The 230,686-nt window shown below is 63.3% G+C and carries 178 protein-coding genes, 2 tRNA genes, 5 pseudogenes and 1 riboswitch (1 of these 186 cut by a window edge); of the genes and pseudogenes, 93 read left to right on the top strand and 92 right to left on the bottom strand.

Annotated features, from left to right (window positions below; translation table 11 throughout):
- Window positions 1–578, top strand: partial view of a hypothetical protein gene (locus tag Q1M07_RS02385; RefSeq protein WP_300450075.1) — the 3' portion only. 160 nt of this gene lie to the left of the window's left edge; the window shows 578 of its 738 coding nt (coding positions 161–738); its start codon lies beyond the left edge, outside the window; it ends in the stop codon at window positions 576–578.
- A gap of 3 nt (window positions 579–581) precedes the next feature.
- Window positions 582–1,202: a phosphatase PAP2-related protein gene (locus Q1M07_RS02380; RefSeq protein ID WP_300450072.1), complete on the top strand. Its 621-nt coding sequence runs from the start codon at window positions 582–584 to the stop codon at window positions 1,200–1,202.
- A 106-nt stretch (window positions 1,203–1,308) separates the two neighbouring features.
- Here Q1M07_RS02380 and Q1M07_RS02375 read toward each other — a convergent pair whose 3' ends face one another.
- Window positions 1,309–2,736 carry a pyridoxal-dependent decarboxylase gene (locus Q1M07_RS02375; RefSeq protein ID WP_300450070.1) on the bottom strand — a complete coding sequence of 476 codons (1,428 nt, stop codon included), beginning with the start codon at window positions 2,734–2,736 and terminating at the stop codon, window positions 1,309–1,311.
- Window positions 2,737–2,876: 140 nt separating this feature from the next.
- Here Q1M07_RS02375 and Q1M07_RS02370 point away from each other — a divergent pair, with 140 nt between their 5' ends.
- Entirely contained in the window at window positions 2,877–3,656 is a 780-nt protein-coding gene (locus tag Q1M07_RS02370) for a hypothetical protein (protein ID WP_300450067.1), read from the top strand.
- Window positions 3,657–3,839: 183 nt separating this feature from the next.
- Window positions 3,840–4,181 carry a hypothetical protein gene (locus tag Q1M07_RS02365; protein ID WP_300450065.1) on the top strand — a complete coding sequence of 114 codons (342 nt, stop codon included), beginning with the start codon at window positions 3,840–3,842 and terminating at the stop codon, window positions 4,179–4,181.
- Between the two features lie 545 nt (window positions 4,182–4,726).
- On the opposite strand, the gene Q1M07_RS02360 is transcribed toward Q1M07_RS02365, so the two are convergent.
- Window positions 4,727–4,813: transfer RNA gene (locus Q1M07_RS02360), tRNA-Leu, on the bottom strand.
- A gap of 172 nt (window positions 4,814–4,985) precedes the next feature.
- Between Q1M07_RS02360 and Q1M07_RS02355 the strand changes: the two are divergent.
- A pseudogene (locus Q1M07_RS02355) lies at window positions 4,986–5,972 on the top strand (IS5 family transposase).
- Window positions 5,973–6,236: 264 nt separating this feature from the next.
- Here the strand turns inward: Q1M07_RS02355 and istB are convergent.
- Window positions 6,237–6,977 (bottom strand): IS21-like element helper ATPase IstB, encoded by a 741-nt coding sequence (gene istB, locus Q1M07_RS02350; RefSeq protein ID WP_300450062.1) that lies wholly within the window; start codon window positions 6,975–6,977, stop codon window positions 6,237–6,239.
- 17 nt (window positions 6,978–6,994) lie between these two features.
- Window positions 6,995–8,536, bottom strand: a complete 1,542-nt coding sequence (gene istA / locus Q1M07_RS02345; RefSeq protein WP_300450060.1) for an IS21 family transposase — start codon at window positions 8,534–8,536, stop codon at window positions 6,995–6,997.
- An 832-nt stretch (window positions 8,537–9,368) separates the two neighbouring features.
- On the opposite strand from istA, the gene Q1M07_RS02340 reads away from it, so the two are divergent.
- The 5 genes from Q1M07_RS02340 to Q1M07_RS02320 all read left to right on the top strand — a co-directional run bounded on the left by Q1M07_RS02340 (window position 9,369) and on the right by Q1M07_RS02320 (window position 16,391).
- A complete protein-coding gene (locus Q1M07_RS02340; protein ID WP_300450058.1) occupies window positions 9,369–10,178 on the top strand; it encodes an NF038130 family PEP-CTERM protein in 810 nt (269 codons plus the stop codon).
- Between the two features lie 189 nt (window positions 10,179–10,367).
- Window positions 10,368–11,900 carry an MraY family glycosyltransferase gene (locus Q1M07_RS02335; protein WP_300450055.1) on the top strand — a complete coding sequence of 511 codons (1,533 nt, stop codon included), beginning with the start codon at window positions 10,368–10,370 and terminating at the stop codon, window positions 11,898–11,900.
- A gap of 12 nt (window positions 11,901–11,912) precedes the next feature.
- Window positions 11,913–12,356, top strand: coding sequence for a low molecular weight protein-tyrosine-phosphatase (locus Q1M07_RS02330; RefSeq protein ID WP_300450052.1), 444 nt, complete (start codon window positions 11,913–11,915; stop codon window positions 12,354–12,356).
- A gap of 451 nt (window positions 12,357–12,807) precedes the next feature.
- On the top strand, window positions 12,808–14,007 hold the full coding sequence (locus tag Q1M07_RS02325) for a polysaccharide biosynthesis/export family protein (RefSeq protein WP_300450049.1): 1,200 nt from the start codon (window positions 12,808–12,810) through the stop codon (window positions 14,005–14,007).
- A 125-nt stretch (window positions 14,008–14,132) separates the two neighbouring features.
- Window positions 14,133–16,391, top strand: a complete 2,259-nt coding sequence (locus Q1M07_RS02320) for a polysaccharide biosynthesis tyrosine autokinase (RefSeq protein WP_300450045.1) — start codon at window positions 14,133–14,135, stop codon at window positions 16,389–16,391.
- Window positions 16,392–16,412: 21 nt separating this feature from the next.
- Here the strand turns inward: Q1M07_RS02320 and rlmB are convergent, their stop codons facing one another.
- The 13 genes and pseudogenes from rlmB to Q1M07_RS02255 all read right to left on the bottom strand — a co-directional run bounded on the left by rlmB (window position 16,413) and on the right by Q1M07_RS02255 (window position 30,370).
- Entirely contained in the window at window positions 16,413–17,168 is a 756-nt protein-coding gene (gene rlmB, locus Q1M07_RS02315) for a 23S rRNA (guanosine(2251)-2'-O)-methyltransferase RlmB (RefSeq protein ID WP_300450042.1), read from the bottom strand.
- Between the two features lie 121 nt (window positions 17,169–17,289).
- Window positions 17,290–18,687 (bottom strand): hypothetical protein, encoded by a 1,398-nt coding sequence (locus Q1M07_RS02310; RefSeq protein ID WP_300450039.1) that lies wholly within the window; start codon window positions 18,685–18,687, stop codon window positions 17,290–17,292.
- Between the two features lie 12 nt (window positions 18,688–18,699).
- The gene (locus tag Q1M07_RS02305) at window positions 18,700–19,749 is read right to left on the bottom strand and encodes a Gfo/Idh/MocA family oxidoreductase (protein WP_300450036.1); all 1,050 of its coding nucleotides are present in this window, start codon (window positions 19,747–19,749) and stop codon (window positions 18,700–18,702) included.
- A gap of 10 nt (window positions 19,750–19,759) precedes the next feature.
- Entirely contained in the window at window positions 19,760–21,889 is a 2,130-nt protein-coding gene (locus Q1M07_RS02300) for an alcohol dehydrogenase catalytic domain-containing protein (RefSeq protein WP_300450033.1), read from the bottom strand.
- A gap of 233 nt (window positions 21,890–22,122) precedes the next feature.
- A pseudogene (locus Q1M07_RS02295) lies at window positions 22,123–22,681 on the bottom strand (transposase); the annotation flags it as partial.
- A 104-nt stretch (window positions 22,682–22,785) separates the two neighbouring features.
- A pseudogene (locus Q1M07_RS02290) lies at window positions 22,786–22,917 on the bottom strand (transposase); the annotation flags it as partial.
- Window positions 22,918–23,267: 350 nt separating this feature from the next.
- Window positions 23,268–24,344, bottom strand: coding sequence for a carboxysome shell carbonic anhydrase domain-containg protein (locus tag Q1M07_RS02285; RefSeq protein WP_300450030.1), 1,077 nt, complete (start codon window positions 24,342–24,344; stop codon window positions 23,268–23,270).
- A gap of 10 nt (window positions 24,345–24,354) precedes the next feature.
- A complete protein-coding gene (locus Q1M07_RS02280; RefSeq protein ID WP_300450027.1) occupies window positions 24,355–25,644 on the bottom strand; it encodes a GTP-binding protein in 1,290 nt (429 codons plus the stop codon).
- Window positions 25,644–26,564 carry a sulfate adenylyltransferase subunit CysD gene (cysD, locus tag Q1M07_RS02275; RefSeq protein ID WP_300450025.1) on the bottom strand — a complete coding sequence of 307 codons (921 nt, stop codon included), beginning with the start codon at window positions 26,562–26,564 and terminating at the stop codon, window positions 25,644–25,646. Before cysD ends, Q1M07_RS02280 begins: the two co-directional genes overlap by 1 nt.
- Before the next feature lie 28 nt (window positions 26,565–26,592).
- Window positions 26,593–27,318 (bottom strand): phosphoadenylyl-sulfate reductase, encoded by a 726-nt coding sequence (locus tag Q1M07_RS02270; protein WP_300450022.1) that lies wholly within the window; start codon window positions 27,316–27,318, stop codon window positions 26,593–26,595.
- The gene (locus Q1M07_RS02265; protein ID WP_300450020.1) at window positions 27,315–27,836 is read right to left on the bottom strand and encodes a DUF934 domain-containing protein; all 522 of its coding nucleotides are present in this window, start codon (window positions 27,834–27,836) and stop codon (window positions 27,315–27,317) included. Before Q1M07_RS02265 ends, Q1M07_RS02270 begins: the two co-directional genes overlap by 4 nt.
- Window positions 27,829–29,538: a nitrite/sulfite reductase gene (locus Q1M07_RS02260; RefSeq protein WP_300450017.1), complete on the bottom strand. Its 1,710-nt coding sequence runs from the start codon at window positions 29,536–29,538 to the stop codon at window positions 27,829–27,831. The genes Q1M07_RS02265 and Q1M07_RS02260 overlap by 8 nt, the downstream gene beginning before the upstream one ends.
- Window positions 29,539–29,593: 55 nt before the next feature.
- Entirely contained in the window at window positions 29,594–30,370 is a 777-nt protein-coding gene (locus Q1M07_RS02255) for a sulfite exporter TauE/SafE family protein (RefSeq protein WP_300450015.1), read from the bottom strand.
- Window positions 30,371–30,476: 106 nt separating this feature from the next.
- Between Q1M07_RS02255 and Q1M07_RS02250 the strand changes: the two genes are divergently transcribed.
- The 7 genes from Q1M07_RS02250 to Q1M07_RS02220 all read left to right on the top strand — a co-directional run bounded on the left by Q1M07_RS02250 (window position 30,477) and on the right by Q1M07_RS02220 (window position 41,263).
- Window positions 30,477–31,424, top strand: coding sequence for a CysB family HTH-type transcriptional regulator (locus tag Q1M07_RS02250; RefSeq protein ID WP_300450013.1), 948 nt, complete (start codon window positions 30,477–30,479; stop codon window positions 31,422–31,424).
- 539 nt (window positions 31,425–31,963) lie between these two features.
- Entirely contained in the window at window positions 31,964–33,283 is a 1,320-nt protein-coding gene (gene tig / locus Q1M07_RS02245) for a trigger factor (protein WP_300450010.1), read from the top strand.
- 32 nt (window positions 33,284–33,315) lie between these two features.
- On the top strand, window positions 33,316–33,945 hold the full coding sequence (gene clpP, locus Q1M07_RS02240; RefSeq protein WP_300450006.1) for an ATP-dependent Clp endopeptidase proteolytic subunit ClpP: 630 nt from the start codon (window positions 33,316–33,318) through the stop codon (window positions 33,943–33,945).
- A gap of 51 nt (window positions 33,946–33,996) precedes the next feature.
- Window positions 33,997–35,265 (top strand): ATP-dependent Clp protease ATP-binding subunit ClpX, encoded by a 1,269-nt coding sequence (gene clpX / locus Q1M07_RS02235; protein ID WP_300450004.1) that lies wholly within the window; start codon window positions 33,997–33,999, stop codon window positions 35,263–35,265.
- An 83-nt stretch (window positions 35,266–35,348) separates the two neighbouring features.
- Window positions 35,349–37,763 (top strand): endopeptidase La, encoded by a 2,415-nt coding sequence (lon, locus tag Q1M07_RS02230; RefSeq protein ID WP_300450002.1) that lies wholly within the window; start codon window positions 35,349–35,351, stop codon window positions 37,761–37,763.
- A 261-nt stretch (window positions 37,764–38,024) separates the two neighbouring features.
- Window positions 38,025–38,101: transfer RNA gene (locus Q1M07_RS02225), tRNA-Pro, on the top strand.
- 120 nt (window positions 38,102–38,221) lie between these two features.
- The gene (locus Q1M07_RS02220; RefSeq protein ID WP_300449999.1) at window positions 38,222–41,263 is read left to right on the top strand and encodes an EAL domain-containing protein; all 3,042 of its coding nucleotides are present in this window, start codon (window positions 38,222–38,224) and stop codon (window positions 41,261–41,263) included.
- Between the two features lie 96 nt (window positions 41,264–41,359).
- On the opposite strand, the gene Q1M07_RS02215 is transcribed toward Q1M07_RS02220, so the two are convergent.
- From Q1M07_RS02215 to Q1M07_RS02185, 7 genes are all read right to left on the bottom strand, one after another.
- Window positions 41,360–42,136 (bottom strand): hypothetical protein, encoded by a 777-nt coding sequence (locus Q1M07_RS02215; RefSeq protein WP_300449998.1) that lies wholly within the window; start codon window positions 42,134–42,136, stop codon window positions 41,360–41,362.
- Between the two features lie 164 nt (window positions 42,137–42,300).
- Entirely contained in the window at window positions 42,301–43,359 is a 1,059-nt protein-coding gene (locus tag Q1M07_RS02210) for an acyltransferase (RefSeq protein WP_300449996.1), read from the bottom strand.
- Window positions 43,360–43,809: 450 nt separating this feature from the next.
- Window positions 43,810–44,703, bottom strand: a complete 894-nt coding sequence (locus Q1M07_RS02205) for a GNAT family N-acetyltransferase (RefSeq protein ID WP_300449993.1) — start codon at window positions 44,701–44,703, stop codon at window positions 43,810–43,812.
- Window positions 44,704–44,900: 197 nt separating this feature from the next.
- Window positions 44,901–47,294, bottom strand: coding sequence for a GNAT family N-acetyltransferase (locus Q1M07_RS02200; protein ID WP_300449990.1), 2,394 nt, complete (start codon window positions 47,292–47,294; stop codon window positions 44,901–44,903).
- A 257-nt stretch (window positions 47,295–47,551) separates the two neighbouring features.
- Window positions 47,552–48,835, bottom strand: coding sequence for a DegT/DnrJ/EryC1/StrS family aminotransferase (locus Q1M07_RS02195; protein ID WP_300449988.1), 1,284 nt, complete (start codon window positions 48,833–48,835; stop codon window positions 47,552–47,554).
- Window positions 48,836–48,845: 10 nt separating this feature from the next.
- A complete protein-coding gene (locus tag Q1M07_RS02190) occupies window positions 48,846–50,090 on the bottom strand; it encodes a pyridoxal-dependent decarboxylase, exosortase A system-associated (RefSeq protein WP_300449985.1) in 1,245 nt (414 codons plus the stop codon).
- The gene (locus tag Q1M07_RS02185; RefSeq protein WP_300449983.1) at window positions 50,087–51,736 is read right to left on the bottom strand and encodes an acyl-CoA ligase (AMP-forming), exosortase A system-associated; all 1,650 of its coding nucleotides are present in this window, start codon (window positions 51,734–51,736) and stop codon (window positions 50,087–50,089) included. The genes Q1M07_RS02190 and Q1M07_RS02185 overlap by 4 nt, the downstream gene beginning before the upstream one ends.
- A gap of 351 nt (window positions 51,737–52,087) precedes the next feature.
- Here Q1M07_RS02185 and Q1M07_RS02180 point away from each other — a divergent pair, with 351 nt between their 5' ends.
- Together Q1M07_RS02180 and Q1M07_RS02175 are read left to right on the top strand one after the other, a co-directional pair.
- Window positions 52,088–52,402: a DUF485 domain-containing protein gene (locus Q1M07_RS02180; RefSeq protein ID WP_300449981.1), complete on the top strand. Its 315-nt coding sequence runs from the start codon at window positions 52,088–52,090 to the stop codon at window positions 52,400–52,402.
- Window positions 52,399–54,087: a cation acetate symporter gene (locus tag Q1M07_RS02175; protein WP_300449978.1), complete on the top strand. Its 1,689-nt coding sequence runs from the start codon at window positions 52,399–52,401 to the stop codon at window positions 54,085–54,087. Before Q1M07_RS02180 ends, Q1M07_RS02175 begins: the two co-directional genes overlap by 4 nt.
- Before the next feature lie 77 nt (window positions 54,088–54,164).
- Here the strand turns inward: Q1M07_RS02175 and Q1M07_RS02170 are convergent, their stop codons facing one another.
- Window positions 54,165–55,019, bottom strand: a complete 855-nt coding sequence (locus Q1M07_RS02170; RefSeq protein ID WP_300449976.1) for a methylated-DNA--[protein]-cysteine S-methyltransferase — start codon at window positions 55,017–55,019, stop codon at window positions 54,165–54,167.
- Window positions 55,016–55,894 (bottom strand): DMT family transporter, encoded by an 879-nt coding sequence (locus tag Q1M07_RS02165; protein WP_300449973.1) that lies wholly within the window; start codon window positions 55,892–55,894, stop codon window positions 55,016–55,018. Before Q1M07_RS02165 ends, Q1M07_RS02170 begins: the two co-directional genes overlap by 4 nt.
- A gap of 178 nt (window positions 55,895–56,072) precedes the next feature.
- Between Q1M07_RS02165 and Q1M07_RS02160 the strand changes: the two are divergent.
- The 18 genes and pseudogenes from Q1M07_RS02160 to Q1M07_RS02075 all read left to right on the top strand — a co-directional run bounded on the left by Q1M07_RS02160 (window position 56,073) and on the right by Q1M07_RS02075 (window position 76,917).
- Window positions 56,073–57,439: pseudogene (locus Q1M07_RS02160) on the top strand (IS1182 family transposase).
- A 431-nt stretch (window positions 57,440–57,870) separates the two neighbouring features.
- Window positions 57,871–58,974, top strand: coding sequence for a chorismate synthase (aroC, locus tag Q1M07_RS02155; RefSeq protein WP_300449970.1), 1,104 nt, complete (start codon window positions 57,871–57,873; stop codon window positions 58,972–58,974).
- A gap of 83 nt (window positions 58,975–59,057) precedes the next feature.
- Window positions 59,058–59,309: a DUF465 domain-containing protein gene (locus Q1M07_RS02150; protein ID WP_300449968.1), complete on the top strand. Its 252-nt coding sequence runs from the start codon at window positions 59,058–59,060 to the stop codon at window positions 59,307–59,309.
- A 46-nt stretch (window positions 59,310–59,355) separates the two neighbouring features.
- Window positions 59,356–60,534, top strand: a complete 1,179-nt coding sequence (locus Q1M07_RS02145; protein ID WP_300449965.1) for an MFS transporter — start codon at window positions 59,356–59,358, stop codon at window positions 60,532–60,534.
- A 183-nt stretch (window positions 60,535–60,717) separates the two neighbouring features.
- Window positions 60,718–61,782, top strand: a complete 1,065-nt coding sequence (gene leuB, locus Q1M07_RS02140) for a 3-isopropylmalate dehydrogenase (protein ID WP_300450237.1) — start codon at window positions 60,718–60,720, stop codon at window positions 61,780–61,782.
- A 27-nt stretch (window positions 61,783–61,809) separates the two neighbouring features.
- Entirely contained in the window at window positions 61,810–62,940 is a 1,131-nt protein-coding gene (asd, locus tag Q1M07_RS02135) for an aspartate-semialdehyde dehydrogenase (RefSeq protein WP_300449962.1), read from the top strand.
- Window positions 62,941–63,138: 198 nt separating this feature from the next.
- Window positions 63,139–66,210, top strand: coding sequence for a FimV/HubP family polar landmark protein (locus Q1M07_RS02130; protein WP_300449959.1), 3,072 nt, complete (start codon window positions 63,139–63,141; stop codon window positions 66,208–66,210).
- Window positions 66,211–66,305: 95 nt separating this feature from the next.
- Window positions 66,306–66,899 (top strand): CbiQ family ECF transporter T component, encoded by a 594-nt coding sequence (locus Q1M07_RS02125; protein ID WP_300449955.1) that lies wholly within the window; start codon window positions 66,306–66,308, stop codon window positions 66,897–66,899.
- 3 nt (window positions 66,900–66,902) lie between these two features.
- Window positions 66,903–67,697 (top strand): tRNA pseudouridine(38-40) synthase TruA, encoded by a 795-nt coding sequence (gene truA / locus Q1M07_RS02120; RefSeq protein WP_300449953.1) that lies wholly within the window; start codon window positions 66,903–66,905, stop codon window positions 67,695–67,697.
- Window positions 67,698–67,702: 5 nt separating this feature from the next.
- Complete coding sequence (locus tag Q1M07_RS02115; protein WP_300450234.1) at window positions 67,703–68,350, top strand: phosphoribosylanthranilate isomerase; 648 nt, start codon at window positions 67,703–67,705, stop codon at window positions 68,348–68,350.
- 160 nt (window positions 68,351–68,510) lie between these two features.
- Window positions 68,511–69,716 (top strand): tryptophan synthase subunit beta, encoded by a 1,206-nt coding sequence (trpB, locus tag Q1M07_RS02110; RefSeq protein WP_300449950.1) that lies wholly within the window; start codon window positions 68,511–68,513, stop codon window positions 69,714–69,716.
- 2 nt (window positions 69,717–69,718) lie between these two features.
- Window positions 69,719–70,537 carry a tryptophan synthase subunit alpha gene (trpA, locus tag Q1M07_RS02105; RefSeq protein ID WP_300449947.1) on the top strand — a complete coding sequence of 273 codons (819 nt, stop codon included), beginning with the start codon at window positions 69,719–69,721 and terminating at the stop codon, window positions 70,535–70,537.
- Window positions 70,534–71,406: an acetyl-CoA carboxylase, carboxyltransferase subunit beta gene (accD, locus tag Q1M07_RS02100; RefSeq protein WP_300449944.1), complete on the top strand. Its 873-nt coding sequence runs from the start codon at window positions 70,534–70,536 to the stop codon at window positions 71,404–71,406. Before trpA ends, accD begins: the two co-directional genes overlap by 4 nt.
- A 46-nt stretch (window positions 71,407–71,452) precedes the next feature.
- Complete coding sequence (folC, locus tag Q1M07_RS02095) at window positions 71,453–72,724, top strand: bifunctional tetrahydrofolate synthase/dihydrofolate synthase (RefSeq protein ID WP_300449942.1); 1,272 nt, start codon at window positions 71,453–71,455, stop codon at window positions 72,722–72,724.
- Between the two features lie 27 nt (window positions 72,725–72,751).
- Entirely contained in the window at window positions 72,752–73,708 is a 957-nt protein-coding gene (locus tag Q1M07_RS02090; protein ID WP_300449939.1) for an SPOR domain-containing protein, read from the top strand.
- Entirely contained in the window at window positions 73,705–74,193 is a 489-nt protein-coding gene (locus Q1M07_RS02085) for a CvpA family protein (RefSeq protein ID WP_300449936.1), read from the top strand. The genes Q1M07_RS02090 and Q1M07_RS02085 overlap by 4 nt, the downstream gene beginning before the upstream one ends.
- A 9-nt stretch (window positions 74,194–74,202) precedes the next feature.
- On the top strand, window positions 74,203–75,729 hold the full coding sequence (purF, locus tag Q1M07_RS02080; protein ID WP_300449934.1) for an amidophosphoribosyltransferase: 1,527 nt from the start codon (window positions 74,203–74,205) through the stop codon (window positions 75,727–75,729).
- 6 nt (window positions 75,730–75,735) lie between these two features.
- Window positions 75,736–76,917: an O-succinylhomoserine sulfhydrylase gene (locus Q1M07_RS02075; protein ID WP_300449932.1), complete on the top strand. Its 1,182-nt coding sequence runs from the start codon at window positions 75,736–75,738 to the stop codon at window positions 76,915–76,917.
- A 19-nt stretch (window positions 76,918–76,936) separates the two neighbouring features.
- Here the strand turns inward: Q1M07_RS02075 and Q1M07_RS02070 are convergent, their stop codons facing one another.
- Window positions 76,937–78,007, bottom strand: coding sequence for an alkene reductase (locus tag Q1M07_RS02070; RefSeq protein ID WP_300449929.1), 1,071 nt, complete (start codon window positions 78,005–78,007; stop codon window positions 76,937–76,939).
- A 246-nt stretch (window positions 78,008–78,253) separates the two neighbouring features.
- Here Q1M07_RS02070 and Q1M07_RS02065 point away from each other — a divergent pair, with 246 nt between their 5' ends.
- Together Q1M07_RS02065 and Q1M07_RS02060 are read left to right on the top strand one after the other, a co-directional pair.
- A complete protein-coding gene (locus tag Q1M07_RS02065) occupies window positions 78,254–79,684 on the top strand; it encodes a DUF3300 domain-containing protein (RefSeq protein WP_300449927.1) in 1,431 nt (476 codons plus the stop codon).
- A 34-nt stretch (window positions 79,685–79,718) separates the two neighbouring features.
- Window positions 79,719–80,672, top strand: coding sequence for a DUF2950 domain-containing protein (locus Q1M07_RS02060; protein WP_300449925.1), 954 nt, complete (start codon window positions 79,719–79,721; stop codon window positions 80,670–80,672).
- A 29-nt stretch (window positions 80,673–80,701) separates the two neighbouring features.
- Here the strand turns inward: Q1M07_RS02060 and Q1M07_RS02055 are convergent, their stop codons facing one another.
- Window positions 80,702–81,724 carry a hypothetical protein gene (locus Q1M07_RS02055; RefSeq protein WP_300449922.1) on the bottom strand — a complete coding sequence of 341 codons (1,023 nt, stop codon included), beginning with the start codon at window positions 81,722–81,724 and terminating at the stop codon, window positions 80,702–80,704.
- Window positions 81,725–81,978: 254 nt separating this feature from the next.
- Between Q1M07_RS02055 and Q1M07_RS02050 the strand changes: the two genes are divergently transcribed.
- Together Q1M07_RS02050 and Q1M07_RS02045 are read left to right on the top strand one after the other, a co-directional pair.
- Complete coding sequence (locus tag Q1M07_RS02050) at window positions 81,979–83,961, top strand: caspase family protein (RefSeq protein ID WP_300449919.1); 1,983 nt, start codon at window positions 81,979–81,981, stop codon at window positions 83,959–83,961.
- A gap of 109 nt (window positions 83,962–84,070) precedes the next feature.
- A complete protein-coding gene (locus Q1M07_RS02045; protein ID WP_300449916.1) occupies window positions 84,071–84,550 on the top strand; it encodes an ecotin family protein in 480 nt (159 codons plus the stop codon).
- A gap of 91 nt (window positions 84,551–84,641) precedes the next feature.
- On the opposite strand, the gene Q1M07_RS02040 is transcribed toward Q1M07_RS02045, so the two are convergent.
- Window positions 84,642–85,109 (bottom strand): YidB family protein, encoded by a 468-nt coding sequence (locus tag Q1M07_RS02040; protein WP_300449913.1) that lies wholly within the window; start codon window positions 85,107–85,109, stop codon window positions 84,642–84,644.
- Between the two features lie 167 nt (window positions 85,110–85,276).
- Here Q1M07_RS02040 and Q1M07_RS02035 point away from each other — a divergent pair, with 167 nt between their 5' ends.
- On the top strand, window positions 85,277–86,008 hold the full coding sequence (locus tag Q1M07_RS02035; RefSeq protein WP_300449910.1) for a serine protease: 732 nt from the start codon (window positions 85,277–85,279) through the stop codon (window positions 86,006–86,008).
- Here the strand turns inward: Q1M07_RS02035 and pstB are convergent, their stop codons facing one another.
- The 10 genes from pstB to Q1M07_RS01985 all read right to left on the bottom strand — a co-directional run bounded on the left by pstB (window position 86,009) and on the right by Q1M07_RS01985 (window position 94,182).
- On the bottom strand, window positions 86,009–86,812 hold the full coding sequence (pstB, locus tag Q1M07_RS02030) for a phosphate ABC transporter ATP-binding protein PstB (RefSeq protein ID WP_300449907.1): 804 nt from the start codon (window positions 86,810–86,812) through the stop codon (window positions 86,009–86,011).
- A 44-nt stretch (window positions 86,813–86,856) separates the two neighbouring features.
- Window positions 86,857–87,816: a phosphate ABC transporter permease PstA gene (pstA, locus tag Q1M07_RS02025; RefSeq protein ID WP_300449905.1), complete on the bottom strand. Its 960-nt coding sequence runs from the start codon at window positions 87,814–87,816 to the stop codon at window positions 86,857–86,859.
- A 2-nt stretch (window positions 87,817–87,818) separates the two neighbouring features.
- Window positions 87,819–88,703, bottom strand: coding sequence for a phosphate ABC transporter permease subunit PstC (pstC, locus tag Q1M07_RS02020; protein ID WP_300449903.1), 885 nt, complete (start codon window positions 88,701–88,703; stop codon window positions 87,819–87,821).
- An 11-nt stretch (window positions 88,704–88,714) separates the two neighbouring features.
- Window positions 88,715–89,719, bottom strand: a complete 1,005-nt coding sequence (locus Q1M07_RS02015) for a PstS family phosphate ABC transporter substrate-binding protein (RefSeq protein ID WP_300449900.1) — start codon at window positions 89,717–89,719, stop codon at window positions 88,715–88,717.
- Between the two features lie 114 nt (window positions 89,720–89,833).
- Window positions 89,834–90,196: a hypothetical protein gene (locus Q1M07_RS02010; RefSeq protein ID WP_300449897.1), complete on the bottom strand. Its 363-nt coding sequence runs from the start codon at window positions 90,194–90,196 to the stop codon at window positions 89,834–89,836.
- A 91-nt stretch (window positions 90,197–90,287) separates the two neighbouring features.
- Window positions 90,288–91,319: a PstS family phosphate ABC transporter substrate-binding protein gene (locus Q1M07_RS02005; RefSeq protein WP_366983884.1), complete on the bottom strand. Its 1,032-nt coding sequence runs from the start codon at window positions 91,317–91,319 to the stop codon at window positions 90,288–90,290.
- Between the two features lie 125 nt (window positions 91,320–91,444).
- Window positions 91,445–92,353, bottom strand: coding sequence for a metal ABC transporter substrate-binding protein (locus Q1M07_RS02000; protein WP_300449895.1), 909 nt, complete (start codon window positions 92,351–92,353; stop codon window positions 91,445–91,447).
- A gap of 16 nt (window positions 92,354–92,369) precedes the next feature.
- The gene (locus Q1M07_RS01995) at window positions 92,370–93,236 is read right to left on the bottom strand and encodes a metal ABC transporter permease (protein WP_300450228.1); all 867 of its coding nucleotides are present in this window, start codon (window positions 93,234–93,236) and stop codon (window positions 92,370–92,372) included.
- Window positions 93,237–93,247: 11 nt separating this feature from the next.
- Window positions 93,248–94,042, bottom strand: a complete 795-nt coding sequence (locus tag Q1M07_RS01990) for an ABC transporter ATP-binding protein (protein ID WP_300449893.1) — start codon at window positions 94,040–94,042, stop codon at window positions 93,248–93,250.
- Window positions 94,039–94,182, bottom strand: coding sequence for a hypothetical protein (locus Q1M07_RS01985; protein ID WP_300449890.1), 144 nt, complete (start codon window positions 94,180–94,182; stop codon window positions 94,039–94,041). Before Q1M07_RS01985 ends, Q1M07_RS01990 begins: the two co-directional genes overlap by 4 nt.
- A gap of 149 nt (window positions 94,183–94,331) precedes the next feature.
- Between Q1M07_RS01985 and Q1M07_RS01980 the strand changes: the two genes are divergently transcribed.
- Window positions 94,332–96,233 carry a PhoX family phosphatase gene (locus tag Q1M07_RS01980; protein WP_300449887.1) on the top strand — a complete coding sequence of 634 codons (1,902 nt, stop codon included), beginning with the start codon at window positions 94,332–94,334 and terminating at the stop codon, window positions 96,231–96,233.
- A 231-nt stretch (window positions 96,234–96,464) separates the two neighbouring features.
- Here Q1M07_RS01980 and Q1M07_RS01970 read toward each other — a convergent pair whose 3' ends face one another.
- From Q1M07_RS01970 to kdpE, 3 genes are all read right to left on the bottom strand, one after another.
- On the bottom strand, window positions 96,465–97,229 hold the full coding sequence (locus tag Q1M07_RS01970; RefSeq protein WP_366983883.1) for a sigma-70 family RNA polymerase sigma factor: 765 nt from the start codon (window positions 97,227–97,229) through the stop codon (window positions 96,465–96,467).
- A 258-nt stretch (window positions 97,230–97,487) separates the two neighbouring features.
- On the bottom strand, window positions 97,488–97,988 hold the full coding sequence (locus Q1M07_RS01960) for a hypothetical protein (RefSeq protein ID WP_300450222.1): 501 nt from the start codon (window positions 97,986–97,988) through the stop codon (window positions 97,488–97,490).
- Window positions 97,989–98,103: 115 nt separating this feature from the next.
- Window positions 98,104–98,817, bottom strand: coding sequence for a two-component system response regulator KdpE (gene kdpE, locus Q1M07_RS01955; RefSeq protein WP_300449884.1), 714 nt, complete (start codon window positions 98,815–98,817; stop codon window positions 98,104–98,106).
- A gap of 349 nt (window positions 98,818–99,166) precedes the next feature.
- On the opposite strand from kdpE, the gene Q1M07_RS01950 reads away from it, so the two are divergent.
- From Q1M07_RS01950 to Q1M07_RS01940, 3 genes are read left to right on the top strand one after another with little or no spacing between them, the layout of a single operon-like run.
- Entirely contained in the window at window positions 99,167–100,687 is a 1,521-nt protein-coding gene (locus Q1M07_RS01950) for a DUF4118 domain-containing protein (protein WP_300449881.1), read from the top strand.
- The gene (locus Q1M07_RS01945) at window positions 100,684–101,373 is read left to right on the top strand and encodes a response regulator (RefSeq protein ID WP_300449878.1); all 690 of its coding nucleotides are present in this window, start codon (window positions 100,684–100,686) and stop codon (window positions 101,371–101,373) included. Before Q1M07_RS01950 ends, Q1M07_RS01945 begins: the two co-directional genes overlap by 4 nt.
- A 24-nt stretch (window positions 101,374–101,397) precedes the next feature.
- Window positions 101,398–103,272: a potassium transporter Kup gene (locus Q1M07_RS01940; protein WP_300449876.1), complete on the top strand. Its 1,875-nt coding sequence runs from the start codon at window positions 101,398–101,400 to the stop codon at window positions 103,270–103,272.
- On the opposite strand, the gene Q1M07_RS01935 is transcribed toward Q1M07_RS01940, so the two are convergent.
- From Q1M07_RS01935 to Q1M07_RS01905, 7 genes are all read right to left on the bottom strand, one after another.
- The gene (locus Q1M07_RS01935) at window positions 103,265–105,958 is read right to left on the bottom strand and encodes a DUF4118 domain-containing protein (RefSeq protein ID WP_300449873.1); all 2,694 of its coding nucleotides are present in this window, start codon (window positions 105,956–105,958) and stop codon (window positions 103,265–103,267) included. The genes Q1M07_RS01940 and Q1M07_RS01935 overlap by 8 nt on opposite strands.
- On the bottom strand, window positions 105,955–106,920 hold the full coding sequence (corA, locus tag Q1M07_RS01930) for a magnesium/cobalt transporter CorA (protein ID WP_300449870.1): 966 nt from the start codon (window positions 106,918–106,920) through the stop codon (window positions 105,955–105,957). The genes Q1M07_RS01935 and corA overlap by 4 nt, the downstream gene beginning before the upstream one ends.
- Window positions 106,921–107,002: 82 nt before the next feature.
- Window positions 107,003–107,578: a potassium-transporting ATPase subunit KdpC gene (kdpC, locus tag Q1M07_RS01925; RefSeq protein ID WP_300449868.1), complete on the bottom strand. Its 576-nt coding sequence runs from the start codon at window positions 107,576–107,578 to the stop codon at window positions 107,003–107,005.
- 10 nt (window positions 107,579–107,588) lie between these two features.
- A complete protein-coding gene (gene kdpB, locus Q1M07_RS01920) occupies window positions 107,589–109,655 on the bottom strand; it encodes a potassium-transporting ATPase subunit KdpB (protein ID WP_300449865.1) in 2,067 nt (688 codons plus the stop codon).
- 15 nt (window positions 109,656–109,670) lie between these two features.
- A complete protein-coding gene (kdpA, locus tag Q1M07_RS01915) occupies window positions 109,671–111,482 on the bottom strand; it encodes a potassium-transporting ATPase subunit KdpA (protein WP_300449862.1) in 1,812 nt (603 codons plus the stop codon).
- Between the two features lie 92 nt (window positions 111,483–111,574).
- On the bottom strand, window positions 111,575–112,543 hold the full coding sequence (locus Q1M07_RS01910; RefSeq protein ID WP_300449859.1) for a DUF3616 domain-containing protein: 969 nt from the start codon (window positions 112,541–112,543) through the stop codon (window positions 111,575–111,577).
- A gap of 504 nt (window positions 112,544–113,047) precedes the next feature.
- Entirely contained in the window at window positions 113,048–115,921 is a 2,874-nt protein-coding gene (locus Q1M07_RS01905; RefSeq protein ID WP_300449856.1) for an ATP-binding protein, read from the bottom strand.
- An 845-nt stretch (window positions 115,922–116,766) separates the two neighbouring features.
- Between Q1M07_RS01905 and prsT the strand changes: the two genes are divergently transcribed.
- Entirely contained in the window at window positions 116,767–119,541 is a 2,775-nt protein-coding gene (prsT, locus tag Q1M07_RS01900; protein ID WP_300449853.1) for an XrtA/PEP-CTERM system TPR-repeat protein PrsT, read from the top strand.
- A 362-nt stretch (window positions 119,542–119,903) separates the two neighbouring features.
- On the opposite strand, the gene Q1M07_RS01895 is transcribed toward prsT, so the two are convergent.
- The 3 genes from Q1M07_RS01895 to Q1M07_RS01885 form a co-directional block, all read right to left on the bottom strand.
- Window positions 119,904–120,347: a putative toxin-antitoxin system toxin component, PIN family gene (locus tag Q1M07_RS01895; protein WP_300449850.1), complete on the bottom strand. Its 444-nt coding sequence runs from the start codon at window positions 120,345–120,347 to the stop codon at window positions 119,904–119,906.
- A complete protein-coding gene (locus tag Q1M07_RS01890) occupies window positions 120,348–120,596 on the bottom strand; it encodes an AbrB/MazE/SpoVT family DNA-binding domain-containing protein (RefSeq protein WP_300449847.1) in 249 nt (82 codons plus the stop codon). It abuts the gene before it with no gap.
- A 579-nt stretch (window positions 120,597–121,175) separates the two neighbouring features.
- Window positions 121,176–122,402 (bottom strand): PEP-CTERM sorting domain-containing protein, encoded by a 1,227-nt coding sequence (locus tag Q1M07_RS01885; protein WP_300449844.1) that lies wholly within the window; start codon window positions 122,400–122,402, stop codon window positions 121,176–121,178.
- Window positions 122,403–122,986: 584 nt separating this feature from the next.
- Here Q1M07_RS01885 and ald point away from each other — a divergent pair.
- From ald to Q1M07_RS01845, 8 genes are all read left to right on the top strand, one after another.
- Window positions 122,987–124,105 carry an alanine dehydrogenase gene (ald, locus tag Q1M07_RS01880; protein ID WP_300449841.1) on the top strand — a complete coding sequence of 373 codons (1,119 nt, stop codon included), beginning with the start codon at window positions 122,987–122,989 and terminating at the stop codon, window positions 124,103–124,105.
- 2,236 nt (window positions 124,106–126,341) lie between these two features.
- Window positions 126,342–127,616 carry a lipid II flippase MurJ gene (locus Q1M07_RS01875; protein WP_300449838.1) on the top strand — a complete coding sequence of 425 codons (1,275 nt, stop codon included), beginning with the start codon at window positions 126,342–126,344 and terminating at the stop codon, window positions 127,614–127,616.
- 114 nt (window positions 127,617–127,730) lie between these two features.
- Window positions 127,731–128,951 carry a glycosyltransferase gene (locus Q1M07_RS01870; protein WP_300449835.1) on the top strand — a complete coding sequence of 407 codons (1,221 nt, stop codon included), beginning with the start codon at window positions 127,731–127,733 and terminating at the stop codon, window positions 128,949–128,951.
- Window positions 128,952–129,329: 378 nt separating this feature from the next.
- Entirely contained in the window at window positions 129,330–130,577 is a 1,248-nt protein-coding gene (locus tag Q1M07_RS01865; protein WP_300449832.1) for a hypothetical protein, read from the top strand.
- A 245-nt stretch (window positions 130,578–130,822) separates the two neighbouring features.
- Entirely contained in the window at window positions 130,823–131,911 is a 1,089-nt protein-coding gene (locus Q1M07_RS01860) for a glycosyltransferase (RefSeq protein ID WP_300449830.1), read from the top strand.
- Entirely contained in the window at window positions 131,908–133,272 is a 1,365-nt protein-coding gene (locus Q1M07_RS01855) for a phenylacetate--CoA ligase family protein (protein WP_300449828.1), read from the top strand. Before Q1M07_RS01860 ends, Q1M07_RS01855 begins: the two co-directional genes overlap by 4 nt.
- Window positions 133,273–133,564: 292 nt before the next feature.
- Window positions 133,565–134,704, top strand: coding sequence for a glycosyltransferase family 4 protein (locus Q1M07_RS01850; protein ID WP_300449825.1), 1,140 nt, complete (start codon window positions 133,565–133,567; stop codon window positions 134,702–134,704).
- 307 nt (window positions 134,705–135,011) lie between these two features.
- Entirely contained in the window at window positions 135,012–136,049 is a 1,038-nt protein-coding gene (locus Q1M07_RS01845; RefSeq protein WP_300449822.1) for a DUF4325 domain-containing protein, read from the top strand.
- A gap of 70 nt (window positions 136,050–136,119) precedes the next feature.
- Here Q1M07_RS01845 and Q1M07_RS01840 read toward each other — a convergent pair whose 3' ends face one another.
- Both Q1M07_RS01840 and Q1M07_RS01835 read right to left on the bottom strand, forming a co-directional pair.
- Window positions 136,120–141,363, bottom strand: a complete 5,244-nt coding sequence (locus Q1M07_RS01840) for a TIR domain-containing protein (RefSeq protein ID WP_300449819.1) — start codon at window positions 141,361–141,363, stop codon at window positions 136,120–136,122.
- 6 nt (window positions 141,364–141,369) lie between these two features.
- Window positions 141,370–143,109 carry a DUF4062 domain-containing protein gene (locus Q1M07_RS01835; protein ID WP_300449816.1) on the bottom strand — a complete coding sequence of 580 codons (1,740 nt, stop codon included), beginning with the start codon at window positions 143,107–143,109 and terminating at the stop codon, window positions 141,370–141,372.
- Window positions 143,110–143,402: 293 nt separating this feature from the next.
- On the opposite strand from Q1M07_RS01835, the gene Q1M07_RS01830 reads away from it, so the two are divergent.
- Together Q1M07_RS01830 and Q1M07_RS01825 are read left to right on the top strand one after the other, a co-directional pair.
- Window positions 143,403–146,186, top strand: coding sequence for a DUF2339 domain-containing protein (locus Q1M07_RS01830; protein ID WP_300449813.1), 2,784 nt, complete (start codon window positions 143,403–143,405; stop codon window positions 146,184–146,186).
- Window positions 146,183–147,574 (top strand): DUF3999 domain-containing protein, encoded by a 1,392-nt coding sequence (locus tag Q1M07_RS01825; RefSeq protein ID WP_300449810.1) that lies wholly within the window; start codon window positions 146,183–146,185, stop codon window positions 147,572–147,574. Before Q1M07_RS01830 ends, Q1M07_RS01825 begins: the two co-directional genes overlap by 4 nt.
- A gap of 77 nt (window positions 147,575–147,651) precedes the next feature.
- Here Q1M07_RS01825 and Q1M07_RS01820 read toward each other — a convergent pair whose 3' ends face one another.
- Both Q1M07_RS01820 and Q1M07_RS01815 read right to left on the bottom strand, forming a co-directional pair.
- Window positions 147,652–148,404, bottom strand: coding sequence for a 2-phosphosulfolactate phosphatase (locus Q1M07_RS01820; RefSeq protein WP_300449807.1), 753 nt, complete (start codon window positions 148,402–148,404; stop codon window positions 147,652–147,654).
- Window positions 148,405–148,488: 84 nt separating this feature from the next.
- The gene (locus tag Q1M07_RS01815; protein WP_300449804.1) at window positions 148,489–149,529 is read right to left on the bottom strand and encodes an MBL fold metallo-hydrolase; all 1,041 of its coding nucleotides are present in this window, start codon (window positions 149,527–149,529) and stop codon (window positions 148,489–148,491) included.
- A 232-nt stretch (window positions 149,530–149,761) separates the two neighbouring features.
- Between Q1M07_RS01815 and Q1M07_RS01810 the strand changes: the two genes are divergently transcribed.
- The 7 genes from Q1M07_RS01810 (at window position 149,762) to Q1M07_RS01780 (ending at window position 157,072) form a co-directional block, all read left to right on the top strand.
- Complete coding sequence (locus Q1M07_RS01810; RefSeq protein WP_300449801.1) at window positions 149,762–150,547, top strand: phosphodiesterase; 786 nt, start codon at window positions 149,762–149,764, stop codon at window positions 150,545–150,547.
- Between the two features lie 142 nt (window positions 150,548–150,689).
- Entirely contained in the window at window positions 150,690–152,111 is a 1,422-nt protein-coding gene (locus tag Q1M07_RS01805) for a glutamate--cysteine ligase (protein ID WP_300449798.1), read from the top strand.
- The gene (locus Q1M07_RS01800; protein ID WP_366983881.1) at window positions 152,095–153,195 is read left to right on the top strand and encodes a M14 family metallopeptidase; all 1,101 of its coding nucleotides are present in this window, start codon (window positions 152,095–152,097) and stop codon (window positions 153,193–153,195) included. Before Q1M07_RS01805 ends, Q1M07_RS01800 begins: the two co-directional genes overlap by 17 nt.
- 34 nt (window positions 153,196–153,229) lie before the next feature.
- Window positions 153,230–154,180 (top strand): hypothetical protein, encoded by a 951-nt coding sequence (locus Q1M07_RS01795; RefSeq protein WP_300449795.1) that lies wholly within the window; start codon window positions 153,230–153,232, stop codon window positions 154,178–154,180.
- Between the two features lie 19 nt (window positions 154,181–154,199).
- Entirely contained in the window at window positions 154,200–155,204 is a 1,005-nt protein-coding gene (locus Q1M07_RS01790) for a tRNA-dihydrouridine synthase (RefSeq protein ID WP_300449792.1), read from the top strand.
- Complete coding sequence (locus Q1M07_RS01785; protein WP_300449790.1) at window positions 155,194–155,865, top strand: methyltransferase domain-containing protein; 672 nt, start codon at window positions 155,194–155,196, stop codon at window positions 155,863–155,865. Before Q1M07_RS01790 ends, Q1M07_RS01785 begins: the two co-directional genes overlap by 11 nt.
- A gap of 418 nt (window positions 155,866–156,283) precedes the next feature.
- Entirely contained in the window at window positions 156,284–157,072 is a 789-nt protein-coding gene (locus Q1M07_RS01780) for a hypothetical protein (protein ID WP_300449787.1), read from the top strand.
- A gap of 21 nt (window positions 157,073–157,093) precedes the next feature.
- Here Q1M07_RS01780 and Q1M07_RS01775 read toward each other — a convergent pair whose 3' ends face one another.
- The 3 genes from Q1M07_RS01775 to Q1M07_RS01765 are packed head-to-tail and all read right to left on the bottom strand — an operon-like array spanning window position 157,094 to window position 161,916.
- Window positions 157,094–158,686: a SpoVR family protein gene (locus tag Q1M07_RS01775; protein ID WP_300449785.1), complete on the bottom strand. Its 1,593-nt coding sequence runs from the start codon at window positions 158,684–158,686 to the stop codon at window positions 157,094–157,096.
- Window positions 158,683–159,960 carry a YeaH/YhbH family protein gene (locus Q1M07_RS01770; protein WP_300449782.1) on the bottom strand — a complete coding sequence of 426 codons (1,278 nt, stop codon included), beginning with the start codon at window positions 159,958–159,960 and terminating at the stop codon, window positions 158,683–158,685. The genes Q1M07_RS01775 and Q1M07_RS01770 overlap by 4 nt, the downstream gene beginning before the upstream one ends.
- A gap of 33 nt (window positions 159,961–159,993) precedes the next feature.
- On the bottom strand, window positions 159,994–161,916 hold the full coding sequence (locus Q1M07_RS01765; RefSeq protein WP_300449779.1) for a PrkA family serine protein kinase: 1,923 nt from the start codon (window positions 161,914–161,916) through the stop codon (window positions 159,994–159,996).
- 406 nt (window positions 161,917–162,322) lie between these two features.
- On the opposite strand from Q1M07_RS01765, the gene mobA reads away from it, so the two are divergent.
- Complete coding sequence (mobA, locus tag Q1M07_RS01760; protein WP_300449776.1) at window positions 162,323–162,934, top strand: molybdenum cofactor guanylyltransferase MobA; 612 nt, start codon at window positions 162,323–162,325, stop codon at window positions 162,932–162,934.
- Window positions 162,935–163,009: 75 nt separating this feature from the next.
- Here the strand turns inward: mobA and Q1M07_RS01755 are convergent, their stop codons facing one another.
- The 10 genes from Q1M07_RS01755 to gcvT all read right to left on the bottom strand — a co-directional run bounded on the left by Q1M07_RS01755 (window position 163,010) and on the right by gcvT (window position 172,752).
- Complete coding sequence (locus Q1M07_RS01755) at window positions 163,010–163,267, bottom strand: hypothetical protein (protein ID WP_300449773.1); 258 nt, start codon at window positions 163,265–163,267, stop codon at window positions 163,010–163,012.
- Between the two features lie 130 nt (window positions 163,268–163,397).
- The gene (locus Q1M07_RS01750) at window positions 163,398–164,129 is read right to left on the bottom strand and encodes an alpha/beta hydrolase (protein ID WP_300450216.1); all 732 of its coding nucleotides are present in this window, start codon (window positions 164,127–164,129) and stop codon (window positions 163,398–163,400) included.
- Window positions 164,130–164,265: 136 nt separating this feature from the next.
- Window positions 164,266–165,294: an ATP-dependent Clp protease ATP-binding subunit ClpX gene (gene clpX, locus Q1M07_RS01745; RefSeq protein ID WP_300449770.1), complete on the bottom strand. Its 1,029-nt coding sequence runs from the start codon at window positions 165,292–165,294 to the stop codon at window positions 164,266–164,268.
- Between the two features lie 142 nt (window positions 165,295–165,436).
- Complete coding sequence (locus Q1M07_RS01740) at window positions 165,437–166,645, bottom strand: multidrug effflux MFS transporter (RefSeq protein ID WP_300449767.1); 1,209 nt, start codon at window positions 166,643–166,645, stop codon at window positions 165,437–165,439.
- Between the two features lie 54 nt (window positions 166,646–166,699).
- A complete protein-coding gene (locus Q1M07_RS01735) occupies window positions 166,700–166,972 on the bottom strand; it encodes a hypothetical protein (RefSeq protein WP_300449764.1) in 273 nt (90 codons plus the stop codon).
- A gap of 154 nt (window positions 166,973–167,126) precedes the next feature.
- Complete coding sequence (locus Q1M07_RS01730; protein WP_300449761.1) at window positions 167,127–167,717, bottom strand: DUF2946 family protein; 591 nt, start codon at window positions 167,715–167,717, stop codon at window positions 167,127–167,129.
- Between the two features lie 66 nt (window positions 167,718–167,783).
- Window positions 167,784–168,266, bottom strand: coding sequence for a glutathione peroxidase (locus Q1M07_RS01725; protein ID WP_300449759.1), 483 nt, complete (start codon window positions 168,264–168,266; stop codon window positions 167,784–167,786).
- 30 nt (window positions 168,267–168,296) lie between these two features.
- Window positions 168,297–171,188: an aminomethyl-transferring glycine dehydrogenase gene (gene gcvP, locus Q1M07_RS01720; protein ID WP_300449756.1), complete on the bottom strand. Its 2,892-nt coding sequence runs from the start codon at window positions 171,186–171,188 to the stop codon at window positions 168,297–168,299.
- A gap of 30 nt (window positions 171,189–171,218) precedes the next feature.
- A complete protein-coding gene (gcvH, locus tag Q1M07_RS01715) occupies window positions 171,219–171,605 on the bottom strand; it encodes a glycine cleavage system protein GcvH (protein WP_300449755.1) in 387 nt (128 codons plus the stop codon).
- Between the two features lie 58 nt (window positions 171,606–171,663).
- Window positions 171,664–172,752: a glycine cleavage system aminomethyltransferase GcvT gene (gene gcvT, locus Q1M07_RS01710; RefSeq protein ID WP_300449753.1), complete on the bottom strand. Its 1,089-nt coding sequence runs from the start codon at window positions 172,750–172,752 to the stop codon at window positions 171,664–171,666.
- A 175-nt stretch (window positions 172,753–172,927) separates the two neighbouring features.
- A riboswitch (glycine riboswitch) is annotated at window positions 172,928–173,014 on the bottom strand.
- 160 nt (window positions 173,015–173,174) lie between these two features.
- Here gcvT and Q1M07_RS01705 point away from each other — a divergent pair.
- From Q1M07_RS01705 to Q1M07_RS01680, 6 genes and pseudogenes are all read left to right on the top strand, one after another.
- On the top strand, window positions 173,175–175,781 hold the full coding sequence (locus tag Q1M07_RS01705) for a bifunctional aconitate hydratase 2/2-methylisocitrate dehydratase (protein WP_300449750.1): 2,607 nt from the start codon (window positions 173,175–173,177) through the stop codon (window positions 175,779–175,781).
- Between the two features lie 294 nt (window positions 175,782–176,075).
- A pseudogene (locus Q1M07_RS01700) lies at window positions 176,076–176,246 on the top strand (very short patch repair endonuclease); the annotation flags it as partial.
- Window positions 176,247–176,639: 393 nt separating this feature from the next.
- Complete coding sequence (locus Q1M07_RS01695) at window positions 176,640–177,689, top strand: DNA cytosine methyltransferase (protein WP_300450213.1); 1,050 nt, start codon at window positions 176,640–176,642, stop codon at window positions 177,687–177,689.
- Window positions 177,686–179,854 carry an ATP-binding protein gene (locus Q1M07_RS01690; protein ID WP_300449747.1) on the top strand — a complete coding sequence of 723 codons (2,169 nt, stop codon included), beginning with the start codon at window positions 177,686–177,688 and terminating at the stop codon, window positions 179,852–179,854. Before Q1M07_RS01695 ends, Q1M07_RS01690 begins: the two co-directional genes overlap by 4 nt.
- Window positions 179,851–181,104, top strand: coding sequence for a hypothetical protein (locus tag Q1M07_RS01685; RefSeq protein WP_300449745.1), 1,254 nt, complete (start codon window positions 179,851–179,853; stop codon window positions 181,102–181,104). The genes Q1M07_RS01690 and Q1M07_RS01685 overlap by 4 nt, the downstream gene beginning before the upstream one ends.
- Before the next feature lie 1,363 nt (window positions 181,105–182,467).
- Entirely contained in the window at window positions 182,468–184,099 is a 1,632-nt protein-coding gene (locus Q1M07_RS01680; protein ID WP_300449742.1) for a caspase family protein, read from the top strand.
- 37 nt (window positions 184,100–184,136) lie between these two features.
- Here Q1M07_RS01680 and Q1M07_RS01675 read toward each other — a convergent pair whose 3' ends face one another.
- The 5 genes from Q1M07_RS01675 to Q1M07_RS01655 all read right to left on the bottom strand — a co-directional run bounded on the left by Q1M07_RS01675 (window position 184,137) and on the right by Q1M07_RS01655 (window position 189,560).
- Window positions 184,137–184,307 (bottom strand): hypothetical protein, encoded by a 171-nt coding sequence (locus tag Q1M07_RS01675; protein WP_300449740.1) that lies wholly within the window; start codon window positions 184,305–184,307, stop codon window positions 184,137–184,139.
- A 95-nt stretch (window positions 184,308–184,402) separates the two neighbouring features.
- A complete protein-coding gene (locus tag Q1M07_RS01670; protein ID WP_300449738.1) occupies window positions 184,403–185,482 on the bottom strand; it encodes a DUF2914 domain-containing protein in 1,080 nt (359 codons plus the stop codon).
- Between the two features lie 64 nt (window positions 185,483–185,546).
- Window positions 185,547–186,308: a cupin domain-containing protein gene (locus Q1M07_RS01665; protein ID WP_300449735.1), complete on the bottom strand. Its 762-nt coding sequence runs from the start codon at window positions 186,306–186,308 to the stop codon at window positions 185,547–185,549.
- Window positions 186,309–186,423: 115 nt separating this feature from the next.
- Window positions 186,424–188,625, bottom strand: a complete 2,202-nt coding sequence (locus Q1M07_RS01660) for an ATP-binding protein (RefSeq protein WP_300449733.1) — start codon at window positions 188,623–188,625, stop codon at window positions 186,424–186,426.
- Window positions 188,626–189,002: 377 nt separating this feature from the next.
- On the bottom strand, window positions 189,003–189,560 hold the full coding sequence (locus Q1M07_RS01655; protein ID WP_300450210.1) for a hypothetical protein: 558 nt from the start codon (window positions 189,558–189,560) through the stop codon (window positions 189,003–189,005).
- A gap of 708 nt (window positions 189,561–190,268) precedes the next feature.
- On the opposite strand from Q1M07_RS01655, the gene Q1M07_RS01650 reads away from it, so the two are divergent.
- The 5 genes from Q1M07_RS01650 (at window position 190,269) to pfkB (ending at window position 201,258) form a co-directional block, all read left to right on the top strand.
- Window positions 190,269–191,111: a caspase family protein gene (locus Q1M07_RS01650; protein ID WP_300449729.1), complete on the top strand. Its 843-nt coding sequence runs from the start codon at window positions 190,269–190,271 to the stop codon at window positions 191,109–191,111.
- A gap of 13 nt (window positions 191,112–191,124) precedes the next feature.
- Window positions 191,125–197,058, top strand: a complete 5,934-nt coding sequence (locus tag Q1M07_RS01645; RefSeq protein WP_300449726.1) for a CHAT domain-containing protein — start codon at window positions 191,125–191,127, stop codon at window positions 197,056–197,058.
- Window positions 197,055–199,025 (top strand): TRAFs-binding domain-containing protein, encoded by a 1,971-nt coding sequence (locus tag Q1M07_RS01640; protein WP_300449723.1) that lies wholly within the window; start codon window positions 197,055–197,057, stop codon window positions 199,023–199,025. The genes Q1M07_RS01645 and Q1M07_RS01640 overlap by 4 nt, the downstream gene beginning before the upstream one ends.
- Window positions 199,026–199,256: 231 nt before the next feature.
- Window positions 199,257–200,183, top strand: coding sequence for a flagellar filament capping protein FliD (gene fliD, locus Q1M07_RS01635; protein ID WP_300449721.1), 927 nt, complete (start codon window positions 199,257–199,259; stop codon window positions 200,181–200,183).
- 82 nt (window positions 200,184–200,265) lie between these two features.
- On the top strand, window positions 200,266–201,258 hold the full coding sequence (gene pfkB, locus Q1M07_RS01630) for a 1-phosphofructokinase (RefSeq protein WP_300449718.1): 993 nt from the start codon (window positions 200,266–200,268) through the stop codon (window positions 201,256–201,258).
- A gap of 168 nt (window positions 201,259–201,426) precedes the next feature.
- Here the strand turns inward: pfkB and Q1M07_RS01625 are convergent, their stop codons facing one another.
- Entirely contained in the window at window positions 201,427–201,894 is a 468-nt protein-coding gene (locus Q1M07_RS01625) for a hypothetical protein (protein WP_300449715.1), read from the bottom strand.
- Between the two features lie 253 nt (window positions 201,895–202,147).
- Between Q1M07_RS01625 and nosZ the strand changes: the two genes are divergently transcribed.
- From nosZ to Q1M07_RS01550, 15 genes are all read left to right on the top strand, one after another.
- On the top strand, window positions 202,148–204,445 hold the full coding sequence (gene nosZ, locus Q1M07_RS01620; protein WP_300449712.1) for a Sec-dependent nitrous-oxide reductase: 2,298 nt from the start codon (window positions 202,148–202,150) through the stop codon (window positions 204,443–204,445).
- Window positions 204,446–204,545: 100 nt separating this feature from the next.
- Window positions 204,546–204,863, top strand: coding sequence for a c-type cytochrome (locus Q1M07_RS01615; RefSeq protein ID WP_300449709.1), 318 nt, complete (start codon window positions 204,546–204,548; stop codon window positions 204,861–204,863).
- Window positions 204,864–204,973: 110 nt separating this feature from the next.
- The gene (locus Q1M07_RS01610; RefSeq protein ID WP_300449708.1) at window positions 204,974–205,708 is read left to right on the top strand and encodes a c-type cytochrome; all 735 of its coding nucleotides are present in this window, start codon (window positions 204,974–204,976) and stop codon (window positions 205,706–205,708) included.
- A 16-nt stretch (window positions 205,709–205,724) separates the two neighbouring features.
- On the top strand, window positions 205,725–206,714 hold the full coding sequence (locus Q1M07_RS01605; RefSeq protein ID WP_300449705.1) for a hypothetical protein: 990 nt from the start codon (window positions 205,725–205,727) through the stop codon (window positions 206,712–206,714).
- 3 nt (window positions 206,715–206,717) lie between these two features.
- Window positions 206,718–208,124, top strand: coding sequence for a nitrous oxide reductase family maturation protein NosD (gene nosD, locus Q1M07_RS01600; protein WP_300449702.1), 1,407 nt, complete (start codon window positions 206,718–206,720; stop codon window positions 208,122–208,124).
- Window positions 208,125–208,129: 5 nt separating this feature from the next.
- Entirely contained in the window at window positions 208,130–209,020 is an 891-nt protein-coding gene (locus Q1M07_RS01595; protein WP_300449699.1) for a 4Fe-4S dicluster domain-containing protein, read from the top strand.
- A complete protein-coding gene (locus Q1M07_RS01590) occupies window positions 209,020–209,982 on the top strand; it encodes a NapH/MauN family ferredoxin-type protein (RefSeq protein WP_300449697.1) in 963 nt (320 codons plus the stop codon). Before Q1M07_RS01595 ends, Q1M07_RS01590 begins: the two co-directional genes overlap by 1 nt.
- Before the next feature lie 12 nt (window positions 209,983–209,994).
- The gene (locus Q1M07_RS01585) at window positions 209,995–210,867 is read left to right on the top strand and encodes an ABC transporter ATP-binding protein (protein WP_300449694.1); all 873 of its coding nucleotides are present in this window, start codon (window positions 209,995–209,997) and stop codon (window positions 210,865–210,867) included.
- A 13-nt stretch (window positions 210,868–210,880) separates the two neighbouring features.
- Window positions 210,881–211,318 (top strand): protein NosL, encoded by a 438-nt coding sequence (locus Q1M07_RS01580; RefSeq protein ID WP_300449691.1) that lies wholly within the window; start codon window positions 210,881–210,883, stop codon window positions 211,316–211,318.
- 10 nt (window positions 211,319–211,328) lie between these two features.
- Entirely contained in the window at window positions 211,329–212,156 is an 828-nt protein-coding gene (locus tag Q1M07_RS01575) for an ABC transporter permease subunit (protein WP_300449688.1), read from the top strand.
- Window positions 212,157–212,170: 14 nt separating this feature from the next.
- Entirely contained in the window at window positions 212,171–212,671 is a 501-nt protein-coding gene (locus Q1M07_RS01570; RefSeq protein WP_300449685.1) for a TlpA disulfide reductase family protein, read from the top strand.
- Window positions 212,672–212,834: 163 nt separating this feature from the next.
- Window positions 212,835–213,998: a cytochrome D1 domain-containing protein gene (locus Q1M07_RS01565; RefSeq protein WP_300449682.1), complete on the top strand. Its 1,164-nt coding sequence runs from the start codon at window positions 212,835–212,837 to the stop codon at window positions 213,996–213,998.
- A 5-nt stretch (window positions 213,999–214,003) separates the two neighbouring features.
- A complete protein-coding gene (locus tag Q1M07_RS01560) occupies window positions 214,004–214,984 on the top strand; it encodes an AsnC family transcriptional regulator (RefSeq protein ID WP_300449679.1) in 981 nt (326 codons plus the stop codon).
- A complete protein-coding gene (locus tag Q1M07_RS01555) occupies window positions 214,977–215,456 on the top strand; it encodes an Lrp/AsnC family transcriptional regulator (protein ID WP_300449676.1) in 480 nt (159 codons plus the stop codon). Before Q1M07_RS01560 ends, Q1M07_RS01555 begins: the two co-directional genes overlap by 8 nt.
- A complete protein-coding gene (locus Q1M07_RS01550; protein ID WP_300449673.1) occupies window positions 215,453–215,935 on the top strand; it encodes an Lrp/AsnC family transcriptional regulator in 483 nt (160 codons plus the stop codon). Before Q1M07_RS01555 ends, Q1M07_RS01550 begins: the two co-directional genes overlap by 4 nt.
- A gap of 69 nt (window positions 215,936–216,004) precedes the next feature.
- On the opposite strand, the gene Q1M07_RS01545 is transcribed toward Q1M07_RS01550, so the two are convergent.
- From Q1M07_RS01545 to rplM, 7 genes are all read right to left on the bottom strand, one after another.
- Entirely contained in the window at window positions 216,005–216,487 is a 483-nt protein-coding gene (locus Q1M07_RS01545) for a phasin family protein (protein WP_300449671.1), read from the bottom strand.
- 113 nt (window positions 216,488–216,600) lie between these two features.
- Window positions 216,601–217,965: a hypothetical protein gene (locus Q1M07_RS01540; protein WP_300449667.1), complete on the bottom strand. Its 1,365-nt coding sequence runs from the start codon at window positions 217,963–217,965 to the stop codon at window positions 216,601–216,603.
- A gap of 350 nt (window positions 217,966–218,315) precedes the next feature.
- Window positions 218,316–218,687, bottom strand: a complete 372-nt coding sequence (locus Q1M07_RS01535) for a hypothetical protein (RefSeq protein ID WP_300449664.1) — start codon at window positions 218,685–218,687, stop codon at window positions 218,316–218,318.
- A gap of 125 nt (window positions 218,688–218,812) precedes the next feature.
- Window positions 218,813–219,823 (bottom strand): arsenosugar biosynthesis radical SAM (seleno)protein ArsS, encoded by a 1,011-nt coding sequence (arsS, locus tag Q1M07_RS01530; protein ID WP_300449661.1) that lies wholly within the window; start codon window positions 219,821–219,823, stop codon window positions 218,813–218,815.
- A gap of 113 nt (window positions 219,824–219,936) precedes the next feature.
- Window positions 219,937–220,965 carry an N-acetyl-gamma-glutamyl-phosphate reductase gene (gene argC / locus Q1M07_RS01525; RefSeq protein ID WP_300449659.1) on the bottom strand — a complete coding sequence of 343 codons (1,029 nt, stop codon included), beginning with the start codon at window positions 220,963–220,965 and terminating at the stop codon, window positions 219,937–219,939.
- Window positions 220,966–221,064: 99 nt separating this feature from the next.
- A complete protein-coding gene (gene rpsI, locus Q1M07_RS01520) occupies window positions 221,065–221,457 on the bottom strand; it encodes a 30S ribosomal protein S9 (protein ID WP_300449654.1) in 393 nt (130 codons plus the stop codon).
- Window positions 221,458–221,466: 9 nt separating this feature from the next.
- Window positions 221,467–221,895 (bottom strand): 50S ribosomal protein L13, encoded by a 429-nt coding sequence (rplM, locus tag Q1M07_RS01515; protein ID WP_300450207.1) that lies wholly within the window; start codon window positions 221,893–221,895, stop codon window positions 221,467–221,469.
- Between the two features lie 315 nt (window positions 221,896–222,210).
- On the opposite strand from rplM, the gene Q1M07_RS01510 reads away from it, so the two are divergent.
- Both Q1M07_RS01510 and Q1M07_RS01505 read left to right on the top strand, forming a co-directional pair.
- On the top strand, window positions 222,211–223,308 hold the full coding sequence (locus tag Q1M07_RS01510; protein ID WP_300449651.1) for a M12 family metallopeptidase: 1,098 nt from the start codon (window positions 222,211–222,213) through the stop codon (window positions 223,306–223,308).
- Between the two features lie 20 nt (window positions 223,309–223,328).
- Window positions 223,329–224,048, top strand: coding sequence for a dienelactone hydrolase family protein (locus Q1M07_RS01505; protein WP_300449648.1), 720 nt, complete (start codon window positions 223,329–223,331; stop codon window positions 224,046–224,048).
- 34 nt (window positions 224,049–224,082) lie between these two features.
- Here the strand turns inward: Q1M07_RS01505 and ureG are convergent, their stop codons facing one another.
- The 10 genes from ureG to Q1M07_RS01455 all read right to left on the bottom strand — a co-directional run.
- Window positions 224,083–224,724, bottom strand: coding sequence for an urease accessory protein UreG (ureG, locus tag Q1M07_RS01500; RefSeq protein WP_300449645.1), 642 nt, complete (start codon window positions 224,722–224,724; stop codon window positions 224,083–224,085).
- Window positions 224,721–225,392 carry an urease accessory protein UreF gene (locus tag Q1M07_RS01495; protein ID WP_300449642.1) on the bottom strand — a complete coding sequence of 224 codons (672 nt, stop codon included), beginning with the start codon at window positions 225,390–225,392 and terminating at the stop codon, window positions 224,721–224,723. The genes ureG and Q1M07_RS01495 overlap by 4 nt, the downstream gene beginning before the upstream one ends.
- Entirely contained in the window at window positions 225,389–225,937 is a 549-nt protein-coding gene (gene ureE, locus Q1M07_RS01490; protein WP_300449639.1) for an urease accessory protein UreE, read from the bottom strand. Before ureE ends, Q1M07_RS01495 begins: the two co-directional genes overlap by 4 nt.
- Before the next feature lie 7 nt (window positions 225,938–225,944).
- Window positions 225,945–227,672 (bottom strand): urease subunit alpha, encoded by a 1,728-nt coding sequence (gene ureC / locus Q1M07_RS01485; RefSeq protein ID WP_300449636.1) that lies wholly within the window; start codon window positions 227,670–227,672, stop codon window positions 225,945–225,947.
- Complete coding sequence (locus tag Q1M07_RS01480) at window positions 227,669–227,977, bottom strand: urease subunit beta (protein WP_300449633.1); 309 nt, start codon at window positions 227,975–227,977, stop codon at window positions 227,669–227,671. The genes ureC and Q1M07_RS01480 overlap by 4 nt, the downstream gene beginning before the upstream one ends.
- 10 nt (window positions 227,978–227,987) lie before the next feature.
- Entirely contained in the window at window positions 227,988–228,290 is a 303-nt protein-coding gene (locus Q1M07_RS01475) for an urease subunit gamma (protein WP_300449630.1), read from the bottom strand.
- Between the two features lie 18 nt (window positions 228,291–228,308).
- Entirely contained in the window at window positions 228,309–229,187 is an 879-nt protein-coding gene (locus tag Q1M07_RS01470) for an urease accessory protein UreD (RefSeq protein ID WP_366983874.1), read from the bottom strand.
- A gap of 91 nt (window positions 229,188–229,278) precedes the next feature.
- A complete protein-coding gene (locus Q1M07_RS01465; RefSeq protein WP_300449627.1) occupies window positions 229,279–229,449 on the bottom strand; it encodes a hypothetical protein in 171 nt (56 codons plus the stop codon).
- A gap of 2 nt (window positions 229,450–229,451) precedes the next feature.
- Window positions 229,452–229,715 (bottom strand): hypothetical protein, encoded by a 264-nt coding sequence (locus Q1M07_RS01460; RefSeq protein WP_300449625.1) that lies wholly within the window; start codon window positions 229,713–229,715, stop codon window positions 229,452–229,454.
- Window positions 229,716–230,580: 865 nt separating this feature from the next.
- A partial coding sequence (locus Q1M07_RS01455) for a transposase domain-containing protein (RefSeq protein WP_300450200.1) occupies window positions 230,581–230,686 on the bottom strand: 106 nt, incomplete at its 5' end.

Here is a 230,686-nt window from a genome sequence, read left to right as displayed (position 1 = left end):
TGGCACTGGCCGGCAGCTACTTTGCGTATGGCCTGACACTGTTGCTGGTCGCTCCGGTGCTGAACCTCGTTCTCGGCGGGCGGCTGCAGCCCTATCGGGGCTCGGCGGTATCGCTGATGGCGCTGCGCTGGTACGTCCATTGCACGCTCACCCTGGTGGTTCGTTACTCTTTTCTCGAGTTCGTGACTCCCTCTCCCTTCGCTCAGATCTACTATCGGTTGATGGGGATGAAGATCGGACGCAACGTGACCATCAATTCGACAGCCATCGCCGATCCCTCGCTGATCGAAATGGCCGATGGTGTGACCATCGGCGGCAGTGCGAGCGTCATGGCGCACTACGCGCAGAGCGGCTATCTGGTCGTGGCGCCGGTCAGACTTGGCGCTGGTGCGACCATCGGACTGCGGGCGATCATCATGGGCGGCGTCGAGGTCGGCGCAAAGGCCAAGGTGCTGGCGGGCTCCTTCGTCCTGCCGAACACTCGTATCCCGGCCGGTGAAACCTGGGCCGGGATTCCCGCCCAGCGGATCGAAATGGAAGGAGCCGCGGGGCGTTCGGCCGACGGCGGCGCGGCTTGAGCGATGCCGGATCTGCCGTCACTGGAAACCCTGGGCCTGCGGCTACTCGGTATAGTCGCTGGTCTGGTGGCCTGGTTCGTCACGCAACGTCTGATCGGCGAGCGCCGTCTGGCGGATGGCGGGATCTACGACCACCTGCACAGCCTCAGCGCTGGCGCCAACGCCTGGCTGCACGCCCATCGGCGCGCGGCCGACGGGCTGCTGATCGGCAGCTCGCTGGGGGTCGATGCGGTGACTCTTTTCGTCCTCGGCTACGCCATCATCGGTCCGAGCTTCGGCCCGTTCTGGGGGCTGCTGTGTCTATTCGTTCTTCGCCAGTTGAGCCAGGCGGTTGTCGCGCTACCGGCACCACCGGGGATCATCTGGCGCCATCCCGGATTTCCTTCGCTGTTCGTCACCTACGCGGTGGGCAACGACTTCTTCTTTTCCGGACACACCGCACTGGCCGTGTATGGAGCGATCCAGTTGGCGACTCTCGGGTTTCCCGCACTGACCGTCGTCGGCGTGCTGCTCGCCGTGCTGCAGATGATCGTCGTAATCGTGTTGCGCGCGCACTGGACGCTCGACGTGCTGGCCGGACTGCTCGCGGCCCTTCTGGTCGGCGCGCTGTTCTGGCCAGGATAGGCGCCGCGAGTGAGGAAACGGTTTGTCGCGCGCCGCGGCACCGGAATCGCGGGGTCGACCAGGTTCGCCTTCCGGGTGTTCGGAAAGCCGGCGCAGGGCGGGCCGCTTAACGCATGAGCGCTATGGCCACGTCCTCCACGGCCGCCTGCAGTCGTTCGACGTCTTGCCGCGTCGTTCGCCAGTTGTCGAACGCGGCGCGGATGGCGGCGCGCCCGTTCCAGACTGTTCCGGTCACGAAGGCCCGGCCGTCCGCCTGAATTTCCTTTACCGCCCGGCGATTCAGTTCGTCGGTCGCTAGCTCGCCGTCCTCGCGGCCGACGAGGCGAAAGCAGACGATGTTGAGCGGCACCGGGTTCATCAGCTCGACGCCGGGTGTCGCGTCGACCCAGCGGGCGAAGGCGGCGGCGTTGTCCACACAGCGCTCGACCACCGCGCGATATCCCGCCCGGCCAAACGCCTTGAGAGCGCACCACGCAGCCAGCGCGCGGAAACGGCGCGACATTTCCGGGACATGCGTCAAGGGATCCCAGCCCGCGCCGCCCACGACATAGGCACCGCTTGCGGCGAAGGACTCGCGCAGGATGGCGGCGTCGCGGACGAAGGCGAAGCCGCTGTCGTAGGGCACGTTGAGCCACTTGTGAGCGTCCGAGGCCAGCGAGTCGGCACGCTCGACGCCGCGGCACAGGTGCGCGAGGCCGGGCGACACGGCAGCGAAGAGGCCGAACGCCCCGTCGATGTGCAGCCACGCGCCGGCAGGATGCGAATCGCGCAGATCGGCCAGCGCGCCGAGGTCGTCGAAGTGGCCGCTATTCACCTCGCCGGCGTTGCCGACGATGATCACCGGCCCGTCGATCGTACGCAGCAGGCTCCTCATCGCCGCGACATCCACCGAGCCGCCTGCCGCCGCCACCTGGCGTAGCCGCTGGCGGCCGAGGCCGAGCGTTCCCAGGCACTTGCTGGCACTGAGGTGGATTTCGCTGCTCGATACGACGGTGATGGGCGGCTGACCCGCCAAGCCATCGCGCGCCGCGTCGAAGCCGAGCCGCCGTCCGGCCCACTGGCGCGCCGCGCCGAGGCCGACGAGGTTGGCCATGGTGGCGCCACTGGTCAGCGCACCGGCCCACTCCGCCGGCAAACCGAACAGATCTTTCAGCCAGCGCAGGACGACCAGTTCGGTCTGCACCGCCGCCGGGCTGCTCGCCCACATGCCGGCGTTCTGATCGATGGCCGAGGCGAGCCAATCGCCGGCCAGTGCTGCTGGAGTTACGCCCCCGGTCACGAAGCCGAAAAAGCGCGGACCGGGCGAGGCGGTGATGCCGCGCTCGGCGCGTGCGAACCATTCCTCGATAACGGCCGTGGGGTCGCTGCCGGTTTCCGGAAGTGCTTCGTCGAGCGCCGCACGCATGTCTTCTGGCGATGCGACGAGACTCACCGGGCGTTCCGGCAGCGAAGTCAGAAAGGCGGTGGCGAGTTGGTGGGCGCGGGCGAGAGTCCGTTCCGTCACCCTGGCTGTCGGGTCGCTGCCTGTATTCATGTTCGGTGTTCCTCGGTGGCTGGTCGAAGGGGGCAGCGTTGTATTCCGGTGGCAAGAAGACGGTTTCCCTGGCCGCGCCTCATCGGCGAAGCCGCCGGAACGCGCTATGCTACCGACTGGCCGGCGAGGGCGCTTCCGCCATGATAGCGCGTTCCGGCCGGCGTGCCGGAGGAGGCAAGAAGCTGCGCCGGCATTTGCTTTGGCGCTACGCCGGTGGTTGGTGGTGGCGTGTCGACTCGGAGCTTCTCGTGACGATCTGGCCGGGTTTTCTGCTGTTGCTTGTCTGGTCCAGGCCGCCCTGGGCCGACCCCTGCGACCAGTTGCCGCGGCCGTCGGTGACCTTGAAACGCATCGACGAGCGTGTGACCGTCAGCACGCAGTACGGCTACCGGGAATTGACCCATCTGGGGTCTGCTTTGGCGCCAGCCGGAAAGCATGTGCTCGGGCTGACGCGAGGCAAGGCGATCGCCCAGGTCGCGATCACGACCGCGGTTTACGTCGACCCCCTCGGCCGTTGGGAATGCGCCAGTCCGCAGGTCACTGTGAGCCTCGGGTTCAGGCCGATCACCGTCTATTTGGCGAAAGAATTTCCCGCCGGCGGCTGCGCTTATGACGCGATCTATCGGCATGAGTTGCGCCATGTCGAGACGTATCAGGCGCAACTCGCGGCGATCGAGAAAGACGTCGCCGAGACTCTCGGCCGTCGCTTCGCCAGTGGAGCACCCTGGCGCGGCCCGGTCGGTCAGGCGCAGGCCCGCCTGCAGCAGGAACTCGACGACCGTTGGCTGCCCTATATGCAGCGTGAGCTCGCGCGCGCCGATGGCGCGCAGGCGCTGATCGACACCGCCGAGGAGTACGCTCGCGTGACCAACAGTTGCGACGGCGAAATCAGGCGGCGTATCCCGGAGGGTAGCCGCTGAGGCGGGCGTTCGCTACCGCCGGTGCGCCCGATGTCAGGCAGCGCTTGCCCTGCCGCCTGTCGTCACGGCCACACGGTAGCCCGCCGTGCGCTGGTGCCGAGAGGCCACGCCAGACAACCGGTGCCTTGTTGTAAGGGATAATGGCTTGTGCCTCGCAAGGGTCGGCGACCATAGGAGAGAACGATGGCAGGTTTTGAGGATTACGCGGCGGATACTAGGGAGATCGAACTCGAAATCGAGCGCAAAGGCATCGTCCTCGGAATCGACTGGGCGGATAAGCTGCAGGTGCGCGAACTCGCACGGGAGGCGCTCGACCATTCGGCCTCCGAAGTCAGGCTTAAGGCTTCCGAGTCTCCGGACCCGACGTTCATGGCCAAACTGGACCTCTTCGGCCTGGCCGCGATCATGTTGAAGACGATGCAGGAAAGCGCCGACCTGGGAATCGAAAGCCACGGCGGTCCGGCCTGGAAGTCCTTTGCCAAGGTATTGTGGGCCGAGGCCGAGCGGCGCAAGTCGGGCGGCTGAGGACCTGCATTTCCAGCGACGATCGTTTCGTTGGCCAGTTCCAGAACACTGCCGCTCTCGCGCCGGGCGAGTCCTATGCCAACGAAAGCGCGATGCTGGACGTACCCATCCGCTGCCGCGGCGACGCCCGTCGTGGCCGATGGCAAGAACAACATCGACGAATACCCGAACGAAGCCAAAAACGTTCGCGCGGCACTCTTCTAGGTCGATCCGCAGTCCTTCGGCGATCTCGTCACGAGCGACGTCGCCGCGTCGGATCAAGCCGTTCACGGTTCCTCGCTGTCCCCGAAAACAACGGCTCCGGCACGTACTTCATCGCCGAGCGACCGGCGTGGTGCCAGCTCCCGACGACAAGATTGCCTCGCGTGGATAGGTGAAGCGCCTGGCCGCATTGCGTCCGCAGCAAGGGAAATGAGGCGAAAACCCTGCAAAAACCCAATCGCATCCGGATTTTCTGTCCCGCATCGTGCAGAGCGTCGGAGGCCCGGCCGGCGTCAAGTCCGGCAGACTGGCTGCTAGAAACTACCTTGAACTGATCGATTGTCTGGTGCCGAGAGGGGGAATCGAACCCCCACGATGTCTCCATCGGCGGATTTTGAGTCCGCTGCGTCTACCGATTCCGCCATCTCGGCACTGAGACCGCGAGAAACACTTCAGAATAAGCCTGCGATTATCGCCGATTCACTGTCTGCTGACAAGCATGAGCCTTGTCCTGTGTAGGGAACAAGTAAGGGAAGCGCTGATTTAACTTCCACATATCCGCATGGGATAGTCTGAGAATTTCAACGCATTTTGAATAGCGAGATGAAGCGGATCGGTTTTTCCCAAGTGGGGTTTGAGAGCAAGAAGCAGACGAGGCGACGGGAGTTGTTCCTTGCTGAGATGGAGCAAGTGATGCCGTGGGCCGAACTGCTGGGGGTGATCGAAGCGTGCTAGCCGAAAGGCCGGCAGGGTCGTCCGCCGGTAGGTCTGAAGCAGATGTTGAGGGTGTATCGGGTGCCGCAGTGGTACAGCCTGTCGGATGAGGGTGTGGAAGAAGCGATCACCGACAGCCAGCCGTTGCTGGGGTTTGTCGGGATTGACCTGTCGCGGGAATCGGCACCGGATGCGACGACGCTGTTGCCGTTCCGGCACCTTCTGGAGAAGCATGGTCTGACGAAGCCGCTGTTCGAAGCGATCAACGGCCGCTTGTCTGCCGCGGGCCGGATGATGCGGGAAGGGGCGATCGCGGACGCGACGATCATCGCGGCGGCGCCGTCAGTCAAGAATGAGGCCAAGGCTCGCGACCCGGAGATGCACCAGACGAAGAAGGGGAAGCAGTGGTGCTTCGGCATGAAGGTGCACCTTGGTGTCGATGCCGAGAGCGGGTTGGTGCACAGCGTGGTGGGGAGGGCGGCGAACGTGGCGGACGTGACCTAGACCGCGCCGGTATGGCACGGGGAAAAGAAGAGCGTGTTTCTCGACGCAGGCAATACCGGCGTCGAGAAACGCGAAGAACGGAAGGCGCGGGACGTTGACCGGCAGGTCGCGATGAAGCGCGGCAAGCTCAAGGCCGTTTTGCAGGAGAGCCAACTGGGGAAACGGTTGCATCGTCTGGAATAGGTAAAGGCGAGCATTCGGTCGAAGGTCGAACACCCCTTCCACATTGTCAAGAACCTGTTTCACTACAGGAAAGTGCGTTACAAGGGCTTGGCCAAGAACACGGCACAGCTCCATGCCCTGTTCGGCTTGGCCAACCTGGTCATTGCCAAGCGGCAGCTCCTCGCCGTTCACAGTCAAGTCGCGCCCTGAGTAAGCCGAATGCGCATTTCGCGGAACGTGACCGGTGATTTCACGGCATCGTGACCGATGGGTTGATGCTGCATGGGTACGGATTGAGTTTACCTTAAACGGTCACGCTTTTTGTGAAATCGCGGTCACGCTCTGGCGAAGCGGTGGTCACGATGGTGTGAAATGAGACCCAGGAGAGGCTTATCCACGGCACCGGGCGACGGAGGCTCCTCTCTACCGAAGGCGACCGGCGCGGTGGGTAAGCCGGGTTTGAGGCGAGGCGGATCATGCTGGCGCCTTTTCGGTTTTACGCAAGGACTCGCCAGTCAATTCCACCTTGTGTGCGGCATGCAGCACCCGATCCAGGATGGCGTCGGCTAGCGTCGGATCATTGAGATAGGCATGCCAATGCGCCGGTGGCAACTGACTGGTGATCAGGGTGGAGCGCGTGCCGACGCGGTCATCGAGCACCTCCAGTAAATCGTTGCGCTCAGCCTGATTGAGCGGTGCCAGCCCCCAATCGTCGAGGATCAGCAAATCTGTCTTGGCCAGCGTGCTGAGGCGCTTGCCGAAGCTCCCGTCGCCATGGGCGATGCGCAGCTCTTCGAAGAGGCGCGGCGTGCGTACATAGACGACGGATAGTCCCTGCCGGCAGGCGGCATTGCCGAAGGCACAGGCCAACCAGGTCTTGCCGCAGCCGGTGGCGCCGGTCAGCACCAGGTTCTGGTGTTGGTGTATCCACTGGCAAGTTGATAATTGCGCCATCAGCGACTTGTCGAGCTTGCGACCGTTGCCATAGCGGATGTCTTCGACACAGGCTTGCGAAGATTTCAGCTTGGCCTCACGGAGCAGGCGGGTTAGCCGGCGGTTCTCCCGCCAGGCATGCTCGCGCTCAACGAGCAGGCCGAAACGCTCATCGAATGACAGCTCGGCCATGGCGGCCTGGTGCTGCTGTTCCTCGAAGGCGGCGGCCATGCCTGGCAGGCGCAAGGCCTTCAGGGTGCGTAGGGTCTGTTCCATCAACATCAGATTTCCTTTCTGGGTCAGTGGTAGTAATCCGGACCGCGCACATTGGCGTGATCCGGCAAAGCCAGTTCGGCTTGTTGGGGGAGAACAGGCTGACGGTCTAGCCCGTTCTCAAGAATTGAGGCGACCGAGCGGTAGCCATGGGCGCCGACGGCCAGTGCGCGTTCGCACGCTGCCTCCATCCGCGCCTGACCATGGTTGCGTGCCAGACGCATCAGGCCCAGACAGGCCCGATAGCCCTGTTCCGGGTGTTTCTTCTCCAGTAGCAGGCGCTTGACCAGCTCTGCCGTCGAGGGGCCGACCGATGCCGCCCAGGTCTGCAGCTTGCCCGGCGACCACTCGGCATGTGCCCGATGAGCGGCCGGCATATGCTCGGCCAGCGTGGCGTAATGCCCCTTCCGACGGCTGCGGGGATGGCTGGCGACGCGCTTGCCTTTGGCCAGCACTTCGACCATGTGACGCGTAATGCGCAACTCGACGGCCTGATGGATCAGGGCATGCGGCACGCTGTAGTAATTGCGCTCAAATTCGACGTGGTAATCGATGTTGACCGTAGCTTTCTTCCACTCGGCAATGACGAAGGCAGACACTGGGAGGGGGCGCAGGTACGGGGCATCCACTTGGGCAAAGGCATTCTGCCGACAGCCCCGCAATTTCTTGAAGGGGCGGGTGTTCAGTGCGGGCAGCAGTTCAAGAATGGCGGCATCAAGTTCGGCGACCGAGAAGAAACGCCGATGGCGCAGGCGAGCGAGAATCCAGCGCTCCACCACCTGCACGCCGGATTCAACCTTGGCCTTGTCCTGCGGTTTGCGGGGTCGGGCCGGCAGGATCACGGTATCGTAGGGGTGGGCGAATTCGGCAGTGGCCCGATTGAGCTCGGGTTCGTAGCGGTCGGCGCCGGAGACCAGAGCGCGCGGGTTGTCGGGGACGATCAGGGCCGGCACGCCGCCGATGAATGCCAAGGCGCGGCCCATGCCGGTCAGCCAGTCGGCTTGGGTTTGTCCTGGTGTGGCGCAGGCGAAGGTATAGCTCGACGCGCCGAGCACGGCGACGAAGATACTGGCCGGCTGGATTTCTCCAGTCATGGCATCAACAATCGGCACGGTGGGGCCGGCATAGTCCGCAAACAGTTTCTCGCCGGCCCGATGAATCTGGCGCATCGAGCGCTTGAGCTTGCCGGCCCAGTCCCGGTAGCGGGTACAGAAGGCGGTGTACTGATAGCCGCGCTCACCGACGGCTTGCCGATACTCTTCCCAGAGCAGCGTCAGCGTCACGCCTTTCTTCTTTAGTTCCTGATGCACCAAGGCGTAGTCGGGTTCGGCAAAGGTCGGCTCGCGAGCGGCGCCTTGCTGGTAGAGCAGTTTCTCCAGCGCCGCATCATCCAGCGTGTCGGGAATCGGCCACGACAGCCCGGCAGCCATTGCCAGCCGCAGGTATTTGGCGACTACACCTTTGGAAATCTTGAGCGCCCGGGCAATCGCCTCAAGGCTCAGGCCGGCGCTGTGCCGGTATCGCAGTACATCTCTGATCTTACGCATGGATAGTCTTTCCTGTGGCATCCCGACCGCTTTCAAAAAGCGGCGAGGCTACCTTGAACTATTCATGCAACATCTTCCTCATCGGTCACGTTCAGCGCGAAATCGCGGTCACGCTTTCGTGAAACGACGGTCACGCTTCGGCGAAATCACCGGTCACGATGGCGCGAAATACGCAGCCGAAGGGGCCCCGAGAAGAGGCGGGGAAGCCCAGAACGAGGGTTTGAATCCCGGAGAAATCGGCCGGAACCGCGCGACACCCGAGCGCTGGTGCTCCGCTTTCCGACTTGGAGCGGCTTTGGCGCATGCTGAGGTGCATTGATCCGTGGTTCCATAGCTCCCTTTCGTCGGCAAGCGATACTTTTCGCTGAGCATGGATCGTCGCACTCGACACCTCGGCCAGGAGGCATTGCCGCCCCATAGGCAGCATCCAGGCTCGATCCAGGCCTTTCGTATCAGGATAGGTTGATGCCAGCTTTTTCTTAAGCCAGTCTGGTGTTATGGTGCGCATTGCGGCCAAACGTGGGTCGTTGGCGCCACCCTACGGTTGGCGTGAGAGTTTGATGGACGCCACCGGCGGGACAAGGTACTACAATGACTTTTCGCTGGAAGATGTGTCGACTTTCTTTACACTACCCTCCCTTTGATTCGGCAGATTTCATATATTATATTGATTTATAAGTATAAAAGTTTTTTGGTATGAATCTTGCTATGAAGTTGCTGAGTCAGGTTTTTGTTGAGGGGAACACGAGTTTTTTCGCTTGGGTGCCCGAAAACCAAGACTTGTGAAACCTATTTAAACCCTCATCGACCGGTTTCCGAAAAGGACTGGTGCTTGAAACCAAAGGAGTTGTCCATGAATGCATTGGGTAGCAAGACCAAAATCGCTTTGGCTGTACTGGGTCTGGTCGCATCCGCCGGTGCGGCGGCCGTTCCAATTACCGGTGTGGCTATCACGGGCGGTATCAACGTCTATACTGGTGGCCCGTTGCTGACCCTCGCGGTGCCGAGCCCGGCGAACATCGCCTCGGCTCTGGCTGGGAGCGCTGCTGCCCCGGGGGGCAACGTCGAACTGAATAAGTTTGGCGGAAATGTTTTTCCCGGTTTCGGGCCGGTTACCATCTTGAGCGGCAGCGACGGGAGCGGGCATGGCATCACCCTGAGCAGCCTGCAGTTGGCGGATTGGGCAGGTAGTGACCGGGCGCTGGCCAGGCAGTACATCCAGGGCGCTGCCCATCGGGCCGGACTGGGCGTGTTGAGCAGCGACAAAATGGATGACGCGCTCGACCAGTTCTTCGCCGGCAATGCGGCACTCGGTGGTATGGCGCCGTGGCAGTTGGTGAGCGATCCCAACATCTCGTACGTCGACATCTTCGCTACCAAGGTACACGTCGGATTGGCTGGCCTGCTGAACGCAACCCCCTTCCTGGAAGCGGTTTTCAAAGTCGATCTGAAAGACGGCTTGCAGGTGAGCGAGGTGGTGAAGTATTCGTTCGGCGGCAGCACGGGCTATGGCTATGGCTTCTGGGGCACGCCGTCGGGTGTCGCGACCAGCGATGGCTCCTATAACGCCAACTTCGACATCGCGATTCCGGAGCCGGAGTCGCTGGCTCTGTTCGGCATCGGTCTTGTGGGTCTGTTCCTCGGTCGCCGTCGTCGTGTGTGAGGCAACGGTCTGACCAGAAACCGGCGGGCGGCTAGCGCGTCGGTCTTTGACAGTGCGAAGACAGAGCCCGTGAGGGCTCTGTTTGTCTGGCGGCGGCCCCTAAAAGTGTAGGCGCGCGTAGCGCGGCTGGATCAGGGCTGGTATCCTGGCGGCAAGTAGCAAGTCCAAGTCGACATTCTGGAGGTGGCCGTGGAACTGGCCGTTTTGTTTGGCGTCTGCCTGTTGATATCCGGGGTGGCCATCCGACTGGGTGTAGCAGTGGCCAGTCGCCTGGGAGTCGTAGACCGCCCCGGCGGCCATAAACAGCACGACACCGGCACACCATTCGTGGGTGGAATCGGTATCATGGCGGTCATCCTCACCGCGTTTCCGTTTGTCGATTGGTGGTTTCGCGGCGCCACGCTGATGCCGCTCAGCGCCATCCTCTTTGGCGCGCTGGCGATTTTCGTTGCCGGTCTGGCCGACGACATCTGGCACCTGGGTTTCAAACCGCGTTTCGTCGTTCAAGCCGTCGTTGCTTTGTCGATGGTCGTACTCGGCGGCGTGGAACTGCGCTCGCTTGGCGAACTCCTCCCCGGAATTACCGTCGAGCTTGGCTGGCTGGCTATCCCGGTGACGATCTTCGCCACTATGGGGCTGATCAACGCGGTCAACATGATCGACGGGATCGACGGTCTGTCGGGGTCGGTGAGCCTGGTAAGCCTGGCGCTCGTTGCCCTGGTCGCGCATCGCAGCAATCATCTTGCCGACGTCTTTTTCATCGTTGCCATGATGGGCGCGGTCGTCGGTTTCCTCTTTTACAATTTGCGTTACCCGGGTAACAGCCGGGCCCGGGTTTTCCTCGGCGACAACGGCAGCATGCTTCTCGGTTTCGTCTTCGCGTGGTTGTTCATCGCCCTGTCGCAGGGAAGTGAGGCAGCGATGACGCCGACCACGGCTCTCTGGCTATTCGCCTTGCCGCTGATGGACACCGTTGGCGTGATGATCCGGCGTGTCTGGTTGGGCAAGTCGCCTTTCCGGGCCGATCGCCATCATCTCCACCACCTCTTCGTGCGGGCGGGTTTCCGGGTTGGCGACATCGTCGCTATCGCCGTCATGGTGCAGGCAGCCTTCGCTCTGTTCGGCATCGGCGGCTTCCTGCTAGGCGTTCCCGAGTACCTGATGTTCTGGTTGTTCCTCGTGGTTTTCGCAGTCTACACGCTGATCATCGCCCGCCCCTGGCGGCTCGTACCCTGGTTGCGCCAGATCAACCGTAGCCTTGGGTTGCCGTCGGTCCAGGTGCGTGGGATTTTTGTCGGTTTTGTTCGTCGCGACCAATTTCGCGACCTGCTTGGCATCATTTCGAACGGGCTTCGCAGTGGCTATGACTACCAGATCAGCGTGTACCAGACCGACCGATCTTCTCCCGATGGGCGCAACACCTACTGCGTGGTGCACATACCGATCAACGGCGATGAACAGATGATTGGCACCGTCCACCGCGATACCTTGCGTGTCAGAAGACGTCTCGCCCGGCAGCCAGGCGTCGAGGTTCGGTTGTTTCTGTGCCGCCACAATCAGCACGACCTGCGATCCATCTACGCGTCTTCTCTTGGCATCAGGGGAGGCGGCCAGTATGTCGATCGCCGTCATATGCGGAGTACCCTGATCTACTCCCTGGAACGTGGCGAGGCGATCAGCGACAGCGGCATCGGGTTCGAAATTAGCGTTCCTCCAGCATGAAAGCGATCTGAAGTGTTCAAGAAGGTCCTCACCGTCTGTACGGGCAACATTTGCCGTAGCCCGGCCGCACAGTTTCTGCTTCGTCAGCGCATCGAGAGGGCGGGACGGCCGGTCGAAGCATGCTCTGCCGGTATCGGCGCGCTGGTCGATCATCCGGCGGAGGAAACCACTCGCGCGCTGATGCAGGCGCGTGGCGTGGACCTGAGCCTGCACCGGGCGAGTCAATTGACTCCGGAACGCCTGCGCTGGGCCGACCTCGTGCTGGTCATGGAAAAGCACCATCGCGACGCCGTTCTAGCGATGGATCCGACGGCGCGTGGCAAGACCTTTCTGCTCGGACACTGGACGAGGACCGAGATTCCCGACCCGTATCGGCGCGGCGACGCGGCGCACGCCGAAGCGCTCGAGTTGATTGAGGCTGCCGTGGACCCCTGGGTCAGCAAACTCTGCGCCTGAGTGACATGATGGTCGCCCCGTCGACTCGTAAGGGCTGGCGTGTCCACTGGCGGGAAGAACTGGGTGACGGGCGCAAGGGTCAGCGACCACAGGGTCGGGGTTTTCTCAGCTAGAGGCCGGGGTCGCGATGACCGTAGGCGCCGACCAGGGTCGCATTTTCCCGGGGCGCGCGGCGCACCCCTGGTCGGTACCGAGTCGGAGCGGTCGGGTGGAGCGCTTCCCCGTCGGCTGAGTTGGTTGGCGAGCGCGTTCTCGGGCTGGGTCGCCGGTGGTGAGCGCGCTGGGAACTCGCCACGCCGCGTCGCTCGATGGCGCATCCTGTGGTCCGTCGCGGGCGACGCGGCTTGATCGCCTGGCTTGGGATTCCCGGCCGGTGTAGTAGATAGTAGACTCCGCGCTTGGCAAGAGCGCGCCAGCGAAGGAAAAGAGGAGAAGAAATGAGGAGTTCAGCATGAGGGCGTCGCCTGCTTGGTCTGGCATGATTCGCCAGATTGTGGTGCTTTTCGGCGTCAGCGCGTTGGTCGGTTGCAGCATCGTTCCGGGAAATCTGAGCTATAGCAGCCGGGACGAATCGGACGTCAGGCTGCCGGTTCAGCAAGGCGACGCCCTGGTTCCGGCCAATGTGCGGATCAAGCCGATCACGGCTGAACTGATCATCGACTTGTTCAAAGCTGTGCGTCCGCCGTCCGGTGACGGGACGAGTGGTGCTACGTCGGCGACGAAGACCAATCTGCGCCCTGGCGAGGACAAGCTGAAGCCGGCCCCGGAGTATCGACTGGGTCCGGGGGACATCATCTCCATCATTGTCTGGGACCATCCCGAGCTGACCATTCCGGCCGGCAGTTTTCGTACCGCCGAGCAGGCGGGTACCGTCGTCGCCGACGACGGGACGATTTTCTTCCCTTACGCCGGAGTTCTGAAGGTTCAGGGCAAGACGACCAGCGAGGTACGCACCTTGTTGTCGGCCAAGCTGGCCAAGTATATCGAAAAGGTCCAACTCGACGTTCGCATGGTCGCTTTCCGTAGCCAGCAGGTCTATGTCGTCGGCGAAGTGGCCAAACCGGGAATCCAGCAGGTGACCGACGTTCCGATGACGGTTCTCGAGGCGGTCAACCGCGCCGGCGGCTTCACTCCCGAAGCCGATCACAGCCGTGTGTTGCTGACGCGTCGCGGTACGACCTATCTGGTCGATATCCAGGCCATGTACGACTACGGTGCGACGGAGCAGAATGCGCTGCTCGAGCAAGGCGACATCGTCAACGTCTCGGACCGCAGTTACAACAAGATTTTCGTCCTTGGCGAGGTGGCCAAGCCGGGTTCGCTGGTGATGAACAAGAAGCGGTCGACGCTCGCCGAAGCGCTCAGCGACGCCGGTTATATCAACCAGAATACGGCCGACCCGCGCTGGATCTACGTCATGCGCGGCAACACCGACACGCCCGAGGTCTTTCATCTCGATTCCCGTCTGCCGGACGCCATGCTGCTCGCCGACCGCTTTCCGCTGCGGCCGCGCGACATCGTGTACGTCGATGCGGCGGCGGTGGTTCGCTGGCAACGGGTGATTGCCAACATCCTGCCGACAGCGACGATGCTCAACCTGACCAGCCAGACACAATTCCCGCTCTTCGGCGCGCGTCAGCCCCCTTTCTGATCCCTGAGTCGGCCGCCCCACCTGGCGATTCCGTCGAGGCGACAGCGCCAGCCGGACGGGGTAGGCCCGCTTGCTACGTTTAGACGCCCGGCCTCTTGTCCGGCGAACGTAATTTCGGATAAACCATGGAAAACGACCAGCTCAAGCCCTCGTTCAACGTGCCCGCAGCCCCCGGGGGTAGCGGGCTGCCGACGCCGTCGCTGCAGCAAGTCGCTCCCGAAGATGAGGAGGAAGGTCTGGCGCTCGGAGAGATCATCGCGGTACTTATCGACTACCGCTGGTTGATTGCCGCGATCAGCCTCTTGGCGCTGCTTCTCGGTCTGGCCTGGGTGTTCGTCGCCAAGCCCGTCTACCGGGCAGACGGCTTGCTTCAGGTCGAGGAGAAGAGCCCGGGCGTCGGTTCTCTGAAAGCTTTACAACCCTTGCTGGGCGATGACACGACAGTCTCGGCGGAACTCGAAATCCTCGGCTCGCGAATGGTTCTTGGGCGCGTCATCGCCAAGCTCAAGCTCGATATCGTCGCCCGACCCCGGACCCTGCCGCTGATCGGCGACGCTGTCGCGCGGCGCTACGAGGGGAGCGAGCCGAATTCGCCGTGGCTGGCATTCTCCAGCTTCGCGTGGGGTGGAGAAAAGATCCAGGTCGATGCGCTGGATGTTCCGGAGCGGGCGCTGGACGAAAAACTCAGCCTGGTCGCTGGCGAAGCTGGTGCCTACGAAGTCTTCGACATGGACGACCAACTGGTTCTCAGCGGTCGGACGGGAATTCGGGCAAGCGGCCAGGGCTATTCCATCTTCGTGCCGCTATTGAAGGCGCGCCCAGGGACGCACTTCCGGCTGATGAAGCGCTCCGCGGAGTCCGCGGTTGACGAATTGCGTAAGAGGTATTCGGTCAAGGAGCGGGGCAAGAAATCCGGCATTCTCGAACTGACGCTGACCGGTCTCGATCCCGCAGAAATCGGCCTGGTGCTCGACGATATCCTGAACACCTATGTTCGGCAGAACGTCGAGCGACGTTCTGCCGAAGCCGAGAAGACACTTAAGTTTCTAGACACCCAGTTGCCCGCGCTAAAAACGCAAGTGGATAGCGCCGAGGCCGCCTATAACAACTATCGCCAGAGTCGTGGCTCGCTGGACCTGAGCCTGGAAACCCAGGGCATATTGAAATCACTGGTCGATGTGGAGAACGCCGCGGTCCTGCTCAAGCAGGAGCGCGACGAACTGCGCCAGAACTTTACCCCCGAGCACCCGCGAATCCAGGCAGTCGACAATAAGCTGGCGCGCCTCAACGAAAGACGCAAGCAGTTCGAAGGCGATGTCGCGCGCCTGCCCGATACCCAGCAGACGGTGCTGCGTCTGGCGCGGGATGTCGAGGTGTCGACACGTCTCTATACCGAGTTGCTCAACACCGCCCAGCAACTTCGGGTAGCGAAGGCGGGGACGGTCGGCGACGTACGTATCATCGATGTCGCCGCGGTGGCGCGTGAACCCGTCAGCCTGAAACCGGCGGCCATCCTGGGGGTTGCTCTTCTGCTCGGCTTGCTGGTAAGCATGGTGGCGATCTGGCTGCTGCGCTCGCTGCGGGTGGTCGTCGAAGACCCCGATGTCATCGAATCGCAACTCGGCCTGCCGGTCTATGCGACGGTGCCGCACTGCAAGACGGAGCTTGAGTTGCATCGTCGGGCGCGCAGCGGTGGCGCCACCGAACTGTTGGCGGTAGCCTATCCCGAGGAAGATGCGGTCGAGAGTCTGCGCGGTCTGCGCACGACGCTTCACTTTGCTCTCCTGGACGCCCAGCGCAATTCGCTGCTGATCACCGGATCGAGCCCGAGTCTGGGCAAGAGTTTCATTTCCAAGAATCTGGGCGCGGTTCTGGCGCAGGTTGGCAAGCGCGTCGTCATCGTTGACGCCGACTTGCGTCGTGGGCACATCCACAAGGAGTTCGGCCTCGAACGCGCGCTCGGCGTATCCGAGTATGTTGCCGGACAGGCCGCCCTCGACGCGGTCCTGAAGCCCTGTGCGGTGCCCAACATGTGGGTGGTGACTACCGGCCAGATTCCGCCAAATCCATCCGAACTGCTGATGCATCGACGCTTCGAGGAACTGCTCGGCGAACTCGCGGCGAACTTCGATACGGTCATCGTCGATGCGCCGCCGGTGCTCGCGGTATCCGACGCGGCGATCATTGGTCGCCATGTCGGCGCGACGCTGATGGTCGCCCGCGCCGGCAAACACCCGATTCGTGAGCTGGAGCAGGCGGTCAAGCGCCTCAATCAGGCGGGCGTGCAGGTCAGGGGCTTTGTCTTCAACGACCTCAACGTCAGTCGCCAGCGCTACCGCTACGGCTACAAGGGCTACGTCTACCGTTACTCGTACAAGACGTAGCCGTTGGCGCGCCGCGGCGGTCTAGCCGGCAAGCGATGGGCTGGCGAGCCGTCGGCGCGCCTCGAAGAGGCAGACCCCGGCGGCCACCGAAACGTTTAGGCTGGCGACCGATCCGAGCATCGGAATGCTGACCAGTTGATCGCAAGCCTCGCGGGTCAAGCGCCGCAGGCCGTCGCCTTCGGCGCCGAGTACCCAGGCGCTGGCCGCTGGCCAGCCGGCGGCGTAGAGATCCTTGCCGGCCGACGCGTCGGTGCCGATGACGCAGATCTCGTGCTCCTTGATTTCACGCAGCGTGCGCGCGAGATTGGTGACCGTGATGTAAGGTACCGTCTCGGCGGCTCCGCTCGCCACCTTGACAGCGGTTTGCGTCAGGCCGACAGCGCGATCCTTGGGGGCAATCACGGCGTGCGCGCCGACGGCGTCGGCGACGCGCAGACAGGCGCCGAGATTGTGCGGATCCTGAATCCCATCGAGGATCAGCAGCAACGCTGGTTCTTCGAGCGTCTCGAGAATGTCGTCGAGCGTCACATGGCGCTGTGTCGCGTCAACGGTGGCGATGACTCCCTGATGCCGGGCGCCGGGTGCCATGCTTTCCAGGCGCGAGCCCGCGACCGGCAGGACGCGTACGCCGGCGAACTCCGCCTGCCGTACCAGATCACGCAGACGGGAATCCTTGCGGCCGGCATCGACGTAGATCTCACGCACCGCTTCCGGGTCGTGGCGCAGCTTGGCGAGTGTCGAATGAAAGCCGAAAATCAGGCGAGAGGGCGTGGACATGGCGCTGGCCAAGGGCGGGAGAGGCGGCGATTCTAACAGCTAGGCGCGTCGCGTGGTTCTTCCCGGTCGATTTCCCGGCCTGACGGCTTCAAAGTACCGTTTGAACAGGTCATGATCCGATTCAGATGTGGGACAGTGCGGGAATGAGAGTTTGCGTACCTGCAGACCACTCCTTGGCGTCCTCAACCAGAAGCCGCCCCTCTGCTCCTCTAAGGTATGTTCCAAACTCGGTCGGGCTAAGATCGGCGAGCAGAGATAATGCTAAGTGAGTATCGATAAATAGCGCGGAGACCGGCGCAGGCGACTTCGAAAGCAGTCTGGCCAGAATTTTCGCCTTGCGTGCGCCGACGGTGACCCCGACCACGCCTGCACCAAGGCCGTTTTTGCGGTGGCGACATGCCACGTCGACGAAGTCACTAGGCTGCGCGGCGAGGATGCGGCTGTTGATACGTCTGAGGAAGCGCATCAAAACGTCGTCCTTCTCGCCTTTGATCGACGGCACCAGATGCCCAGCGATGTCCCCGACAACCCTGCCTTCGCGGCAGTGGCTCCGTAGTATCTGGCTCTCTTCCTCGCTAAGCCAGAAACTAAGGTAGTGGAACGCGTCGGTGTAAGTGTCCGCCGAGCCGAAACCCGTGATTATTGTGTCCATCTTCGTAATGTGGGCGTCACTATCGACGTCGATGATGCCGTTGTAGGCGCGTGGTCTGACGGGATCGTTGCCTGGCAGATCCCCAAAAATCCGCTGGTAGGAAGCATGGCTGCCCAGAAAACTACGAATCGCTTCCAATGTAGCACCATCTTCAGCAAAATGGGACGGAATGAATCCAGGTACGCTGAGCGAGACAGCCTCGGACCGACTTCCCAACCGCATTGCCAGCTGCTGAACGTGCCGGTTACAATTGACGTGATTGAACGTTTTTTGACCGGTCAACGGCTGTTGAGGGTGAAAATCGAGATCCCCGAAAAGACTGATCACAGACAGTAGCCCGTCCCGCAGTGTGCTCGGCATCGGGCGGATTTGATCAATGGTCAACTTGACAGCGTTGCCCCAGTTTACGCCAATTGTGTGATCTCGGTCGTCGAAGAGTTTGCTACAAAGATGATCTGCGGCTTTTGAGCCGCATAGCTTGAGGGAAACGAGCTCAGCCTCTCGGTACTTCTTGTGGGCAACGCTCGATTCGTCGGCCTCGATCTCATAAAGACGGAACATGCTAGCTGGTGAGCGCGCGATGTGCAGCGTAATAAGCCTCAGCTCAAGGCTCTCGTTCAGTACGCGGCGCAGTGCAGCCGTGAGCACCTCGTCTTTGATGTAGGCGCCAACCTCGGGGAGAATGCGGTTAGGGAACAGCTGCGGACGATACTCGAAGTAGCCGCTTTGCTCAGCGTGTTGGATCATTCTCTGCACTTCGCTCAAAGGTTGGGAGACGATTTCAGAGATCTCTTGTATGGTCAATCCTTCGCAATAGAAGGCTGCCGCTTTCTGAAGCTCCAATTCCATGAGTTTTTCGTCATACATAGTCTGTTTTCCTTAATTGAGGTGCCGCGCCGCGTCTCTAAGCAGGCGCTGAACAGTCAGACCGTGGCGCAGGTCGGCGAAGGGGTCGTCTTCCTGGTCGTTAAGAAACAAGTAGTTAGCGTGAACGAGTGAGCGCAGCCATCCGCCTAACACCACACGGTTAGGGAACGTGCTCAAGGGAGTGTAACCGCTCGACGTTCGCAATATCTGGCTCTTGTCTGAGGAGAGCGAAAACAACTCGAGGAATTCCGCATTTTCGGTCGACAGACGAAATCCCCCCATAGTGCCGCGCAACTCTACTTCGAGCAACTCACCGGCGCCAGCGGAAACACGGCTGGCCATAACCATCCCTACTGCTCCAGTGTCAACATCACGGCACAGCGCCATCGTACACAGGTCCGATGGTACATCTGGGAACGCGCTACTCGCGGACGCATCGACAACGCGCAAGCCGTCACCGAGGAAGGCGACCGCTAGGCTGAACGCATGTGAGCCCAGATCGATCAGAGCCCCGCCTTCTGGGGCGGGCATCATCCTCTCAGCGCGCCGTGAGCGATATTCGTGATCGAGATAGCCGCTGTGAAGGTAACGCACTTGAAAATGGACAGGTACACCAAACCGGCGTTCGCGGCAGAGCCGTAACGCAAGTCGTACAGCACTATTTTGGAGGAATTGGAAGCCGGTTTGAACTCTAGCTACGCCTGAGTACGCTGCAAGCGCACGCTCGTCGTCTATGGTTGTGCAGACAGGCTTCTCTAAGTAGATACGTGCCACATTGTCACATTCTGCTGCAAAGCGAAAATGTGAGAAGTGTTGGGCGTTTGGGCTGAGGATGTAGACGCTATCGAAATCTGATCGCCGCGCAAGAGCTTCTAGAGAGAGCGCTTCACGAACACCGTAACGCTCGGCAAACGCGTCGCGCGTCGCGACAGTCGCCGAGGTAACGTAAGCCAACTCGACGCGCGGTGCACCTGGATAGTAAAAAGGCAACGCTCTCATGGCATAGGCGTGACAGGCAGCGATAGAACCTGCACCGATCAACGCAACGCGTCTTGGTTCCATATGGTCTCTGCTAGATGCGAATCAGTACCTTGAGCGTTTCAGCTACGGCGGGATCGTCCACGCCCCGGCTTGACAAGAGAGCCTCGACTCGGGGAGACAAGCCGTCGATTTGCTCTGTCTGCAACTTCTTGTATTGATGTTCGTAGTGTTGGCGAAGTTCGCTGAGCGATCGCGTAACGTCATCAAGGATGTATCCACTGGAGCCAATGAGATTAATTCTGTGATTCGCGTCTGCCTCATGCTGCAGCACAACTTCGGAGCGATGGTAATGCTCTAATTCATCGGCCGAAAAACTCCCACATCGTTCTCTGACACGGTCACCAGTGTTGATCCCAGAGAAGAGGAGCGCTGTACCGCCGAAGTCGGTTGCGTCTAGCGCAGCGACTGTCGCCGAATAAGCACTGGCGGCAACAAAGGTAATTGAGCTCCTTCGTCCCCGCGGCATTTTCTCGACGACATCGAATCCGTCTTGCAAATTGTCGATGACGCTACGCCGAGACGCGCTTGGCTCGACGATCGTTAGGCCCACCGTCGGCCAGTTGCGTTTGACCGCCAGTGCGGTGAGGTAACCCATCGGTCCTCCACCAAAGATGGTCATTGTCCTGTCCCCCGGGGGCAGCAAGCGCAAGCCGAGACGGAGGCGGAAGAGCGCGCGCAATACGCAGGCCAAGGGCTCGACTAGTGGCAAGGCATCGTCTGGGAAATCAGCGCCCACCGGTAGCACGCATTGATACGGGAAGGCCATCAGTGTGGCGAGATTCCCGTGAAGGTGGAAGCCAAGATGTTCCATCTGTGGACAGAGATTCGACATATAGCCATGACATTGCTCACAATTGCCGCAACTAAGGTGCGGCAGCACGACGACTTTCTCCCCCGCCGCCAGTTCCTTTTCCCACGGCCCGGGATCAACCACGTAGCCGCCACCCTCGTGTCCCAGAGCAAGTTCCCGCACCTCCGCCGACTTCTCGTTTGCCAAGACCCGGCGGTCGGACTGGCAGATGCTCGCTCGGGTGATCCTCACCAACACGTTCGCGTTGACGCGATTGTCGTGAAAACTACGTTGTGGATAGACCGACTTGTAAGACCAGCATTCGCGGTCGATCACGCCAAAGACCGGGCCTTTGCCGCTCCTTTTCGGCGGTGGGCGACCGATGCTCTGACTAAGAATAGTGTTCTGCTCAATTAGCCCCTTGTACCGATTTCCACCGTCTGACCTTGCGCGTACAACCGAGCCGGCTGGCGGAAGATCGTAAGCACCACGCAGTCTGCGTTCAAGGTGCAGCTGCGCATCTGCCTTGAGCGTCGCCTGAGAAAGTGCGCGATCACGGAGGATCGTGTCCATCATTCCAATGCGCGCCGAACCGGGTATCAGGACTCCGGTCAGGAATTCCAGTCCGCCGATGCGCTGGTCGGCCGCTTCGCAATACTCTGCATCACGCGGCACAAGTGCGACGCGTACGGAAGCCGACGTTAGGTCATCACTGTAGACGAGCAGATTGTACGGCTGCTGCCACTCGTTCATCCTTTGATGCAGGTCGGCGACAAGTTCCGCGAGCGCCTCGTCGTCATTGCCCTGCACCACGATAGCGTAGAAGGGGGCACCGGCCAAGCGTGAAATAGTGCAGGCCCCGGCCGTGCAGATCTGCCAGGGAACGACTACCGGCGGCAATCTCGGGACGTTGCACGCTGGCACGCAGTTGATGTGCAAGTGAGCGACCGAACGGCCAGAGCCGGGAAGCGTATTGACATAGCAAACCGTAGGGACTTTTTCGACATGTGGCGCCTTACCTTGTGCGAGGCACAGCGCGAGGCGGACATCGTTGGAGTTTAGGTCAAGCCTGTGGGCTGGATGCGCGATGTCGGTCGGAGCCGGGATAAGCATCCACTGGCCTTGGACGATAGGATTGTTGTTGGATACAACGACGTAATCCTCGTTGCCGAATTGCACGCGTCTGATCGAGCCAGGCGGTATTGTGACACCCGTCGCCATGTCGCAGAATGGGCAGTCCGCCCGCTGCAGTGGTAGCGTGCGTCCGGCACGCTTTTCGTTACGGACGTAAAAGTCACCCCAACGTGGCAGACAAAAACTCACTCTTTGGTAGGGGATACCTTCCCCGACGAACTTATAAGGGTTGTCCATGAAGTTCACCTCAATAGGATAGGAGATCCGACACTACACCCAGAATCTCGGGGCCTGTTATCAATTGCAGAATTGCCGACATGCCAAATTCAACTCTTGCTCAATATGTCGTTTGCCGTCACTGGCATAGCGGGGGGGTGTTCACAGCGGTCTGGATCTCGTCATATTCTGGAACTATTGTCAAGTCTGGTGTATGGCATTCTGGTGTATGGCATTCCATGGGCATTGAGCGATCAGGCGGCCATCGGCTGGCGTTCCGGGGGATTGTCGGGCGCCGGAACGCCGTCCTTGAAGACCATGCCGGCGAGCAGATCGGCGATGCGTTCGGTGCCCCGAATGCGCCGCCAGCTCTTCTGGGCCTCCTGGACCAGCTTGAACGCGAGCCCCAGGAAGGTGGCGCGCGACACGCAGTTCTTGGTGCGCGTGGTGCGCTGGCGGACGGTGGCGAAGGTCGACTCGACGGGGTTGGTGGTGCGCAGGCGCATCCAGTGCTCGGCCGGAAAGTCGTAGAAGGCGAGCAAGGCTTCGCGGTCCTTGACGAGCTTATCGGTGGCCTCCGGGTACTTCGCTTGGTAGCTCTTCAGGAAGGCATCGAAGGCGACGATCGCCTGCGCTCGGCGCCATCCAGATCTCGTGCAGCGCCGCCTTGGCCTTGCCCTGCAGGCTCTTGGGGAGTTCATTGAGCACGTTGGCGCTCTTGTGTACCCAGCAGCGCTGAGCACGGGTCTCGGGATAGATCTGATCGAGCGCCGCCCAGAAGCCAAGTGCCCCGTCGCCGACTGCCAACTGGGGGCCCCCGTGCCAGGCCGCGCGCCTTCAGGTCACACAGCCCGCTCGGTACTGCTCAAGCCCTCTTTGCCAGGCAAGGGCTTGCTGGCGTCGCGGGCTGCTTGCGCCAGCCAGTTGACAATGGTCTGGCTGGTCGGCCCGAACTCCCGAGACAACTCTTGCGGGCTTCGGCCAGCCTGCGCCAGTTCGACGATCTGTTGGCGAAATTCCGCCGGGTACGGTGGTCTGCTTTTCGGCACCTTGGACTCCTTGTTGCGTAAGCATCAGGTGTCCACCGAAAAGGGTCAACTCCACAACCTCATGCGCGCGGTTACCCTCGCACCCCAACTCGTCGGCCTAGGAACAGGCACGTCCGTCGTACCGCAAGGCAGGCCGACCGGGAGAAAAGCGCGAAAACGAACCAGATCCAGGCCGAACGGCTAACCAGAACACGAATTACGCATAATTCAACCTAGGCTGGCGCCAGCTGTCCGGTCGCGCCAATTGTGCTGAAGAAGTGAAAAATTCACAGCCTCTGACTCCAGTGCGAGAACAAATTTTCCGTCGCGATCTTGCCCAGGGTGGCGCGGCGGCGATCCGGCGCGCCGCCTTAGGTGCCGGCGGCGATCGTCTGGAGGGTGCGCGAGCGCCAGTCGAGAACCGCGGTGCGGATCGCCATTTGCTCCCCCAGGCGGGGAAACTCGGTACGTATGACGTCGGCCGCGAAAGTCGAGAGAAAGCGTGACTTGAGTTCGGCCCGCGCGCGGTCGATGCCGATCTCGTCGTAGGGCACCGAGGCCAGGAGCAGGAAGCCGTCGCTTGGGATGCGGCCGGCCTGCATGTTGGCTTCGATGATGCCGGCCGCGCGGCGGATCGGAACGTCGAGGTTGGGACTATAGGGCCCGATGATCAGCGCGATGTTGGGCGTGTGCAGGAAGTCGAAGCCGCGTCCGAGGCAGATCATCCATTCGCGATGCTCGATGTCGAGCAGGCGCTCGTTGCGGCGAATCTGTGCTCGCACGTTCTCGATGTGTTCGAGATTGCCGTACAGCAGAGGTAGCAGGTCGGCCCGCATGCGTGCCGGCATGTCGGGCAGCAGGGCGGCCAGGCGGAGTTCGAGCGTGGCGCGGTCGGTGGACGTGAGCGTCGCCAGGTCGAGCTTGTCGCCAGCCGTGCCGTGGATTACCAGCGCATCCTCGTCGGTCTCGAAACCGCAGACCAGAGGATAGACGGTGCTGTGGTCGGTACCGAAAATATGTTCGACCTGGCGGCGAATTTCGTAGGTGTGGGCAATTGCCGCTGCCGTGTCGCACTGGAAACCGGCGCAGCCGCGACGCGGGTCGCCTTGCGAATAGTGATAGGTGACCAGGAAGACCACATGCCGGCCGGCGCTGACGACGCGCTGCACGTGATGGGCCAGCACTTCGCCGAGGTGCGGCCAGCCAAGATCGAAGATGCCGCCGAGATTGCGGAATGGCATCAGGATGCCCACCGGCGTGTTGGTCGCGACCGGGATGTTGATCCGGCCGTCCATGCACTTGAGGACGGCAATTGCCGTCGGATGCTCGGCAAGGTAGCGTTCGCGCGCCAGCCAGGCTTCCGGGCTGCGGAAGATCGTACCGTGGCGGTCGGCCAGACCGAACAGCCAGTCGATGCGTTCCTCGATCGGTTTGCCGTGGATGTCCATCGGGTTGTGCTCAGACGATCATGCCGGCAGCGACCGTGTTGTTCGACGACTCGTCGATGACGATGAAGGCGCCGGTGCCGCGGCTCTCGGCATAGAGGTCGGCAAAGATCGGCTGCGCCAGCTTGAAGCGGACTCGGGCGATGTCGTTCATCACCAGTCGTTCGGCCGGCTGTTGCTGCAGAGTATTGATGTCGACGCGGAACTCGATGCCGGCCAGCATCGCCTTGCTGTCGCGTGTCGTGTGGCGCAACAGGTACTTACGGCGCGGATCGAGCGGAGACTCGGACAACCAGCACAACATCGCGTCGATCTGCTTGGCGATGTTCGGCAACTCACCGGTCTTGACGATCATGTCGCCACGCGAGACGTCGATCTCGTCGTCGAGCAGGATGGTCACCGATTGCTCGGCGACCGCGCTGGGCAGCGAGCGATCGAGGATACGGATGTCCTTGACGCGGGTTTCGCGGCCTGCCGGCAGCACCGTCACGGCGTCGCCTATCGCCAGCTCGCCGGACTCGACACGTCCCATGAAGCCACGATAATCGTGCAGTTCCGGGTTGGCCGAGTCTTGCGGGCGGCACACGTACTGTACGGGGAAGCGGAATTTCTCGGCGTGTTCAGCATGGATTGCGGTAACGGTTTCGAGGATTTCGAGCAAGGTCGGCCCATCGTACCAGTCGAGACGCTCGCCACGCTCGACGATCATGTCGCCATTGAGCGCCGACATCGGGAGGAAGCGTACGTCGGCGATGCCGAGCGCGGTGGCGAACTCGAGGTAGTCGGCCTTGATCCGGGCGAAGGTGGCCGGGGAGTAGTCGACCAGGTCCATCTTGTTCACGGCGACGACGACGTGCGGGATGCCGACCAGATGCGCCAGGTAGGAATGGCGGCGGGTCTGCGTCAGAACGCCCTTGCGGGCATCGATCAGGATGATTGCCAGATCGGCGGTCGATGCCGCAGTGACCATGTTGCGCGTGTACTGCTCATGGCCCGGTGCGTCGGCAATAATGTACTTGCGCGTGCCGGTCGTAAAGTAGCGATAGGCGACGTCGATCGTGATTCCCTGCTCGCGCTCGGCCTGCAGCCCGTCGGTCAATAGCGACAGGTCCACGACATCGAGGCCGCGTTTGGCCGAGGTACGCTGGATGGCGTGTAAGGTGTCGGCGAGAATCGTCTTGCTGTCGAAAAGCAGACGGCCAATCAGGGTGCTCTTGCCGTCATCCACGCTGCCGCAGGTCAGAAAGCGCAGCAGGCCGTTGTCCGGGATAGGTTCGTTGGGGAGTCTTTCGATCGCCGACATCAGAAATAGCCTTCTTTCTTGCGTTGTTCCATCGACGCCTCCGATGTCTGGTCGTCGAGGCGGGTGGCACCGCGTTCGGTGATCGTCGTGACCGCCGTTTCGGCAATGATCGCGGCGACGCTGTCGGCCTCGGATTCGACCGGTGCGGTGCAGGTGATGTCGCCGACGGTGCGAAAACGGACCATCAGGTGCTCAATCGTATCGCCGGGTCGCGCCGGCGTGACTTCGGTGACCGGCAGCAATCCCCCGGCGCGACGGACGATCGGTCGGCGGTGGGCGAAGTAGATCGACGGTAGCGCCAGATTTTCGCGTTCAATGTATTGCCAGACGTCGATCTCGGTCCAGTTCGAGATCGGGAAGACGCGCATGTTCTCGCCTTTGAAGCTGCGCGCGTTGTAGAGATCCCACAGTTCCGGTCGCTGGTTCTTCGGGTCCCACTGCCCGAACTCGTCGCGGAACGAAAAGATGCGCTCCTTGGCGCGCGCCTTCTCCTCGTCGCGCCGCGCACCGCCGATGCAGGCATCGAAGCCGAATTCCTCGATCGCCTCGAGCAGAGTCACCGACTGGTGCTTGTTGCGCGGTTCGTCGGGCGACTTCAGGACCACGGTGCCGCGCGCCATCGAATCCTCGACCGAGCGGACGATCAGCCGCTCGCCGAGTTCTGCCGCCCTTCGGTCGCGAAAGTCGGTCACGGCGCGGTAATTGTGGCCCGTGTCGATGTGCATCAACGGAAAAGGGAAGCGACCGGGGCGAAAGGCTTTCTCCGCGATGCGCAGCAGGCAAATCGAGTCCTTGCCGCCGGAGAAGAGGAGGACCGGATTACTGCATTGGCCGGCAACCTCGCGCATGATGTGGATGGCTTCGGATTCGAGCCAGTCGAGGTGCGAAAGGGTGACTCGCGAGAGTGTGGCTGTACTCATGGTTGACCTGTCTCTGAATTGCGGGACGTCAGCTGCGCTTGACGTGCAGGCCGCATTCCTTGGATTGCGGATTCTCCCACCACCAGCGGCCGGCGCGGACATCTTCGCCGGGCGTTGTCGGCCGCGTACAGGGTGCGCAGCCGATGCTCGGGTAGAACCTGTCGTGCAGCGCGTTGTACGGAACGTGGTTCTGCGCGAGGTAAGCCCACACCTCGCGCTCGCTCCATTCGGCGAGCGGGTTGAACTTGGTCAGCCCGCCGTTGGCCGTGTCTACACTGCGCAGCGGCAAGCCTTCGCGAGTTGCGGCCTGGCTCGCCCGCTGGCCGGTGATCCACGCCTTGCGGCCGGCCAGCGCGCGCCGCAGCGGTTCGACCTTGCGCACCAAGCAGCAGCCCTGGCGCAGCTCGACCGACTCGTAAAAGGCGTTGATGCCGTTCTCCAGTGTCCAGGCTTCGAGCAGGTCGTGGCGCGGATAGTAGAGCCGGAGCACGAGCTCATAGCGCTTCTTGACTTCGGCGATGAGGTCGTAGGTCTCGGGCGGCAGGCGTCCGGTGTCGAGCGAGAAGATGTCGATCGTCAGCCGGTCACGCGCGATCAGATCGGTCAGCACCATGTCCTCGGCCCCGAGGCTGTTGGCGAAAGCCGCGGGCGAGAAGTCATCGGCAATCTCGCGTAGAAGACGGCGTGCCGCGTCGACGCGTGTCGCCAGGGTGTCGAGCAGCGCCGGGTCGTCGAGCTTCTGTCGGGCGTTCATGCGGCCTCCGCAGCGCTGCGGCGCCGAAATAGCGGTTGTGGTTGGTCAACGGCTGCCTGGTAGGAGTCGCTGAACACCCGCAGGCCGGCTAGTGCCTTCTCGATGTCCTTGTCGGCGCGCAGCACGTAGGCATCGATGCCGCAACGGCGCATATAGAAGAGCTGATCCTGTAGGACGTCGCCAAGGGCCCGTATCTCGCCCCGGTAGTGGTAGCGTTCTCGCAGCAGGCGGGCGCTCGAGTAAGCCCGCCCGTCGGTAAATTTTGGGAAATGAACGCCCACGACGCTGAGGCGATCGAGGTCGCTGGCTAGAGCTTCCGGCCCTTCGTGGCTATCCAGCCAGACGCCGAGCGGCGTCTGGCGGGCGACCAGTTCTTCGCGTCGCGCCAGCCAGACGGCGAGCGGCACCAGCAGCCAAGCGTTTGGCAGTGCAACGTCGGTCGGCGTTTCGCCGGCTGCCAGAGTGATAAGCCGCCACTCGTCTTCGACGATGTTCTCGTTCTTGATGATCCTAGGCATCAACCAGTTCCTTTTCCTTGCTGTCGACCTGCGCCACTCGCCGGCGGTCGCGACCGGCGTAGGCGCGGGCCTTGAAGGGCTCGCTGCCTATGCGCTGCAGTGTGTCGATGAAGCGCTCGCTGGCGCTCCGGTTTTCGCGATAGACGTCGATCAGGGCTTCGATGACCAGCGGTACTTCCTGGGCGTAGAACGAGGGACCAATGACCTTGCCGATCGCCGCGGCGTTCCCTTGCTGACCGCCGATGGTGATCTGGTACCACTCTTCGTTGTTCTTGTCGACGCCGAGGATGCCGATGTTGGCTACGTGATGATGACCACAGGAGTTCATGCAGCCCGAAATGTTGAGCGAAATGTCGCCAATATCGTAGAGATAGTCGAGGTCGTCGAACTTTTGCTGTACGGCATCGGCGATCGGAACCGAGCGCGCGTTGGCCAAGGCGCAGAGGTCACCGCCCGGACAACAGATCATGTCGGTCAGCAGACCGACGTTGGCCGTCGCCAGCCGGTGGCGACGGGCGATCTGCCAGACCTCGTAGAGATCGCACTGCCGGACATCGGCGAGCACGATGTTCTGCTCGTGGGTGACCCGCAACTCGCCGAAGCTGAAGCGCTCGGCGAGATCGGCGACGACCAGCATCTGTTCGTCGGTGATGTCGCCGGGGGCGGCGCCAGGCGCCTTCAGCGACAGCGTGACGGCGGCATAACCCGGTGTGCGGTGGTCATGCACGCAGCGCTTGACCCAGTTGGCAAAGGCTTTTTCGCTGTGCAGCCGCCTGCTGTGGGCGAGGTCTTCGGCGGGCAGCGTTTCCCAGGGCGGAGGCGCGAAATGCCCTGCCAGGCGAGCGAACTCGGTGTCAGGTACGGTCGTCGGACCATCGCACAGATACGACCATTCGTCATCCACTTGCCGGGCAAACTCCTCGACGCCAAGCGCCTGCAGGAGAATTTTGATGCGCGCCTTGTACATGTTGTCTCGTCGACCGTAACGGTTGTAAACGCGCAGGATCGCTTCGAGGTAGGACAGCAGGTGGCGGCGCGGCAGGAAGTCTCGAATCGGTTTGCCGAGGATCGGCGTGCGCCCGAGGCCGCCGCCGACGAAAACGCGAAAGCCGATTTCACCAGCTTCGTCGATCATCAGGTCGAGGCCGATGTCGTGCGCCCGGATCACGGCGCGATCGCTAGCCGCGGCGTTGACCGCAATCTTGAACTTGCGCGGCAGGAAAGCGAATTCTGGATGGAAGGTCGACCACTGGCGTAGCAGTTCGCAGTACGGGCGTGGGTCGACGAGTTCGTCCGGCGCGCAGCCGGCGAAGTGGTCGGTCGTGATGTTGCGGATGCAGTTGCCCGAAGTCTGTACGGCGTGCATTTCGACGCCCGCCAGTTCGCCCAGGATTTCGGGGGTCTGTTCGAGCTGAGGCCAGTTGAGCTGCATGTTTTGCCGCGTCGTGAAGTGGCCGACACCACGGTCGTAGCGGCGCGAGATTTCGGCCAGCTTGCGCAACTGTCTGGCGGCGAGCATGCCGTAGGGGATGGCGATGCGCAACATCGGGCCGTGCCGCTGGATGTAGAGCCCATTCTGCAAGCGTAGCGGGCGCAGCTCGTCGGCCGAGAGTTCGCCGGCCAGGTGGCGCGCGATTTGGTCGCGGTACTGGGCGACGCGCTCGTCGATGATCCGTTGGTCAGTACTGTCGTAGCGATACATCGCTCGCTCCTTCGAAGAGTGAAAAGCCGGCCGGTGTCAGGTGGCGCTCACGTCGCTAGAGGGCAATCAGCTTGCCCCCGATGAGGACCAGCATGCCGGCCAGGATGGGGCGTAGGAAGCGGTCTGGAACTCTTGCCGAGGCGTGGCTGCCGAGCCAGATCCCGGGCAGTGAGCCGAGCAGCAGGCTCCCGAGCAGTGACCAGTCAACGCTGCCGATCAGCCAGTGGCCGAGACCCGCGACCAGGGTCAGCGGCACCGCGTGCGCAACGTCGGTGCCGACGATGCGGATCGCCGGCAACCTGGGGTAAAGGTAGAACAAAACGGCTGCGCCGAGTGCACCAGCACCAACCGAGGAAACGGTCACCAGAACTCCGAGCAGGGTGCCGACGGCGATCGTGATCGGCGCCCGCAACTGGGTGTGTGCGGCGTCGTCGGCATGGGCCAGCGCCTGCTGCTGCAGCTTCTGGCGGAAAATGATCGCCGCGGCGGTGAGCAGCAAGGCCACGCCCAAGGCGAACGAAATGACGTGTGAGACGGTCGGGCTTTGTTTGGGCAGCAGCGACAGCGCCCAGATGGTGAGCGCTGCGGCGGGGATGCTTCCGGTCGCCAGCAGGCGGGTGACGCGCCAGTCAACGTGCCGCTTGCGGGCGTGCACAACGGTTCCGCCAGCTTTGGTGAGTGCCGCGTAAAGCAGGTCGGTGCCGACCGCCGTTGCCGGATGGATACCGAAAAGGAGCACCAGCAACGGCGTCATCAAGGAGCCGCCGCCAACACCGGTAAGCCCGACGATGGCGCCGACGACAAAGCCCGACAAAGTGTACATCCAGTCCATCGCGCTGCGCCACAAGAAAAAAGAGGTGCATCGTAGCAGCGAGCCGCTTGTTAGAAAAAGAATGTTCAGTTAGATTATTATAATTAGAAGTTATTTTGAGTGGCGGATGAAACTCCAGCAACTTCGCTATCTGGTCGAGGTCGCCCGACAAAAGCTCAACGTGTCGGAAGCGGCGACGACGCTATTCACGTCACAGCCCGGGATCTCCAAGCAGATCAAACTGCTCGAGGACGAACTCGGGGTGATGGTCTTCGAACGTAGTGGCAAGCGCCTGACGGCGATTACCGAGCCGGGCAAGCTGGTTCTGGAAATCGCCGAGCGCATGTTGCGCGACGCGGAGAACATTCGGCGTGTCGGCGAGGAGTTCTCCAGTGGCGACTCCGGTAGCCTGGTCATCGCCACCACGCATACACAAGCGCGCTACGCGTTGCCGGCGGTCGTCAAGAAGTTCGTCGATCGGCATCCGCTGGTCCGGCTGTCGTTGCATCAGGGGCATCCGACGCAGATCGCCGAATGGACACTGAAAGGCGAGGCCGACATCGCGATCGCCACCGAAGCGCTCGATCAGTATCCGCAACTGGTGATGCTGCCGTGCTACCAGTGGGCGCACTGCGTGATCGCTCCCGACGGGCATCCGATTCTGGGTGAAAAGACCTTGTCGTTGGCGGTCCTGGCGCGTTGGCCGCTGATTACCTACGACTCGGCCTTCGCCGGTCGCTCGCGGATCAACAAGGCGTTCGAACTGGCGCAGCTGACGACCAATGTCGTGTTGACAGCCATCGACGCCGACGTGATCAAGACCTACGTCAGCCTCGGTCTCGGCCTCGGGATCATCGCACGCATGGCCTACGATCCATTGCGCGACATCGGTCTGCACGCGATTCCCGCCGAGCACCTGTTCGGCTCGAACACGACGCGCATCGGTCTGCGACGCGGCACCCACGTCCGGCGATACGAATACGATTTCATCGAGCTCTTCGCCTCGCACCTGACCAAAAAGGCGGTGGACATGGCGATGGGTGGCGTTCGGCCAGACTCCGAGTATCAGCTTTGAAGGCGCGAGATGAAGGTTGTTCCCGCTCGTCGGCGGGTTTACCGGCGCTTACCGCCTAGCCTGCGTGGCGAGGCCCTGGCCGCGTACCGAGTACGGATGCGAGCCAAGCCCTGGGTCATCGTTACCCGATGTTCATAGACAGCCCTTAACCAACGGATTCTTCGGCTATTGACCAGAAGGGCAGATTCCCTCGGCGATGGCGAAGGCTACAAGGCGAAGGCGATGGGTTCCGAGCGCGGAAAGATTGCGGTAGAATCGGACGCTTTTCGTTCGCCTAGGTGGAGCCGTCGTGCGGACGCGGGCGCCAAGCCGTGGCGAGCGACCTTATTCCGGCGCCCACCGCAGGTCTTGGGGCTCGTCGCGAATGCTTCTGAAGACCAGTTGCCGTATGGTTTCTCCGGGTTTCGGGCGACAGTTCGAGGCGGAGAACGATCTCCGTACTTCTATCTTGCTGCCGGTGCAGCTCGCCATGGAGGTGCGGGCTTCATTGACCAAGCCGGGGTCCAGTCACCTGTCAGCCCGTATCACAAGGATTCATAATGGAAACTAACGCCGCTAATTCTGACGCACCAGCAATGAAGGCCCTTGAGCGCCGACTCGATCTGTCGGTAGACCGTGCCCAACTCGACAAGGATGTTGACCAGCGCCTGAGACGCCTCGGTAAGAATATCAAGATGCCGGGATTTCGGCCGGGCAAGGTACCAGCTAACATAATCAGGCAACAACATGGCGAGCAGGTGCGCCATGAAGCCCTGAGCGAAGCTCTTGGGCGCGTGTTTCACGAAGTTGTCACGGCGCAGCAATTGCGAGTCGCCGGTGCGCCGAGGATCGAAACCAAGAGTTCGGACAGCACTACGCATATCGAGTTCTCGGCCGTGTTCGAGGTCTATCCGGAAATCACCTTGAGCGACTTGTCAGGTGTCAAGATTGAGCGCCCGTTACTCGAGGTCGGCGAAGCCGAAATCGACGCGACGGTCGAGATTCTGCGCAAGCAGCGCGTGCGCTATGAGCCGGTCGATCGGGCCGCCACAACGTCCGATCGCGTGACCATCGACTTTTTCGGCAAGAAAGATGGAGAACCGTTTTCCGGAGGCCAGGGCAAGGACTATCGTTTCGTGCTCGGCGACGGAAAGATGCTTTCGGACTTCGAGAACGCGGTAGTCGGCACCTCTGCCGGCGAATCCAAGTCTTTCGAGATGACGTTTCCGACCGAGTATTTTGCCAAAGAGTTGGCGGGTCAGTCAGTAACCTTCGAGGTCTCGGTCAAGGAGGTCTGCGAAGCCGTCTTGCCGGATGTCGATGCCGACTTCGCCAAGGCCCTGGGAGTTGAGGACGGTAATGTGGACAAGATGCGTGCCGAGATCGAGGCCAATCTCCGGCGCGAAGTGAAGCGGCGTCTACAGGCCAAGATGACTGGCCAGGTGATGGACATCCTGCTGGAGAACAATCCGATTGAGGTCCCGGTGACGCTGGTTGAACGAGAGGTCGAGCGACTGATGGAAGTCGCGCGCCACGATATGGAGCAGCGTGGCATGAAGGTCAAGGACTTGCCGATGCAACCTGAGTGGTTTGCCGACCAGGCGCGGCGACGCGTCAGTCTGGGCCTGATTCTGGCCGAGATCGTCCGACTTCATCAACTGCAGGCCAAACCGCAACAAGTGCGGGAGTTGGTCGAGGAAGCGGCGCAAAGCTACGAGCATCCCGACGAGGTCGTGCGCTGGTACTATGCGCAGGCGGAGCGCCTGGCCGAGTTCGAAGGAGCGGCGGTTGAGGCCAACGTGGTCGAGTGGGTGCTGACGCGGGTACAGGGGACGGAAAGGACTGTCCCCTTTGCGGAATTGATGGGACAAGCATCCTGAACAGACGGTATTTTCGGAAAGAGGGACGCAATATGGGTGGCGAGCGTAGCAGAAGTTGGAATCCACAGGCACTGGGCTTGGTCCCGATGGTCGTCGAGCAGAGCGGCCGCGGCGAGCGCGCGTACGACATCTACTCGCGACTGCTAAAGGAAAGAGTCGTTTTCCTGATCGGACCGGTCAATGACGTGACGGCCAATCTCGTGGTGGCGCAGTTCCTCTTTCTGGAGGCGGAAAACCCGGACAAGGACATTCACTTCTACATCAACTCGCCGGGCGGCGCGGTATCGGCCGGCCTCTCGATTTATGACACGATGCAGTTCATCAAACCCGACGTGTCGACGCTATGCATGGGCCAGGCCTGCTCGATGGGCGCTTTCCTGCTGGCAGCGGGTACGCGCGGCAAGCGTTTTGCGCTACCCAACTCGCGGGTGATGATTCATCAGCCGATGGGGGGATTTCAGGGCCAGGCTTCGGACATCGCGATTCACGCCAAGGAAATCCTTTCCTTGCGCGCCAAGCTCAACGAATTGATGGCTCACCATACCGGGCAGGCGATCGAACGTATTGAACGTGACACGGATCGCGACAATTTCCTTTCGGCGCAGGAAGCGGCAGAATACGGTCTAATCGACAAGGTGCTGGCCAATCGAGAGGCGATTTGATTTTGCTTCCGGCGGGCTTCCATTCGGCTTGAGAAGAAGGTAGGTGTTGGCATGACGGAAAAGAAGGGTGGCAGTGAGAAACTGCTCTACTGCTCGTTCTGTGGCAAGAGTCAGCATGAGGTGAAGAAACTGATCGCTGGGCCGTCGGTCTTCATCTGCGACGAGTGCATCGAGCTCTGCAACGATATTGTTCGCGACGAGATCGCCGGCGACCAGGGCAAAGGCGCGAAAACGGATCTGCCGACGCCGAGAGAGATCTCGGCGTTGCTTGACCAGTACGTGATCGGCCAGGACCAAGCGAAGCGGATTCTGTCGGTGGCGGTGTATAACCACTACAAGAGGCTGCGTCACTACGGCCGTAGCAGTGAAGAGGTCGAGCTGGCCAAGAGCAACATCCTGCTCATTGGGCCCACTGGATCGGGTAAGACTCTGCTCGCGCAGACGCTGGCCCGAATGCTCGACGTGCCTTTTGTGATGGCTGACGCAACGACTCTGACCGAAGCGGGTTACGTCGGTGAGGACGTCGAGAACATCATTCAGAAGTTGCTTCAGAAAGCGGATTACGATACCGAGAAAGCGCAGCGCGGGATCGTCTATATCGACGAAATCGACAAGATCTCGCGCAAGTCCGACAATCCCTCGATCACCCGTGACGTCTCGGGCGAAGGCGTGCAACAGGCGCTGCTCAAGCTGATCGAAGGGACGGTCGCGTCGGTACCACCACAAGGCGGGCGAAAGCACCCGAATCAGGACTTCGTACAAGTAGACACGACGAACATTCTGTTCATTTGCGGTGGCGCGTTCGACGGTCTCGAGAAGGTCATTCGCAATCGCTCGGATCGTGGAGGTATCGGCTTTGGCGCCGAAGTCAAGAGCAAAGACAACCGAAAAGCGATCGGTGACGTGCTACGTAGCGTCGAGCCGGAAGACCTCATCAAGTTCGGATTGATTCCGGAACTCATCGGTCGGCTGCCGGTGATTGCCACGCTCGAGGAACTGTCGGCGGCGGCATTGGTGCAGATCCTCGTCGAGCCAAAGAATGCGCTAGTCAAACAGTATCAGAAACTGTTCGGGATGGAGGGAGTGGCGCTCGAAATACGTCAGGCGGCAATGATGGCGATTGCCCGGAAAGCTCTCGAGCGGAAGACCGGCGCGCGTGGCCTACGTTCGATCATCGAGTCCGTGTTGCTCGACACGATGTACGAACTTCCAGGAATGGAGAATGTCTCAGAAGTGATAGTCGACGAGAACGTAATCGTGGGTGATGCTCAACCCCTTCTGATTTACTCTGGTCAGCCGAAGGTTTCTGGCGGCAACTGATGTGCTAGCCGCGCCGCGCGGCTTGAAATACTGGTCCATGCCACCATCTGTGGCTATCGACTATTACCTAAAGGGCACAATCGATGTCTGCAACCCCCAAGCTGGCTACTGAGCCAGTCGAACTGCCGCTGTTGCCGTTGCGCGACGTAGTGGTCTTCCCGCACATGGTGATTCCATTGTTTGTCGGGCGGCCGAAATCGATCAAAGCCCTCGAAGTCGCCATGGAAGTCGGCAAGAGCATATTGCTTGTCGCGCAGAAATCGGCTGTCAAGGATGATCCCGAAGGAGACGACCTGTACGTCGTTGGCTGTGTGGCGAACATCCTGCAGATGCTGAAACTGCCCGATGGGACGGTCAAGGTGCTCGTCGAAGGTGCGCAGCGAGCGCGTCTCGAGGCAATTGAGGCGCGCGACGAGATGTTTTTTGCACGTGCTCGTCCGATTGCTGCGGAGGATGGCGTCAACCATGAAGTTGAAGCCCTGCGCCGTGCGGTCATCGCTCAGTTCGATCAATACGTCAAGCTCAACAAGAAGATTCCACCGGAGATCCTGACCTCGATCGCTGGCATCGAGGAGGCGGGTCGTCTGGCCGATACGATCGCCGCGCACTTGCCGCTGAAGCTTGAGCAGAAGCAGGAAATTCTCGAGATGTTCGATATCCGTGCGCGCATCGAACGTCTGCTGACCCAACTCGAAGCCGAGATCGATATCCTGCAGGTGGAAAAACGAATCCGCGGTCGCGTGAAGCGGCAAATGGAGAAGAGCCAGCGCGAGTACTACCTGAACGAGCAGGTCAAGGCAATTCAGAAGGAACTTGGAGAAGGCGAGGAGGGGGCCGATCTCGATGAACTCGAGAAAAAGGTCAAGGCGGCAGGCATGAGCAAGGAAGGCCTCGCCAAAGCCGAGTCGGAACTCAGGAAGCTCCGCTTGATGTCGCCGATGTCGGCCGAGGCGACGGTCGTGCGCAATTTCATCGAAACGCTGAGCGGCCTACCTTGGCGGAAGCGTACACGAACCAGCAAGGACTTGGCGGCGGCCGGAAAAATTCTCGACGCCGACCACTGGGGACTAGAAAAAGTCAAGGAGCGCATCATCGAGTACCTCGCCGTACAGCAGCGGGTCGATCGGCTGAAGGCGCCGATTCTTTGTCTGGTGGGTCCGCCTGGAGTGGGCAAGACCTCGCTTGGACAGTCGATAGCACGCGCCACGGGCCGCAAGTTCGTCCGCATGAGCCTGGGCGGGGTGCGTGACGAGGCCGAAATTCGCGGCCATCGCCGAACTTACATCGGCTCGATGCCAGGCAAGATTTTGCAGAACATGAGCAAGATTGGCGTCAAGAATCCACTGTTCCTGCTCGACGAAGTCGATAAGATGGGGCAGGATTTCCGTGGCGATCCGAGTTCGGCCTTACTCGAAGTGCTTGACCCGGAACAAAACTCAACCTTTGTCGACCACTACGTGGAAGTCGAATACGACTTGTCCGAGATCATGTTCGTGGCCACGGCGAATACCCTGAACATCCCCGCGCCGCTGCTCGATCGCATGGAAGTGATTCGGCTTTCGGGATACACGGAGGACGAAAAGGTCAATATCGCCCAGCGCTACCTCCTGCCCAAGCAGATGAAGAACAATGGGCTGAAGACAACGGAACTGACGGTGGCCGAAAGCGCGCTGCGCGACATCGTCCGCTACTACACGCGTGAGGCGGGGGTACGATCGCTCGAACGCGACATCTCCAAGATCTGCCGCAAAGTAGTGAAGACGCTGTTGCTCAAGAAGAGTCAGACGAAAATGGCGGTCAGCGCGCGCAATCTCGACAAGTTCCTCGGTGTTCGACGGTACAGCTTCGGCGTCGCCGAGCGCGAGAACCAGGTCGGACAGGTGACGGGTCTGGCGTGGACAGAAGTCGGCGGCGAACTGCTGACCATCGAGGCGGTGGTGTTGCCTGGCAAGGGCAAAACGACGACAACGGGCAAACTCGGCGAGGTGATGCAGGAGTCGGTCCAGGCGGCGCTGTCGGTGGTGCGTAAGCGTGCTCAGTCGCTGGGCATAGACCACGATTTCTATCAGAAGAGTGACATTCATATTCACCTTCCGGAAGGCGCTATCCCGAAGGACGGACCTTCGGCTGGAGTCGGTATTTGCACCGCTCTGGTTTCGGTGCTGACTGGCATTCCGGTGTGCTGCGATGTCGCCATGACCGGCGAGATAACTCTGCGCGGAGAGGTCTTGCCGATTGGCGGGCTCAAGGAAAAGCTCCTGGCGGCGGTCCGTGGTGGCTTGGCCAGGGTGTTGATACCGGAGGAGAACGTCCGTGACTTGGCCGAGATTCCTGACAATATCAAGAACAAACTGGAAATTGTTCCGGTCCGGTGGATTGATCGGGTTCTCGAGCTGGCGCTTGAGCGCAGGCCGGAGCCTTGTCCGACCGATTCGCTCGCGGGACCCGCGGTGACTGCCGCCGAGGGCGCTAGCGCACAGGTGGTGATCACGCATTGAGGCGCTTGTTCACGGTGTCGTAGCGGACCGGGGGGAAAGCGCGTCGCGTCTACCCCCTCTCCAGTACGTCTGTCGTGGCGGCCAGTCAACATGGAGCGTGCACCGAGAGGCAGAGTCCCCGCTTCGATTCCCTCGAGCGCAATCCTGCGCGCTGTCTCCCCATCGCCCTACGGACAAGACTCCGCGCTTGTCAAAGCAGGTTTTTCCTCCTAACAAGCAGAGCCACCTCTGCCTACGTTTCGGCTATAATTGATAACTCGTCGGGGCGTGGCGCAGCCTGGTAGCGCACTTGCATGGGGTGCAAGGGGTCCCGAGTTCGAATCCCGGCGCCCCGACCACTGAAATGCAGACAGAAGCCAACCCTTTAGGGTTGGCTTTTTTCTTTCGTCCTTGACGCGGGTCTGCCTTTTCCCTGATCCTGCCGTGGAGTACGATCGCCCTGCCTTGGAAGACCTCGTATGAACGACGAACTGCTCCGCTGGACGGACGACACCGAGCCACCCGACACGCTGCCCTCAACGGGTCCTTTGCCTTGGAAGGTGCTGGTGGTGGACGACGACCCCGAGGTGCACAGTGTGACGCGTTTCGTTCTTAGCGATCTGCGTGTCTTTGGTCGCCCGCTGCACCTACTACATGCTCACAGTGGTGGTGAGGCGCGGCGGCAACTGGACGTCCATCCAGATGTTGCCGTGGCGTTGCTCGATGTCGTCATGGAGACCGCGCAGGCCGGTCTCGACTTGGTCGGCTATATTCGCGACGAACTGGGTCTAGCGGAGTGCCGACTGATTCTGCGCACTGGCGAGCCGGGTTATGCGCCCGAGTTGACCGTTATCCAGGAATACGACATCAACGATTATCGTACCAAGGGTGAGTTGACCCACACTCGCCTGATCACGACGGTCAGTTCGGCGTTGCGCTCGTATCAGCAGCTACACGCCATTGCCGAGCATCGGCGTGGCCTCGAACTGATCGTTCGGGCGGCGGCCGACTTGATGGAGGAGCACGCCATCGCCAATCTGGCTGAGGGAGTTCTCACCCAACTCGCGGCGCTGCTCAAACTACCGGTGGACGGCATCGTGTGCACGCAGAAGGGTTCCCCACTGGGTGGCGACGGTGAACACTGTTATGTCGTCGGTGCCGCCGGTCGTCACGCTGGTTTCATCGCGCGGCCGCTGGAAGCCTTGCCGGAGCAGCGTATCGTTTCCGCCATCCTGACCAGCATGACACGCCGCCAGCACGTCTTCGGCGGCGACTACGCCGTCCTCTACTTGAACGCGTCGCCGCACCAGGAAGCAGCCATCTTCCTGGATTCCGGGCAGGTTCTGGAGACGCTCGACCGCAGTTTGCTGAACGTTTTCGTCGGCAGCATCGCCGCCTGTTTCCGTAACGTCAGGCTGGTCGAGCGACTCCTGCTCGCGCAGCGGGAAATCGAGCAGCAGCGGGCGTTTCTCAGAACTGTCATCGACGCCAATCCACACTTCATATTCGTCCTTGACCGACAAGGAACGATTCAGCTTGCCAATCGCAGCCTGGCAGTCAGTTTCGACCGGACGCCGGGGCAAATGGTCGGTCACGCCTTGCCAGATTTTGTGACTGACCCGGACCTTCTGAAGACGCTGCGCGAGGATGATCAAGCGATTCTTGACGGCAGGCGGCGTCGGGTCGAGCGGGAGATCAGGTTCGTCGATCGCGGCGGCGAGATGCGTTGGTTCCATACGATCAAGGCGCCGATCCGGAGCGATGACGGCTCGGTCGAACAACTGATCGGCGTCAGTATCGAGATTACGGAACGTAAACGTGTTGAGCACGCCTTGTTCGAAGCGAAGGAACGCGCGCTGGTGACTCTGCATTCGATCGGCGATGCGGTGATTACGACTGATGCGGCAGGCTGTATCGATTACCTCAATCCGGTGGCGGAGGCGCTTACCGGCTGGGCACTGGCCGAAGCGAGGGGTCGCTGTTCGCACGAAGTGTTCCGGATTGTCAATGATCAATCTCGTCAGCCGGCAGCCGACCCGGTCAGACGTTGTCTGCAGGAAGGAAGAATCGTCAGCTTGGCCAGCCATTCCGTGCTGGTCGCCCGCGATGGTCGGGAATACGACATCGACGATTCCGTCGCACCGATACGCGGGCGCGACAACCGCTTGATGGGGGCCATTCTGGTCTTTCACAACGTCACCGAAACCCGTCGGCTTGCCCGTCAGTTGGCCTACGACGCAACTCACGACGCCTTGACCGGCCTGATCAATCGGCCGGAATTCGAGCGGCGCTTGCAGCGGGCCGTCAAGAGCGCGCGCTACGACGGCGCGCGGCATGTGCTGTGTTACCTTGACCTCGACCAGTTCAAAGTGGTCAACGATACGGCTGGCCATGCCGCTGGCGATGAACTACTGCAGCAGATCAACACCATTCTGGCCGGCATGTTCCGCGAGACGGATACCTTGGCGCGGATCGGCGGCGACGAGTTCGCTCTCCTTCAGGAGAACTGTCCGCTTGAGCGGGCCTACGTGATTGCTCAGTCGGTGGTGCGCACGGTTCATGAGCACCGCTTCTACTGGCAGGGACGGAGCTACCAGATTGGCGTCAGCATTGGCTTGGTGCCGATAACCGCCGAGACGCAGGACACCGTACAGTTGCTGAGCGAGGCGGACGTCGCCTGCTATACGGCCAAGGAACTGGGCCGTAACCGCGTACACGTCTACCAGAGAACCGACAACCAAAGTACCCAGCGCCATAGCGAAATTCTTGGTGCGGCGGGCCTGAGAGACGCCCTCGAACAGGGGTTGTTCCGGCTTCACTATCAACCGATCGTCGCCTTGCCGGGTCCGGATTTTCAGACCGTTCGCTACGAAGCCCTGTTGCGGGTCGCTCATCAAGGCAATGCGCAGCGCCAAGGCGAACTGGTATTGCCGGCGGCCTTCATCCCGGCGGCGGAACGTTATAGCCTGATGGGAGCCATTGATCGCTGGGTGATTCAGACGGCTTTCAAGGAGTACGCCAAGGGCGTCGGAGTGGCCGGTGCCAAGCTGGCGATCAACCTGTCGGGCAACTCGCTGAGCGACGAAAGCCTTCTCGATTTCATCGAAGGACAGTTCGCGGAGCATGCTTTCCCGGCCCATATGGCTTGCTTCGAAATTACCGAAACGGCGGCCATTCAGAATCTCGGGCCAGCTCTCGAACTGATGGCGGCGCTTCAGCGGCACGGTTGTCAATTGGCGCTCGATGACTTCGGCAGCGGGCTATCGTCTTTCCATTACCTCAAGACGCTGCCGGTCGACTACCTCAAGATCGACGGCAGCTTCGTCAAAGACATGTGTGAGAACACGCGGGACGATGCTCTGGTCGCTGCCATCAACCAGATGAGCCACGCCATGGGTATCCGGACCGTTGCCGAGTACGTGTGTAACGCAGCGATTGCCGAACGTCTTTGCAACCTTGGTGTGGATTATGGGCAGGGCTACTTCTTCGGCAAGCCAACTCCCTGGGGTGAAGCTCGCTGAGCAGCGGCGCGTAGCCAAGCAACACCAAAGTTGCGATTGATGCTATCACGCCGCTACGCACTGTCGGCCACACGACGCGAGCACGCGGCGGCCAGTCTAGTCGATATCGCCGATCAGCGCTTCGTCGGGAGCTTCGGTTGCGGCCGAGTTCTCGTTGGCGTCGGGAGCCGTCGCCTCTAGTGCCGGATCGGCTATCCCCGATTCCGCACCGGCTCTTGCTGGTGCGGTCTTCTGAACGATCTCGGAAAAATTCCCACCCAGCAAGCGATACTGGTCGCGCAACATGCGTGATCCGGGGCTGTACTCCAGGCCGGCTTTCACCAGCTGCTTGGCTTCGGCTTTCTTGCCGGCGGTGATCAGAAAGTCCGCCCAGTAGGAATAGGCCGGCCAGTAGTCCGGACGGAGCGCGCGCGCGCGCGCAAACGACTTTTCGGCATCATGGTAGAGCGAAAGGCGCAGTTCCACCTGGCCGATTCGGGTATGGATTTCCGGCAGCATGATGAAGTTGCTACTGGTCGTCTTGACGACGTACAGGTAGTCCTGCCGCACCGTTCCGAGAAGGAAGTCGCGATTTTTTGCCGGCATGTTGCCGCGCATGGCACGTTGCCAGTTCATCAGTCCCCAGCAGTAATGATGCATGGCGGAGAAGCCCGGTCCCATGCGTGCGGCCCACCGTTTGGCCTCAGGGGTCTCGTACTTTCCGGTGCCTTGTACATAGGTGCAGTAGGACGGGAGGAGGGCCATTTCTTCAGCTGTCGCATCTTTGACTTGCCCGCCAGCACGCGTGGCGGCACCGATCAGCGCCAAAGCCAGTACGAAGCACCGGGTGGTGGTGGCTGACAGAAACTTCAGGCGTTCGAAGTGCGTGAACATTCTTGTGTTTCCTTTGCGGGGGTCGATGGTGGACTGTGACGAGCGTCGCGGCTTCGGCGGGGCCTGCCTATTCTCACCCGCTTGACCGCGCTGCGCCTGTCGGCCAAGACAGCGGCCGTAGCGCGCCGCCAGTGTGTCTTGACGTGGTGCGCGGTCGACTCGGATCATGCCAGCGCCAGTCGACGGCGGTAGCGAGCGCGAATCCAGCGCATGGCCGGTTGCTCTACCCAGTGCGTCAGAGCGGTTGCCAGGGTGAGGCTGGTGGCCATGGCCAGCACGACGGTGAGATCGATCGGCACGCCGAGCGCCTGCAAGCGCAGTTGAATGCTCCAGCCGATGTTTTCGTGGAGCAAGTACAGTGGGTAGGAGATGGCGCCCAACCAGACGAAAACGGCATGCCGGAGTGGCGACAGACGCGCGGTTGCGGCAAGGAAGACGGCGCCGGCGAGAATCACCGCCAGCATGCCGACGAAGACCGATTCGGCAATGAGCAGCGTCACGATTGCGCAGGCGGCGGTCAACGCTGGCGCACGCCTGGATTCCCCCTCGCGTCGTCGGGTGGCAAGGTATATCGATATGCCCAGCGCAAACCAGGGGATATGTCGGAGGATCAGGAGGCGGTAGATCGTCCATGACAGATCGATGCCAAAGGCCTTTTCCAGCACGAAGTAGGTCAGTCGTGCCGCCAATAGACCGAGCAGGACATAGTGAATGCTGTCGAGGCGGCGCAGCCGGAAGAGGGCGAGCATCCCACAATAAAACAACAATTCCACTTCCAGTGTCCAGTAGACCCCGTCGACATGGGGAACGCGAAACAGGCCGTGAATCATGATCAGGTTGCCGACTGCGGCACCGATGTCGACCAGCTTACCCGGCAGGCCCAACAGGTGAGTGAGCGAAAAGGTCATGACGATCGCTACCCAATAGGCGGGAAACAGGCGGCTGAATCGTGAGACGACAAAATCCATCGGTTTCGCGGTCCGGTCTAGCGTCATGAAAATCACGAAGCCGCTGATGATGAAAAACAGATTGACGCCGTAGTGGCCCCCTGACACGGAAATCGAGGGTGGCGGGTCGGCCCCAAAGACTCTCGCGTAGTGCGTGGTGTAGTGAAACAGGACTACCGCCAGCGCCGCTACCCCACGCAGCGCGTCGATTTCGACGAGCCGGTTGCTGCCGGATGCGGCGCCTGCCCTGCTTGAGTTTGAAGTCTGATCGATCATTCGCGTTCGATCCTCCCCGCAAGTCCCTAGGTAGAAAAAACTCGGTCGGCCAAGCGTATCACTGGCCGGCCTGTGGCGTTGATGCTGGGGTCGATGGTCGTGTCGCGCATCCAACTCGACGATGCCCTCGCACCAGCGCGGCTTGCTTCGCTGGGCCCGTCTTCCGCGAACGGCGGCTCATTGCTTCGGTGCCTGCCGCTCGACCACGCTCCTCCATACAGACCGGAAGATACACGCGAAAAGCTGTACTGAGCGTGAAAGAATCGTCAGTGCTTTCGCGGTGCCTGGGCGATTGACACCGTTGCTTGCCCAAGCGGTCACTGGTCGGACGAGCGTCACAGGTATCGCGCATCAGCGTCCGCGGCACCTGTGTCTACCGGCGGCACGCCGACGCCTGTCCGGACCCTGGTCGGTTTGGTCGCTCTGGGGTCGGTAGGCGCGGGAGGTCGCTCAATGGTCGTGAGCCGCCGTGGGTGACACGGTTCGGCGACGACGCCATTCGGCGAGCGGTTTGAGAAGGGGCCAGCGATACAGCGTCAGGTGATAGAGCTGACGTTTGTTACCCGTCCACTTGGTATGCCAGTCCATCATACGGCCGTAGTACTCAAGCCGGCGAACCGATTTTCCGTGGTAGAGGGACGCCAACTCATCGTACCGCAGCAGGACGGCAGGCGAGTAATAGTCAATCGATTCATCGTAGGTCGTCTTCAGAACCACCAGTGTACCTTTGCGTTGCAGGCAAAGGTTGGAGGCGACAACCTGCCCGTCGAACAGGTATTCATAGACGACGGCCTCGCCACGCCGTGCCGCGTCCTCCAGAAGTCGCCGGTAAAACTTCCCCTGCGCATTGTCACGATGGATCGCTGTTCCCTGTTGGCCTTTCCAGCCAGCACTTTCGAGCGCGCCGTAGCGTTCGACCGCTTGCGCCAAGTGCGAAGGATCAGTCAGCGAGCGCATCTCGACGGTCCTTCCCTCGGTGACGAGCTTGCTCTTCTGCTTGCGCACGTTTTGGCGCAAATTCTTGCCTCGCACGCTCCAGTACTGCTCGAAGTTGCCATCCAGGTCGATCCAGCCTGTTTCGACATAGTTACTGCTTCGACTGTCAGCGTGGTCTTCGCCGCGCGGCGCGAACAGCGGGTCGACCTGAGTGATGGAAAGTGAGAGGCAAAAACCGAGCGGTCCGCGGACCAAGCGGCGGGCAAGGTCCGCCAATGCCAAATGCGCCTCCGCCACCCAGGCGCCGAGTGGAATCTGCGAGGGTTGAAACGTACGCCAGGATAAGTTATCGAGTGGAACGAGTACCAGCGTGGCTACGGTTGCTGAGCCTTGTTTGCCGATGATCAATCTCTCATGTCCTTGGCCGAAGACGTCGAGAGCCGCGAGAATGGCGTCGCCCATCAAGAAAGGGAGGTCGCTACGCGCGCTGTTCAGTCGATCCCATTCCACCAACAGGCCATGGTCTTGTCGCAAGGAGGATGCCGGCAGGTTGCTCCAGGAGATGGTCGGAGAAGTTGACATGTTTCTGTTGTGGGTTCCTGGTTTCAGCCCGGCCGTCGCGACGAGAGAGGAAGCGGCCGGTCCTCGGGTGCTGGCTGCGACGCGGTGGCGGGCGGGCATGGTGGCTTGGACCCCGCAACGTCGGTCAATTGCCCGGTGCTGACCGCTTCGGCGTTCTTGTTCGGGCGCCGGGGTGCTGCGCCGGGCTTCGTTTGCCTTAGAATCCATCGCGCGGTTCGGATCAGGTAGGCGCGGGCCAGCCCGATGAGGCCGCCAGCGCTCCGGGTGTTATAGGCCACCAGGCCCCAACGCTCACGACGATGGGTCATCCAGGACTGTTTGTAGGCATCGTCGCCACTCAGGAAGTCAACCTCGCCGACCTTATCCTGATCGATTACGCGCTCCATGAGTTGTGCGGTGAGCAGCGTGCCTGGTGAGTATCTGGCGAACTCTTCGTTATAGGCAAGCTTGTAGATGCTGGCCTTGCCTTGCTGAACGATCCACAGTTGCGCCGCAATGGGTTTTTGGTCGAGCCAGGCAATTCCCAAGCGCAAGCGGCCGCTGTCGGCCAGCATCCGAATCAACCCGGGAATGAAACGCGGATGGGGTTCGGGAAGCTTCCAACTCTTTGCGTAAACCTCCTGAAAGGCGTCGATCGCCGAGCCAAGGTCGCTTGGCTCGACAACGACTTCCAGGCTTCCGCCGGCGGCGGCGAATTTTCTGCCCATGCGCCGCAGGGTGTTGCGCGTCTGACCGTTCAGCCCGGCCAAGTAGTCCTGCCACGAAACAGTGACCGGCAGATACCAGTTGCCGAAACAGAAATGGCTCAGCGTGATCCAGCCGGCCTCCGTCAGCGCGTTACGCAGCGCGTTTGTCGAAGGCGACTCCGGATCCAGGGGCGCGAACTCCATGACAGTCGCGCTCGGGTGGCGGTCGGCCATCGCCACAATCAACGGCACAAGGTCCTTCACCGATCCGCCCGGCGCCAGGACAGGAGCGTAGAGCGACGTATAGTAGTTGCTCAAGGCCTTGATCCGGCTGGGTCTCGCCTCGTTTGGCGAGAGCCGTACCGGAAGGGCAGCGTGCGGATGGCCGTCGACCTCGCTGGCATAGATCGTCGCCGTTCCGGAATCGTCCTCCACGGTGGACGAGAAATTGCGCAGCCAGGGCCACCCGAGATCGAAGCTCTGCTCCTCGGCCTTGGCAAAAAGCGTTTGGTAGGCCGGCGGGAGATCCTCGCCAGGCGCCAACTGCCGAAGGCTGACGTCGGTCGGTTTGACGGTTGGCCTGGACCACCGTCTGGCTGCGCGTGCGCACTGCCAGACCTGAGCGTGGGCCTCGCTGCGAAAGACGGTGTGGTGTTTGATCAGACGTTGGTGAGTAGCCCAAGCGAGTTGTTCGGGGGTGGCGTTGGTGTAGAACTCGATGGATCCCCTAGGCAGTCTGGCGAAGGCATCGCGGATGACTTCGAAGAGCAGTAGACGCCCGGGCGCGAACGCCGCCAGCGACTCGTTGTAGGCCGTCTTGAGGATGAGCAGCATGTGCGGGTTCTCGACGACCAGCCGCGAGGCCGCGAGTTGATCGTCGATCCAGTATTCGTAGATGCTAGCCTGACCGGTGGCGGCAAAGCTTTCGAGGATGTCCGTGTAGAAACGTCCTTGCACGTTGTCGGTGGATACGGCGGTTCCTTGCTCGCCTTTCCAGCCGGTCGATTCCAGATGTCCATAGCGGCGGACAGCGTCGGCCATCGACGGGTAGTCGGCGATGCGCAGAAAGCGGGTTCTTGCTGCCAAACGAGTCAAGCGGTTCTGATAACGCCGGACGTTCTTGATGAGGTTGGCCGGTCGCTGCCGCCAGTAGCCATTGAAGTCGCCGTCCAGTTCGATGCTCATGGTCAGCGTGTGGGGTATCGATAATCCGCGATCGGTCAGCTTGTCGCGCAGCGGCGAGTACTGCGGATCCTGCCCAAGAAAGTCGATTGCCAGGGGCATTCCCGGCAAGGCTTTGAACAATCCGCCAAGATGGGGACGGCGATCGGCCAGCAGCGGCGAGATGGGAGACTGTGCCGGCTGAAACGTGCTCCAGAATCCCCGGCCAAGGGGCTTCAGTAGGCACAGCCCATGGCAATCGCCCGACTCTCCAAACAGCGCCAAACGTTCTTTTCCGCTGCCGAAATGTCTTAGCAACGCGCCGACAAAACGGCTGTCGAACAGCGGATGGCCACCGGCCAAGCGCTGGTTCAGCGCGTCAATGCGCGGGCCATGCGGACCCAGCGAACGGTCGAGGCGGCAGACCTCCCAGGCCAGTCTTGGGGAATCGGTTGCGCGGGGCGCGCGGTCTCCGATAGTCGAGCGATCGTCGTCACGCGTTACGGCGGTGTCTGCCTGACAGCCGGCGATCGGTAACGCGGGAGAAAAAATCGAGCGATGGCCTGGCATATCTTCCAAGTTCCTCAAGGAGAAAGTCGACTCGGCGATTTGGCCTGGATCCTACCTCGCCTTGCCGCGCCGGGACGGCTGGGGAAACCGGTCAGGTCACCAAATGTGCGCCACGCCGACCGAGTAGCTCGAGTACGCCGACCGGAGGGCGTCCGGCAATGAAGGTTATCAATGTTCGCTGTGCTCATCGGGCCTGTCCGCAACCGCCGTATGCCTGAGTCCATGCCCCCCGGCCGTTGGCCGGTGAGCCTCTTTTTCTAGAACTCGGATAATAGTTCAATCGTCGCCAGCGAGGTGCGCGTGATGTCCTCCTCGCTCAAGTCCTGGTGGCAGAGCAACTGCAGTACGTGATGACTCCAGGAGGGGCCCAGGTCATCGCGTACCGGGGGCATGTCCGGCCAGATTCTGTCCCAGCGGAAGACCGGGAACTGGCGCTCGCGCAGGGCGCGGTACACCCGATCGGCGTCGTCTACCCACAAGGGAAACACGTAGGGCACCGCTTCCGCCGCCGCGTGAGGGAAAAGCGGACGTGCCCCCGGTACCTGCCCGAGGTGGCGGGCGTAGAGGGCGAAATTGCGTCGACGTCGGGTAATGATCTGGCCGCGCGGCAGGATCGCCTTCAGGGCGCGCGCCGCCGTTGTCGGGGCGTGGGAGATGCGGCCCATATCGCAAACGCGCATCATGCTGGTGGCCGAAGGATCGACGCTGCGGTCACTTTCCGGTTTGACCTGGCCAAACCGGCCCTTGAGCCGGAACAGGCAAGCGAGCGCTCTGTTGATGCCGGCCAGACGCTCGTGAGCGATCGCCGATTCAAGGACATTGGCCCAGTCCTTGAGCTGCCGCTTCAAGCCCTGCGGCGAGAGGCCGAGGTCGGGGATGGGTCTTCGGGCGGACGCAAGAACACCCCCCTCGGGAATCGGAAAGAACTTCGAGAGGCTGGCGGTCGAATAGTCGCCCCAGGTGCCGACTGGTCGTTCCCCGGCGTAGCCGAAGTAGCTGTGTGCGCAGTCCTCGATCAGCGCGATCCGGCGCTCGTCGCACCACTCGCGAACCTCTGCCAGAGAGCGTCCAAAACCGAAGTAGTGCGACACGATCATCGCCTTCGCCCGTCTTGCTGCCGCGCTGTCGATGCTGTTCAGATTCGGCAAGCCATCCGATCGTATCGGGAAGTAGGCGGGCTCCAGATTGGCCAGAACTACCGGGGCGATCATGGTCGGACAGTGATACGTCGGTACCAGGACGGCGCTTCCCGGCGTCAAGCGAAGTTGCCGGAGGGCTTGGTAGATCGCGGCGCGTCCGCTGGTAGTGACCGCCGAGTAGCCGACGTCGTCAATGCAGGGAAGGTCGGGCGCCTGGTCGATCGGCGAGAAGCTGCTCCAGTCGAGTACGGGGGTGCGCGGTAAGGGGGGATTCGGGTTGCCGGCCGGGTTCATCTTCAGTGCCTCGAGATCAGCCTGTGGTCTAGCGCCGGTTGGGCGGCGATAGCCGTTCGCGGCGCATGAGGGGCGCGTGTCAGCCAAGTGTTTGGTATTGGCGAACATGGACCGGCGCTCAGACGACGACCTCGAGGCAGGGCGGGTGGCCGAGAAAGGCCTGCGGGCTGGCCGTCATGCCGTAGGCTCCGGACTGAAAGACGACCACCAGATCCCCAGCTTCCGCCTCGGAGAGTTCCATTCGGTCGGCCAGCAGATCGAGCGGGGTGCACAACGGTCCGACTACCGAGGCGGTCTCACGCGCCGCGGTCAGCATTTTGTTGCCGATGGCGACCGGGTAGTTCTTGCGGATGATTTGGCCGAAATTGCCGGACGCCGAAAGATGGTGGTGCAGGCCGCCGTCGGTGACCAGGAAAATCTGACCGCGCGAGACTTTTCGGTCGACGATGCGCGCGACATAGATGCCGGCCTCACCTACCAGGTAGCGCCCGAGTTCGACTACGAGTTCGGCTTCGGGTAGTTCGTGCACCGCGCGCTGGGCAAGGAGCGCGAGGTTTTCGCCTATCGGCTGGAGGTCGAGGCGTTGTTCGCCCGGGAAATACGGAATACCGAATCCACCGCCCAGGTTCAGGAAGCGAACGGCCGATGGCGCCGATCGAGCCAATCGCAGGGCCAGCTCGAAGCTCTTGCTCTGCGCCTCGACAATCGCTTCGGGTTTCAGGTTCTGCGACCCGGCAAAGAGGTGAAATCCTTCGAAAGTCAGTCCATGATGGCGGATCGCCGCCAGCAGTTCGGGCACTTGTTCGGCGTCGACGCCAAATTGTTTGGCCCCTCCGCCCATCTTCATGCCCGAGCTTTTCAGCTCGAAATCGGGGTTTACGCGCACGGCGACGCGTGCCGGGTAGCCAGTCGCCTGGCTGATCGCCGCCAACTCGGTGATCTCCCGAAACGACTCGAGATTGACCAATATCCCCGCGGCGACGGCCTGCCGCAACTCGCTATGCCGCTTGCCGGGGCCGGCCAGGCTGATTTCGCGCGCGTCTGCGCCAGCGTCCAGGGCGACTTTCAGCTCGCCGCCCGAGGCGACGTCGATGCCGTCGACCAGGCCCACCAAGTGACCGACTACGGCCGGCATCGGGTTGGCCTTCATGGCGTAATGAAGCCGCAGGGAAGCTGGCAGCACAGCGCGTAGCTCGCGCACACGCTGCGTCAGCAAACGCCGATCGTAAGCGTAAAAGGGGGTTTGTCCGACGCGTGCGGCAAGGCGCGACAGCCGAATGCCGCCGACCTGAAGTTCGCCGTCCTCGACCGAGAACTGGCCCATGGAGGCGTGGCTGGGCATGCTCCGTTCGGCCTGCTTCATTCGACGACCACTCCGCCGGGAGTCTCCGGGGCGGTCTCGCCTGGGGCCGCCGATGCGTCGCCAAGGAATTCGCCGGCCAAGGCCTTGCGGTCGAGCTTGCCGTTGGGGTTGCGGGGCAAAGGACCTGGCCGGACGGCGATGTTCGATGGCACCATGTAGGCGGGCATCCGCTGGCGACATTCGGCGAGCAGCGCGTCGGTGTCCAGGCAGCCATTGGCGGGCGGCGTGACAATCACCTGTATGGCCTGTCCGAGCTTGGGGTGGTCGACACCAAAGGCAACACATTCCCCGACCAGGCGAGTGGCGTAAAGAACTTCTTCGACTTCGGTTGGGCTGACCCGGTAGCCGGAGGTTTTCATCATTTCGTCGCGACGACCAATGAAGTAAATAAAACCCTGCTCGTCCATGCGCACCGTGTCGCCCGAGAACACAGCGATTTCGGGCAGCACCAGTCCGCTATCGCGGCCAGGTGTGTTGGTGGGCAGTGGCCGGTAGCGCTCGGCCGTCTTTTCGCGGTCGTTCCAGTAGCCCATGCCGACCAGGGCGCCGCGATGGACGAGTTCGCCGGGTTCGTTGGCCGCGCAGGGTGAGCCGTCTTCGCGCAGGACGAGGATCTCGGCGTTGGGGATGGCCTTTCCGATCGAGTCCGGTCGTTGGTCGACTTCCTCCGGTGGCAGGTAGGTCGAGCGAAAGGCCTCGGTCAAGCCGTACATCAGATAGGGCCTGCTGCCGGGCAGCCGCGCGCGCAGGGCGGCCAGCGTTTCGCGCGGCAGGCGTCCGCCGGTGTTGGCGAAATAGCGCAGGTGCTCACCGATGGTGGCGGGCCATTCGAGCTCCGCGAGTTGAATGTACAGCGGCGGCACCGCGGTCAGGCCGCTTATACGTTCTCGTGCCAGTGCTCGCAGCACGTCCTGCGGCAACAGGTAGTTGAGCAGGACAACGCGTGCACCGACGTGAAACGCGGTGGTGAGCTGACTGAAGCCGGCGTCGAAGGAGAGCGGCAGCGCGGCCAGCAGGGTGTCGTCGGCATGGTTTCCGAGATAGCTGGCTACACTCTTGGCGCCGGCGACCAAATTGCGGTGCGACAGAACGACGCCCTTCGGTTTGCCGGTGCTACCGGATGTGTAAAGGATCGCCGCCATGTCACTATCGATCACACGGTGGCCACTCGTCGAGCCGTCCGCCTGCAAGAGATCGTCCCAGTGCAGCCAGGCCAGCGGGGCGCCGCCGCTCGCCAGGGGCGCGCCACCGACCACCAGGACGTGCCGCAGATCGTGGCAGGAGGAAAGAACCGGCGTCAGCAGTGGCAGCCGTTCACTCGAGGTGACGAGGGCGCGCACATTACAGTCACGCATGATGTAAGCCACCTGATCGGCCTTGAGCAAGGGATTGAGCGGTACGAAGACGCAGCCGGCCGCCGTGCTGCCAAAACTTGAAATAACCGTTTCCAAGCGCTTTTCGAGGTAAATCGCAACCCGCTCGCCGCGTTGCAGTCCGAGACCGAGCAGGCCGGCGACGAAACTCTCGATCGATTTTTGCAGGACGGCATAGCTCATCGACTGCTTGCCGTAACTAAGCGCGATGGCTTCGGGATGGCGAGTGGCGGAGCGCGAGATCAGTTCGGCGAGGAGGCTGGCATCGGTCATTGCGGCGCTACGATCGGACGATTGGCGACAAAGACGAATTCTAACGACAACCGGCGTCTCGACCGTGAAATTGTTCCCCGTTGCCGGCGAGCGGCCCGAAGTTCCGGGCCGCCTGGAAGAAATGTCGAGCTTGGCCGATCGCCGCGGCGCACGCGCCAGCGCCCAGCATGGCGACGGTGATCGCCATTCATTTGAAGCGACAGCCGCACGCGAAAGAGTCTCCACAAGCTGTTGCTGGTGCCATGGTTTTTTTCCTTGCCGTAAGCCCGAAGTAAGCAATGGCCACTATGATCTGCCGCTAGTCATGCTAAGTGACTCGACATAAGTCCATTTTGGAGGAGGAAAAGCGAAGTGAACGACGATATCGTTGCACGGATTGAGGCCAATCCGAAGTATCACCAGCTGGTCGAGAAACGCAATTCATTCGGGATTACACTGTCGATCCTGATGATCATTGCCTATTACGGCTACATCCTGTTGATCGCCTTCAACAAGGAATGGCTGGCGACCAAGATCGGTGCCGGCATGGTCACGTCGATCGGCATCCCGCTGGGTGTCGGCGTGATTGTTTTCACGATCATCCTCACCAACGTCTATGTTCGGCGTGCCAATACCGAGTTCGACGAGTTGAATGCCGAGATCATCAAGGAGGCGAACAGAAAATGATCAGCCAATCGACGCGCAATATTCTCGGCCTGACTTTGGGTCTGCTGGCGGCCGGCGGCGCTCTGGCAGCTGGCGCCGACCTCGGCAACACGACGAAACAGGCGACCAACTGGGTGGCGATCGCGATGTTCGTCGTTTTTGTCGCGATTACCCTCGGCATCACCAAATGGGCGGCGGCGAGAACCAAGACCGCCGCTGATTTCTATACCGCCGGTGGTGGTATTACCGGCTTCCAGAACGGTCTGGCGATCGCTGGCGATTACATGTCGGCGGCCTCCTTCCTCGGTATTTCCGGTCTGGTCTTCGCCAACGGTTTCGACGGATTGATCTTCTCGATCGGATGGCTGGTCGGATGGCCGGTGATCACCTTCCTGATGGCTGAACGCCTGCGCAACCTCGGCAAGTTCACCTTTGCCGACGTCGCGGCGTACCGCTTCGCGCAGACGCCGATGCGGACCTTCGCGGCGACCGGGTCGCTGGTCGTGGTAGCTTTCTACATGATCGCTCAGATGGTCGGCGCCGGTCAGTTGATCAAGGTCCTGTTCGGTCTCGAATACACGGTTGCGGTGATCCTCGTCGGCGTGCTGATGATGTGCTACGTGCTGTTCGGCGGCATGACGGCGACCACTTGGGTGCAGATCATCAAGGCCATCATGCTGCTCACCGGTGCCACCTTCATGGCACTGGCGGTGCTCTTCCAGTTCGGCTTCAATCCGGAAGCGCTGTTTGCCAAGGCCGTGGAAGTCCATGCCAAGCACGATGCGATCATGTCCCCGGGAGTGCTCATCAAGGATCCCATTTCGGCGATTTCGGTCGGCATGGCGCTGATGTTCGGTACCGCAGGCCTGCCGCACATCCTGATGCGCTTCTTCACCGTGCCGAGCGCCAAGGAAGCCCGCAAGTCGGTCGGTTGGGCGACGACCTGGATCGGCTACTTTTACATCCTGACCTTCATCATCGGTTTCGGCGCCATCGTCATGCTGACCCAGGCGCCCGAGCTGTACTACGTCGATGGTGACTTGGCCAAGGGCCTGAAGGGCGGCGGCAACATGGCGGCCATCCACCTGTCGAACGCCGTCGGTGGCAACGTCTTCCTCGGCTTCATCTCGGCAGTGGCTTTCGCGACGATCCTGGCGGTGGTTTCCGGCCTGACGCTGTCCGGCGCTTCGGCGGTTTCGCACGACCTGTACGCCACGGTGATCAAGCGCGGTAACGCCGACTCGGCGGCCGAACTGCGCGTGTCCAGAATTACCACCATCTGCCTCGGTGTCGTCGCCGTGTTCCTCGGAATCGCGTTCGAGAAGGAGAACGTCGCCTACATGGTGATGCTCGCTTTCGTCATCGCGTGCTCGGCCAACTTCCCGATTCTCTTCATGTCGGTGCTCTGGAAGAACTGCACGACCAAGGGAGCGGTAGCCGGTGGTATCGTCGGCCTGGTCAGTTCGGTTGTCCTGACCGTTCTGTCGGCCTCGGTGTGGGAAGCGGTGTTGAAGAATCCGAAGGGGAGCGCCCTGTTCCCCTATTCGTCCCCGGCGATCTTTTCGATGACCGCCTCCTTCCTGGTGATCTATCTGGTTTCCAAGATGGACAACAGCCAGCAGGCCAAACTCGAGCGTTCTCTTTATCCGGCCCAGAAGGTTCGGTCGGAAACCGGCGTCGGATCTTCCTCGGCATCCGGTCACTGAGTAACATTCGGTCGTTTCGAGTCCTCGGAAAACCGGGAGCGTCAAGCTCCCGGTTTTTTTTTCCAGAGTCGAATCGGCTATCGGCCGCCGACGGTGTGAGCCGCCTCGAACGCCAGTAGGGCCTGTTTTCGTTCGTTTCCCCAACGATAGGCGCCAATATCGCCGTTCTCGCGAATGACCCGGTGGCATGGTATCAGGAGGGCGATTCTGTTTTGCGCCAGCGCTGAGCCGACGGCGCGTTGTGCGCCTGGGTGGCCGATGCTTTCGGCGACCGTCCGGTACGAGACCAGGCGGCCAGGTGCTATCCTGAGCAGTGCTTCCCATACCTTGATTTGGAAATTGGTACCGCGCAACAGCAGGTGCCGCCCTGGCTGTTGTTCAGCCAAGCAAAAAACCTGGCCGGCGATCTCCGCGATGCTTTTGTCGTCCCTGATCAGCCTTGCCCACGGCCAGTCCGATCGAAGCTGCTGAATGGCCTCGCCGTGGTTGTCCGACGGCAGAAATTGCAGGTGGCACACCCCGCGCCCGGTCGTCCCCACGATCACGGTTCCGAAAGGCGTCGGTGCGAAACCGTAGGTGATGGCCAGCCCGGTACCGAGCGCACGGACCTCGCCGGGCGTCACCGCGTCGCAGCTTACCATCAGGTCGTGCAGCCGCCCGGGTCCCGACAGGCCGGCCGCATGAGCTGTCGCCAGCACGTCGTGCTGTGCGCGCAGCAAGGCGCGCGCATGCTGGCGCGTCAGGTATTGCAGAAATCGCTTGGGCGAGATGCCAGCCCAGGCGCTGAAAGTCCTTTGCAGATGAAACGGACTCATCCCCACGTGTTCGGCGATTTGCTCGAGGTCGGGCTGGCTGGTCGAATTCTGGTGCACGAAGCGAATCGCTTTGGCGATCGTGGCGTAGGCTCGGCAGCGTTCGCCGGGATCGTTCATACCTGCTGGCCTCGCCGCTCGAGGAGGCCGCTGCTCAGCGCGATGCCAGCCAGGATCAGCGCACCCCCGAACAGAGTGTGCCAGCCCACGGCTTCGTCGAGGAAGACGACTCCCCAGAGAACGCCGAACACCGGGATCAGAAAGGCGACCGAAAGAGCGCGCGTCGGCCCGACATCGTCGATCAGCCGGAAGTAGAGCAGGTAGGCGGCGCCGGTGCACAGTACGCCGAGCAGGGAGACGGCGGCCCAGTCGCCGGCGTCTGGCGTTTGCCGGAAGGGGGCCACCAGAAACAGCGGCAGCAGCGCCAGGCTGGCCATCCACATGCTGCCGTGCGCGTTGCCGAACGGCGTCGCCAGCCCCGGATGGATCCGGGTGTAGAGGCTAGCCACGCCATAGGAGGCGGGTGCCAGCAGGCCGGCGGCGAGCGCGGGCCAAGCGCGATCGCCGCTCAGGGCGACGTTCTGGCCGACCAGCAGGCTGACACCGGCCAGCCCGCAGGCGAGACCGAGAGCGACCGGGATGCTCAGCGGCAGGCGTAGCCACAGGGCGCCGATCGCCGCGCCGAAGAGCGGAGCCGTGGCGTTGAGGATGGACAACAGCGACGCGGGCAGCGCTTGCGCCGCGTAGGCGAAGAGAACGAAGGGAAGCGCCGAGTTGAGGACGCCCAGCGTCAGGAAATACCGCCAGTGGCGGCGCAGGCCGAGCGTCTGCCCCAGCCATCGACTGGCCAGCCAGAGGAAGCCGGCGGCGATGGCGACGCGGAACATGATCAGCGCGACCGGACCGAAAACCGGAACACCGATGCGCATGAACAGAAACGAGGCGCCCCAGATGGCGGCGAGAAGAAACAGTCTGGCGGTGCTGGCGGCGTTCATGCGGGCCTTCGTCGAGTGGTGAGGCGAGCCGATTGTCGTCCGGCTGGCGCCTGTTTGCCACCCGTTTCTTGCGCTTTTTCTGGCCGGCGCACAGTTCGCGTCGGTGGCTAGCAGCCTGTCGGACTATGTCCCGACAGCTGAGATAATAAAGGCCCGCCCACCGAAGCCAATGTGAGACATGAGCCGTTTTCATTCAGTTGATCGCCAGACCGGCTACCTGCTCCCACCGTCGGTCGATGAATGGCTTCCGGAAGGCCACCTTGCCCGATTTATTGTCGAGGTCGTCGATGGGCTTGACCTTGGTGCGTTGGAGAAAGCCTACGCGGGGCGGGGCAGTGCGGCGTATCACCCCTCGGTGCTGTTGGCGTTGCTGGTCTATGGCTACGCCAACGGTGTTTTTTCCAGCCGTAAGATAGAGCGGGCCACCTACGACTCGGTGGCCTTTCGTTTCATTGCGGCGGACTCGCCTCCGGATCACGACACACTGGCGACGTTCCGCCGACGCTTTCACGACGAACTGTCCGACCTGTTCGTGCAGGTGCTGGAGATGGCCCAGGAAATGAAGTTACTCAGTTACTCAAGCTGGGCACGATCAGTCTGGACGGCACCAAGATCAAGGCCAATGCCTCACGCCACAGCGCCCTGTCGTGGGGGCACATTGAGCCACTGGAAATCCAGCTCAAGGCCGAAGTCGATGCGCTGCTGGCGCAGGCCGAGCAAGCCGACCAATCCGCCGTGCCGGACGGCATGGAGCTGCCGGCGGAAATCGCCCATCGTCAGGCCCGACTCGAGGTAATGGCGGCAGCGAAGGCCAAGATTGAAGAACGGGCAAAAGCCCGTTTCGAGAAAGAGCAGGCTGAATTTGAGGCCAAAATGGCACGCCGCGAGCAGAACGCCAAGGAGCGCGGCAAAAAGCCCGGTGGCAAACCGCCCAAGCCTCCGGTCGCAGGTTCCAAGGCACAAGACCAACTCAATCTGACCGATGAGGAATCGCGCATCATGCCCGTTGCCGGCGGTGGCTTCGATCAAGCCTACAATGCCCAGGCCGCCGTCGATACTGGGAGTCTGCTGGTCGTTTCTCCCGCGGTCACCCAAGCGGCGAACGACAAGGCGCAGGTCGTCCCGATGCTGGCGCAACTGGCGGCGCTGCCGGATTCACTCGGGCAAGTGGAACAGTTGTTAGCCGATACCGGTTTTTACAGTGCGAAGAATGTCCAGGCCTGCCAGGCGCAAGGGATCGATCCGTTCATAGCGGTCAAGCGTGACGAACACCATCCGGCCCCGCAAGAACGCTTGACCGAGCCGGCCGCCCTGCCGGCGGAGGCAACGCCTGCACAGCGCATGGGGCACAAACTAAAAACGAAGGCTGGCCGAGCACTTTACGCCCTGCGCAAGCCAACCGTCGAACCCGTCTTTGGCATCATCAAGTCTGTCCTGGGCTTTCGCCAGTTCTCCCTGCGGGGCTTGAAGAACGTCACGGGCGAATGGATACTGGTTTGCCTCGCCTGGAATTTGAAACGCATGGCCGTATTGCGTCTGCCGTAGCAAGAAAAGGGAGTAAATCGTGCCTCTTCAGGCAAAAAACATCCTATTTCTGCCTTTGCCGTCCAATTTCATCAGCCATGTCAGTTCAAGACCAACAGGCTGCTAGCAAGGCGGCAGCGGAAGTCCTCGCACGCGGGATGCCGCAGGGAGTCGGCCAGGCGCGGCCGCGAGCGCGGCATCGCGTCTGTCGTCAGCGGCCGCCACGGCTGCCACCTTTGTCCCAGCCATAGCGCACGCTGCGCTGCCAACGGCAATCCGGCCGACGCAATGCATTGCCGGGTGTGGCAAGCTGGCTCCTTGCGGCAGGTGGCGATGCGGCCGCGGCCGGCTTGTGTGCGGCACGTTTGGATTTGTGGGCCATCGGGTCGGCTCCGGCTGGGTGGCTGCGCTATGGTAGACTTCGCCGCCATTCTAGCGCGCAAGAGGAAGACATGTCCGGCAACACCATCGGTAGACTGTTCACCGTGACGTCTTTCGGTGAATCCCACGGGCCAGCGATTGGCTGCGTGGTGGACGGCTGTCCACCCGGCTTGTTTATCAGCGAAGCCGATATTCAGGCCGAACTCGATCGCCGCAAACCGGGTACCTCACGGCACGTGACGCAGCGGCGCGAACCGGATGCGGTGGAAATATTGTCCGGCGTCTACGAGGGGCAGACGACGGGTACGCCGATCGGCTTGCTGATCCGCAACCAGGACCAGCGTAGCAAGGACTACGGCAATCTGGCGAACACGTTCCGCCCCGGGCATGCGGACTATGTATACAATCAAAAATACGGTTTTCGCGACCCCCGGGGCGGCGGGCGTTCGTCGGCGCGCGAGACCGCGGTACGCGTGGCGGCCGGGGCGATTGCTCGCAAGTGGCTGGCCGAACGGCACGGCATCACGATCCGGGGCTGGATGAGCCAGCTCGGACCGATAGAGATTCCTTTTGCTGCCGCCGCCGAGATCGACGGCAATGTTTTTTTCGCTCCGAACGCAGAAGTGGTGCCGCAACTCGAGGCCTACATGGACCGACTGCGCAAGTCCGGCGATTCGGTCGGCGCCGCGATCACCGTAACGGCGACCGGTGTTCCGCCCGGCTGGGGCGAGCCGGTTTATGGTCGGCTCGACGCGGAGATCGCTTACGCGATGATGGGCATCAATGCCGTCAAGGGCGTCGAGATCGGTGCCGGTTTTGCATCCGTTGCCCAGCGGGGTAGCGAGCACGGTGACGAGATGAGCCCGCAAGGTTTCCTCAGCAACCATTCCGGCGGGGTACTGGGTGGCATATCCACCGGGCAGGATCTGGTCGTCCGCCTGGCCATCAAACCGACTTCGAGCATCCGCCTGCCGCGCCGCTCGGTAGACCGGTCGGGTGCGGCGGTGATGGTTGAGACGCACGGACGTCACGATCCCTGCGTCGGCATTCGGGCGACGCCGATTGCCGAGGCGATGCTGGCCTTGGTGCTGATCGATCAGGCGCTGCGTCACCGCGCCCAATGTGGCGATGTCGTTTCGGCGACACCGCGGATTGCCGGCCGCGTAGCGGGATGACGGGCTGTCGCGGCAATGGTTATAATCGCGCCGTCCGGTTGCGCATGGGGCGAGCCGGAATCGATCAGTGAGAGGCTAGGATCATGCAAGTTGAGCACCACGACCTTCATCATGAGTTTCCCGAGTATCTGGATGTGATCCACACGCTGAAGACCTCGAGCGAGCAATTCGGCAGCATGTATGATGAATACCACAATCTGACCAGGGAAGTCGAACGTCTCGAAGAGGAAGACTTGCCGGTCGATGATTTCACGATCGAGAACATGAAGAAGCACCGTGTGCGGCTCAAGGACCAGATGTACCGGATGCTCGTCGCGCACCGGAACGGCCACTGATCGCTGCGTCGCCAGCTTGATGCGGTGCATCCGGTAGAATTGCCGGATGCATTCTGTGCCCTATTGGCGCCTTTCCGGCTACTACTTTTACTATTTCGCCTTTATCGGCGCTTTCTCGCCCTATTTCGGGCTTTACCTCCAGTCGCTGGCGTTTTCGGCCTGGGACATCGGCCTGCTGATGTCGCAAATGCAACTGATGCGCCTGTGCGCGCCCTATCTGTGGGGCGCTTTGGCCGACCGGCTGGCTCGACGGGTGATGGTTGTTCGCCTGGCGGCTGCCTTGAGTCTATCCGGATTTTCGACTTTTTTCTTTGTTGAGGGTTTTGCCGCCATGCTGCTCGCCATGGCGCTGCTGGCGTTTTTCTGGAGTGCCGCTCTGCCTCTGGTCGAAACGCTGACCTTCGATCACTTGCGTGAGCAGCCGGGGCGTTACAGTCGCGTCCGGCTATGGGGTTCGATCGGCTTCATCGTTGCCGTCTTGGGAACCGGTGCGCTGCTCGACACGCTGTCCCTGCGGAGCCTCCTATGGGTCATCGTCGGCACGCTGATCGGCATCCTCCTCCATGCGCTGGCGATACCGGAAGCGCCTTTGCACGCGGCGTCGGACGACCAACTGCCGGTGGCCGAGATCCTCCGCCAGCCGTGCGTCAGAGGCTTGTTCGCGGCGTGTTTCGCGATGTCGGCGGCACATGGCGCGCTGTACGTGTTCTACTCGATCCATCTTGCCGATCACCACTACAGTAAGCTGCTGGTCGGTGGCCTCTGGTCACTCGGGGTGCTGGCCGAAATCGTCGTGTTCTATTTCATGAGTGGCTTGCTGCACCGCTTCGGCTTGCGGAAGATTCTGCTTGCCAGTTTCGTTGCCGCGGTCGGTCGCTTTCTGATCATCGGCTGGGGCGTCGATTGGCTGTCGTTGATCGTGTTTGCTCAACTCCTGCACGGACTGACCTTTGGCGCTTACCATGCCGCGGCGATAGCCGCAGTGAACGGTTGGTTTCCGGGTCGTTGCCAGGCACGTGGTCAGGCGTTGTACTCGAGTGTGTCGTTTGGCGCCGGGGGGCTGGCCGGCGGTCTGTTCAGCGGTTGGGCGTGGGAAGGTTTGGGCGCGGCGCCGACCTACACCATAAGTTCGGCCTTCGCGCTGGCGGGATTGCTATGTGTCGCTGTGTGGGTCAGGCAAGCCGATCTTACGGTAGTCGGCAAGCCGCGCGCGCCGCGCGGGTAGCTGCGGTGTGTCTGGCGGCCCGCCGGCCGGACCACCGATCGACAGACAGCCGCCGAGCACTGTGACATAATCCGTCCGTTGGCGGTCGTCGTCGGGAGTCGCCGGGTTTGCTCGTGGCGGGCGAAGGCATCGTCCGGCAAGACGATGTACGACCTCGCAAGGTCAGGAATCGAAGGACTGAAAATGAAGATCTGTGTGTTGCCGGGCGACGGTATCGGCCCGGAAATCATGGCGGAAGCCGTGCGCGTTCTGCAGGCGCTGGACCTCGACTGCGAAATGGCAGAAGGGCTCCTGGGCGGCGGGGCAGTCGATGCGACCGGCGATCCGTATCCGGAGGCGACGCAAAGACTTGCCCAGGACGCGGACGCGGTCCTGCTCGGTGCCGTCGGTGGTCCCCAGTGGGACAACCTACCACGCGAGCAAAGACCGGAGCGCGGCTTGCTGGGTATCCGCAAGCAGCTTGGCCTGTTTGCCAACTTGCGTCCGGCAGTCCTTTATCGCGAACTTGCCAACGCGTCGACCTTGAAGCCCGAGGTGGTCGCCGGTCTCGACATCCTGATCGTTCGCGAGTTGACCGGCGACATCTATTTTGGCCAACCACGCGGGATAGAAACGCGCGAACTTGACGGCCGGCAGGAGCGCTTCGGTTTCAACACCATGCAGTACAGCGAAAGCGAGATCCGCCGGATCTTGCGGGTCGCCTTCGCGGCGGCGCGGCGGCGCAATCGTAAGCTGTGTTCGGTTGACAAGATGAACGTTCTCGAGACAACCCAGTTGTGGCGCGACGTGGCCAGCGAAACAGCGGCTGAATACCCCGATGTCGAGCTGAGCCACATGTTGGTCGACAATGCCGCGATGCAGTTGGTGCGCAATCCCAAGCAGTTCGACGTGATCGTGACCGGCAACATGTTTGGCGATATTCTGTCGGACGAGGCGTCGATGCTCACTGGTTCGATCGGCATGCTGCCTTCGGCTTCGCTGGATGTCGACAACAAGGGTCTGTACGAGCCATGTCATGGTTCGGCACCGGACATCGCCGGCCAGGGCGTGGCCAATCCGCTGGCGACGATTCTTTCGGTGGCGATGATGCTGCGTTATACCTTTGCGCGCGAGGACGACGCGCGGCGCATCGAAAGCGCCGTCAAGCGAGTGCTGGCGCAGGGTTATCGAACGGCAGACATTTACGAGCCGGGCACCCAGCGGGTCGGCACGGGTGCCATGGGTGACGCGGTTCTGGCGGCGTTGTAAGTCGAGTTACCGGTACGAGGTAGGACAATGATGAAGGTTGGTTTAGTGGGTTGGCGCGGCATGGTGGGCTCGGTGCTGATGCAGCGGATGCACGAAGAGGGCGACTTTGAGCACATCGAGCCGTTCTACTTTTCAACCTCGGCGGTCGGCGGTCAGGGGCCAGCGTTTGGTGGCAAGGAAACCGGGCCGCTGCAGGATGCCATGTCGGTCGAAGCGCTCGGCCGGCTGGATACCATCATCAGTTGTCAGGGGGGAGACTATACGAAGGAGATTTTCCCCAAGCTGCGCGCGGCGGGTTGGCAAGGGCACTGGATCGACGCCGCATCCACGTTGCGCATGCACGACGAGGCGGTGATCATCCTTGATCCAGTCAACCTGAACGTCATCACGGAGGCACTGGGCAAGGGCGGTCGCAACTGGATCGGCGGCAACTGTACGGTGTCGTTGATGCTGATGGGTATCGGTGGACTGTTGCACAACGATCTCGTCGAGTGGGTCAGCGCCATGACCTACCAGGCGGCATCGGGTGCCGGGGCGCAGAACATGCGGGAGTTGCTGCTGCAGATGGGCGCCCTGCACGATGCCGTCCGGTCCGATCTGGCCGATCCGGCTTCGGCGATTCTCGAGATCGACCGCAAAGTGGCCGAGTGCATGCGCTCGCCGAGTTTTCCGACGACCCACTTCCGACAAACCGCGCTGGCCGGAAGCCTGATCCCGTGGATCGACGTGCCGGTCGACGGTGGCCAGTCGAAGGAAGAGTGGAAGGGTGGTGCGGAATGCAACAAAATTCTCGGTCGACCGGCATTTCGTACGCCGGGCAGCATTCCGGTCGACGGTCTGTGTGTGCGTATCGGCGCCATGCGCTGTCATTCGCAGGGCTTGACGATCAAACTCAAGCAGGATGTTCCGCTGGACGAAATCGCTGACGTCATTGCGCAGGCGAACCCATGGGTAAAGCTCGTCGACAATCAGCGGGAAAGCAGCGAGCGGGAACTCACGCCGGCCGCCGTCACGGGTAGCCTGCAGGTGCCGGTTGGCCGCCTGCACAAGCTGGCCATGGGGCCGGAGTACCTCGGCGCTTTCACGGTCGGGGACCAACTTCTGTGGGGAGCAGCCGAACCGCTGCGGCGAATGTTGCGAATCCTGCTCGACAACTGATTGAAGTGCGAAGGCGCGAGCGAAGCGGAATGCCGGTTTTCGCCCCGCCGCCGGGCGTGGAATTGCAGGCAAGTTTAGCTTGCATGGCTAACTTCATGATGTTATTTTAATAATTCCGATTTCGACGGGCAGGGTGGCGCCGTGGCCAAGAAAACACAACACACAGCAAGGAATTTCAGACTGCGGACCTCGGCGTGGGTGCTTGCTTCGGCGCTGGTCGCTGCCGCCACGCCGCTGGTTACCCATGCCGCTGGTTTGGGCAAGGTCACCGTCCTCTCTGCCCTTGGCCAACCGCTGCGCGCCGAGGTGGAGGTCTTTGCGACGCGCGAGGAGCTCTCGGGATTAAGAGCGCAACTGGCTTCTCCGGAGGCGTTCAAACAGGCCGGGGTCGATTACGCCTCTACCTTGCTCGGTATCCGCTTCACCCTCGACAAGCGTCCGAATGGCCAGGCGGTCATCAGGTTGAGTTCGGATCGGCCGATCAACGATCCGTTTGTCGATCTGCTGCTCGAGATCAACTGGCCGACCGGTCGCGTGATTCGCGAGTACACGTTTCTTCTGGATCCTGCCGAGTACGCTTCCAAGACGGCTGCGGCGCCGGTGCTTACCAGACCGGTGGTACCACCGAGGCAGGTCGCCGACGAGCGCGCGCTCGATAGACCGCGACGCGTCGAATCGTATAGCAAACCGCGGGTTAGCGAGCAGGCGGCGAAGGGTGGCACCGATACCTACGAGGTGAGACGTGGCGAAACGCTGGGTAAAATCGCCAGCGAACTGCGGCCCGAAGGCGTGTCGCTCGACCAGATGCTGGTCGGGCTGTTCCAGGCCAACCAGGACGCCTTCGACCGGGGCAACATGAATCGGCTGAAGGCGGGCAGAATTCTCGCGATCCCGGACAAGGCCACGCTTGAGGCCATTCCGCGCGACGAAGCGAAGAGAGTCGTGATTGCCCAGTCGTCCGATTGGGGAGGCTATCGCCGCAAACTTGCCGCTGGGGCGGCCGATGCCCCGCTGGCGGACGAGCCGCTCAGGCAGCAGGCGACGGGCCGAATCACGACCCGGGTCGAAGACCGGGCCGCGCCGACGGCCGAACCCAAGGACCAACTGAAAGTATCAAAGACCGAGCCGGCGGGTGGCAAGCCGGTCGTCGCTGCCAAGCGGACCGATGAAGACCTGATTGCCAAGGAGAAAGCGCTCAAGGAGGCCAACGAGCGCTTGGCAAGCCTCGAGAAAAATGTCGCCGAGTTGCAGAGGCTGGTCGAGTTGAAGAGCCAGACGCTGGCCGAGTTGGAGAAACAGGCGGCCAGCAAGGCCGCGCCGCCGGTCGAAGCCAAGAAGGTGGTGGAAGAAGCGAGGGCGCCGGTCGCCACACCTGCCGGCGCGCCGGCACCGAGTAGTGCCGCGCCGGCCGGCGGCCAGGCGTCGCCACCGGCCGCGCCAGCGGTTGCCACCAAGCCCGCCGATCAGCCGGCCGAGGGCAAGCCGGGCGAAACGCTGACCAAGGTCGAAGCCAAGCCGGAGGAGCCACCGAAAGCCGAGCCGAAGCCGGAAGAGCCGAAGCCGGCTGCTGAAGCGCCCAAGCCCGTTGCCGCACCCAAGCCGAAGATCGCGGTGGCACCGCCGCCACCGGTCGAGGAGCCCAGCTTCGTGGCGGAACTCATGACCAGTACGCCGTTCCTGGCGGGAGGCGGAGGCATCATGGCGCTTCTTGCCGCCTACTGGTTGGCCAGACGTCGTCACCAAAGCGAGAGCGAGCGGTCGCTGGCGACGACCAGCACGCTGGCGCCACGAACCGACAGCCTGGTAGCCAACTCGGTTTTTCGTAACACGGGTGGCCAGAGCGTCGACACGTCGCATTCGATGGCGCAGACCGACTTCAGTCAGGCTGGGCCGGGCAGTATCGATACCGATGAGGTTGATCCGGTTGCCGAAGCAGATGTCTACATGGCCTATGGCCGGGACGCGCAGGCCGAAGAGATTCTTCTCGAAGCCAAGCAGAAGGATCCGCTGCGCCATGCCATCCACCTCAAGCTGCTTGAGATCTACCTGGGTCGCAAGGACGTAAAGCCGTTTGATACGCTGGCTACGGAGCTCTTCAGCGCGACGGGTGGGGTGGGCGCCGACTGGGCGAAAGCCGCCGCGATGGGCTTGCAGCTGGATCCGAAGAACCCGATGTATGGTGCTGTCGGACAGTCGGCGCCGCCGTCTCGGGACGCCGAAACAACGATAATCGTACGCCCGGCGAGCGTCGCCGAGCCGCCGAAGACTTCGGAGCCGCCCTTGTCTGCGGCTTTCCCGGACGAATCGCCGGCTTCCTTGCGCGATACGCTCACCAAGCCTGGGGAACTGTCACTAATCGCCGCGGCGGCGACCGCGTCGGCGGTGGCCGTGGAGCCGGCGGCTAGCGACGAGTTGCCAACCCAGGCGGTCGAGTTCCTGGGACTCGACTTCGACCTTGGCATCGGCGACGCCAAGCCGGCGACGGCAGCGCCGGTCGACGACACTTATCTCGAGACCACGCTCTCGCTGCCGAAACCGGCACAGCGCGAGCCTTTGGATTTCGATCTCGCGACTTCCCAGCCGAAGGCTGCCTCCCCGTCGGCCGAAGAACTCGATGCGATGCAGCCCAAACCGAGAGACGACATCGAGCCGCCGGAGATCACGATGCTGATCGCCCCGGGGTCCGAGGCTGGCACGTCGACGGACGACGGTGGCCTGGATTTCGCGTTCGATCTCGCCGCCGAGTCGTCGGGTGGGCCGAGCGCAACGACAGAAGTGCGGGCTCAGTTCATTCCGGAAGAGGTGCTCGACATTGGCTCTGCGGGCGCCGACGCTCTCGAGTTCGACGTCAGGTTGACCGAGTCGACGGTTCTCGGCGAGGCGATGCAGCATCCCTCTTTTGACATGTCTTCGATCAGCCTTGATCTGGCCGAGGTCGATGTGACGGCGCCCGCGGCGGCACGCGTCGCCCGCGAATCGCTGGACTCTGCTTTCGAAGTCGAGCAGGAGGATACGCTGGTCAATCCCGATTTCTCGGTCGACAAGACCGACGCCGGGCTGGATTCGCGCTTTCCTCCCGACATCGACCTCACCGCGGAACCCGAGATCACTTCCAGCGAGGAAGTGGCGACCAAGATCGACTTGGCACGGGCTTACCAGGAAATGGGTGATCTGGAAGGGGCGCGAGAACTCCTGCAGGAGGTTCTCAGGGACGGTGACGCTTTACAGCGCGATGCGGCGAGCGCGATTCTCGCTAGTTTGCGGGACTAGGTGTCGGCGGTCAGGGCGACAGGCGATCGCGGTCTGCCGATAGGGGCGGCCGCGAAGTCTTGTTTCCGGGATGGGCCGACGCAACGGATTGGGCTATGCATCCGGCAAGCGGGCTGTTGATCTGGCTCCTTGCCGTGCTGCTCATCCAGAACCTGAAAGGCGGCCTGCTGGTGGCGGTCTTGCTCGGCGTGCTGTCGTTTGGCGGCTTGGCGCTGCAGCGCTGCGGACGGCTCGCCTGGAGTGCGCGCTGGTTATTTTTGTCCCTGTTTGTCATCATCGCCTGGGGCAGCGCTGGTGAGCCGGTGTGGAGTGGTGTGCTGGCACCCAGCCGTGAGGGCTTGGTTGACGCACTGACGCAGGTCGGACGCTTGCTGTTGGTGCTGCTGGTGGTGGCGACGTTGCGTGAGCGAATGCCCGTCCCCGAGTTGCTCAGCGGAATGAGATGCTTGCTGAAACCGCTACGCCGCCTGGGAGTGGATCCTGATCGCGGGCTGGTGCGGCTACTGTTGGTCCTGCGCTACCTTGAAACTTTACCCCGCCCACGCGACTGGCGAAACCTGCTCGACGTGACCACCGGCAGTTCGAGCGAGGTGTTCGAAATAGCCGATCGCCCGTTCTCCTGGCCAGACTATCTGGTGGTGCTGCTCGTTGCCGGCAGCGTGGTGGCCGTTTGTATTCGGCAGGCCTGAGGCATGCGGATTGCCATGGCCGTCGAATACGACGGCAGCGCTTTTCGTGGCTGGCAAACGCAGCCGGGTGGCGTCACCGTACAGGATGCTGTCGAGTATGCCCTGCGTCAGTTTTCGGGCGCCGCACTTCGGGTGGTGTGCGCCGGGCGGACCGACGCGGGGGTTCATGCGACGGGGCAGGTGGTGCATTTCGATACCGACGTCGAGCGCTCCATGTTCGCCTGGGTGCGCGGAACGAACACTTTCTTGCCGCCGGCGGTCGCCGCGCGCTGGGCACAAGCGGTCGCCGACGACTTCCACGCGCGCTTCTCGGCTTGTTCCCGGCGCTATCGTTACCTGCTGATCAACCGGGCGCACCGCGCGGGCCTCTGGAATGACCGGGTCGGCTGGTATCATCACCCGCTCAATGTGGAAAGGATGCAGGCGGCGGCCGACCGGCTGCTTGGCGAGCGAGACTTTTCCGCCTTCCGGGCCGCGGAGTGCCAGGCGACGTCGCCGGTCAAGATCATGCGCCAGGCAACCGTTCGGCGTTTTGGAGAGTTGTTTGTTTTCGACTTCGAAGCGTCTGCCTTTCTTCACCATATGGTGCGCAATCTCGTTGGCAGCCTGGTTTGCGTCGGGCAAGGGAAACGCCCGCCGGAATGGATTTCGGAATTGCTGGCGGCCGGCGACCGCCGTCTGGCGGCGCCGACCTTTCCTGCCAACGGGTTGTATCTGGTCGAGGTCAGGTACCCGTCGGAGATCGGTTTGCCAAGTCTCGACGACACCGCGCTTCGGCCACTCCTGGCACTAGCGTGAGCGGCATGGACTCGGCGTCGACCCAGGTGCGCATCAAGATCTGCGGGCTCACACGCCGCGAAGATCTGCGTGACGCGGTGGCCGCTGGGGCGGACGCCCTCGGTTTGGTGTTCTATCCCCCGAGCCCGCGCTGCGTCGATCTTCGTACGGCGGCGCAGCTGGCGCGTGCCGTTCCGCCCTTTGTCACCCTGGTCGGGCTGTTCGTCAATGCCGATCCGGCAGTCGTTCGTGCGACGCTGGCTGCCGTACCGCTGCATGTGCTGCAACTGCATGGTGACGAAGACGAGGCTTACTGCCGGCAGTTCGATAGACCCTACATCAAGGCGGCACGCGTCCGGCCGGGGCTGGATTTGTTACAATACGCGGCCGCCTTTCCATCGGCGCAGGCGATTCTGCTCGACGCTTTCGTCGACGGCTACGGTGGCGGCGGCAAGGTTTTCGACTGGTCGCTGGTGCCCGAGTCGCTCGGTCGGCCGCTGATTCTGTCCGGCGGGCTGGACGCCAACAATGTCGGCGAAGCGGTGCGCCGTCTGCGACCGGCGGCGGTTGACGTGTCGTCAGGGGTCGAAGTGGGCAAAGGAATCAAGGACGCCGCAAAGATGCATGCCTTTGTTGCGGCAGTACGGGCGGCTCGGTCGACAGGCCGGGAGTGATGCACAGGGTCTTGGCGGGGTGGTCGATGCGTAGGAGAGTCGGTGGTCTGACGCGGCGCTGCTGGCGTTACCACGTGGCCAAACATACCTAAGAGGACGGCGCCAGGTTTTTCCCGGGCGCTGACAAGCGCCCTGTCGCCAACTCGCAAGGATAGTGTCGATGACCCAGAACGATTACGATTTGCCTGACGCCGGTGGCCATTTCGGTCAGTACGGTGGCGTCTTCGTCGCCGAAACCCTGATCGGTGCACTCGTTGAGCTCACGGAAGCCTACGCCGCGGCGCAGCGAGACCCACAATTCACCGCCGAGTTCGATTACGACCTCCGCCATTACGTCGGTCGACCGAGTCCGGTTTACCACGCCAGGCGCTGGTCGGAACGGCTCGGCGGTGCGCAGATCTACCTCAAGCGTGAAGACCTGAACCATACCGGCGCGCACAAGATCAACAACTGCATCGGTCAGGCGATGCTGGCGCGCCGCATGGGCAAGCCGCGCGTCATCGCCGAGACCGGCGCCGGCCAGCACGGCGTGGCGACGGCGACCGTGGCTGCCCGCTATGGTCTGGAATGCGTCGTTTACATGGGTTCCGAGGACATCCGGCGACAGGCCGCCAACGTCTACCGCATGAAACTGCTCGGCGCCACCGTGGTGCCGGTCGACAGCGGTTCGCGAACGCTCAAGGATGCATTGAATGAGGCGATGCGCGATTGGGTGACGAATGTCTCCAATACCTTCTACATCATCGGGACCGTGGCCGGGCCGCATCCCTATCCGATGATGGTACGTGATTTCCAGTCGATCATCGGCCGCGAGTCCATCGTGCAACTGCAGGAGCAATGTGGTCGCCAGCCCGACGCCGTGATTGCCTGCGTGGGCGGCGGTTCGAACGCGATGGGGATTTTTTATCCCTACATTCCGCAAGGCGCCGTTCGCTTGATCGGCGTCGAAGCGGCCGGCGAGGGCGTCGCGACGGGACGTCACGCCGCGTCACTGACGGCCGGACGGCCAGGGGTGCTGCACGGAAACCGGACTTACTTGTTACAGGACGCGAACGGACAAATCATGGAGACGCATTCGATTTCGGCCGGCCTCGATTACCCGGGCGTCGGCCCGGAGCATGCTTGGCTCAAGGACAGCGGTCGCGCCGAATACGTCGGCGTCAGCGATGCCGAGGCGCTGCAGGCTTTTCACGACTTATGCCGGCTCGAAGGCATCATTCCGGCGCTCGAATCGAGCCATGCCCTGGCCTACGCCGGCAGGCTGGCGCCGACGCTGCCAAAAGATGGCATTCTGCTCGTGAACCTGTCCGGACGCGGTGACAAGGACATGCACACCGTCGCCGAAAAATCGGGCATTACCTTCTGACCATGTCGAAAATACAGGCTGTATTCGAGCGTCTGCAGGCGCAGGGGCGCAAGGCGCTGATCCCGTTCATTACGGCCGGCGATCCGGACCCGGGACTGACCGTAGCCCTGCTGCATGCGCTGGTCCAGGCCGGGGCCGACATCATTGAACTGGGCGTTCCATTTTCCGATCCGATGGCCGACGGGCCCACCATCCAGCGGGCGTCGGAGCGCGCCTTGGCCAGGGGTGTCAGCCTGCGCCAAGTGCTCGAGATGGTGGCGGGTTTTCGCGCTGATGACAATGAGACGCCGGTCGTCCTCATGGGCTACGCCAATCCGATCGAATCGATGGGCCTCGAGGCTTTTGCCGCTGCCGCTTTCGATGCCGGTGTGGATGGCGTCCTGGTGGTCGACTATCCGCTCGAGGAGGCCGCGGAGTTCGCGCAAACCATGCACCGGCATGCCCTCGATCCGATTTTTCTGCTCGCGCCGACGTCGAGCGAGGCACGCATGACGCAGGTTGGTGCCCTGGCAAGCGGTTACGTCTACTATGTGTCGTTGAAGGGAGTTACCGGGTCGGCGGCGCTCGATGTCGCCGCCGTCGCCACCCGCATTCCCGAAATACGGGCGCGCACCGGGGTTCCGGTAGCCGTCGGTTTCGGGATCCGTGACGCGGCCGCCGCCGTCGCGGTGGCCGAGGTCGCGGACGCTGTGGTCATCGGCAGCCGGATCATCGAGGAAATCGAGCAATCGTCGTCCGACACGGCGTCTGCCGATGCCGGCAAACTGCTGGCTGGCATTCGTCAGGCGATGGATGCGGCCGCGTCGCGAGGAAGGTCATGAGCTGGCTGAACAAACTGCTGCCACCAAAAATCAAGCGCAATGACAGCGGCGTCGCTCGCCGGTCGTCGCTACCGGAAGGTCTGTGGAGCAAGTGTACGGCTTGCGAAGCCGTGCTCTACGCCAGCGATTTGGCGAACAATTGCCACGTGTGTCCGCAGTGTGGTCATCATAAACGTCTCGACGCGCGGGCCCGAATCGACCTGCTGCTGGATGCCGAGGGGCGGGTGGAAGTCGGCGCCGAAGTATTGCCGCTAGACTCTCTGGCTTTCACGGACAGCCGTCGCTATCCCGAACGTTTGCAGGATGCGACGGCGGCCACCGGCGAAACGGATGCCCTCGTGGTCATGCGCGGGACCATCCGGACCCTGCCGGTCGTCCTCGCCGTTTTCGAGTTCGATTTCATGGGCGGGTCGATGGGCTCGGTGCTTGGTGAGCGCTTCGTGCGTGGCGTTCAGGCGGCCGTCGACAATGGCGTACCGTTCGTCTGTGTCACGGCGTCCGGCGGGGCGCGCATGCAGGAAGGTCTTTTTTCTCTGATGCAGATGGCCAAGACGTCGGCCATACTGACGCGTCTTTCGCGCGCCGGCTTGCCCTTTATCTCGATCCTGACCGATCCCACGATGGGCGGCGTGTCGGCGTCCTTCGCCTTCATCGGTGACTTGGTCATTGCCGAACCCGGCGCGCTGATCGGTTTTGCCGGTCCGCGGGTCATCGAGCAAACCGTCCGCGAGACGCTGCCCGAAGGATTCCAGCGCTCCGAGTTCCTGCTCGAGAAGGGGGCGGTCGACCTGATCGTCGACCGGCGCGAGATGAAGGAGCGACTGGCAGACTTGCTGACCCTGTTGTTGAAGCGGCCCGCCTTGTCGTGAGGACTGCCGGGTGATCGCGGCGCCAGGTGCTAGCGCGGACTGCGCGTTGGCGGGCTGGCTGGAGCACCTGGAGAAACTCCATCCGCGGGGCCAGGCGGGGATCCAGCTCGGGCTGGAACGTATCCAACTCGTCAGCCGGGCTTTGGCGCAGCGCATCGGATGCCCGCTGATCATCGTCGGCGGCACCAATGGCAAGGGATCGACCTGCGCCTATCTGGAAGCGATTTACTCGCTTGCCGGCTACCGGGTCGCTTGCTACACGTCGCCCCATCTGCTCGAGTACAACGAGCGCGTACGTATCGACCGACAGCCGGTCGACGATGCGACGCTGTGTGACGCCTTTGCCAGAGTCGAGGCGGCGCGACTGGTCACCGGAGCGCCTCTGACGTATTTCGAGTTTGGCACGCTGGCGGCCATCGAGGTCTTTCTCGCCCGCGAGGTCGAATTGATCATTCTCGAAGTCGGTCTCGGTGGTCGGCTCGACGCGGTCAACGCCTACGACCCCGACTGTGCGGTGATCACCGGGATTGCTCTCGATCACACGGACTGGCTGGGTCCAACGCGTGCCGCGATCGCTTTCGAGAAGGCCGGCATCTACCGTGCCGGCAAGCCGGCGATCTGTGCCGATCCCGACCCGCCGCCGGCGCTGATCGAGCGCGCGCTGGCGGTCGGCGCCGACTTGCGCCTTCTCGGACGCGACTTCGGTTTCTTCGGCGACGAGCGGCAGTGGACCTTCTGGGGGCGTGGCGGCTTACGTCGCGGTGGTCTGGCTTACCCCGCTTTGCGCGGCCGCGGTCAGTTGCACAACGCCAGCGCGGCGCTGGCTACTGTCGAGGTGCTCAGGACTTTGCTCCCCGTCTCGATGCAGGCCGTTCGGCGAGGGCTTATCGAGCTGCAGCTGGCGGGACGCTTTCAGGTCTTGCCGGGCCGGCCGACCGTCGTTCTCGACGTGGCGCACAATCCGCAGGCCGTCGCCAGTCTGGTTGACAACCTTGATGCGATGGGGTTTTTTTCCCGGACAATGGCGGTTGTCGGCATGTTGGCGGACAAGGACATCGCCGCTTCGCTGGCGCCGCTGGCCGGCAAGATTGACCGGTGGTTGTTGACCGACCTGGAGGTCGTCCGTGGTGCGTCGGCCGATCTCCTGGCGACCTTCGTGACCGCTTTTGCACCGGCCGGCAGCGTCGAGTGCTTTGCTTCACCGACTCTCGCCTTCGAGCGTTCCGCCAAGCTGGCCGGGGAAAATGATAGAATTGTCGTTTTTGGATCGTTCTACACGGTCGCGGCCATCATGCGCAACTTGCAGCGTGGCCGCTGAGCGAAGCAAGTGGACGCCACGATACCGATGACTGAATCCTCCGACCCGCAACTGCAACTCAAGAAACGGGCTCGCCGCCGTCTCGTCGGGGCGGTTGCTTTTGCCGGTTTTGCTGCCGTGATCCTGCCGATGGTCATGGACGAGGAGCCGAAGCAGCAGGCGCAGAACGTCGAGATACGCATTCCCGGTCAGGATCAGTTGCCGTTCAAACCGGCCGAACTGGCCGCCCGTGTCGGGCCAACACCGGCCCTGCCGCCGGCAGCCGCCGATCGGCCGGCCGAGTCTACGATGGCAGGCGATACGGCGCAAAAAGTTCAGGCGCCCGTGTCGGCAAGCAAGCCGACCGTGAGCAGGCCGAGCGAGAAGACGGCCGACAAGAAGGTGGTCAAGCCGGCCGAGAAACTGCCGGAACAGGTGCCGGACAAGAAAGCCGTCAAGGCGGCGGAAAAGACACCCGAAAAACCGGTCGCCAAGAAAGCCGACAAATCAGCCGACAAATCAGCCGAGAAAGCGTCGGAAAAGCCTGCCGAAAAAGCGACGGTAAAGAAGGCCGACAAACCGACTGAGCGTATGCTGGAGAAGCCTGCCGACAAGCCGGTCGAGAAGTCGGCTGACAAGCCGGTCGACAGACCGGCGGAAAAGCCGCCACTCGACAAGCCGGTTGATGAGGCAGGAAAAACCGTGACGGATGAAGCGCCACAAGCCGCCCCGGTAACCAGCAAACCGTCGGCCGCCGCGCCGGCCAAAGCGAGCGGGCAGCAAGTCATTCTTATCGGCGCTTTTGCCAATCCCGACAACGTCAAGCAGCTCCAGGGCAAGATCGGCGGTTTGGGCATCAACAGCTATACCGAGCTTCTCACCTCGGCGGATGGCACCAAGACTCGGGTGCGCGCCGGCCCCTTTCCCACTCGCGAGGCGGCCGAGAAGGCGCTCGAGAAGTTGAAGCGCAGCGGCATCAATGGAGTTGTCGCCGGTCGACAATGACAGTCTTCGACTATTCCGTAGCGCTCATTGTCGTGGCCTCTCTGGTGCTGGGCCTGTGGCGTGGCGTGGTGGGCGAGATCATCGCCCTGGTCGCGTGGCTGGTGGCCTTCCTGGCGGCGAAAACGTGGGGTACGGGGCTGGCGCCCGTATTCTCAGCCATCGCCGACCCGGCTCTGCGTGTCGTCGCCGGCTGGGTCGCGGTCTTTGTGGTCGTGCTGATCGCCATGGCGCTGCTTCGCTTGGCCATCCGCGGTCTGCTCAAGGCGCTCGGCATGACCATCACCGACCGCCTGCTCGGCGTCATTTTCGGCGTCGCTCGGGGTGTGCTCATCGTCCTGGTCTTGGTAGCGGCGGGCGGAATGACTTCATTGCCGAAGGAGAAGTGGTGGAGTGACGCCTATTTCTCCGCCCCGCTCGAAACGGCGGTGCTGGCCAGCCGGCCGTGGTTGCCGGCGGACGTAGCTAAACGAATCAGGTTCGGGTAGGGACACACTATGTGCGGGATTCTCGGGGTAGTCGCCACAACAGCGGTAAACCAGCTGCTCTATGATGGCCTGATGGTCCTGCAGCATCGCGGTCAGGACGCGGCCGGAATCGCCACCGCCGAGGGCGATGCTTTTCACATGCACAAGGGTTCGGGTCTGGTGCGCGACGTTTTCCGGACCCGCAACATGCGGGCCCTGCCCGGCAACATGGGAATCGCCCATTGTCGCTACCCGACCGCCGGCTCGGCGTTCGACGCCGCGCTCTCACAGCCGTTTTATGTCAATTCGCCGTTCGGGATCGTCCTCGGGCACAACGGCAACCTGACGAACACCGACCAACTGAAGGAAGAGATGTTTCGCCAGGATCTGCGACACATCAACACCAGCTCCGATTCGGAAGTGCTTCTCAACGCCCTGGCGCACGAGTTGCAGGCGACAGCGCAGGGGTGTCGTCTCGATCTCGACACGATTTTTGCCGCGGTAGCCGCCGTTCATCGTCGTTGCCGAGGCGCTTATGCCGTCGTGGCGATGATCGCCGGGTATGGCATGCTCGCCTTCCGCGACCCTTTCGGGATCCGGCCGTTGATCTTCGGCACCAATGAAACACCGGAGGGCACCGAGTATCTGTTTGCTTCCGAGTCGGTGGCGCTCGACACGCTCGGTTTTCAGGTGTTGCGTGATGTCGCCCCAGGCGAGGCGATTTTCATCGACCTCGAGCACCGCATGCATCAACGTCAATGCGCGCAGGACCCGGTACTCTCGCCCTGTATTTTCGAGTTCGTCTATCTGGCCCGTCCGGATTCGGTGATCGACGGTGTGTCGGTCTACGAAGCGCGCTTGCGAATGGGGGAGCATCTGGCGGACAAGCTGATCAAGCGTATTCCGGTCGAGCAAATCGACGTCGTGATTCCGATCCCGGACTCGAGCCGCCCGTCGGCGATGCAACTGGCACAACGTATCGGCGTTCCGTATCGCGAAGGATTCGTCAAGAACCGCTATATCGGTCGGACTTTCATCATGCCCGGTCAGGCGACGCGCAAGCGCTCGGTGCGCCAGAAACTCAACACTGTGGCGCAGGAATTCAAGGGCAAGCGTGTCCTGCTGGTCGACGATTCGATCGTACGTGGAACGACGAGCCGCGAAATCGTCGAAATGGCGCGCGCGGCCGGCGCCCTGAAGGTGTACTTCGCTTCCGCTTCACCCCCCGTGCGCTTTCCCAACGTTTACGGGATCGACATGCCGACGCGCAGCGAACTGATCGCCACGGGACGCAGCGGCGAGGAGATCGCGCTCGAGATTGGCGCCGATGCGCTGGTCTATCAGGATCTGGATGCGTTGGAAGCGTCGATCCACGAATTGAGGCCAATGCTCTGCCGTTTCGATACCTCGTGCTTCGATGGCACCTATGTGACTGGCGATGTCAGCCCGGCCTACCTTGACGCCGTCGAGCGCGCGCGCGAGGGTCACCATGCCTTGACCAAAGACGACCGCTGGACGTCGAAGCAGTTGCAGCTCAACCTGATGTCGGCGGCCTGAACTCGAATGGCGTCCGATCGCGACTATTCCCTCGAAACGCTGGCCGTGCGCGCCGGCCAGCAGCGCAGTCAGTTCAACGAACACAGCGAAGCGCTGTACCTGACTTCGAGTTTTGTCTTCGACAACGCGGCGCAGGCCGCGGCTCGATTTGCCGGTGAAGAACCGGGCAATGTGTACTCGCGCTTTACCAATCCGACCGTTGCCGCGTTCCAGGATCGTCTGGCCGCTCTCGAAGGCGCCGAGGCATGCATTGCCACGGCGTCGGGGATGTCGGCCGTTCTCTCGCTGATCATGGCCTTGTGCAGCAGCGGCGACCATATCGTTGCTTCGACGGGCTTGTTCGGTGCCACGCAGCAGCTTCTAGGCACCATCATGCCGCGCTTCGGGGTGCGCACCAGCTTTGTCGCGCAGACGGATGTGGCGGCCTGGGAAGCGGCAATGCGACCGGAAACGAAGCTGTTTTTTCTCGAAACACCGTCGAATCCGTTGACCGAAATCGCCGACATCGCGGCACTGGTCGGGGTGGCACATGCGCAGGGCATTCTGGTCGCCGTGGACAACTGCTTCTGTACGCCGATTCTGCAGCGCCCACTCGATCTCGGCGCCGACCTGGTCGTGCACTCGGCGACCAAGTTTCTCGACGGACAAGGCCGCGTTCTGGGGGGCGCCGTGGCTGGGCCTCGGCGGCTGACGGACGAAGTTTTCAAGTTTCTGCGGACGGCGGGTCCGACGCTGTCGGCGTTCAACGCCTGGGTGCTGCTGAAAGGGCTAGAGACGCTGCAGATTCGACTCGAAGCGCAATCGGCCAGGGCGCTGCAACTGGCGTCATGGCTGGAAGGACATCCGGCCGTGGCACGCGTCTATTATCCCGGGCTACCTTCCCACCCGCAGTTCGAGTTGGCGCGACGCCAGCAGAGGAGCGGCGGCGCGATCGTCTCGTTTACCGTCAGGGGAGCGCGTGCCGAAGCATGGAAGGTCGTCGATAGCTGCCGTCTGCTGTCGATTACCGCCAACCTCGGCGACACGAAGACGACGCTGACCCATCCCGCATCGACCACTCACGGTCGGATCACGCCCGAGCAGCGGGTAGCCGCCGGCATCGGGGAGGACCTGCTGCGCATTGCCGTGGGCCTCGAGGCCGTCGTCGACTTGCAGGACGACCTCGAAAACGGCCTGTCGGTGATTTAGGGCGCCTGCACCGCTCCGCTCAGGACGCCATTGTGGGGTAGTCGGTATAGCCCTCCGCGCCGGGTGTGTAGAACGTGGCGGCGTGAGGTCGGTTCAGCGGTGCGCCGGCCTTGATCCTTGCCGGCAGGTCGGGGTTGGCCAGGAAACTGGTGCCAAAGGCGACGGCGTCGAGCTTCCCCTCGGCGATTACCTGTTCTGCTTCGTCAGCGGTATAGCCCATGTTGCCGATCAGCGTGCCCCGATAGTTTGCCCGAACAGGCGTCAGCACGTCGCCGCTTTGCTGCCGGAAGAAATCGCCGCGCATGACGTGCAGGTAGGCAAGGTCAAAGTCGTTGAGTCGGCCAGCGAGCCAGGTGACAAGTCCTATCGGGTCGCTATCGATCATGCTGTTGTAGCTGTTGAGTGGCGATAGACGTAGTCCTACCCGGTCGCTGCCGCACACCGCGCAGACCGCTTCGAGTACCTCCAAAAGCAGGCGAGCGCGGTTCTCGATCGGGCCACCGTAGGGACCCGAGCGCTTGTTGGCGCCGTCGCGCAGGAACTCGTCGAGCAGGTAACCGTTCGCGCCATGGACCTCGACGCCGTCGAAGCCTGCCGCCCGGGCGTTCTCGGCAGCCTTGGCGAAGCCGCTGACGATAGCGGGCAGTTCGTCGTCACGCAACTCGCGCGGCCTGACGTAGGGCTGCTTGCCTTGCGGCGTGTGCACTTCGTCGCCGATAATCGGTAGGGCGCTGGGGGCAACGGGTTGCGCGCCGTCGTTGAGCAGTGGATGGCAGGCTCGACCACCATGCCAGATCTGCAGGAAAATCCGGCCGCCAGCGGCGTGTACCGCACGGGTGGTGCGCTGCCAACCGGAGACCTGTGCCGGTGAGTAAATTCCGGGCTCCGTCCAGAAAGCGGAATTGCCCGCCATGGCCATTGTCGCTTCGGCAATGATCAGTCCGGCACTGGCGCGTTGCGCGTAGTATTCGTCCATTAACGGCGTGGGGACGTGCTCGGCGTCGGCTCGGCAGCGCGTCAGAGGAGCCATGAAGATCCGGTTCGGCGCGTTCAAAGCGCCAAAGGCAAGTGGGCTGAATAGTGTGGTCATGGTTTGGATTCTCCCAAGAGCAAGTGGCACGGATCATACTAGCTCGCGCTGCGTTTGACTCGGATCATCGAGTCCGACCAAATCACTTTCAACGCGATGGCCGACCGACCGTCTTTCGCAGGCTTGCCAAGGCGTCGGCCGGCGGTCTATGCTGACAGTTGAGCGAAGAGCTCGACCGCTGGCCAGTTTCCGAGGACTCGCCGGTGGTGTGGCCCGGGTTTCTTTCTTTCTGTCCGAGGATGCGCGATGAAATCAACATGTTCCCGACCCTGTGCGTTGCTGACGGCACTCGTTTTTGCCATTAACCCGGCAATGGCGCAGCAGACTTCATCCTCCCCGGCGGCTGCGGCTTTCGCCAGCCCGACGGCGAGTTTTTCGCAGCAGGAACTCGATCGGCTACTGGCGCCGATTGCCCTCTATCCGGATCCGCTATTGGCGCAGGTGCTGATGGCTTCGACTTACCCGCTTGAAGTCGTCGAGGCGGCGCGTTGGGTCAAGGCGAATCCCAAAGTCACCGGCAAGGCGCTCGAAGACGCCATGGCGAAGCAGTCCTGGGATCCGGCCGTCAAATCGCTGACTGCCGTGCCACAAGTGCTGCAGCAGATGAACGAGAATCTCGACTGGACGCAGAAGCTGGGCGATGCCTTTCTCGCCCAGCAGCAGGGCGTCATGGCTACCGTGCAGGGCTTGCGTGCGCGGGCGGACGCGGCGGGCAATCTCAAGTCGACACCGCAGCAAGTGGTGAAGACCGAAACGCAGGGGAGTCAGACGATCTATGTCGTCGAGTCGCCGAAGCCGGACGTCGTGTATGTGCCGACCTACAATCCGACCGTGGTCTATGGCACCTGGTGGTACCCGACGCCCCCGTATGCCGTGTATCCGCCAGCCTACGTCTATCCGCCGGGGCTGGCTTTCGCGACCGGCGTAGTTGTCGGTGCGGCGATCTGGGGAAGTTGCAACTGGGGTTGGGGAAGCAGCAATGTCAACGTCAATGTCAATCGCTACAACTCGTTCAATCGTACCAACATCAGCAATGCGAACTGGAATCACAACGTCGATCACCGCCGCGGCGTAGCGTACCGGGATGCCAACGTTGCCAACCAGTACAATCGCGGCGCCAACGCCCAGGCCGCCAAGGCGCGGGAAGATTTTCGCGGCCGCGCCGAGGCTGGACGTTCGGAGCTCAAAGGCATGGACCGCGGCGAACTTGACAACCGCGTTCGGGACGCCGATAGCCGCTCGCGCGACACCAATCTCGGTGGTCGTGGCGAGGCAGGCCGTGGCGAGGTCGGTCGTGGCGAGGCTGGTCGGAGAGAGCCGAGGGCTTCGGACCACGCGGCGGCCGGCAATCGCATGCAGAACGCCGAGCGGGGCGGCGCTTCGATGGGTCGGGAACGAGCAGACACCGGTGGCAGCAGACCGGGCGCCGGCAACCGCTTCGATGGCGCGGCTTCGCCTGGTGCCGGCGGGGCCTTCGACCGTTCGGGTGGCGGCGGCTTTTCGGGGGTGGGCAATGGCGCGTCCACGCGTGAGGCCAGTCAGCGCGGCAGCGCCAGCCGGGCAGATGCAGGCAGCCGCGGCGGCGGCGCAAGCTTCGGCGGCGGGGGGGGACGAGGAGGTGGTGGCGGCTTTGCCGGAGGCGGTGGTCGCGGAGGAGGTGGCCGTGGTGGCCGTTGAACTGAACTACTCACCTCTTTCTGCGGAGAAAAGAATGATGGAACTGAAGAAAACGATACGGGCTCTGGCCGTCACCCTGTTGGTCGCGATGATGGTGCCGGCAAGCCACGCGGCACCGCCGTCGCCAAGCGGGGGAAACATCGCGCACAAGGTTTTTGCGGCGCCTGAAGACGCCGTCGGCGCACTGGCGGACGCCGTGCGCACACAGGATGTCGGCGCGTTGCTGGCGGTCGTGGGGCCGAGCGCTCGGAGCTGGCTGTCGAGCGGCGATCAGGTCGCCGATCGGGAAAACTGGCGGAAGTTTCTCGTCGAGTATGACCGCAAGCACAGTGTCAGCAAACTCTCGGAAGACCGGGCCGTTTTGCTGGTCGGCGACGGCGACTGGCCGTTTCCGGCGCCCCTGGTGCGCCGCGGCGGCGGCTGGCAGTTCGATGCGCAGGCGGGCCGGGAGGAAGTCATCAACCGGCGTATTGGCCGCAACGAGCTGGACGCGATTCAGACCCTGTTGGCGATTGTCGATGCACAACGCGAATACGCCGCGAATGACCCGGACGGTAACGGGTTGGCGGACTACGCGCAACGTTTCATGTCGACCGAAGGACGTAAAGACGGACTCTTCTGGCCGGTCCGGGAAGGCGAGCCGCCGAGTCCACTGGGGCCGCTGGTCGGTGCCGCGGCGCGCGAGGGATATGGCACCCGGTCGGCTAACAGCCAGCCGCAGGCTTATCACGGCTATCGCTACCGGATGCTGACGGCGCAGGGCCGGAGCGCTTCCGGCGGGGCCTACAGCTATTTGGTGAAGGACCGAATGATTGGCGGTTTTGCGGTGCTTGCCTACCCGGCCCGGTACGGTATCTCGGGCCTGATGACCTTCATCGTCAACCACGATGGCACGGTCTACCAAAAGAACCTGGGTAAGGCTACCGAAGTGGAAGCGGTCAAGATGCGCAGTTTCAATCCGGACGCGAGCTGGAAGAGGGCCGACTAGGCCCGGCCGTCGCCATGTCAGGCGCGGTCTCAGCCTAGCCGCCGCCGTGCCTCGTCGAGCAGGCTCGAACGGTCTATCAGTTCGCACCGCGGAAAACGGCAGGCGACGAGTTGCACCTCGGGTGCCCGTTGGACCACTACCGTCGGCAGCGCAAGCTCGACCGCCGCCTCGCCGCTGCCTTCGGGCAGTGCGACGTTGAAGGGGTCGAGCCGCAGCGCGACGGTGCGGATGCGAAGGTAGTCCGCGGCATGGGTGAGCACTTCGCGTATCCGCCAGATGACGTTCTCCAGCGTCTCGCCGGCACTCGGGAAAGCGGCTAGTGCACGCTCGTTCTCGGCAAGCTGGCGCTCGACGTTTTCGATCTGCTGCCGTGTGCCGCCGTTTTCGTCGAGCATCGCCTCGAGTCCGCTGCTCTGACTCTTGAGAATGCGCAGCCGTGTTCCCAGCATCGAGCGCTGTTCGGCCAGGTCCTTGCGCTGCAGGTCGGCCGCCGCGATCTGTTCGAGAACCTCGGTGACCAGGAACTTGAAGGCGCGGCGCCGGATTTCGAGGCGCGCGTCGCGTTCGCTGCCGCTCGGCAGGACGACCTTCTTGTCGCTGAAGGAGATGGTCGTCTGCGCAACGTCGTGGCGAACGATATCTCCGTCTACTGCGACACCGAAAACCTCGCGCTGGCGCACGTGGAAGCGCAGGGTTGCCCACACCTCTTCGGCGCCGGCCGACGCGGCGAAGAAGTCCTGTACCGCGACGCTGCGGCTGAAGAGCGCCGGGACGTCAGGTGCGCCGACAAACAGCGCGCGCAACAGTGGGCTGTCGGACCAGGCGGTGCTGCTCGCTTCGATCGCCGGTGGGATCTGCGCTTCGATCTCGCGGCAGTAAAGGACGGCGCGTACGACCGCCGGCGCCAGCTTGCGGTGGTAACCGGCGACCAGTTTGAGGCGCGGGTTGACGATGCGCAGCACCTGTTGGATACGCTGGTCGATGACCGCCGCGTCGACCGCCGACCCGCTCGCTTCATCGGGCTTGGTGAACAGCCAGTCGAGAATTCCCATGTCCGCCCTCCTTGTCCTGACGCTCTTCCGGCCCGCCACGGCTCCCCGGAAGAGCGGGGCCGTAGCGGCCGTGGCCGTCATTAAAACATGCCTGCCGGGCGCGCTGCGCTAAATCCGCCGCTGGCGCCACCGCCGTCGGGTGTGGCCGGATGGCAGTGGCGGACCCGATATTGACCGCCCGCGAAAGTCGCTCCTATACTCCGAGTCGGAGAGGGTTTTCTATCCTTGGGGGAACGCCATTGTCGAATACCAGCGTGGCAATCGTCGTCTGCTGTCTGGGCTTGGCCGGCTGCCTGCCGCAACGGGCGCAGGTGACGATGTTGCAGGCGCCTGAGATTGCGGCGGCGGCGGCTTACAAGTCGGTGTCGGTGGCCCGCTTCTCGGGGAACTACGGCGACAGTCTGTCGCTGGCCGTGGAAAACGCGATGATCAATGCGCGTGTGCAGGGCAAACCTGTTTACCGTTCGGTTAACCGCGCCCCCGACGGCCGTTCGCTCGGCGGTGACAACCGCTCTCTAGCCGGTGCGGCGCGTTCCCAGGGAAGTGACGCTCTTCTGATCGGCGAGGTCACCCTTGCCGGCATCCAGGAGCAACGCCGCAGTACGACGCAGTACGTCTGCGATCAGTCGGCAAACCCGAAGAAGCTTATCAGCAAGTGCGTTTCCGGCCGCGCAGTCAGCGTCCCGTGTTTGGCGCGCACGGCGAGCATGCAGGTGCAGGTCCGGCTCATCGACGCGAGGACGGGCAACACCGTTTTCGGCCAGGCAATCGGCAAGCAGGCGAACAGCGAGGCTTGCGGCAACGACTCGCCAGCGGATGGTCGCGTTCTGCTAGGGCAGACGCAGGCGGCGGTGGTCGAGGAAATCCTGCGCAAGATCGTTCCTCACGAGCTCAGTATGGCCATTGCGCTGATGGATCCCGATGAACAGATCCGCTCGCCGGTCAACAAGGAGCGCTTTGCCGGAGCGATCCGGTTTGCCACGGGCGGACGCCTGGACCGCGCGTGCGAGATGCTGCGTGAGGTTTACGAGCAGGAGAGGGAGTCCCTGGCGCTCAATTACGATCTCGGCGTCTGCGAGGAGGCGGCGGGCGCTTTCTGGAGGGCGAACGAGCACTATCGGACGGCCGATCGCCTGGCCACTTCGCCGAATGCGCTAATTACCGCCGCGCTGGCGCGCAACGAAGAGAACCTCAGGAAGGCCGGCGCGATGGCCAAAGTGCGTGCCGACCTCGTAAAGACCGAGCGCCTCGAAGCGGGCGCCGCGCCACAGACGATCACCCGAGCCAACTCGCCGCCGGCGTTTTCGCAGCCAACGCAGGCGCCGGTGAACATCGCTCCGGACGCTCTGTTCGTCGGGCAGCGCAGCGCGTTGGTGATCGGCAATGCCAAGTATCGACGCAGCCCGCTGCCCAACCCGGCCAACGACGCGCGCGCCATGGCTTCCGAGTTGCGAAAAGCGGGTTTTCAGGTGATCGCCGTAGAGGATGCCGGACTCCACCGCATGCACGCGGCAATCGACGAGTTTGGCAGGGCGATCAAACCGGGCGGCGCTGCCGTGGTCTTCTACGCCGGGCATGGCATGCAGGTCAGCGGCGAAAACTACCTCATCCCGGTGGACGCCGACCTCAAACGGGAAAGCGACGTGCAGTCGATGACGCTGAATCTGGCGACGATTCTCAGGAAGCTGGAAGACTCGAAGTCGCGTGTCAATGTCGTCATTCTGGACGCCTGTCGCGACAACCCGTTCGCGCGATCGTGGCGTTCGTCGGGCCGTGGCGGGCTGGCCTCGATCGACGCTCCGACTGGCACGGTCATCGCTTTCGCCACGGCACCGGGCAAGACCGCCGAGGACGGCGTCGGGCCAAACGGCTTGTTCACGACGCATTTGCTACGACAAATCAGAATTCCCAACCAGAAGATCGAGGACGTGCTGAAGAACACGCGCAAGGGGGTCGCCGCGGATTCCCGCAACGAGCAGATCCCCTGGGATTCCTCATCCTTGACCGGCGACTTCTACTTCAAGGTCAGCACCAACAACGTGGCCGCAAAGATGGACGCGGCGGCGCCGGCCGAGACTCCCGCGGACTCGGCGGTGGTGGCCAAGAGAACGCTTGCCGTCGGCAATCGGCCGGTAGCGTCCGGCACCAACTCTCGGCCGCAGGAAGCGGCTTCCGGAGCTGGTTCTTCTGGAAGTTTGTTCGATTCGCTCAAAGGGCAGTTTCGAACGCAGGATTGAACTCGGCCGCGAGGCGCGTTGCCGCTTCACTCGTTCTCCCGGTGGCGTGTGGAGGATCACGCTCTGGTAGGCGAGGAGACGTCGAGCGGTATAGGCATAAGGAGACGAAATGAAAGGCTTGCGTTGCTTCGCCCCGCTTGTTTGGCTGCTATGGGGCGTGCCGTTCGCGCAGGCGGCCGACGAGATGAAGGCGTTTCCGGCGGCCGAGGCGGGAATGGTGCGCTACGTGCTCGAACTGCCTCGGCAGGACGACGAATCCGACTTTCGGATCGAGTTGATCGTCGGTCAGACGGTCGAGGTCGACGCACAAAATCGGTATTTTTTCGCCGGCCGCATCGAGCAGGAAACGATCCCGGGCTGGGGCTTTCCGCGCTACGTCGTCAGCCGGCTGGGTCCCATGGCGGGCACCCTGATGGCCATTGACCCGAACCTGCCCAAGGTCAAGCGCTTCGTCACGCTGGGCGGCGAACGCCGCCTGATGCGCTACAACAGCCGTTTGCCGGTCGTCGTCTATGCTCCGGAGGGCGTCGAGGTGCGCTATCGGGTGTGGAGCGTCGTTTCGGAGACGCGGGGAATGGAGAAAGGCTGAGCCGCCACCGCTCGGCTCGTCTGGGGGCGCATCAAGCGCGGGCGCGTGACCATGGCGCCCCCACTACCGGCGGCGGGCGCCGGCGCGGCGATCAGCGTGCCGCCAGCAGGCCGCCGAGCATGCCCATCAGGTCGCCGGAATTGCCCAGGCCAGATTGCGGAGCCTCGCCGGACGGCGTCAGGTGGTCGATCAGGCCCGGCAGGATCTGCGACAACTGGCCGGCCGCCGCACCTGGGTCGGTGCCCAGCCGGGCGGCGAGATCGGCCATCATGTCCGGCCCCAGCACCTCGCCAAGCTGGTCACCGGAAATCGGCTGGTTTTGACCCGAGCCGACCCACGATGCCGCGACTTCGCCGAGACCCGCCTGCCGAAACTTGTCGAGCAAACCACCCAGCCCTCCGTGCGCCCCGTCGTCGGCCAGCAGACCCGTGATAAGCTGCAACAGTTGCGGATTGGCGAGCAGCGTGCCCAGCAGACCGGCCACGCCGCTGTCCTGACCAGCGCCCGCCGACGGCTGGCCGCCGAGCACCGAACCGAGTACCGAATCGAGTAAGCCCATGCTGTCTATCTCCTTCAAGTCGAGAAAAAAAATCGGTTGTCGCCAGTGGCCGCTGGCGAACCGTTGGCTGTGCCAGCGGTCGATGCGGCGAAGCGACCCATTGTCGGCCAACGTTGGCGAGTCGGCAAGCACCTTTGGCGAAGCGGCCGACGGCTCCGCTCGACGCGATGATCGATAGTCTTCTGCTTAGCGCGGCCCGCTTGTGCACTTTCCAGGGCCAGCGCGCGCTGACCAATGCCAGCGGTTTCTTCTTCGCGCGCGGCGAGCGATTGTTTATCGTGACCAGCCGACACGTGCTGGTCGATGAAGCAAGCGGGCATTTCCCCGAGCGCATCGAGATCGAACTGCATATCGATCCGGCCAACATGGCCGAGTCGATCGGCTTCTCGATTCCGCTCTATGCCGCCGGCCGCAGCCTCTGGCGCCAAGGGACCGATACGGCCGGCGAGATCGACGTGGCGGTGATCGAGATCGAGCGCGCCGCACTGCCGACGACGACGGTCTACCGCGCGTTCACAGCGGCCCACCTGCCCGGCGCCGACGACCTGGTGGAGGTCGGTTCGTCGCTCCTGGTGGTCGGTTTTCCGCTCGGCTTCCACGACACGCTGCACCACCTGCCGGTGGTTCGTCAGGCGGTCCTCGCCTCGTCCTTCGGACTGCGCTTCAAGGGCGAAGGCTATTTTCTGACCGACGCGCGAACGCACCGCGGCACGAGTGGTGCGCCGGTCGTCATGCGCCTGCCGCAGGCGGGCGCGGCGCCGGGCGATCTGCCATGGTGGCTGCTCGGCGTCCATTCGGCGCGGCTCGACGTCGGCACGCGTGATCTCGAACTCGACGAAGCGCTTGGCCTGAACTGTGCTTGGTACGCCGACATCCTGCTGGTTCTGACCGGCGATTGATCAGCCGAAGCGGCCGGTGATGTATTCTTCGGTCAGCTTGGACGATGGATTGGTGAAGATTTTCTTGGTGTCGTCGAATTCGATCAACTGGCCGACGTACATGAAGGCCGTATACGCCGAGACGCGTGCGGCCTGCTGCATGTTGTGGGTGACGATCAGGATGGTCACCTTCTCCTTCAGCTCGCTGACCAGTTCCTCGATGCGTGCCGTGGCGATCGGGTCGAGCGCCGATGTGGGCTCGTCGAAGAGCAGGATCTCGGGGTCCGTGGCCAGCGCGCGCGCGATGCACAGGCGTTGCTGCTGACCGCCCGACAGGTTGAAAGCCAGCTCGTTGAGGCGGTCCTTGGCTTCGTCCCACAGCGCGGCGCTGCGCAGCGCCTCCTCGACTTTCTCGTCGATCACGTTTCGCTGGCGCTCACCGCGCACGCGCAGCCCGTAGGCGACGTTTTCGTAGATCGACTTGGGGAAGGGATTGGGTTTCTGGAAGACCATCGCGATGCGCATTCGCACCTCGATCGGGTCGACCTCGGGCGAGACGATATTGATCCCATCCGGGTAGAGCAGGATCTCTCCCTCGTAGCGCATGTTCGGGTAGAGATCGTGCATCCGGTTGAAGCAGCGCAGGAAGGTCGACTTGCCGCAACCCGAGGGGCCGATCAGCGCCGTGACCTGATTCTTTTCGACTGGAAAGTCGATGCCTTTCAGCGCCTGAAAATCGCCATAGTAGAAGCTGAGCGAATTGACCTGCGCCTTGAGTTCGGACGACGGTTTCGCGCTCGGCGTGCTTACGGTAGTAGTCACCATGCTTTTCCTTGTCGGGTTCTCGGTCGGGCGGACGGCGGCCTGGCTCACCATTTGATCTTCTGGCGGAAGTAGTAGCGGATCCAGATGGCGATAGCGTTCATCGACAGCGTCATCGCCACCAGTACCAGGCCGGCCGCTGCGGCGTTGGCCTGGAAAGCCGCCTCGGGACGCGAAATCCAGTTGAACATCTGGATCGGCATGACGGTAAAGGGTGCTGCCAGCCACTCGAAGGAAAGCAGTTGACCAGGCTGGCCGAAAGGCGAGGGCGGTAGGAAGGCGATGAAGGTCAGCGCGCCGATGGTAATGATCGGTGCCGTTTCGCCGATCGCGCGGGCCAGTCCGATGATCACGCCGGTCATGATCCCGGGCAGCGAATAGGGGACGACATGGTGGGCGACGACCTGCCATTTGCTCGCCCCGCACGCGTAGGCGCCTTCGCGGATCTGCTGCGGAATCGTGCGGATGGCCTCGCGCGTCGCGACGATGACGACCGGCAGGATGAGCAGGGCGAGCGTCAGCCCGGCGGCGGCGATGCTGTGGCCGAGCCCGAACTGGTAGACGAAGAGGCCGAGCGCGAGCAGGCCGTAGATGATCGACGGCACGCCGGCAAGGTTGGTGACATTGATCTCGATGATGTCGGTCAGCAGGTTTTTCGGCGCGTACTCTTCAAGATAGATGCCGGCGCCGACGCCGAGCGGAACAGCGACCAGGGCGGTGACCAGCATGACCAGGACCGTTCCCACCCAGGCCGAGAGGATGCCGGCGCTGGCCGCGCGGCGCGACGGGAAGCTGGTCAGAAAGTCCCAGGAAAGCTGGGGCAGGCCATTGACCAGCATCTGTCCGAAGAGCAGCGCGAAGACCAGCAGCGCAAACAACAGGGCAAGGACGCCGAGCAGACCGAACAGACGGTCCCATATGCGGTGGCGGGCGATCAGGCGGCGCATGTCGCGCTGGCCGGTGCCCGGCGGCGAGAGGTCGGCCGCGGGAAGAAACAGGGTGGACATTATCAGTAGGCCTCGCGAAAGCGTCTGCGCAGGACGTGGCCGGCGATGTTGAAGAGCAGCGTGATGAGCAGCAGCGTCAGGCCGGCGGCGAAGATCGTCTGGTAGCCGATCGAACCGTGCGGCAGGTCGCCGAGTGCCACCTGGACGATGTAGGCGGTAATCGTCGCCGCCGGTTCCGCCGGGTTGAAGGTAAAGCTCGGCTGCATGCCGGCGGCGATGGCGACTACCATGGTCTCGCCGACGGCGCGCGCAATGCCGAGGATGTACGACGACGCCAGACCGGAGAACGCCGCTGGGGTGACGACCAGAACGGCCGTTTGCAGGCGTGTCGCACCCATTGCATAGGACGCTTCGCGCATGTTCATCGGCACCGCGCGCATCGCGTCCTCGGACAGCGAGCTGACGTAGGGAACGATCATGACGCCCATCACCAGGCCGGCCGACAGCATGTTGAAGCCGGGCAGATCCGGATGGATGCGCTGCAGCAGCGGCGTGACGAAAAGCAGCGCGAAGTAGCCGTAGACGATCGTCGGCACACCGCCGAGCATTTCGAGGAAGGGCTTGGCGACCTCGCGCACGCGGAAGGGGGCGAACTCGGAGAGATAGATGGCGAGCACGGTGCCCAGCGGGATGGCGACCAGCAGGGCGACGGTGGTCGTCGTCAGGGTGCCCGAGAGCAGGGCGACGATGCCGAAGTGCGCGTCGTCGAAAAGCGGTGTCCATTGGGTATCGGTGAGAAAGTCGAGCAGTGCGACGCTGCGGAAAAAGACGACCGACTCCCAGACGAGAATGGCAACGATGGCCAGCGTGGTGAACACCGAGACCAGCGCGGCCAGCAGCAGCAGGCCCTCGATGCCGCGTTCGGCGATGTGGCGGCGCAGCTTCATCGAACGGCCTCTCAGAGTTGGGCTTCGCGTTTCAGCAACTGTTCGATCGTCAGGCCGACCTCGTTCTGGCCGCCGAAAACGGTGCCGAGCTTTTTCCGGGCGAGATGTTCGAGGTTGCCGGTGTAGGCCCGGGCCGGCAGCGGGATGTACTTCACTTCCTTGACCAGCGGCGCGGCGTTCTTCATGTAGAACTCGACGAATTCCCTGACCGCCGGCCGCTCGAGCGACTTCTCGTTGACGTAGATGAAGATCGGTCGCGACAGCGGCTGGTACGATCCGTTGTCGACATTCTCGGGTGTCGGTGCGACCGGCCCCTTGCCGCCGTCGATGGCGACGGCTTTCAGCTTCTTCTGGTTCTCGATGTAGTACGCGAAGCCGAAGTAGCCGAGTGCTCCCTTGTCACCCGAGATTCCCTGCACCAGGACGTTGTCGTCCTCCGAAGCGGTGTAGTCGCCGCGGCTCGACTTGGCCTTGCCGACGATGGCTTCGGTGAAGTAGTCGAAGGTGCCGGAATCCGACCCGGCACCGTAGAGCTTGATCTTCTGGTCGGGCCACGCCGGGTTGACGTCCTTCCAGCTCATGATCCTGCCTTGCGCCGCGGGTTCCCAGATCTTCCGCAGTTCGGCGACGCTCAGGCTCTTGATGAAGCTGTTCTGCGGATGCACCATCACGGTCAGCGCGTCGTAGGCGACCGGCATTTCGTAGTAGCGGATGCCAGCCTTGGCGCAGTCGTCCATTTCCTTGCGCAGGATCGGCCGCGAGGCGTTGGCGAGGTCGATCTCGCCGCGACAGAACTTCTTGAAACCGCCGCCGCTGCCCGAGATGCCGACGGTGACATTGACGGCACCCTTCTTGGCTTTCTGGAATTCCTCGGCGACGGCCTCGGTGATCGGAAAGACGGTGCTCGAACCGTCGATCTTGACCACCGCCGGGGCCGCGGCGACGGCGGGAGCAAAAGACAGAATGGCCAGGAAGCCCAGCGCGGGGAGGGTGGATTGGCGTAGCAGGCGATTCATGGCGGACTCCTCGGTTGTTGATCGGCGACGACTCCGGAGTATGCCTGCGCGTTGTGACAGCTTGATGACGCCGACCCGGCCGGTGGCGGTGCCCCGGCCAGGGTGGCGGCCCGCCTAGTCCGATACGGCCGAGCTTTCCTCGGCTGCCGGTTCCGGCGCGATGACATCGCGTATCGCCGCCTTGAGGTCGCTGCGCTGCAGTCCGACGAGCAGCGTCAGTCCGGCGCGGACGAGTTTCGCGCGGTTGCTGCGCACCCCCTCGCGCGCCAGGCGCTTGCGAAGCTTGGCCAGTTTTCGGTACTCGCTGGCCGGCAAGCGCAGCGTGCAGCGAACGGTCGCCGCCTTGTCGGCCTTCGCTTTCTTGCCGGTCTTGCCGGGCGGTTTGTCGACCGTCGCTTCGGCGGTCCGCCGGCGCTTCAGTTCGTGGGCGGCGGCGCGCAGGGCGTCGGCGCTGGAGGGAGGGTCGGACGATGACATGCTGATCTCCATGAGAGCTTGCGGGGAAAAAATTTTTCGGGACTGCGCACCAGGCCTGCGCGGTTCACGGCCAGGAGGCCGGGTCGTGTGATCACGAACCGTGCATCAGCGCCTCGAGAATTTGCATGGCGCCGCTTGGCCGCAGGCGGCCCTTGTCCTCGCCGCCATAGACGCTGCCGATTTTCTTGGCGCTCAGGCGCTCGAGGTTCTCGCTGTAGGCCCGCGCCGGCAGTGGCAGGTAGTTCACTTCGTCGACGAGGCGTGCGGCGTTCTTCATGCCGAACTCGACGAACTGCCGGACGGCGGTTTTGTCGAGCGCCCTTTCGCTGACATACAGGAAAACCGGGCGCGACAGCGGCTGGTAGCTGCCGTTGCGGATGTTGCCCACGGTCGGCAGGACGGCTTCCTTGCCTTCGCCGATCGCCACCGCCTTGAGCTTCTGCTGGTTCTCGACGTAGTAGTCGAGTGCCACGTAGCCCAGCGCGTCCTTGTCGGCGGCGATGCGCTCTACCAGAACGGCGTGGTCCTCCGCTGTTCCGACATCGCTGCGGCCAGCCTTCGCCACGCCGACGACGACTTCGCTGAAGTACTCGGAACTCCCCGAATCGGCGCCCGGCGCGTAGAACTTGATACGGTCGGCCGGCCATGCCGGGTTGACATCCTTCCAGGTGTTAACCTTGCCCTGCGCTCGCGGCTCCCAGAGCTTTCGAAGGTCGGCGATACTCAACCGGTTGACGAAGCTGTTCTGCGGGTTGACCACGACGGTCAGCGCGTCGTAGGCGAGTGGCATTTCGTAGTAGCGGATGCCGGTCTTCGCGCAGTCGTCCATTTCCTTCTTGAGAATCGGCCGCGAGGCGCTGGCGATGTCGATCTCGCCACGGCAGAACTTGGCAAAACCGCCGCCGGTTCCGGAAACGCCGACGTTGACATGAACTTCGTGCAGCCGAGCGCGCTGGAACTCCTGCGCCATGGCTTCCGCAATCGGATAGACGGTGCTCGAACCGTCTATCTTCACCACCGCTTCGGCGCCGCTGGCTAGTGGGCTGACGGCGAGCGCCGCAGTGCAAAGAAGCGCCGGCAGGACGGGCGCAGCAAGAGAAATCGACGGCAGGCGCAGCATCATGTGAGGTGTCCTCGGCAGAACGGCAGGGGAAGGGCACGGGTCGTGCCGACGAGTCATCATGCGCCGCCTTTGTGACAGTCTGATGACGGCTCTTCGTCGCCACCCGGCTTACACGCCGCCGCCGTTCAGTCGGCGAGCGCCGCCCTGATCGTTCTGGCGTTTTCGCGCATCATGCCGAGATAGTTGTCCGCCGGGCTACCGGCCTTGGCCAGCGAGTCCGAGTAGAGCGTGCCGCCGAGACGCGCACCCGACTCGCGGGCGATACGTTCGAGCAGCCGTGGGTCGGTGATGTTCTCGATGAACATCGCCCGAATCTTCTCGCGTCGGATCTGCCGGATGATCGCCGCGACGTCGGCCGCCGATGGCTCGGCATCGGTGCTGATGCCGACCGGCGCGATGAAGCGGATGCCGTAGGCGCGGCCAAAATAGGCGAAGGCGTCGTGCGAGCTGACGACCTTGCGCCGTTCCGGCGGCAGCGCCGCGAACGCCGAGCGGATCTCGCTGTCGAGCGTCGCCAACGCCTTGTTCAGTCGAGCGGCGTTGGCCTGGTAAAGCGGCCTGCCGGTCGGGTCGAGGTCGGCCAGCGCTTCGGCGATGATGTCGACGTAGCGGCGGGTGTTGGCTACGTCCTGCCAGGCGTGCGGGTCGACTTGGCCGCCCGGGCCCGGCCGGATCGCGTTGATGCCCTGGCTGGCGACGACGACCTTGCCGCGGTAGCCGGCAGACTGACGAAGACGGTCTATCCAGACGTCGAAGCCGAGCCCGTTTACGACCAGCAGGCGAGCGCCCGCCAGCTTCCGGGCATCGCCCGGCGTCGGCTGGTAGACGTGGGCGTCGGCGCCGGCACCGATCAAGCTGTGTACCTCGACACGTTCGCCACCGATCTGTCGCGTCAGATCGCCGAGGATGCTGAAGCTGGCGACCACCGGCAGGCTTTCGCCAGCCGCCACCGGGCCGCTCAGAGCGACGACCACGACCGCCCAGCGGGCGATCGCCAGCAGGCGGCGCCCGGTAAGCTCGAGAACTCCGTGCATGCTTTGTCTCCCGCGCCTAGCGCTCGAAATGCCAGCCGGCCCGCCGGCGGCCGGCCAACGGTCCGAGCGGACCGAGAGCCAGCGACAGCAGGTACAGGGCACCGAGCGTCAGGACGATGGCCGGTCCGGCCGGCAGATTGACGTAGTACGAAAACAGCAGCCCGATCAGCGAGCCGAGAAAGGCGACACCCACCGCACAGAGGAGCAGTGGGCCGACATTGCCGACCCACAGGCGCGCCGCTGCCGCCGGCAGGATCATGATGCCGACCGCCATCAGCGTACCGAGGGCATGGAAACCAGCGACCAGATTGATCACCAGAAGAATCATGAAACCGTAGTGGGCGATGGGCGACAGGCGGCTGATGCGGGCCAGGAAAGCCGGGTCGCACGCGTCGACGACGAACAGCCGCAGACCCAGGGCGAGCGCAACGACCGACAGCGATGTGAAAGCGGCGAGCAGCAGCAGCGTGGCGTCATCGAGTGCCAGCGCGCTGCCGAACAGGACGTGCAGCAGATCGACGCTGCTGCCCCGCAAGGAGATGATCAGCACGCCCGCAGACAGCGAGAGAAGATAGAAAGTCGCCAGGCTGGCGTCTTCCTCGATCACCGTGTGGCGTGCGACACCGCCGGCGAAAACGGCCACCGCCAGGCCGGCGAGCAGGCCGCCGGCGGTCATCGCCGGCAGCGACAGGCCGGCGATCAGATAGCCGACGGCGGCACCCGGCAGGATCGCATGCGACATCGCATCGCCGGCCAGGCTCATCCGGCGCAGCATCAGGAAAACGCCGACCGGCGTCGCGCCGAGCGACAACGCCAGGCAGCCGGCCAGCGCCCGGCGCATGAAGCCGAATTCGACGAAGGGAGCGAGCAGCGGCATGGTCAATAGTGTTTCGCTCACGGTCGGTCCCCGTCGTCGTGGCAGATCGCCGCCTGTCGCGGGTCGGCGCGTCGCTCGGCGAGCTGGCGCGCGCGCTGCAGGTTGGCGTCGCTGAGGACCTTCGCCGTCTCGCCGCGCGCCACGACTTCGCGTGCCAGCAGCAGCGTCTCCGGGTATTCCCGGCGCACGTGTTCGAGGTCGTGCAGGACGGCGATCACCGTCCGGCCTTCGCCGTGCCAGTTGCGGATCAAGCCGGCCAGGTCGCGGACGCTGGCCGCGTCGATGGCGCCGAAGGGTTCGTCGAGGAGAACCAGCGGTGCGTCCTGGAGCAGTACACGGGCGAACAGCGCGCGTTGCAACTGGCCGCCGGAGAGCGCGCCGATCGGCCGGCTCTCGAGGCCGGCCAGGCCGACCGTACCGAGCGCGGCGTCCACACGGCGTCGCTGGGCGCCGTTCAGGCCAGCGAAGGCGCCGATCTCGCGCCACAGTCCCATCGCCACGAAGTCGTGGACGACCATCGGGAATCGGCTGTCGAGCGTCGCCAATTGTGTCAGGTAGGCGATCTGCGGGCGAACCACGCCGTGCAGCTCGATGCGGCCCTGCAGCGGCCGCAGTTCGCCGGCAATCGCCTTGAGCAGCGTCGACTTGCCGGCGCCGTTCGGGCCGACGATCGCCAGCAGGCTGCCGGTCGCCACTTCGCCGTGCAGGTGATGCACCGCCGGGTGTCGGTTGTAACCCAGAGTCAGGTTCTCGAAGCGGAGGATGGGCGAGGCCGGCCGCGTCCACGTGCCGGCGGCGGAGGCGGCGTTCAATCGAGTGCCCAGAAGATCGTCCCCCACAGCACGACCAGCGCGCCGAAAGCCCAGCTCAGGCGTACGCCGGCGCCGGCGCAGAGCACGGGGTTGCGGCGGGTGGCGCCGGGCGGGCGGTCGGGGCGTGCGGCGGAGGTCATCGGTAGCGGGGAAGGCGGGCCGGTGGGGAATGTTTCGTCTGACGGCGAAGGCCGAATCTTGCCTCGTTCCTTGGCTAAATGCAACACGGTTGCGCATCGCAATTTGCGCGATAATCCAACTCTTCGCCCACCGACCAGCCGCGCCGCCAATGAGAGACGATCCGACGAGCCACGCCAATCCACGTTTCGACCAACTGGTCGAAACGCTTTCTCAAGCCGCGACGACGAGGCGCCGCGTCCTGCAAAGCGGTCTCGGCAGCGCGCTGCTGTCGTTCTTCGGGATGTCGGCCGCGGCGCCGGCGCTCGGCCGGCCAGCCATCGGCTTCCGGCCGATCGATCCTGGCAGCGACGATCGGGTCAACGTTCCCGAGGGCTACACGGTGCAACTGCTTTTTGCCTGGGGCGACCCGGTCGGCGACGGCCCGCCGTTCCGGGCCGATGCCGGCAACAGCGCCGACGAGCAGGCGGTGCAGGCCGGCATGCACCACGACGGAATGCACTTCTTTCCCTTCGACGACGGCGGCCGGCCGTCGTCGACCCACGGTCTGCTGTGCATCAATCACGAATACACCGACGAGGGGCTGCTGCACACTGACGGCATGGCCGACTGGAGCCATGCCAAGACGCGCAAGTCGCAGAACGCGCACGGCGTTTCGGTGATCGAAGTCGAACTGCGCGGCGAGCGCTGGCAGGTCCGGCGGCCGTCGGCGTATGCGCGCCGGATCACGGCCCGCACGCCGCTGCGCATCGACGGTCCGGCCGCCGGTAGCGACGCTTTGCGCACGCGCGACGATCGGCGCGGCAATGTCGTCTTCGGCACGCTGGGCAACTGCGCCATGGGCGTCACGCCGTGGGGCACCTACCTGAGCTGCGAAGAGAACTTCAACCTCTATTTCAACGGCCTCGGCGAACCGACGGCGGCGCAGAAGCGCTACGGCATCCGCGTCAAGGGTGCCGGCATGCGCTGGCACGAGCATGACCGCCGCTTCGACGTGGCGAGCGAGCCGAACGAGGCCAACCGTTTCGGCTGGGTCGTCGAGATCGATCCCTGGCAGCCCGACCGCCCGCCCGTCAAGCATACGGCGCTCGGCCGCTTCAAACACGAAGGAGCGACCGTCACCTTGGCCGGCGACGGCCGGGTGGTGGTCTACATGGGCGACGACGAAGCCTTCGAGTACATCTACAAGTATGTCTCGCGCGACCGCTTCGACGCCACCGCGCCGACTGGCGGCAGCGGGCTGCTCGAGTTCGGGACGCTCTACGTCGCCCGCTTCGAGGCCGGCGGCCGCGGTCGCTGGATCGCGCTGCAGCATGGTGTGAATGGTCTGGACGAGGCCAACGGCTTTGTCGACCAGGCCGACATTTTGATCCGGGCGCGCCAGGCGGCCGATTTCGTGGCGGCGACAGCCATGGATCGCCCGGAATGGATTGCCGTCCATCCGCAAAGCGGCGAGGTCTATTGCTCGCTGACCAACAACCGCCAGCGGGTCACGGCCGACGCGGCCAATCCGCGTCCCGACAATCGCTTCGGCCACATCGTCCGCTGGCGTGAAACGGGCGGCGACGCGGCGTCCGGCAGCTTCGCCTGGGACGTCTTCGTTCTCTGCGGCGATCCGCGGCAGGCCGACGCCAACAAGCGCGGGGACATCCGCGGCGATCTTTTCGGCAGTCCGGACGGCCTGTGGTTCGACCGCGACGGGCGGCTGTGGATTGCCACCGATGTTTCGGGAAGTGCCCTCGGCAGCGACGAGTACCGGGCTTTCGGCAACAACCAGATGCTGGTCGCCGACGTCGTGAGCGGCCAAATCCGGCGCTTTCTGAGCGGGCCGCGGGGCGGCGAAATCAGCGGCCCGACGGCGACGCCGGATTCCCGCAACCTGTTCGTCAATATCCAGCATCCCGGCGAGCCGGCAAGCGGCCGCTCCGACGCCGTCCGGCCGGAAGCGCTTTCGCGTTGGCCGGCCGGTCAGTTTCCCGAAGCGACCGGTGGCCGTCCACGTTCGGCGACCGTCGTGATCCGGCGTCGGGATGGCGGCGTCGTCGGCGGCTGACGGCCGCACCGCGCGGCCGCTGGCCGCCGGCTTCAGCCGGCCGGAGGCGGGCCGGGCGGTGGCGCTTCGTCGGCCGTCGTTTCCTGCCGGCAAGCCCGGCGCAGGAAAGCCAACTGTTGCCGATAGTGGCGGCAGCCGCCGCACAGCAGGAGGTGCAGGCGCAGCGCCGGCTGGCGGCAAGCTCGCGGTCCAGTTCGTCGGACATCAGGCGGGCGGCTTCCCGGCAGTTCATCATCGTCTGCTCCCGTCGCCGGCGGCAAACCATTTTTGATCGAGGCACAGGCGAAGACCCATGCGCGCCCGGTGCAGGACGACCCAGCAGTTGTTGCTGCTCATCGAGAGTTCCTGGCAGATTTCCTCGGTTTCCAGGCCCAGCATCTCGCGCATCATGAAAACGCGCGCCGTGCCTGCCGGCAGGCGGTTCAGACAGCTATCGAAGATGGTCCAGAAGCGCTGATTCTCGAAGTTTTTTTCCGGGTCACCCCAATCCGACGGCCGCGCGTCGCTCTGCCAGTGACCGTTGGTCTTGAACAGCGGCGCAAAGTCCTCCTCGTCGATTTCCTCTTCGGGGTGCTCGTAGCTCGGCTCGCGTGCCCGGCGCCGGATGATATCGACGATCTTGTGGCGCAGGATCGAGAACACCCAGGTCTTCAGCTTGGACCGCTCGGCGAAGCGGTCGGCCCCTTCGAGTGCGGACAACATCGCTTCCTGCACCGCATCCTCGGCCGTCGCCTGGTCGCGCAACTGCAACACGGCAAAGCGCAGCATGTCGCGCCGAAAACCGGCCAACTCGGCGGTGATCGTCGCGGCGGCCGGCGGCAGTTCGCGGCGCTGCGCGGCCGGCGGCTTCTCGCCGCCGGCGAAGTCGCTGGCGATCATGCGGCGACGCGGTCCCAGGCAGGCGACCGGAAGGCGTGGCGGGTGACGGGCACGGGCGGGATATCTCTCCAGGGTCGAGGCGGTCGCCTTGCCGAGTGGCCGCCAGGCGGCGCGCAATGGGTCACGCCTCCGCCAGTTTATACGCAAGCCTCGAGGCGCAACAATCCGCTGCCGTCAGCTCGCCGCAACTTGTCCTTTCGCGGTGGCCGGGCGGGGCGTCTACCAAACAGCCGGCAGGCGCGCGTCATGGAGAAGGGCAGCCGCTATGGGCGCCGGATGCAGGAGGAGGTTTGGCAGAGCGCCGAGGTCGAGGCCGCTGTCGCGACGGAAGCGGCACGGCGTCGACAGGCTGTGCCGGCGAGCTTTCGCTCAGCGTCACCCATCCCGGTTGCGGCTGCGAAGCCAACGCGAGATGGCGAAGTACAGGCCAATACCAAGGATCCCGCTGTAGAGACAGAACTTGTGAAGTTCCGTAACGGACACGAAGCCAAACAGGTGGTTGTCCAGGAGGAAGGGGGAAAGTGGCTGAACATCCGCATGCATCACCCCATCGAGCAGCACGTGACTGTACGAACCAATGAGCGCACTGCTGCCCGCGACCGGCCAACTGATCGGCAGGTAACGAAACTGACCCATGCGGCGAAGCCCGAACTCCGCCGCGTACTTTCCAGTGAGCGCCGACCCGAGACCAATCAGCGTGGCGCCGACAAAGGTGTGCGAGAAACCATGCAAGTGCCCTTCGCCTGTCATCAGGACGACCAGCGGCTGGATATCCATGACGATTTGCGCCCAGGCGAAGACGAGTAGCGAAAAGCTTCCCTGGAGGAGTGCCTTCACCAGCAAGCCAGGTCCCACGTGGAAAGGCGTAAAGGGCATGTTCAGTCCTTTGGCAGGATAGGTCGCCGCGCCGGGCGGAATGGCTTGCCGAACTTCGGCCTGCGCCGCGCTTGCGCGTCGTCGGCAGCGGTGCGGCTCAGCCAGCATGGGTCGCTCATGACTCGCCCGGCAACGCGCCGACGAAACGGTAGCCGACCCCGGCTTCGGTGCGCAGGTGCTTCGGTCGGGCGGGATCGTCCTCGATCTTGCGGCGCAGGTTTCCCATATAGACGCGGACATAGTGGCTGTCCTCGGCGTGCCCGGGGCCCCAGACGTTTTTCAGGATCTGGCGGTGGGTCAGCACACAGTCCGGATTGGCGATCAGATAGCTGAGGAGCCGATACTCGATCGGCGTCAGGTGGAGGGGCGCAGCGTCGCGTTCGACGGTGCGCCGCGCCAGGTCGACGCGAATCGACCCGAACTCGGCGAGCGTCGTGCCGCTGCCGCTACCGCTACGGCTGCGGCGGCGCAGGTGCGCGCGTACGCGGGCAAGCAGCTCGGCGGCAGCAAAGGGTTTGGTCAGATAATCGTCGGCGCCGGCATCGAGCGCCGCCACCTTGTCGATCTCGGGCGTGCGCGCCGAGAGGACGAGCACCGGGATCTCCGACCAGTTTCTCAGATTGCGGATGAAGTCGATGCCATCACCGTCGGGCAGGCCGAGATCGAGCACCACCAGGTCCGGGCGGCGCGTGCCGGTCTCGATCAGGCCACGCTTGACGCTGTCGGCTTCGAAGACCTGAAAACCCTCGCTTTCGAGCGCCAGTTTGACGAAGCGCCGGATGTTGGCTTCGTCCTCGACGACGACGATGCCCATCGTCGACGCCGTCATGGCGCGTGCCGCGGCGCGCCGAATGTCGCTTGCCGCACTTCCAGGTGCTTCATGTCAGGACACTCGCGTTGAGGGAAGAGGTTCTGGGCACGCTTACCGACTCGGACCAGGGAGTCTGCCGCGCTGGCGCTGCCTGCGACGGCGGAGCGCCCCACGCGGCACGGGCGGGTCAAACGAGGTGGATAGTAGCAAAGAGGAGCCCCCGACAGAATGACTCTGGCGGTTCGGGGTGCCCCTGGCGACGGCGTTGGCCGGGGGCCGGGGGCGTCCCCGTCGGCAAATGTTTACACCATTTTTACTTCGCATTCCGGACACTGACAGCATTTCCTTTCCAGCCCATTTGCCGGCCATGAATACCGAGTCGTCCTCCCGCTGGCGCCGTGCACCGTATCTGGTCGCTGCCGCGCTTTGCACTCTGACCACGCTGGGCACGCTTCCTTTGCGTGGGCTGCTCGATCTCGCCAACATCGTGATGATCTTTCTGCTGACGGTTTTCGTCGCCGCTGTGTGGCTGGGACGCGGCCCGTCGGTCATGGCGGCCTTCCTCGGGGTGGCCCTGTTCGATTTCTTCTTCGTCCCGCCACAGTTGTCATTTGCCGTCGCCGACGGGCAGTATCTGGTGACTTTCGCGGTCATGCTTGCCGTTGGACTGATCTCGTCGCATCTGGCGGCATTGCTTTCCGAGCGGACCGTCGAGGCGCAGTCTCGAGAACAGGAGACGCGTCTCCTTTACCAGTTGGCACGCGATCTGGGCGGCGCCCTGACGGCCGACCGGGTTGCCGGAATTGCTCGGCAGTTCCTCGGTGCCGTCGAGCTGGAGGCGACGGTTCTGGTCGCCGACGCTTCGAGCAAGGGGTTCTCCTACCACGAATACGGCAGCCACCACCTGAACGATCTGGAAGAGGGCTTCGCGCGGTCGGCCTACGAACGCGGCACCGTCGTCGAAACCGATCCTCTGGCCGGCATGGGCGTGGCGATCGTCTTCTTGCCCCTCGTGGCACCGACCCGTGTCCTCGGGGTGCTGGCTCTGGTACCACGGTCGGACGACGTCGAGCGGGTGCGCGCACTGCGACCCCTGCTGGAAGCGGTGGCCTCGCTGCTGGCGATCACGCTCGAACGGCTGCATTACGCCGAGGCTGCCCAGGACAGCGAACTGCGGGTCTCCGCGGAGCGGTTGCGCGCATCGATCCTGTCGTCGCTGTCGCACGACTTGCGGACGCCGCTGACCAGTCTCGTCGGGCTGGCCGATACCCTCGTGCACCGGCAGCCGGCGCTCGACGAAGGCGCCATCGAGACGGCGGCGATCATTCGTGACCAGGCGCATGCCATGCATCGCCTGATGTCCAACCTGCTCGAAATGGCCCGCCTGCAGGCCGGCAGCATCACTCTGAACAAGGAGTGGCAAGCCTTCGAGGAGATCGTCGGCTCCAGCATCCGCCTGCTGGCGGGTCTTCTCGCCAGCCGCAGGCTTGACATCCAGGTGCCGCGGGACTTGCCGCTCGTCGAGTTCGACGCCGTGCTGCTCGAACGCGTCCTGTGCAACCTGCTGGAGAACGCCGTCAAGTATTCCCCACCGGGGGCGCGCATCGAGGTGCTGGCACGCACGTGCGGCGAGGCGTTGGAAATCGCTATCGGCAATGACGGGCCGGGTTTTCCCGCGGATTGCATCGACCAGGTTTTCGACCTGTTTGCCCGGGGCGAGCGCGAGCCGGCCGTCGCCGGTACCGGGCTGGGACTCGCGATCTGCAAGGCCATCGTCGACGCGCACCGTGGCACGATCGTCGCCGAGAACCGCCCCGGCGGTGCCCGTGTCCGTTTCACCCTTCCTCTTGGCACGCCTCCCGCCATGGACGACGAGGGTACGCCATGAACGAGACGATGGCGCAGGTCATCGTCGTCGAGGACGAACCGCAAATCCGCCGCTTCGTCTGCGATGCCTTGCGCCGCGAGGGCTGCGCGGCGTTCGCCGCGGCCACGGCGCGCCAAGGCCTGGACGAGCTTGCTCGTGGCCAGGTGCATCTGGTGATCCTCGACCTGGGGCTGCCGGACATGAACGGCATGGAATTCATCCGCGACATGCGTAGCTGGTCGATGGTGCCGATTCTCATCCTCTCCGCGCGCTCGACGGAGCGTGACAAGATCGCCGCCCTTGATACCGGTGCCGACGACTATCTCTGCAAACCCTTCGGCGTGGGCGAGTTGCTGGCGCGCGTACGGGCCTTGCTGAGACGCCACTGGCAAGCCGGCGAGGCGAGTCCCCTGCATCGCTTCGGCGATGTCGAGGTGGATCTGTCGCGGCGCATCGTGAGCCGGGGCGGCGTCGAGCTTCACCTGACGCAAATCGAGTATCGCCTGCTGGCGGTGATGCTAGCCAACAGCGGCAAGGTACTGACGCATCGCCACCTGATCCGGGAAGTTTGGGGGCCGGGGCGCAGCGAGCAGGGCCACTACCTGCGCATCTACGTTGGCCGGCTACGCCAGAAGCTCGAGATGGACCCGACCCAGCCGCAACACATTCTCACCGAGACCGGTGTCGGCTATCGCTTTCAATCCTGAATCCTGAAGCAAGAGGTAAGCATCATGTCCGAAAACACCGGCGAGAGCCGTCTGGCCAGCCTGTCGCTGGCCGCCCTTGGTGTCGTGTATGGCGATATCGGCACCAGTCCCCGGTCCGCGATCAAGGAGGTCTTCGGTGGCGCGCACCATCCGGTGCCGATCACCCCTGACAACGTCGTCGGCATTCTCTCGCTGATCATCTGGTCGCTGATGGCCGTCGTCAGCCTGAAGTACGTGTTGTTCATCATGCGCGCCGACAACAAAGGCGAAGGCGGCATCATGGCCTTGATGGCGCTGGCCCTGCGGCCGATCGCGCCGGGCTCGTGGCAGCGCCGGCTGATCATCGTTCTCGGCCTCTTCGGGGCGGCCCTTTTCTACGGTGACGGGGTGATCACGCCGGCCATTTCCGTGCTCTCGGCGGTCGAGGGTCTGGAAGTCGCGACACCGGCCTTCAAGCCCTACGTCGTACCGATTTCGTTGGCGATCCTGGTCGGCCTGTTTGCCGTGCAACGTCGCGGCACCGCCGCCGTGGGCGCGTTCTTCGGGCCGATCATGGTGCTTTGGTTCCTCACCCTGGGCGGGCTCGGCCTGCTGAGCATCGCCCATGACCCGGCGGTACTGCGCGCGCTGGGGCCGTGGCACGCCGTCCGTTTCTTCGACGACAACCCGATGCTCGGGTTCTTTGCCCTCGGTGCCGCCGTGCTCGTGCTGACGGGCGGCGAGGCGCTGTATGCGGACATGGGGCACTTCGGCCGCAAGCCGATCCAGTGGGCCTGGTTTGGCCTGGTTCTGCCGGCGCTGGTGATCAACTATTTCGGGCAAGGGGCGCTGCTGTTGCGCGACCCGGAGGCCATCGCCAACCCGTTCTATCTGCTCGCCCCCGACTGGCTGCTCTATCCGATGGTCGTACTGTCCACGGTGGCGACGGTGATCGCCTCGCAGGCCGTGATTTCGGGCGCTTTCTCGATTACGCAGCAGGCGATTCAGCTCGGCTTCACCCCGCGCATGGAGATCAGCCACACGTCGGATCAGCAGAGGGGGCAAATCTACCTGGCGGGCATCAACTGGAGCCTGCTCTTTGCGGTCATCGTACTGGTGCTCGGCTTCGGCAGTTCGTCGAACCTGGCGGCGGCCTACGGCATCGCCGTCACGGGAACGATGTTCATCACCGATCTGCTGGCCTTCGTCGTCGCGCGATACGTCTGGGGCTGGCCTGTCTGGCGCGCGCTTCTCGGCGCGCTGCCCTTCGCGATCGTCGATCTGGCCTATTTCTCGGCCAACTCGGTGAAGATCGCCGACGGCGGCTGGTTCCCGCTGCTCTTCGGCCTCGCCGTCTATCTGCTGCTTTCCACCTGGAAGCGCGGCCGCGACCTGCTCAGCGCGCATCTGGCCATGGACGCGATGGATACGCGAAGCTTCCTGCAAGCGATCGCCGGGGCGCGACGGGTACCGGGGACAGCGATATTCCTCACCTCCAACCCCGACAGCGTCCCGCACTCGCTGCTGCACAGCCTGAAGCACTACAAGGTGTTGCACGAGCGCCTCGTCCTGGTCTCGGTCCATATTCTCGACGTCCCCCGGCGAGCGGAGGCCAGCCGGGTGGAAGTGGTGAAACTGGCCAGCGGCCTGTGGCAGGTCAAGGTCTTCTACGGCTACATGGAGCCGCCCAATCTGCCGGACGCGCTGGCCGGGTGCGCCGAATTCGGGCTCCACTTCGACCCCATGGACACCTCTTTCTTCCTCGGTCGGGAAACCTTGCTTCCCCGCCTGAATACCGAGATGAGCCACTGGCGCGGCAAGCTCTTCGTCTGGATGTTCCGCAACGGCGGCAGCGCCGCCAACTTCTTCGGGCTGCCGGCCAATCGCGTCGTCGAATTGGGCACGCAGGTGGTCATGTAGTTCCGCCGTTTTCGGGAAGCGTCGGCGGCACGCCGCGCGGCAGCGAGAAGATGAAACGCGCGCCGCCGCCGGGGCGGTTCTCGGCACGAATCCTGCCGCCGTGCGCCTCGACGATGGCGCGGCAGATGGCCAGGCCAAGACCTACGCCAGGCGTCGTGCGCGCGCGCGCGCCGCGTTCGAACTTCTGGAAAATGCTCTCTTCGCGCCCGCGGGGCAAACCCGGGCCGTTGTCGTCCACCCACACGTCGACCTCGCTCCCGCGCAGCGCCGCACCGACGTCCACGCGGGTTCCGGCCGGCGTGTGCTTGGCGGCATTCTCCAGGAGGTTGCACAGCACCCGCTCGATCAGCCCGGCATCGATCTCGAGCCGCGGCAGACCGTCGGGCAAGGCAGTGTGCACGGCGTGTCCGGCCAGGAGCAGGTCGGTGGCGGCCAGCGCGCCGCCGACGACTTCTTCCAGCGGCTGCCATTGGCGCTTGAGTTCGACCTTTCCGGCCTGCAGCCGCGCCATATCGAGCAGCTTGCCGACCTTGGCGCTCATGCGTAGCGCTTCCTCCTCAAGCGTCTCGACAATCCGGGCCTGGGCCTCGGTCGGCGGCGGCTGCGTCAGCCGGATCGATTCGGCCAGCCCCACCAGTACGCTCAGTGGCGTGCGCAGATCGTGCGAGATCGCCGCCAGCAGCGAATTGCGCAGGCTCTCGGATTCCATCTGCAGCAGCGTGGCTTGCGCCACCTCGACGTAGTGCAGGCGCTCGACGGCGATCGCCACCAGACTGGCAAAGGCCTCGAGCTGACGACGCGTTTCCGGAGCCCGCACGCGTAGCGGGTCGCGCGGTGCGATCGCGAGCACGCCGCGTGTGCGCATCGGCGTCTTGAGCGGCAGGTAGAGCAATGGACTGCCCGGCAGGGTGTCGGTGGACAGCCCGGCTGCCTCGCCATGATCGAAGGCCCAGCGGGCGACGCCCTCGTCGATGATCGGCGTGCCGGCGCCGTCCGCTCCGGCCTTGACCACTTCCACTTGCAGACGGTCCTTGGCGTCGGACAGCAACAAGGCGGCCTGAGCGCCGAACTCGAGCGATAGAAAGCGATCGCAAGCTTCGGCGATTTGCATCGGCAGCAAGGCGGCCGAGAGGTCGCGTGCCATTTCGTAAAGCCCGCGGGCGCGCGCTTCGCGCTGCGTCGCCACCTCGGCGTGTTGCTTGTAGCGTGCCGTGAGCTGGCCAGTGATCAAGGCCACGATGAGCATCACGGCCAAGGTCACGAGATGCTGCGCATCGTTGACCGTGAAGGAAAAACGCGGCGGCACGAAGAAGAAGTCGAAGGCGGCAACCACCAGAAAGGCGCTTGCCACGGCCGGGCCACGGCCAAGACGCGTGGCCACGATGAGTACCGCGAGCAGGAACAACATGGCGATGTTGGTGAGCTCGAGCGCGCCAGCGAGCGGCGCCGCGAGCGCCGTCGCCGCGGCGCAGATCGCCGCCGCCTTGAGATAGGCCGGCCAATCGCCGGCTGTCGGTGGCGCGGCAGGCGCCGGCGCTGCGCTGCGCTTCGCCTCGCTGCGTGCCGCCTGAACTACATCGAGGTCGGGCGCGGTCTGGCCGATGCGGTCGGCGATCGAACGATACCAGGGTTGCCAGGGGCGCCGGTGGTCGCGCCCGACCATCACGCGCGAGAGGTTCTGCTCGCGCGCATAGTCGACGATGGCCGCGACCGCGTCCTCAGCCGCCAGTGTCGCCGTTTCGGCGCCGAGCGAGGCGGCCAGTTCGAGCGCTTGCACGACGCGCTGCCGCTGCGTTTCCGGCTCCGGCCTCGCGCCAGACGTGGCGACGTGGATCGCGTGCCAGGGAGCTTCCAGCCGCCCGGCCAGCCGCGCCCCGGCGCGCACCAGCCGCTCGCCGCCTCTGCCCGGTCCGAGGCATACCAGCAGCGCATCGCGCGTTTGCCATACCTGGCTCACTGACGTTTCGTGGCGGTAGGCCAGCATTTCGTCGTCCACGCGGTCGGCCGTGCGGCGCAGCGCCAGCTCGCGCAGGGCGATCAGATTACCCTTGCGGAAGAAGTGGCGGATCGCCCGTTCGGCTTGTCGTGGCAGATAGACCTTCCCCTCCTTCAAGCGCTGCAGCAGTTCGTCCGGCGGCAGGTCGACGAGCACCACTTCGTCCGCTTCGTCGAAGACGTGATCGGGCACCGTTTCCCAGACGCGAATGCCGGCAATGCCGCTGACCACATCGTTGAGCGTTTCCAGATGCTGCACGTTGACCGTCGTGTACACGTCGATGCCCGCGGCGAGCAGTTCGTGCACGTCCTGCCAGCGCTTCGGATGGCGCGAACCGGCGACGTTGGCATGGGCCAGCTCGTCCATCAGGATCAGCGCCGGCCGGCGTGCTAGCGCGGCGTCGAGATCGAACTCCCGGAAAACCTTGTCGCGATGGGAAATTTCCGCCGGCGCGAGCCGATCCAGGCCGCTCAGCAGAGCCTCGGTTTCCTTGCGGCCATGCGTTTCGACGACGCCGACGAGCACATCCGTTCCCAGTCCTTGCTGTTGACGAGCGGCCAGAAGCATGGCGTAGGTCTTGCCGACGCCAGCGCAGGCGCCGAAGAAGATCTTCAGCTTGCCGCGCGCCTCCTTGGCGTCTTCCTCCTGGACGCGTGCCAGGAGTCGATCCGGGTCGGGACGTTCGGTCACAGCCAGCCCAGGCGCCGAAAGCGGAAGAAGAGAAAGCCCATGGCAGCAGCGATCGCGGCCAAGGCCATCGGGTAGCCGTATTCCCACTGCAATTCGGGCATCAGCTTGAAGTTCATGCCCCAGATACCGGCAAACGCGGTTGCGACGGCAAAGACCCCGGCCCAGGCGGCCAGGCGCTTGGCGACGTCGTTCTGTTCGATGGCCACGGTTGAGAGGCTGACCTGGATGGCCGTGCCGATGGTGTCGCGCAGGGCATCGAGGTTGGCGTTGATGCGCGTCAGATGGTCATAGACGTCGCGGAAATAGTGCCGGCTGCTGGCCGCGATCGGCGATAGGCGACTGCTGGCAAGCTTGCCGACCGCCTCCATCAGCGGCGCCACGGCGTGCTTGACGAGGGTCGCGCGGCGTTTCAGCTCGTACAGGCGCTCGATGTTGTGGCGTGCCGCGCCGCGCTCGAAGATGGTTTCCTCGATATCTTCGAGTTCGGATTCCAGGCTATCGACGATCGGAAAATAGCGGTCGACCACTTCATCCATCAAGGCGTAGAGGACGAAACCCGATCCCTGCTTGAGGAACTCGGGCTCGCGTTCGCAGCGTTCGCGCACACCCACCAGGGGCTGGCCGCTGCGGTTGCGCACCGAGAGAATGAAATTGCCGCCGACGAATACGTTCACCTCGCCAATCGTGATCTCGCGATGCTCCATTTCGAGCAGGTGGATCACGGCGAACAGAGTGTCGCCGTACTCTTCGAGCTTCGGTCGTTGGTGACCGTGGTTCGCGTCTTCGATGGCCAGCGCGTGCAGCCCGAACTCGACGCGCATCTTTTCGAGTTCCGCCGGGGTGGCATCGCGCAGCGCGACCCAGACGAAGCAGTCGGGACGCTTCAGGTAGTCGCTGATTTCATCGATCTCGATATCGGCAAGCTTCTTGCCGTCGCAGTAGGCAATGCAATTGATCAGCATCGGGGGCTCCGTCAGTTGGCATGGTGGCATTTTCGCCCGCTTTTCCCGCCACCGACAGGCGCTCTCGCGAGGCCGCCGGTGTTTACGGCGTCAGCGCGTCGAGAGCGAGGTTGAGCCGCAGGACATGCACCCGCGCTTCGCCGAAGACGCCGAGATCACGGCCTTCGGTGTTTTCGGCAATCAGTTGCCGCACGGCCTGGATCCCGAGATGGCGCGCGCGGGCGACGCGCTGTGCCTGGTAGTCGGCGGCCGCCGGGCTGATGTGCGGATCGAGGCCGCTGGCCGACGCCGTCACGAGGTCTATCGGTACCGGTCGCCGGTTGTCCGGGTCGGCGGCGCGCAGCGTCTCCACCCGGCTCCTGACGGCGGCGACGAGTGCCGGGTTCAGCGGTCCGAGGTTCGATCCCGACGACGCGGCGGCGTTGTAGGGCATCGGTGCCGTTGCCGACGGGCGGCCCCAGAAGTACTTCGCGTCGGTGAAGTTCTGCCCGATCAGCGCGGAGCCGATCGGCTTGCCGTCGCGGTTGATCAGGCTGCCGCCAGCGGCGGCAGGGAAGGCGATGCGGGCGACGCCGGTGACCAGCAACGGATAGAGGATGCCGGTAAGGAGCGACAGCAGGACGAACAGGGAAACGGCGGGACGCAGCAGCGTTCTCATTGCGGCCTCCTCAAGCCAGGCCGGCGGCAGCCAGCGCCAGGTCGATCAGCTTGATGCCGATGAACGGAGTGACCAGGCCGCCGAGCCCGTAGATCGCGAGATGGCGACGCAGCAGGCTGGCGGCGCCGATGGCGTGGTAGCGGACGCCTTTGAGCGCCAGCGGAATCAGCGCGACGATGATCAGCGCGTTGAAGATGACCGCCGAGAGAATCGCCGAGGCCGGGCTCGCCAGACCCATCACGTCGAGCGCCGAGAGTGCCGGGTAGGTACTGGCGAAGGCGGCCGGAACGATGGCGAAATACTTGGCGACGTCGTTGGCGACGCTGAAGGTGGTCAGCGCGCCGCGCGTCATCAGCATCTGCTTTCCCGTCTCGACGACTTCGATCAGCTTGGTCGGGTTCGAGTCGAGGTCGACCATGTTGCCGGCTTCCTTGGCAGCCTGCGTGCCGCTGTTCATGGCCACGGCGACGTCGGCCTGCGCCAGTGCCGGCGCATCGTTGGTGCCGTCGCCGGTCATCGCCACCAGGCGGCCCTCGGCCTGGTAGCGGCGGATGAGCGCCAGTTTGGCGGCCGGCGTCGCTTCGGCGAGAAAATCGTCGACGCCGGCCTCGGCGGCGATCGCCGCGGCGGTTAGCCGGTTGTCGCCGGTGATCATCACCGTCTTGATCCCCATCTGGCGCAGTTCGGCGAAACGTTCCCGGATACCGCCCTTGACGATATCCTTCAGCTCGACGACACCGAGCACGCGCCTGCCGTCGGCGACGACCAGCGGCGTGCTGCCGCGCCGTGAGGCCGCCTCGACTGCCGTCACGACCGACGCCGGCATGGCGCCGCCGATGGCCTCGACATGTTGGCGAATGGCGTCGGCCGCTCCCTTGCGAATCTGCCGGCCGGGCACGTCGACGCCGCTCATCCGCGTGTGCGCCGAGAAGTGCACGAACTGCGCTGCCAGCGCGCGCACGTCGCGCTCGCGCAAATTGAAGCGCTGCTTGGCAAGGACGACGATGCTGCGGCCTTCCGGCGTTTCATCGGCGAGCGACGCGAGCTGCGCGGCGTCGGCGAGTTCAGCCTCGCTCGCTCCCTCGGCGGGCAGGAAGGCCGCGGCCTGACGATTGCCCAGCGTGATCGTGCCGGTCTTGTCGAGCAGCAGGACGTCGACGTCGCCGGCGGCTTCCACCGCGCGACCCGAGGTGGCAATCACGTTTGCCTGCAGCAGGCGGCTCATGCCGGCCACGCCAACGGCGGAGAGCAAGCCGGCGATGGTCGTCGGAATCAGACAAACCAGCAGCGCGATGAGGACGCTGAGGCTGACCGGTGAACCGGAGCCGGCGACCGTCACGGCGAACTGGGAAAAGGGCAGCAGCGTCGCGGTGACGACCAGGAAAACGATCGTCAGGGTGGCCAGCAGGATGGCCAGCGCGATCTCGTTCGGCGTCTTCTGCCGCTTCGCCGTCTCGACCATGGCGATCATCCGGTCGACGAAGGTCGCGCCGGGATCGACCGTGACACGCACCATCAGCCAGTCGGAGAGCACGCGCGTACCGCCGGTGACCGCCGAGAAGTCGCCGCCGGACTCGCGGATCACCGGCGCCGACTCGCCGGTGATCGCCGATTCATCGACCGAGGCGACGCCTTCGATCACCTCGCCGTCGGCGGGAATCGTTTCACCGGCGCAGACCAGGAGCACGTCGCCGACACGCAGATCGTCGGCGGCCACCGTCTGCCGGTCGGCGTCCGCGCGCGGGGCGCGCAGCCGCCTGGCCCAGGTTTGCTTCCTGAGGCCGCGCAATGACGCCGCCTGCGCCTTGCTGCGTCCTTCCGCCAGCGCTTCGGCGAAGTTGGCGAAGAGCACCGTGAACCACAGCCAGACGGCAACGCCAACGACGAAAGAGGTCGCTTCCCGGCGCGCACCGCCGAGCGCCGGGTACGCCGCCAACGTCGTCACGATCGAGCCGACATAGACCACGAACATCACCGGATTGCGCCATTGCACGCGCGGGTCGAGCTTGCGAAAGGCGTCGGCGATGGCCGGCCCGACGAGCGCCGGGTCGAACAGGGAAAAGGTCTTGCGGGTCATCGAATCCTCCAGCCATCAACGGGCCGACCACAGCGCCAGATGCTCGGCCAGCGGGCCGAGCGCCAGGGCGGGCACATAGTTGAGCAGGCCGACCAGCAGCACCACGCCGATGAGCAGCGCGACGAACAGCGGGCCGTGCGTCGGCAGGGTGCCGGCGGTCACGGCGACCCGCTGCTTGGCGGCCAGCGACCCGGCCATTGCCAGCACCGGAATGATCACGGCGAAACGGCCGAAGCACATCGCCACCGTCAGCAGGCCGTTGTAGAAAGGCGTGTTGGCCGACAGTCCGGCGAAGGCGCTGCCGTTGTTGTTGGCGGCTGACGACAAGGCATAGAGGACTTCGGAAAAGCCGTGCGCGCCGGGGTTGGCGATGCCGGCGCGACCCGCCTCGGTCATCACGGCGATGGCGGTGCCGATGAGGACCAGCAGGGGTGTGGCGAGAATAGCGAGGCACGTCATCTTCATCTCGTGCGCCTCGATCTTCTTGCCCAGGTATTCCGGTGTGCGTCCGATCATCAGGCCGGCGATGAACACCGCCAGCACGGCGAAGACCAGCATGCCGTAGAGGCCGGAACCGACTCCGCCGAAAACGACTTCGCCGAGTTGCATCAACACCAGCGGCACGGCGCCGCCGAGCGGCGTGAATGAGTCGTGCATGGCGTTCACCGCGCCACAGGAGGCCGCCGTGGTGATCGTGGCGAAGAGCGCCGAATCGGCAATGCCGAAGCGCGTCTCCTTGCCTTCCATGTTGCCGTCGGTCAAGGCCGTGGTGCTCACGCTCGCCGTCTCGCCGACGCGGATCTGCGCGAGCCGCGGATTGCCCTGCTGTTCGAAAACGATCGCCGCCATTGCAAAGGCGACGAAGAGCAGCGCCATGGCGGCGAACAGCGTCCAGCCCTGGCGTTCGTCGCCGACCAGGCGGCCGAAGGCGAGGCACAGCGCGCCGGGAATCAGGAAGATCGACAGCATCTGCAGGAAGTTCACGAGTGGCGTCGGGTTCTCGAAGGGGTGTGCCGAGTTGGCGTTGAAGAAGCCGCCGCCGTTGGTGCCGAGCATCTTGATCGCCACCTGCGAGGCGACCGGACCCATCGGCAAGGTCTGCGTGGGTGCCGTGGCGGGCTCGGCGACGGCGTGGCCCGGGTCGTCTTCGAGCGGCCGGCCGTCGGTGTCGAGCTTGGCATTGCCGTGCCTGGTGGCTTCCAGTGTTGTTACCTCCTGGTAGGCGGCGAAGTTCTGGAGCACGCCCTGGCTGGCCAGGAAGAGCGCGAAAAGCAGCGACAGCGGCAGCAGGATCCAGACCGTGACGCGGAACAGGTCGACCCACGCGTTGCCGATCCCCGACGCTGAATGGCGTGCAAAGCCCCGCACGAGCGCGATGGCAACGGCGATGCCGGTGGCGGCGGAAAGGAAGTTCTGCACCGTCAGTCCCAGCATCTGGACCAGGTAGCTCATCGTCGATTCGCCGTCATAGCCCTGCCAGTTGGTATTGGTGACGAAGCTCACCGCTGTATTGAAGGCCGAGCCGGGGCTGACGTTGGCCATTTCCTGCGGATTCAACGGCAGCCAGAATTGCAGGCGCTGCAAGGCGTAGACGGCGACCAGGCCGAGCGCGTTGAAGAGCAGCACGGCCAGCGCGTAGTTCAGCCAGCCCATCTCGGCATTGCGCCGGATGCCGCAGACCCGGAACACCGCTCCTTCGAAGCCGCTCACCGGGGTCGCCTGATCGTCCATCGTCATCACCCTGGCGATATGGAGTCCCAGCGGCCTGACCACGAGCAGCAGCACGGTCATGTAAAGGCCGAGCAACAACCAGGCATGGCTGTTCATCGAAGGTTCTCCGGAAAAGGCCCTGCCTTGATCGGGGAAATCAGCGGGCCGGCGGGGGCGAGGCCGGTGAAGGACAAGAAGCCCTGCCGAGTTCAGCGATTCACGGTGAATGTCATTGCCCCGCCGTCACACATTCCGTCGGACAAGACAAGCAGTTCATAGGCTTTCGGCGTTCTGTCGAGCACTGTCATCGCCTCGGGCTTGATTTCATCGTTGTCCTTGCAGGCGCGCGATTTTCCTTTCCGCAACGTTCGAGGTTCATTGAGCGCGCTCAGGTCGAGTTGGGCCAGGGTTCTTGCCGTGACGCTATTCCCGTCCCACCAGTCGATTCTCCAGTTCACCGTGTACTGGTTCTTCCGGTCATCGTCGGGGCCCGTGAGCAGCAGGAAGCCGTCTTCCACAGCCACCATGTCTCGTATCCCGCGTCCAGCGCCGAGTTCGACAAGTGCCAGTTTGACCTTCGGGTCGCCGCCTTTGAATAACGCCTCGGCATCAACCGACAAAATGCCGGCCGGACTGCGGAAGCCGAAGTACAGTCTTCCCTTGCTGACGGCCAAGCCTTCGATATCGACACCGCAGTGGTCGCCTTCCCTCACATGTTTCCTGAGTTCCGGTCGCGACTGCATGATCGACCACAAGCGCCCTTTGTCATCGTCGTCTACCAACTTTCCCTTCCGGGAGCGCTGGGCTCGGCCGGTGGCGGGGTCCAGGCGGAAGCGGATGACATGGCGGCTGTGTACATTCTCCACGCAACCATTGCGCTTGGCCGAATGGGAGCCGGTGACGTAGAAGTAGCTGCCGTCCGTTGCGGCTCCCTCGGCGTCCAGTTCTTCCTTCTCGGGGTCCTTCAGCTTGACTTCTTCCGGATCGATAGTGAGTTTGTGATGACCGAGGGTGGCGAACCTGGCTTGCCAACCTTCGTCGAACACCATCAAGCAGACACGCTCTTGTGCCGCATTCATGGTGCAGGCTATTCCGCTCAGCGCCTTGCGCGTTTTTTCTTCCTTCTTGGCAAAGGCAAAGCCATTGCCGCTGTCCCACGGCTTGCCGATCGGCCTCACGAGAGGAGGTTCGCCCGGTGTTTGCGCTTGAGCGCCGGCGAGGATGAACAGCAGACTGCTCGCCAAGGATAGTCGCGCCAAGCGACTCGCACCTGGGTGACCTTGCTTTGCCGACGGTTTCATGCGCGTTGTCTCCCGTGTATTTCAAGATGGTTGGCGCCCCGAACTCGCTTGCGCCGCTGCTCCGCCTCTCGAGGAAAGCCCGGTCCGGCACGCCTCACCCGGCCAGCCACACATCCGGCGCAGACGGATTGACGCCGCCCGGCCATGCACCACCAAGCCATTCCGAAAATCCTCAGAAACGTTCGTATCGACAAGGAGCGGACTCGCCGGCTCTTCGGGCGTCCGTGCAGAGGCTCACCGGTGGGCCGCCATCGGCCGTCTTCGCAAAGCGCCGGTTCGCGGAAAGGGCCGCGCGCAAAGAAGCCCTGCCTGGCGCGGCGTCGTACAGGCCCGCTGGCTGGCACGATTCGATCGTGAAGCATCGAATCAGAGCCTCGGCGTTCATGGCATCGCCTCTGATGTTCGGCCAAGCGCATCCAGGATGGGATCGTAGTCATAGTTATCCACCAGACGGCCGAGCGCGGCGGCCAGTTCGCGGTCGTACTTGCGGATGGCTGCCAGCGCGGCTTTGATCTGATCGCCATCAAGCACGGTGAACGCTTCTGCGAGAGCTTGGTGCAAAGGTTCGGGCAGTGCCGCCAAGGCCTTCCACGACAGTTCGCTAACCGGCTCGACCTGTGGTGGCGCGGCGCGAACAAACTCGACCTCCAGCTGATTCTCCATGCAACTGTGAATCTCCTCGGTGCGGAATGGCTTATGCACGATGGCGTCAAATCCGGACTCGAGCAACAAGAAATCGTCTTGCTTGAACGAGGAGGCGGTAACCGCGGCGATTTTCACTTTATCTCCGCCGGGCAGCGCGCGGATTCGCCTGGTCGCCTCCAATCCGTCCATAACGGGCATCCGCCTGTCCATCCAGATGAAGTCTGGTGCCCAGCTTTGATAACACGCCACGCCTGCGACGCCGTCTTCGGCCTCCTTCACGAGATAGCCGACTTGCTCCAGCAACTGCTTGAGCAGTAGCCGGTTCTCCCGGTTGTCGTCGACGACGAGCACACGGTATCTCGGCTGTCCGTGCGCCAGACCGATCACCTCGCCTTTCTCGGGCGCCGCTTCGGGCAGATTTTCCGGGAGCGCCCGTTGCAGCGGCAACGTGACCCGGAAGATGCTGCCCTTGCCCAATTCACTGGCAAGTGTCAGTTGTCCATCCATCAGTGCGACGAACTGCCGGGTAATGGCCAGGCCGAGTCCCGAACCCTGGCGCGCTCCGACATTGCCGGTCTGAACGAAAGCCTCGAAGATTCGCTCTTGATCCTCCGGTGCGATACCGACTCCGGTGTCTTCAATCTCCAGAACCAGGCGCTCGGCGGGACCGGATTCGACGTCCAGGCGCAGGGTGATGCCGCCGTTCTCGGTTGCCTTCACCGCGTTTGACAGCAGATTGATGAGAATCTGGCGTATCTTGATCTGGTCGTCGACGACATACCGCGGAAAGTCGGAAGCCTGAACCACCTGCAGCCACAAGCCTTTTTCTTTGGCGCGAAAGCGCATCATGTCGGTGACGCCGACAATCAGGTTGGACAAGTCGAACGGCTCTCGAGCAATCTGGGTGCGGCCGGCCTCGATCTTGGCCAGATCGAGCACGTCGTTGATCAGGCCGAGCAGGTGATCGCCGCTCTTGTGGATGATCTCCAGGTTCACCCGCTGCGCCTCCGAGAGGCCAGGACTGCGGCGCACGATGTCGGAGAAGCCAAGGATGGCGTTCAGCGGCGTGCGCAGCTCGTGCGACATGTTTGCCAGGAACAGGCTCTTGGCGTGATTCGCCGCCTCGGCCTGCTCCTTTGCCTCTTGAAGCTCCTGTTCGGCCTGTTTGCGCCCGCTGATGTCAAAAATCACTCCGTCCAGAAACGACGGACCGCCGTCCACGCCGCGCACCATCTTGCTCTTGGTATGGACCCAATGTATCTGTCCGCTGGCGTCGATCATGCGATACTCCGCGTTGTCACCTTGCAGATCGGTCGCCGCCCGCTCCAGATCAGCGGCCATGCGCACCTTGTCGTCCGGATGAACGATGTCGCCAATGGAGCGCGGCACGTTCGGGTCGAGAAAATCGGTCGTGGGATGACCGGAAAGTTTCCTTATTTCGTCGCTGATGAAGAGCAAGGTCCAAGGCGGGTGCGGCAAACACCGGAACACCACGCCGGGGATGTTGTCCACCAGAGACTGCAACTGCTGTCCGCTTTCGCGCACCTTCAGTTCGGCTGCGCGCTGACGGGCGCGGCCGTGCATGGCGGAGAGCAACAACGAGAGCGATATCATCGCTACCAGCGCGGTGGCAAGGCCGATTGCGACGCGACGCGCCAGCGGAACGGCCGCCTGCAAGTCAGCGAGCAACACGATTGTCCAGTCTCCACCTGTGTCGCGCCAGTTGATCGGGTAGCGCAACAGGGCCTGACGGCGACCATCGACGCGAACGGTATCCTCGTTCAAGGAAAACGGTAGCCGCAGGAAGCCCCCGTCCGCGCCGGTCAGCACTTGAAACTGCTTCGATGCGTTGACTGCTCTGACCTGTTCGTCACTGCTTTCCTGCATGGCGCGCATGATCCAATCGGCGCGACTCGCAGCGAAAACCACGCCGCTTGGCGAAACGACCATACCGGTGACGTTCGGGTCGTGCGTCAGGAAGTCATCCAGTTCCACCGCCGAATACCGTGCGGCAACGACGCCGATGATCTCGCTGTCCGGTTCGCTGCTGGCGCGCACCGGCGCGGCGACGAAAAAAGTCCGCCTCCCCGTGCTCAAGCTTTTGGCGCCGTAGATGTTTTCCGTACCGCCCATCGCTGTCTTGAAGTAGGTGCGAAATGAAACATCCTGGCCGATCGGCGAAACCCCCCTATAGTCCCAGTCGGCCGTAATCAGCCCCGCCTTGTTGGTCACGAAGGCATGCTCTGCTCCCGCGCTGATGGCCAGCGTATGCAAGGCGGCGTGGCGGGTTCTTTGCGTTTTGGCGCGTTCAATGTCGGTTTCTTTGGCCGCGTCGCGGATGGTCGGGTCGCTTTGTCCGGCCAGCGCCACCATGCCCATGCCGCGACCAACCACGGTGCGATTGTGGAAACTCGCCGCCTCGCGCTGGGCGATGGACGCCATGGTGTTGCGAAAAGAGAATTCGTTGACGGCGCGATAGATTTCGGCGGCGAGCCAACCGACAGCGAGCGAAACGAGAAAACAGGCGGCGACCGCGGTACGGCGATGCCGCAAGGCTTGCGTAACGAGGGAGGAGCGACCGGATACGGCAGCCTGACTAGCAATATCCATAGTGCATTCCCAGCGTTGGCTTGGTCGGTGAAGTCGAGCGCGGCGGCGAGGTATCGAGACGGGGCAATACCAGTTGCCGCATCGAGGCCTTCCCTAGGCGTTTTCCAGCCCGCTGGCGACCCAAACGAAGGCCTCCGGCCAGGATTTCTTGAGCTTGCGAAGCGACATCCATGTTACCCCTCCGGCGGGCACCGCGGCGCACTCAATAGATCCTCGCTGGCATAGTCATCCGCCGAACGAGTAAGTGGGGTGGCCAGATCGGGGTAGTTCATGCCGGCCTCCGCCAGCAGGTTCCTAAGGCGGCTACTAGCGAGGCTGGTCAGCGCGCTCACGAGGGCGTGGTGCAAAGACAAAAAAAGAAAGGCTAACACTACTAAATAATAGCCGAACTTTTATGTGGCACTGGGAGTAATGACGTAGTTCCATTCGGCGCGTAATACGTCGCGTGTCAGGCGGATGCTCCGGGGGAGGATCGGCAATTCGTCAGCAAGGCGCTGCGACTCCAGTTTCCAGAGGGCCAGCGGCCACGGGTGGAATATCTCTCCAGGGTTGGGGCAGCCGCGTTGTCGGGTGGCCGCCAGGCGGCACGTGGTGGGGGCCACCCGTTCGCCACCTTATGCGCAGGCCGCAAGGCGCGACAATTCGCTGCCGTTCGCTTGCCGGACGAGCGCTTCGAACATCGAAAGTGAAGCGCCTCGCGCTCTGCTATCATCCCCGCGATTTGTCGCGCTCCGCGACCAGGTGGGGAGCCAGTCGCCAGGAAACGCCGCCGTGCGTCGCGCGGCACGCTGCGGCCTCAGGCTCGCCGCCTCTTCTTTTATTGACTTGGGTAGGAGTCGTACCGCATGCCGTCAGCTCGCCGCAACTTTCGCCTCGCAAGCCTTGTCGCCCTCGCCCTGGCCGCCGGCGGGTGCGATCGCCAGTCGCCCGAACAGCAGTTCGAGCAGGCGCAGGCGCTGGCGCAAAAGGCCGACTACGCGGCAGCGGTCATCGCGCTCAAGAATGTCCTGCAGGCACAGCCGGACAATTCGCAGGCCCGCCTCCTGTTGGGCCAAGTGCTGGTCAAACAGGGTGCCTACCGGGATGGCGAGACGGAACTGACGAAGGCGAACGCCTTGGGTGTCGAGCGCAGCCGGCTGGTGCCAGCGCTGGCGAGAGCCTATCTGATGTCGGGCCAGCCCCAGAAAGTGCTGGACCTGGGCCTTCCGGAGAGCGCGCTGAGCGGCGAGCCCCTGGCGGATCTGCTTGCCACCCGGGCCGAGGCGCAGCTTTACCTGGGAAAGCGGGACGATGTCGAGCAATCGATACTCAGCTCCGAAATGGCCTATCCCGATCGCCCGGCGCTTCGCCTCGTCGAGGCCAAGCTGGCGCTGTTCGACGGCCAGGCCGAGCGCGCCGGAGAACGGGTCGACGAGGCTCTGCGGCGCGACCCGAAGTTCGTCGATGCCTTGTATTTCAAGGCCGGCCTACGCCATGCGGCTGGCCAGCTCGACGAGGCGGCGGCGCTCTATGGTCAGATCACCGCCATCGATCCGTCGCAGGTGCTGGCTCATCTCGCCGCCGCCAGAGTGCAGTTGCAGAAGGGCGACCTGGACGCGGCGGACAAAGCCGTCAAGGCGGCCGAAAGCCTGACGCCCAAGAATCCCCTGGTGATGTACTCGCGAGGGATTCTCGAACTGCAACGGGGCCACCTCGACCTGGCCAGCGCCACGCTCGCCAAGGTTCTCGCGGTCGTACCCGACGACCTCGCCTCCTTGCTCGCCCATGCCGTCGCCAGCCATGGACTGGGCAATTTCGAGCAGAGCATCAACAAGGCCAAGCGGGTGCTGGCCAGGGATGCGGACAATCTGCTGGCGACCAAGATCCTGGCCAGCGGACAGTTGCAGTCAAAGGATGCCAAGGGCGCCCTGGCGACGCTGGAGACCGCGCTCGCCGCGCATCCCGACGATCCGCAACTCGTGGCGCTGGCGGGCGACGCCTACCTGTGGACGGGCGATTACGCGAAAGCGATGAGCTATCTCAACCGCGCCGTCGCGCTGGAGCCGCAGAGCGCCACGATCAAGACCAGCCGGGCGACCGGCCACCTGGTCGCCGGGAACACCGAACAGGCGCTGACCGACCTGGAACAGGCGGTTCGTCTCAACGCGCAGCTTGGCCAAGCCGATCTGCTGCTGGTCACGCTACGCCTGAAACGCAAGGAGTACGACCAGGCGCTGTCGGATATCGCCGCGCTGGAGAAGAAGCTGCCCAACAACCCGGTCACCCACGAGCTGCGTGCCGGCGCCCTGGTGGGCCAGGAAGACCGCGCCGGGGCGCGCAAGGCCCTGGAGCAGGCGCTCGCCATACAACCCACCTTCTTTTCCGCGGCGCTCAGTCTGGCCCGGCTGGATATCCAGGACGGGAATCCCGCGCTCGCCCGCCAGCGCTTCGAGTCGATTCTGGCGCGCGACGAGAAGAACGTCGAGGCGATGCTGGCGCTGGCGGAGTTGTCCGCCTTCGAAAAGAAGGAAAGCGAGTATCTGGCATGGCTGGACTGGGCGATCCGGGCCGACCCCCGGCAGATCAAGCCACGTGCCGCCCTGGTCCAGCATCATCTGGCCCGGCGCGAGATGCAGAAAGCGCTCGCCGCGGCCCAGGATGCGGCGGCGTCCAACCCGGACGACGTGGACGCCGTCAGCCTGCTGGGCAGCGCACAGCTCGCCGCCGGCGACAGTACGGCGGCGATCGAAACGTTTTCCGGTATCGCCAGGAAGCTGCCGCAGTCTCCCGAAGCGCAACTCAAGCTGGCGCTGGCGCAAATCACCATCTATCAAACCGGCGCGGCACGGGCGACGCTGAACAAGGCGTTGCAGTTGAAACCGGACTTCCTGCCGGCGCAGGAAGCCCTGATACGACTCGAACTCGGCGAGCAGAAGCCGGACGCGGCGCTGAAGATCGCACGCCAGATGCAGTCCCGGCAAGCCCGGTCGCCGCTCGGTTTCGATCGCGAGGGGGACATCATGCTGTCCCAAAAGCGCTATCCGGAAGCCATCAAGGCGTACGAGAAAGCGCTGGAGAAGGGTGCCGCCACACCGGGTTTGATCAAACTGCATCGCGCGCTCGCACTGTCGGGCGACAGCAAGGCGGCGTATCAAAGACTGGACGACTGGGTCAGGCAGTATCCTCGCGATCTGGCGATACGTGCCTACGCGGCCGACGTGTACATGAAGGCCAGGCGCGACCGCATCGCCATCGCGCACTACGAGGAACTGCTGCGGCTGAGCCCGAACAACGTCGTGGCCTTGGGCAACCTGGCCAATCTTTACCTGCGCGAGAACGACAGCCGCGCACTACCGACGGCCGAACTCGCCTTCAAGCTGGCCCCCGACGACCCGCGCGTGTTCGACATTCTCGGCTGGATTCTGGTCGAGCAGGGGCAGGGGTCGCGCGGCATCGATCTGCTCGGCAAGGCGGCGGGGCAACTGCCCGATCTCATGTCGGTGCGCTATCACTACGGCGCCGCTCTCGCGCGCGCCGGCAAGAAGGCGGAAGCCAGGAAAGAACTCGAGTTAGTCCTTGCCCAGGAGCCGTCGTCGTCGGAACTGCGCGAACAGGCGAAAAAGGTACTGGCCAGCTTGTGACCCTGCCTGACCCGCAGCCAGGTTCGGGGCGGCGAGGGAGAGACGAGGGAATGCGGCGACGCCTCGCCAGAACGAAAAACCCCCGCCTGGGGCGGGGGTCGGGTCGGCCACCTTGCGGTGCTCGAGCGCGGTATCAGGCGCGGATTTTGACCACAGAGTCGGCTTCGCCAGATAATCTACTAGGCTACTCATGGGTTCACTCGCGTTACGGCCTGCGCTCTCGCTGTCGGGAAACTCACGACCTCGTGTCACCACGACGCCGCTTCCTCAGGCTACTGGGGCGTATGGACAACTCCCCATGCGGGATTTCCACCCGCTACACTTACTGCTGTTACTGCGAACGGTCAGGTCTTGTTTCTGCACTAGCTCGCTGAGCCTTCGGGCGAGCCAGCGCCCAGCGAACGGCTGAGCGCGACAGCCGGCGTGAGGACCAGCACCTCGTGTATGGACTTGCCGTAAAGCGGGCCGAAATGCCTCCGGTCGCCAGTCACCAGCACGTCTGCCCGGGCGGCAATGGCGGCGGCGAGGATGGGAGCGTCCTTCTCCGGCAGCGCGCAGTCCTTGGCCGCGCTGACCAGGGCCGATGAGGGTTCGGGGCCGAGGACCAATCCTTCGAGCAACGAAGCGAGTTCCGCCGCGTACTCAGGAAATTTGAGGTGGATGTTGCGGACGGCTTCTTCCACCGCGTAGGACGACGCGACGAGGGTAATGCCGCGCTCCGACGCCAGACGAAACAGCGCACGGGCGTTGCCCTGTCGGTTGTGGGCGGCGGAGAAGAGGACGTTGGCGTCGAGGAAAAGCCGCAACTAGATCTTGCCGATAGTACGCGCGAGCCGGGCGGCGGTCGCGGGATCCATGCGGTCGGACTCGTCGAACTCTCGGATGCGCTCGTCGCTATAGATTTCGACGGGATACACCGCCGCAGGACGCAGCACGATGGCGCCGTCACCGGTGGTGTCCACCAGCATGGCGATATCGCCTTCGAGTCCGAGCTTTTTCAGTATCGATCGGGGAATCGATAGCTGGCCCTTCTTGCCGAGCTTGACCAGTTCCATGAGAACCGTCCTCTATCAATCCGGCACGCCGGAAACCGGGAAATCATACCGCACCCCTTGCCGCGGGTCGACCTGGTTGGCGCGGTTCCGGATTGTGTGCCTTCCTCTGCCAGCGCTGGGCTACCGACCCATGTTGCCAACTGGAAGCTGGCCTGGCTGCCAGAGGGGCGAGCACTCTCCAACACGCAGGCGCGAGTGCTTGCTCCCCCAGATCGCTGCGTCCTTCGTTGTACCAAACAGTTCTTCCTGCAAAACGATCCGGCTGATCTGATGTCGGGCCAGCCACAGAAAGTGCTGGACCTGGGCCTTCGGAGGCCGCGCTGAGCGGCGAGTCGCTGGCGGAGCCGCTTGCCACCCGGACCGAGGTGCAGCTTTACCTGGGAAAGTGGGACGATGTCGAGCAATCGATACTCAGCTCCGAAATGGCCTATCCGACCGCCCGCCACTTCGCCTCGTTGAGGCCAGGCTGGCTCGGGGCGGGAGCGGGAGGCGACGGAATGCGGCGAGTCCTCGCCAGAACGGAAAACCCCCGCCTGGGGCGGGGGTCGGGTCGGCCATCCTGCGGTGTCGAGCGCGGTATCAGGCGCGGATACGGCGCCGCGCCGCGGCGAAGCCCAGCAAGGTGCTGCCCAGCAGGGCCAGAGTTCCCGGTACCGGAACGTTTTCCCCCGGAATGGTCGCCGGACCGAACCACAGGCGGTCGCCGCCGTCGTTCAGGTAGGCCAGCCGCACATCGAAGGTGACCACGTCGTACTTCCCGGAATCGGCGTGCTTGCCGTAGATGATGTCGTTCAGCTCCTTATTGAAGATCGCGAAGTCGGCCCGGTTGGCACCCAGCGCCTGATTGATCGTCTCGCGGTCACCCGAGTCGAAGGGCGAGTCGGCGCACTCGCCGAGAAAGACCTCGCCCGTGCTCTTCTTGACGCAGATTTCGGCGTGCACCCTGGCCCACTTGTCGTCCGCCGTCGGCAGCAGGTCAGTCTTGTTGGCTTCCTGCGCCTGCTGCTGGAAAGGCAGCGTTCCGTTACCGGAGAAAGTGAAAACCCTCTTGGCCGAGCTCGTCGTGCTGTGCAGGATGACCTGCGCGTAGGCGACCAGATCCTGTCCGACCAGTTCGCCCGTGTTGCCGGTTTCGTTGAATTCGAACAGGCCGACCAGCGGGCTGCCGTTGAGCGCGGTCTTCAGGTCGCTGATCTTGGCGTCCCACAAGGGCAGGCATCCGGGCGTGTTGATGTTCGTCTGGCACGCCGCGCTGGTCGAGAACTTGGCCGCCGGGAACTGCGAGGTGAAGGTGTTCGAGTTGGATACGTTGGCCGCCTGCGCGAGGTTGTCCCAGCCGCCCGTGCCGGTGGGATCACTCGGGATGTCGTTCGCCGCTCCGCCCGAGTTGAGCGACTTGGAGGCCATCAGGAAGCGCAGGTTGTCGGCGTCGCTGCCGGGGCCGCTCGGGTTGCCGGTCATCGAGTCGTAGGGGTTGTCGATATTCGTCCCCGCTCCCTGTGCCGGCGTACCCTGGCCATTGAAGTTGAGCACGAAAACATTCGCCTCGTTCGACTGCGCGATGAAGTTGTTGGTGGCGTAGAGCGGCGGCTTGTTGTCCTTGTACCACTCGAGCAGACCCAGGGAATAGACCGTGAAATCGTCGAAGACCAGGCAGTTGCCGGTCACGCCGCAACTCGGCGTCGGCAGGTTGATCGGCGCCGCCGAAGCTTCCGGGGCTACCGACTGGAGACCGAGGCCGAGCAACGCCGCGGCCAGCGTGGCGGGAAGCATCTTCTTCCCGAGGCGAGAGGCAGAATGAGACATCGCTTGAATCCTCCATCTATGGATAGTTAATTCGAACTTGAGAGTGCGCCTGACAGCCAATCAATCGACCCCGGGAAATTCCTGGCGGAGCATCGGGCGCGGCACACACGCTTGAGCGACATGAAGCAAACATCGTGACTAAATTCATTGACTAACTTATATCAATCACTTGCTAGAAACGTGAGAATTCTCTCGGTGACGAGTGTAAAAAATTCCGACACGACGATTCGCTTCCCGCGCGCCCCGACAGCCCGGCTCGGCCGCCGTATCGTCGCCAAGCGGGCACGCTCCCCACGGCTGCGCCGGCGTCGTCGCGGACGAAGCCATGGCTCGGCGGCGGGGTAGCGGCCCGATGGCCCGGCGAAGCCCGGCCGGCTGGCAAGCCGCGGCGGCCAAAAAAACCGCCACCGACGGGGAAAAAAAAATAAGATGGTCGGCGCCAGTGGTCGTCGCCGTTCCAGCGCACCGGCGCCGCCGACCACTCCGCGCACCGCCAAGCCGCTCCCGCGCAAGCGCAGGCGGTGAGACTCGCGAGTCGCTGACGCGACTTTCCAGCTAAGAACCAAGGGCAAGGAGACAAGAGAATGCACATCGGCGTACCCAGGGAAATCAAGAACCACGAATACCGTGTCGGCCTGACCCCGTCGTCGGTTCGGGAGATGGTCGCGCATGGTCACCAGGTGACGGTCGAAACCGGCGCCGGGCGCGGTATCGGCGCCACCGACGAGGTCTACCAGAAAGCCGGCGCGACGATCGCCGCGACGCCCGAGGAGATTTTTGCGAGCGCCGAAATGATCGTCAAAGTCAAGGAACCGCAGGCGGGTGAGCGCGCCATGCTGCGCGAGGGGCAGATCCTCTACACCTATCTCCATCTGGCGCCCGACCCCGAGCAGTGCGCCGACCTGGTCGCCAGCGGTGCCGTGTGCCTCGCCTACGAAACCGTGACCCAGCCCGGCGGCGGTCTGCCGTTGCTGGCGCCGATGTCGGAAGTCGCCGGCCGCCTGTCGATCCAGGCCGGCGCCTACTGTCTCGAGAAGGCGCACGGCGGCATGGGCATCCTGCTCGGCGGCGTGGCCGGCGTGCCGTCGGCGCGCATCGTCATCCTCGGCGGCGGTGTCGTCGGCACCAACGCCGCGCAGGTGGCGGTCGGCACCGGCGCGCAAGTGGTGGTCATCGACCGCAACATCGACGTCCTGCGCCGCATCGATCACGTACTCGGCGCGCGCGTGATGACCGTCTTCTCGAACCGCGACAATGTCGAGCAGCAGGTTCTGCGCGCCGATCTGGTGATCGGCGGCGTCCTGATTCCGGGTGCCGCGGCGCCGAAGCTGATCACGCGCCAGATGGTCGATGCGATGAAGCCGGGCTCGGTGATCGTCGACGTCGCCATCGACCAGGGCGGCTGCTGCGAGACGGCCCACGCGACGACGCACGCCGACCCGACCTACGTGGTCGGCAACGTGGTGCACTACTGTGTCGCCAACATGCCCGGCGGCGTGCCGCGCACCTCGACCTACGCACTCAACAACGCGACCCTGCCCTTCGCCCTGCAGATCGCCGACAAGGGTTGGCGCCAGGCACTCAAGGACGACCCGCACCTGCGCAACGGGCTCAATGTCGCCTTCGGCAAGGTCACCTGCCGCGAAGTCGCCGAAGACCTCGGCTACGCCTATCACGACGCGCTGGCGGCGATCGCCGGCTGACGCCGCCGCCGGGAGCCGCTACGGCCTTCGAGGCCAGCGGCTCCTCTTGGGGGCGGGGGCGCACCGAAGGGAAAAGGCAACGTCCGGTCGCCGGTTTACTCCAGTGAGAGGAGATGCAAGTATGCAAGTGGAAGCTATTTACGACGACGGGCGCCTAGTGCTGCCGGCCGGCGTCCATCTGAAGCACTCTAGAATCCACTTGACGGTGTTTATTCCTGATCACGAACTAGTCGCAGCCGTGAGAGGTGACTGCTCGGGGGAACAGGCTTCCGTAGGTGGGCAGCGCGGTGACACGTCTCCATCGCAACCGTCAATTCGCGAAGCCATCAATGACATACTCGGGCCATGGAGGCAACAGATCGAGAGTGGCTCACCGTTGACGGCGGAAGATCGCGATCGGCTTCGCGACGATGCTTTGAAGAAGAAGTATCTTGATCATCGCTAAATAGTTGGTACTTGCTCCTTCGATCAAGGACTCAGACCGCAGCACAAGAGCGATCGGAGTTGTTGCTCAGGCGCGCCATGCGGGCGTGTAGCGAAGAGCGCGTGCGGTGATCTGGACCCAAAAAATGGACGCCATGAGGTGTGGTCTATTGACCTTGTAAGAGTTCGACATGAAAAAAGTGAATCGGAGTTAGCCGCTAGAGCGGGCACGGTGTAGCCGATGGTCGGGAGTGCGCGCAGTGCTTCGGCGGTAGCGCGATCATTGGAAATGTCGTCGAGGACGTTGGCGAACTGTTTTTTTCAGGTGCGTAAAGGCGAGCCACCCACCCAGGCGTCAACGAGGTCGCTGGAGAGCGAACCGGAAGCGGCTCTGACGCGACTGCCGCACGAGCTTGCGAAGCGGGCGGATGGACGGAGAGAAAGATATTGAAGAAGGCGGCGGTGTACTTCATAAAGGAGCCGATGTGAAGTACGTGTGCAACGAAGCGCCTATCGACGCGTATCTGATCCGGCCAATGTGTGAGAGGGTATCAACCAGCGGGTTCTACGCGGCGTGGTCGCGGGCTCCGTCGGCCCGTAACATCGAACAACTGCAGATCGTAACCGAGATTCGTCGTGCTTAGATCCCGCATCGAGGCTGCTCTGGGCTGCCCGTACGCCTCGGCCAGTCTAGCTACAACACTGAAAGTCGTCACTCGTCATCCTGGGGCAACCTGCTACTGGCGGCATCTGGGCAACGCTAGCAGCGCGTCATGGACTGCGTCTTCGATTTCCAGTTCATGCGTGAGGCGGCTCCGGGGTGACTTGTGTATAAGGATATGCCCCGAACGGGGTCGTTTCACCGATTCTTGTCTTGGCCTTGGCGGTCCACTTTTACTACTGGCACCCTTTGTAGTCCTTGCTTTGAGCCACCGCTTCCCCTAGTATTCCCGTGCAGTTCTACTGAAGTGCGGCCGATCTTTCTCGCAGCGACGGTCTTGGGTCGTCGTGCTGGTGTTAGGACGATATAATCCCGACAAGACGCTGGAATGAACTAACAAAATGGAGTAGATTTTGGTGACACACCCATGGCAGGTGCTCAATGCGCGTGTATTCGGGCATAGCGGTAGCGTCTTCGAATCCTCTGTGTCCGGTATAGCCTTAGTGCCACCGATATTTAGAAATAACATCGGGGCAACCACCAGACTAGGTCGTCTCAAACACAGAGAGAAGCTCCAGTCGTTGCCTACGTCTGCCAAGTCCCATAGTGCCCTAATCGCGGGTGGTAACGTCTGACCCGGCCAACCGTTATTACGAGTTGCTCGTGTGCTTCCACGCAAGCGACGTAATGGTTTCGAGTTTGCCACTCTTACCATGCCGTTCGCGGCATTAATAGGCTTTAAATTGGCTTCCCTCAGGCCACGTTAATGGTAGGCACGACAGCAGATTCTTAGCGCAGAGTTTTTTCCAGCCTACAAATGGTCTCGTGGCGGAGCGCACAATAGAGTGGCGCCCTAGTCGTGCCAGGAGCAGGGTGTGGCCTTATTCGCCTAGGCACAGCGTACCCTTTTCCCGGCGGTCATAAGTGTAATCAAATTGAAAATACGCCAGCTTCGCGCTTATTGCCATTCAAGCAGTTTTTTCCTGCCAGATTTGCACGAATATTGACGGCCCGTAACAGGCGAAGAGCCAAGCTTCCATGACGTAAAACCGGTTAAAAAAGCTGCGAGAATTCTCTAGAAATGTTTTTTTCACTAGTCTACGCTACAAACTCGCCCAACCGCACCGCTCAATCGCCGGTGATTCTTCTCAAATGAGGGATAATCGTCGCCGATGGCACGGCGCGCTGTTGCAGCTTACAATAAATGCCGTAGGAAAGGGGCTCGCGTTCTTGCGTGAGGTCATGGTTTCCAGTTTGTTTGGCGTTTCTCACGTAACTGACGCCTACTTCGCAATACAGCAGCTACTATCGTTCGTTCTAAGTTATATGATGGGAGCTTTTAATTTAGCGTTTGTTCCTGCTTATGCTCGTTACGATGAAGCGAAACGAGGAGGGAGTTTTCTACGGCCAATATTCTACGCCCTGGTCTGTTTGGCAACTGCCCTCAGCATCACATTGGCCATGTTGCCTCCTGAACATCTAGCGCTATTCCTTGGCTTCCGTCACGCTAACCCCTTACTTGATGTCTTTGCAGAAATCCTGACTTTGGCGATACTTCCCATCGTTGTGACCGGAGTTGCGTTTGGAGTTTTACACGGAGAGCGCGCGCACATCGCGGCTACACTTCTGGCCGGAATTCAATCCGCCGCTATGCTTGTGGCTCTGGTATTCTTCTATCTCCTAGCCGCCGACGCTACCCATCTCACCCAGGCACTTCCATGGTCGTACACGATTGGTACGTTTCTCACCGGAATAATAGCGTTAGCAGTGCTTAAGAAGCGTATCAAGAAAGCTGACAGCCGGATACCGGCACTAGAGTTCTATAATTTTGGCCGCTCGCTTGCCGCTTCATCGATTGAAAATATTGGCTTTAACCTGAATCAATTGTCCAATGTGTACTTCGCGGCGAGATTGGGAGAAGGACTGGTCGCTGTCAACGCTTTCGCGATGCGAATTGGTATGCTACCGCTATCCCTAGTAAGTTCGCAGCTAGGACAAATCTATCAGTCAGCCGCCGCACGTGCCATGGCGCGAGATACCGCTCTACCAAGAATCACTTTTTTTCTATTTTGTTTACCAAATGTCGCAATCGCTTTGGCAATGGCCATGTTCGGCGAAGCCCTAGTACGCCTTATATATGAGAGAGGCAGTTTTAGCCCAGAGCATACAGCCATCGTCACAGCCCTTATTTTTCCTTATTCAATCTACTTTTTTGTTATGTCGACAAATCAACTAGCAGCGAGACACTACTTTGCCGCTGGAGCTGGCCCGCATTATACTGCGGCCATGACTGTAGCGTATGTCTTCGCTTTTGCCGCGAAGTCAGTTATTTCGGTTACGCTTGCCGATATCGTCTGGGCATGTGTCGTCGCTGAAGGTGCCGTTGCGATCTGGTTGAGTGCCTCCATTGCTCTTGGAAAAAAATAATAGTAGACAACAAATCTTTTCCAGCGATTTAGGCCGCAGGTGATTTTAAAGATATTTAATCACGCCTGCGCCGAAAAATTTTTTCCGTTAGATTTTCTATCCTATCTGATAACCATGCCGAGTTTTTATTCCACAGCATCGCCGAAAACTCTTTCTGTAGCGATGTATACGCCGTCCAGCGCTGGCGGCCATGCTCTTTACAGCCAGGAGGTGCTGGAAGCTGCGGCGAGGCAATCCTGTATTTCCGGCGTTCATTACGATTTTTCCCTTGTTACGAGTGCGAACCTGGCGGAGCGTTTTTCTTCTTCCATTTACCAAATTTACAGGTTGTTGCCCATACAAAAGCCAAAAAACGCTTATTCAACAGTCTGGATTTGGCGTTTGTCGCGCGTCGTTTATTATTTTCGGCGGGAGTGGACGCTGCTCAGTTGGTTGAGAGATCATCCGTTGGTAGGACTGGTTCACTTTCAGGAGTTAAGCTTATGGCTTGGGCCCGCTGTGATTTTTTTGTTGCGGAAAATACTTAAGAGAAAGGTTGTCTATACCGTTCACAACGTTCGGCTGCATCGCTATCCACATTATATTCCTCAGACTTTAGTAGACTCCGTGAGAAAACTTACGTTCTTACAGTGCGACGCTTTGGTTGTGCATAGCGATAGTCTTCGTGAAAATCTTTACGCGATTCTAGGGAGCCGTAGTCGTCTCGTGGAGGTGGCGCCACATGGTGTGTGGAGTAAGAGAAATGACTTGCCATCTTTCGAACCGCGAATTCGCCGCGATAGTATTCTCTTCTTTGGCAACATTCGACGAAACAAGGGTTTGCACGTTCTAATCCAGGCGGTCCGCCAAAAGAAGTTTGTCGAGAAGCTAGTAATCGCTGGATACCCGGAAGAACAGAATTACTTCAATAACGAAATACGCCCGTTGATGGCTTTGGCTAGGAGTGAAGGGATTAGCATTGATCTGTTTGATCACTTTATTTTAGATTGCGACCTTCCTTTGATGTTCGCGAAAGCATGTATTGTGGTACTTCCTTATGAAGACTTTTCGGCACAAAGCGGAGTCTTGTTTAACGCGCTTGGCTTCGGGGTTCCGGTCGTCTCGTCGATGGCTGGGGCGGTTGGCGAGGTTGTGCGGCGTTTTAATATTGGTGAAACAGTTTCCCAACTTACTGCTGAAAACTTGAGCGAGGCAATGAGCGTAGCACTCGCCCGTAGCCGGTCGGGTTGCTACGAGTCCGGTCTCGGGCTAGCTATTAAAGAGTTGAGTTGGGATATGCATGCCAAGAGCCTACTTGAGGTGTATAGCCGAGTATATTCGAACGGTGAATTTTAGAAGACGTTAGTTGTATAGCATTTTTGACAAGCTATTCGATGGGCTCTTGATAGTTTCATGAGGATCTATGTAGTTTCGTGTGAAAGAAGCCATCCCTGCTCCTGATGCGGGATTCAGCTAAACGCAGAGGTGGGACACACCAGCGTTTCAAGTGCCGTCAAGTGCGAGCGAAGAGAACTCTTTGCGTCGAAAGCGCTAGGCTTTCTGGGATTTTTGTGGCTAGCTCCAACACCCGCCCCTAGTGCCAGACTAATTGGCCCCCGGATAGGAGCTAAAATGAGCGGGTGAGGGGCAAGCCCAAAGACCTGAAGTGAAACACTGCCCTCTATAAGCCTGATTCACAACAAAACAGCATAAGTCTTTTATAATTGGATTGCCATGTCATCTGCGTTTTCTTTTTTTTCCTTTTTTCCTTATCCGGCGCTGCCACTTGGTAAGTCCACGGGACTGCAAATTGCTCATGTGCTCTCGGTAGTTATCTTAGTTACACAACTAATACGACATGCCTGGCTACCGCGGACGGCAGTGAAGTTCTATTTTATTTGGATGCTTCCGCTGCTGCTTTCCGCATCGTTTGGGACAGCGTCCGAGACGGTATGGAACGCCACCGCGATGACTGGCGTTGCGCTATTAGCTACGGTGGCGGGAAGCGCTGTCGCTGACCGTCTACCTTTTCATAGAATTCTCACATGGTCGGCGGCAGCGATACTTCTTCAGAGCGCCTTGGGAGTCGTTCAACAGATTTCTTATCAGATGGAGCACTTTCCATTCGCTTGGTTATTCGTTAACCCCTCTTTTGCTCCACTGGACACGGAAGCGGCGCAGAACGTTTTTGCTGTCTACACTAAACGTTCTTTTGGACTCTTTCCAGAGCCTTCGGCAATGTTCGCGAGCGTTGGGCCGTGGCTGGTTATTCTTCTCGGGCTAGCATTGTTTCCGTCGGATAAAAGGGTGCTATCGTTTTCTCGTCGCGGCTTCTACTTAGGTTCTGTCATAGCAGGTACTTTCATGATTTACCTGAGCAGAACAGGAGGCGCGGTGATCTTGCTGTGTGGCTTTTTGCCAGTAATAATGAGATTCATGTTCGTCGAGAGCAAGAAAGGCGGTTTAGTAAGAGCATCGCGTGTTATTGGTATCATAGTTGTAATGTTATACATTGGCGACCTTATGTTTGAAGTTTGGACGAGTCGGCTTGATAGTCTGGATGATAAAGATGCTTCGTGGAATGTAAGGATGGCGTCGTTGATCTTCGGAATTACAGCCAGTCTCAATGCCGGAGAAATGTCGACAATTCTTTTTGGATATGGTTTAGACCAGGTAGTGGTTTTGTCATCTAGGGCCACAGGAGGTGAAACCGTTCACAGTGTCTTGATAGGCTATGTAATGGGAACAGGTTTGGTTGGAGTTGGTGCTTTGTTTTGGTGTTTTAGTTTGATCTATCGTTCGATTGCTAGTTCGAGACAGAAGCTGGTCGGCTTGTCAGTTTTGTTCGTCTGGCTTTGCTGTGGTGGCTTTGTTACCGGCTATAATCAATTGCTTCCGATGTGGATTATTCTTGGGGTGTTGCTTCGATGGGGCCGAATTTTTCCAATAGAAGCTGGTCGGGTATGGCGGGAACGCGGATAGTCGTGGCGTACTCTGATGCGCACACTCACGCGTTTAGTAACAAAAACCTGGTTTAGTCGATAAGCAAGTTAATATACGAATCGACTTAATAGCTGGCGTGGCTGGTTGCGGTAACAATAAAATCAGTCCTTTTCGCTCACTCTGGTGGTGGTTCTGCTCACCAGCCCTGCTTTTCTTGTAAGTGGACCTCGCGGATTAGTGAGTAGTTCTGTGATCTCCACTATAATATAACTTTTTTTAAAGCGATGAACATACTTCATTTCATTTCATGCCCAGCTTCGGGTGGTGCGGAGGTTTATGTAAAAGACTTGAGCAAAGAGTTATCGCGAGTCGGCCACAGAGTCTATGTTGGCTTCTTGGAGCGTGCGGCGGATGTCGGGCGTAACCTAGAGTACGAGCGTGCGTTTCTTGCTGAGCTCGAGTCCGAAGGAATAACGTACTTTTTTGCTGGCAATGAGTGCCGAAAGAAGCCGTGGCTGGGAGTTTCTAGAGTACGAGACTTTGCAAGAAAACATGGTGTAGAAGTTTACCACAGCCATCTGCCGTATGGTGTGGTCTTTAGCGCTTTACTACGAATCCCTTGTATTTATACACATCATAGCAGTGAGCCAAGAATTAGCCAGTGGATCTTTCGAGCGTTTAATTTTAGGGTTCATACGTACGTAGGAATATCGACTTTATGCGCATCGAGACTGCACTCCTATACCAGGAAGCCGGTGGTTACGATTACAAACGCCGTAGACCCGGTTAAGTTGCATCAAATCTCTACTGACTCGTTCAATCGAAAGAAGCTTCGGGGAATTGCGGTGGGCAGGATAACGCCCCAAAAGAATTACTTTCTTCTCGTTGATGCGATCTCGCGATTGACACGCGAGTTGAGAGAAAATTTTGTGGTCTACATCGCAGGCGAAGGGCCGGCCGAGCACGTCGATTCCTTGGTAAAATATATACAAGCATTAGGGCTGACAGAGAATCTTATGTTGCTGGGAAACTGCACTCACATCGCTGATGAACTGGCTAAATCAGATGTATTCTTGATGTCCTCAGCCTGGGAAGGTGTGCCCATAGCTCTTATCGAGGCAGGTCTGTCAGGGTTGCCGTGTGTCGTAACGGACGTTGGTGGCTGTCGCGAAGTTATCGAAGTTCTAAGAAACGGGATTGTCGTGCCTCCAGATGACCCCGATGCGTTTTCGAACGGACTAGGTCTACTTTTAGGCGACTCGATGAGGCGGCGAGAATTTTCGAATAACGCACTTGCCAATAGCTACGAATTTACAATTCATAGGGCCTGCGTGCAGCACGTTTCAGTATACGAAAAGGCTGTCAGATCATGAAAACGAAGGAGATTGTTCTTTCCTATGCGCCCGTCTGCATTCAGAACCTCGCCATCACTCTCTATAACATGTGGCTTCACAAGAGACGGCGAGGTGGAGCGTATAGGGGCTACCTCAAGTATTTTAGTGACTTTAGAGATGCGGATTTTTTTACAATTGATAGGGAGCAGCAGCGTAGGTTGCGGGAGTTTCTTGAGCATGCCGTTCGGCGATCCGTTTGGTATCGGGACTACTCGCCAAGTGATCTGATGTCTTTCCCAGTTTTAGAGAAAGAACAGCTACTCAACAACCTCGATTTAATTAAAACTGTCGCGGAGAAAGAGGGAGATGTTAGCTTAACCGGGGGTACCACGGGTGCCTCGATGAAGGTGGTCTACACACTTGAAGATATTCAGGAGCGACATGCCATTCTTGACTTGTTTCGGTCAGCTTATGGATATGCGCAAGGAAAAAGGACGGCGTGGTTTAGCGGAAAGGCTGTTGCTCGCCGCGGCGACTTGGCTCGGGGAATTTGTTATAGAGATGACCACCTAAGGAACATACGATACTTTTCGACATTTCACATTTCCTCAGATAACTTTGATGCTTATTGGCGATCTTTTACGTCGTTCGCTCCCGAGTTCATTGTCGGGTTTCCGTCGAGTGTTTATGATATGTGTGTCATGGCGCGTGAGCGAGGGCTTGAGTTTAAGGGCTCCGTGCGAGCGTTTTTCCCAACAGCCGAAACGGTCCTTCCAACGTATCGGGAGGTGATTGGTAGTGTGCTTGGGTGCCGTTTGTATGATCAGTACGCCTCTTCTGAAGGAGCGCCGTTTATACTTGAATGCGAAAATGGCGGGTTGCATATTCATCCTTTAACGGGTGTTTTTGAGGTGGTTGACGATGATCTTGAGCCGACTATCGAAGGACAGTTGCTGGTGACCTCGTTTAGTACCCGCGGCACTCCTTTGATTCGCTATCGGATCGGCGACCGCGTAAAATTGGCGCCATCGGATTACCGGTGCTCGTGTGGGTCCGCGTTCCCGGTAGTGGAGTTTATTGACGGGCGTACGTCGGACTTTCTATGGTCACCTCAAAACGGGCGAGTGAACCTTGGAAACATTAGTAACTGCACTAAGGATGTGAAGGGAATTGTTTGCTTTCAGATTGTTCAAGAGAGTGTGGACTCGGTCACGGTTTTTGTAGTTTCCGGCACAGGTTATGATCAAGAGCAAGAAGACAGATTTAGAAGAGCTCTGCTATTACGTCTCGGAGACCGCGTTACGATTACGATACAGACGGTTGAGAAGATAGCTAGAGAGACAAGTGGAAAGTTCAGATTGGTGAAGAATTTTTTGACGACGAAGGAACTTCCAGATTAGTGAAGTTTCGACTCTTGACGGTAGATTTCACATGATGCGCTATAGATTCATGTTGGCCGTATCGATCGATATGCTACGATTAAGGTGTTTTTCGGCTCGATTAAAATATGAGAGGTTGTGGTTGACGCGCTATTGTGTTGCTGGTTATCATGCTTTTGCGATTGAGGGCGCCGGACTCGCGATTTCGCGTTCGCTGCGCTCTCTTTAAAGAGCGAAATGTTGATGCTCGAAGAGAGATTGTTTTCGTCAATACAAGCTAATTTATTTCCTTTCAGTTCGAAGAATATGGACAATGAAAATTCTCTTCTTCGCCAACACTGATTGGTATCTCTACAATTTTCGTTTACCTTTGGCGCGCTACCTTCGGGAGTGTGGTCATGAGGTGGTGATGCTTTCGCCACCAGGCTCGTATGTCGTCGAGTTACAGGCTGCGGGGTTCCAGGCGCTGACGGTGCCGATGGAAAGGCGTAGTCTCAATCCGGTGCGGGAGTTGCACTTGCTTGATCAGATTCGTCGTATATACGCGCAACAACGCCCCGATCTCGTACACCATTTCACTCTGAAGTGCGTGGTCTACGGTGCGTTGGTTGCTCGCTCGCTCGGTATTCGCGGCCAGATCAACGCCGTTACTGGCCTTGGGCATGTCTTTACAAGTGACAGCCTGCGAGCACGCCTGCTTCGTCCTCCAGTGCGGAAATTGCTACGCCTCGCCCTCAGTGGTGGCAATACTCTCTTGATCCTGCAGAACCCGGACGATCAAGCGATTTTCGAGCAGGCAAGGGTAATCGACAAGGGGCGGATTCGTCTGATCCGAGGTTCAGGCGTCGATACAGCGCGTTTCCAACCAATCGCTCGACCTGAGCGTTCGGACTTGCTGAGGGTCGTACTTGCCTCACGCTTGCTCTGGGAAAAAGGCTTGGGGGAATATGTTACCGCAGCTCGACGGCTTCGAGATGAAGGCGTTGCGGCGGAATTCTTGATCGCGGGCGACATGGATGCCGGTAACCCAAGCTCAGTTTCAGCTCAGCAGCTTGCGGAGTGGCGTCAGGAAGGAAGCGTGACGTTAATGGGTCACGTTAAGGATATGCCGTCTCTGCTCGCCCGAGCTGACATCGCAGTCCTTCCGAGTTATGGTGAAGGTGTACCTCGTAGTCTCGTGGAGGCTGCGGCCTGTGGGCTTCCCCTCGTTGCCACCGATGTGCCCGGCTGTCGGGAGATTGTCGAGCATGAGGTCAATGGGCTGCTGGTTCCAGTCAAGAATGCCGCGGCTTTGGCGATCGCCATTCGCCGCCTTTGCTGCGAACCGTTAACCCGCGAGCGAATGGGTCAAGCTGGCCGCAGCAAGGTACTCAGGGAGTTCGACAGCCGGATCGTTTTTCAGAAGACGTTAGCGGTCTATGATGAGTTGAATCTCTTCCGCCCGGAGTTCTGAGCTTCCCTCAAAGTCTGTTCTGCCAGGGGCGACCTAGAGTTCAGTCCGTGTCGTTTCTTTTGCTTCTTCTTTGCCGATCAGTTGGCTAGCCGCATTCCCACGCTGCTGCGCCCGGCCGCCAGCAGGCAGTCCTTGGGCCTTCTGCTCCGTGTTCGCCGCATCCTCGAGGAAGAAGACGTGGCGCGGGTCGGCCAGCGGCGGGCTGCCGTTGGGGCGCTCGGCATCCCCACCCTAGACGGAAGAATAGTTTACAGCAATCATGGCTTAAGTTTACAATCGTAGGGGTCTTGATTAACAACCCTCTGCGATGGCTAAGCCTTCTCGTTTCGATGAACTTGTCCGCACGGTCACGAAGGACGTCGCCGAGCACCCACGAGACCTTACGCGGCACTACGTCGATCGCCTTGGCATCTCGCGTGTAGCCGCCAATAGGTACGTCCAGCGCCTTGAACGAGATGGCTGGATTGCCCGCAGCGGCCCGTCCACTCACCCGGTTTTCAGCCCGGGGCACAAGCGCCGGCTGTCGCGCCTCTATCTGCTGTCAGGCCTTGAAGAGCATGTCGCTTGGGAACGGGACTTCAGACCGTACTTCAATCTGGCACCAAACATACAGAGTATCGCTGGCCACGGGTTCACTGAAATGGTCAACAACGCAATTGACCACTCGGGCGGCGAGTCCGTCTTCATTTGGGTCAGTCAGGACGAAAGCGCGCTGAGAATCATCGTTTCCGATGACGGAGTAGGCATCTTTGCCAGGATTACCGATGCTTTAGGGCTGCCGGACATGAGGCAGGCGCTTTTTGAACTGGCAAAAGGAAAACTTACGACGGATCCGGCCAAACATACGGGGGAGAGAGTGTTTTTCACTTCCAGAATGTTCGACTTCTTCGCGATCAACGCTAACGGACTGCAGTTCGACCACGCAGCAAGATCACCGCGCGATTGGCTGCAAGAGGTGCCGGGAATCTTTCCAAACGGCACTGCCGTCTTCATGCGCATCTCACTGACTTCGCTCAGGACCGCCGGAGAGGTGTACGCGGAGTACACAAACGCCCCCGAGGACTACGATTTCTCGAAGACTGTCGTTCCGATGAAGTTGGCCAGATTTGGCGACGAACAGTTGGTTTCTCGCTCTCAGGCCAAACGTCTGATTGCGCGATTTGACAGGTTTAGAAGCGTGATCTTGGACTTCTCCGATATGCAAGAGATCGGTCAGGCTTTTGCGGACGAATTGTTCCGGGTCTACGCCAACAGTCATCGGGAAGTCGAACTGCTGCCGAAAAACATGACCGAACAAGTCGAGCGCATGTGGCTGCGCGCCGTTGCTCCGAGACACACGGGCTGAACCGCCGCGGGAATGGAGTAGGGCTCCCGTCGCCGAGAGCTGGGCCCGTCAATACACGACGTGAATGAAATCAGTTCGCTGGCCGCATTCCGGCGCCGTCGCGCCCGGTCGCCAGCAGGCAGGCGTTGGACTTCTGCTCCGCGCTCGCGGCGTCCTCGAGGAAGAAGAAGCGACGCTGCTCGGGCCGCAGGCAGGGCTGCGCGACGGCGCGTACGCGCTCGATGAAGGCGCCACTCGAAACCGGCCAGACGCGCGCCGTGCCGTCGTCCGAAGCGGTGGCGAGCCATTGATCGTCGGGGCTGAAAGCGACGTAATTGACATAGCCGCCATGGCCCTCGAGTTCGGCGAGCAGGGTGCCGTCGCGCCGCGACAGGCGGGCCGTACCGTCGCGCGAAGCGGTGGCGAGCCACCGGCCATTGTGGCTGAAGGCCAGGTGAGTGACCCAGTCGCTGTGGCCCTTGAGTTCGGCCAGCGGCGTGCCGTCGCGGCGCCAGAGGCGTGCCGTGCCATCTTCCGAGGCGGTGGCGAGCGCCTGCCCGTCGGGGCTGAAGACGACCTCCCAGACCGACCCGCGGTGGCCCTTGAGCTCGGCCTGTGGCGTGCCGTCGCGCCGCCACAGGCGCGCCGTGCCGTCGAACGACGCGCTGGCGATCGTCTGCCCGTCGGGGCTGAAGGCGACGCTGGCGACCGCGTCGCCGTGGCCCGCGAGCCTGGCGACCGGCGTACCGTCGCGCTGCCACAAGCGTGCCGTGGCGTCGTCCGACGCGCTGGCGATCGTCTGGCCGTCCGGGCTGAAGACGATGTCCGACACGACGTCGCCGTGCCCCTGGAGAACGGCGAGCGGCGTGCCGTCGCGTCGCCACAGGCGGGCCGAGCCGTCGAAGGAGGCGGTGGCGATCGTCTCGCCGTCGGGGCTGAAGACGAGACGCCCAACGGCGGCGCTGTGACCCGCGAGTTCGGCGAAGGGCGTGCCGTCGCGCCGCCACAGCCGTGGCGCGCCGTTCTCCGGCACGCTGGCGATCGTTTCGCCGTCGGAGCTGAAGGCGACCTGTACGACCGCTTCACCGTGGCCGGCAAGCTGGCCGACGAGGGTGCCGTCGCGCCGCCACAGGCGCGCCGCACCGTCGCGCGAGGCCGTGGCGAGTAAGCGGCCGTCGGGGCTGAAGGCGACTTGCCGGACCCGATTGCCGTAGCTCTCGAGTTTGACCAGCAGTGTGCCGTCGAGCCGCCAGAGGCGCAGCGTGCCATCGTCCGAAGCGGTCGCCAGCGACCGGCCGTCGGGGTGAAAAGCGGCGTGCGTGACCCAGTCGCCATGACCCTCGAGCACCGCCAGCAGCGTGCCGTCGGGCTGCCACAGGCGAGCCGTGCGGTCGGCCGAGGTGGTGAGCAGCGTCTGTCCGTCCGGGCTGAAGGTGGCATGGGTGACCCAGCCCGCATGGCCCTTGAGTTCGGCCAGCGGGCGGCCGCGGCGATCCCACAGACGCGCCGTGCGGTCGGCCGAAGCGCTGACGAGCCGCTCGCCGTCGGGACTGAAGGTGACGCGGTAGACCCAGGCGCGATGACCCTCGAGTTCGGCCACCAGGCTGCCGGCTGTCGTCCACAGCCGCACTCCGCCGTTGGCCGAGGCGGTGGCGAGCAGACTCCCGTCGGGGCTGAAGGCGACGTGGTTGACCGGTCGGCCATCGCCCTTCAGCTCGGCCTGAAGGGTGCCGTTGCCATGCCACAGGCGGGCTGTGCCGTCGTCCGAGGCGGTGGCGAGCAGGCGGCCGTCGGGGCTGAAGCCGAGATGGTTGATCGGTCCGCGATGGCCCTCCAGGGTGGCGAGCGGGCTGCCGTCGAGCCGCCACAGGCGGGCTGTTCCGTCGTCCGAGGCGGTGGCGAGCGACTGTCCGTCGGGACTGAAAGCGACCTGCCTGACCCAGCCCGCGTGGCCCTCGAGTTTGGCGAGCGCCGTGCCGTCGCGCCGCCACAGCCGCGCCGTGCCGTCGCGCGATGCGCTGGCGACCAGTTGCCCGTCGGGGCTGAAGCTCGTCTGATAGACCCAGTCGGCATGGCCTTTGAGTTCGTGCGGCGGCCCGCCGTCGCCCCGCCAGAGGCGCGCCGTCGCATCGCGCGAGGCACTGGCGATCAACTCTCCGTCGGGGCTGAAGGCGACATGGTTGACCGGAGCGCGATGCAGCCGCGTGGCAAAGTGGAGATTCCGGCCCGCAAAGTCGAAGTGCGCCCGCCAGGCGACCTCGGAGGCCCGCGGATCGGCCAGGACTTCCGCCAGCGCCAGGGCGCTGGCCGTCGGATCGTTGTCGGCATGGCCCCGCACGAGGCTGGTGGCGTTGCCGAGTCTTACTTCCGCCCGCTGTCTGCTGGATTCGCCGTAGAACCAGATGACCAGGCCGAAGGCGAGCACGCTCAGGAGCATCAGACCGATCGCCCAGCGCGCGCGCTGCCTTGCCGTGGCCGCCATGGCATCGGCGCGCCGGCTCTCGGCCAGCGCGCGGTCGCGTTCGCGCTCGGCTTCTTCGATTGCCGCGCGGATCCGTTCCGTTTCCAGGCGTTCGCTTTCGCGCTGCCGGATCTGCGCGGCGCGCTCTTCGCGCAAGGCGAGCGAGGCGGCGATGAAGTCGCTTTCCCGTGCCGTCAGTTGGGCGCCATGGCTGGCCGCGAAGTCCTCGGCTTCGGACAGCGCGCCGCCGGTCAACAGCGCTTCTTCGTCGTGCCGCGCCGGATCCCAGCTTGCCACGAGGGCGGCCAGGCGGCGGCGCCAGAGCAGGAATTCGGCGTCGGCGAGAAACTCGTCGCTCTCGTAGGCGTCGGCGCTGCCGCTCGCCAGCGCGCACCAGGCGCCACCCGGATCGTTCTGCAGCGGACCCAGACGCCAGAGTTCGAGCAGGTGTCTTTCGGCCAGCCGGTCGCGCAGGGCGACCGGATCGGGCGCCAGCGCCGGCAGCGTGCGCAGGTCGCGCCAGGCGCACCAGCGCGGAGTCAGGCGCAGCGAGGGATCGAGGTCGAGCAGATGGCAGACGAGCGCACGCAGGGCGGCGCTCTGTGTCGGGTCGAGGGTCGAGCGCAATTCCTGCAGCGCGCGGCGCAGCGCGCCGGCGACGCCACCCGCCTGCGCGAGCGCCTTGTTGGTCAGCCAACCGCGGCGCCGCTCGGCCCACAGGCTGGGCAACAGCCGCTGGACATGCGCCACGGCGGCCTGACCCGAGCCGCCCGTGCCGGCGGAGTCGAGCAGACGTTCGATCAGTCCCGGTTCGCACAGGTGTCCCAGCCGCTCGGCGGGCTTGCGGATCGCCGCGCTGAGCGCCTCGTAGCCCAGCGGGTAGAGCGCCACCTGGCCGATCGTCGAACCGCCCCAGCTTTCGAGCACGTCGTGGCGCTCGCTTTCGTCCAGCGTTTCGCGCCAGACGAGGACGAGTTTCTGCCGTGGCCCGGCATCACCCAGGGTTTCGCCAAGGCGCGCGAAGCGTTCGGCGCGCGCGGCGAAGCTGCCAGTTTCGGGGAAGCTGTCGAGGCTGTCGAAAATGCGCAAGCGCGGCCGGCTGTCGTCGCCGCCGCCGCGTCGCGCCAGGCGTTCCAGAGCACCGGCGGCGGCGAGGTCGATGTATTCCACCGACCAGGCCGGGAGCCTGGCCGGATCCGGAGATTGACGCAGGCGCGGCGCCAGGCCGGCCATGAGCAGCGAAGTCTTGCCCACTCCGGCCGGGCCGTGCAGCAGCAGCACGTCGTGCCGGTCGAGGGCGGCGAGGAGTTCATCGATCTCGCCGTCGCGGCCGAAGAAGAAAGCCGATTCGTCTTCACGAAAGGGTCGTCCGCCGGGATACGGCGCGACGGAGGAGTCGTCGGACGGCAGCGGCGGCGGGCCGTCGAGGCGCTTCGCGGCGGCTGGCGCACGCTTGTCGCGCAGCGCGGCGACCAGTCCCCGGTAGCCCGAATCGCTGCCCGGCAGAGGCCCCAGCGCGACGCTCTGCAAGTCGTCCAGCCCGTAGTCGACGAGCAGTTCGTAGGCTGGCGGGTCGTCCACCATCACCGGCAGGAGGCGTGGCCGACCGCGGCGCCTGGCCCGGTCGAGTCGGGCGCGGCGCAGGGCGTCCGCCTCGTCCTCGCGGCCGACCAGGAAAACCAGCCACTCGCTTTCCTCGAGCGCACGCTCCAGGCTCGCCGGCCAGTTGCTCCCGGCTTCCAAGCGCGGCGTGTCGAACCAGACGCGCAGTCCGTCCGCCTCGAGCCGTCTCGCCAGTTCGCCCGCCGCGGCGCGCTGGTTTCTTCCCTGATAGTCGAGCAAGACGTCGTAGCCCGCCGAGGCACGCGTCGGGTCGGCGACCTGCGCCGCCGGTGCGGCCTCCGTGCCATGCAGCTCGGCCAGCGCCTGCGCCTGCAGATCGCGCAGCTTGCCGTCGCGGCTGGCGAGCAGGGTCAGCGCGTGCGCCAGGCGCTGAAAGACCTGCTCGGCGCGCGCCGTCGTGTCTTCCTCGCCGACCAGCCGTTCGATGACGGCGATCTGCGGATCGTAAGGCAGTGCCAGCGAGCGGTGATCGAGGCCGGCGGCGGCCAGCGCGGCGGGCAGGAATTCGCTGCCGATCCTGCTCTCGAACTCGTGAAAGAAATCCTCGCAGCGTGGGTTGTTTTCCTCGAGGCGCGCCGGGATGACCAGAATTTCGAGCGGGCGACCGCGGCGCAGGGCAATCACCGCGTCGCTGCGAAAATCGTTGGCCACCGCAAGCGTGCCGTCGATGTTCTGCAGATTGGGCGCGCAGAGCATGATCGCCACGTCGGCGAGCTGGTAGGCGCAGATGCCGCCCATCTCCGTGACGCCGGTGCGGCTGTCGACCAGCACCACGTCGTAGGCGCGTTCGCCCTCGGCGAGCTGGCGGCGCAGCCAGTCGAAAAAGCGCTCGCCGCGCCAGTTGTCGAAGAAATCCTGCCAGTCGAAGCTGCGCACGGCGTAGGCGTAATCGCGCAGCGCCGCGGGCGGTTCGCGTCGGCCGGCGGTCATCAGGTCGACGCGGCCGCCGCCGGGAAGGCTGGGAATGGCTTCGTAGACGAAGTTCCACCACGTCTTGAAGCGTGCCGCCTCGAACTCTGCCTCGCTGGTCAGCGCGAGCTTGTAGGTCTGAATCAGGTCCATCAGGCCGGGATGCTCGCGTACGCGCGCCGCCGGTTCGGACTCGAAGAAGTAGCGCTCGAGCCCCGGTGCTTCGAGGTCGAAGTCGATGGCCAGCACTTTCAGCCCGCGTCGCGCCAGCAGGTAGGCGACGCCGGCCATGGCCATCGAGCGGCCGACGCCGCCCTTGTACGAGTAAAAGGTGAAGATCACGCCGCTTCAGCCCAGCAGTTGGTCGGCCCGGCCGACCAGACCCGGGTCGCTCTCGCCGGCGCCCAGCGTCGTCACCATTTCCGGCAGGATCATACGCAGCCAGCGGGCCAGGCGTCGCGGGCTGTTGAGGGCGAGCTCGCAGCGCGGGTCGCCGATCTTGTCGAAGCGTTCGAACAGACTGCCGACGCGCAGAAAGGAAAAGTCGTCGAGCAGCTCGTCGACCGAACACCAGGCGGGGTCGGTCGGATTGGCCGAGACCAGGGCGGCGCGCTGGGTGGTCAGGAAGGTTTCGGCGTGCGCGCGCAGCGCCGGATGGAGCAGGGCGAATTCGTCCACCAGCACGACGCAGCCGCGATCCTTCAAGCCGGCGAGGGCGGCCCGGGAGCCGAGGCGGTCGTCGACGTAGTCGTCGAACTCGTAGCGCTGCAGGTGTAGCATCGCATCGCCGAGCAGCCGGGATTCCCGACTGCCCGCCTGTCGTTCGCCGTTGATCTCGGTCGCCACTTCGGCGAGCAGCGTGGCGATGTCCCGCTTTTTCTGCCCGAAGGGTTTCCAGTCGGCACGCGTGGCGCCGTAGAAGTCTTCCGGCCACGACTTGCCCGTCGTCGCGGCCAGGGCTTTGCGCAGGCGCTCGAACTGGTCTTTCCAGACGCTGCGCTGAGCCGGTTTGAATGCCGCCATGACCTGATCGGTTTGCGCCGCCAGATCGGCGGCTTCGCCGGCCTTGAGGGCGATCACCACCCAGGGCAGAGCGACGCGCCGGTCCTGGCCGAGCGCCTGCGAGTGCTCGCGCACGTGCCGGTACAGGCGATCGAGCGTGTCGGCGGTCTGCGCCTGCAACTGGCCGGCGCCGACCGCGAGTGTCGAGTCGAATTGCCACCCCGGTTCGAGTTCGGTCGCCGGCACGCCCTGGAGAAGGGCGAAAACCGGGCTGCGCCGGCGAACCCGTGACAGTACGTCGGTCAGCAGTTGTGGCTGCTCACGGTAGCGCGACAGCGAGGCTGGAGTCAGTGCCCAGCAGACGGCGCGGCTGCGTCGCAGCGGCGGATCGAGCGACAGGAGGTAAGCCGGGTCGTTGGGACTGATCGCAAAGGGCAGAAAGCGACGGTCTTCGCCTCCCGATGGGGTCGGCAGTCCGCTCACGCTGCGCTGGTCGAGGTCGTCGGTGCCGGGGACGAAGGCGAGGGCGATGTCGCGCTCCAGCTCCGCCGTCAGGCGGCGTCCCGCCTGCATGAAGGCGCCGCCGCCCTCGCGATGCGCCTTGAACGAGAAAAAGGCTTCGAGAACCTTCCACTTGAGGTCGTCGCTGGTCGCGAAGAGGGCCGGCACCTGCTCCTTGCCGTCGCTCAGGCGATCGCGAAACTCCCTGATCCGGTCGCCGGCGCCGTTTTCCTTGGTGTGGGTGTCCATGTGCGCCGGTATGAAGGCGCTGTTGTCGTCCTTGATGAAGACGTAGCGTGGCACGCCCTTGGCGATTGCCTGCTCGTATTCCAGTTCGGTGATCGACTTGCCGGCCGGGTTCTTCGCCGGATCGACCGGACAATAGCCGTAACGGAGGCCGACGATGCCGATGTACATGTGGCAGGCCGCGACATCGTCGAGGCAGGTCGCAATGAGGTCGCTTTCGCTCGCGCCATAGCTTTGCTGGACGATGCACTTGCCGCCCAACGCCTCGGCCACCGCCTGTCGCTCGGTTTCGAGGTCCTTCCTGGTCGATGAGAGGTAGACCCGGTAGTCGTGGCTCATGCGTTCGAGCTGGTCGTTGGGCTGAAGCCGGGGAACCGATTCTTGGTCTTGTCCCCGGCAATTGTCAAGCGTGGCGGACGGTCGAGTGATCGCTCGCGGCGCGCGCGCCGGTCGGGATGCGGCGTCGGCGCTTCGCGTTTCGCTGCTAAACTGCGGCTGCGGGCGCCGAGAATCCGGCCGGCGCGGGGCAGGGCGGAATCTTGGGGGGGGTGAAGCGGCCCGCGAGTCGTGACGGGTGGCGAGCGCGCGGCGGTGGGGCGGCGACGCACGGCGACAGCGGAGGGCTTGATCGTATGTGGTTTTTCGGGGCGGTGCTGGGGGCGGTTCTGGCCGCGAGTATCGATTTCAATCTGGCGATCGCCGGTGCGCTGCTCGGCGGGTTGCTCGGCGGGTATCTGGGCACCAGGTCCAAACAAGCGGCCGACGATCGCCTGCAGGCCATCGAGGCGCAGTTGGCCGGGCTGCAGCTCAGGCTCGAGCGCTTGGAACGGGGCTCGTCGCTGGCGTCGGGAGCGCTGACGGGGCAGGGCGACGCGCCGGAAGCCGCGGCGGCCGAGCCGGACGCTCGCTCGACGCCGCCGCCCGTCGTCCGGGATGGTGCACCGGCGCGGCAAGCGCCGGCGGCCGGATCGACGGTGGCCGCGGATTTGCCGGCGGGGCGTGAGGTGCCGAGCGACGCGCCACCATCCACGCCGCTCCCGGCGGCACGCCCGTCGGTCGCGGCGGAAGGCACCGCCGCTGCCCTCACGGCCTCACCGGCGGCGTCGCTCGGGGAGCGACTGCTGCGCGGCAACCCGATGGCGCGTGCCGGTGTCGTCGTGCTGTTCTTTGGTGTCGCCTTCCTGCTGAAGTACTCCTACCAGCACCTGCAGGTGCCGATCGAACTGCGGCTCACCGGCGTCGCGCTGGCGGCGCTGGTCCTGCTGGCCATTGGTTGGCGTTTGCGTTCGACGCGCGAAGGTTTCGGTCTGGTGCTGCAGGGCGGTGGTGTCGGCCTGCTCTATCTGACGATCTTCGGCGCTCTGCGCCTGTTCGGCCTGTTGTCGGCGGCGCCCGCTTTCGCCTTGCTGGGGGCGGTGGCGGCGCTCTCGGCGCTACTCGCGGTACGACAGGATTCAAGGGCCCTGGCGGTGCTCGGTGCGGCCGGCGGCTTTCTGGCGCCGATTCTGGCGTCGACCGGGGGCGGCAGCCACGTCGCGCTGTTCGCCTATTACGCCGTGCTCAACGGCGGCATCCTGGCGATCGCCTGGTTCAAGTCCTGGCGGGTGCTCAACGTGACCGGCTTTGCCTTCACTTTCGGCATCGCGACGGCCTGGGGCGTGCTGCGTTACTTGCCTGACTCGTACGCGACGACGCAGCCATTTCTGATCCTCTTCTTCCTGATCTATGTGGCGATCCCGCTGCTCTTCTCGCGCCGCCCGCCAGGACGCGGCGAACGCCATCTCGACACGACGCTGGTCTTCGGCACGCCGCTCATCGGCTTTGGCCTGCAGGTCGGTCTGGTACGCACGTTCGAGTACGGTTCCGCGCTCAGCGCCCTGGCCCTCGGCGCCTTCTACCTGTGTCTCGCGCGCGCCCTGTGGGCGCGCCGTGGCGAAGGGCGGCGGCTGCTCGTCGAAGCCTTTCTGGCGCTCGGCGTGGTCTTCGCGACCCTGGCCATCCCGCTCGCTTTCGACGGACGCTGGACGTCGGCCGCCTGGGCCCTCGAGGGTGCCGCGATCGTCTGGGTCGGCGTGCGGCAGCAACGACTCCTGGCCCGGCTGTTCGGCGTGCTGCTGCAATTGCTCGGCGGTATTTTCTATCTCGTCGAGCAGACGTCCGCGGTCGGCGCCTGGCCGCTGCTCAACAGTGTCTATCTCGGCGCCTGCTTGCTTGCCGTCGGCGGCCTGTTCTGCGGCTGGCTGATGCAGCGGCGGCGCGACGAGTTGTCGCCGGCCGAGCGCTGGCTGGCTTCCGCCCTGTTCGCTTGGGGCATCGCGTGGTGGGCGGGCGGCGGGCTGCACGAAATCGAGCGCCACGTCCGCACGGCCTGGCAGGGTAACGCGCTGCTCGCTTTCGTCACCGGCTCCTGCCTCGCCAGCAGTGCGCTGGCACGGCGTCTGGACTGGCCGGCGGCACGCTGCGCGGCGCTGGCATTGCTGCCGCTGATGGCGCTCATCGCCGCCGGCACCGTTGTCCACGACGTCCATCCCTTGGCGCATTTCGGCTACCTCGTCTGGCCGCTCGCTTTCGCCGTTCACCTCTGGCTGCTGCACCGGCACGAGGCGGTCGACGAGGGTTGGCTGGCGTGGCTGCATGCTGGGGGCTTGTGCTTGCTGGCGGCGCTCGGTGCCTGGGAAGTGGCGTGGGCGATCGATACCTGGGTCGCCGGCCGGGCGGCCTGGCCGTTGATCGCCTGGGCGCTCGTTCCCGGTGCGTTGCTCGCCTGGCTGGCGCTGCGCGGCGAGCGCACGGCCTGGCCGGTGGCGGCGCATCGCGCCGCCTATCTGGTCGGCGGGGCGACGCCGCTGGCGCTCTTCCTGGCCGGCTGGTTCGTCTTCAGCAACGTGGTCTCCGACGGCGATCCCTGGCCGCTGCCCTACCTGCCCCTGCTCAATCCGCTCGACCTGGCGCAGGCCGGCGTGCTGCTGGTCGTTGCCACCTGGTTCGTCGAAGTTCGCCGTCTCGGCTTGCCGCCGCTCGCCACGGCAGCGCTGGCGCCGGCCTGGGCGCTCGGCGGTGCGGCCGCCTTCCTGTGGAGTAATGCGGCCCTGCTGCGTACGCTGCATCACTGGGCCGGCGTGCCGCTTCGTCTGCCGGATCTGGTGGCTTCGGAACTGGTGCAGGCGTCGCTGTCATTGTTCTGGACGCTGCTTGCGCTGTCGGCGATGGTCTTCGCCACCCGGCATGCTCAGCGCCGCCTATGGCTCGTCGGGGGAGGGCTGATGGCCGTCGTGGTTGGCAAGCTGTTTCTGGTCGATCTGTCGAACGTCGGCACCATCGCGCGTATCGTCTCCTTCCTTGGCGTCGGCGTCCTGATGCTGCTCATCGGCTATCTCGCGCCGGTGCCGCCGAAGCGCTCCGGGGAGGCGACATGAGAGTCTGGCTGACGTTTCTGCTCTGGCTGGTCAACGGTCTGGTCGCCGCCGAACAGCCCGGCGACTTCGCTTTCGGTCTGCCGATCGAGACCCGCGGCGCGCAGGCACTGTTCGAGTTCGAACTCCCGCCGGTGGTGCATGAAGGGGTGACGCGCTCCGATCTCGGCGATCTGCGCGTCTTCAATGCGGCGGGTGAGCCCGTGCCGCATGCTTTCCGGCCGCGGACGGACGCGGCGCGAACGCCCGGGCAGCCGCTCAGACGGCCGTTCTTCGCCCTGCGCGGCGACGCCGCGGCCGGTGTCGAGGGCGTGGAACTGCGCGTCGAACGGGGCACCGGCAAGACGGTGTTCACGATGAACGCCGCGCCTGACAAGCCCGCGCGGCGGAGCACGCTGCTCGGCTACCTGATCGATGCGAGCCGCGTCGAGACGGCCTTGCAGGCCTTGACCCTCGAACTGCCGACGGCCTCCGGCGACCTCGTGACGCGCTTGCGTGTCGAGGCGAGCGACGATCTCGCGCGCTGGACGACGCTGGTCGCGGACGCTCCGGTGGTCAGCCTGACGGCTGGCGAACAGCGGCTGGAGCGGCTGCGGGTCGAATTTCCGGCGCATCGGGCGCGCTACTTCCGTCTCTCGTGGCCGCCTGCGGGAAGACCGCTGGAGCTTTCCGGCCTGACGCTGGAACCCGGCGCCGCCATCAGCGAGGCGCCGCGACGCTGGCGGCAGGTCGCTGGGCAGGCCGCGGCGGCTGGCGAATACGTTTTCGACCTCGGCGGGCAGTTTCCGGTCGACCGCCTGCGACTCGTTCTGCCGCAGTCCAACAGCGTCGTGGCGGTCGATTTCCTGGCTCGTGCCCGGGCCGGCGATGCCTGGCGGCGCGTTGCCGTCGGCACGGTCTACCGCCTGACTCCGGATGGTCAGGAAGTGACCAGTCCGGAGATCGCGATCCCCTCGACGAGCGATCGCTATTGGTTGCTGCGCGTCGATCAGCGTGGCGGCGGCATCGGCTCCGGCCGGCCCGAACTGGCCGTCGGCTGGTTGCCGCAACGCCTGGTCTTCGCGGCCCGCGGGGCGCCGCCTTTTCTGCTCGCTTACGGTCGCGCCGGCACGGCGCCAGCCACCTATCCGCTGGCGACGCTGATTCCCGGCTACCGCGTCGAGGACGACGGCAAGCCCTTGCCGATTCCGGTCGGCCGCGCGACGACCGGTGTCGTGTCGACCCTCGCCGGCCACAGCGCGTACCGTGAGCCGCCCGACTGGCGGCGCTGGACTCTGTGGGCGAGCCTGCTGCTCGGCGTGGCGCTGCTCGGCTGGATGGCGCTGCGTCTTGGCCGGCAGCTCGGCGCGGCGAAGCCGCAGACGACGGAGAGCGGTCCGGGAGAGTCCTGACGCAGGTCCGCGAGCCGCCAGGCGCCGCTCCGGCCGGCCGCCGGGCCTGTCGGTGGGCGAAGGAAACCGACGAGCGGCTAGGCCGGCGCCGGCGCGTAGCCGTTTTCGCGCAACAGCAAAGCGTTACGGAGTGTCGCCCCCGAGCGCCGTAGTTGCAGTTGGCCATCGGTATGCGAGGCGCGCAGCGCGAAGTCGAAGCGATCGGCTTGCGCGCACAGGGCCAGATCGTCCGCTGGCAGACTGGGGTTGTCACCGGCCTGAAAGCGCCGACCGAAATCGGAATTGCGCACGCGCGCCGCGTACCGCGCCGGGTCAGGATCGTCGCCGTGCAGCAGGGCCTCGATGTAGTCGGCGCAGGCGACATCCTCGTCGCCGTCGCGGTCGACCCATTCGCCGGTGATCACGAAGCAGACTTCGGTCGCTTGCAGGTCGAGCAGCGCTTTCGCCGTTGCGCGGCCGACGACCAGGCTGCCGGCGAACAGCGCGCGCGCGTGGCGAAAGCGGGCCAGGCCGCGCACGCCGGCGGCCGTGGTCTGGATCAGCGGTCGGCCGGCGAGGTGGGAGCCCTGCAGGGCCGACGGTGAATTACCGAAATCGAAACCCGGTATCGGATCGCCGCCGCCGATCGCGCCGGTGGTCAAGGCGTCGGGCAGCTTGCGCAGCAGGCGGAAGGCACCGGCGATGCTGTCCACCGGATAGATGGCGCTGACGCCGGCCGCGAAGGCATAGGCCGCGGTGGTGAAGGAACGCAGGACATCGATCACTACTACGGCGTCGTCCGGTTCGTGCGCCGGATCGAGGCGGTTCAGGAAGAGGCGGCGGGTGCGCATGGGGTCGGCGATGTCCTTGGCTGGGTGGGTCGAGACGAGCCGGCGAAGTATCCCCGATACGAATCCGGCGGTCAAACCAACGGCTTACGCTTCGCGTCCCGTCGTGAGCGGGTAGGCGGCTTCGCGCCAGGCCTTGATCCCGCCGTCGAGTGCCACCGCGCGCAGGAAACCCATTTCCCTCAAGGTGGCCGCGGCCAGCGTCGAGATGTAACCGAGTTCGCAGCAGGTGAGAAGGCGTCGCGTCGGGTCGGGAAACTCCTGGTTGACCCTCAACTCGAGCTGTCCGCGCGGCAGCAGGCGCGCTCCGGGAATGTGGCCGCCCTCGTAGGCGTCGCGCTCGCGCACATCGACCACGATCAGGTCGCTTTCGGCCGCGCCGATGCGCGCCTTGAGTTCGCTCAAGGACATGAACGGTACGCGTGCGGCCGCTTCGGCGAGCAACTGGGCGACGGGCTTTCCACCGCTCATGTTGGTGCGCAACGCCTCCGTGACATGCGTCGGCATCGACAGATCGAGGTTCAGCATCAGGTCGACGAAGGCACGGCGGTCGCGTTGCCGCAGGCGTGGGTTGGTGGCGATCTCTTGTCCGATCGTCGAGCTTTGCCGACCCTTGTAGTCGTGCGCCGGAAAGACCTGGAGGTTCGGGTCGAGGCGCAGAAGACGATTGAACAAGCTGTCGTAGAGCGCCTCCGGGTCGCCGGTGGGCAAGTCGGTACGGCCGGTCGCGCCGATCAGCAGCGTGTCGCCGGTGAACAGGCGGTCTTCGACCTGCAGACACATCGAGTCGCGCGTGTGACCCGGCGTGTGGATGGCCTGCAGGCGCAGCTTGCCGACAATGATCATTTCGCCGTCGTCGATCCGCATGTCCACAAACGGCGCCCCACTGGCCCGGTGCATCACGGTTGGCAGGTCCAGTCGGCGTGCGAGTTGCCGGGTCGCCGAGAAATGGTCGGCGTGCGTGTGGGTGTCGATCAAGTAGCGGATACGCAAGCCGTCGCGGGCCGCGAGCGCCAGGTAGTGGTCGATTTGGCTGATTTCCGGATCGATCAGAACGGCGGCGCGGGTTTCGCCGCAGCCGATCAGATACGATTGGCAACCACCTGTGGCGATTTGTTCGAAAATCATGGCCTTCTCCTCGGAGAGTTGGTCCCGGCTCTTCTTTGTCAGGGGAAAGCGTAATGCTAACCGTTTTTTCCCTGATGCCGGGTGCCGTGCCACGGCAGGAGGAACGGCGCGAACAACCGATAGGCTCGGTTCGAAGGCCGGCCTTTCCAGAGCGGCGGAACGGCCACGCGCCGGCAAATGCGGCGAACGCGGAGCGCCGCCGCACGAGCGTTTTTTTTGTTAAGCTGCGGGCGTGAGAATCGTTCAGCTTTCCGACCTTCACCTGACCGAACACGCGCTGTACGGCACCGTGGACACGCAGGCGGCTTTCGACACCGCGCTGTGCCGCGTGTCGGCCGGTCCGCCGCCGGATCTGTTGCTGATTACCGGCGATCTGGTCGGCAACGGCCGGCGCGAGGAGTACGCGCTGTTGCGTCGTCGCTTGGCGATACTGCCGTTTCCCTACGCGCTGCTGCCGGGCAATCACGACGATCGTGCTGCTTTGCGGGCGGCCTTCCCGGAGCAGGCCTGGAGTGCGGGCGGGCTGTGCTGTCAGCGCATCGATTTGGGCCAGGGCGCGTTGTTGTTGCTGGATACGCTGGTTCCCGGCCGGGAGTGGGGCGAGGTGGCGGCGGCGCAGCTCGACTGGCTCGAGGAGAACTGCCCGGCGCAGGCGCCGGCGCTGCTGGCGATGCACCATCCGCCGTTCGCCGTCGGCATTGCCGGCATGGATGCCATCGCCTGCCGCAACGGGCCGGGTCTGGCGTGCTGGCTGGCCCGCCATGAGGGCGTCGAAGGCCTGCTCTGCGGACATGTGCATCGTTTTGTCAGCAGCAGCTTTGCTGGTCGACCGGCGCGCACGGCGCCTTCCCCGGCGCACCAGATCGCTCTGCAGGACGGGCCGTTGGCCTATACGCTGGAGCCGGGCGGCTATTTGCTGCACGAGTGGTCACCGGGTGAGCATTGGTTGTCCCATTATGTTCCGGCCGAGATGGCGCCGGTTCACGTTTACCGCGCTCATTCAGCCAACGGCGATTGACGCGCCCCTCACGTCAGCGAGGCGCGGCTCTGCCGGCCGAGAGCCGGAAACTTGATCTATGGCAAGAGACCGAGAGCCCAGGATGCCTAGACTGTGCGCGACGAGACCGGCCGCGCACGCTACTTCGAGGAAAGCCTAGCCGATGGGAAAGCAAATTGGCCGCGATGGCTTCACGGCGGACGACTTCGCCCGCTTCGGCCGACGTCTGGCGCAGGAAACACGGCACGCGCGTAAAGCCTACGCACGCGGCGACTTTGCCAGTTCCGGCCCGGTTGCCGGCTTCGAACTCGAGGCCTGGTTGATCGACGAGCACTTCTTTCCGGTGCCGCGCAACGTGTCGTTTCTGGCCCGCCTGGATAGTCCGCTGGTGGTCCCGGAACTGTCCCGTTTCAACGTCGAACTCAACGGCACTCCGCAGCCATTGTGCGGCACGGCCCTGTCACGGCTGGAAAGCGAACTCACCGCCACTTGGCAGCAGTGCCAACACGCTGCGGCCGACGAGGCGGCCGCGCTGATCGCCATCGGCACGCTGCCGACGGTTCGCGAAGCGGACTTGTCGCTCGCCAGCATGTCGCCATACAAGCGCTACGCCATGCTCAACGAGCAGATCCTGACCCTGCGTGGCGGCCGGCCGCTGGCACTCGACATCACAGGCATCGACCGGCTGTCGACGACGCACGCCGACGTGATGCTCGAGGCGGCGACCACTTCGTTCCAGGTCCACCTGCAAACGCCGGCCAGCGAGGCGGCGCGGACCTACAACGCGTCGCTGCTGCTCGCCGGGCCGCTGGTCGCGCTGGCCGCCAATTCACCCTTCCTGTTCGAGCGCGCGCTTTGGCATGAAACGCGCGTACCGCTCTTCGAGCAGGCTGTGGATTGCTGTGATCCGGGGCATCCCGAATGCCTGCGCGTTACTTTCGGAGCGGGCTATCTGGCGGCCGATCCGACCGCTCTGTTCGCCGAGAACCTGTCGTCCTACGCCGTGCTGCTGCCCTTCGAGGAGCCAGGGCCGCTCGGCAGCTATGCCCACCTGCGCCTGCACAACGGCACTATCTGGCGCTGGACCAGAATGCTCATCGGTTTCGACGCCGATGGCGCGCCACACTTGCGTGTCGAGCAGCGGGTGATGCCGGCCGGCCCGAGCATCATCGACATGATTGCCAACGCGGCTTTCTACTATGGCGCGGTGCACATGCTTGCCCGCCAGGCGGTGGCGCCCGAGTCGCGCTTGCCGTTCGCCGTGGCGCGCGACAACTTCTACCGTGCGGCACGCCATGGTCTGTCGGCACCGCTGATCTGGCTCGATGGCCGCGAGGCGAGCGCCTGCCAACTGCTGGTCGGCGAGTTGCTGCCGCTGGCACGCGAAGGGCTGGCCCGGCTCGACCTGGCCGACGCCGACGCCGAGCGCTACTTGGGAGTGATCGCGGACCGCCTACAGAGCGGCCAGAACGGCGCCACCTGGCAACTCGCGCACTACGCCAAACACCACGACTTCTGTCGCCTGACCGCCGACTATCTGACCTACCAGCGCGGCTTTCTGCCGGTTCATGAGTGGGTTCTCTGATTGCTTCCTTTTTCGTTTTTCTTTCCCTTCCCTGATGTTGACCATTCTCGAATCGCTGCCTGAAGGCTTCCTCGAAACTCCGGCTCGTGAACTTCATCGCCTGCTGACTGGCCCGACGCTGATTCACCTGCCCGGGCGGCGACCGGCGCCGCTGTTCGTTTCCGTACTCCTGCACGGCAACGAGGACAGTGGTGTCGTCGCCCTGCAGACCGTCCTGCGAGCCTACGGCCAGCGACGCTTGCCGCGCGCACTGTCCATCCTCGTCGGCAATGTCGCGGCGGCACGCCAGGGCCTGCGGCGACTCGATAGGCAGCCCGACTACAACCGCGTGTGGCCGGGTGGCGACCGGCCTGGGGAATTTCCCGAGCAGGCGGCGATGGCCGAGGTGCATCGGCGCATGCAAGAGCGTGGCTTGTTTGCCAGTATCGACATTCACAACAACACCGGTATCAACCCGCACTACAGCGTGGTAAACCGCCTAGATTCGTCGGTTCTCCAACTGGCCCTGCTTTTTTCGCGTACCGTCGTCTGGTTTCGTGGCCTGCCCGGTACGCAAACGACAGCGTTTTCGCCGATTTGTCCGGCGCTCACCGTCGAATGCGGCAAGGCCGGCAGCCCGGCCAACGAGGCGCACGCGGCACGCCTCATCGAGGCTTGCCTGCATCTGGCGAGCTTCCCGACACATGATGTGCCTGAGCAGGATATCGATCTGTACCATACCGTGGCGACGGTACGCGTCGCGCCGTCGGTGTCTTTCGCTTTTGGCAACGCCTTGGCCGACGTGGACTTCGCGCCGCAACTCGACCATATGAACTTCCGCCAACTCGAACCCGGGACGGTGTTCGGGCGCACACGACTCGATTCGCCGCTCGACGTTCGTGACGAAGACGGCCGCGACCTGGCGGCGGACTTTTTCGACTGCCGTGACGGTAAGATCGCGCTGCGGCGTGCCGCCACGCCGGCCATGCTGACTCTGGACGAGCGTATCGTGCGCCAGGACTGCCTGTGCTATCTGATGGAGCGCCTGCCTTTCGCGCGGCACGAGCGGGCGGCGCCGGCCATGTGCGAAAGCCTTCCGGGTTGAGTCTGCCGGCAGTCGACAGAATGTGGAGAGCGTGATGAGCAACTTGTTGAAGAAAGTACCGCCGGCGTCGCGTGCCGGCCGGGCGGCGCTCCTGCGGCGCCTGTCTAGCGGGCTGGTGGCGGCCATCGTCGGACCCGCCGCCGTCGCCGACAGCTCGGGCGAGCAACTGGCAGCCTACTACGATCGCCACATGGCGATCGTCGCCGGCACAGCCTACGGCTGGAGTGGTAGCGAGCGGCCGCAGCCGATGATGTCCGGCGTCGTCCAGGTCGGCGTCGGCAAGGACACTTACTACGCGCTGCGCAAGGACGGCAGCCTGGTGAGCTGGACCACGTCGCCGGCCAACGCCGCCGTGCTGATGCGTGACGTGGTCAGCTTCGCGGCCGGCGCTACCGGCTGGCTGGCCATCAACCGGGCGCGGACGCTGTGGCAAGGTAGCGGCCGGGAGCCGCCGCGCAAGGTCGCCGAGAAGGCCATCGCGGCGGCCGTGGGCGACGGCACCGACTACTACATCAACCCGGCTGGCGATCTTTACGTCAGAGGCTTGGCCAACCGCGGCCAATACGGCGACGGCCGTGCTGTGGCGAGCGGCGAGTTCGTCAAGACAGCGGCGCAAGCGACCGCCGTTCGGGCGCACACCGGACACGCGCTGTACCTGGCCGGCGACGGGCAGGTTTTCGGGACCGGCGGTAATGTCCATGGCCCGCTGTCGAGGCACGGCCTCGGTGACAAGGCTCTCGCCTGGGGCAGCATCTTCAAGAAGGCCAAGGGAATCGCCACCGGCGCTTCGCATTCGGTGGCGATCCGCGAGGACGCTTCGCTGTGGGCCTGGGGCGCCGGTTTCACGGTCGAGCCGACGAAGATCGCGGAACAGATCGTCGCCGTCGCGGCCGGTGCCGGATCGACCATCGCCCTTTCGGCCGACGGCAAGCTCCTGACCTGGGAGGGCGGTCGCGGACCGCGCTCGGTGTTGCTCGATCGCTAGCCTGGGGCGGCGCCAAGCGATGGGGAAACTGCTTCTGGCGCCGATGGAGGGCCTGATCGACGATATCCTGCGCGACGTTCTGACGCGTGCCAGCCACTATGATCTGGCGGTCAGCGAGTTTGTCCGGGTGTCGGGCAGCCTGCTGCCGCCACGCGCTTTTCGCCGCGCTTGTCCGGAACTGGACAGAGGCAGCCGCACCGCGGCCGGAACGCCGGTAGCGGTGCAGTTGCTGGGCAGCGATCCGGTATGCCTGGCCGAGAACGCGGCACAACTGGCCGAGTTGTCGCCGGCCGGCATCGATCTGAACTTTGGTTGTCCCGCGCCGACGGTGAACCGTCATGGCGGCGGAGCCACTCTGCTCGCCGACCCCGAACGCCTGTTCCGCATTGCCGCGGCCGTGCGCCGGGTGGTACCGGCAGGCATGCCGTTTACCGCCAAGATGCGGCTCGGCGTGCACGACACGGCAAGGACGCTGGACTGCGCGCGGGCCCTCGCCGCCGGGGGAATCGTCTCGCTGGTGGTGCACGCGCGGACGCGCGCCGAGGGCTATCGGCCGCCGGCGCATTGGGAGTGGGTGGCGCGCATCGGCGAAGTGGTGGCGCCACCGGTGACGGCCAACGGCGACGTTTGGACGGCCAGCGATCATGTCCGCTGCTGTGCGCTGAGCGCTAGCGACGACGTGATGCTCGGGCGCGGCGCGGTGGCCGATCCTTTTCTTGCCGGGCGAATTCGCGCGCTTGCCGCCGGCGAAGCGCCCGAGGCCGATCGCGCAGCCGACTGGTCCCGGCTGCAAACCTTGCTCGCCTCCTATTGGCAGCAGGTCTGCGGCAAGGTTTCGGCGCGCCGCGCGCCCGGTCGGCTCAAGCTGTGGCTGGGCGCCTTGCGGCGCAATTATCGTCAGGCCGATGTCCTGTTCTCGGCCGTCCGCACGCTGCGCGAGCTTGACGAAGTTTCGCGCGCGCTGGCGCGGCATGGCGTCGCGCTGCCGCCGACCGGTCACCGTCCAGCCGCCGATGGAAGCTAATTCGCGGCTCCCGTCGAGCGCCCAGACCGGCGTCCACGAGCACCTGTCGCGACTGCTCGATCGCCATGCCGGAGCGATCTTTCGCAAGCCGTGTGCGGATTACAACCGGTTTGCGTTCGAAGCGAGCCTGGAGCGTTGGCAGCGCGCCGCGCCAAGCGCGCCGCTGATCCTCGATGCGGGTTGCGGCGTCGGCGAAAGCAGCCTCGTTCTGGCGCGCGAGTTTGCTGACCATTACGTCATTGGTGTGGACCGGTCGGCGTCCCGCCTCGCACGCCACCGACGCGACACGACCGGCTGGCCGGAGAATCTCGATCTGCGGCGTGCCGACCTGGTCGACTACTGGCGTTTGCTCGACGCGGCCGGCGTCCGGTTGGCTCGTCACTATCTCCTGTATCCCAACCCATGGCCCAAGATCGGTCAGCTCGGCCGCCGCTGGCACGGGCACCCGGTCTTTCCCGCCTTACTCGCCCTCGGTGGGGTTCTCGAGTGTCGCAGCAACTGGCCGATCTATGTCGCCGAGCACGCTTTCGCGGTGCGACGACTGACGCAGCGCGAGGTGCATTGCGAGCTTTTCCAGCCGGCGGCGGCGATCAGCCCCTTCGAGCGCAAGTATCTGCTTTCCGGACATCGGCTGTGGCGTGCCGTGGTCGACCTCGGGTGAGGCAGGACTGCGCTCGAGCTGGTCGTCGGGCGATTTTTGTCGGGTTGGTCGGGCTGCTCGGGTGGCGATCGGCCGCAGAGCACGCGGCACGGCCGAACTGGCCTGCGCCAGCATCGGGAATCTCGGTTGCGCGGCGTCGTTCTCTTCATGCACCGTGGCGATGAATCGTCGATTGACCGCGCTTGGTGGCGACACCTATACTCTCGGATTGACAACTCCGGGCAATGTGGTTTTTTCCTGACGCCGGAATGGCGTCCGAGCCAGCGACAACTTCCGACTCTCGTTTTCGTTTCCGTCCGTCGGCTCAGGGCGATGCCCTCGCGGCCTTTGGTCCACGGGTGGGAAAGGGCGTTACGAGGGCTGCCGGTACTTAGACAAGGCGCGGGAAGCTGGCCTGCCTCTCGGTGAATGGAGGTTGATGACCGTGATACCGATTTGTGTCAAGACCCCGAAGGGCATCGAGGAAATCGAGAAACGCAGCTGCCGTTTGCCGATGCGTGTTCGTCAGGTGTTGATCATGATCGACGGCAAGCGTGACTACGAAACGCTGGCCGCCATGTTTCCCGGCGATACGCTGCCGGCCGTTTGCCGGCAACTCTACGATGAGGGCTTCATCGCGCCGTTGCGTCAGCCGTCAGCGACTGCATCGGCGCCTTCGAACGCTTCGGCCCGCCCGGGCGCCGCACCATCGGCCCTTGACGAGCAACGCCTGAAGATGGCGGGCAATCTCATGACGAACGCGCTGGACACCTTGGTCGGCAGTGCTGCGGCGAGCCTCAGCCGGCGGGTCGGCGCTGCTCCCGGCCTGGAGCATCTGCTGGGCATGGCCTCCGCCTGGCGCGAGGCGGTGGCGCTGACCGAAGAGGGCCGCCGGGAATTGAGCGATCTGGAGAGCAAGCTCGCGGTCATCGATGAGCGCTTCGTCGCCGCCCTGTCGACCCACCCGGGGGCGCGCGGCGGTGGCAGTGCGCCGTCGCCGGCCGACGATGAAGAACGCTTGACGATGGCGCGCAACTTCATGGTGAACACGCTCTCCGCCTTTGTCGGCATCGCGTCTTCGAGTTTGATCGAGCGCATCGAAGGGAGCCCGGGGATTGACGAACTGCGCCACTTGTATGGCGACTGGCGCGCGGCCATCGCGCTGACCGGCGACGGCCGCAAGCGGCTCGGCGAATTTGAGGAGAAACTGGCCGCACTGCTCTCCTGAGAGCACCGTTCGGGGGCGGCCTCAGATGAGCGGGGGCGTTACCGTCCAACGGCGCGTTGGCTGGCCGCTGCGGTCGACGCTTTCTAGATGGACCGGGAAGCCCCACAGGCGGGCGGCGTGTTTGAGTACCTCTTCGGCTCCTTCATGCAGCGGACGGTCGTCGTGCTGCGTGTGGCGCAGGATCAGCGAGCGGTCGCTGCGCAGGTTGACTCCCCATACCTGGATGTTCGGTTCGCGCGACCCGAGGTCGTACTGGCGCGACATCGCTTCTCGCAAGCTGCGGTAACCCGCTTCGTCGTGGATGGCCGACACTTCGAGGGTCGTTGCGCGTTCGTCGTCGACCACGGAGAACAGCCGGAAGGCTCGCATCAGGCGGGGCGACAGGTATTGGCCGATGAAGCTTTCGTCCTTGAAGTTGCGCATGGCATGATTCAGCGTGGCCAACCAGTCGCTGTCCACGAGGTCCGGGAACCAGGCGCGGTCTTCGTCGGTCGGCGCCTGGCAGATGCGCTTGATTTCGGAGTACATCGCGAAACCCAGCGCGTACGGGTTGATTCCGCGATACGCCGGATCGCCGACCGGCGGCTGGTAGACGACGTTGGTATGCGACTTTAGCCATTCGAGCATCAAGCCGTCGGCCAAGCGGCCGTCGTCGTAGAGTGTGTTCAGCAGGTGATGGTGCCAGAAGGTCGCCCAGCCTTCGTTCATTACCTGCGTCTGCCGCTGCGGGTAGAAGTATTGCGCCACCTTGCGCACGATGCGGACGATTTCACGTTGCCACGGTTCGAGCAGAGGTGCGTTCTTCTCGATGAAGTACAACAGGTTTTCCTGCGGCTCGGCGGGAAAGTGCGCCGGCTCCTTCTCGGCGGTCTCCGCTCTTGGTCGCAGCGGCAACGTGCGCCAGATTTCATTTACCTGTTGCTGGGCGTAGGCTTCGCGCTCTTCGGCGCGTGCCCGTTCGGCGGCCAGACTCAGTTTGCCCGGCCGGCGATAGCGGTCCACGCCGTAGTTCATCAGCGCATGGCAACTGTCGAGCCACAGTTCGACCGCGTCCAGGCCGTGGCGCTCCTCGCAAGCGGCGACATAGTCCTTGGCGTAGACCAGGTAGTCGATGATCGACGAGGCGTCGGTCCACATCCGGAACAGGTAGTTGCCCTTGAAGAAGCTGTTGTGGCCGTAGGCCGCGTGGGCGATCACCAGCGCCTGCATGGCCAGCGTGTTCTCTTCCATGAGGTAGCTGATGCACGGGTTGGCGTTGATGACGATTTCGTAGGCCAGGCCCATCTGGCCGCGCCGGTAGTTCCTTTCGGTGGCAATGAACTCCTTGCCATAGCTCCAGTGGCGGTAGTTGACCGGCATGCCGACCGACGCATAGGCATCCATCATCTGTTCGGCGGTGATGATCTCGAGCTGGTTGGGGTAGGTGTCGAGGCCGAAGCGTTGCGCGGTAGCACGAATCGCCGTGTGGTACTGGTCGAGCAGATCGAAAGTCCAGTCGCTCGGTGCCGGCAGGCGCGGCGCGTCCTGCCGGGTCGCCGACGGGCGCTGGCCGGCCTCGCCGTCCAGCGCGACCCTATGCCCGGCGGAGGGGCGTTGTCCGCTAGTAGCGCTCATCTTGCACGTATCTCCTGGCTGAAGAGGTCGCGGAAAACCGGGTAGATCTGGTCTATGGTGGTCGCCTTGCGCATTGCGAAGGCAGCCGAGGTGGCCGCCAGCGCGGCATACTCCTGCCACAGGCTCTGCTCCTCCTCGACCACCTGGATGTAGGCGAAGTAGCGGCACAGCGGCAGGAGGTCGCGTGCCAGCAGTTCGCGGCAGCGCGGGCTGTCACTGTGCCAGTTGTCGCCGTCGCTCGCCTGGGCGCCGTAGATGTTCCATTCGCTGCTCGGGTAGCGCGCACGAACGATCTCTTCCATCAGCACCAGGGCACTCGAGACGACGGTGCCACCGGTTTCCGTGGCATGGAAGAATTCGTTCTCGTTGACCTCCTGCGCCTGCGTGTGGTGACGGATGAAGACGAGATCTATCCTTTCGTAATGACGGGTCAAGAAGAGGTAGAGCAGGATGAAGAAGCGCTTCGCGAGATCCTTGCGCGCCTCGTCCATCGACCCGGAGACGTCCATCAGGCAGAACATCACCGCCCTCGCGGTCGGCACCGGCATGCGTACGCGGCTGCGATAGCGCAGGTCGATCGGGTCGAGATACGGAATCCGCTGGAGGCGGGCGCGCAGCGCCGCGATGTCGCGCTCGAGCGCCGCCATTTCCTGGGCCGGCAGAACCGGCGCGGCGGGCGCCCGATAGCTCGCGAGAAGTTCTTCGAGGCGCGCCAGCTCGCGTCGCGACTCGCTGCCGAGCGCGATGCGTCGACCGATGGCGCCGCGCATCGAGCGCACGACATGGAGGTTGTTCGGCGTTCCGTCGCTCGAAAAGCCCGCCCGCCGTGTCCGATACTCGGGCGTGTCTGCAAGCGTCGTGCGCACCAGGTTGGGCAGCGCCAGGTCGTCGAAGAAGGCCTGCATGAACTCTTCCTTGCTCAGGTGAAAGACGAAATCGTCCTCCCCCTGGCCGGAATCGCCGGCTTGCCCGGCGCCGCCACCGCCGGCCCCACCGCCTGGCGGACGTTCGATACGGTCGCCGCGTACGAAATCGCGGTTGCCCGGATGCACCGTTTCGCGCCGGCCGCCGGCCGCATGGCCGAAAACCGGCTCGCTGATATCGCGGCGCGGAATGTGGATGTCCTCGCCCTGAGCGATGTCGCGGATGGCGCGGCCGGCGATGGCGCGCTTCACGGCCTCACGGATCTGCGCCTGATGGCGGCGTAGAAAGCGCTCACGATTGCCGATCGACTTGTTCTTGCCGGCCAGCCTCCGATCGATGATCTGTTGCAAGGGGTGTCCTCCAGGCAGCTCGTCGACTCCGGGTCACGAATTCTTGCGCACGCGCAGATACCACTCGCAGAGCAAGCGCACCTGCTTCGCGGTATAGCCCTTGTTCACCATCCGGTTGACGAAGTCCTCGTGCTTCTTCACGTCGTCGGCGCTGGCCTTGGCGTTGAAGCTGATCACCGGTAGCAGTTCTTCGGTGTTCGAGAACATCTTCTTCTCGATCACCGTGCGCAGTTTTTCGTAGCTCGTCCACAGCGGATTCTTGCCCTGGTTGTTGGCGCGCGCGCGCAGAACGAAGTTGACGATCTCGTTGCGGAAGTCCTTCGGGTTGGCGATGCCGGCCGGTTTTTCGATCTTCTCGAGTTCGGCGTTGAGCGCCGCGCGGTCGAAGACTTCGCCGGTGTCGGTGTCCCGATACTCCTGATCCTGGATCCAGTAGTCGGCGTAGGTGACGTAGCGGTCGAAAATGTTCTGGCCGTATTCGCTGTAGCTTTCCAGATAGGCCGTCTGGATTTCCTTGCCGATGAACTCGGCGTAGCGCAGCGACAGGTGTTCCTTGATGAACGAGAGATACTTGGCCTCCGCTTCGGCCGGGAACTGCTCGCGCCCGATCTGTTGTTCGAGCACGTACATCAGATGCACCGGGTTGGCGGCGACCTCGGCCGAGTCGAAGTTGAACACCTTGCTGAGGATCTTGAAAGCGAAGCGCGTCGAGATGCCGCTCATGCCTTCATCGACGCCGGCGTAGTCGCGGTACTCCTGATAGCTCTTGGCCCGCGGATCGGTGTCCTTCAGGCTTTCCCCGTCGTAGACCAGCATCTTCGAATAGAGGCTCGAGTTTTCCGGTTCCTTGAGGCGCGTGAGCACGGCGAACTGGGCCATGAGCTTCAGGGTGCCCGGCGCGCAGATGGCTTCGGCCAGCGACGAGCCGCGCAGCAGCTTCTCGTAGATCTTGACTTCCTCGGAAACGCGCAGACAGTAAGGAACCTTGACGATGTAGATGCGGTCCAGGAAGGCTTCGTTGTTCTTGTTGTTGCGAAAGGCTTTCCATTCGCTCTCGTTCGAGTGGGCGAGGACGACCCCGTCGAAGGGGATCGCGCCGAAACCTTCGGTGCCCTTGAAGTTGCCTTCCTGGGTGGCGGTCAGCAGCGGGTGCAGAACCTTGATCGGTGCCTTGAACATTTCGACGAATTCGAGCAGGCCCTGGTTGGCGAGGCACAGCCCACCGGAAAAGCTGTAGGCATCGGGATCGTCCTGGGCATAGGTTTCGAGCTTGCGGATGTCAACCTTGCCGACCAGGCTCGAGATGTCCTGGTTGTTTTCGTCGCCGGGCTCGGTCTTGGCGATGGCGATCTGTCTGAGGACGCTCGGGTAGCGCTTGACGACCCGGAAGCGGCGGATGTCGCCGCCGAATTCCTCCAGCCGCTTGACGGCCCACGGCGAGAGGATGCGGTTGAGGTAACGGCGCGGAATGCCGTAGTCCTTCTCCAGGATGGCGCCATCCTCGTCGGCGTCGAAAAGACCCAGTGGCGACTCGTTGACCGGCGACCCCTTGATCGCGTAGAACGGCACCTCCTGCATCAGCGCCTTCAGCCGCTCGGCGATCGAACTCTTGCCGCCGCCGACCGGGCCGAGCAGGTAGAGAATCTGCTTCCTCTCTTCCAGCCCTTGCGCCGCATGGCGGAAGTAGCTGACGACCTGCTCGATGGCCTCTTCGAGGCCGTAGAACTCGGCAAACGCCGGATAAATCCGGATCACCTTGTTGGCAAACAGACGCGATAGCCGCGGGTCGTTGCGGGTGTCTACCGTCTGCGGTTCGCCGATCGCGCGCAGCATGCGTTCGGCGGCGCTGGCGTAGCTCAGAGAATCCTGCTTGCACACCGCGAGATAGTCTTCCAGTGAAAGCTCTTCCTCGCGAGTACGATCGAAACGGGCGGCAAAATGACTGACGATGTCCATGGTGATCTCCTACCAAGTCTATGAACTTCCCGGCTCGGGAACGACCTTCTCACGAGACGCGGCAAGCTTCTGCGACAAAGTTGGCGGCGGGCGATAGTTTTTTCGGCCTCCCGATGGTCGGAAACGGAAAAAACAAGTCACGCGCGGAGTCGAGGCAGCGGCCGCCTTCGTCTGCAAGTAAATCCAAGCAAGTATCGCTCCAGCTTTGCCCGCTCGTCGTCGCGCTCTGTCCGATGTCCATTTGACAGCCGCTTCCCGGCCGCGTGCGACAACCGCCCGGATCGGCACGGAGTTTCCGGCAAGGGCGGATAGTGCTGACCAGACGGCAAGCTCGGGCCGGGCGTAGAATGGCGCCGATGAATCGCACCCGGTGCCTATCGACTCGCCGTACAGCAAGGCTTTTTCCATGAACCGGGAGGCCGCAGACGTGTCGATCGCGGGAGTCGTTCTCGCCGGCGGGCGCGGGCGCCGCATGGGCGGTGCCGACAAGGGATTGCAGGAATATCGCGGCCGCCCGCTGGTCGCCTGGGTGCTCGAGCGTCTGGCGCCACAGGTCGACGAACTGCTGGTCAGCGCCAATCGTAACCGCGAGCGCTACGCCGCTTTCGGCTACCGTGTCGTGCCCGACCGCCTCCCCGGTTTCGCCGGTCCCCTCGCCGCCCTGGACGCCGCTCTGGCCGCGGCGGCTCACCCGCTGCTGGCGATAGTGCCTTGCGATTCGCCCTTTCTCCCGGTCGATCTGGTTGCCCGGTTGTACGCCGCGCTTGCCGCCGGTGGCGCCGACCTCGCGGTCGCCCGTACCAACGCCCGGTCGCAACCCGTATTCTGCCTCTGTCGGCGTCGGGTGTTGCCAGGCCTGAGTGCGTTTCTCGCCGCTGGCGGGCGCCGCGTGGAGCAATGGCAGGCGACGCTGCCGAGGGTCGAGGTGGCTTTCGACGATCAGCCCGAGGCCTTCGTCAATATCAACACCTGCGCCGAACTCGGGAGTCTCGAGGGGAGCGCGGACAAGCCGCGCTGATGGGCGCACGGTTGCGCAAGATTGCCGTTGGCGGGTGGCGGGTGGCGGGTGGCTCACGTCCGCGCCCGCGCTCGTTCACCTCAGCGTCAACCGGAAACCGTCGTGCGGATGGATCAGCTCGGAGGTGTCGTCGATGAAGAGGTCGCCGAGCAGGAAGCCCACCTTTGCCCGCAACAGCGGCGACAGCGTCTCGCTATGTTCCAGAATCAGCTCCTCGCCACCTTTCATGGCCTGCGCCAGCGGGCCATAGTGGAAAAGCAGGTGTTGTCCGTCCCAGTGTTGGTTGCCGATCAGTTCGTCGAGATCGGTGCGATCCGTGCAGGTGTGCATCATGGCAGTTCTCCGCAGAGCGAGGCTCTTGTTTCCATTAACGGTCGCACGTGGGAAAAGGTTGAGCGGATCAAGCGGCCTCTCGTCCAGGCCGCCGGTTCAGGAGGGCTGGAGGCGGCGCGGTGGCGGCGCTTCAGTGGCCGCCGGCCAACAAAAAATCGATCGTCTGGCGCCACCAGGCGTCGTCGAGACGATCGAACCAGTCGTTGTGTCCGGCGCCCGGGATGAGCGCCAGCCTTTTGGGTTCGGCCAGCGCGTCGTAAAGCGCCCGGCCGAAGTGCGGCGGGACGATGCGGTCTTCACCGGCAATGGCGATCAGCACCGGCCGGCCGAAGGTGGCCAGGTGGCTGACGCTGTCGTAACGGTCGCGCAACAGCCACTTGACGGGCAGCAGCGGGTAGTGGTGGCTGGCCACCTGTTCGAGGCGGTCCCAGGGAGTGATCAACAGCAGGCCGGCGATCGCATCACGTTGTCGCGCGCCGGCTGCCGCGGCAACGCCTGCGCCGAGCGATTCGCCGATGAGCAGCAGCGGTCCGGCGTACTGGCGGCGGGTGAGGGCGATCGTCCGCTCGGCGTCGGCGACCAGACTCGTTTCGCCGAGCTCGCCGGCACGCGGGCCGTAGGCCGGGTACTCGGCGAGAATCACGCGCAAGCCCAGACGGTTGAGTATGCCGGCGTAGAAGCCGCGGTGTCCGGCGTGTCCGGCGTTGCCGTGAAAGATGATCGCCGTGGCGCGCGCCGGGCCATCCGCTTCGCTTAGCAGGCCGCGGAAGTCGCCGCCGGTCGGCCACGCTGACTGGCGGCCGGAAAGCATATCGGCCAGCGTGGCCGGCTCTGGGAAGTAGAGGAGTTGATCCTGGAACATGCTGACTCCGCCGCAAATGATCAGATAAGCGATGAGCACGACGCGCGTCGCCGCGCCGGCCAGCCGGACGATTGGATGGCACACACTGCCGGCGCGGTGAAACGCGTCGGCCAAGGGCGTCGCTGGCGACGCGCGTTCAGTCTCTTCGGACAAGGCGAGCGTCCTCGAACAAGGAGCGGATTTCGACCCGGCCGATGCCGCGATCGTCCGGCACGACGTAGAGAATTGGTGTGATCAGTTCCTCGAAAATGCCACGCAGGCTGCGTGCTCCGGTTTTGTACTCGATGGCGATTTCGGCAATCTGCTCGAAGACTCGCTGACTGATGCGTAGTTCGACGCCTTCGCCACGGAAGATCTCGATGTATTGCCGATAGATCGAGTTCTTCGGCAAGCTCATGATGCTGACCAGCATGGCCTTGCTTAGCGGGTGCAGGTTGGCGATCACCGGCAGGCGGCCCGTGAATTCGGGAATCAGCCCGAACTCGAAGAGATCGGTCGGTTTCACGCGCTTGTTGAGTCGGTCGAGGATGTTCTGGTTGTCGTCGCCCGAGGTGGCGATGAAACCGAAACCATGCGTTTTGGCCATGATGTTCTCGAGACCGACGAACGCGCCGCCGCAAATGAAGAGGATGTTGCTGGTATCGATGTAGCGTTCGTTCTTCAGCTTGACCGGCGCGCCTTCCATGATCTTGAGCAGCGCGTGCTGCACGCTTTCGCCGGAAATTGCTCGCGCCGACGTGTTCGTCGCCTTCAGCTTGTCGATCTCGTCGATGAAGATGATCCCGTGCTGGGCCTGGTCGACGCTCCCGTCGGCCTTGTCGAGCAGCCTCTGCAAGACCGCTTCGATTTCTTCATTGACGTACTTGGTCTGGGCCAGTGAAGTCGCATCGGCGGTCACGAAGGGAACGCCGAGCATTCTCGACAAGGTGTCGCAGAGCAGTGTCTTGCCGGTGCCCGACGGTCCGACGAGCAGGATGTTGCTTTTTGCGATGCTTCCCCGCTCCTTTTGAAAGGTGGCGATCTTGCGGTAGTGCGAGTACACGGCGACGGCGAGAACCTTCTTCGCTTCCTCCTGGCCGACGACGTATTGATCGAGATACCTGACGATCGCGCTGGGTGTGGTTTCTCTGGCTAGCAAGGTCATCCCTCCCCATCGATGAAGCATCGCGCCCGACTTCCGGCCGGAGCGGGTAGCGGGCGGCTGGCGCTCATGTTAGCCGAATCCGGCGCTACCGCCGGCCGCCGAGTGCCGACGCAGCGCCGTCCGGAATGTCCTGAGCGTTCGCCTGACCTCGAGTTCATTGCCGTCAGGAAGAGCGGCGGACGCCGATCAGCGCCAGGTAGGACAAAGGAGTAAGCGCCGTGCAGATGGCCACGGCAGCGGCCAGCGCTCCGGCGCCGGCGGCGAGGCCGTGGCCGACGGCGATGCCGACCAGCGCGGCTAAAGTCATCTGAAAGAAACCCATCAGGGCCGACGCTGAACCGGCCATGGCCGGGTAGGACGCCAGCGCCGCGGCAATGGCATTCGGCATGACGAGCCCGGTAGCTGCGGTACAGAAGAACATCGGCCCGAGAATCGCGCTGATGCTGTGTGCTTCGGCGACTTCGAGAACCCACATCGTGGCGCCGGCGACGGCGCCGAGCCAGGCGCCGCGAAGCAGCAGGGTCTGCCCACCCATACGGCGGACCAGTCGGCCGGAAGCCAGCGATCCGACAAGATAACCGGCGACCACGATTCCGAAGCAGATGCCGTACAGTTGCGGCGTCAGCCCGTGGCGTTCGGCGAGCACGAACGACGAACCCGAGATGAAGGCGAACAAGGCGCTGTAGGAGAAGGAAAAGGTGAGTACATGGCCGATGTAGCGGCGGTCCGCCAGCAGACGGCGAAAGTTGGCGAGCATCTGGCGCGGCTGGGTGGCGGCCGGGTCGCGATGCACATTGCTTTCCCGCAGCCGGCTGACCACGGCCGCGAACTGGAGCAGCGAAACGAGCAACAGAACGACGAAGTTCGACTGCCAGCCGAAGAGCACGGTCAGGAAACCCCCAAGCGTCGGTCCGAGCAGCGGCGCAATCGCCATCGCGCCGCCCATGTAGGCGATGATGCGCGCCGATTCCGCGGCCCCCCAGACGTCGCGCACGATGGCGCGGCCGAGCACCGGTCCGGCGCAGGCCCCCAGCGCCTGCACGAAGCGGGCGAAGATCAGCATTTCGATGCTGTCGGCAAACACGCAGGCGAGCGACGCCGCGCCATAGATCGCCAGCCCGGCCAGCATGACCGGCCGGCGGCCGAAGCGGTCGGACAGCGGACCGTAGAAGATCTGCCCGCAGGCAAAGCCGGCGAGAAAAACTGACAGGGTCAGTTGAACGCCCGCCGCGTCGCTGGCAAAAACTCGTGCCAGGGTGGGCAGCGCCGGCAGGTAGAGGTCGGTCGACAAGGGGCCCAGGGCGACCAGGGTCGTCAACAGGAACGCCAGGCCGAGCGAGCGCGGTGGCGCGGGCGGAGCCGGAGGCGCCACCGGGAGCTTCATCCCGGACCTGCGCGGCGACCTGTCGCGGGCAGCACGGAGTGGTTACTTGCCCTTGAAGGAAAAAAACATCTTGAAGCAGCGGGCAAAGGCGAGCGGCGTTTCGCAGTGTTCGGCCCACAGTTCGGAGGTCAGGGAAAACGATACGTCGCCCTCGGCTTCGCGGTCCTTGACCCAGACCAGCCGACGATCGCTGAAGACCCCGGTTGGCAGGCGGCTGCGTATGAACTCCCAGACGTCGTCCAGATTGTCGAAGTTGCCGAGGTCCCCCGCCCCATCGGCGCCTTCCTCTTCTTCAACGAAAACCTGATAGCGCATGACTCACCTCGGCGAAGAGACGGTCCGATCTTGCGCAGTCGGACGCGTGGTAGTTAACGGGCCGCAATTATTGGCGAAGGCGGGCAATTAGTCCATCCCGTCGCGCGCACTGCTTCGACTAGCGCGGCATGGCCAGCGGAGACTGGCGATCGCTTCACGGCCGGGTTTCGGCGGCAGCGCTTTGCGGCGAGGCGACGAAACGGTAGCGCCCGGCGACCGCCGAGCGGCGCAGCGCGCTAAGCGGGAAGCGATTTCCATGCCAGACGAAGGTCAGCGCATTGGCCGTGGCGTCGGGCTGGTCGAGGAACGCGAGCAGCGCGGCGTCGTCAGCGGGTTCGCCATTCGCCAAGCGCAGGTGGCCGAGCAAGACGGGCAGATCGCGGTCCGAGAGCAGCGCGATGCCGTCCGGGATTTCGAGCAGCAGGCTCCCATCCTCGTCGAGCGCCGCGCCGCGCAACTCGACGACCACTTCACCGACGTGCGTTTCGAGCGCGTTGTCGGCCGTGAGGCGAAGCACCCACGGCGTATACTCGAGCTCGACGAATACCCTTTGCGGGCCATTCTGGACGAAGTAGTTGCCTCGTTCGTCGTGTGCATATTGCCGGCCAAGGAAATCGTTCAGGCCGCGATGACTGACCGGCTCGCCACGCAGCCGCCAGCGGCCGCGTCGGTCGAGCGACAGCCAGCCGTAGCAGGCGGGCACGTTCGGCCAGCGGAGCATGGCGCTGTAGTCGGGCTCAGGCATCGACGGCGGGCGGTGAGTCGCCCGGAACGTGTGCTGCGGTCGTCCGGCGCGTCTGCCGTCCAGTCGTCAAAGCAATTCCTCGATGTGGCGGGCCAAGGTCTCCGGAGTGGTGGCCGGCGCATAGCGCTCCTTAACTTTGCCGTCCCGACCGACCAGAAACTTGGTGAAGTTCCATTTGATCCCTTCGCTGCCGAGAAGGCCGGGCGCCGCCTTCTTGAGATACTGATACAGCGGATGCGCGGCGTCGCCGTTGACCTCGACTTTGGCGAACATCGGGAAGGTGACGCCGTAGTTTTTCTGGCAGAAGGAAGCGATTTCCTCCGCCTCGCCCGGCTCCTGTGCGCCGAACTGGTTGCACGGAAACCCGAGGACGACGAAACCGCGCTCGCGATAGCGCTGGTAGAGCGCTTCGAGACCTTCGTATTGCGGCGTGAAGCCGCACTGGCTGGCGGTGTTGACGATGAGCAGAACTTTGCCGGCGTAGTCGGCGAGCGATTCGCTGCCTCCTTCGAGACGCTCGGCGCTTATCTCGTACAGCGCTGCGGTCATGGTGGTGCCTCCTGTGGTGTGGTCTCGGTCTTAGTGATGCTCGTCGGTCATCGGCACGCAGGCGCAGAACAGGTGGCGGTCGCCATAGACGTCGTCGATGCGGTTGACGCTTGGCCAGAACTTGTTCGCCGCCACGTGTGGCAAGGGGAAAACCGCCTCCTGACGGCTGTAGGGCCGTTGCCAGTGAGCGTCGACAATGTCCGCCTGGGTATGCGGGGCGTTCTTCAAGGGGTTGTCGTCAGCCGGCCAGTGCCCGAGCTCGATCTGCCGGATTTCGTTGCGGATGCCGACCATGGCGGCGATGAAACGGTCGAGTTCGCTCTTCGATTCGGATTCGGTCGGCTCGACCATCATCGTTCCGGCAACCGGGAAGCTTACCGTCGGGGCGTGAAAGCCATAGTCCATCAAACGTTTGGCGATGTCGGTCTCGGTGATCCCGGTCGCTGCCTTGAGCGGGCGAACATCGAGGATGCATTCGTGGGCGACGCGGCCGTTCTTGCCGGTGTACAGAATCGGGTAGTGTGGCCGCAGGTGGCTAGCCAAGTAGTTGGCGTTGAGGATCGCCACTTCGGTGGCGCGTTTCAGGCCGCTGCCCCCCATCATGGCGATGTACATCCACGAAATCGGCAGGATCGAAGCCGATCCCCAGGGTGCCGCGGCGACCGCTCCCTGACCGGCATGCGGACCGGGGAGAGGCTGCACGCGGTGGTTGGCCATGAACGGCGCCAAGTGGGCCTTGAGGCCGATCGGCCCCATTCCCGGGCCGCCACCGCCATGGGGGATGCAGAAGGTCTTGTGCAGATTCATGTGGCTGACGTCGGCACCGATGCGGGCCGGCGAGGTCAGCCCGACCTGCGCGTTGAGATTGGCGCCGTCCATATAGACCTGGCCGCCATAGCGGTGGACGATGTCGCAGATATCTCTCACCGCCTCTTCGAAAACGCCGTGTGTCGACGGGTAGGTAATCATCAGGCAGGCCAGGCGGTCGGCGTGCGCGGCGGCTTTGGCCGCCAGATCGGCGACCTCGATGTTGCCGGCGTCGTCGCAATCGACGGTGACCACCCGCATGCCGCACATCTGTGCGGTTGCCGGGTTGGTGCCATGGGCCGACCGGGGAATCAGGCAGACCTTGCGCTGAGCGTCACCGCGGCTGGCGTGGTAGCGCGCGATGGCGACCAGCCCGGCGTATTCTCCCTGTGCGCCGGAGTTGGGCTGCAGGCAGATGGCGTCGAAGCCGGTGATTGCCTTGAGCCAGGTTTCGAGCTCGCCGATCATCTGCAGGTAACCTTCGGCCTGATCGAGCGGTGCAAAGGGATGGAGGTCAGCGAACTGCGGCCAACTGACCGGTATCATTTCGCTCGTCGCGTTGAGCTTCATGGTGCAGGAGCCGAGCGAGATCATCGAGTGGTCGAGCGCCAGATCCTTGTTCTGCAGCCGCTTCAGGTAACGCAGCATCTGGTGTTCGGTATGGTGCGTGTTGAACACCGGATGCCCCAGAATGGGGTCACGCCGTAGAAGCTCCGGCGGCAGGCTAGGGTCGGCGTGCTGCAGTTGTTCGTCGAGCCGGTCGATGTCGGCATTGACGCCGGTCAGCAGCTTGATCAGCCTGGCGATGTCGGCGCGAGTGGTCTTTTCGTTGATCGCGATTCCCAGTACGCCGGGAGATACTTGGCGCAGGTTGTAGCCGGCATCGCTGGCCGCCTTGTAGGCCGTCAGCGCGTGGCTGCCGAGTTCGACCCGCAAGGTATCGAAATAGTGTCGGGTCAGCACCCGCAAACCGGCGCGCTGTACCGCCTGGCCGAGAATCGCCGCCAAGCGGTGGATGCGGCTGGCGATCGTGCGCAGCCGCTGCGGCCCGTGGTAGACGGCGTACATGCCGGCCATGTTGGCGAGCAGAACCTGTGAGGTGCAGATGTTGGAGTTGGCCTTTTCACGCCGAATGTGTTGTTCGCGCGTCTGCAGCGCCATGCGCAGCGCCTGCTTGCCATGCGCGTCGACCGAGACGCCGATGATACGCCCGGCTACTGCGCGCTTGTACTCGTCGCGGGTGGCGAAGAAAGCGGCATGCGGGCCGCCGAAACCCAGCGGAATGCCGAAGCGCTGCGATGAGCCGAGTGCGATGTCGGCACCCATCTCGCCGGGCGAGCGCAGGAGGACCAGCGCCATCAGATCGGACGCGACGGCGACGACACCGCCGCGCGACTTGACGGCAGCGATCGGGCCGCTAAGGTCGCCGATGTCGCCGCGGTCGTTCGGATACTGGAACAGCGCGCCGAAGACCTCCTGCAGTGCCGCGTCCTCGGGCGACCCGAAGACCAGTTCGAAATCGAAGAAAGCGGCACGTGTCGTGACGACGTCCAGGGTTTGCGGGAAGCAGGCGGCGTCGACGAAAAAGCGGTTCGAGGGCGACTTGCTCACCCGGCGGGCCATGGTCATCGCTTCGGCGGCGGCGGTCGCCTCGTCGAGCAACGAGGCGTTGGCGAGTTCGAGGCCGGTAAGATCGACCACCATCTGCTGGTAATTGAGCAGCGCTTCCAGACGGCCCTGAGCAATTTCCGCCTGGTAAGGCGTGTAAGCGGTGTACCAACCGGGGTTCTCGAGGACATTGCGCAGTATGACCTTTGGCGTCACGGTGTCGGCGTAGCCCATCCCGATCAGCGAATGCTGAACGCGGTTGCGTTCGGCCATCGCCCGTAGCGCGTCGAGCGCTTCGTGTTCGGGACGCGGTTCGCCGAGCGCCAGCGGCGCCGTCAGGCGAATCGCCGCCGGTACGGTCTGCTCGATGAGCTGTTCCAGGCTGGCCTCGCCGATGTCGGCCAGCATGGCGTCAATTTCGCTGTCGCCGGGACCGATGTGGCGGCCCAAGAAGTCGTCGCTCTGTTCGAGGGCGGAGAGCTTTGGCAGGGAGGTCTGGGGTTTCATCGCAGGTTCCGGTAGGGCTGGGGGGGTCGTCTAGGCGGCGGCGTCCACGATTTCCTGGTACGCCGTGGCGTCGAGCAGCGCATCGAGGTCGCCCGCCGTAGCGGGCCGCATCCTGAACAGCCAGCCGGCGTAGGCGTCCTGATTCACCGTTTCGGGCGCGTCCACGACCGCCTGATTGGTTTCGACCACGGTGCCGGCGAGCGGCGCATAGACATCGGCCGCCGCCTTGACCGATTCGACGACCGCGGCTTCCTGAGCGGCGGCCAGCACACGGCCGATCGCCGGCAATTCGATGAAAACGAGGTCGCCGAGCAGTTCCTGGGCGTGCTCGGTGATGCCGATGGTGACCGTGCCATCGGCTTCGGCGCGGACCCACTCATGGCTCCTGGTGTATTTCAAGTCGGCCGGGATACTCATTTTGTCTCCTCCTGAAAAAAAATCGAAAACGGCAGCTAGCCAGACAAACCCAATATGTTCAGACGAGAATACGCCCATTTCTGACGAAGCACGGTTTGACCACGCGAGCGTCGAGCGATTTGCCGCGCACGCCGACCTGGACCGTGTCACCGAGCGCTGTGGCGAGTGGCAGGCGAGCCAGAGCGATCGATTGTTGCAGCGTCGGCGAGAAAGTGCCGCTGGTGATTTCCCCTGGCCCCTGAACCGTCGTCACCGGCTGGTGCGCACGCAGCACGCCGCGCTCGAGCAACAACAGACCGACGAACTGCTGCTGCTGCCCCCGGGCGAGAAGGGACGCCTTGCCGACAAAGTCGCGCGGCGAAAGCAGGTCTACGGTCCATGTCAGGCCGGCATCGAGCGGCGAGACGGTCTCGTCCATGTCCTGCCCGTAGAGATTCATCCCGGCTTCCAGGCGCAAGGTGTCGCGCGCGCCCAGGCCGCAAGGACGTACCCCGGCATTCGCCAGGGCCTCCCAGAGGGCGGCGGCACGCTCGGCCGGCAGTGTAATCTCGTAGCCATCCTCGCCCGTATATCCGGTGCGGGCGACGAAGTAGTCTCCCGTCGCGCAGGCGACAAAAGGTGGCAGCGCTTCGCAGGCCAAGCGCTGCTCCGGCAAGACCTGCCACACTCGCTGCCGGGCCTGCGGCCCCTGGACGGCGATCATCGCCAGCGCTCCGGAGCCGGTGCGGCGCGGCGTCAGGCTCGCCGCCAGTCGCCATTCGTCGAGCCGCGCCGCCATCCACGCCAGATCCTTCGGCGCCGTACCGGCATTGACGACGAGGCGGAAATGCGTCTCGTCGAGGTGGTAAACGATCAGGTCGTCGATCACGCCGCCGGAATCGTTGAGCATGGTGCTGTAAAGCGCCTTGCCCGGCGCCTTCAGCTTGTCGACATTGTTGGCGAGCAACCGGCGCAGGAAGGGACGTGCTTCCGGACCCTCGAGGTCGACGGCGCACATGTGGGAAACATCGAACATTCCGGCGTCACGGCGAACGGCGTGGTGCTCCTCGATCTGCGACCCGTAGTGAAGAGGCATTTCCCAGCCGCCAAAATCGACCATTCTCGCGCCGCTTCGGCGATGGCTTTCGTTCAGGACAGTTTTTTGCATCGTATCAATCCCTTGGATGTGGTCGTTAAAGCTTGTTCCCGAAACAAAAAAAGGGCGAACTCGAAACGAGTTCACCCCCCTGTCCATGTACCTGAGAGATTGTCGGGCGGCAATCGCAGCCGCCTTGCCCCATCGGTGGGCGCCTTGCCGTGCACGGCGCCGCTCTCCAGAGTTCAGTGCACGAACGGTCCTTTTGCCTGAGCGTTTCCGGGTGGATTGCGCCTTCGGCGGCGGCACTGCCGCGCTCTCCCATTCGCGCCGCCACTATAGCGCGCTGGAAGCCTTGCCCGCAAGGAGGCATTTTCGACGTTACGCTGTTCAGGCTCGCAGCCTCTTGTCCATGGCTCGCTGCAGCGGCTCCTCCGGCCTTGCAGTACAATGGCGCTTTGCCCGCTGTAAACCCTTTGAGAAAGGACCTCGCCGTGCTGGAATCCTATCGTGCCCATGTTGCCGAGCGCGCCGCGCTTGGTATTCCACCCCTGCCGCTGACTGCCGGGCAGACCAAGGAACTGGTCGATTTGTTGAAGAATCCGCCGCAGGGCGAAGAAGAGAACCTGGTGTCGCTGATCACTTACCGCGTTCCGGCCGGGGTCGATGACGCGGCCAAGGTGAAAGCCGAGTTTCTCGCCCGCGTCGCCAAAGGTGAGGAAATCTGCGCGCTGGTTTCGAAGGAAAAAGCGACCGAGCTGCTCGGCACCATGCTTGGCGGTTACAACGTCAAGCCGCTGATCGAACTGCTCACCGGCCCGACCGGCGCGATCGCCGCCGAAGGACTGAAGAAGACCCTGCTCGTCTTCGACTTCTTCCACGACGTCAAGGAACTGGCCGACCAAGGCAACGCGAATGCGCGCGCCGTTTTGCAAAGCTGGGCCGATGCGGAATGGTTCACCTCGCGGCCGCCGGTTCCGGCGACGCAGAAACTGACTGTTTTCAAGGTCACAGGGGAGACCAACACCGACGACCTGTCGCCGGCGCCGGACGCCTGGTCGCGTCCCGATATTCCGCTGCACGCGCTGGCCATGCTCAAGAACGCGCGTCCCGGAATAGACCCCGACAAGCCGGGCGAGCGCGGCCCGATCAAGCAGCTCGAGGAACTCGGCAAGAAGGGCAATCTGATCGCCTACGTCGGCGACGTCGTCGGCACCGGATCGTCGCGCAAGTCGGCGACCAACTCGGTCCTCTGGTTTACCGGCGAAGACATCCCCTACGTGCCGAACAAGCGTTTCGGCGGCGTTTGCCTGGGTTCCAAGATCGCGCCGATCTTCTTCAACACCATGGAAGACGCCGGTGCGTTGCCGATCGAACTCGACGTCGCGCAGATGGAAATGGGCGACGAGATCGAACTGCGGATCGATACCTCCACTTCGCAAGTGACGGCGCTCAAGAACGGCGCCGTGATCGCCGAGTCACAACTGAAGACGCCGGTGATTCTCGACGAAGTGCGGGCCGGTGGCCGCATTCCGCTGATCGTCGGGCGCGGTCTGACGACCCGGGCGCGCGAGGCGCTTGGGCTGCCGGTATCGACGCTGTTCTGCCTGCCGCAGAACCCGGCCGATCCGGGCAAGGGCTATTCGCTGGCGCAGAAGATGGTCGGCCGCGCCTGCGGTCTGCCGGAAGGCAAGGGAATCCTGCCTGGTACCTATTGCGAACCGCGCATGACCACCGTTGGGTCGCAGGACACGACCGGCCCGATGACGCGCGACGAACTCAAGGATCTGGCCTGCCTCGGCTTCTCGGCCGACATGGTGATGCAGTCCTTCTGTCACACCGCCGCCTATCCGAAGCTGGTCGACGTCAAGATGCACCGCGAGCTGCCTTCGTTCATCAGCACCCGCGGCGGCGTCGCGCTGCGTCCGGGTGACGGCATCATCCACTCGTGGCTCAACCGTCTACTGCTGCCCGATACCGTCGGCACCGGCGGCGACTCGCACACCCGCTTCCCGATCGGCATCTCGTTTCCCGCCGGCTCCGGCCTCGTCGCCTTCGCCGCCGCCACCGGCGTGATGCCGCTCGACATGCCGGAATCCGTGCTGGTGCGCTTCAAGGGCTCGCTTGCCGAAGCCGGCAAGCGCGGCGTGACGCTGCGCGACCTGGTGAACGCGATTCCCTACTATGCCATCCAGGCCGGCCTGCTGACGGTCGAGAAGAAAGGCAAGAAGAACATCTTCTCGGGCCGCATCCTCGAAATCGAAGGACTGCCGGACCTCAAGATCGAACAGGCCTTCGAGCTCTCGGACGCCGCCGCCGAGCGTTCGGCCGCGGCCTGCGCCGTCGCCTTGAACAAGGAACCGATCATCGAGTACATGCGCTCGAACATCACGCTCATGAAGTGGATGATCGCCAACGGCTACCAGGACGCGCGCACGCTCGGCCGCCGCATCAAGGCGATGGAAGCGTGGATCGCCAAACCCGAACTGCTGCGCGCGGACGCCGACGCCAGCTACGCGGCAGTGATCGAGATCGACCTTGCCGACGTCACCGAGCCGCTGGTCGCCTGTCCCAACGACCCGGACGACGTCAAGCTGCTGTCGACCGTCGCCGGCGACACGATAGACGAAGTGTTCATCGGGTCGTGCATGACCAACATTGGACACTTCCGTGCCGCGGCCAAGGTTCTCGAAGGACGGACCGACATTCCGACGCGTCTCTGGATTGCCCCGCCGACCAAAATGGACGCGGCGATCCTCAACGAGGAAGGCTATTACGCGATCCTCGGCAAGTCGGGCGCGCGCATGGAAATGCCCGGCTGCTCGCTGTGCATGGGTAACCAGGCGCAGATCCGTAAAGGCAGTACGGCGATGTCGACCTCGACGCGCAACTTCCCGAACCGTCTTGGCATCGACACCCGCGTGTACCTCGGCTCGGCCGAACTCGCCGCCGTCTGCGCGCTGCTCGGCCGCATCCCGACACCGGCCGAGTACCTCGAGCAGGTACAGGCGGTCAATGCCAAGGCGGCCGACATCTACCGCTACATGAACTTCGACCAGATCCGGGAGTTCAGCGAGGTGGCGGATACGGTAGCGGTATAGGTTTTAGGGAACAAGCCGCGAACCCATGGCCCCCGACCAGGCAGTGACAACTGGTCCGCGGGGGCCAATTTCTGCATGTTTCGACTGTTCTTCTTATGAGAGATTTGCAGAGCCTGACCAGTTCGCCTACCGCTAGAACGCCGTCCGTGTCGCAAATATCTGGGGGAACTTGCCAAAGCGACTGTCGGCGTGACCTTTTTAGTGTTACGGCAAGCCCATCTGTATGTCATCGTTCTCGAAAGGCATTGGTTTGTGAACCTCGCGACGACATCAGGAATTGACCACTCTGCGCGAATGCGCGGCATAGCGCGGGAAGACACAGTACCTGAACAGTTGGTAAAGAAGGTTCTGACCGAACTCGGCGCGCATTTCGGCACTCAAACAAGAAATCTTCCAGGCCGACCGGATGTAGTTAGTCTATCCGAAGGCTGGGTAGTCAGAATAAATGGTTGTTTTTGGCACGGTCATGATTGTGACCATGGTCGAGTTGAGTCCAAGACCAACACACAAGCGTGGCGGGCCAAGATTGCCGATAACCGAGAGCGCGATCGCCGACTGCGCGTTCAATTGGAGAGTCTTGGTTTCATAGTCGAAGATGTTTGGGAGTGCGAAGTCGCCGACCTGTCTAAGTTGTCCGCGCGATTGTTGCAGTTCCTGAACGCAGCGCGCGGCCGGCTCGAATCGTTTATCCTCCACCCGAAGGATAACGTAGTGGCTCGAAGGGTAAAACTAGCCAACGACCAGCTCCGTACAACCTGCCTGGTATGCCCACCGTCTACGACTACACTGTCGCCTCCCGACGCATACGACTTGGCATGGCTTCGCTCGTCAAGTCACCCACCAGTGCCTCGCAATGGTTTGGATGTTATCACCTGCGTCGACCTGTTTTCCGGATGTGGCGGACTAACTTTAGGTATTAGGGAGGCATGCTACGCGAGCGGTCGCCCTTTCCGCCTCTTACTGGCTATGGAAGCGAATCATCACGCACTAGCTGTTTATCAGGCTAATTTTCGCCCTGAACTCGCTTTAGAGGGCGACTTAACGCAATACGTCGACGGTATGATTGGTCGACCGGTTACCTATGCCGAGAAGAGTTTGCTCGACCAACTGGATAAAATCGACATACTGGTCGCTGGACCTCCTTGCCAGGGACACTCGAACCTCAATAATCATACTCGCCGCGATGACGATAGAAATGATCTTTACCTCCGAGTGGCACGTTTTGCCGAAATTTCTAGACCCCGCCACGTGATTGTCGAAAATGTTGCATCGGTTATCCACGACCTTCGCGGATCGCTGGCTATTACTCGTGAAACCTTGGAGGCAATTGGTTACGCGTGCGACGAACACACAGTTGACCTTTCACTCATCGGTGTGCCGCAACAACGCAAAAGGCATGTGCTAGTCGCTTCGCAGGAAAGAGCAATCGATATTGCTACCGTCGTTTCGGACCACACTGTCGATGGCCGACGGAGTGTTGCTTGGGCTATTGATGATCTAGCTGGCTATTCAACCCAAAGCTTACTGGATAAGCCTAGAAATTTAAGCGTAGCCAATCGGGAGCGCATTCTATGGTTATTTGAAAATGGGGAGTACGACTTGCCGAACGAGCATCGTCCACGATGTCACCAAGGGAAGCACAGCTATTACGCCATGTATGGTCGCCTCCGGCCTGATCTACCTGCAAATACGATAACTACTGGATTTGGCTCACCTGGGCAAGGGCGGTATATTCACCCAACACTGCCGCGCACCATAACCGCTCACGAGGCCGCTCGTCTGCAGATGTTCCCAGATTTCTTCGATTTTTCGGCAGCTAGCAGCTATGAAGCGTTATCGAAGATGATTGGAAATGCTGTGCCAATGAAGCTGTCTTATCTCCTCACTTTGGCACTATTCAGGGAATGACTTCCCAATCCTATAAACTTCCATTCACGGTCGCCTCGGCCCTGCTTAAGGAGTTGGGGGAGCGACTGGTTGGGCAACCTCACATCGCACTTGCTGAGTTGATTAAAAACTCCTATGACGCCGACGCCTCACGGGTTGAGATTCACGTGGAACCAAACTTAGATCGGATCCAAATCGCCGATAACGGGCACGGTATGGATTCAGATGAATTCAGGCGTTTTTGGATGAACATTGGCTCGACTCACAAGGTTTCGCAGAAGACGTCAAGAAAGTTGGCGCGACCGATAACAGGATCGAAGGGCGTTGGGCGTCTTTCTGTTCAGTTCCTGGCGCGGACGATTGAGCTAATCACAGTCTCGGAACATGATGCGAACTCCGAACTACGAGCTTTTGTTGATTGGGACCAAGCTGTGGAGGCCAACTACCTCACTAGTGCTGAGGCGCAGATCAACGTTCGTTCGTGCCAAACAGTTTTTCCAGGAGGGCGACATCACGGAACGTGCATCACACTGGAAAGATTGAACCAGAGTTGGGATGAGCAGGACTTTAAGTCGTTGGCAAGACAAGTCTGGTGGCTGCAGCCGCCATTTGTAGGTCGTCTTCGTGAAGATGACCCAAATCGATTCGAAATCGACTTGTCTGGATCAGATACGGACTTTCAGGATTCCTTCCAGCTTGTGACTGATGCCGCGTTGAACCTGTGGCATGCCCGTCTGCGTGGCCGGCTGATTCGCGAAAATGACGGATACCATCTCGACCTTTCTCTGGAGTTCAACGGTGGAAAACGATTTCAGCAAAAATACCCGATTGATCCGTGTTTTTTACATCAGGTGTCATTTGACATTCGGGTCTTTCACCTAAGGCATCGTCAACCCCATGGAATTAGTGTCAATGACGCCCGCAGGTACCTCAACGAATTCGGAGGGGTGGGGATCTACGATGCTGGATTTCGGTTGCCATATTACGGTCCCCAGCAAGACTGGTTGGGCATCGAATTGGATCATGCTCATAGGATTCACACATCGAAGCTACTACCGGAAGCTCTTCAGGTTCCGCGTGGTATGCAGTTTCTTCCCACTAATTCGCGTCTTTTTGGTGTCGTCGAGGTAAACACTACGCAGGAACGTCGGTTGGCAACTGAAGAACAACTGCGTAAGAACAACCATCTGCAGATCCAGGTTTCGCGTGACCGTCTGGTCCATAATTCTGCCTACCAGTGTTTGCGCGATGCGGTGCGGTGGGCGCTCGATTACTACGCTACACGCGAGAAAATTCGGACTGTCGATGCTACGCCACCCAGGCCTGACGAGCCAGTGAGGCAGAAGCTTCAGCGAGTCGAGGAGGCGCTTGAGGACTTCCGAGAAGCAATTCCAGCGGAAGTATTTAGCCAAGTCAGCATACGCATTCACGATGCTGTTATGGCAAGTCGGATGGAAGCGAAGCGCGCACTCGCTCATATGGAACTCATGGGCTCACTAGCTACGGCAGGCATGGTGGCATTGGCGAGTGAGCATGAGATCAACCAGCAGTATCGCATCCTAGAACGGTTGATTGGTAGGCTGCAAAAGACTAGAGGGCTACACGATAGCGTTCAACCTCTGGTAAGCGAAATAGACGAATGGTTAAATAGGGCGCGGGCTTCTAGATCGCTTTTTGCACCGCTACTGGACCGGGAGGGACGGGAGGAGCGAAAACGCTATCGCGCTCGCGCCGTCCTTATGGACATCGCCCGTCGAGTTGCATCTCTAGCCCGAGGAATTCCTATCGATACGGAAGCGGTGGACGACGATCTTAGTTTGCCACCGGCTACTTTGGCGGCTTGGAATGCTGTGTTTCAAAACGTACTGCTTAACGCTATCAATGCCCTGATCGATAGCAATGAACGGCGTATTGTGATTTCCAGTGGGTCTGCAGGCAGTGGCAAATGCATATGGGTTCAGGACACGGGCGCAGGAGTGGATGTCAACGAAGCGGAGGCGCTGTTTCAGCCATTCGAACGCCGTTTGGAGCTAACGCCTGAGCGCAGGCAACTGGGTATCGGTGGCACTGGCCTAGGTCTGACCATTGTCCGGCTACTTGCCGATCAGGCGGGCTGTGAGGTAGGGTTTGTGGCACCCGATACGGAATTTTCGACGAAGTTCCAGCTCTTCTGGAAGGACTCATGATGGGAAACAAGCGTGTGGTTGGGATTTGCGATGACGAGCGACAAAACAGGGAGAATTGGCAGGAGGGGCTTTCCAGGATCCCTGGCTTCGACGAGTGTTTCGAGATCAAAGCTATTGTTGCGGAAGACGATGGTGAGTTTCGGTCGGCTATAGAGGGCTTGATGGAACGTCGCAAGATGGCTAGAAAAAAGTCTTCGACAAATGATAATCATCATAACCTATTTGATCAAATAGATATTCTTATTGTCGATTACGATCTGATTAATGCATCACATGGTGAGTGGATTACCGGCGAGGAGATTGCGTACCTGGCTCGCTGCTACTCCCACTGCAAAATCATCGTGGCTGTCAATCAATTCGGATCCAATCCTTTCGATTTGAATTTGACGGGTCATTTTCCAGAATCTTTTGCCGACGTTAATTTAGGCGATAGGCAAGTGATCAATCCAGGTCTTTGGAGCTACGTATGGCCTGCCGGCTTTCGGCCTTGGTACTGGCCACTGCTGCCAAAGCTAGTGGACGATATCGATAAACGGGTCGACGATGTTAGTGGTGATAGCCTAAACAAATCGATAAAAGACGTGCTTGGTTTTCATGATGAGGCGTGGCGGCTCCTCCCAAGAGAAACGGTTGCCTGGATTACACCCCGCAATACGCCAAAAAAATCGTCGGATCAATTTACCGTTCGAGAGATCGTGACGAGTTCATCGTTGGGCCTTCGCCACAAAGACCAGGTTCCGGACGACGCTGTTGCACGTATCGCCGCGGCACGTATTGGGCAATGGTTGGACCATGCAGTGCTCGCGGCACAGGATATTCTTGTCGATGCGCCGCACTTAGTTGAGCGCTATTCTAGCCTGTTGGGCGTCAAAGACGCGTCTGTTGAGGAATTTAATAAGTATGCGCGGATCGCATCGCCATCGGAGCTGAAGCTGGATGTTCGTTTATCACGGCTAGCCTTCGAAAAGTCGTACTGGCTATCTCGCCCAGCTTGGTACTGGCCAGAAATAGCTCAAACCGAGTGGATCTCCGAAGTTGCTAATCCTTGGGAGTCGTCGGCGCCCGATGCCTACTTTTGTGAGGACATTTCTCGTTTCGTTACAAGGGAACAGACTCGCGAGTTTAAAGTTCGCGTTTCGAGCGTTTTCGATGTGCGCCGGTGTGTCAATCCGGATTTCAGAAAGTTGGTTCCATGGATGTCCGCGTTGTCTGACGTTGATTACCAACCAAATGGCCGTCTCCTGGAGTAAATTATGGCTCGCTCCGATGAGTTGGATAACCCAAAGACTATCTGGCTATTGCTGGCGGAGCTGGCAAAGAAGCAGTTCAGTTGGGGCATTCACACGCGCGAGGCACGTGCGCGTCGAATTGGGGAAGAGGTTCGGAAGCTTTTCACTCCTGTCCCTGCCGAAAAGTTAGAGAACGGAAACGAAAGCGACCATTCGGTTTTTCCTAAAGGAACGTTCTTGCACCTTCCGCCCGACGGCAGAGGTGGGTGGAAACAGCCGATTCTTCGGGCGTCGTTCGAGTCAAAAGAGGGGCACACGGTTTTTCGGGTCAAGATGGCAGTTCTCGTTGAAGATATAGAGTCGAACTGCGATGGAAATCAAGTCGTTATGCACCGAGGAATTGGGATACGCTTCGAAAGCCAGGAAGGGCCTATCGGGGAAAGTATTCACGACTACGCGCATGCGCAACTGTTTTGCGCGTTTGAGAAGGGATCAACCCGTCTTCCAGATTGCCCTTCGTGGCTGCCGGATGTTCATCCGGCTATACCGATAAATGCGGAGAACAGAGTTGATGTTCTGTGTTGTGCGATCAAGAGTCTCTATGGGGCGCGGTCGGAACCGTTGCAGTGGCTTGCGGGGGCCGTTAAGAATAGGACGCTTTCTAGGTCACTAGGCGTAGAGACGGGACGAAGAGTCAGTGGGTGGGCGGGCACGCGGTGACTCAGTCGATCACACGTCGGAGATCTTGCGCGTTGTGCCAGGGAACGGCATCATCGACCTGGGTCAGCCGCCTCCGCCGCCAGAATCTTCGGTAGCGACTCACGCTCGTCCCGATCGGCATTATGGAGAGGGCTCCGGGCTAGTCGTTTTCGCCGCTGCCACCGGCCTGATACCGCTCGATATGACGGAATCGGTTGGGATGCTGTTTAAGGGTTCGCTCACTGGGACCGGCAAGCGCGGCGTTACTCTGCGCGAACTAGTCGATGCAGTTTTCTACCATGTCATTCAGGCCGGTCAGCTGACAGTCGGGAAAGAGAGACACGAAAAGCATTTTCTCAGGCCGCGTCCTTGAAATCGGAGATCTGCCGAGCCTGTAGAGCGAGTGGGCTTTCGAACTCTCTGGCGCGGCCTCCTTCAATAGGGAGCAGATCACTAAGTACATGCACGTACGTTCAAGCGTCACCAATGAAATGGTTGATCGCCAACGGCTACTGGGAACGCGAAAGCACGAAGTGGGAAGCAAAGAGGTCTCACCTGAAGTTGACGAATAGGCCAGTACGCTGCAACAAACCACCACTTCCTGCCGCTCACATGATGACGGCAGGAATCGATTCCGCCACCCGCTGTCCGTCAGCGAAGATCAGCCACAGGAGACAGGACGACCATGCCAGCCCGACCGCCCATTCACCGAGTCATCGCCCTCGGCGCCTGCCTCACGCTCCTCCCGCCATGCGCCCTGGCCGCGCCGCCCGAGCCGGTCAGCGGACGAATCGCCCTGGTGGTCGGCAACGGCGCCTATAGCGCGGCGCCGCTGGTCAATCCGGCAGGCGACGCGCGCGCCGTCGCCGCGCGCCTGCGCGAAGCCGGCTTCCGCGTCGATCTCAAGATCGACGCGCCACGGCGTGAGCTGCAGGAGGCGATCCGCGGCTTCGGCGACGCGCTTGCACGCGACAACCGTGCGGTCGGCGTCTTCTACTACGCCGGTCATGGCGTGCAGCTCAACTGGCGCAACTTCATGCTGCCGGTCGATGCGCGGATTCAGCGCCCGGCGGACATCGCCGCGCAGGGCGTAGACGTCGGCCTGTTGCTCGAAAGCCTCGGCCGGGCGCGCAATCCGCTCAATCTGGTGATTCTCGACGCCTGTCGCAACAATCCCTTCGGCCGCGACTTCCGCACCGACGACCGTGGGCTCTCGCAGCTCGATGCGCCGCCGGGTACCTTGCTGGCCTACGCCACGGCGCCCGGCAATACGGCCGACGACGGCGAAGGCGAGCACGGCTTGTACACGGAAAACCTATTGAAGGAAATGAAGGTTCCCGGCGCGCCGGTCGAGGACGTTTTCAAGCGCGTCCGGCTGGCCGTGCGGCGCGCCTCGGCGGGAGCGCAGATTCCCTGGGAAAGCACGTCGCTGGAAGGCGATTTCGCCTTCGTCGGTGCGAGCGTCCGCGACCTGAGCCGCGAACAGAAGGAATTCGAAGCCGACCTGGCGGCCTGGAACACGCTGCGCGAGGCGAGCACTCCGGAGCCGCTCGAAGCCTTCATCCGGCAGCGGCCAAGCGGCAAGTTTGCCGAGCTGGCTCAGCATCGGCTCGATCTGGTGCTGCGCCAACGCGGCGAGAAACCGGTCCAGGCCGCCCCGCCGCCGCCTCTCGGCCCGGAAATGTGCGTCGCCGCCGGCGAAGGCAGGACCGCTTCGTACAGCGGCCAGGCGCTTCCTTTCCGTCCTGGCGAGCGCTATGCCTATCGCCACATCGATCTGCTCCGGCAAACCGAGACGGCGCGCAGCCGCGATACCGTTCTGCGCATCGTCGGCGACGAAGTCCACTACGATGGCGGCAAAGTGACCGACCTGTTCGGCAACCAGGTGCGTGCCCCCGACGGGACGCGCTGGACTCCGTACCAGTTCTTCATCAACGACTATGCACTCGGTAAACGCTGGCCGGCACAGTTCATCGTCAGCCAGCCGGATGGTCGGCAGGTCAGCATTCGCTTCGAATTGCGCGTCGCTGCCCGCGAGCGGATCACGCTGCCGGCCGGCACTTTCGACAGCTATCGCATCGAAGCGCGCGGTGTCGACCTGGCGAGCGGCGCCCAGCTCGAACGCACCGCCTGGGTCGCGCCGGAACGCCTGCGCGGTTTCCTGGCGATGGAGAACACGGTGCGCAAAGGCGGCACGCTGCTCAGCGGCGAGCGCATCGAACTGACCGAGTACGCGGCTGGAGCGGCACCGGCGGCAACGCCGGCGGTACCTGGCCAGCCGCCCCCAGCGGGTGGCTGGCGGCCGTCGTTCTACTGACGAATCTCGCGGCCGGTACGCGCTTCCGTCGTCGGGGCTAGCGCCAGGCGCCGTAAGCGCGCGCCCGCCGGCGCCAGCAGGCCGGTTTCTGCAAGGTCGAAACGTCGAACTGCCGCCGGCCGAAGATCTCTCGCGCCAGCATCCAGCGCTGGCGCTCTTCGAGACCGACACCCGCCATCTGCTCAAACCACTTCTGGATACGATTCATTGCGTGACTCCTCCGCAGGGATGAAGGGATTGCGATGCAACGTGACGGGAGTCATCGTAATCGATAACTGTATTTATGTCCAGTATTGCGAAAAGTCAGTCGAAATTTCGATCGAGCAGCTTGTCGCGCTTCGGCGTGCCTCGCTCGACGCGGATGCGAAGAATATCTATCGTTCGGCCGTCCTGCGTGGCGACGATGAAACGCCAGTCGCCGGGCGGTGGATTGAGCACCCAGGAGTAGCCGCGAAAACCGCGGTCGCGGCCACCGGTGCTCTGGAAAGGCCGGCGGTACACGACCCGCCAGCCGCCGCTATCGAGGATCTCCCAGCGGTGTTCGAGCGCCGCCGTGACGCCGAGCGGCGCGAACACCGCCGACAAGCCGTACAGCCGGCCGCCTTCCGGTACATGGACGGTGCTCGCCTGATCGCGCCACCACTGCCACCAGGCCGGGCGTTCGACCTGCATGGCGTAGCGCCCGCGCTCCTGCACGAAATCCAGACCGACCGCCAGTTGTCGCTTGACGAGCGGTACCGGCGCGATCATGTCGAAACTGAAGGCCAGCATCAGTATCGCCGCCAGCCCCCAGGCCGGAGCGATGCGCCCCGGCCGGCGAGGTGCCAGCCAGCGCAGGCCGACCGTCAGCACGACGCCGGCCGCTGTCGAGGCGTAGAACCACAGCGGATCGAGGCTGCCCAGAGCGTGCGGCAGAGCGAAATTGAACAGCAGGATCGCGTTCAGCGCAAACAAGGCCCAGGTCAGCGTGAAGCGCCGCCCGTAGCGCTCGCCGGCAAACTCGTTGCCGACCAGCAGGGCGCCGAGAAAAGCCGCCATCAGCCAGGTGCCGAGGTGGCCGGAACTCTTGAAGTAGAGAATGAAGAGGGCCGAGAAGATGCCGCCGAAGAAGAACTGCAGCAGCAGGTAGGGCGCCTGCCAGGCCAGCGCGCCGCAGCGGCCGGCGAAGGAGCGGTCGGGCTCGGGCGGCGTCAGGCCGAGCGCCTCGCGGCGCGCCAGCCACAGCGTCAGCAGCGCCGCGCCGAGCAGGAATGCGCCGAGGCGCCAGAAATCGACCACCCGGATGCGCTGGCCGATGGTCAGCGCATCCCACACGAAACCGGCGAGGAAGGCCGCCACCGGATACAGGCGGCGCAGCAAGACCCACGCCGGGAGCGCGTTCAAGATCTGCGTTGCCCGGCCGGCGGGCGGGCGTCGGGCGGGCGGCGCGCCGCGGCGAGGCCGGCCATCAGACGCTTTCCGGGACGAGCAACTGGGCGCCGAGGTGCCCGACCTTGACGTAGATCAGCGCCCCTTTGGCGCCAGTGAAAGGCGTGTGCCGGCTGCCGCGCGGATTGCGCAGCCAGCTCCCTGGCGCGTAGTCGCCATCCTCGTCGTGAAGCAGGCCGTCGAGTACGAGAATCTCCTCGCCCCCTGGGTGGGCATGCGTCGCCAGTCGCGTCTCCGGTGCCCAGCGGACGAGCGCCGTCTCGATGCCGTCGTGCTCGTGCAGCGGCAATACCGAAAGTCCGGCGACCACTCCCGGCAACCATCCGGCGGTCCGGGTGTCGATGCGGAGCGTCTGCCGGTCGCCGGCCGTGAATTGCCACAGCTTGACGAACAGCGTGCCGCCGTGGCGCGAAAAAGGCGCGTGCCGCGAGCCGGGCGGGTTGCGCAGGTAGCTGCCGGCCGGGTAATCGCCGTCCTCGTCGGAAAAAACGCCGTCCAGCACCAGGATCTCCTCGCCGCCACCGTGTACGTGCGTGGGGAAGGCGGCGCCAGCGGCATAGCGCACGATACTCGTCGCGCGACCGATTTCGCGACCGACGCGATCGAGCATGCGGCGCTCGACCCCCGGCTGCGGCGACGGCAGCCAGCGCGCGTCGGCCGCGTGCTCGACGACGCGCTGGTCGAAATGGTCATTGAGGTGGCTGACGGGCGGGGGAGGGGTTTCGGTCATCGGGGCGATTTCGGGGTATGGGCGACAAGCGATGTGCGGTGGCAACGCCATGATCGCCCTCCTCAGGCCTGGGACTCGTCCCTGACGAGAGTGAAGGCCATCATACATCGCTACTACCGCCGCTTCCGGCGGATGCATTGTAACCCGGCCCTGATACGACCAGATTTCAAACCGCGTTCCGCAACGCTTTTTCGATCGACCCGAAATCGAAGGCATCGGCGTACCGGCGCAGGGATTGACCCAACGCCGCATCGAGCTCATCGATCCGACCGATCAGCGCGTCGATGTGCATGGTGTCCAATATCACCAGCGCGTCGATCAACTCCTGACGCAGATCTTCAGGCAGCGCAGTGCAATCCAGTGGCGTTTCCACCGCGGCGGGTGTCGTTGCTGCACCTTCCTGGTGGACGTACCGCACACCCAGGAGCCGTTCCAGGCAGTCGAAGATCTCGTTCGGTCGAAACGGCTTGTGGAGGATGTCGTCCGGCCCCGCTGCCAGGATTTCCCCTCGCTGGTCGGCAAATACCGAGGCGGTCAGGGCGACAATCTTGACGTCCAGCCCCCCCTCCAGCCTCCGGATACTCTGCGTCGCTTCCAGTCCGCCCATCTTCGGCATCTGCCAATCCATCCAGATGAAGTGTGGCCGCCATTGAAGAAATTGTTCGATTCCCTCAACGCCATTCGCCGCCGTGCGCACCTGAAAACCTATGTCTTCCAACAGCCAATTCAGCAGCAGGGCGTTTTCCGGCTGATCCTCGACAATCAGAATTTTCCAGTTCGGCTGGCCAGGCGCGAGACCCCGCACTTCGCCGCGTTTGTCTTTTTGTGCGCTCACCTCGTGGGCTGCCGCCGGCTCGACCGGCAGGTCGACCCAGAAACAACTACCCTGGCGCGGCTGGCCGGTCACGCCGATCCGCCCGCCCATCAGCTCAACGAACTGGCGAGTGATGGTCAAGCCTAGCCCCGTACCCTTCTGGGCCGACGTTTTGCCCACTTGCACAAAGGACTCGAAAACACGCGCCTGATCTTCAGGAGCGATGCCGCGACCGGTGTCTTCGACTTCGATCCGCAGCCGGGGACCGTTCGGGTTCGGCGGGGATGCGAGACGCAGCGTGACAGAGCCCTGATCGGTAAACTTGATGGCGTTGCCGAGCAGGTTGACCAGTACTTGCCGCAATCGCGTTTCGTCGCCCCATAGGTAGCGAGCCACTGGCGAGGATTGTTCCAAGCGCAGTTCGAGACTTTTTTCCATGGCGCGTTGCCCCATCATGCCGACGACGTCATGCACCAGGCTTTGGAGGTCGAATGGCGCCTTCTCTAGCTGGATGCGTCCGGCTTCGATCTTGGCCATGTCAAGAATGTCGTTGATCAATCCCAGCAGATGCTCGCCGCTACGGTTGATGATGTCGAGATGCTCACGCTGGCGGCCACCCATGCCGGCCTCTCGGCGCAGCAGCGCGGAAAAACCCAGGATCGCGTTCAGCGGTGTGCGCAACTCGTGGCTCATGTTGGCCAGAAAGACGCTCTTGGCTTGATTGGCCGCTTCCGCCGCATTCTTGGCGATTTGGAGTTCGGCTGTCCGCTCGGAGACCTTGGCTTCCAGCGTCAGGTTGAGTTCCATCAAGCTCGACACGAGCTGCTGTAGCCTTTCGGCCATGCCGTTGAAAGTTGCCGCCAGTATCTGGAGGTCGTCGATCATTTCCTCGGGATCGACGCGGGCAGACCACTCGCCGTTCGTCATTCGGATGGCTGCAGCCGCCAGCTTGCGGGTAGGCGAGCCGATCAGCAGCCAGATCGCGATTACGCCGCCAGCCGAAATCAGAGCCACGATGAGACCGATTTGAGATGCGATTTTTGCCAGAAACTCCTTGGCGATGTCCGCGATGTCGTCACGCGGGACAACTATCACGACGATCATCCCCGTTCCGGCGACAGGACAATAGGAAAACAACAGCGACGACCGGGAGAAATCGTGGAAGGAGCCTTCCTTTCCGGCAAGGATCGGCTCCGTGATCAGCTTTGAATAATCGGCTTGCAGAAACGATCCGATTTTCGAAACGTCGGAATGAGCCAAGTAACGCCCGGATCCGTCGATCAAAAAAATCAGCTCTCCCGCATCGCTGGCGTTTTGAACGATTTTCGACAGCACCTCTGCTTGAAGATTGGTATTGGCGATTTGACTCGCCAGCAAGCGAGCGTACTTCAACTGGGCCGAATTCGACATGCCCACGAGAACTTTTTCGAGATTATGATACGAAAAGATCACGATGCCCAGCAGGGGAAGGCTGAGCAATAGAATCAGCCAAAGGCCCAAGCGAATGGCGAGTAGGCTGATCCGGTCTTTGGTGGCGGCCCACAGGGACTTCATGACAAGCCGCTTTCGCAGGAATCTGTACGACAACTGGCTTCACCCTGATCTTCGCCAAGGAAGCGCTGATTCAAGTGCCGCATGTCCTCATGCAATATTGGTAGCACCTCGGGATCATGTCAGTCAAGGCTGCGAATCCGGCGGCGGATGACCACCGCTTCAATTCTTTGAGATGGCTTTGTCAAGGCATTGGTCGAACGAAGGGCGATGGCTGGGGGGACTTGGGCTACGAGCTTAACGTAGGTAACGATTTGTTGCCAGCATAGACGTGCAGATGAGGTACGCGAGGCAGGAAGGCAGGACGCTTTCCGCCTAGCGCAACCTGGAGCGTCCTTCGGCGATGAGCAAGAGACGTCACGGTAAGCCGGGAGCGGAGTTCACCACCGAGGCTTGCGCAACCTTTTCGGGAGCAACGCCAAAATGGCTGTCGTGGTAACGGAAGTCAGAATGAACTCGGGCCATGCCAAGCCATAAAATGCGAGCAGCGCTTGCGGTGGAGTATTGTCGGGGAATAGGTGGGCGAACAGTTCGGGAGAAAGACTGCTCCCGAAGACCATGACCGGAAGCAAAATTACGAAATAATAAACCGCGACCAGCCCGCTCCACGCGGGAAATAAGAGCCAGGAGGTGATGTTTTCGAAAACGAGTTTCTTGTAGGCGAAAGCCATCCAGAGAGCACCGGCGACATGCATCGCGATCGTGACCGGATATACGTCGGGCACAGGGTCATAAATGCCGGCCAGTGTGCCAATCAGTAGTGCGCCCAGCGGCCCGGTCAGCGCGGCGCCGAGGACGACGAATATCTCGCGCGGGTCCAGGATCATTTCCGTACCCGGTGTCTGGAGCGTGAGACTGCCGAAGACGCAAAGAAAAGCCGTGAGGCCGAACGGCAGGGCGACGGCCAACGTTTTCAGCACGGGCAGAGTGTTTTTCATGAGATGCATGTTTTGGTAATCGGGAAAAGGCGCGGGCTATACGAATTGCAGACGGTTCTGTGCTCAATGCGCGCAGCAACGCGAAGGAGGGGCTGAGCGGGCAGTACGACGTTCTGTCTGTAAATGGCCTCCGGCAATTCCATCGGGGTCGTGGGATCCAGCCGGCAAGTTGCGATAAATTCTTCGCATCATCCAGTCGTCGTCGCACTCGGTGAGCCGAGGGGAGACGAGGAGCAGACGGGGGCTTGGTAGTGGCGAGAATCGAGGGGACGCAAGGGGCGCCGCTTGACCCTTCGGTTGATTCTTTGAAGACAAGGGATGATGTCTTACGCGCTGTGCCATCGTGTCAACTCCTTCGCGAGTTTGGCTATGAGGGCTCCGAAGAAAGCGATCAACTCCCTGCACTTTCTGTCACACGGGTCGTCAGCCAGGCGTCGTTTCGGTTCCGTGAAATGCGTTCGTCATTGCGCCGACCGAACGAGAGAGGCGATGGCCTTGATAGGCAGTTTAGCGTGGGAACAAATTTTTTTCCGGCTTCTTGTATTCGGGGCAAACTGCTCCAGCGGGCTGACCTTTACCAAGTGGCTACCCACACTGCCAGCACGCCGCGGCTCGCCGAAGCGCGCAGGTTTCCTATTAACTCAAGCCTTGCTAGACTGCTTTCGTAGTCCGTCACCCCGATCCATCATCCAGCATCAGGAGGCAGCGATGAGCAAACGTGCACTTTGCATCGGCATCAACAACTATCCCGGTACGCACATGGACTTGAGCGGCTGTGTGAACGACGCCAACGACTGGGCGGCCGAACTGACGGCGCGCGGATTTTCGGTCAGCAAGCTGCTCGACAGCCAGGCGACCAAGGCGGCGATGGTCGGCGGCATACAGACGCTGATCGCCAGCGCAACCAGCGGCGATGTGGTGGTGATCACCTATTCCGGGCACGGTACCTACGTGCCGGATACCAATGGCGACGAGGTCGACGGCCTCGACGAGGGTCTCTGCCCCTACGACCTGCAGACCAGCGGCGAGGCACTGCTCGACGACGAGATCAACGAGCTGTTCAGCGCGCGCAAGGCGGGCGTCCGCCTGGTGCTGATTTCGGACAGTTGCCATTCGGGTACCGTGACGCGTGCCGCGGCGGCCGACCCGGATGCCGAAGACGCGCCGCGCCCGCGCTTCATGCCGATGGGCAACTGGCTGCCGGCCGACCGCCTGCCGCGCGGCATCAGCGGTCAGCCGCTGACGACGGTGCCGGTCAGTGCCGGCGCTTCGCCTTTTGCCGCGGCACTATCGCGCAAGACGGGCGATCTGTTGCTTGCCGGCTGCAAGGAGGGACCGAACAACTTCAGCTACGATGCGCGAATCGGCGGCCGTCCCTGCGGTGCTTTCACCTACTACGCGCTGAAAGCGCTCCGCTCGCTGCCGGCGAACGCGACCTACGCCAACTGGTACGCCAAGATCACTCCGGGCTTCCTGCCGTCGGCGTCTTACCCGCAGAGCCCGCAGATCGTCGGCACCGCCGACGCGCGCAAGCGCAAGATCTTCAGCTGAGGCGGCGCGCGCGATGGCGGAGACGATCACCCTCGAGCTGAGCGGCCGGCGCAGCGACGAGCCCCGTTTGCCGGCGCTGCTGCAATCGGCTCGCCGTTCGGCCGGCGAGCCGGGTGATCCCTTCCTGCCCGAGGGCTATCTGCAGGCCAGGGCCAGCTTCGAGGTCGGCGCCGTTGCGCGCGGCGCCGGGGCGGCGGCGCAGCGCTACGCGACGCAGGACGACGAAGTGCTGCTCATCGAGCTGGCCGATGGCGGGGTGCTGATCAGCAGCGCGGGGCGGCTCAAGGCGTCGCTCGAACGCAACCGGCCTGAACTGGTGGGTGGCGGCGGCGAGATTCTCTTCGATCGCCTGCGTGACGACAGCAGCGCGGCCCGCGGGTGGGTTGGCGAGGCGGTCGGCGGACTGGTGAACCGGGTTTTCGTGTTCACGGTCGGTGCCGACAGCGATGCGATCATCGACCAGGCGCGCGAGAAGCTGGCCGAACTGATCGCCGACCGGCTCGGCGAGGCCGCCGGCGACAAGCTGAAGGAACTGGCCGAACTCGGTGTCAGTTGGCTGGGCACCAAGGCGCTGATGTGGGCGATCGAGCGTCGGCTCGATCGCCAGCCGGGCCTGTATTGTTGGGACGACGGGCAAGGCAGCGCGGCGCCCGAGGCGGCCGCGGACCGGGAAGGATGGGCGAAGCGGGAACTGGCGCGCGCCCAGGAGGGGTTGCGCCGGGCCGCCGCCGAAGGCTGGCCGGTGCTGGTCTTCATCCACGGCATGGGGGCCAGTGCGCGCAGCAGCTTCGGCGAGCTGCTGGCCGATCACGGCGAGTTGTGGAGCGCACTCGAACGGCGTTTCGCCGGCGGGATCTACGCCTTCGAACACCGCACGCTGTCCGAGAGTCCGATCGAGAACGCGCTGGACCTGCTCGCCGCGTTGCCGGACGGCCTGCAGGTGAGCGTCGTTTCGCATTCGCGCGGCGGTCTGATCGCCGACCTGCTGTGCCTGGCGAGCTTCCACCCCTTGATCGATCGCTACACGGCCGATCTGCCCGGCACCGGCGACGCCGACGAGGAGGAGGGGCAACGGGTTCGCCAGCAGCTGGACGACGCGCACGCCACGCAGCGCGCGCAGTTGCGTCAACTGGCCAGCGAGTTGGGCCGTCGCCAGCTCGTCGTGCAACGCTACCTGAGGGTCGCCAGCCCGGCGCAGGGGAGCAAGCTGGCGAGCGGCAATCTGGATCTCTTCCTGTCCGGCGTGCTGACGCTGATCGGCCAGTTGCCCTGCTTTTTCGGCAGCCCGATCTATTCGGCGTTCAAGCGCGTCGTGCTCGAGATCGCACGCCGACGCACCAACGCCCATCTGGTACCGGGTATCGAAGCGATGCTGCCCGACTCGCCGCTCGCCCGCCTGTTGCGCGACGCGCCGGTGCGCGCGGGAGTCGACATGGCGGTGATCGCCGGCGATATCGAAGGTGGCCGTTTGTGGCAACGGCTCGGCGTGTGGTTGACCGATTTCGTCTTCTTCGATCGTGTGGCCAACGACCTGGTGGTCGATACGGCATCGATGTTCGCCGGTATCGCACCGCAGGCGCAGGCGCGCGCGCTCTTCGAGCGTGGCCCCGAGGTTTCGCATTTCCGCTATTTCACCAACGCCGATACGCGGGTCGCACTGCGCGACTGGCTGGTTGCCGGCGACCCGCGGTCGCTGGCAGCTTTCCAGCCCTTGCCGGGCGCCTTCGCCGACCTTGAGCCGCCGGGTGCGGATGAAGTGACGCGCGGCGCGCTGCCTGCCAGGTTTCCGGATCGACCGGTCGTCGTTCTCCTACCCGGTTTGATGGGATCGCATCTGTGGCTGAACGGCCGCGACCGCGTGTGGTTCGATCCGCTCGACATCGCCGGTGGCGGGCTGGCGAAGATCGCCTGGGGGCGGCCGGGGATCGAGGCGGAAAAGCCCTTCGCCATGTTCTACGCCGATCTCTGCGCCTTTCTGGCGCGCAGCCAGCGCGTCGAGCGCTTCGCCTACGACTGGCGGCAGCCGCTCGACGTGCTCGCCGAACGGCTCGCCACTTTCCTCGCCCGTTTGCTCGACGAGACGAAACAGCCGGTCCGTCTGCTCGCCCACAGCGCCGGTGGCTTGCTCGTCCGCGCCTGCCACTACCAGCGGCCGGCGGTGATCGATGCGCTGATGGCGCGCGACGGCGCCCGTTTCGTGATGCTCGGGACGCCCAATCAGGGCACCTACTCGATGGTCGAGAATCTGCTCGGCAAGGGCGACACCTTGCGTTCGTTGGCACGTCTGGACGTCGGGCACAGCTTGCGCGAGCTGCTCGGGATCGTGGCCGGTTTCCGCGGCGCGCTGCAGTTGCTGCCCCGGCCGGGCTTCGTCGATTGCTTCCAGGGCGAGCCCGGAGGAGGCGATGCGAAGCCGAATTTCCAGGCCGCCGAAACTTGGCAGCGCCTGCGGGAGAAAGTCACCGACCTCTGGTTTGGCCAAGGGCAGTCGGCGACGCCGACACAAGGCGAACTCGACGCCGCAAGCTGGCTCTGGCAGCGCGAAAAGGACGGACCGCCGGCGCTGCCGGAGGCCTGGGCGGCGAAGACGATCTACGTCTTCGGCGTCGCCCGCCACACCCCCTGCGGCCTGCGCGAGGAGGCGACGCGCCTGCGGCTGGTCGGCACGACGCAGGGCGACGGCGTCGTCACCTGGGCTTCCGGGCGCATCGGGAACATCGGCAGCTACTACTACATGCCGGTCAGACACGGCGATCTGGCGTCGACCCGGGAGTATTTTCCGGCGCTCGGGGAGTTGCTGCAGAGCGGGGCGACAGCCGGCCTGCTGCGCAGTCCGCCAGCTTTGCGCGGCGGCGAGTCGCCGCTGCCGGTGGCCTACGACGCCGGACCGCCGACGCTCGCCGGCAGCGAGGCGATGGCGCGTGGCCTGCTCGGCGGCGCGCCGCGCACCCGCGTGGCGGCGCGACCGAAACGCCGGCTGACGGTCGGCGTCAAGGCGATGGACCTGCGCTTCCTGACACAGCCGGTATTGCTGGGCCACTACGAGCAGGATCCGATCGCCGGCGCCGAAGCGCTCGTCGATCGCGAACTGCTGGACGGCGATCTGAGTCAGCGCTATCAGCTCGGTATTTACGCCGGCCCGCGCGGCACGGCGACAGTCGTCCTGCGCGCGCCCAACGAACAGGAGCGAAGACGTGGCAGTCTGAGAGGCGCCGTGGTCTGCGGCCTCGGCGCCTACGACGGCAACCTGAGCGTCGACACGCTGACCGAAGCGGTACGCGCCGGCGTCCTGCGTTACTTGCTGCAGGTGATCGACGTGCTTGGCAAGGAAGAACGCGAGCTGCCTCTGGCGACGCTGCTGCTGGGCTACAACTCGTCGGCCAGCCTGTCGGTCGCGGCGTCGGTGGAAGCCCTGCTGCGCGGCGTCATCGAAGCCAATGCGCGTTTCCACGAGACGACGCGGCTGGCCATTCGCGTCGGCCGAGTCGACATCGTCGAGCTGTATCAGGACACCGCGATCACCGCCGTGTACGCGTTGCGCGAGATGCCCGCGCGGCTTGCCGAGTTGACCCGACGTCATGCCATGGTCCTGGCGTGTCGCCCGGAACTGGAGCAGGGCGATGGACTCCGCCAGCGTCTGTTCGATGGCGCCGCACAGAGCTACTGGCCACGGCTGATGGTCACCGACGCCAGCCGGCCGGATCGTGAGTCGCCGACCGTTGCGCCGCCATCCGCTGTGGCTCCGGCGTCAGATCGCGCGGCGCCGACCGGCGAATCGGCCGCCGGTCAGCCGCGCACAGCGATCGCCGAACGCCTGCGCTTTCTCTGCGTCGGCCAGCGGGCGCGTGCCGAAACGATTGTCCATCAACGCCAGCCGGGTCTCGTCGAGCGTCTCGTCCGCCAGCAAATCCAGAGCGCGCGCTGGCAGGAGGACTTCGGTCGCCTGCTGTTTCAGTCGATGATCCCGCACGACTTCAAGGATGCGCTGCGCCAGCTCGAAAGCATCGTCCTGATGGTCGACGACTATACCGCCAATTTGCCCTGGGAGTTGATGCTCGCCGACCAGCCCGGCCAGTCCGGCAATGGCCTGCCGCTCGCGGTGCGCACGCCGGTGGTGCGGCAACTCGCGGCAGCGCAGTTCCGGCGCCAGGTGCGCCAGGGTTTCGAGCGCCAAGCGCTGGTCGTCGGCAATCCGTCGGTCGAGGGTTTCGCCAAAGCCTTTCCTGATCCGCGCCACCCCGACGCGGGCGAGCCGCCGGATCTCGCCGGCGCCGAAAGCGAGGCCAACGAAGTCGCCACCATCCTGCAGAGCCTGGGTTATCAAGTGGTGCAGGCGATCGGCCGCGATTGCCGCGCCGCGGACGTGCTCACGCGTCTGTACCAGCGGGCTTATCGCTTGCTGCACGTCTCGGCGCACGGCGTCTTCGACCAGCCGCACGTCGCCGGCGGGCGGCGCAGCGGCGTCGTTCTGTCCGATGGCCTGTTGCTGACCGCCGCCGAGATCCGCGCCATGGAGACGGTTCCTGAGCTCGTTTTCCTGAGCTGCTGCCATCTCGGCAAGGTCGACGCCGACCGTGCCGGATCCGCGGTCGCGTCGCGCACGGTGGAGGATGGCAATCTGCTGGCCGCCAGCGTGGCGCGCGAGCTGATCGCCATCGGCGTGCGTTGCGTCGTCGTCGCCGGTTGGGCGATCGACGACCAGGGGGCGATGATTTTCGGCCAGACCTTCTACCGCAGCCTGCTGCTCGAACGGCGCACTTTCGGTACAGCGGTCTTCGCCGCCCGCCGGGCCGTCTGGGAAGCCCGACCGGAAGACATCACCTGGGGCGCTTTCCAGGCCTACGGCGACCCCGGCTGGCGGGCCGAAGCACGTCTCGCCGGCCCGGCCGACGACGAGTATGACTATGCTTCGCCGGACGAACTGCTCGACGAACTGCTCAGCCGGCGTGCGAGCCTGGCGCGGGCGACGCAGCGGCAGACGGCACGCCAGCTCACGGCAATGAAGAAGAGCCTGCAGCGTCTGCTTGAGGAACGCTGTCCGGCTGCCTGGCAGCGGCTGCCGGCGGTACAGTCGGCCGTGGCCGCGATGTGCTTTGAACTCGAAGATTTCGCCCGGGCGCGCACTGCCTATCTGGCGGCGATCCAGGCCGAAGACGGCGCTGGGCGGGTACCGATCCGGGATATCGAGCAACTGGCCAATGCCGAGGCCCGGCTTGGCGAGATGACAGACAACGTCGAGCTGATCGAAAGCGCGCTCCATCGTCTGCAAAAACTCGAGGAACTGCTTGCCGGTCGCGCCGACGCGGCCGCGACGAGCCACTCCGAACGCCAGGCGCTGTGCGGCAGCGCGGCCAAGCGCAAGGCCAGCCTGTTTGCCAAACGCGTGCTCGAGTCACCGGTCGGGGAGGCGCGCGACGAGGCGATCACGGCCATGAACGCGGCGCTGGCGCAAAGCGCTGAGTTTTATGCCCAGGGCGAGGGAAGGCCCGGAGACGCCACATTCCGGCCCTACAACGTGCTCAATCGCCTCGCCATCGCGGCCCTGCTAGGGCCGGCCAACGAAGCCGAGCGGCTGGCGTCGGTCGATCTCGCTCGCCGTTGCCTTCAGGCGGCCGGCGAAGCCTACGCCCGCAGTGGAGATTTCTGGGATGCGATCATGTGCCCCGAGTCGCTGCTCGTCGAGCGCCTGCTCGACGGCCGCCTGTCGGAGACCGGCGACGCCGGGCAGGCGGCCTTCGACGAACTGGCCCGTGCCTACGACGAAGCGCTCGCCGGGCTGCCGGCGACACCGAAAAAACTCGACTCGGTGGTCACCCAGTTGCGTTTGCTGTCGACTTTCTGTGCCGCTCGCCAACTGGCGGACAGCGATAGCTGGCAAGAAGCGGCCAGTCGCCTGACGACTCTTGCCGGCAGGATCCGGCGCTTGCCCGAAAGGGGCCGTGAATGAAACCACATGCCTTCGTCGCCATGCCCTTCGGCAGCAAGCCGGGGCACGATGGTCGGCCGATCGACTTCAATCGCGTCTACGCCGAGTACATCCGTCCGGCGCTCGAGGCGGCCGGCCTCGAAGTGTTCCGGGCCGACGAGGAAACACGCCCCGGCGACATCCGAACCGACATGTTCCAGGAGCTCCTGATCGCCGATCTGGTGGTTGCCGACCTGACGCTGGACAACGCCAACGTCTGGTACGAACTGGGCGTGCGCCATGCTTTGCGGGCACGCGGCGTCGTGCTGGTGCAGGGGCCGCGGCCCTACCAGCCGTTCGACATCTACACCGACCGCAAGCTGAACTATTCGCTGCGCGACGGCGCACCCGATCCGACAACGCTGAGCGAGGATCGCGCGGCGCTCACGGCGATGGTGCGCGCCAGCCTGGCCAGTTCGACGCGACGCAAGGTGAGTCCGGTCTTCCAGTTGATTCCTCACCTCGAACAGCCCGAGTGGCGGCGGCTGCTGCTTGCCGAACGCAACGAGTTTTCCGACGCCTATGCGATCTGGGCCAGCCGCATGGAAGTCGCGCGCCAGAAGAACCGGCCCGGCGACATCATGGTCCTGGCCGACGAAACCCCGATGCGGGCACTGCATCTGGAAGCCCGCCGCAGCGCCGGCAATGCCCTGCTCAAGCTGAAGCAGTACGATCTGGCACTGGAACAGTTCGAGCGGGCACTCGAAATCAATCCGGACGACAAGGCCGCGCGCGAGAAGAAGGCGGTTTGCCTCTGTCGCCTGGGACGCTACGAAGAAGCGCGCGAATGGGTGAAGCGCTTGACCGACGACCATGCGCAGGACGCCGAATGCTGGGCGCTCGCCGGCCGTGTCGAGAAGGAGAACTGGATTGCGCGCTGGCGCCAGCCGGGGCTGACGCCGCAACAAATGCATGCCGCAGCGAAGGACGAAGACGCGGCACTCGGCGAGGCGATCGAACCCTACCAGCGCGCTTTCGTCGCCGATCCGACGCATCACTACTCGGGCATCAACGCGCTGACACTGCAACTGCTGCGCCGGCATTGTGCGGGCGACAGCCAGCAGACGGTGATCGACAACCTCATCGGCGGCGTACTGTGGGCCAGCCTGACGGCGCAGGAGCGCGACCGCAAGGACTACTGGGCGCGCGCCAGCTACGCCGAGCTGTGCCTGCTGGTCAATCCGCTCGACAGCATCCGCCGCGAGTACGGCAACATGGTCGCTGCCGCCAACCGCGACTGGTTTGCCCTCGACTCGAGCCGGCAAACTTTGACGCTGTTGCACGACATCGATTTTCGTCCGGACGAGACAAACGCCGCGCTGGCCATCGTCGACCGCGAGATCGCGCGCAGTGCGCCGCCTTTCGAGCCCCGGCAGGTGCTGCTGTTCAGCGGCCACATGATCGACGCGGCGGGCCGCCAGCCGCCCCGCTTTCCGGCCGAGCGGGAAGCGCTGGCGGCGACCAAGATCGGGCAGGCGCTCGACCAACTCGGCGCCGGCCCCGGCGATCTGGCGCTGGCGCAGGCGGCCAGCGGTGGCGACCTGTTGTTTCTCGAGGCCTGCCGGGCCCGCGGCATCCGCCTGCAACTGCTGCTGCCTTTCGACGAACCGGAGTTCATCGAGCGCTCGATACTTCCGGCCAGCAACGGCGAGCAGTGGCGTCAGCGCTACTTCGCGTTGACTGCGGCGCTCGCCGAAGCACCGCGCATCATGCCTAGCGAACTCGGCCCGTTGCCAAAGAGCGCGCGCGGCGAGGAGGCGAATGCCTTTGAACGCTGCAACCGCTGGCTCTTGTATACCGCACTCGCCTGGGGTGTCCACAAGGTGCGCTTCGTCTGCCTGTGGAACGGTGGCGGTGGCGACGGACCGGGCGGAACGGCGCACATGTACAACGAGGTCAAACGGCGGACCGGGCGGGTGAGCTGGATCGACACGCGCACGTTGTGGTGAGTCGCGCGTGATGAAGTGCCGGCGAGCAGCGAAGGGAAGCCTTCCCTGCGGCGGCAATCTTTGCCGTTGCCGGGCTTGCCAGGCGGCAAGCGACAGTCGTGGCCAGGGCCGGCAAGCGGCGCTGGCGCCGCATCGGCGCCAGCTTTCCATCTGGCCTGGATGTTGCTTCTGTTGTCACGTGAGCCACCAACCCGGTGGCCACCACGGGATCATCGACCACCGAGGCATGCCATGTCGCCCTTCACGACCGTTTCCCTGGCCAGCAGTCTGTTCCGCCTGTTCACAACGACTTCGCAAGGCGATGCTGCCGGCGTGGCCGACGGGTTCCCGGCCTTGCTGTCGGCGCGCCTGAACGCTTCACCGGACGCCGCGACCACCTTGTTCGGTCAGCCGACCGTCGACGCCGTCGGGCTCAGCCAAGCCGTGACCCGCTCGGGCAACGACACGGGTTTGACCGGACTGTCGCCGCTCGGGCGCAATCTCCGCCTCAACGATCCGGAAGCCGGCTACCGCATGATGAGCACCATCAATCGGCGCGACGTCACCTACCGCGCCCAGTTTGCCGAACTCAGCGCGCTGCAGGCCGGCGTGGCAAGCCTGCAGCCGCTTGGCCAGATGCTCGCCGAGGTCAAGGCCGGTGACAGCGCGGTCGACCTCAAGGCCAAACTGCAGGAATTCGTGGGCCGCTACAACGAATGGATCGCGCGCTTCGACGAGACGGTCAAACCCGGTGGTTTGCTAGCCGGCACGCGGGCTGCCGAGGTGTCGCTCTACGAACTTGAGCAGAGCATCGAGAATCCCTTCAACGGCGCCATGCGCGGCGTGCACGGTTTGCGCGACCTCGGCATCACGATCGACGAGACGAGCAATCGCGCCCGCTTCGATACGGCGGTATTCGACTCCGCACTGGCCAGGAGTCGGCCGGCTGTGCTCGAGACGATCGGCGAGTTCGGCGCCAACTTCGCCCGCTCGGCGCAACTGCTCAACGAGAGCGACAACTTCATCCCTCGCCAGTTGAACAATCTCGATGGCGTCATCGACTACTTCGCCGACCATCGGCCGGCGCTGCAGGCCGAGTTCGGCTGCGGCGACCCGGTCCAACCGACGGCGAAGGTGGCACAGGCGCTGGCCGCTTACGAGCGCCTGTCCAGGGCCTGAAAACCTCTGCACGCGCAGGATTCGGATGCGCGATACGCTGGCGGATCGTGACCCGGCGTACCGCTCCGCGGCCCGAAACCCCATGAAACCATCGAAGGGCATCGCCACCGTGACGCTCAATCCCGCGGTTGACCAGAGCGTCACGATCCCCGGTTTTGCCACCGGGACCGTCAACCGGGTCGCCGGGGAACGCTCCGATCCCGGTGGCAAAGGGGTGAATGTCGCCTCTATCCTCGCCGATCTGGGTTTTCGCGTTACCGTCACCGGGCTGCTCGGTCGGGACAACGCCGGCCTTTTCAATCAACTTTTTGCCAGCAAGGGAATCGGCGATGCCTTCGTGCGTGTTCCCGGCAGCACCCGGATCAATGTCAAGATCATCGACCATCGAGCCTCGGCAGTCACCGAGATCAACTTTCCCGGTCCGGCGACTCGCCCGCAAGACATCGCCGAGCTGGAGCGGCGGATCGACGCGCTGTGTACCGATCACGACTGCTTCGTCGTTTCCGGAAGCTTGCCGGCCGGCCTTCCCCCCACCTATTATGCCGGTCTCATCAGGCGGCTCAAGGTCGCCGGCAAGCGGGTGCTGCTCGACAGCAGTGGCGAAGCGCTACGCCACGGTGCCGGTGCCCGACCCTGGCTGATCAAACCCAACCTCGCCGAGCTCGAAGATCTGCTTGGTGCGCCGCTGCCGGACGAGACGTCGCTGATCGGCGCGCGGCATCGGCTGCGAAGCATCGGCCCGGACGGCGTTCTGGTCTCGCTGGGCAGTGCGGGAGCGCTACTGGTCGCCGACGGCGAACTCCTGCGGGCCGTTCCGCCGGCCGTCGAGGTGAGAAGCACGGTCGGCGCCGGCGACGCGCTGGTCGCCGGTTTCGTCGCCGGCGAGCTGCGCGGCTGGTCGGTGGCGGATTGCGCCCGTTTCGCGACAGCCTGTGCAGCGGCAGCGCTGACCCGGATCGGGCCGTGGCTGCCGAAGCCCGCAGTCATCGAGCGCTTGATGGCGCAGGTGGCAATAACGGCGCTGGCCGAGCCGCCGGAGCGCTTGCCGGCGCCGGCCGGAGGTGCCGCCGGTTGACCAGACTCCGAAGCGTAGTGGATGGCAAAGGAAACTTCCCCGGCCCGGGTGGATGTCGTGCATTACGGCAGAACCCGCGACGCCGGCTCGCCGACGGCCTGGACGACGAACGGAGACTCCTCCGGTCGCCTTGCGGCAGCGAGTTGCGCGTCTTCTATGGGGCTGGCTTCAACGGCCGGTGACGAAGCGGAAGGGGGCGGCAATCACTGCGTTGCCGGTGTCGAGCAGCACCGTGGCATCCCACTCCATGGTGCCGGTGAGGCATACCGGCAGGCTGGCCTGCCCGGCGAAGCGATCGCCGCGCCCTGCCTGACGCTGGAGTGTCGGGCGGTTGTAGCCCATTTTCATCGTCGTGCCGGCGAAATCGACCTCGATCTTGCGCGCTGTGCTACCCCTGAGAACCGCCAGCATGCGCAATTCCTTGAGCGCTGGAATCGGCCGTGGTTCGATCGAGAACTCGAGCTGGCTTCCATCAGGCAGCATCACGACGCAGGACTCTCGCCCCAGGTCGCAGTTTGACAGGGGTAGAGCAATGTCGGTCTTCGGGTTGAGCTGGGGAGCCAGTTGGTAGCCGACGATGCCGACTCCGGCGAGTCCCAGCAGGATGGCGGCATCAAGCAGCAGTTTCTTGGTCATCAGGTCGGACGGCTGGCGGTTGGGGTTGGTCTGAGATCCATGGTTGCCCCGCAATGCGTCGTCGCGGACCCGAAGGGCAGGGCGGCGGTAAAGCCGGTGTGCCTTGCCACGGCATGGCGAAACTTTGATCCACCTTAAATTATCCACCGCCGCTTGCCACCACAATGTGCGACATATTGCCGCAGCGGCGCATGGCTGCTGGGCGATGGGGACGAATAGGGTAGCACCCGAACTGACAACAGGGAGAGCTAATATGAAATTCCGCACGAAGCATGTCGCGCCCATGCTGCTGGCCGCAGGGTTCGGCTTCGCCGTTACCGGTAGTGCGCACGCCGCCGAATCGCTGCAGGACGTGATGAAGCGCCGGAACCTTTCGCAGCAGGACTTGCTGGCGGCGTCCAAGACTTATGTTCCGACCGGCAAGCGCGACGAGTTCGTCGCCTTTTCTTCGGGTGGCCAGTCGGGACAGGTGATCGTGTACGGCATTCCGTCGATGCGCATCCTCAAGTACATCGGCGTGTTCACGCCCGAGCCCTGGCAGGGGTATGGCTTCGACGAAGAGTCGAAAGCGGTTCTGCGCCAGGGCAACATCGACGGCAAGGAAATCAACTGGGGCGACACGCACCACCCGGCAATCTCCGAAACGCAGGGCAAGTACGACGGGCAGTTCCTGTTCATCAACGACAAGGCGAACCCGCGCCTGGCGGTGATCGACCTGCGTGACTTCGAGACCAAGCAGATCGTCGTCAACCCGATCTACAAGTCCGAGCACGGCGGCGCCTTCGTGACGCCCAACACCGAGTACGTGATCGAAGCGGCGCAGTACGCGACGCCGCTCGAGAACAAGAAGTTCTATCCGCTCGAAGAGTTCAACGACAAGTACCGTGGCGGCGTCACTTACTGGAAGTTCGACCGCAAGGCGGGGCGGATCGATCCCAAGCAGTCGTTCTCGCTCGAGTTGCCACCGTACAGCCAGGATCTGTCGGACGCCGGCAAAGGCCCGTCGGACGGCTGGTCGTTTACCAATTCGTTCTGTAGCGAGCGTTACGTCGGCGGCATCGAAAAGGGCAGGCCGCCCTATGAAGCGGGCTGTTCGGCCAAGGACACCGACTATCTTCACGTCATCAACTGGAAGAAGGCGGCCGAACTGGTGGCCGCCGGCAAGGCGAAGAAGATCAACGGCCACGACGTGCTGATGATGGAAACCGCGATCAAGGAAGGCATTCTCTTCCTGGTTCCGGAGCCCAAGTCACCACATGGCGTCGACGTGACGCCGGACGGCAAGTTCATCACCGTCGCCGGCAAACTCGATACGCACGTCTCGGTGTACTCCTTCGAAAAGATCCAGGCGGCGATCAAGGCCGGCAAGTTCGAATCGAAAGATCCCTACGGCATCCCGGTGATCAACATGAAGGATGCGCTGCATACGCAGGTGCAACTGGGCCTTGGCCCGCTGCATACGCAGTACGACGCCAAGCCGTGTGTGGCCTATACCTCGCTCTACGTTGACTCGCAGGTCGTGAAGTGGAACTTCTGCGAAGGCAAGGTGCTCGACAAGATCAGCGTGCACTACAACATCGGTCACCTGATGACGATGGAAGGCGATTCGGTGGATCCGAAAGGTCGCTATCTGGTTGCCTTGAACAAGCTGGCGATCGACCGCTTCGTTCCGGTCGGCCCGCTGCACCCGCAGAACCATCAGTTGATCGACATCAGCGACGACAAGATGCAGTTGCTGTACGACATGCCTCTGCCGCTCGGTGAGCCGCACTACGTGGTCGCCATCGAAGCCGGCAAGCTCAAGCCCGGTGTGCGCTACAAGGTCGGCACCAACAGCCGCACCGACCAGCCGAACCCGGGTGCGGTACGAGCCGGCGAGGAGAAGACGGTCAAGAAAGGCAACAAGATCGAAGTTTTCGGGACGCTGATCCGCTCGCACATCACGCCGGAGACGATCGAGGCCGAAGTCGGCGACGAGGTCACCATCCACCTGACCAACCTCGAGCGGGCGCAGGACGAGACGCACGGCTTCACGATTTCGACCTACAACGTACACGCCTCGGTCGAACCTGGCAAGACGGTGACCGTCAAGTTCAAAGCCGACAAGGAAGGCGTCTACCCGTACTACTGCACGGAATTCTGCTCGGCGCTGCACCTCGAGATGCAGGGCTACCTGCTGGTCAAGCCTAAAGGATGGAAACCGAGCAAAACCGCCGGTGCGGCAGGTGCCAACTATACGGAGGCCGACTACAAGGCGCAGTTGAAGAAGGTGACCGATACGCAGGCGGTGATCGACTCGGTGGTCGGCTACATCACCAGCGTCAACTACAAGGACTTCCCGGATGTGGTCAACATGATGGACGACGCGGTCGATCAGTTGAGCAAGATCAAGGACGCCAGGGCCAAGGCGGACGAAGCGGCAGGCAAGAAAGATTGGAACAACGCCGCGCTGTGGACCGAGCAGATCTGGCAATACCAGGTCAAGGCCGCCGACCTCGGCCTGCGCGCCAAGACCTATCTCGAGCAGAACGGCGCCAAGAAGGTCAAGTAGCCCGCGCAGATAAAGCGCACGCGTCTCGATCGATAAACAGGCAACTTGCGGGGAGCAGAGTGACTCTGGTCCCCGCTTTCCCATCAAGAAAGGAATTTCCATGCACAAGCGGCTCGCTTTTGTCGCATTGACGGCCGTGGCGGCGCCCGTAATGGCCGCGCCACCCGCCGACGGCGCCAAACTGTACACCGAGAAGACCTGCAACGCCTGCCATGGTCCGGCCGGCAACAAGGCACTGATGCCCGACTATCCAAAGATTGCCGGTCAGAACGCCAAGTACATCGAACGACAGATGCTCGACATCAAGAGCGGCGCGCGGGCGAACGGCAACTCGGCGGCCATGAAGGGCGTCATGCACCTGGTCAGCGACGAAGAGATCAAAGTACTGGCCGACTACATCGCCAAGCTCAAGCCCTGAGGAGACGTGGCCGGCGAGCGGCCGCGCGTGACTTGACAATTATCAACGCCAAACGCGGGAGCGCTTGCTAGATTGACGCGTATCGATTCTCAAACGACAGGGAGTGAACAATGAAACAACTGATTCTGGCGGTTTCTCTGGCGGTGATTGCCGCCGGAGTGGCGCAGGCGGCACCGCCGGCACCCAAGGCGCAGGGCATCGAGGGCAAGGACTACAAGTGGAACGCCCAAGAGGGTGAGAAAATCGAAGCGCTGAAGCTCAAAGGCGACAAGAAGCGCGGCGAGGAAGCCTACGAGGTCTGCGGCGCCTGCCACCTGCCATCGGGTGCCGGCCGTCCGGACGGCACTTTCCCGCAACTCGCCGGCCAGCATACGACGGTGCTGATCAAGCAGATGGCCGACATCCGGGCCGGTCTGCGCGACAACCCGACGATGTATCCGTTCGCCGCGACTCTGACCGATCCACAGGAACTGGCCGATGTCGCTGCCTATATCGAGCAGCTCTGCATCCCGCTCGAGCACGGCAAGTACGACGGCAAGGATCTCGACAAGCAACTGGCAATAGGCAAGGAACTGTACGAGAAAGAGTGCAAGAACTGCCATGGCCCGAACGGCGAAGGAGCGAAGGACAAGTTCTATCCGGTGATCGCCGGTCAGCACTACAAGTACCTGTTGCGCCAGATGACCGAGATTCGTGACGGCCACCGGCGCAACGCCAATCCGGATATGGTCACCATCATCAAGAAGTACAACAACGACCAACTCGTCGCCATTTCCGCCTACCAGGCGAGTTTGGTGATGCCGGGCAACATGTGCAAGGCGAAGGCGCCGGCTAAGAAGAAGTAAGCCGGAGCATCGCGGAATGTCGGCCGTACCCGCCAACAAGCAGCACCTGATGGTCGCGGCGCTCACCGCCGTGGCGATGGTACTGATGATCGTCGCCTACTTTTCACCGATCTGGTGGGTCTCGCTGACGGCACCAAACTACCCGCCGGATGCCTTCCCGGACGGCATCCGCATTCATTTTCACTTCAACGGCGTGTTCAACGGCTGCCAGGCGGCCGGCAAGGGAACGCGCATGGCCGGCGAGATCATCCAAAAAGACATTTCGCACGAAGACGAGCGCTACAACCCGATCACCGACAAGGGCAAGGACTTCGACCAGGGTGCGCAGGGGCTCGATTGCGTGCATGAGATGAACACCATCAACCACTATGTCGGGATGTTTCCGATTGCCACCGGCGCGCCAGTCGAGAAGCCGCTGGCCAAGTTCTTCTTCGGCATGTTCACGGTGATGCTGCTCGGATTCCTGTCGCCTCGCCGCAGGACGCGTGTTCTGCTGCTGGCCGTCGGCTTCACCCTCGTCGCCGGCTGGATGCTGGTCGACCAGTATGTGCTGGGCGGGCTGGCGAGGCATGTCGCGCAGTACGTCAGCGAGACCGGAACCTTCTTCAACGAGCCCGAGAAGATCAAGGTATGGGGCGACAAGGTCGCCACGGTCACCCACCTGGTCATTGCCGGCACGCTCATTGCGATGCTGATCCTGGTCGTCGGCGTCGCCCGGATGCGTGGCTTTTCTCTATTGCTGGCGCTGGTTCCGGCGCTGTTGCCGGTCGTCTTCCTCGTCACTTACGCCGGCTGGCTGTGGTTCTTCGGGCACAACATGCATCCCTGGGGCGCCTTCACGCTCAAGCCTTTCATGCCGACCGTCTTCGGTGAGGGCAAGGTGGCGCAGTTCTCCACCTACTCGTACCCCTACTGGGGCTACGCCCTGCTCGTCGTCGTCATGGTCTGCCTTCTGCTGGCGCTGTTGATCCGGCGCCGACAACTGCGCGAGGGGTCGGCGGAGTAGGCCATGTTCAGTCGTCTGCTCGCCGCCGGGCTGGCTGGCGGGCTTGCTCTGGTGGTACTTCCCTCGCCGGGCGCCGAAGACGCACTGACCGCGCTGCAGCGCAGCGGTGCGCGCGGCAGTGGCGGTTCGCCGGTCGGCGAAACGAGCCGCTTCGGTGGCATGGGCGCACCTGCCGCCGCCGGTTGGGGCAGCATCGACGAAACTGCCGCAATCCCGCAATCGCCACGCGTACCGGGGCTGCCTTTCCTGCAGAAACTGATCGACGCGGCGCCCGACGGATCGGTGCTGACACTCGAGCCGGGCCGTTATTCCGGTCCGGTGGTGGTGACCAAGACGCTGACCATAGACGGGAAAGGAAAAGTGACCGTCGATGGTGGCGGCAAGGGGACGGTCTTCGTTCTTGCGGCGAGCCGGGCCGTGCTGCGCGGTCTGCATCTGACCCATTCGGGCGTGTCGCACGATTCCGACGACGCCTGCCTGAACGTTCGCGGCGACCACAACGTGATCGAGAACCTGCGCATCGACGACTGCCTGTTCGGCATCGACCTCAAGAAGTCGAACGACAACGTCGTGCGCGGCAACCACATTCGCTCGAAGCCCTTCGACCTCGGTACGCGTGGCGACAGCCTTCGACTTTGGTACAGCCACCGCAACCTGATCGCCGGCAACGTCATCGAGGATTCGCGCGACATGGTCGCCTGGTACTCGAACGACAACCGCTACCTGGACAACGTCGCCCGACGCAGCCGCTATTCGATTCACTTCATGTTTGCCGCCAACAACCTGGTCGAGGGCAATCGTTTCTACGATAACGCGGTAGGCGTCTACGTCATGTATTCGGGAGGGGGAGCGATTCGCCGCAACCTCTTCTCGCGTGCCAACGGGCCGACCGGCATGGCGGTTGGTTTCAAGGAGGCGTCCGACGTGCTGGTCGAGGACAACGAGATCATCTATTGTGGTGTCGGCGTCGGCCTCGACATGTCGCCCTTCGAGCCCGACAGCACGATCACGATTCGTGGCAACCGAATCGCCTACAACGGCGTGGGCATCAGCTTTCTCGCCGACAAGGAGGGCACCCGGGTCGAGGGTAATGTTTTCGAGGGAAACCTGAGCCAGGTGGCCCTGGGCGACACCGGTAGTGCGCGCCACAACGTCTGGCAGGGCAACTACTGGGACGACTATCAGGGTTTCGATCGCGACCTCGACAACGTCGGCGATCGGCCGCACGAACTCTATGCCTACGCCGACCAACTGTGGATGGAAATTCCCTACGCCCGCTTCTTCCGCAACGCACCGATGATGGAAATGCTGGATTTTCTCGAGCGGCTGGCTCCTTTCTCGACACCCGTCCTGTTGTTGCGCGACGAGCGGCCGATATTCAACAAAGGGCCCGCAAGCGGCCAGGGGTAAGGCAGATGAAGAATCAGCCAAGCACTGAGCAGGGAAACGACGCGCCCGACGCCGAGCCGGTGGCACAGCCTCCGGCGAGCGGCAGGCGGGCACCCGTGCGTGCGCAGAGCACGCGGCGCAAGTTCATTCGCTCGGCGTTCATGGTCGGCGGCGTGCTCGGTCTGGCGATGTTGGGCTACATCCCGGTGGCCAGCGCCAGCAGGTCACGCTTGCGGCCGCCAGGCGCGCTTGAGGAGAGCGATCTCCTCTCCTCGTGCATCAAGTGCGGGCAGTGCGTGCAAGTCTGCCCGGTGGCGGCGATCCGGCTCGACGACATGGCAAGCGGCTTCGGACTCGGCGTCCCGTACATCGATGCGCGTGCCCAGGCTTGCGACTTTTCCTGCGACGCCGTGCAGTGCATCCTGGCCTGCCCGACGGGATCGCTGACTTACCGGAAGCCGGCGTCGCTGGCGACGCGGGCCGGCATGCCGCTGGCCCACGCGCCGGTGCTCAAGGCCAAGGAGATGGACGCCGAACCGACGCTGAACCTGGCCGAGCGCATCGGCGTTGCGCGCCTGTCGCGCCCCGACGCGTGCCTCGCGGTGCAGGGGAGGAGCTTCAGCGGCCTCGCTCGTGGTGCCGACCACCTGGGAAGGCTGCGCGACGTGGCGGTCGATCGCTGGAAGCCGATCGCGCTGCGCGATCATCCCTACGAGCGCGATCTCTGCAATTTATGTGTCAGCGAGTGCCCGATCAAGGACGCAATTACGATGAACGAAACGATTGCCGAGGACGGCAGCAAGCACTATCGCCCGCAAGTGCTTGAGCAATGCGTCGGCTGCGGTGTCTGCGAAATGATCTGCCCGGTCGATCCGGCGGCGATCGTGGTCGAGCCGCGCCAGCCCTGGAGAGCGTGATGAGCCAGCTCGAAGGCCTGCGCGTGATGTTCGGCGCCGCACCGCGCAAGCCCGTCGTGGTGACGCCGGAAGCGAAGCAGGTGCACAGCCTGAAGCGGATGACCAAGGCCGACTTCGAGGCGCTCAAGCAGCATGCCCGCGACCATAATCTGGTGACTCACAAGTGGCGCAACCGGCGCTGGGCGGTCCTGCTTCTCGTCAACCTCCTGTTCACCTTCTCGTTCTGGCTCGACATCCAGATGCTCGAAGGCGCGCTCACCGCCTCGCGCTTGGTCGGCTTTCACCTGATCGACCTCAACTCGGCGCTGCAGGTGATGTTGGCGCACAAGCACATCATCGTCAATCTGTTCATTGGCACGGCCACCGTGTTCGTCATTTGGGCGCTGCTCGGTGGGCGCTCGTTCTGCTCATGGGTCTGCCCCTATCACCTGCTCGCCGAGTGGTTCGAATGGCTACACCTCGTACTGGTGGCGCGCAAACGGGTCAGCGATCACGAGTTCCACCGTGGCGTCCGCGCCGTCTTCTGGGTCGTTTTCGCGCTGCTCGCGATGTCGACCGGTTACACCGTCTTCGAGACCCTCTCGCCGACCGGCATCCTGTCGCGGGCACTGATTTACGGTCCATCGCTCGCGCTTGGCTGGGTTCTGCTGCTCTTGGTTTTCGAGGTCGTCTACTCGCGCCGCGCCTGGTGCCGCTATGTCTGCCCGATCGGCCTGACCTATGGTATGGTGGGCAGCATTTCACCGTTGCGCATCGAGTACCGGCTGGAGAAGTGCTTCCACGAGGGCGATTGCCGCAAGGTCTGTCTGGTGCCGCATGTCCTTGACGTAGTCATCAAGGGGCGGGCCGCCGCACTGCACACACCGATCGGTCCGGATTGCACGCGCTGTGGTCTGTGCGTCGATGTCTGTCCGAGCGGGGCTCTGGTCTTCACGGTCAAGGGCCTCGACAGGCTGCTCTGAGAAAGCGCGCCAATGATCCGTTTTGAAAACGTCGGCAAGGACTTCAAGAAGCATCGCGTTCTTGACGGCGTCAGTCTCGAGGTGGCACTTGGCGAGCGCATTGCTCTGATCGGCTCGAACGGCGCCGGCAAGACGACGCTGATTCGCTGCCTGCTCGGCGAATACACGCATCAGGGCACGGTGACCATAGCCGGCCATTCGCCACGCGACGAGCGGACGCGGGTGCTCGGCAAGGTCGGCTTCGTTCCGCAGCTGCCGCCGCCGCTGAAGATGCCGGTCGGCCAACTGGTCAAGTTTGCGGCCGCCGTTTGCCGTTCCGACGCCGAATGCATCCGCGCTGTCGCCCGTCGGCTGGGGCTTGCGGTCGACGAGATCCTGGCACGGCCTTTCAACCGCCTGTCGGGCGGCATGAAGCAGAAGCTCCTGATCGCCATCGCCCTGGGTCGCGACACCCAGTTGCTCGTGTTGGACGAGCCGGCGGCGAACCTCGATCCAGAGGCGCGGCACATCTTTTTCGGGCTGCTGGCCGAGCGGCTCGACAATACGACGATGATCATTTCCAGCCACCGCCTCGACGAGGTCGCGTCTCTGGTCAATCGCGTCGTCGAAATGGACACCGGCCGAATCGTGCTCGACGATCGCGTGGCCGAAGAGTCGAAGCTGTCGGCGCTCTTCGAGGTACACCTGACCCTGTCGCGCGCCGATGCCGCTATCGCCAAGACGCTCGGTACGTGGCAGTTTGTCGATCGGCGTGACGGGGTCGAGTGGCACGGCAGCGTTTCCGGCCCCGATCGGCTGCGCTTTCTCGGCATGGTTTCGCGCTACGTCGGCCTGCTGTCGCGTATCGAGATGCAGGAAGTGGATTCGCGGGTCGTCCTGCAATGAGGCGGTGGAACGCGTGAAGCGACGTCGTTTCCTGGCCGCCTTGCTGGGTAGTGGCGTCGGGCTTTCGCTTACCGGCTGCGGCGGCGAGCCGGCGAGCGGGCCGGTGGCCATCAAGTGGGACCGGGATACCGATGCGCGCTGCGGCATGGTGATCAGCGACCAGCGTTTCGCTGCGCAGATTCGCGATCCCGAGCACAAGATATGGAAGTTCGACGACATCGGTTGTGCGGTCTTCTGGTTGGCGCAACGGACTTTCGACGAGCAAACGGCGGGTACCGAGTTTTGGGTCGCCGACTATCGCGCCTCCGGCTGGCTCGACGCTCGCCAAGCGCATTATCTGCCGGGAAAGAAGAGCCCGATGGGCTACCATTTTGCGGCCCTGGCCGTTCCCGAAGCCGGTACGCTGTCGTATCCGGAAATGAAGCAGCGCCTTCTGGCGCGCGGCAAGTGAGGCCGCATCCATGAAAGCACTGCTGCTCACCGCCCGTCTGGACATCGTCGAATCCTTGCGCGCGCGCTGGTTCCTGATCTATAGCCTGGTGTTCGGCGGCATCGTCGCTCTCCTCTTTGCTTTTGGCCTGACCGAATCGCGCGTCCTCGGTTTCATCGGCCTGTCGCGCCTGCTGGTGACCTATATCCAGTTGACGATGGCGATCCTGCCGGTGTTCGTTCTCATTACGACGGTGCGCTCGGTGGCCGGCGACCGCGAAGCGGGCGTCTTCGAGTACCTGCTGTCGCTGCCGGTGTCGCTCGCGGCCTGGTTCTGGGGCAAGATTCTCGGGCGTTACGTCACCATTTTTCTACCCGTCTTCGCGGCCATGCTGGCCGCCGTGCTGTGGTCGCTGTTCAAGTCGATCGACGTGCCATGGGCGATGTTCTTCTACTACACCGGCCTGCTGGCCAGCATGGCCTGGTGCTTTCTGGGTATCGGCATGCTGATTTCGACGCTCGCGCGCGGCACCGACGTCGCACAAGGCGCCGCCTTCATGGTCTGGCTGTCCATGCTGCTGTTCCTCGATCTCATCCTGCTCGGCGTCATGATCCAGGGACGCGTGGTGCCGGAAGTGGCGGTCGGCATCGCGCTCCTCAATCCGCTGCAGGTTTTCCGCACCGCCGCGCTGGCGATGTTCGACCCGCAACTGATCGTCCTCGGCCCTTCGGCCTATGTCATCCTCGACCTCTTCGGCAACGGGGGCTATCGCCTCTACGCTTTGCTCTACCCGCTGGCGATCGGTTCGCTGTGCGCGCTGCTCGGTTATCTGACCTTCCGTCGCAGCGATCTGCCATGACCCGACGAGAGGTCGTGAAAAGCCTGTTCGTTGTGCTGTTGCTGTTAGCGCCGGCACTTCTCAAGGCGGTCGACGACCCGCCGTCGACCGCGGCGCTCTTTGCGTTGACGCTGAACACCGCCGATGGCCGGGCATTCGCCCTGGCATCGCTCAAGGGCCAGCCGCTGGTGATCAATTTCTGGGCCCGCTGGTGCCTACCCTGTCGTCGGGAGATTCCCGACCTCACCGCCGTACACGCCGAGTACCAGGGACGCGGCTTGGTCGTCGTCGGCATCGCGGTCGAGGAGGAGGGCAAGCGCGACGGTGTGCGCGACTTTGCGCGTGCCTACGACCTGAACTACCTTTCCCTGATCGGTGGTCTGGAGACCAGCGTGCATCTGATGCAGGCACTGGGGAACGGCAAGTCCGGCCTGCCGTTTTCCGTGGTCATCGACCGGCGCGGCACTATCCGCAGCAGCAAACTCGGCGCGATGAGCCGGCCAGAAATGCGCGCCGCAATCGAGGCTGTCCTGTGAGCGGGGCCGAACCGCGAGACTCTCGTGCCGGGGACGCGACATCTGAGGCCCTCAATTTGCAGAAACTTGGGAAGAGGCTTGCCGCCAAGCGGCCCGTGTGCCGATAATGGCTGTTGCCGAGGCGGCTCATTGCCGTTTTCTGTGTGCTGTTCGAGCCATGACGATGAACCGACTCTTTGCCCTGCTTTGGATTTTTCTGCTGGCCGGCTGTGCTGCACCGCCTTTGCGCGGCACTGGCGATCTCGGTGTGGTCATCGAGCGTGCCAGCGGACACGTGACGCTCGTCGATACGACCCGGCGTCAGCCCTACGCGCGCATCGGCGATCTCGGCGACCTGTCGCACGCCTCGGTAGTCTATTCACGCGACGGTCGCCATGCCTACGTTTTCGGCCGCGATGGCGGCTTGAGCAAGGTCGATCTGCTCGCCGCGCGGGTCGTCCAGCGTGTTCTGCAGTCCGGCAATGCGATCGGTGGTTCGATCTCGCAGGATGGGCGCATCGTCGTTGCGCAGAACTACAGTCCCGGCGGAATCAAGGCCTTCGATGCCGAGACGCTCGAGTTGCTCTCCGAAGTTCCAGCCGAGTACGCTCCGGGAAGCTTTTCAAAGGTCGTCGGCTTGGCCGATCTGTCGAGCCAGCGCTTCGCCTACGCGCTGTTCGATGGAGGGGAGATCTGGGTAAGCGACTTCTCCGATCCGCGGCGGCCGACGACACAGCGCTTTGCGGCGGGCCTGCAGCCGTATGATGGACTTGTCACTCCCGATGGGCGCTACTACTTGGCGGGCTTGTTCGGCGAGGATGGCGTCGCTCTGCTCGATACCTGGCGGCTGGAGCAGGGGAGTCGCCGTATTCTGGGAAACTACGGGCGTGGCCAGGAAAAACTACCAGTCTTCAAGATGCCGCACCTGCGCGGCTGGTCGATGGCGCAAGGCAACGCTTATCTGCCGGCCGTCGGGCGGCACGAGGTGCTGGTCGTCTCCGGCCGTGATTGGCAGGAGGTCGGCCGCATCAAGGTCAGGGGGCAACCGGTTTTCGTCATCGCGCGCCCCGACGGCCGACAGGTGTGGGTCAACTACGCCTTCCCCGACAACGGCTGGGTCGAGGTGATCGACACGCTGACCGGCCAGGTGGTACGCAGCCTCGAGCCGGGCAAGGCGATCCTGCACATGGAGTTTACGCCGCGCGGCGAGGAGGTCTGGATTTCGGCCCGCGACGACAACAAGGTGCTGATCTACGATACGGCGACGTTCTCCAAGATCGGCGAGTTTGCCGCGCAGGCGCCGAGCGGCATCTTCTTTACGAGCCGCGCCGGCCGGACGGGATTTTGACGGCCATGACCGACGGTGCGCTCGACTTTCGTCTGTTGAACGACTTTCAGCGCGATTTTCCGCTCTGCCCGGCACCCTTCGCCGAACTGGCGGCGCGGCTTGGCGTCGCGGAAGCTGCTGTCTTGCGAGTCCTCGATGCGTTGCGCCGCGAAGGCAAGGTGGCGCGTGTCGGCGCCGTCTTCGCGCCGAAGCGGATCGGCGCTAGCACCTTGGCCGCGATGGCCGTGCCGGCCGACAAGCTGGCGGCGGTGGCCGCGGCAGTCAACCGCTTTCCCGAGGTAAACCACAATTACGAGCGCGAGCACCGTTACAACCTTTGGTTCGTCGTTACGGCCGGCTCCGAGGGCCGCCTGCAGGCCGCTCTGGGTGCCATTGCTCAGGCGACGGATTGCCCGCTTCTCCAGTTGCCCCTGCTTCAGGAATACCATATCGACCTCGGTTTCTCGCTCGACGGCAAAACCGACAAACCGATTCCTCCGACGGTGACGCGGCAGGCTTTCGTGCCTCCAACACCCCTCGGCGAGCTTGAACGTCGACTGGTGATGGCGCTGCAGGAAGGGCTGCCATTGTTCATCCGGCCTTTTTCCGTGCTCGCCAGCCGTGTCGGCTGCGACGAGGGCGAGGTCATCGAACGTATCCGCCGCTGGTGCGCCGAGGGAATCATCAAGCGCTTCGGCGTCATCGTGCGGCACCGCGAACTCGGTTACACGGCCAACGCGATGTTGGTGCACGACATTCCCGACGAGCGGGTCGGCGAGGTCGGCGAGAATCTGGCGCGCGAACAGGGAGTCACGCTTTGCTACCAGCGTCCCCGCGTTCTCCCGGAATGGCGCTACAACCTGTTCTGCATGATTCACGGTCAGGCGCGCGCCGAAGTCGAGGCGAACATAGCCGAACTGCGCCGCCGTCTGAACCTCGGTGGCTACGCTTACGACGTATTGTTCTCGCTTACCCGTTTCAAGCAGGCTGGCGCACGCTATGCGTGAGGCGGACGAGATCGACGACACGGATCGCGCGATCATCGATCACCTGCAGGGTGGTTTTCCGATCTGCGAGCGACCCTACGCCCAAGCCGCCAGTGAGTTGGGAATCGGCGAGGAGGAACTACTCAGACGCCTCCAGGGGATGCTCGACCGGCGCGTGCTGACGCGCTTCGGGCCGCTGTTCCAAGTCGAGCGTATGGGCGGCGCCTTCGTCCTGGCGGCGATGAGCGTTCCCGCAGCCGACTGGCAGAGGGTGGTCGAGGTCGTCAATGCGTTCCCCGAGGTGGCTCACAACTACCGGCGCGAGAGTGAGCGCGATTGCCGGTTCAATATGTGGTTCGTGCTGGCTACCGAAACCGCCGACGGCATCGGGCGCGCCGTGCAGGCGATCGAGGAGGCCAGTGGCCTGCCGGTGCTTACGTTGCCGAAGCTCCGCGAGTACTTCGTCGAAATGAAACTCGCGGTACGCGGATGAACGCCGACATCGACGGCACGGACCGACGACTCGTGCTGGCCACCCAGGGTGGGCTGCCGCTCGTCGCCCGTCCCTACCACCAGCTGGCGGATCGGCTCGACATTCCTGCCGAAGAAGTGATGGCGCGTCTTTCGCGCCTGTTGGCGAACGGAGTCATCCGCCGCATCGGTGCGGTTCCCAACCACTATGCGATCGGCTACACGGCGAACGGCATGAGTGTCTGGGACGTGCCCGACGAGCGAATCGACGAACTTGGCGCGACGGTCGGCCGGCTCGACTTCGTGACGCACTGCTATTACCGTCCGCGCCGGCTGCCACACTGGCCGTACAACCTTTTTGCCATGGTGCATGGCGTTTCACGCGCGGAAGTGCGGGCCAAGGTGGCGGTGATTGCCGAACTGGTCGGGTCGGCCAGCCCGCACGACGTCCTTTTCTCGACCGGCATTCTCAAAAAGACCGGCCTGCGGATCGGCCGCTGACCGGCGGCGGCTGGCCTCGCCGGCGGCCGGTTCCAGCGTCGGCCGTGTCTGGTGCGAAGGGGCTGGCGGTCAACTGCCGGGTGCCTGGGGAGTCTTCAACACCTCCTTGATTTCCTCGAGGCTAGCGGGGACACGGTTGATTATCGCGTCGGCTGCTTGCCGGTTCGCTCGAGTGACGATTTCGGACAACTCGCGCATCTTGTTGACCGCCGTCTCGAAAGCCTTCTTGGCCATTTCCGCCTCGGCGACAACGAGTTGTTGTGGCGAGCTGACCTTCGGTAACTGACCAAGGGTGGCCGTCAATTCCTGCACCGTTTCCTGCAGAATCCTGACCTGCCACTCGCCAACCGCCTTGATTCCCTCGAGTGCCGCCCGATTGGAGGCGCTCAAGGCCTCCAGGTTGTCACGCTGACTGGCCACCAGGGCGTCCATGTTGACTCCCGGGACCTTGAGTCCGGCGAGAATGTTGAGCAACTGTTCGCTGCCTTTGCTGACATCCAGGCTGGACATCGACTTGAGCCAGTCACTCAGCAGTTTTGAAGCATCTGTCATTTTATTCGTCCTCCGTTCGAGTTGTGCCGACAAATTGAACCGCCATGGCCGCTGTTTATTTCGCGTCGGCATTCGACAATAAACGTCGGCCTGTCTCTCCGCCTCCCGGCCCGTCAGTCGGCCGCCACGTCGAGCAAGCTCTGACCACCGGCGAGGATGTTGACCATCTGGGCGACCGCTTTGATCTGCTGGCCGCGCATCGTGTGGTAACCCTCATGGGTGTAGTTCTGACCCCACCAGTCCCAGCATCCGCGTGGATTGACCGGCACGGTTGCGCGCGCCTGAATCTGCGGATAGAGAACGATGAGATCGTTGGCCTGCGCCCATTCGTTATAGCCCGCAAACTTGGCAAACAGATTGCCGGAGTGGCCGCTCCGCCGGTCGGTCAGACCGCCCTGCTGGCACCCATGGAAGGCGACGTGCAGCTTGCATGGCCGGCCCTCTTTACAGCTCTTGGGGATGAAGACATAGCCCTCCCTGGCCATCGAGGCGTTCTGCAAGGCGTTATACGGAATGCTGGAGAACTTGGCGAACACCTGTCGCTGGTCGAACGCCTGGAGGTCGCCTTCCGCTACCGGGAGGCGTCCGGCCGCCAGCGCCGCGGCGCCGTAGATGCGCCTGAGGATGGCGCCAGCCAGATCGACATCCTGGAGATCCCGGCACGCCACCTCCTTGCCAGCCGGCGGGCAGGCTTCACCGGCCGGCCGGTTCGCACAAAGGCAGCCGTTCTTCTGCTCGTAGCGTTTGGCGACCGCCTCGCAATCGTCGATGTAGGCATCACCGTCCGTCGCCGGTGCCGGCGGGATGGCGCAGGTGCCGACTACCTGGCCGGCAGGTTTGTCGAAACTGTCCCTGACCATGGTGTGGCGGGCGGGGAAGGTTCGGTTGTAGTCGATGTTGCTTTTATCCAGGCCGGCCTTGTCGGCGTCCGCGTAAAAATGAAAAACGGTGTCCATCACCGTATGGGGAACGAGGTCGTCGTACGCTGCGCTGATCAGATAAACCTTGTCGTTCCTCAGATTGGCAAGCGGCTTGATGTTCCCCGCAGCCTCTTGCTTCTTGGCTTCGGCGAACGACGCCCGGGCCGCCCGTTCGACTTCGTCCGGATTCTTCGGCGCCATGTTGGTCTTGCCACACCACTGGGCATCCAGCCCGAGCTGCTTGCACTCGCGCAGGGCAAACTGACTGCATTTGGCCACCGCATCGGAAATATTGCCGCGCGCGCAGTAATACGGGCCACCGGCGACGATGCCCGCACCCATGACGTGCTCCGAATGTGCGACGTGAAACTGGTGGGCCATGAACCCACCCGACGAGATGCCGGAAACGGAAATTTGCGCCACATCGATGCGCACGCCTGTGACCAGATCTTCGAGCGGTGGGGCCGCCACCGCGTAGCGTGCTGCGCCCGCTGTGCCGAAGGCAAGCGCCGCGAACAACAACCGCACCCCAGCCTTGCTCAACCCGCGTTTGGGCATCGTGCTCCCCCCTGGTGATCAGATCTTTGCTTCCCGGCATGCCGAAACTTGCCCGCCGCGGCTGGTGACGCCCTTCGGATGCCGATCCGCCGGGCGCCGATCGACGACGGCGGTATCGAGGGTGAACTCGGCAAGGCGTCGACCTGCGGCAGCGCACGTCAAGCATAGGCGATGAGCGGCGGATGTCAACGATTGAGCGATCCTACCGTCACGCGGGAGATCGCGGATGGCCCGGCGGTGGCCAGCCCGGCAAGCGTCAAACCAGTTGGTAATGACGCCGGTGTCCACTACCGTGGAGGCGAGTACGGATCCGGTGGCGAGGCGCCACCGTCGCCGGCTGGCGGTCGGGATCAAAAGGAAAAACGCTGAAAGAACGACTTGGCGTCCCAATCACACAGCTTCTTGCCCACCGGGTAGAGCGCTTCGCCGGCCAGAACCCGGTAGGGCGCCGACCATTCCTCGCCGCTGCGCGCCGAGAACTCGCGGCTGGCGCAGTTGAGCGTGCTCTCGGTCCCCGGGTCGCTGGCCTCCGGCGAGGTATAGAGCTTGAAAGTGGCAACGTCATTCTTCATCTTGACCGCCGCCTCGTCCAGGAAATACGGCGATCCTTCGATTCTGATCCGTGCTGTCGCGCCGCTGTCGGCGGCGTGGCCGATCGCCGTTGCGGTCAGCGAAACAAGCGCCATGGACAGCCTGGCGACGAGATTCATCTTATCGGGCATGCGTGATTTTCCACTTTCGGTTGCTGGCGAGCCAGGGAGGTTCCCGGCAGTGAGGAGCGTCCGGGAAAACTGGCTGGCAAGCGGGAGTATAGGTGGCGCTGTGAAGCCCGGTCAATCGCCGGCATTCATCGGTCGTTCCGCGCGGCACAGGTGGGTGCCGCAGCCACGTCTTCACCCAGTGCGCCGCCGCAACTCGAACCCTGACCAGCGGTGCAGCCGTAGCAGTGATCGGCAACCCGGATCGGCCAGCCGTCGAGCAGCGCGGCGTTCAGGTCGGTGATGTGCAGTCGGGTGCCCCTGACCTTAGCGATCGGCAAGCCGAGCTGCTGGTTGAAGTCGCAGTCGTAAAGATAGCCCTGCCAGTCAACCGACAGCAGGTTGCGGCACATTACCTGCTCGACGTTCTCCGCCCGGTGCGCGCTGCGCAGCAACTGCATGTAGCCGTTGAATTGGCCCTTCGAAACCAGCATCGATCCGAAGCGCTGGATCGGCATGTTGGTCAGCGTGAACAAATGGTTGAAAACGACGCCGAACTTGCCGCCCAGATGCTCCCGGTAGGCGGCCGCCAACGGCCCCTGTGGCGGTGGCAATGCCGGGCCCTGCGGATTGAACACCAAGTTGAGAACGAGCCCGCTCTCGGTCATGCCGTAACCGAACGCGTTGAGGCGTCGTAGGCCGCGGAGGCTGGTTTCGAAGGTTCCCTTGCCACGTTGCCGGTCGACATTCTCCTCGAGGTAGCAGGGCAGCGAGGCGACCACTTCGACGTGATGCCGGGCAAGAAAGTCCGCCAGATCCTCCTGCCCCGGTTCTTCGAGAATCGTCAAGTTGCAGCGGTCGACGACGCGCAGGCCCCGCTGTCGCCCGGCGACGACCAGACGCCGGAAGTGCGGATTCAGCTCGGGGGCGCCGCCGGTCAGGTCGAGTGCTTTGACTTCCGGGCTGGCCGCGATGAAGGCGAGCAAGGCATCGACCGTTTCGGCGGTCATTTCCTCCTTGCGTTGCGGCCCGGCGTTGACGTGGCAATGCAGGCAACTCTGGTTGCAGCGGTAGCCCAGATTTACCTGCAGGGTTTCCACCGAGCGCCGGGTGAGCGGCGGAAAGTCGGTGCTCAAGAGAAGCGGCAGAGTGGCGTGCATGGTGGATTGTTCTCCAGTTGATCCGGGGTTGGCTCTTCCTGTCTTGGTCGCTAGAGAACGCACTTCCTTACAAGCCCTTGGAGTGACGGCCGACAGGCCAGGTCATCGGTCGACTAGGGAAACACCGGCAATTGCTGCAATCCGTCGTCTTCCGGAAACCCGAACATGATGTTCATGTTCTGTACTGCCTGGCCGGCCGCTCCTTTGACCAGATTGTCGATCACCGACAGAACGACCAGAGTCTTCCCACCCTGGGGGCGATGTATGGCGAGACGACAGGCGTTGGCAGCGCGCACCGAACGTGTATCGGGATGGGATCCAGACGGCAGAACATCGACGAAAGTTTCGCCACGGTAGCGCTGCTCGAAAATTTCCTGGAAATCGGCTTCGCGCTGGATTCGCGCATAGAGCGTAGCATGGATGCCGCGGATCAACGGAGTCAGATGCGGAACGAAGGTCAGGCCGACCGGAAGTCCGGCCATGATCGACAAACCTTGCTGGATCTCGGGCAGATGGCGATGTCCCGGGACGGCGTAGGCCTTGAAGTTATCCGAAGCTTCCGCGAACAAGGTCGCGACCTCGGCTTTGCGTCCCGCCCCGGAGACGCCTGACTTGGCATCGGCGATCAACTGGTCGACGTCGACCAGTCCCGCCTCGAGCAGCGGCATGAAGCCCAGTTGCACCGCGGTCGGGTAGCAACCGGGGTTGGCCACGAGGCGCGCGTCGCGAATGGTGGTACGCGCCTTCTCCGGCAGTCCGTAGACCGCCTGCTCGACCCAGCGCGGGCTGGCGTGTCGCATCCCGTACCAGCGCTCCCAGGTGGCAACGTCCTTGAGGCGGAAATCGGCCGCCAGATCGATGACGCGCACCCCGGCGTCGAGCAAGGGCGGCGCCTGTTCCATCGCCACGCCGTTGGGTGTGGCGAAAAACACCAGATCACAATCCTGCAGTTTGGCTGTCGTGGGATCTTCGAACTTGAGGTCCAAGCGCCGCCGCAAGCTCGGGAACATGCTGGCCACCGGCGTCCCGGCGTCGCCACGCGAAGTGATGGCCACAATTTCTGCCCGCGGGTGCTGGGCAAGCAAACGCAGCAACTCGACGCCGGTATAGCCGGTGCCGCCGACAATTCCAATCTTTATCATGAAAGCCTCCGCGATAGCGGTCGATGACGGATCCCGACCGGCAAAAATCAAAAAGCCGCCTCGCGGGCGGCTTTCGTCTTGTAGCCTGGCCGAACCTGATTAGCGCTTGGAGAACTGCTTCCGACGACGTGCCTTGTGGAAACCCACCTTCTTACGTTCCACTTCACGCGCGTCACGGGTGACGAAACCGGCTTTCGAAAGCGTCGGCTTCAACGAAGCGTCGTATTCGATCAGGGCTCGCGTAATCCCGTGCCGTACGGCTCCCGCCTGTCCCGATTCGCCGCCGCCGCCAACGTTGACCATGATGTCGAAGCCCGTCAGCTGCTCGACCAACTGGAGTGGTTGCCGGACGATCATGCGGCCGGTCACGCGGGTGAAAAACTCATCGACGGGTTTGCCATTGACGACAAAACCACCGCTGCCGCGCTTCATGAAAACACGCGCCACAGCGCTCTTCCGCCGACCCGTGCCGTAAAAGTAGTTTTCAGCCATGGTGATCCCTTAGAGTTCCAGAACTTTCGGCTGCTGGGCCGCATGCGGGTGCGTGGCACCTGCGTAGCATTTCATCTTCTTGATCATTGCGTAACCGAGCGGCCCCTTGGGGAGCATCCCCTTCACGGCTTTTTCGAGGACGCGGCCCGGAAACCGTTGCTGCATCTTGGTGAAGTTCGTTTCGTAAAGTCCGCCCGGGTAGCCTGAGTGGCGGTAGTATTTTTTATCTTCAGCCTTGTTTCCCGTGACACGCAGCTTTTCGACGTTGGTGACGACGATATAATCGCCCGTGTCGACGTGCGGTGTGAATTCGGGCTTGTGCTTACCACGTAAGCGGCGAGCGATCTCGGTCGCAAGGCGTCCCAGCACCTTGTCCGTTGCATCGACCACAAGCCACTCGCGCTGTACTTCGTGTGGTTTGGCGGAGAAAGTCTTCATCAAAAGCGCCGTCCTTTTTGCCTGATAGCGGAAAGCCCGGCATCTTATTGCACAGTCGAGATCGCTGTCAATTGCTGATTCGCCTGGGCGTGATGACGATGGTTCGTCCACGGCGCCTGTCGGGGCATTGCCGTTGCCGACGTGACGTGGGCCGAACACTGCGGCGTGCCGGGGTGGCTTGACCCGGCACGCCGCAGACGGCATGCTGGCACCGCCGTAGAAGACGTTCCGTTCGCCGGTGCACGGCTGGCGGCCGAGAACGATCAGCGCTTTGCTCAATCCGCTTTGCTCAATCGATTCCCACGGGAGGACAAAATGCCCGAACAACACCAGTCCGCAGCCGATTCCCCGGCCGGAAGCGCGGGTTCGATGCCGCGCTATTGCTGCCAGCCGATACAGGCGCCACGACAGTTCGCTGCGGAGGTCGGTCCGCAACGCGCCCGCGCCATCGTCGCTGGCGGCAAGAAATGGGTCAATGGAAGCGTGCTGACTTTCCATTGCTTTCAAAGCGGAGATTCCGTATCTGACGCCTGGAAGGGTAGTGCCGTCGACATCGCCGAGGTCAGGCTGGCTTTTCAGGCCTGGTTCAAGCTGGGCATCGGTATCAGCTTCAGGGAAGTGGCTCGCCCCGAAGAGGCGACGATCCGTATCGGCTTTGACCCGGCAGGCGGTTCGTGGTCTTTCGTCGGGCGGGACACGTTGAACATTCGTCAGCCGCTGCAGCGCACGATGAACTTCGGCTGGCCGCTCAACACCGCGTACGGACGTGATACGGCGATGCACGAAATCGGCCATGCGCTGGGACTCGAGCATGAGCACCAGAACCCGTTCGCCGGTATCCGTTGGAACGTCGAGGCCGTGCGCCGATACTTCTCGGGACCACCCAACAACTGGGACGCCAAGAGCATCGACTGGAACATCCTGCGCAAGATCAACCCGGCCGAAGTCAAGGGAAGCCGCTGGGACCCGGATTCAGTCATGGAATACGCCTTCGGTCCCGGCCTGATCAGTGAACCGGCCGCCTACCGTGCGGGCCTGCAACCGAAAGGTGGGCTCTCGGCGGCGGACAAGGAGTGGATCGTCCAGTCGTATCCCCGGCCGCCGGAGCTTGCCATGTTGAGTGTTGGCGTGGCGCAAAGACTGGCGATCAAGCCCGGTGAGACGAGGATCTTCGGTTTCTCACCGCCCGAGACGCGGCTCTACCACGTCGCCACCTCGGGAACTTCGGACACGGTGATGGTACTGTTCGAGGCAACGCCCACCGGCAACGTTCAGATTGCGGCGGATGACGACAGTGGCACCGACGCGAACGCACGTATCGATGCGTCCCTGACCGCCGGCCGGACTTACCAGATCGGTGTCCGCCTGTACTATGCCGCGCAGGCCGCGGAGACTGCGGTCACGATCTGGTAAATGCTGTCGAGGCATTGCCGATGGCCGACCTGATCGAACGCACGCTTCTCGCCGGCGTGCCGGCCTTGCTGGTACGGCCTGCCGCGATACGGGAACGGGCGCCGACGGTGCTCTGGTATCACGGTTTTGGTGCCGACAAAGACACGCATCTGCCCGAGCTGCGTCGCTTCGCCAACGCGGGACTGCTGGCCGTCGGGGTCGATGCCGTCGATCATGGAGAGCGGCGAGCCGCGGCGGCGGATTTGGCGCAAGGCACGGCTCGATCCGCCGCCGACAGCGAACGCGCGTTCGAATTGCTGGTTGGCGGCACAGTCGCCGAAGTGCCGGCGCTGATCGACGCGCTGCTCGAGCGAGGCACGACCGATGGCGAACGGATCGCTGTCGCCGGGGTCTCGATGGGCGCCTGCATCGTCTATGGCGCGATTCCCCGCGACCGTCGCATTCGTGCCGCCGTTGCGCTGTTGGGATCGCCGGAACGGAACTCGCTGGACGACGCAGGGCCGGAGGTTGCCCGTTTCTTTCCCACCGCCCTGCTTTCGATCACCGCCGGGCGGGACAGCATCGTTCCACCGGCGGCAGCGCGGGCGCTGCATTGCCGTCTGGCGCCATTCTACGATCGCGCGCCGGATCGCTTGAGCTACGTAACCATTCCCGGCGCACCGCATTTCATGTGCGCCAAAGACTGGGAAGACGCGATCGGTGAGACTTGCGAGTGGCTGTGCCGCTTCGCGAAGGAGTGAATCTCCGCCGCTTGCGAGCCGCGGCGGCCCGGTCCTATGTCCGCTCTGGCAACAGGCCGTTGGCGACGACGAAAGAGACGATCTCCGCCAACCCTTGTCCGGTCTTCATGTTGCTGAAGACGAACGGCCGCTCGCCGCGCATGCGTCGGCTATCGCGCTCCATCACTTCGAGCGACGCACCGACCAGTGGCGCGAGATCGATCTTGTTGATCACCAGCAGGTCGGAGCGGGTAATCCCCGGCCCGCCCTTGCGCGGTATCTTGTCGCCGGCAGCGACGTCGATGACGTAGATCGTCAGGTCGGAGAGTTCGGGGCTGAAGGTGGCCGCCAGGTTGTCGCCGCCCGACTCGACGAAAACGATCTCGATATCGGGGAAGGCGGTGGTCAGCCGGTCCACGGCTTCGAGATTGATCGACGCGTCCTCGCGGATCGCGGTATGCGGGCAACCGCCGGTTTCGACGCCGAGGATGCGCTGCTGCGGCAGCGCGGCCTGCTGGACGAGGAAGCGCGCGTCTTCGGCCGTGTAGATGTCGTTGGTCACCACGCCGAGGCTGTAGCGCTCGCGCAGGGCGAGGCACAGGGCGAGGGTGAGCGCCGTCTTGCCGGAGCCGACCGGACCGCCGATGCCGATACGCAGCGCGGGCCGTGGGCGGATGGGTGGGTCGTTGTCGTTCATGATCGGAAGAGTCTCGAGTATTGCGTTTCGTGGTGGCTCGACGCCAGCGCGAAAGCGGGGGCGAAGTTGCTCCATGCCGCCTCGGGCAGTTCGATCGCCTGCTCGGCCAAACCCGGAATGCGGCCGCCGAGCGACAACAGCAGACGCTGCCCGGCCGCCTGCCCGAGGGGAACGGTCTTCAGTGCGGCCATGACCTGGTTTTCGCACCAGGACCAGAGATAACCGACCAGCGAGTCGACCACCGGGATTTCCCAGACCGCGCTGGCCAGTGCCCACGCGCTGGGGAAAGCCACTTCGGGCAGGGCGTCGAAAGCGGGCGGTAGCGGAAAGTCATCGAGTTCGTGCAGCAGGCGGCGCAGCGAATAACCCATCTGTACCGTCTCGGCGCGCAACTCGGACGACTCGCGACTGGCCAGGAAGTCGGCGTTCAACCGCTCGACCTCGGCCACCTGGCCTGCCGCCCAGGCGCGCTGCAGGCAGGCCGCCAGAGGGGCTTCGAAGCGCCCGACGGCGTTCTCCAGCAGCCCGGCGATCCATTGCTCGCCACTCGCCTGGTCGTGCACCAGACCCGCTTCGACCGCCCATTCCAGGCCTTGCGAGTAGGTGTAGGCGCCCACCGGCAGGGCCGGGCTGGCGAGTTGCAGCAGGCGGGGCAGGGCAGGATTCACTTGAATTCGTGGATCTTCGCCGGCGAGCGAGGCGTGCCGTGTCCGGGGTCGTGCGGAGCAGCGGGCGCGGCGGCCGCGTCACGCCGCGGCCGGTAGGCGTGCCGTGCGCCATCGGCGTGCGAGTGGCTGCCGTAGGCACCGCCCTCGGGATCGAACGCCGCCTGCACCTCCTCCACCCAACAACCGAGCCCGATGAGCATTTCGGCCAGCACATGATCGGGCTGCAAGCGCAGGCAGTCGTCGGCCAGTTGCACCGGAACGTGCCGGTTGCCGAGATGATAGGCGGCCCGCATCAGTTGCCGACTGTCGCCGGCGCGCACTTCGAGCAATTCTTCCGGCGCGGCTTCGACCGCGACGACGAGCCCGCTGCCGGTGAGCAGGCGATCGCCGTGCCGCAGGACGGTGCCGGCCGGGAAGACGTAGCCCAACGCCTCGCCACTCGCCAGCGTCACGCGCTGGCGGCTCTTGCGACGCGCATCGTAAGGCAGCACCAGACGGTCGCCGGCCGGAGCACCGGCGGCGGCAAACGATTGGGCAAAAAGCATCCGCCCCTCAGAAGAGAAAGTAGCGTTGCGCCATCGGCAGCACGCTGGCCGGTTCGCAGAGCAGGAGTTCGCCGTCGGCGCGCACGACATAGGTTTCCGGATCGACTTCGATCTTCGGCGTCGCGAAGTTATGCACCATATCCCGTTTGCCGATGCCGCGCGTCCCGCGCACGGCCACCAGCGGCTTGCTCAACGACAGCGCCGCCACCTCGGGATTGTCGAGCGCCGCCTGCGAGACGAAGGTCACCGAAGTCTTCAGCGCGCGCCCGAAGGCGCCGAACATCGGCCGGTAGTGAACCGGTTGCGGCGTCGGGATCGAGGCATTCGCGTCGCCCATCGCGGCGGCGGCGATCATCCCGCCCTTGAGGATCAGCGACGGCTTGACGCCGAAGAAAGCCGGCTTCCAGAGCACCAGGTCGGCGAGCTTGCCGACCGCGATCGAACCGACGAGGTGACTGATGCCATGCGTGATCGCCGGGTTGATCGTGTATTTGGCGAGATAGCGCTTGACGCGGAAATTGTCGTCCGCCGTGTCGCTGGCGACCGCCGCGGCCGTCGTCGCCGCGGCCAGATGCCCACGCTGCGTCTTCATCTTGTGCGCCGTCTGCCAGGTGCGGATGATCACTTCGCCGACGCGGCCCATCGCCTGCGAGTCCGACGACATCATCGACAGCGCACCGAGATCGTGCAGGATGTCTTCGGCGGCGATCGTCTCGCGCCGGATGCGGCTTTCGGCAAAAGCGATGTCCTCGGCAATCGCCGGGTCGAGGTGGTGGCAGACCATCAGCATGTCGAGGTGTTCGTCGACGGTGTTGACGGTGTACGGGCGCGTCGGGTTGGTCGACGAGGGCAGAACGTTGGCCTCGCCGACGGCGCGCAGGATGTCCGGCGCGTGTCCGCCGCCGGCGCCCTCCGTATGGAAGGTGTGGATCGTCCGCCCCTGGAAGGCCGCCAGCGTCGTTTCGACGAAACCCGATTCGTTGAGCGTATCGGTGTGGATCGCCACCTGCACGTCCATCGCGTCGGCCACCGCCAGGCAGTTGTCGATCGCCGCCGGCGTCGTCCCCCAGTCCTCGTGCAGCTTGAGGCCGATGGCACCGGCGCGCACCTGTTCGCGCAGCGGTTCGGGGAGCGACACGTTGCCCTTGCCGAGGAAACCGAGATTCATCGGAAACGCCTCGGCCGCTTCGAGCATGCGGTGGATATGCCAGGGCCCCGGCGTGCAGGTCGTGGCGTAGGTGCCAGTCGCCGGCCCGCTGCCACCGCCGAGCATCGTCGTCACGCCCGACATCAGCGCCTCGTCGATCTGCTGCGGGCAGATGAAGTGGATATGGCTGTCGATGCCGCCGGCGGTGACGATCATCCCTTCGCCGGCGATGATCTCGGTACTGCCGCCGATGGCGATCGTCACGCCGGGCTGGATGTCGGGATTGCCGGCCTTGCCGATGCCGGCGATCATGCCGCCCTTGATGGCGATGTCGGCCTTGACGATCCCCCAGTGGTCGACGATCAGCGCATTGGTGATCACCGTGTCGGCGACCTCGGCGGCGACCCTCTGGCCCTGTCCCATGCCGTCGCGGATCACCTTGCCGCCGCCGAACTTGACTTCCTCGCCGTAGATCGTGAAATCCTTCTCGACGGCGATCCACAGATCGGTGTCGGCGAGGCGGAGGCGGTCGCCGACGGTCGGCCCGAACATTTCGGCATAGGCCTGGCGCGAGAGGCGGATGCTCATTCGAGGGCTCCCATGACGGCGGCAGTGAAGCCGTAAACCCGGCGCTCGCCGGCCAGCGCGACGAGTTGCACGCGGCGCGTCTGCCCGGGCTCGAAGCGCACCGCCGTACCGGCGGCGATGTCGAGCCGGAAGCCGCGCGCCGCCGCCCGGTCGAAGGCCAGCGCCGCATTCGTTTCGGCGAAGTGGTAGTGCGAACCGACCTGGATCGGTCGGTCGCCGGTGTTGGCGACGACGAGCCCGATCGTCCCGCGTCCGGCATTGAGTTCGATCTCGCCGGGCTGGACGAGCATTTCCCCAGGAATCATGGTCGCCTCCTCAGATGATCGGGTGGTGGACGGTGACTAGCTTGGTGCCGTCGGGAAAGGTCGCCTCGACCTGGATGTCGTGGATCATTTCCGGCACGCCCTCCATCACCTCGTCGCGGCCAAGCAGCGTCGTTCCGTAGCTCATCAATTCGGCCACCGTCAGGCCATCACGGGCGCCTTCGACGATGGCCGCGCTGATCAGCGCGACAGCTTCCGGGTAGTTGAGCTTGAGGCCACGCGCGCGCCGTCGTTCGGCGAGCAACGCGGCGGTAAAAATCAGCAGCTTGTCTTTCTCTCTCGGTGTCAGTTCCATGGCTCCCTTTCAGCAGAATCAGGTACTCCAGAGGCGCGGCGGCACGGCCAACCGGCCCAGCGCCAGCGGCCGCAGGCGCTGCCAGACTTCGGCCAGCCACGCCCTGGCCGGTTCGGCGGCCGGCCCCAGGCAGCGCGCCACCAGCACGCCGGGCAGCGCCGTGACGCCGGCATGCAAGCCGGCGGCCGGCGGCACGGCACGGCACGCCGCCAGCCATTCCGGCTCGACCGGGCAGCCAGCGAGCAGCAGCGTGCCGCTCACCGGCAGGCCGCCGAGGCCGGCCGTCGCCGCCAGCCACGGCGAACCGCCACGCAGACCGCCGCGCTCGATCCACAGCGGCCGCCCGGCCTGCTCGATGCGCGTCGCCAGATCGAGCCGGCCGTGCGCGAAACGCTCGCCGCTGGCCGTCCGCCCCAGGCAGAGGATGTCCCAGCCACAGAACAAGGCCCCGGCGGCCAGTTCGACGCGCGTCTGCAGCTCGGCCTCGGCGCCGTCGAAAACGATCGTCTCCTGCGGCAGCCACTCGACGATCGCCTGCGCGTCGACGCGCAGCTGCACGGATTGCCGCGCGCACCGGCCGCCGGAACGATACCACTTGCCGGCGCCCGGTGTCGTCAACTGCGCGTGCGCCCCCGCCGCCGCGGTCAGCCTGATTTCCAGACTGTCACCGCCGGCGACGCCGCCCGGCGGATGCAGGACGATCGCCTGGCAGACCGCCGGCCCCTCCGGGTACAGCGCCTTCTGCACGCGCAGCGGCCCGAAATGTTCGCAGCGGGCGAGCAGCGTGCGCTCGCCGCGCCGTTCGAAGTCGAGCGTCAGGCGGGCCTGCCAGCCCGGCCGTGCCGCTTCCTCGATCGCCCGCGCGGCGCCGGACGCCAGCCGCAGGCTCTCGCTCAATCCGCCCACCGCCGCGCGCGCGCCGAGCCGAGCGACGAACGCGCCCGCGCCGGCCTTGGGGCCGGCCGCGCAGGGGAGAGCAGACGGCCGCTCATGATCTCGCCGAGGAGATGTTCGGGCAGATCGAAAGGATCTTCGTGGAGCGCGGGTTTCTCCTGTCGCCGATCTGCGCTTCGGCAGCGTCGGGCAGCGCCAGAGCCAACGCGTCGCCTTCCGGCTCACCGAGCGGGATGGCGACCCATGCCGAGCTGTCGACGACCATCGTCAGCGCGGCAATCCGTCCGCACCCAGCCCGAGGATCTCCGCCTCGGGGCGTTCATCGAGCACGGGCAGACGAGCCGCGTGCGCGGCAATCGCGCGGATACGAGCCAGCTCGAGGTCGGCGTCGGACTGGCTGGCGGGAAGGCTGCGCAAGGCGTCGAGTTGCAGGATGACTTCCTGATTGAGCGAACGGCGGTCAGCCTGCGCCTGTTGCTTCAACCACAGGTGCAAGTCGGCAGGCACATCGCGTAAGGTGAGGTTCGGCATGGCTTGAGCAGGGACATCGCAAGAACGGCACTTTAGCATCGGCCAGCCGTGTGCGGGCGAAACGCGGCTGTGCAGCCCGCCAGGCGAGCGCGTCTTCGAAGCGAACGCTTCGGGAGCGGCGACGTTTCGCGCCAGCCGCACCGCTCGCCGGCGTCGAGCCAGGCCCACTTGCAGGACGAAAATGCGGCGGTCACGTGCCCGCCCGTCCCCTGGAACGATGGGTTGGGCATCGCGACGGCGAGAGTTACAAGCGGTCCCCGTATTCCTTGACGGCGACAGCTAACGCCGAGTCGAGCCATCGGGAGAACGCGGGCTCTATGTCGTCAACATTGGTCTTGTACGTGAATACGAGTGGCTCAAGCGAACAAACGAAGAAGTTCTCCGATGCTGACTGCCTATCCTCGGAGTCCTCAAACGACTCTAATCTCGCGAATGCGGTGGCTTCCATGATGCCTGACTTGTACCAACGGGCATTGTTGTGGTCTTGACCACCGTCGATGACGTGAAATTCCGCTGCAGCGACAGCCGACACGGCCGTACCCAACTGGGTAAATGCGACTTCGAGGGCCGCGTGTGCGCTTGAGCGGAGCTGCTGCGCAACGACGTTGACTCGCCTAAGCTCTGCATGGCGCTCCAATCGACGTTTCCCGAACTTGTCTGCCAGCCCTGCGATAACCCCGCTTGCCGCTGGCGCATCCGCACGAGGCTTGATTGACGCTCGCGTAGGCGAGCTTCTTGTCGCGAATCAGGTGCAGCAGGTGGGCCTGGACTTCCTCGACACGCAAATCCGCCGCCGATCGGCGGTAGTACTTTGCCAGTTCGACCGTAAGCGTCCGACACAGCCACCCCCTCGGGGGCGACGCGCTCAGGCTGTCGTCTTCAGTGGCAGCAGTTCGTCGATGCGGCTGTTCGGCCAATTTGGGAGCTTTTCGAGGGTCTCGGTGAGCCAGGCCATCGGTTCGATCCCGTTC

Source organism: Accumulibacter sp., assembly GCF_029255285.1.
GTDB lineage: Bacteria > Pseudomonadota > Gammaproteobacteria > Burkholderiales > Rhodocyclaceae > Accumulibacter.
Note: the sequence above shows the minus strand (reverse complement) of the source record. Positions and strands in the feature narration are given on the sequence as shown.

What these genes read in the sequence shown, in the direction of transcription:
- Q1M07_RS02380 (WP_300450072.1), top strand. Translation starts at nt 582, where the DNA reads ATGCCGGATCTGCCGTCACTGGAAACCCTGGGCCTGCGGCTACTCGGT.
- Q1M07_RS02375 (WP_300450070.1), bottom strand. Translation starts at nt 2,736, where the DNA reads ATGAATACAGGCAGCGACCCGACAGCCAGGGTGACGGAACGGACTCTC.
- Q1M07_RS02370 (WP_300450067.1), top strand. Translation starts at nt 2,877, where the DNA reads ATGATAGCGCGTTCCGGCCGGCGTGCCGGAGGAGGCAAGAAGCTGCGC.
- Q1M07_RS02365 (WP_300450065.1), top strand. Translation starts at nt 3,840, where the DNA reads ATGGCAGGTTTTGAGGATTACGCGGCGGATACTAGGGAGATCGAACTC.
- istB (WP_300450062.1), bottom strand. Translation starts at nt 6,977, where the DNA reads ATGTTGATGGAACAGACCCTACGCACCCTGAAGGCCTTGCGCCTGCCA.
- istA (WP_300450060.1), bottom strand. Translation starts at nt 8,536, where the DNA reads ATGCCACAGGAAAGACTATCCATGCGTAAGATCAGAGATGTACTGCGA.
- Q1M07_RS02340 (WP_300450058.1), top strand. Translation starts at nt 9,369, where the DNA reads ATGAATGCATTGGGTAGCAAGACCAAAATCGCTTTGGCTGTACTGGGT.
- Q1M07_RS02325 (WP_300450049.1), top strand. Translation starts at nt 12,808, where the DNA reads ATGAGGGCGTCGCCTGCTTGGTCTGGCATGATTCGCCAGATTGTGGTG.
- Q1M07_RS02320 (WP_300450045.1), top strand. Translation starts at nt 14,133, where the DNA reads ATGGAAAACGACCAGCTCAAGCCCTCGTTCAACGTGCCCGCAGCCCCC.
- rlmB (WP_300450042.1), bottom strand. Translation starts at nt 17,168, where the DNA reads ATGTCCACGCCCTCTCGCCTGATTTTCGGCTTTCATTCGACACTCGCC.
- Q1M07_RS02310 (WP_300450039.1), bottom strand. Translation starts at nt 18,687, where the DNA reads ATGTATGACGAAAAACTCATGGAATTGGAGCTTCAGAAAGCGGCAGCC.
- Q1M07_RS02305 (WP_300450036.1), bottom strand. Translation starts at nt 19,749, where the DNA reads ATGGAACCAAGACGCGTTGCGTTGATCGGTGCAGGTTCTATCGCTGCC.
- Q1M07_RS02300 (WP_300450033.1), bottom strand. Translation starts at nt 21,889, where the DNA reads ATGGACAACCCTTATAAGTTCGTCGGGGAAGGTATCCCCTACCAAAGA.
- Q1M07_RS02285 (WP_300450030.1), bottom strand. Translation starts at nt 24,344, where the DNA reads ATGGACATCCACGGCAAACCGATCGAGGAACGCATCGACTGGCTGTTC.
- Q1M07_RS02280 (WP_300450027.1), bottom strand. Translation starts at nt 25,644, where the DNA reads ATGTCGGCGATCGAAAGACTCCCCAACGAACCTATCCCGGACAACGGC.
- cysD (WP_300450025.1), bottom strand. Translation starts at nt 26,564, where the DNA reads ATGAGTACAGCCACACTCTCGCGAGTCACCCTTTCGCACCTCGACTGG.
- Q1M07_RS02270 (WP_300450022.1), bottom strand. Translation starts at nt 27,318, where the DNA reads ATGAACGCCCGACAGAAGCTCGACGACCCGGCGCTGCTCGACACCCTG.
- Q1M07_RS02265 (WP_300450020.1), bottom strand. Translation starts at nt 27,836, where the DNA reads ATGCCTAGGATCATCAAGAACGAGAACATCGTCGAAGACGAGTGGCGG.
- Q1M07_RS02260 (WP_300450017.1), bottom strand. Translation starts at nt 29,538, where the DNA reads ATGTATCGCTACGACAGTACTGACCAACGGATCATCGACGAGCGCGTC.
- Q1M07_RS02255 (WP_300450015.1), bottom strand. Translation starts at nt 30,370, where the DNA reads ATGGACTGGATGTACACTTTGTCGGGCTTTGTCGTCGGCGCCATCGTC.
- Q1M07_RS02250 (WP_300450013.1), top strand. Translation starts at nt 30,477, where the DNA reads ATGAAACTCCAGCAACTTCGCTATCTGGTCGAGGTCGCCCGACAAAAG.
- tig (WP_300450010.1), top strand. Translation starts at nt 31,964, where the DNA reads ATGGAAACTAACGCCGCTAATTCTGACGCACCAGCAATGAAGGCCCTT.
- clpP (WP_300450006.1), top strand. Translation starts at nt 33,316, where the DNA reads ATGGGTGGCGAGCGTAGCAGAAGTTGGAATCCACAGGCACTGGGCTTG.
- clpX (WP_300450004.1), top strand. Translation starts at nt 33,997, where the DNA reads ATGACGGAAAAGAAGGGTGGCAGTGAGAAACTGCTCTACTGCTCGTTC.
- lon (WP_300450002.1), top strand. Translation starts at nt 35,349, where the DNA reads ATGTCTGCAACCCCCAAGCTGGCTACTGAGCCAGTCGAACTGCCGCTG.
- Q1M07_RS02220 (WP_300449999.1), top strand. Translation starts at nt 38,222, where the DNA reads ATGAACGACGAACTGCTCCGCTGGACGGACGACACCGAGCCACCCGAC.
- Q1M07_RS02215 (WP_300449998.1), bottom strand. Translation starts at nt 42,136, where the DNA reads ATGTTCACGCACTTCGAACGCCTGAAGTTTCTGTCAGCCACCACCACC.
- Q1M07_RS02210 (WP_300449996.1), bottom strand. Translation starts at nt 43,359, where the DNA reads ATGATCGATCAGACTTCAAACTCAAGCAGGGCAGGCGCCGCATCCGGC.
- Q1M07_RS02200 (WP_300449990.1), bottom strand. Translation starts at nt 47,294, where the DNA reads ATGCCAGGCCATCGCTCGATTTTTTCTCCCGCGTTACCGATCGCCGGC.
- Q1M07_RS02195 (WP_300449988.1), bottom strand. Translation starts at nt 48,835, where the DNA reads ATGTTCGCCAATACCAAACACTTGGCTGACACGCGCCCCTCATGCGCC.
- Q1M07_RS02190 (WP_300449985.1), bottom strand. Translation starts at nt 50,090, where the DNA reads ATGAAGCAGGCCGAACGGAGCATGCCCAGCCACGCCTCCATGGGCCAG.
- Q1M07_RS02185 (WP_300449983.1), bottom strand. Translation starts at nt 51,736, where the DNA reads ATGACCGATGCCAGCCTCCTCGCCGAACTGATCTCGCGCTCCGCCACT.
- Q1M07_RS02175 (WP_300449978.1), top strand. Translation starts at nt 52,399, where the DNA reads ATGATCAGCCAATCGACGCGCAATATTCTCGGCCTGACTTTGGGTCTG.
- Q1M07_RS02170 (WP_300449976.1), bottom strand. Translation starts at nt 55,019, where the DNA reads ATGAACGATCCCGGCGAACGCTGCCGAGCCTACGCCACGATCGCCAAA.
- Q1M07_RS02165 (WP_300449973.1), bottom strand. Translation starts at nt 55,894, where the DNA reads ATGAACGCCGCCAGCACCGCCAGACTGTTTCTTCTCGCCGCCATCTGG.
- aroC (WP_300449970.1), top strand. Translation starts at nt 57,871, where the DNA reads ATGTCCGGCAACACCATCGGTAGACTGTTCACCGTGACGTCTTTCGGT.
- Q1M07_RS02150 (WP_300449968.1), top strand. Translation starts at nt 59,058, where the DNA reads ATGCAAGTTGAGCACCACGACCTTCATCATGAGTTTCCCGAGTATCTG.
- Q1M07_RS02145 (WP_300449965.1), top strand. Translation starts at nt 59,356, where the DNA reads ATGCATTCTGTGCCCTATTGGCGCCTTTCCGGCTACTACTTTTACTAT.
- leuB (WP_300450237.1), top strand. Translation starts at nt 60,718, where the DNA reads ATGAAGATCTGTGTGTTGCCGGGCGACGGTATCGGCCCGGAAATCATG.
- asd (WP_300449962.1), top strand. Translation starts at nt 61,810, where the DNA reads ATGATGAAGGTTGGTTTAGTGGGTTGGCGCGGCATGGTGGGCTCGGTG.
- Q1M07_RS02125 (WP_300449955.1), top strand. Translation starts at nt 66,306, where the DNA reads ATGCATCCGGCAAGCGGGCTGTTGATCTGGCTCCTTGCCGTGCTGCTC.
- truA (WP_300449953.1), top strand. Translation starts at nt 66,903, where the DNA reads ATGCGGATTGCCATGGCCGTCGAATACGACGGCAGCGCTTTTCGTGGC.
- Q1M07_RS02115 (WP_300450234.1), top strand. Translation starts at nt 67,703, where the DNA reads ATGGACTCGGCGTCGACCCAGGTGCGCATCAAGATCTGCGGGCTCACA.
- trpB (WP_300449950.1), top strand. Translation starts at nt 68,511, where the DNA reads ATGACCCAGAACGATTACGATTTGCCTGACGCCGGTGGCCATTTCGGT.
- trpA (WP_300449947.1), top strand. Translation starts at nt 69,719, where the DNA reads ATGTCGAAAATACAGGCTGTATTCGAGCGTCTGCAGGCGCAGGGGCGC.
- accD (WP_300449944.1), top strand. Translation starts at nt 70,534, where the DNA reads ATGAGCTGGCTGAACAAACTGCTGCCACCAAAAATCAAGCGCAATGAC.
- Q1M07_RS02090 (WP_300449939.1), top strand. Translation starts at nt 72,752, where the DNA reads ATGACTGAATCCTCCGACCCGCAACTGCAACTCAAGAAACGGGCTCGC.
- Q1M07_RS02085 (WP_300449936.1), top strand. Translation starts at nt 73,705, where the DNA reads ATGACAGTCTTCGACTATTCCGTAGCGCTCATTGTCGTGGCCTCTCTG.
- purF (WP_300449934.1), top strand. Translation starts at nt 74,203, where the DNA reads ATGTGCGGGATTCTCGGGGTAGTCGCCACAACAGCGGTAAACCAGCTG.
- Q1M07_RS02075 (WP_300449932.1), top strand. Translation starts at nt 75,736, where the DNA reads ATGGCGTCCGATCGCGACTATTCCCTCGAAACGCTGGCCGTGCGCGCC.
- Q1M07_RS02070 (WP_300449929.1), bottom strand. Translation starts at nt 78,007, where the DNA reads ATGACCACACTATTCAGCCCACTTGCCTTTGGCGCTTTGAACGCGCCG.
- Q1M07_RS02065 (WP_300449927.1), top strand. Translation starts at nt 78,254, where the DNA reads ATGAAATCAACATGTTCCCGACCCTGTGCGTTGCTGACGGCACTCGTT.
- Q1M07_RS02060 (WP_300449925.1), top strand. Translation starts at nt 79,719, where the DNA reads ATGATGGAACTGAAGAAAACGATACGGGCTCTGGCCGTCACCCTGTTG.
- Q1M07_RS02055 (WP_300449922.1), bottom strand. Translation starts at nt 81,724, where the DNA reads ATGGGAATTCTCGACTGGCTGTTCACCAAGCCCGATGAAGCGAGCGGG.
- Q1M07_RS02045 (WP_300449916.1), top strand. Translation starts at nt 84,071, where the DNA reads ATGAAAGGCTTGCGTTGCTTCGCCCCGCTTGTTTGGCTGCTATGGGGC.
- Q1M07_RS02040 (WP_300449913.1), bottom strand. Translation starts at nt 85,109, where the DNA reads ATGGGCTTACTCGATTCGGTACTCGGTTCGGTGCTCGGCGGCCAGCCG.
- Q1M07_RS02035 (WP_300449910.1), top strand. Translation starts at nt 85,277, where the DNA reads ATGATCGATAGTCTTCTGCTTAGCGCGGCCCGCTTGTGCACTTTCCAG.
- pstB (WP_300449907.1), bottom strand. Translation starts at nt 86,812, where the DNA reads ATGGTGACTACTACCGTAAGCACGCCGAGCGCGAAACCGTCGTCCGAA.
- pstA (WP_300449905.1), bottom strand. Translation starts at nt 87,816, where the DNA reads ATGTCCACCCTGTTTCTTCCCGCGGCCGACCTCTCGCCGCCGGGCACC.
- pstC (WP_300449903.1), bottom strand. Translation starts at nt 88,703, where the DNA reads ATGAAGCTGCGCCGCCACATCGCCGAACGCGGCATCGAGGGCCTGCTG.
- Q1M07_RS02015 (WP_300449900.1), bottom strand. Translation starts at nt 89,719, where the DNA reads ATGAATCGCCTGCTACGCCAATCCACCCTCCCCGCGCTGGGCTTCCTG.
- Q1M07_RS02010 (WP_300449897.1), bottom strand. Translation starts at nt 90,196, where the DNA reads ATGTCATCGTCCGACCCTCCCTCCAGCGCCGACGCCCTGCGCGCCGCC.
- Q1M07_RS02005 (WP_366983884.1), bottom strand. Translation starts at nt 91,319, where the DNA reads ATGATGCTGCGCCTGCCGTCGATTTCTCTTGCTGCGCCCGTCCTGCCG.
- Q1M07_RS02000 (WP_300449895.1), bottom strand. Translation starts at nt 92,353, where the DNA reads ATGCACGGAGTTCTCGAGCTTACCGGGCGCCGCCTGCTGGCGATCGCC.
- Q1M07_RS01985 (WP_300449890.1), bottom strand. Translation starts at nt 94,182, where the DNA reads ATGACCTCCGCCGCACGCCCCGACCGCCCGCCCGGCGCCACCCGCCGC.
- Q1M07_RS01980 (WP_300449887.1), top strand. Translation starts at nt 94,332, where the DNA reads ATGAGAGACGATCCGACGAGCCACGCCAATCCACGTTTCGACCAACTG.
- Q1M07_RS01960 (WP_300450222.1), bottom strand. Translation starts at nt 97,988, where the DNA reads ATGCCCTTTACGCCTTTCCACGTGGGACCTGGCTTGCTGGTGAAGGCA.
- kdpE (WP_300449884.1), bottom strand. Translation starts at nt 98,817, where the DNA reads ATGACGGCGTCGACGATGGGCATCGTCGTCGTCGAGGACGAAGCCAAC.
- Q1M07_RS01950 (WP_300449881.1), top strand. Translation starts at nt 99,167, where the DNA reads ATGAATACCGAGTCGTCCTCCCGCTGGCGCCGTGCACCGTATCTGGTC.
- Q1M07_RS01945 (WP_300449878.1), top strand. Translation starts at nt 100,684, where the DNA reads ATGAACGAGACGATGGCGCAGGTCATCGTCGTCGAGGACGAACCGCAA.
- Q1M07_RS01940 (WP_300449876.1), top strand. Translation starts at nt 101,398, where the DNA reads ATGTCCGAAAACACCGGCGAGAGCCGTCTGGCCAGCCTGTCGCTGGCC.
- corA (WP_300449870.1), bottom strand. Translation starts at nt 106,920, where the DNA reads ATGCTGATCAATTGCATTGCCTACTGCGACGGCAAGAAGCTTGCCGAT.
- kdpC (WP_300449868.1), bottom strand. Translation starts at nt 107,578, where the DNA reads ATGAGAACGCTGCTGCGTCCCGCCGTTTCCCTGTTCGTCCTGCTGTCG.
- kdpB (WP_300449865.1), bottom strand. Translation starts at nt 109,655, where the DNA reads ATGACCCGCAAGACCTTTTCCCTGTTCGACCCGGCGCTCGTCGGGCCG.
- kdpA (WP_300449862.1), bottom strand. Translation starts at nt 111,482, where the DNA reads ATGAACAGCCATGCCTGGTTGTTGCTCGGCCTTTACATGACCGTGCTG.
- Q1M07_RS01905 (WP_300449856.1), bottom strand. Translation starts at nt 115,921, where the DNA reads ATGGATATTGCTAGTCAGGCTGCCGTATCCGGTCGCTCCTCCCTCGTT.
- prsT (WP_300449853.1), top strand. Translation starts at nt 116,767, where the DNA reads ATGCCGTCAGCTCGCCGCAACTTTCGCCTCGCAAGCCTTGTCGCCCTC.
- Q1M07_RS01890 (WP_300449847.1), bottom strand. Translation starts at nt 120,596, where the DNA reads ATGGAACTGGTCAAGCTCGGCAAGAAGGGCCAGCTATCGATTCCCCGA.
- Q1M07_RS01885 (WP_300449844.1), bottom strand. Translation starts at nt 122,402, where the DNA reads ATGTCTCATTCTGCCTCTCGCCTCGGGAAGAAGATGCTTCCCGCCACG.
- ald (WP_300449841.1), top strand. Translation starts at nt 122,987, where the DNA reads ATGCACATCGGCGTACCCAGGGAAATCAAGAACCACGAATACCGTGTC.
- Q1M07_RS01875 (WP_300449838.1), top strand. Translation starts at nt 126,342, where the DNA reads ATGAGGGATAATCGTCGCCGATGGCACGGCGCGCTGTTGCAGCTTACA.
- Q1M07_RS01870 (WP_300449835.1), top strand. Translation starts at nt 127,731, where the DNA reads ATGCCGAGTTTTTATTCCACAGCATCGCCGAAAACTCTTTCTGTAGCG.
- Q1M07_RS01865 (WP_300449832.1), top strand. Translation starts at nt 129,330, where the DNA reads ATGTCATCTGCGTTTTCTTTTTTTTCCTTTTTTCCTTATCCGGCGCTG.
- Q1M07_RS01860 (WP_300449830.1), top strand. Translation starts at nt 130,823, where the DNA reads ATGAACATACTTCATTTCATTTCATGCCCAGCTTCGGGTGGTGCGGAG.
- Q1M07_RS01855 (WP_300449828.1), top strand. Translation starts at nt 131,908, where the DNA reads ATGAAAACGAAGGAGATTGTTCTTTCCTATGCGCCCGTCTGCATTCAG.
- Q1M07_RS01850 (WP_300449825.1), top strand. Translation starts at nt 133,565, where the DNA reads ATGAAAATTCTCTTCTTCGCCAACACTGATTGGTATCTCTACAATTTT.
- Q1M07_RS01845 (WP_300449822.1), top strand. Translation starts at nt 135,012, where the DNA reads ATGGCTAAGCCTTCTCGTTTCGATGAACTTGTCCGCACGGTCACGAAG.
- Q1M07_RS01835 (WP_300449816.1), bottom strand. Translation starts at nt 143,109, where the DNA reads ATGAGCCACGACTACCGGGTCTACCTCTCATCGACCAGGAAGGACCTC.
- Q1M07_RS01830 (WP_300449813.1), top strand. Translation starts at nt 143,403, where the DNA reads ATGTGGTTTTTCGGGGCGGTGCTGGGGGCGGTTCTGGCCGCGAGTATC.
- Q1M07_RS01825 (WP_300449810.1), top strand. Translation starts at nt 146,183, where the DNA reads ATGAGAGTCTGGCTGACGTTTCTGCTCTGGCTGGTCAACGGTCTGGTC.
- Q1M07_RS01820 (WP_300449807.1), bottom strand. Translation starts at nt 148,404, where the DNA reads ATGCGCACCCGCCGCCTCTTCCTGAACCGCCTCGATCCGGCGCACGAA.
- Q1M07_RS01815 (WP_300449804.1), bottom strand. Translation starts at nt 149,529, where the DNA reads ATGATTTTCGAACAAATCGCCACAGGTGGTTGCCAATCGTATCTGATC.
- Q1M07_RS01805 (WP_300449798.1), top strand. Translation starts at nt 150,690, where the DNA reads ATGGGAAAGCAAATTGGCCGCGATGGCTTCACGGCGGACGACTTCGCC.
- Q1M07_RS01800 (WP_366983881.1), top strand. Translation starts at nt 152,095, where the DNA reads ATGAGTGGGTTCTCTGATTGCTTCCTTTTTCGTTTTTCTTTCCCTTCC.
- Q1M07_RS01795 (WP_300449795.1), top strand. Translation starts at nt 153,230, where the DNA reads ATGAGCAACTTGTTGAAGAAAGTACCGCCGGCGTCGCGTGCCGGCCGG.
- Q1M07_RS01790 (WP_300449792.1), top strand. Translation starts at nt 154,200, where the DNA reads ATGGGGAAACTGCTTCTGGCGCCGATGGAGGGCCTGATCGACGATATC.
- Q1M07_RS01785 (WP_300449790.1), top strand. Translation starts at nt 155,194, where the DNA reads ATGGAAGCTAATTCGCGGCTCCCGTCGAGCGCCCAGACCGGCGTCCAC.
- Q1M07_RS01780 (WP_300449787.1), top strand. Translation starts at nt 156,284, where the DNA reads ATGACCGTGATACCGATTTGTGTCAAGACCCCGAAGGGCATCGAGGAA.
- Q1M07_RS01775 (WP_300449785.1), bottom strand. Translation starts at nt 158,686, where the DNA reads ATGAGCGCTACTAGCGGACAACGCCCCTCCGCCGGGCATAGGGTCGCG.
- Q1M07_RS01765 (WP_300449779.1), bottom strand. Translation starts at nt 161,916, where the DNA reads ATGGACATCGTCAGTCATTTTGCCGCCCGTTTCGATCGTACTCGCGAG.
- mobA (WP_300449776.1), top strand. Translation starts at nt 162,323, where the DNA reads ATGAACCGGGAGGCCGCAGACGTGTCGATCGCGGGAGTCGTTCTCGCC.
- Q1M07_RS01755 (WP_300449773.1), bottom strand. Translation starts at nt 163,267, where the DNA reads ATGATGCACACCTGCACGGATCGCACCGATCTCGACGAACTGATCGGC.
- Q1M07_RS01750 (WP_300450216.1), bottom strand. Translation starts at nt 164,129, where the DNA reads ATGTTCCAGGATCAACTCCTCTACTTCCCAGAGCCGGCCACGCTGGCC.
- clpX (WP_300449770.1), bottom strand. Translation starts at nt 165,294, where the DNA reads ATGCTTCATCGATGGGGAGGGATGACCTTGCTAGCCAGAGAAACCACA.
- Q1M07_RS01735 (WP_300449764.1), bottom strand. Translation starts at nt 166,972, where the DNA reads ATGCGCTATCAGGTTTTCGTTGAAGAAGAGGAAGGCGCCGATGGGGCG.
- Q1M07_RS01730 (WP_300449761.1), bottom strand. Translation starts at nt 167,717, where the DNA reads ATGCCTGAGCCCGACTACAGCGCCATGCTCCGCTGGCCGAACGTGCCC.
- Q1M07_RS01725 (WP_300449759.1), bottom strand. Translation starts at nt 168,266, where the DNA reads ATGACCGCAGCGCTGTACGAGATAAGCGCCGAGCGTCTCGAAGGAGGC.
- gcvP (WP_300449756.1), bottom strand. Translation starts at nt 171,188, where the DNA reads ATGAAACCCCAGACCTCCCTGCCAAAGCTCTCCGCCCTCGAACAGAGC.
- gcvH (WP_300449755.1), bottom strand. Translation starts at nt 171,605, where the DNA reads ATGAGTATCCCGGCCGACTTGAAATACACCAGGAGCCATGAGTGGGTC.
- gcvT (WP_300449753.1), bottom strand. Translation starts at nt 172,752, where the DNA reads ATGCAAAAAACTGTCCTGAACGAAAGCCATCGCCGAAGCGGCGCGAGA.
- Q1M07_RS01690 (WP_300449747.1), top strand. Translation starts at nt 177,686, where the DNA reads ATGACTTCCCAATCCTATAAACTTCCATTCACGGTCGCCTCGGCCCTG.
- Q1M07_RS01685 (WP_300449745.1), top strand. Translation starts at nt 179,851, where the DNA reads ATGATGGGAAACAAGCGTGTGGTTGGGATTTGCGATGACGAGCGACAA.
- Q1M07_RS01680 (WP_300449742.1), top strand. Translation starts at nt 182,468, where the DNA reads ATGCCAGCCCGACCGCCCATTCACCGAGTCATCGCCCTCGGCGCCTGC.
- Q1M07_RS01675 (WP_300449740.1), bottom strand. Translation starts at nt 184,307, where the DNA reads ATGAATCGTATCCAGAAGTGGTTTGAGCAGATGGCGGGTGTCGGTCTC.
- Q1M07_RS01665 (WP_300449735.1), bottom strand. Translation starts at nt 186,308, where the DNA reads ATGGCGTTGCCACCGCACATCGCTTGTCGCCCATACCCCGAAATCGCC.
- Q1M07_RS01660 (WP_300449733.1), bottom strand. Translation starts at nt 188,625, where the DNA reads ATGAAGTCCCTGTGGGCCGCCACCAAAGACCGGATCAGCCTACTCGCC.
- Q1M07_RS01655 (WP_300450210.1), bottom strand. Translation starts at nt 189,560, where the DNA reads ATGAAAAACACTCTGCCCGTGCTGAAAACGTTGGCCGTCGCCCTGCCG.
- Q1M07_RS01650 (WP_300449729.1), top strand. Translation starts at nt 190,269, where the DNA reads ATGAGCAAACGTGCACTTTGCATCGGCATCAACAACTATCCCGGTACG.
- Q1M07_RS01645 (WP_300449726.1), top strand. Translation starts at nt 191,125, where the DNA reads ATGGCGGAGACGATCACCCTCGAGCTGAGCGGCCGGCGCAGCGACGAG.
- Q1M07_RS01640 (WP_300449723.1), top strand. Translation starts at nt 197,055, where the DNA reads ATGAAACCACATGCCTTCGTCGCCATGCCCTTCGGCAGCAAGCCGGGG.
- fliD (WP_300449721.1), top strand. Translation starts at nt 199,257, where the DNA reads ATGTCGCCCTTCACGACCGTTTCCCTGGCCAGCAGTCTGTTCCGCCTG.
- pfkB (WP_300449718.1), top strand. Translation starts at nt 200,266, where the DNA reads ATGAAACCATCGAAGGGCATCGCCACCGTGACGCTCAATCCCGCGGTT.
- Q1M07_RS01625 (WP_300449715.1), bottom strand. Translation starts at nt 201,894, where the DNA reads ATGACCAAGAAACTGCTGCTTGATGCCGCCATCCTGCTGGGACTCGCC.
- nosZ (WP_300449712.1), top strand. Translation starts at nt 202,148, where the DNA reads ATGAAATTCCGCACGAAGCATGTCGCGCCCATGCTGCTGGCCGCAGGG.
- Q1M07_RS01615 (WP_300449709.1), top strand. Translation starts at nt 204,546, where the DNA reads ATGCACAAGCGGCTCGCTTTTGTCGCATTGACGGCCGTGGCGGCGCCC.
- Q1M07_RS01610 (WP_300449708.1), top strand. Translation starts at nt 204,974, where the DNA reads ATGAAACAACTGATTCTGGCGGTTTCTCTGGCGGTGATTGCCGCCGGA.
- Q1M07_RS01605 (WP_300449705.1), top strand. Translation starts at nt 205,725, where the DNA reads ATGTCGGCCGTACCCGCCAACAAGCAGCACCTGATGGTCGCGGCGCTC.
- nosD (WP_300449702.1), top strand. Translation starts at nt 206,718, where the DNA reads ATGTTCAGTCGTCTGCTCGCCGCCGGGCTGGCTGGCGGGCTTGCTCTG.
- Q1M07_RS01595 (WP_300449699.1), top strand. Translation starts at nt 208,130, where the DNA reads ATGAAGAATCAGCCAAGCACTGAGCAGGGAAACGACGCGCCCGACGCC.
- Q1M07_RS01590 (WP_300449697.1), top strand. Translation starts at nt 209,020, where the DNA reads ATGAGCCAGCTCGAAGGCCTGCGCGTGATGTTCGGCGCCGCACCGCGC.
- Q1M07_RS01585 (WP_300449694.1), top strand. Translation starts at nt 209,995, where the DNA reads ATGATCCGTTTTGAAAACGTCGGCAAGGACTTCAAGAAGCATCGCGTT.
- Q1M07_RS01575 (WP_300449688.1), top strand. Translation starts at nt 211,329, where the DNA reads ATGAAAGCACTGCTGCTCACCGCCCGTCTGGACATCGTCGAATCCTTG.
- Q1M07_RS01565 (WP_300449682.1), top strand. Translation starts at nt 212,835, where the DNA reads ATGAACCGACTCTTTGCCCTGCTTTGGATTTTTCTGCTGGCCGGCTGT.
- Q1M07_RS01560 (WP_300449679.1), top strand. Translation starts at nt 214,004, where the DNA reads ATGACCGACGGTGCGCTCGACTTTCGTCTGTTGAACGACTTTCAGCGC.
- Q1M07_RS01555 (WP_300449676.1), top strand. Translation starts at nt 214,977, where the DNA reads ATGCGTGAGGCGGACGAGATCGACGACACGGATCGCGCGATCATCGAT.
- Q1M07_RS01550 (WP_300449673.1), top strand. Translation starts at nt 215,453, where the DNA reads ATGAACGCCGACATCGACGGCACGGACCGACGACTCGTGCTGGCCACC.
- Q1M07_RS01545 (WP_300449671.1), bottom strand. Translation starts at nt 216,487, where the DNA reads ATGACAGATGCTTCAAAACTGCTGAGTGACTGGCTCAAGTCGATGTCC.
- Q1M07_RS01540 (WP_300449667.1), bottom strand. Translation starts at nt 217,965, where the DNA reads ATGCCCAAACGCGGGTTGAGCAAGGCTGGGGTGCGGTTGTTGTTCGCG.
- Q1M07_RS01535 (WP_300449664.1), bottom strand. Translation starts at nt 218,687, where the DNA reads ATGCCCGATAAGATGAATCTCGTCGCCAGGCTGTCCATGGCGCTTGTT.
- arsS (WP_300449661.1), bottom strand. Translation starts at nt 219,823, where the DNA reads ATGCACGCCACTCTGCCGCTTCTCTTGAGCACCGACTTTCCGCCGCTC.
- argC (WP_300449659.1), bottom strand. Translation starts at nt 220,965, where the DNA reads ATGATAAAGATTGGAATTGTCGGCGGCACCGGCTATACCGGCGTCGAG.
- rpsI (WP_300449654.1), bottom strand. Translation starts at nt 221,457, where the DNA reads ATGGCTGAAAACTACTTTTACGGCACGGGTCGGCGGAAGAGCGCTGTG.
- rplM (WP_300450207.1), bottom strand. Translation starts at nt 221,895, where the DNA reads ATGAAGACTTTCTCCGCCAAACCACACGAAGTACAGCGCGAGTGGCTT.
- Q1M07_RS01510 (WP_300449651.1), top strand. Translation starts at nt 222,211, where the DNA reads ATGCCCGAACAACACCAGTCCGCAGCCGATTCCCCGGCCGGAAGCGCG.
- Q1M07_RS01505 (WP_300449648.1), top strand. Translation starts at nt 223,329, where the DNA reads ATGGCCGACCTGATCGAACGCACGCTTCTCGCCGGCGTGCCGGCCTTG.
- ureG (WP_300449645.1), bottom strand. Translation starts at nt 224,724, where the DNA reads ATGAACGACAACGACCCACCCATCCGCCCACGGCCCGCGCTGCGTATC.
- ureE (WP_300449639.1), bottom strand. Translation starts at nt 225,937, where the DNA reads ATGCTTTTTGCCCAATCGTTTGCCGCCGCCGGTGCTCCGGCCGGCGAC.
- ureC (WP_300449636.1), bottom strand. Translation starts at nt 227,672, where the DNA reads ATGAGCATCCGCCTCTCGCGCCAGGCCTATGCCGAAATGTTCGGGCCG.
- Q1M07_RS01480 (WP_300449633.1), bottom strand. Translation starts at nt 227,977, where the DNA reads ATGATTCCTGGGGAAATGCTCGTCCAGCCCGGCGAGATCGAACTCAAT.
- Q1M07_RS01475 (WP_300449630.1), bottom strand. Translation starts at nt 228,290, where the DNA reads ATGGAACTGACACCGAGAGAGAAAGACAAGCTGCTGATTTTTACCGCC.
- Q1M07_RS01465 (WP_300449627.1), bottom strand. Translation starts at nt 229,449, where the DNA reads ATGGTCGTCGACAGCTCGGCATGGGTCGCCATCCCGCTCGGTGAGCCG.
- Q1M07_RS01460 (WP_300449625.1), bottom strand. Translation starts at nt 229,715, where the DNA reads ATGCCGAACCTCACCTTACGCGATGTGCCTGCCGACTTGCACCTGTGG.